Source organism: Maribellus sp. CM-23, from assembly GCF_021354595.1.
In the GTDB taxonomy this organism is placed as follows: domain Bacteria; phylum Bacteroidota; class Bacteroidia; order Bacteroidales; family Prolixibacteraceae; genus Draconibacterium.
Window position 1 is genome coordinate 173014 of the sequence record NZ_JADWYJ010000006.1, and the last position, 167756, is coordinate 340769.

Annotated in this window: 127 protein-coding genes, 1 tRNA gene and 1 riboswitch (1 of these 129 running past the window's edge); of the genes, 67 read left to right on the forward strand and 61 right to left on the reverse strand. The window is 42.4% G+C overall.

Going from position 1 to position 167756, the window contains the following annotated elements:
• Positions 1–49 carry the final stretch of an SIS domain-containing protein gene (locus INQ51_RS19450; protein WP_233379621.1) on the forward strand. 884 nt of this gene lie to the left of the window's left edge, so the window shows 49 of its 933 coding nt (coding positions 885–933); the start codon falls outside the window, past its left edge; its stop codon occupies positions 47–49.
• A gap of 265 nt (positions 50–314) precedes the next feature.
• Positions 315–1460, forward strand: coding sequence for a pyridoxal phosphate-dependent aminotransferase (locus INQ51_RS19455; RefSeq protein WP_233379622.1), 1146 nt, complete (start codon positions 315–317; stop codon positions 1458–1460).
• Here the strand turns inward: INQ51_RS19455 and INQ51_RS19460 are convergent.
• Entirely contained in the window at positions 1453–1977 is a 525-nt protein-coding gene (locus tag INQ51_RS19460) for a nitroreductase family protein (RefSeq protein WP_233379623.1), read from the reverse strand. The genes INQ51_RS19455 and INQ51_RS19460 overlap by 8 nt on opposite strands.
• Before the next feature lie 244 nt (positions 1978–2221).
• Between INQ51_RS19460 and INQ51_RS19465 the strand changes: the two genes are divergently transcribed.
• A complete protein-coding gene (locus tag INQ51_RS19465) occupies positions 2222–2716 on the forward strand; it encodes a hypothetical protein (RefSeq protein ID WP_233379624.1) in 495 nt (164 codons plus the stop codon).
• A gap of 81 nt (positions 2717–2797) precedes the next feature.
• Here the strand turns inward: INQ51_RS19465 and pyk are convergent, their stop codons facing one another.
• Positions 2798–4210: a pyruvate kinase gene (pyk, locus tag INQ51_RS19470; protein ID WP_233379625.1), complete on the reverse strand. Its 1413-nt coding sequence runs from the start codon at positions 4208–4210 to the stop codon at positions 2798–2800.
• 99 nt (positions 4211–4309) lie between these two features.
• Positions 4310–4726, reverse strand: coding sequence for a type II 3-dehydroquinate dehydratase (gene aroQ / locus INQ51_RS19475; RefSeq protein WP_233379626.1), 417 nt, complete (start codon positions 4724–4726; stop codon positions 4310–4312).
• A gap of 143 nt (positions 4727–4869) precedes the next feature.
• Between aroQ and xerD the strand changes: the two genes are divergently transcribed.
• Together xerD and pckA are read left to right on the forward strand one after the other, a co-directional pair.
• A complete protein-coding gene (gene xerD, locus INQ51_RS19480; protein WP_233379627.1) occupies positions 4870–5769 on the forward strand; it encodes a site-specific tyrosine recombinase XerD in 900 nt (299 codons plus the stop codon).
• 401 nt (positions 5770–6170) lie between these two features.
• Positions 6171–7775 carry a phosphoenolpyruvate carboxykinase (ATP) gene (pckA, locus tag INQ51_RS19485; RefSeq protein ID WP_233379628.1) on the forward strand — a complete coding sequence of 535 codons (1605 nt, stop codon included), beginning with the start codon at positions 6171–6173 and terminating at the stop codon, positions 7773–7775.
• Between the two features lie 121 nt (positions 7776–7896).
• Here pckA and INQ51_RS19490 read toward each other — a convergent pair whose 3' ends face one another.
• Together INQ51_RS19490 and INQ51_RS19495 are read right to left on the reverse strand one after the other, a co-directional pair.
• The gene (locus INQ51_RS19490; protein WP_233379630.1) at positions 7897–10026 is read right to left on the reverse strand and encodes an FUSC family membrane protein; all 2130 of its coding nucleotides are present in this window, start codon (positions 10024–10026) and stop codon (positions 7897–7899) included.
• Positions 10027–10172: 146 nt separating this feature from the next.
• The gene (locus INQ51_RS19495) at positions 10173–11045 is read right to left on the reverse strand and encodes a TIGR01777 family oxidoreductase (protein WP_233379631.1); all 873 of its coding nucleotides are present in this window, start codon (positions 11043–11045) and stop codon (positions 10173–10175) included.
• Between the two features lie 109 nt (positions 11046–11154).
• Here INQ51_RS19495 and INQ51_RS19500 point away from each other — a divergent pair, with 109 nt between their 5' ends.
• The 3 genes from INQ51_RS19500 to INQ51_RS19510 all read left to right on the forward strand — a co-directional run bounded on the left by INQ51_RS19500 (position 11155) and on the right by INQ51_RS19510 (position 15804).
• A complete protein-coding gene (locus INQ51_RS19500; protein WP_233379632.1) occupies positions 11155–12933 on the forward strand; it encodes a chloride channel protein in 1779 nt (592 codons plus the stop codon).
• A gap of 79 nt (positions 12934–13012) precedes the next feature.
• Complete coding sequence (locus INQ51_RS19505) at positions 13013–14713, forward strand: chloride channel protein (protein WP_233379633.1); 1701 nt, start codon at positions 13013–13015, stop codon at positions 14711–14713.
• Positions 14714–14808: 95 nt separating this feature from the next.
• Positions 14809–15804, forward strand: coding sequence for a N(4)-(beta-N-acetylglucosaminyl)-L-asparaginase (locus INQ51_RS19510; RefSeq protein WP_233379634.1), 996 nt, complete (start codon positions 14809–14811; stop codon positions 15802–15804).
• A 77-nt stretch (positions 15805–15881) separates the two neighbouring features.
• Here INQ51_RS19510 and INQ51_RS19515 read toward each other — a convergent pair whose 3' ends face one another.
• The gene (locus INQ51_RS19515) at positions 15882–16364 is read right to left on the reverse strand and encodes an RNA recognition motif domain-containing protein (protein WP_233379635.1); all 483 of its coding nucleotides are present in this window, start codon (positions 16362–16364) and stop codon (positions 15882–15884) included.
• 369 nt (positions 16365–16733) lie between these two features.
• Complete coding sequence (locus tag INQ51_RS19520; RefSeq protein ID WP_233379636.1) at positions 16734–17459, reverse strand: AAA family ATPase; 726 nt, start codon at positions 17457–17459, stop codon at positions 16734–16736.
• A 229-nt stretch (positions 17460–17688) separates the two neighbouring features.
• Here INQ51_RS19520 and INQ51_RS19525 point away from each other — a divergent pair, with 229 nt between their 5' ends.
• Positions 17689–18738: a Gfo/Idh/MocA family oxidoreductase gene (locus tag INQ51_RS19525; protein ID WP_233379637.1), complete on the forward strand. Its 1050-nt coding sequence runs from the start codon at positions 17689–17691 to the stop codon at positions 18736–18738.
• Between the two features lie 164 nt (positions 18739–18902).
• Here the strand turns inward: INQ51_RS19525 and INQ51_RS19530 are convergent, their stop codons facing one another.
• From INQ51_RS19530 to INQ51_RS19545, 4 genes are all read right to left on the reverse strand, one after another.
• Positions 18903–19823, reverse strand: a complete 921-nt coding sequence (locus INQ51_RS19530; RefSeq protein WP_233379640.1) for an aldo/keto reductase — start codon at positions 19821–19823, stop codon at positions 18903–18905.
• A gap of 79 nt (positions 19824–19902) precedes the next feature.
• Positions 19903–20712 carry an FRG domain-containing protein gene (locus tag INQ51_RS19535; RefSeq protein WP_233379641.1) on the reverse strand — a complete coding sequence of 270 codons (810 nt, stop codon included), beginning with the start codon at positions 20710–20712 and terminating at the stop codon, positions 19903–19905.
• 104 nt (positions 20713–20816) lie between these two features.
• Positions 20817–21047 carry a hypothetical protein gene (locus INQ51_RS19540; protein WP_233379642.1) on the reverse strand — a complete coding sequence of 77 codons (231 nt, stop codon included), beginning with the start codon at positions 21045–21047 and terminating at the stop codon, positions 20817–20819.
• 160 nt (positions 21048–21207) lie between these two features.
• Positions 21208–21915 (reverse strand): class I SAM-dependent methyltransferase, encoded by a 708-nt coding sequence (locus tag INQ51_RS19545; protein WP_233379643.1) that lies wholly within the window; start codon positions 21913–21915, stop codon positions 21208–21210.
• Positions 21916–22031: 116 nt separating this feature from the next.
• On the opposite strand from INQ51_RS19545, the gene INQ51_RS19550 reads away from it, so the two are divergent.
• Positions 22032–23279 carry a PQQ-binding-like beta-propeller repeat protein gene (locus INQ51_RS19550; protein ID WP_233379644.1) on the forward strand — a complete coding sequence of 416 codons (1248 nt, stop codon included), beginning with the start codon at positions 22032–22034 and terminating at the stop codon, positions 23277–23279.
• Here the strand turns inward: INQ51_RS19550 and INQ51_RS19555 are convergent.
• Entirely contained in the window at positions 23269–24087 is an 819-nt protein-coding gene (locus tag INQ51_RS19555; protein ID WP_233379646.1) for a PhzF family phenazine biosynthesis protein, read from the reverse strand. The two genes, INQ51_RS19550 and INQ51_RS19555, sit on opposite strands and share 11 nt — an antisense overlap.
• Before the next feature lie 276 nt (positions 24088–24363).
• On the reverse strand, positions 24364–26772 hold the full coding sequence (locus INQ51_RS19560) for a TonB-dependent receptor (protein WP_233379647.1): 2409 nt from the start codon (positions 26770–26772) through the stop codon (positions 24364–24366).
• A gap of 342 nt (positions 26773–27114) precedes the next feature.
• Here INQ51_RS19560 and INQ51_RS19565 point away from each other — a divergent pair, with 342 nt between their 5' ends.
• Positions 27115–28719, forward strand: a complete 1605-nt coding sequence (locus INQ51_RS19565) for a fumarate hydratase (protein ID WP_233379648.1) — start codon at positions 27115–27117, stop codon at positions 28717–28719.
• 86 nt (positions 28720–28805) lie between these two features.
• Here the strand turns inward: INQ51_RS19565 and INQ51_RS19570 are convergent, their stop codons facing one another.
• The 4 genes from INQ51_RS19570 to INQ51_RS19585 all read right to left on the reverse strand — a co-directional run bounded on the left by INQ51_RS19570 (position 28806) and on the right by INQ51_RS19585 (position 31810).
• The gene (locus INQ51_RS19570; RefSeq protein WP_233379653.1) at positions 28806–29150 is read right to left on the reverse strand and encodes a type II toxin-antitoxin system PemK/MazF family toxin; all 345 of its coding nucleotides are present in this window, start codon (positions 29148–29150) and stop codon (positions 28806–28808) included.
• Positions 29140–29370, reverse strand: coding sequence for a hypothetical protein (locus INQ51_RS19575; protein ID WP_233379655.1), 231 nt, complete (start codon positions 29368–29370; stop codon positions 29140–29142). The genes INQ51_RS19570 and INQ51_RS19575 overlap by 11 nt, the downstream gene beginning before the upstream one ends.
• A gap of 56 nt (positions 29371–29426) precedes the next feature.
• Positions 29427–30695, reverse strand: coding sequence for a metallophosphoesterase (locus tag INQ51_RS19580; RefSeq protein ID WP_233379656.1), 1269 nt, complete (start codon positions 30693–30695; stop codon positions 29427–29429).
• A 188-nt stretch (positions 30696–30883) separates the two neighbouring features.
• Positions 30884–31810: a glutaminase gene (locus INQ51_RS19585; protein ID WP_233379658.1), complete on the reverse strand. Its 927-nt coding sequence runs from the start codon at positions 31808–31810 to the stop codon at positions 30884–30886.
• A gap of 229 nt (positions 31811–32039) precedes the next feature.
• Between INQ51_RS19585 and INQ51_RS19590 the strand changes: the two genes are divergently transcribed.
• The 6 genes from INQ51_RS19590 (at position 32040) to INQ51_RS19615 (ending at position 38097) form a co-directional block, all read left to right on the forward strand.
• Positions 32040–32810, forward strand: coding sequence for an amidohydrolase (locus INQ51_RS19590; protein WP_233379660.1), 771 nt, complete (start codon positions 32040–32042; stop codon positions 32808–32810).
• A gap of 378 nt (positions 32811–33188) precedes the next feature.
• On the forward strand, positions 33189–33872 hold the full coding sequence (locus tag INQ51_RS19595; protein WP_233379661.1) for an energy transducer TonB: 684 nt from the start codon (positions 33189–33191) through the stop codon (positions 33870–33872).
• Between the two features lie 184 nt (positions 33873–34056).
• Positions 34057–34746 (forward strand): energy transducer TonB, encoded by a 690-nt coding sequence (locus INQ51_RS19600; protein WP_233379662.1) that lies wholly within the window; start codon positions 34057–34059, stop codon positions 34744–34746.
• Between the two features lie 137 nt (positions 34747–34883).
• Positions 34884–35279 carry a BlaI/MecI/CopY family transcriptional regulator gene (locus INQ51_RS19605; RefSeq protein ID WP_233379663.1) on the forward strand — a complete coding sequence of 132 codons (396 nt, stop codon included), beginning with the start codon at positions 34884–34886 and terminating at the stop codon, positions 35277–35279.
• Entirely contained in the window at positions 35263–36681 is a 1419-nt protein-coding gene (locus INQ51_RS19610) for a M56 family metallopeptidase (protein ID WP_233379664.1), read from the forward strand. Before INQ51_RS19605 ends, INQ51_RS19610 begins: the two co-directional genes overlap by 17 nt.
• A 165-nt stretch (positions 36682–36846) precedes the next feature.
• Positions 36847–38097 (forward strand): tetratricopeptide repeat protein, encoded by a 1251-nt coding sequence (locus INQ51_RS19615; RefSeq protein WP_233379666.1) that lies wholly within the window; start codon positions 36847–36849, stop codon positions 38095–38097.
• On the opposite strand, the gene INQ51_RS19620 is transcribed toward INQ51_RS19615, so the two are convergent.
• The 5 genes from INQ51_RS19620 to INQ51_RS19640 form a co-directional block, all read right to left on the reverse strand.
• Positions 38069–38806, reverse strand: a complete 738-nt coding sequence (locus INQ51_RS19620) for a phosphatase PAP2 family protein (protein WP_233379667.1) — start codon at positions 38804–38806, stop codon at positions 38069–38071. The two genes, INQ51_RS19615 and INQ51_RS19620, sit on opposite strands and share 29 nt — an antisense overlap.
• A 285-nt stretch (positions 38807–39091) precedes the next feature.
• Positions 39092–39922 carry a PepSY-like domain-containing protein gene (locus INQ51_RS19625; protein ID WP_233379668.1) on the reverse strand — a complete coding sequence of 277 codons (831 nt, stop codon included), beginning with the start codon at positions 39920–39922 and terminating at the stop codon, positions 39092–39094.
• Between the two features lie 94 nt (positions 39923–40016).
• On the reverse strand, positions 40017–40454 hold the full coding sequence (locus INQ51_RS19630; RefSeq protein WP_233379670.1) for a PepSY-like domain-containing protein: 438 nt from the start codon (positions 40452–40454) through the stop codon (positions 40017–40019).
• A gap of 130 nt (positions 40455–40584) precedes the next feature.
• The gene (locus tag INQ51_RS19635; protein WP_233379672.1) at positions 40585–41874 is read right to left on the reverse strand and encodes a sensor histidine kinase; all 1290 of its coding nucleotides are present in this window, start codon (positions 41872–41874) and stop codon (positions 40585–40587) included.
• Positions 41875–41945: 71 nt separating this feature from the next.
• Complete coding sequence (locus INQ51_RS19640) at positions 41946–42623, reverse strand: response regulator transcription factor (protein ID WP_233379673.1); 678 nt, start codon at positions 42621–42623, stop codon at positions 41946–41948.
• 167 nt (positions 42624–42790) lie between these two features.
• Between INQ51_RS19640 and INQ51_RS19645 the strand changes: the two genes are divergently transcribed.
• Positions 42791–44368 (forward strand): ArnT family glycosyltransferase, encoded by a 1578-nt coding sequence (locus tag INQ51_RS19645; protein ID WP_233379674.1) that lies wholly within the window; start codon positions 42791–42793, stop codon positions 44366–44368.
• Between the two features lie 5 nt (positions 44369–44373).
• Here the strand turns inward: INQ51_RS19645 and INQ51_RS19650 are convergent, their stop codons facing one another.
• Positions 44374–45318: a response regulator transcription factor gene (locus tag INQ51_RS19650; protein ID WP_233379675.1), complete on the reverse strand. Its 945-nt coding sequence runs from the start codon at positions 45316–45318 to the stop codon at positions 44374–44376.
• 180 nt (positions 45319–45498) lie between these two features.
• Between INQ51_RS19650 and INQ51_RS19655 the strand changes: the two genes are divergently transcribed.
• The 10 genes from INQ51_RS19655 to yidC all read left to right on the forward strand — a co-directional run bounded on the left by INQ51_RS19655 (position 45499) and on the right by yidC (position 61185).
• Positions 45499–46200 carry a DUF975 family protein gene (locus INQ51_RS19655; RefSeq protein WP_233379676.1) on the forward strand — a complete coding sequence of 234 codons (702 nt, stop codon included), beginning with the start codon at positions 45499–45501 and terminating at the stop codon, positions 46198–46200.
• A 102-nt stretch (positions 46201–46302) separates the two neighbouring features.
• Complete coding sequence (locus tag INQ51_RS19660; RefSeq protein WP_233379677.1) at positions 46303–49179, forward strand: hypothetical protein; 2877 nt, start codon at positions 46303–46305, stop codon at positions 49177–49179.
• An 805-nt stretch (positions 49180–49984) separates the two neighbouring features.
• Positions 49985–50407 (forward strand): helix-turn-helix transcriptional regulator, encoded by a 423-nt coding sequence (locus INQ51_RS19665; RefSeq protein ID WP_233379678.1) that lies wholly within the window; start codon positions 49985–49987, stop codon positions 50405–50407.
• 764 nt (positions 50408–51171) lie between these two features.
• The gene (locus INQ51_RS19670) at positions 51172–51948 is read left to right on the forward strand and encodes a dihydroorotate dehydrogenase electron transfer subunit (RefSeq protein WP_233379679.1); all 777 of its coding nucleotides are present in this window, start codon (positions 51172–51174) and stop codon (positions 51946–51948) included.
• Complete coding sequence (locus INQ51_RS19675; RefSeq protein WP_233379680.1) at positions 51942–52853, forward strand: dihydroorotate dehydrogenase; 912 nt, start codon at positions 51942–51944, stop codon at positions 52851–52853. Before INQ51_RS19670 ends, INQ51_RS19675 begins: the two co-directional genes overlap by 7 nt.
• 267 nt (positions 52854–53120) lie before the next feature.
• Positions 53121–54425: a dihydrolipoamide acetyltransferase family protein gene (locus tag INQ51_RS19680; RefSeq protein WP_233379682.1), complete on the forward strand. Its 1305-nt coding sequence runs from the start codon at positions 53121–53123 to the stop codon at positions 54423–54425.
• Between the two features lie 7 nt (positions 54426–54432).
• The gene (locus INQ51_RS19685) at positions 54433–56484 is read left to right on the forward strand and encodes a thiamine pyrophosphate-dependent enzyme (protein WP_233379683.1); all 2052 of its coding nucleotides are present in this window, start codon (positions 54433–54435) and stop codon (positions 56482–56484) included.
• A gap of 12 nt (positions 56485–56496) precedes the next feature.
• Positions 56497–57006 carry a flavodoxin gene (locus tag INQ51_RS19690; protein WP_233379685.1) on the forward strand — a complete coding sequence of 170 codons (510 nt, stop codon included), beginning with the start codon at positions 56497–56499 and terminating at the stop codon, positions 57004–57006.
• A 624-nt stretch (positions 57007–57630) separates the two neighbouring features.
• On the forward strand, positions 57631–59238 hold the full coding sequence (locus INQ51_RS19695; RefSeq protein ID WP_233379687.1) for a CTP synthase: 1608 nt from the start codon (positions 57631–57633) through the stop codon (positions 59236–59238).
• A gap of 3 nt (positions 59239–59241) precedes the next feature.
• Positions 59242–61185: a membrane protein insertase YidC gene (yidC, locus tag INQ51_RS19700; RefSeq protein WP_233379689.1), complete on the forward strand. Its 1944-nt coding sequence runs from the start codon at positions 59242–59244 to the stop codon at positions 61183–61185.
• Positions 61186–61304: 119 nt separating this feature from the next.
• On the opposite strand, the gene INQ51_RS19705 is transcribed toward yidC, so the two are convergent.
• Positions 61305–62189 (reverse strand): enoyl-ACP reductase, encoded by an 885-nt coding sequence (locus INQ51_RS19705; RefSeq protein ID WP_119438567.1) that lies wholly within the window; start codon positions 62187–62189, stop codon positions 61305–61307.
• Between the two features lie 518 nt (positions 62190–62707).
• Between INQ51_RS19705 and INQ51_RS19710 the strand changes: the two genes are divergently transcribed.
• The 13 genes from INQ51_RS19710 (at position 62708) to INQ51_RS19770 (ending at position 79241) form a co-directional block, all read left to right on the forward strand.
• Positions 62708–64270 carry a dipeptidyl-peptidase 3 family protein gene (locus tag INQ51_RS19710; RefSeq protein WP_233379691.1) on the forward strand — a complete coding sequence of 521 codons (1563 nt, stop codon included), beginning with the start codon at positions 62708–62710 and terminating at the stop codon, positions 64268–64270.
• Positions 64271–64427: 157 nt separating this feature from the next.
• Entirely contained in the window at positions 64428–64868 is a 441-nt protein-coding gene (locus tag INQ51_RS19715) for a DUF6769 family protein (protein ID WP_233379694.1), read from the forward strand.
• A 197-nt stretch (positions 64869–65065) separates the two neighbouring features.
• Positions 65066–66586: an efflux RND transporter periplasmic adaptor subunit gene (locus INQ51_RS19720; RefSeq protein ID WP_233379696.1), complete on the forward strand. Its 1521-nt coding sequence runs from the start codon at positions 65066–65068 to the stop codon at positions 66584–66586.
• Positions 66587–66597: 11 nt separating this feature from the next.
• Positions 66598–69699 carry an efflux RND transporter permease subunit gene (locus INQ51_RS19725; protein WP_233379698.1) on the forward strand — a complete coding sequence of 1034 codons (3102 nt, stop codon included), beginning with the start codon at positions 66598–66600 and terminating at the stop codon, positions 69697–69699.
• A complete protein-coding gene (locus INQ51_RS19730; RefSeq protein ID WP_233379700.1) occupies positions 69696–70877 on the forward strand; it encodes a TolC family protein in 1182 nt (393 codons plus the stop codon). Before INQ51_RS19725 ends, INQ51_RS19730 begins: the two co-directional genes overlap by 4 nt.
• Before the next feature lie 232 nt (positions 70878–71109).
• Complete coding sequence (locus INQ51_RS19735; RefSeq protein WP_233379702.1) at positions 71110–71568, forward strand: hypothetical protein; 459 nt, start codon at positions 71110–71112, stop codon at positions 71566–71568.
• A 108-nt stretch (positions 71569–71676) separates the two neighbouring features.
• Positions 71677–73881: a TonB-dependent receptor gene (locus INQ51_RS19740; protein ID WP_233379704.1), complete on the forward strand. Its 2205-nt coding sequence runs from the start codon at positions 71677–71679 to the stop codon at positions 73879–73881.
• 85 nt (positions 73882–73966) lie between these two features.
• Positions 73967–74338: a heavy-metal-associated domain-containing protein gene (locus INQ51_RS19745; RefSeq protein ID WP_233379705.1), complete on the forward strand. Its 372-nt coding sequence runs from the start codon at positions 73967–73969 to the stop codon at positions 74336–74338.
• Between the two features lie 144 nt (positions 74339–74482).
• Complete coding sequence (locus INQ51_RS19750) at positions 74483–75829, forward strand: alpha-L-fucosidase (protein ID WP_233379707.1); 1347 nt, start codon at positions 74483–74485, stop codon at positions 75827–75829.
• Between the two features lie 43 nt (positions 75830–75872).
• Positions 75873–76757 (forward strand): LamG domain-containing protein, encoded by an 885-nt coding sequence (locus INQ51_RS19755; protein WP_233379708.1) that lies wholly within the window; start codon positions 75873–75875, stop codon positions 76755–76757.
• Positions 76758–77158: 401 nt separating this feature from the next.
• Positions 77159–77560 (forward strand): GFA family protein, encoded by a 402-nt coding sequence (locus INQ51_RS19760; RefSeq protein WP_233379710.1) that lies wholly within the window; start codon positions 77159–77161, stop codon positions 77558–77560.
• Between the two features lie 53 nt (positions 77561–77613).
• Positions 77614–78321, forward strand: a complete 708-nt coding sequence (locus tag INQ51_RS19765; RefSeq protein ID WP_233379712.1) for a DNA alkylation repair protein — start codon at positions 77614–77616, stop codon at positions 78319–78321.
• Positions 78322–78326: 5 nt separating this feature from the next.
• Positions 78327–79241, forward strand: coding sequence for a class I SAM-dependent methyltransferase (locus tag INQ51_RS19770; RefSeq protein ID WP_233379714.1), 915 nt, complete (start codon positions 78327–78329; stop codon positions 79239–79241).
• Positions 79242–79273: 32 nt separating this feature from the next.
• On the opposite strand, the gene INQ51_RS19775 is transcribed toward INQ51_RS19770, so the two are convergent.
• From INQ51_RS19775 to INQ51_RS19785, 3 genes are all read right to left on the reverse strand, one after another.
• On the reverse strand, positions 79274–80143 hold the full coding sequence (locus INQ51_RS19775) for an RNA polymerase sigma factor RpoD/SigA (protein ID WP_233379716.1): 870 nt from the start codon (positions 80141–80143) through the stop codon (positions 79274–79276).
• A gap of 339 nt (positions 80144–80482) precedes the next feature.
• Positions 80483–80674, reverse strand: a complete 192-nt coding sequence (locus INQ51_RS19780) for a cold-shock protein (protein WP_233379718.1) — start codon at positions 80672–80674, stop codon at positions 80483–80485.
• 1 nt (position 80675) lies between these two features.
• Positions 80676–80927, reverse strand: coding sequence for an RNA recognition motif domain-containing protein (locus INQ51_RS19785; protein WP_233379720.1), 252 nt, complete (start codon positions 80925–80927; stop codon positions 80676–80678).
• A gap of 483 nt (positions 80928–81410) precedes the next feature.
• Here INQ51_RS19785 and INQ51_RS19790 point away from each other — a divergent pair, with 483 nt between their 5' ends.
• From INQ51_RS19790 to INQ51_RS19835, 10 genes are all read left to right on the forward strand, one after another.
• Positions 81411–82751, forward strand: a complete 1341-nt coding sequence (locus tag INQ51_RS19790; protein WP_233379721.1) for an MFS transporter — start codon at positions 81411–81413, stop codon at positions 82749–82751.
• 164 nt (positions 82752–82915) lie between these two features.
• The gene (locus tag INQ51_RS19795) at positions 82916–83566 is read left to right on the forward strand and encodes a YdeI/OmpD-associated family protein (protein ID WP_233379723.1); all 651 of its coding nucleotides are present in this window, start codon (positions 82916–82918) and stop codon (positions 83564–83566) included.
• A 146-nt stretch (positions 83567–83712) separates the two neighbouring features.
• Entirely contained in the window at positions 83713–84642 is a 930-nt protein-coding gene (locus INQ51_RS19800; protein WP_233379725.1) for a hypothetical protein, read from the forward strand.
• Positions 84639–85526 (forward strand): TraB/GumN family protein, encoded by an 888-nt coding sequence (locus INQ51_RS19805; protein WP_233379726.1) that lies wholly within the window; start codon positions 84639–84641, stop codon positions 85524–85526. The genes INQ51_RS19800 and INQ51_RS19805 overlap by 4 nt, the downstream gene beginning before the upstream one ends.
• Before the next feature lie 198 nt (positions 85527–85724).
• On the forward strand, positions 85725–86732 hold the full coding sequence (locus INQ51_RS19810; RefSeq protein ID WP_233379728.1) for a tetratricopeptide repeat protein: 1008 nt from the start codon (positions 85725–85727) through the stop codon (positions 86730–86732).
• A gap of 120 nt (positions 86733–86852) precedes the next feature.
• Positions 86853–87443, forward strand: a complete 591-nt coding sequence (locus INQ51_RS19815; RefSeq protein ID WP_233379729.1) for an HD domain-containing protein — start codon at positions 86853–86855, stop codon at positions 87441–87443.
• A gap of 48 nt (positions 87444–87491) precedes the next feature.
• Positions 87492–88976, forward strand: a complete 1485-nt coding sequence (locus INQ51_RS19820; protein WP_233379730.1) for a hypothetical protein — start codon at positions 87492–87494, stop codon at positions 88974–88976.
• Between the two features lie 110 nt (positions 88977–89086).
• On the forward strand, positions 89087–90043 hold the full coding sequence (locus INQ51_RS19825) for a nitrilase family protein (protein ID WP_233379731.1): 957 nt from the start codon (positions 89087–89089) through the stop codon (positions 90041–90043).
• 13 nt (positions 90044–90056) lie between these two features.
• Positions 90057–90719: an outer membrane beta-barrel protein gene (locus INQ51_RS19830; RefSeq protein WP_233379732.1), complete on the forward strand. Its 663-nt coding sequence runs from the start codon at positions 90057–90059 to the stop codon at positions 90717–90719.
• A 78-nt stretch (positions 90720–90797) separates the two neighbouring features.
• Positions 90798–91187 (forward strand): GNAT family N-acetyltransferase, encoded by a 390-nt coding sequence (locus INQ51_RS19835; RefSeq protein WP_233379733.1) that lies wholly within the window; start codon positions 90798–90800, stop codon positions 91185–91187.
• Positions 91188–91235: 48 nt separating this feature from the next.
• On the opposite strand, the gene INQ51_RS19840 is transcribed toward INQ51_RS19835, so the two are convergent.
• Positions 91236–91787, reverse strand: coding sequence for a YkgJ family cysteine cluster protein (locus INQ51_RS19840; protein ID WP_233379734.1), 552 nt, complete (start codon positions 91785–91787; stop codon positions 91236–91238).
• A gap of 712 nt (positions 91788–92499) precedes the next feature.
• On the opposite strand from INQ51_RS19840, the gene INQ51_RS19845 reads away from it, so the two are divergent.
• From INQ51_RS19845 to INQ51_RS19890, 10 genes are all read left to right on the forward strand, one after another.
• Positions 92500–93129: an NUDIX hydrolase gene (locus INQ51_RS19845; protein WP_233379735.1), complete on the forward strand. Its 630-nt coding sequence runs from the start codon at positions 92500–92502 to the stop codon at positions 93127–93129.
• Positions 93130–94025: 896 nt separating this feature from the next.
• The gene (locus tag INQ51_RS19850) at positions 94026–94769 is read left to right on the forward strand and encodes a DUF6261 family protein (protein ID WP_233379736.1); all 744 of its coding nucleotides are present in this window, start codon (positions 94026–94028) and stop codon (positions 94767–94769) included.
• Between the two features lie 199 nt (positions 94770–94968).
• Positions 94969–95907: a DUF2971 domain-containing protein gene (locus INQ51_RS19855; RefSeq protein WP_233379737.1), complete on the forward strand. Its 939-nt coding sequence runs from the start codon at positions 94969–94971 to the stop codon at positions 95905–95907.
• A 136-nt stretch (positions 95908–96043) separates the two neighbouring features.
• Positions 96044–96712 carry a TonB family protein gene (locus tag INQ51_RS19860; RefSeq protein WP_233379738.1) on the forward strand — a complete coding sequence of 223 codons (669 nt, stop codon included), beginning with the start codon at positions 96044–96046 and terminating at the stop codon, positions 96710–96712.
• Positions 96713–96790: 78 nt separating this feature from the next.
• Positions 96791–97366, forward strand: a complete 576-nt coding sequence (locus INQ51_RS19865) for a DJ-1/PfpI family protein (RefSeq protein WP_233379739.1) — start codon at positions 96791–96793, stop codon at positions 97364–97366.
• A 273-nt stretch (positions 97367–97639) separates the two neighbouring features.
• Complete coding sequence (locus INQ51_RS19870) at positions 97640–98617, forward strand: hypothetical protein (protein WP_233379740.1); 978 nt, start codon at positions 97640–97642, stop codon at positions 98615–98617.
• A 23-nt stretch (positions 98618–98640) separates the two neighbouring features.
• The gene (codB, locus tag INQ51_RS19875) at positions 98641–99882 is read left to right on the forward strand and encodes a cytosine permease (RefSeq protein ID WP_233379741.1); all 1242 of its coding nucleotides are present in this window, start codon (positions 98641–98643) and stop codon (positions 99880–99882) included.
• Positions 99883–100223: 341 nt separating this feature from the next.
• Positions 100224–100345: riboswitch (FMN riboswitch) on the forward strand.
• 102 nt (positions 100346–100447) lie between these two features.
• Positions 100448–101119, forward strand: a complete 672-nt coding sequence (gene ribB, locus INQ51_RS19880; protein WP_233379742.1) for a 3,4-dihydroxy-2-butanone-4-phosphate synthase — start codon at positions 100448–100450, stop codon at positions 101117–101119.
• Positions 101120–101336: 217 nt separating this feature from the next.
• Positions 101337–102899 (forward strand): M81 family metallopeptidase, encoded by a 1563-nt coding sequence (locus INQ51_RS19885; RefSeq protein WP_233379743.1) that lies wholly within the window; start codon positions 101337–101339, stop codon positions 102897–102899.
• Positions 102900–102939: 40 nt separating this feature from the next.
• Entirely contained in the window at positions 102940–104409 is a 1470-nt protein-coding gene (locus tag INQ51_RS19890; protein WP_233379744.1) for a DUF1080 domain-containing protein, read from the forward strand.
• 31 nt (positions 104410–104440) lie between these two features.
• On the opposite strand, the gene INQ51_RS19895 is transcribed toward INQ51_RS19890, so the two are convergent.
• Positions 104441–105163 carry an AAA family ATPase gene (locus tag INQ51_RS19895; protein ID WP_233379745.1) on the reverse strand — a complete coding sequence of 241 codons (723 nt, stop codon included), beginning with the start codon at positions 105161–105163 and terminating at the stop codon, positions 104441–104443.
• A 234-nt stretch (positions 105164–105397) separates the two neighbouring features.
• Here INQ51_RS19895 and INQ51_RS19900 point away from each other — a divergent pair, with 234 nt between their 5' ends.
• Positions 105398–106789: an aminopeptidase P family protein gene (locus tag INQ51_RS19900; RefSeq protein ID WP_233379746.1), complete on the forward strand. Its 1392-nt coding sequence runs from the start codon at positions 105398–105400 to the stop codon at positions 106787–106789.
• Between the two features lie 127 nt (positions 106790–106916).
• On the opposite strand, the gene INQ51_RS19905 is transcribed toward INQ51_RS19900, so the two are convergent.
• The gene (locus INQ51_RS19905; RefSeq protein WP_317207976.1) at positions 106917–107357 is read right to left on the reverse strand and encodes a hypothetical protein; all 441 of its coding nucleotides are present in this window, start codon (positions 107355–107357) and stop codon (positions 106917–106919) included.
• A 516-nt stretch (positions 107358–107873) separates the two neighbouring features.
• Between INQ51_RS19905 and INQ51_RS19910 the strand changes: the two genes are divergently transcribed.
• Positions 107874–110030 (forward strand): DUF349 domain-containing protein, encoded by a 2157-nt coding sequence (locus INQ51_RS19910; RefSeq protein WP_233379748.1) that lies wholly within the window; start codon positions 107874–107876, stop codon positions 110028–110030.
• A 497-nt stretch (positions 110031–110527) separates the two neighbouring features.
• Positions 110528–110601 (forward strand) — tRNA-Pro (locus tag INQ51_RS19915).
• Between the two features lie 185 nt (positions 110602–110786).
• On the opposite strand, the gene INQ51_RS19920 is transcribed toward INQ51_RS19915, so the two are convergent.
• The 31 genes from INQ51_RS19920 to INQ51_RS20075 all read right to left on the reverse strand — a co-directional run bounded on the left by INQ51_RS19920 (position 110787) and on the right by INQ51_RS20075 (position 160015).
• Positions 110787–111122, reverse strand: coding sequence for an RteC domain-containing protein (locus tag INQ51_RS19920; protein WP_233379749.1), 336 nt, complete (start codon positions 111120–111122; stop codon positions 110787–110789).
• Between the two features lie 139 nt (positions 111123–111261).
• Positions 111262–111909: an HAD family hydrolase gene (locus INQ51_RS19925; protein ID WP_233379750.1), complete on the reverse strand. Its 648-nt coding sequence runs from the start codon at positions 111907–111909 to the stop codon at positions 111262–111264.
• 35 nt (positions 111910–111944) lie between these two features.
• The gene (locus INQ51_RS19930) at positions 111945–113111 is read right to left on the reverse strand and encodes an Sb-PDE family phosphodiesterase (protein WP_233379751.1); all 1167 of its coding nucleotides are present in this window, start codon (positions 113109–113111) and stop codon (positions 111945–111947) included.
• A gap of 78 nt (positions 113112–113189) precedes the next feature.
• Positions 113190–113900 (reverse strand): SDR family oxidoreductase, encoded by a 711-nt coding sequence (locus INQ51_RS19935; protein WP_233379752.1) that lies wholly within the window; start codon positions 113898–113900, stop codon positions 113190–113192.
• A gap of 21 nt (positions 113901–113921) precedes the next feature.
• Positions 113922–115265, reverse strand: a complete 1344-nt coding sequence (locus tag INQ51_RS19940; RefSeq protein WP_233379753.1) for an MFS transporter — start codon at positions 115263–115265, stop codon at positions 113922–113924.
• An 84-nt stretch (positions 115266–115349) separates the two neighbouring features.
• The gene (locus tag INQ51_RS19945) at positions 115350–116276 is read right to left on the reverse strand and encodes a glycerophosphodiester phosphodiesterase family protein (protein WP_233379754.1); all 927 of its coding nucleotides are present in this window, start codon (positions 116274–116276) and stop codon (positions 115350–115352) included.
• A 93-nt stretch (positions 116277–116369) separates the two neighbouring features.
• Complete coding sequence (locus INQ51_RS19950) at positions 116370–118286, reverse strand: PQQ-binding-like beta-propeller repeat protein (protein WP_233379755.1); 1917 nt, start codon at positions 118284–118286, stop codon at positions 116370–116372.
• 49 nt (positions 118287–118335) lie between these two features.
• Positions 118336–119655, reverse strand: a complete 1320-nt coding sequence (locus INQ51_RS19955) for a YdcF family protein (RefSeq protein ID WP_233379756.1) — start codon at positions 119653–119655, stop codon at positions 118336–118338.
• A 74-nt stretch (positions 119656–119729) separates the two neighbouring features.
• A complete protein-coding gene (locus tag INQ51_RS19960; RefSeq protein WP_233379757.1) occupies positions 119730–121097 on the reverse strand; it encodes a RagB/SusD family nutrient uptake outer membrane protein in 1368 nt (455 codons plus the stop codon).
• An 18-nt stretch (positions 121098–121115) separates the two neighbouring features.
• Positions 121116–124610, reverse strand: coding sequence for a TonB-dependent receptor (locus INQ51_RS19965; protein WP_233379758.1), 3495 nt, complete (start codon positions 124608–124610; stop codon positions 121116–121118).
• Between the two features lie 119 nt (positions 124611–124729).
• Complete coding sequence (locus tag INQ51_RS19970; RefSeq protein WP_233379759.1) at positions 124730–125890, reverse strand: FecR family protein; 1161 nt, start codon at positions 125888–125890, stop codon at positions 124730–124732.
• Positions 125891–125978: 88 nt separating this feature from the next.
• The gene (locus tag INQ51_RS19975) at positions 125979–126581 is read right to left on the reverse strand and encodes an RNA polymerase sigma factor (protein WP_233379760.1); all 603 of its coding nucleotides are present in this window, start codon (positions 126579–126581) and stop codon (positions 125979–125981) included.
• A 1015-nt stretch (positions 126582–127596) separates the two neighbouring features.
• Complete coding sequence (locus INQ51_RS19980; protein WP_233379761.1) at positions 127597–129264, reverse strand: ribulokinase; 1668 nt, start codon at positions 129262–129264, stop codon at positions 127597–127599.
• 30 nt (positions 129265–129294) lie between these two features.
• Positions 129295–129981, reverse strand: a complete 687-nt coding sequence (gene araD, locus INQ51_RS19985; RefSeq protein ID WP_233379762.1) for an L-ribulose-5-phosphate 4-epimerase — start codon at positions 129979–129981, stop codon at positions 129295–129297.
• A 97-nt stretch (positions 129982–130078) separates the two neighbouring features.
• Positions 130079–131800: a sodium:solute symporter gene (locus INQ51_RS19990; protein ID WP_233379763.1), complete on the reverse strand. Its 1722-nt coding sequence runs from the start codon at positions 131798–131800 to the stop codon at positions 130079–130081.
• A gap of 33 nt (positions 131801–131833) precedes the next feature.
• Positions 131834–133342 carry an L-arabinose isomerase gene (gene araA, locus INQ51_RS19995; RefSeq protein WP_233379764.1) on the reverse strand — a complete coding sequence of 503 codons (1509 nt, stop codon included), beginning with the start codon at positions 133340–133342 and terminating at the stop codon, positions 131834–131836.
• A 52-nt stretch (positions 133343–133394) separates the two neighbouring features.
• The gene (locus INQ51_RS20000) at positions 133395–134075 is read right to left on the reverse strand and encodes an NUDIX hydrolase (protein WP_233379765.1); all 681 of its coding nucleotides are present in this window, start codon (positions 134073–134075) and stop codon (positions 133395–133397) included.
• 37 nt (positions 134076–134112) lie between these two features.
• Complete coding sequence (locus INQ51_RS20005; RefSeq protein ID WP_233379766.1) at positions 134113–136602, reverse strand: sugar-binding domain-containing protein; 2490 nt, start codon at positions 136600–136602, stop codon at positions 134113–134115.
• 45 nt (positions 136603–136647) lie between these two features.
• Positions 136648–138840, reverse strand: coding sequence for a family 43 glycosylhydrolase (locus tag INQ51_RS20010; protein WP_233379767.1), 2193 nt, complete (start codon positions 138838–138840; stop codon positions 136648–136650).
• A 9-nt stretch (positions 138841–138849) separates the two neighbouring features.
• A complete protein-coding gene (locus INQ51_RS20015) occupies positions 138850–140787 on the reverse strand; it encodes an alpha-L-arabinofuranosidase C-terminal domain-containing protein (protein WP_233379768.1) in 1938 nt (645 codons plus the stop codon).
• Between the two features lie 35 nt (positions 140788–140822).
• The gene (locus INQ51_RS20020) at positions 140823–142811 is read right to left on the reverse strand and encodes a glycoside hydrolase family 127 protein (protein ID WP_233379769.1); all 1989 of its coding nucleotides are present in this window, start codon (positions 142809–142811) and stop codon (positions 140823–140825) included.
• Between the two features lie 17 nt (positions 142812–142828).
• A complete protein-coding gene (locus INQ51_RS20025; RefSeq protein WP_233379770.1) occupies positions 142829–143842 on the reverse strand; it encodes a glycoside hydrolase family 43 protein in 1014 nt (337 codons plus the stop codon).
• 18 nt (positions 143843–143860) lie between these two features.
• On the reverse strand, positions 143861–145708 hold the full coding sequence (locus INQ51_RS20030; protein WP_233379771.1) for an NPCBM/NEW2 domain-containing protein: 1848 nt from the start codon (positions 145706–145708) through the stop codon (positions 143861–143863).
• Positions 145709–145799: 91 nt separating this feature from the next.
• Positions 145800–148574 carry an RICIN domain-containing protein gene (locus tag INQ51_RS20035; RefSeq protein ID WP_233379772.1) on the reverse strand — a complete coding sequence of 925 codons (2775 nt, stop codon included), beginning with the start codon at positions 148572–148574 and terminating at the stop codon, positions 145800–145802.
• A gap of 356 nt (positions 148575–148930) precedes the next feature.
• Positions 148931–150406: a glycoside hydrolase family 30 protein gene (locus INQ51_RS20040; protein WP_233379773.1), complete on the reverse strand. Its 1476-nt coding sequence runs from the start codon at positions 150404–150406 to the stop codon at positions 148931–148933.
• A gap of 149 nt (positions 150407–150555) precedes the next feature.
• Positions 150556–151599: a PKD domain-containing protein gene (locus INQ51_RS20045; protein ID WP_233379774.1), complete on the reverse strand. Its 1044-nt coding sequence runs from the start codon at positions 151597–151599 to the stop codon at positions 150556–150558.
• 24 nt (positions 151600–151623) lie between these two features.
• Positions 151624–153027 carry a DUF3823 domain-containing protein gene (locus INQ51_RS22660; RefSeq protein WP_317207975.1) on the reverse strand — a complete coding sequence of 468 codons (1404 nt, stop codon included), beginning with the start codon at positions 153025–153027 and terminating at the stop codon, positions 151624–151626.
• A gap of 39 nt (positions 153028–153066) precedes the next feature.
• On the reverse strand, positions 153067–154884 hold the full coding sequence (locus INQ51_RS20060) for a RagB/SusD family nutrient uptake outer membrane protein (protein WP_233379775.1): 1818 nt from the start codon (positions 154882–154884) through the stop codon (positions 153067–153069).
• 13 nt (positions 154885–154897) lie between these two features.
• Positions 154898–158065 (reverse strand): SusC/RagA family TonB-linked outer membrane protein, encoded by a 3168-nt coding sequence (locus INQ51_RS20065; RefSeq protein WP_233379776.1) that lies wholly within the window; start codon positions 158063–158065, stop codon positions 154898–154900.
• A 357-nt stretch (positions 158066–158422) separates the two neighbouring features.
• Positions 158423–158956: a sugar-binding domain-containing protein gene (locus INQ51_RS20070; RefSeq protein ID WP_233379777.1), complete on the reverse strand. Its 534-nt coding sequence runs from the start codon at positions 158954–158956 to the stop codon at positions 158423–158425.
• 27 nt (positions 158957–158983) lie between these two features.
• Positions 158984–160015, reverse strand: a complete 1032-nt coding sequence (locus tag INQ51_RS20075) for a nucleoside hydrolase (protein WP_233379778.1) — start codon at positions 160013–160015, stop codon at positions 158984–158986.
• A gap of 302 nt (positions 160016–160317) precedes the next feature.
• Between INQ51_RS20075 and INQ51_RS20080 the strand changes: the two genes are divergently transcribed.
• The 3 genes from INQ51_RS20080 (at position 160318) to tnpA (ending at position 167606) form a co-directional block, all read left to right on the forward strand.
• Positions 160318–164361: a hybrid sensor histidine kinase/response regulator transcription factor gene (locus INQ51_RS20080; RefSeq protein WP_233379779.1), complete on the forward strand. Its 4044-nt coding sequence runs from the start codon at positions 160318–160320 to the stop codon at positions 164359–164361.
• 193 nt (positions 164362–164554) lie between these two features.
• Positions 164555–166975 carry a glycoside hydrolase family 2 TIM barrel-domain containing protein gene (locus tag INQ51_RS20085; protein ID WP_233379780.1) on the forward strand — a complete coding sequence of 807 codons (2421 nt, stop codon included), beginning with the start codon at positions 164555–164557 and terminating at the stop codon, positions 166973–166975.
• Positions 166976–167366: 391 nt separating this feature from the next.
• Positions 167367–167606: an IS200/IS605 family transposase gene (gene tnpA, locus INQ51_RS22765; RefSeq protein ID WP_410796520.1), complete on the forward strand. Its 240-nt coding sequence runs from the start codon at positions 167367–167369 to the stop codon at positions 167604–167606.
• Positions 167607–167756 lie beyond the last annotated feature (150 nt).

Genomic DNA, 167756 nt, shown 5'->3' on the forward strand with positions numbered 1-167756 from the left:
TGGGAAAAAAGTGACGATCGTAGATCCGCCCTCAGAAGATAAACAGTAGTCTGCATTTGTATATTTTTACTGTCTCCCGGCCAATTATCAATTAAATTAATAGAACTTTTTGCATCAAAACCTGTGTATTTCTATGCATGGTGGTTTATTTTTTATCCGAAAGAACTAACTTACCAATCAGGAATAATAAAGATTTGTAATCCCGTAGATTCGGCTGAAAACAGGTGGATTTTCATGATAAAAGATGACCTGTCTCAACGAATTTGCTGGATAAGCTTTAAGTTCGCTTTGCTTGAAAACCAAAAATCGTTTGAATGATTGCTCAAAAAGCCGGAGAAATTACCCCTTTTATTGTGATGGAAGTGCTCGAAAAAGCAGCTTTGATGGAACAAAAAGGTATTCATGTGATTCATATGGAAGTGGGGGAGCCTGACTTCGCTGTTCCTTCGTGTGTGTCGGCAGCTGTTCAAAAGGCATATGCCGAGGGCCGCACGCACTACACCCACAGTTTGGGCGACCCGGAGCTTCGTTCTGCCATTGCTTTAAAATTCAAAAAGGAATACAATGTAGAGGTTTCACCGGATCAGATTCTGGTTACTTCGGGATCTTCTCCCGCAATATTGTTGACATTGGGGGTTTTGTGCAATGCCGGTGACGAAGTGATTATTTCGGATCCCGGGTATTCCTGCTACAGCAATTTTATTCGATTTATTGATGCGAAGCCGGTGGCAGTTCCAGTTTTTGAGGAAGATGGTTTTCAATACCGTCCTGCAGAAATTGCCAAAAGAATTACAAACAGAACCAGGGCAATTATAATAAACAGCCCAATGAATCCTACCGGTAATCTTTTGTCGGCCGAAGTAATGCAGGAGATCGCCGCGTTTAACATTCCTGTAGTATCCGATGAGATTTACCACGGGCTGGTTTACAACGAGAATGCCCATTCGATTCTGGAATTTACCAAAAACGCGTTTGTTTTGAGTGGCTTTTCCAAGCGTTATGCTATGACTGGATTGAGGTTGGGCTATGTAATTGCTCCGCCGGAATATGTGCGATGCATGCAAAAGTTGCAGCAGAACCTTTTTATTTGTGCCGGTTCTACGGTTCAGCGGGCGGGGATTGAAGCTTTGCGTTCAGCAGGAGAAGATATTGAGTACATGAGGCAAACCTACGATAAACGCCGCCAGTACCTGATTAAACGTTTGACCCAAATGGGCTTTACCATAGAAGTGGAGCCAACCGGAGCTTTTTATGTGTTTGTAAATGTGCGGCATCTTTCCACTGATAGCTACAAACTGGCTTTTGATATTCTGGAAAAAGCACACCTGGGCGTGACTCCCGGAATTGATTTTGGGGCGAATGGCGAAGGTTTTATTCGCTTCTCGTATGCCAATTCAATTGAAAACATTGAGGAAGGAATGAACAGGCTCGAAAGGTATTTGCAGGAAAATTTCAGGTAAACTGTTGCCCGAATTCGTTGTAATGAACGATTTCATCCAGGCTTTTTCTTCGCTTATTGGGCGCACTAATGTCGGGATACCCGACTGGCAGTAAGGCTACCGGTTCAATATTTCTCGGAAGTTTAAGTATTTCGGAACAACGGCTTACATTGAAATTGCATATCCAGCAGGTTCCAAGCCCCAGAAACGTGGCCATTAAAGTCATATGATCGATGGCAATGGCAGCATCTATGTCGGCAGAGTCTTTTCCGTCCGACCCCCGTTTCCACGATTGCGAATGATCTGAGCATATCACAATGGCCAACGGGGCCTGTTGTAACCATTGGGCAGAATATGTGGAGCAAAGCTCTGCGAGCTTTTCCTGTTCAACCACAATAAAATGCCATGGCTGGTAATTTACGGCCGATGGCGCCATACGACCGGCTTCGAGAATCTGTATCAGCTTTTGCCTTTCTACAGGTTGAGCTTTGAATTTTCGTACTGAAAACCGTTTTTTGATAATATCGGGTAGTGTCATCGTGTAAATTTAATGTTTTTCATCTTTCAAAAACTGTAAGTAAAAAAAACACTTTGTTTCAATTCTTATCCCAAAAATCGAAATTTCCTGATAATTATTATCCGTCTCTCATTTGCCAAAATAAGTTTCTAATTTTTTGATTATTAGTCAAGAACAGAACATGTTATAAAGCAGGAGTAAATGTTGTAACGGACGCGTAATTTATACGTCATTTGCATACGAATTACAATGAAAACAGAAACTATTGTTCAATTTAAAACTTAAAGTCATGAAAAGAATTAGCTATCTAGCAGTATTTATCCTTGTGTTTTTATTGAGTGCAAATTTGGCCAATGCAACGGGTAATCGTTCTGCATTTAATGAGTACGAAATCAACCTTGTTCAGGACCTTCACATGGGAAAACAGGTGAAAGCAGTTTGGAAATTGAGTTACAGTAAAAACGAAACTCCGGTAACTGTGGTGAAAAGAAAAACAATAGACGGAACGGAATACCTTGTTCAGTCTGAATATTTTGCAGTATGCTACAGCTCAACATCAACAGGCTTTGGTGCCAAGGCAGCGAAAGGAGCTTGGTGTGCTGTTCCAAAGAAAATTAACAGAGCTGTTATCAATCAGCAGGAATTGGCTCGCCAGGAGATTTTAACTCCGGCAAAAGTAGACGATGAAACTGCGTTGGGATTGATCGCAAGTTATTTGCCCGATCTTATTAATAAAGGCTACACTCACCTTTTGAATTAATAAACAGCATTCATAAGTAAAGTTTAAGTAAACAAAAAACCGCGGCATGCCGCGGTTTTTTTATGTAGTTACGTTTGCTTTTTAACGTTGTTCACTTGGTTTCAGACAAAGTCTGTCGGCAGTTGATATCTCGATAAAGGAAGCCCCCGCGTCTTCACCAAAACGACCTCCTACATAAATAATCAGATCGTCCATTTGAACGGTGCCTTCACTTACCAATTGCTGAATAGCGGCTTTTTGTATCTTCATCTTGTTCTTCTTGGCCTCAAGGAAAGAAGCGTGGATTCCGAACGACAAAGCCAGCTCCCGAACCACCCGATGTGAATGACATTTCACAAAAACCGGGAAGAATGAACGGTGTGCTGCCAGGTAACGCCCGGTTTTACCGGTGGTGGTAGTGGTGACAATTGCATCAGGTTTTAATTCGCGGGCTGCGCGAATAGCTGATTGTGCCAGGTAAGCAGGGATGTCCGGTTTTAAAGGAACCAGTAACTCACGCTTGTCACGATCCGGTTCTACCTTTTCAGCAATATTGTTCATCACTTTTACCGCCTCAATCGGATATTTTCCGTAAGCGGTTTCTCCACTCAGCATAATAGCATCCGTTCCCATGTAAATAGCGCTGGCAACATCACTTACCTCGGCTCGGGTCGGACGTGGATGATCAATCATCGAGTGAAGCATCTGAGTGGCGATAATTACAGGCTTTTTATACAGAATTGCTTTGCGAACGAGGTTTCTTTGGATGGCGGGAAGACGTTCTTCGGGTAGTTCAATTCCCAGGTCGCCACGTGCAACCATGATACCATAAGCATATTCCAGAATTTCATCGATGTTGTCCACGCCTTCCATGTTCTCGATCTTGGCAATGATCTTGATCAGGCTGTTGTGCTCATCCAGAATTTTCTGAACTTCCTTCACATCTTCTTTGTGGCGTACAAAAGAGTGGGCAATAAAATCAACGTCTTCTTCGATGGCGAAATGGATAAATTCCACATCGCGGGTCGACAACGAAGGCAATTTAATTTCAACCCCTGGAACATTAACGCTTTTCTTCTTTTTAATTATGCCCTTGTTCTCTACCTTACAAAGCAAATAATCACTTTGTTTCTCTTTTACAGTAACGGCAATGTCTCCGTCGTCGATCAAAATTTTGTCCCCCACATTCAGGTTGTCAACAAAACCTTCGTAGTTGACGCAAACATTTTTGATGGTATTAATAGGTGAGAACGAAAAGGCAATTTCTTCTCCTTCATCAACCTCAAGATCGTTTTGAATACTGCAGGTTCTTATTTCCGGCCCTTTGGTGTCAATGATAATTGCAATTTTATCCGAAACACTCCGAATGTTGTTCACCACTTTTCTGGCAGTTTCAGTAGTAATGTGGGCAGTATTCAGCCTTGCCACATTCATCCCGGCTGCATGTAATGACTTGATAAAATCAACTTCACATCTCTGGTCCGATATTGTTGCTACAATTTTTGTCTCTCTCATATCTTCGAAATTTTAAGGCTGCAAAAGTACAATAAAAGCACTGGCAACGATTAATATTCCGTTAAACGGAAGTTAAATTTAATGCTCAGTATGCATTCTCTAAATTACAAAACTTTTTACTGCAAGTGTGTACGATTTTAATCCAAATCCCATGATGCAGCCCTTGCAAACCGGTCCGATCAGGGATTTATGCCTGAAATCTTCGCGGGTGAGCGTGTTGGAGATGTGTACTTCCACTACGGTAGTGTTAATTCCGGCAATGGCGTCGCGTATGGCAACCGAAGTATGGGTGTATGCACCCGCGTTGATAATGATGCCATCAGCGGAAAAACCAAATTCATGTAATTTGTTTACAATTTCACCTTCAACATTTGATTGATAATATGTAAACTCCACTTCCGGAAATTCAGTTTTTAACTGTTGAAAAAATGATTCAAAACTTTCAGAACCGTATATCGATTTCTCTCTAACACCTAATAGATTGAGATTCGGACCATTGATAATCAATATTTTCATTTATTTCGATTTTAATTTTTTTTATAGTAACTTTATTCTAGGCTGATCGTAATTAATGATTGCAAACGAACTTGTAGGTTCTGAATATTATGACAATCAGTAGGGAAGAAACAGACATTAAAAATAACTTAATTTGGTAGATTATGAAATGGGAGGATAGTAAAAAGGGCTACGAAAATTATCTGAAACTGGAGAAGTCTTTGTCTCAGAATTCGATAGCAGCCTACATAAACGATGTCAATAAGCTGACCGATTTCTTAGCAAATAAGTATAAAGGAGTGGCTCCCGATAAAGTTAAACTGGACCAACTCAAAGCTTTTGTTGAATGGCTTAACGAACGGGGCGTGAGCCCGCGTACCCAAGCCCGGACAATCTCCGGGATAAAATCTTTTTACAAGTACCTTCTTATTGAAGGGAAAATTACGAATGATCCAACAGCATTATTGGAATCTCCTAAAATAGGGCGGAAACTTCCGGATATTTTAACGATGGAAGAAATTGATACGCTGATCAATGCCATTGATTTAAACAAAGCCGAGGGGCAGCGAAACAAAGCAATGCTGGAAACATTGTACAGCTGCGGGTTACGTGTGTCGGAGTTGGTGAACCTGAAGATCACCAATCTTTTCTTTGAGCAGGGCTTTATCAAGGTAGAAGGAAAAGGGGAGAAAGAGCGCCTTGTTCCGGCCAGCAAAAGTGCCATCGAAGAGATCAATAAATATCTTACTACCTACCGCAAAAAACTGCGTGTTAGCAGGGACAGCGAGAATATTTTGTTCCTGAACCGGAGAGGTAGAAAATTAAGCCGGGTAATGATTTTTACGATCATTAAAAACCTGGCTGAAAAAATTGGTCTCGATAAAAAGATCAGTCCCCATACGTTCAGGCATTCTTTTGCAACACATTTAATAAACGGCGGGGCTGATTTGAGAGCCGTACAAGAGATGCTGGGGCACGAATCGATTCTAACAACTGAAATTTATACCCACCTGGACAGGGATTACCTGCGGAGTACCATTCATCAATATCATCCTAGGTCTTAATATCTTTAAAATAACGTATGGCAAGGGGCAATAGAAATGTTGCACCCTTTTTTATTTTCTGAGAAAGCCCATCGAAAATCAACAGCAAAATATGGTTTAAATATTCATAATCACCCTAATCCGTCAACTGACAGATCTTCCCTTTCTATAAATATAGAGGAAGCTAGGGAGAGGGAAAATTTCTACTTTCATTTCTGTTTGTGATTTCGGTGATCATGATTATTTTATTTGCACATATATTCACTTTTTGAAAGAAAAATCCAATGTTAACAGATTGTTTAATTGGTCTGCTAATGCAACTAATTGCCTGGAATAAGGGGAGCTGATCCGAAAAAAAAATTATTTTTGTTACCCGTTTATAATTCGAACGAAACATTTATAAAGTTAATTATTAGGTAGTTATGAAAAATTTGGATCTAACCAAGTACGGCATCCTTGATGTGAAGGAAATCGTACATAACCCATCTTACGAACAGCTCTTCGAAGAAGAGATGAAACCTGAATTGGAAGGCTTTGAAAAAGGTCAGCTTACTGAGTTGGACGCAGTAAACGTAATGACTGGTATTTTCACTGGCCGTTCACCTAAAGACAAGTTTATTGTTATGGATGACACTACAAAAGATACTATGTGGTGGACTTCGGAACAAGCTAAAAACGACAACAAACCAACAACTCCTGAAGTTTGGGCCGAATTAAAAAGTTTGGTAGCAAAAGAACTGTCGGGTAAAAAATTGTTTGTTGTTGATACTTTCTGTGGTGCGAACGAAGATTCTCGTTTGAAAGTTCGTTTCATTATGGAAGTGGCATGGCAGGCTCACTTCGTAAAAAACATGTTCATCCGTCCAACAGAAGAAGAATTGGCTAACTACGGTGAACCAGACTTCGTTGTAATGAACGGTTCTAAAACAACCAACCCGAACTGGAAAGAGCAGGGTTTGAATTCAGAAAACTTTACTGTATTCAACCTGACTGAAAAAATGCAGGTGATTGGTGGTACATGGTACGGTGGCGAAATGAAAAAAGGTATGTTCGCGATGATGAACTACTACTTGCCACTGCGCGGTATGGCTTCCATGCACTGTTCGGCCAACGTTGGTAAAGAAGGTGATGTTGCTATCTTCTTTGGTTTGTCTGGTACTGGTAAAACCACTCTTTCTACCGATGCTAACCGCCAGTTAATTGGTGACGATGAGCACGGATGGGACGAAGCTGGTATCTTTAACTTCGAAGGTGGATGTTATGCTAAAACCATCAAGTTAGACAAAGATTCAGAGCCGGAAATTTTCGCTGCTATCAAACGTAACGCATTGTTGGAAAACGTTACTGTTAATGCTGATGGTAAAATCGACTTCAACGATGGTTCTACTACAGAGAACACTCGCGTTTCTTACCCAATTTACCACATCGACAACATCGCAGTACCTTCAAAAGCAGGTCATGCTCAGAAAGTGATCTTCCTGAGTGCAGATGCATTTGGCGTATTGCCTCCGGTTTCTAAACTGACTCCGGATCAGACAAAATACCACTTCCTGTCAGGTTTTACAGCAAAATTAGCCGGAACTGAGCGTGGTATCACTGAGCCAACTCCAACTTTCTCGGCTTGTTTTGGTGCTGCTTTCCTTACACTTCACCCAACAAAATACGGTGAAGAATTAGTGAAGAAAATGGAAGAGCACGGAGCAGAAGCTTACCTGGTGAACACAGGTTGGAACGGATCAGGAAAACGTATCTCAATCAAAGATACACGCGGTATTATCAACGCTATCCTGGATGGTTCGATTGAAAAAGCTGAAACGAAAGTTATCCCAATCTTCAACCTGGAAGTACCTACTGCATTGCCAGGTGTTGATCCTAAAATTTTGGATCCACGCGACACTTATGCTGATGCTGCAGAGTGGGAAACTAAAGCTAAAGACTTAGGTGGCCGTTTTATCAAAAACTTTGTTAAATATACTGATAACGAAGAAGGTAAAGCATTGGTTGCTGCTGGTCCTCAACTTGACTAATTATTGGTTTAGTTACTATACAAAGCCTTCCGTTGTTAAACGGGAGGCTTTTTGTTTTTCAATACTTTGCGTTGCTGATTAAAAGAAGTAGTAAATGCTATTTTTTGAAAAGCTTAAGCTGTTAATTGGCAGCTCTGTCATCCTGTGTTTCCTGAAGCTCCTGCATTATTTTGGCGGTAGAATCGGCAATGTTGTAAAAAAGCCGGAGTTGCTGTTTTTTTAATCCCGAGTCGGTAGTGACAATTTGTTGCTTCAGTTCCAGTAGTGTGGGGGAGAGATTACTTGTATTGCTGTGAGTTTTGCTTTGCAGGTAGCAGCCTGCTTCGTTAAGCACCGCATTTACCCGTTCCATTATTTCCTGCATGTTTTCTATACCGGGAAGATGGGTTTCGCGGTGAGCTCCCAAAGCCGAAATATGTGACAATAACGCATGATTCAGGTAAGTGAGCGTAAAAGCATGTTTCATCAATTTGCGTTTGCTTTTGGGTTCCTGACGCATGCTGTTCCAGGCCAGTGCCAGTTCGTTATCCGCTAAATGAGCCTCTCTGCGGGCAATCCGGTATGCAAGGTCATCTTTGCTGGTTTCTTTGTATTCGCGCAAAATTTCCTGCAAATAAGCCCTGTTCTTTTGCATCGCTTTCGAAATTAGTTCAGGCATGCGGCGGTATTGCCATCCGGGCCACAGAAAACGTATTACGATAAACGACAAGGATGCGCCAAGCAAGGTGGCGATTAAGCGGGGCTCCAGAATATGTAACCCGGCATCTTTCGAAATAAGGTTGAAAGCGCTGATAACAAAAGTAGTTACAAAGATCACCGCCACCGAATAGTTGGTTTTCAGCCAGTAAAAGAAGGCCATCGCCGAGCCCAGCATTAAAAGAACCTGCGCTGCGGTAGTGGTGAAAATATGAAGCAGTAAGGCTCCCAGCACCACACCGGTTACGGTACCCAGTAAACGTTGGAAGAGTCGGCGCCGTGTATCGCTGTAAGTTATCTGGCTGACGAATAAACTGGTAAGCATTACCCAGGCTCCTTTGTCAAGATGAAGGGATTTTGCCAAGATAAAACCAATCATAAAGCTCAAACTAAGCCGCAGTGCATAACGCATTCGCGGATGTTTGAACGACAAAAGAGATTGAAAACGTTCCATCGGGCTTCGCTTGTCCCGTTTTAAACGTGGAATGGCGGTTCCTTCCTCCGTGTTATCAAGGTACTTTAACGATAATTGTGAACGGTACAGGTTGTGGTGCAGTAATACAAGCGGCTGAGCAGTGTTTGCGTCAATGTGTTTAAGCTTTTCTTCAATGGCATTTGAAATCCACTCGAGTGCCATTGGGTGATGGTACGAAGATCCTGTGAGAACATTGTCAGCCACCTGCCGGGTTGCAAAGGCTAGCTGACGAAGCATTTCACCAAAGCCTTCCATAACTTCCAGGTTGTCGGTGTCGTTGCTCAGTTTATCGTGTCGCTCGTGACTGGAGGCAGCCCGCTCGTGGAGGCTTTGTAAAAGCATAAAGCGCTGAAGGTAAGGACGCAAAGGTTCAGGATCGCTTAATTCTTTTCCGTAGTTATTAAGTACTTCTTTTATTTTTTCGAGCGAATTAACCACACTGATGTTTAGCAATGCCAGGTCTTTGTTGATGCTTGCCTGTTCCTGTTCCTCGCTGGGAAAAAGCATCGACTTTTTTTCGAGGTAATTGGAAAGGGTAGTAAAGCCCTTGGCCAGTTGTTCGTCCAATAAGCGCCAGGGGTTTAAATACATCAGAATAAGCGTTAGGATGCCATGAAACAGGGCACCTGCGGGCAACAGCACCGCCTGCCAGTACCAGGCCGGGCTTATTTCTATACCCAGCATGGCATAAATTCCCACCAAAACGGAGCCAAAAGTAATGGCGCGGTAGCGTTCTCCCAGTCCGCCCAAAAGAATAAATACAATGGTGGAGAGAACGAACCCGGTTCCGAGCAGCCAGGGGTAATTATTTAGCAGGCCAACAGCAAAACTGGAGATGAAAAAGCTAAAAACGGTTATAGATAAGGCTTTTACTCGTCCTTTGGGATGATCGTCGGTTTCGGAAAGTGCTCCGGCCAATGCTCCCAAAGCAAGTGTTACACCAAAGAATGGCTTACCTGCAATAATGAATGGAATGGCTAAAACTCCCATCGAAATGGTGGAACGCAAGGCAAACAGACGGTCAGGACGACGCCAGAAAACGTTTTTGAGCTTTTTCAGGTTGCTTTGCAGGTATTCCATTTCAATTCTACTATTTGGCTGTTATTAAATGAATTCTGCTGCAAAGCTAGTGAATGAAGTTGACATCTATTTTATTCGCTGTCCTTTCCTTATTTAAAATAAATATAAAGAAACGATTAGGTAATGTTGAAGAAATATAAGGCGATCTATCCAAGGATTTCACGCAAAGCAGCATCGATATCGGGGTAGTGAAACTTAAAACCGGCTTTTTGTATTTTTTGGGATGAAACTTCGGGTGATTGCGTTAACAGAACGGCGGCTTTTCCCAACACCAGTTTTATTGCTATTTCAGGAATGAAAAGAAAGGTAGGCCGCCTGAGTTGGCGTGCCAGCTTCCGGGTAAAAGTTCGGTTGTTGATTCCTTCCGGAGCAACCAGGTTGAAAGTGTTGCTTTCTGAATATTCTTCCATAGCCCATGCAAAAGCGCGGGCCACGTCTTCCTCATGAATAAAAGGAAAAGTTTGCTGGCCGTTTCCGATGCTTGCCCCCAGTCCAAGTTTGAATGGTACCAATAATTTGGTGATTGTTGAGGCTTGCTTTCCAATCACCAGGCCAATTCTGAATATCACTTTTTGAACCTGTGCCGGTAATTCAGCGAGTGGCTTTTCCCAATCTTGCACAACGGTTCCGAGGAAACCATCGTCAAAGACAGTACTGTTTTCGTCGTGAAGGAGTCCGGTTTTGTATATTCCGATAGCAGAAGCCGAAATGAATTTCTTCGGACGAAATTCGGCAGGCAGCTCGTTGATTGCCTCAACCAGGTTTTGAGTGCTTAGTACACGGCTTTCATAAATTGTTTTCCTGTTTTTAGGGGTCCAGCGTTGCAATACCGGAGCTCCTGCCAGGTTAATTACCGCATAACACGAGCGAATTTCGTTTATCAATTCATCCTTTTGGGACAGTGTTGGGCGGGGGATACCTTTCACCAGAAAACCGGCAGCTTTCAGTTGGGCCGTCAGGAGACTTCCCAGGTAACCGCTTTGCCCCGTAATAACAACTGTTTTCGTTTGTTCGTTCATCTTGCAGAATTCTGTAATTTACGTTTGTTAAGCTAACAAGTTTTGGCTGTTTTTAGTTCTTAAAAATTGTTAAGCGAAGCACCTATTTGTTACTTTTGCTTTTCTGAAAATGAAAGGTAACTTACATATTTGGGTACGTTTGCACCGATGGCGTCTGAAGCATTTGAGTGAGAGGGGGTTTCTCACCATTCTGAGTATCGTTGTCGGGATACTTTCCGGGATTGCTGCGGTTATTATCAAAAACACGGTTTGGCTTACTCAGCGGGTCGTGCATTCGGTGGTAACAACCGACGTAGAGAACTACATTTATTTTGCCTTGCCCATCATTGGTATTTTTCTTTCGGTATTGATCATTAAATACGTAGTCCGCTCCGAAGTGAGGCATGGGATTCCTAATGTACTACACAGCATTTCGAAGCAAGGAGGAAAAATTCGATTACACAATCTTTATTCGTCTGTACTTACCAGTTCGTTAACCGTGGGATTTGGTGGCTCTGTCGGGTTGGAAGGACCGACCGTAGCTACCGGAACGGCCTGGGGATCGTGGTTAGCCACTACTTTTCGGCTGAGCTACAAAAATACGATACTTATGTTGGCCTGTGCCTGCGCAGGGGCCATGGCTGCTATTTTTAAAGCGCCCATCGCAGCTATTGTTTTTGCGGTAGAGGTTATTATGATCGACCTTACCGTATTTTCGCTGGTGCCCTTGCTGCTGGCATCAGCAACGGGTGTTGTTACCTCTTATTTTTTCCTCGGGCAGGATGTATTGTATCCTTTTGACGTAAAACAGGCTTTTAACATGAACGATCTTCCGTATTACATTTTACTGGGGATCGTGGCCGGTTTTGTTTCAGTTTATTTCACCAAAATGTACCTGTTTGTTGGCGGTTTGTTCGAAAAACTAAAAAATAAGCGTACTCGTTTGCTGATTGGAGGAACCGGTTTGGGACTGCTAATTTTCCTGTTTCCAAGTTTGTATGGGGAAGGTTACGAGGCCATAAACGATTGCCTGGCGGGAAACCTGGAATATTTGTTCGACAATAGCCTGTTTTACGGATTTAAAGATGAACTTTGGGTGGCTATAATCCTGATCGCTGCTGTGATTTTATTGAAGATTGTGGCAACCTCGCTTACTTTTGGAGCAGGTGGTGTTGGTGGAATTTTTGCACCAACCCTGTTTATGGGTGTAAATACCGGAATGCTGTTCTCTCTGCTGGTTAAACAAACGGGGCTTCATCAGATCAATACCAATAATTTTGCTTTGATTGGCATGGCGGGGCTTATTGCCGGGGTTTTGCATGCCCCGTTAACAGGCATTTTCCTGATTGCGGATATTTCGGGTGGTTATCAACTGTTTGTTCCGCTGATGATTACGGGTACTTTTTCGTACCTGATTGTAAGAGCTTTCACTCCTAATTCGGTTTATCATATTCAGTTGGCTCAACGCAAGGAGCTGCTGACACACGACAAGGATGCCAATGTATTGCAAATGATGGACGTACGGGAAATGATTGAAACCGACTTTGAAATACTAAAACCTAACGCTACTTTGCGCGATCTTACAGAAGCCATTACAAGAGCTCACCGTGATTTGTTTCCGGTGGTTGAAAAGGATGGGAAATTGATCGGCATGGTGAAAATGGACGATGTGCGTGATATGATTTTCAAGCATGAATTGTATGACGTGATCCAGATAAAAGATTTGATGTACATGCCTCAGTATTCGATCGATCCAAACGACAACATGGAAATGGTTGCCAACAAGTTTGAAGTATCAGGTCGCTATAATCTGGCTGTAATAGAAGAAGGAAAATATATAGGTTTTATATCGCGTGCGAGGGTGTTTACCCGCTACCGAAAACAAATAATTAATGTTTCACATGTTTAGGAAATACAATCCCAAGAGGTTACTTAACCGATTGGTTGCATGGAGGATAGCTAAAGTCAGTGAGAAGAACTTTCTTTATATGCTGAGTTTGGTTGTGGGGTTACTGAGTGGTTTGGCTGCTCTTATTTTAAAAAGGAGTATTCACTTTGTGGCAGAAGGACTTACTTCTTATATCGATTTGGAGGGATTCCGGTACCTGTACCTGTTTTTCCCGATGTTTGGTATTTTTCTGACCGTTTTGTTTATCCGGTATTTTATCAAGGACGATATCGGGCATGGTGTTTCAAAAATTTTGTATGCCATATCCAAGAAGAGCAGTAAGCTAAAACCACATAAAATGTATTCGTCGATGGTGGCCAGTTCGCTCACCATTGGTTTTGGAGGGTCGGTAGGATCGGAGGCACCCATTGTGCTTACAGGTGCTTCGATTGGTTCCAACCTGGCTCGCATATTTAAACTTCGCTACAAGTACATCACGCTGATGGTGGGATGTGGAGCAGCCGGTGCTATTGCTGGTATCTTTAACGCCCCAATGGCAGGTATCGTTTTTACGCTCGAAGTTTTGATGCTCGATCTGAACATGGCCTTTTTGATTCCGCTGTTGATATCAGCCGTAACGGCCACTGTGTTAGCCTACTTTTTTATGGGCGAAGGAGTGCTGTTGAAATTCGTACAGGTTGCTCCCTTCGAAATCAACACTATCTGGATTTTTCTTCTGGTAGGTGTTTTTACTGGCTTTTTAGGCCTTTACTTTACCCGTGGTACCATGTACTTCGAAAGTCGGTTTAAGGGCATTAATAGCTGGTTTATACGCATGTTGGCCGGTGGTTTCATCGTCGGAGTGCTGGTATTTCTTTTTCCTCCGTTGTGGGGGGAAGGGTACGACAGTATTATTACCGTTTTTAACAATCACGGGCATGAATTGCTCGATTCATCTCTTTTTGCTCCCTGGAAAGATAATCCGTATATCGTGTTACTGGTAGTTGCCGGTATTTTGATATTTAAAGTGCTGGCCATGTCAGCTACAACCGGGGGAGGAGGTAATGGCGGAATCTTTGCCCCTACTTTGTTTTCAGGAGCCCTGGCTGGTTATTTTGTCATTAAACTGCTGAATACCTTATTCGGACTTAATGTGGTGGAAAACAACTTTGCCCTGGCGGGAATGGCCGGAATGATGGCAGCAGTAATGCATGCACCACTTACCGGAATTTTCCTTACGGCTGAAATAACAGGTGGTTACGGAATGTTTATTCCGCTATTGATCACCTCCACCGTAGCCTATGTAACCATTATGGCATTTGAGCCGCATTCAATCTATACCAAACGCCTGGCAGATACCGGCGAACTGATTACCCACAACAAAGACAAAGCGGTGTTGAGGTCGATGGAAGTGAAAAAACTGATTGAAAACGATTTTGTTATTCTTTCGCCTGATGGAACATTAAGAGACCTCGTAAAAGCTATTTCAAAATCGAACCGAAACTTATTTCCGGTGGTTGATAAGGAAGGTTATTTAAAAGGCATGGTCAAATTATCAAAGATCAAATCATTGATTTTTGAACCGGAATTATATGATAAGGTAAAGGTGAAGGATTTAATGTTCATGCCCGAGTTTTATATTTCGTCGCAGGACAGCATGGAGACTGTGGCCGAGAAGTTTGAGACTTCGAACCGCTACAACCTGGCTGTTATTGACGAAGGTAAATACCTTGGGTTTATCTCTCGTGCCTTGGTATTTTCCAACTACCGGAAAACATTGGAGTACTTTTCACACGATTGATTCTGGGAGTTGCAAGCCATGTATGCTTTAGCAATTCAACAAAGGAGTGTGTGGATTTTACGTATTTTTGAATGAACATTTAGAAACAGATAGTTATGACTTCAAGAAGATCTTTTTTGGTGAAAGGCTCTTTGGCATTAGCCGGAATTGGCCTTGCAAAGCAGGGACTGGCATCAGTTGGTGCTGAAAACGGAGGAAACATTCCGATTGTAATTTCTACATGGAATCATGGTTTGCCGGCCAACGAGGCTGCCTGGGAGGTACTTTCAAAAGGTGGTCATTCGCTTGATGCGGTAGAAGCAGGTGTGCGTGTTCCCGAAGCCGATCCCAACGTGATTACCGTAGGGAAAGGGGGCATTCCGGATGCCGAGGGAAAAGTAACGCTCGATGCCTGTATTATGGATGAAAAGGGCCGCGCCGGGTGTGTTACCTACCTTCAGCATATTGTGCATCCGATTTCTGTGGCCCGTTTGGTAATGGAAAAAACGCCGCATGTGATGCTTAGCGGTAAAGGAGCTTTGAAATTTGCGTTGGAGAATGGCTTTAAAAAGGAAAAACTGCTCACACCAAAGCGCAAGGAAGAGTGGAAAAAGTGGAAGAAGGAGCAAAACAAGTTCAGCAATAAGATAAATATTGAGAATGTAAGCGAAGACAATCACGATACCATCGGAATGCTGGCAATTGACAAAGATGGCAGAATATCGGGGGCATGTACCACCAGCGGAATGGGGTATAAAATGCCTGGCCGTGTAGGCGATTCTCCCATCATTGGCGCCGGTTTATTTGTGGATGGCGAAGTAGGTGGTGCTGTAGCTACCGGTTCCGGAGAGTTGGTAATGAAAACGGTGGGAACTTTTCTGGTGGTAGAGTTAATGCGAAACGGCATGTCTCCGTCTGAAGCGTGCGAAGAAGCAGTTAAACGCATTGCCCGAAAGATTCCGGATTATGAGAATCACCAGATTGGTTATATTGCACTGAACAAAAAGGGCGAATACGGTTCTTTTTGCATTCAACCGGGGTTTAATTTTGCGATTAAGAGTGAGGTGAAAACCGGAATGGAAGATGCCGAAGCCTGGTTAAAGAAGCTGTAAGAATCTTATACTTGATAAAAATAAAAAGGTGTTTGGATTTCCAAACACCTTTCTTATACTATCAGAGCATTAGTTGTCTACCATTGCTCGTCGTAGCTTTGGCCGTAGCCTCCGCTGCGACGATCTCCGCCGCCTCTGCGGTCTCCACCGCCACCTCTGCGATCACCGAATTTACGGTCACCACCGCCACGTCGGTCGTCGCTTCTAAAGCCACCACCGCCACCACGGCGATCACCACCACCGCCACCACGGTTAAAGCCACCACCACGGTTGAAACCGCCGCCACCGCCACGGTTAAAATCCCTTCTGGGGCGTTCCTGTTGAGGATTGGCCTCTTTAACAACAATGTTTTTCCCGTCTAATTCCGTTTCGTTCAGAGCCGCAATAGCTGCATTTGCTTCTTCGTCGTTTGGCATTTCAACAAAACCAAAACCTTTCGAGTTCCCGGTCTCTCTGTCAATAATAACTTTGGCAGAGGATACTTCTCCGTGAGCAGAGAAGAGATTCATTAGGTCTTCATCTGTAGTAGATGAGTTTAACCTTGCAACAAATAAATTCATAAAAAAAATAGAAAAATAAAGTAATGTATAAATTGTAAAACACTGGTGCTGTTAACACCTTTTAAAATCAATGAATTAAGAAGAACGTTAGAAATTAAGACAGAAAATCACAAGGTTTCAATTTGGTGAAGAACGTATTAAATTCTATATGCAAATAAAAGTACTATTTATCAGATTTACACTATACCTACAACTCTTTTTTTAGAAAAATTTTTGAAAGTTAAAAGGCCTTTCCGAAAAAAGGCCTCTGTAAGGTGAGATTTAAGTATTAATTCTCCCGGTTTACGGGAGTTGTTATTATCATAGTGCTTCAAATATATTGTTTTATAAGGTTTTCTCAAACTAAAGCGGAAATTTAAACAAGAACGTCTAATAGTCATTAAAACGGGCAATGATCTGTTTATTCCTTAAAATATTGACAATGGAGTCCACAATCAGGTCATCTTCCAACGAAGCATAATTGAAAATTACATCAAAATCGTTGTTTTCAGCTTTTCTCCCAATCACTTTTTCGATAAAGGAGTCACGCTTATCGTCCATCTCAGTAATAAATTTCTCGGCTTCGGCACGTGTCAGATCCTTGATCTGCATAACTCTGTTGATTCGCCAATCGGTTGGTGCTTCGAGCCTTATATTAAGCTTGTTAGGTACGTTTTTGAGAATTACGCCGGCCGACCGGCCAACAATGATGGTTCTTCCCTGGCATGCCAACCTGCAAATGATACCTTTAAGTGTCAGGATCAGGTTCTCATCCGAAATATCGTAAATGGTTTCTTCCGAAAATGCTTTGTCAACGGTTTTCAGGAATTTGACAGCGTCGCCTTTTTCATTGTCGTATCCGCCTTCAACCACTTCAGCAATCATCTCTTCCACCACTTGCGAGAACATTTCTTTGTCGACCCATCTCCAATCTGCATCGGTTTTTGTATCGGACATGTAACTGTAGCCGGTTAAAATTTTCGACAATTTTATGGCAATTCGCTTGGCTGAACATCCCGCCTGGCGGGAAATAGTGATAAAAGGGCCGGGAAAATCTCCGGTTTCAAAATTCATATGCCGGTAATTCTGTAAATAGTTATTGAAGAAGTTCTCCATTTTTTGATTTAGTTAAGCAACTGGTTCATCAAAACTAATTTACAATCAAATATTCTGTAAACACATAAAACATGTTATAGAATAGCTGAATTTGGAGATGTTTTTTAACAACTTCTGGCTGAGTCGTGTAAAATAGCTACTTTTAAAACGTTGGTTAATACCTTGCTGTAATTAGGCTGAATGGTATTGGCGAATGTGTTTGTTTGTTGAAAATCAAATGAATGAGATCATGAAAACAACGATAAAAACTGCTTTAACATCGTTCGGAATGTCGGGCCAGGTATTTCACGGGCCTTTGTTGAAGGTGAATTCAGGGTTTGAGGTCGTAAGTATTTTAGAGCGATCAAAAAACTTATCGGCAAAGCTTTTCCCCGAAGCGACCATTGTGCGCAGCTATTCAGAAATCCTCGATAATCCCGAGATAGAGCTGGTGGTGGTAAATACGCCTGACAGTTTTCACTTTAATATGGCAAGAGAAGCCCTGGAAGCCGGGAAGCATGTGGTGGTGGAAAAGCCCATGACCTTAAAAAGTGAAGAGGCCGAAGCGTTGATCGACCTGGCGAAAAAGAAGAACCGGATGCTAACGGTTTTTCAGAACAGGAGATGGGATGCCGATTTCAGAACTGTTCAACAGGTTATAAAGGAAGCAAAATTTGGCCGGCTGATTGAGTTTGAGTCTCATTTTGATCGTTACCGAACCTCCATTGCGCCCAACACCTGGAAGGAAGAAGGAGATGAATATGCCGGAGTGCTTTACAACCTGGGCTCGCACATGGTCGACCAGGCTGTGGTTTTGTTTGGGATGCCGAAAGAAGTCACGGCTCATTTGCGCATTGTCAGAAAAGGGGGAGTGGTATACGATTATTACGATATCAGGCTTGAATATGCCGGATTTGCGGCTCTTTTGAAGTGCTCTTACCTGGTGAAAGATCCGGGGCCTCGGTATACAATTCATGGCGAGTTGGGGACTTTTTACAAGTCAGGGATCGATCCGCAGGAGGAACTCTTGAAAGCTGGTAATCTGCCAACTGGTGAGGACTGGGGGGCAGAACCGCCAGAAGAGTGGGGAACATTGTTTTATGAAGAAGTCGGGGATGAAGTGGAAGAGTTGGTGGAAACGATTCCCGGAAATTATGGCCTTTTTTACGAGAATGTGTACGAGGTTATTCGTAACAATGCCAACTTGTTGGTGAAACCGGAACAGGCCGCCGGTGTTATTCGAATTTTGGAAGCTTGTCTGCAAAGCAACCGTGAGAAGCGAACCGTTGAAATTTGCTAAACAGGTAAAGGGGCAAGAAAACTAGTAATGAGTAGAGAGTATTGAGTATCGAGAATCCAGAATCAAGTATCGAATCAGGAGAATTAAATATTTAAGCATTCACGCATTACAGCATTCTGTCCTTCAATCCATCAGTCCTTCAATCTAACATCGAGTATCCGGTACTAATTATGGAGCTTCGCCAGTGCTTTTTGTGTGCGGCCAATGTAATTATCGATTTGGTCTTTTTCTTCAAACCCGATGATCATCATATCTACGCTGCCAAGCCCGAGCACAAAGTTGAGTGCATTGTCAATTTTTTCGCTGTCATTTCGCAGTTTTCCGTCGCCAACCAGCTTCATGCCAATAACACCTTTTCCCGATTTGTGAAGCTGATGGATCACTTCTACCACTTCCTGCGGGTCTGGTTTGTCCATAGCGATTCCGTATGGGTTGATACGTACATGAATGACATCTACCCACGAACTTTCAAGCGCCGCTTTCATTGCCGGCAGCGAATGAACCGAAACTCCGTGTCCACGGATAATGCCTTTGGCTTTTAAGTTTTCCAGGATATCCATTTGCGCTTTCATACTGTCAGTCCAGTTGTCATCCACCATGCAGTGCAACTGTACCAGATCGATGTAATCGGTGTTAAGTTCTTTCCGGAAACGATCCACCACCACATCGGCCGGAGGACGTTCGTTTTCAGGAATTCCACCACCGCGTTCCCAAATTTTTGTGGTAATGGTCAGCTCTTTCCGATCCATCTTTTTCATGGCTTTTGCCAGCATTTGGTGGGTTCCGTAAGTGTCGGCCAAATCGAAGTAGCGTATGCCTTTTTCATACGCATGATGCAGTAATTCCAGGCTTTGAGCTTCATCCTGCCGTGTTAGAAAGCTGGACCGGTTGGTCGCATGAACACCCGTTCCCATTCCGAGTAGGGATGTTTGGATACCGGAGTTTCCCAACGTGACTTTTTGTAAGGGATCAAGACTGCTAAAGCGGGTGTCTGCGGCGTACAACGGGTTGGAAAAGAGCAGGTGGGCAGTTCCCAAACCAAGAGCACCGATAAACTTTCTGCGATTCATGTTTAAGTCTGACATATTGTTTTGTTTAGATTTAAATGGTATTTCCAAAGAAAAACTCACCCCGGAATTTTTCACTCTCACTAACGATAACAAATTAGTGGATTTTAGGTTGATAATGGCGTTTTAGCCAGCGTGCCAGTCCGTCCAAGCCCGGAAAAAGAACTCTTTCAGTTATGTTGGCCTGGTCGAGTTTGTCACGTATTTCCCATTTTAATGCTGCCGGAATAATAATGCGCCGGTACACTTCGGGATGTTTCACCAACCAGTCGTCCAAAATGGCGGTTGGACTGGTCATGATCGAAAACAAGGCAAACTGGTTTACAATGCGATCGTCCAACGATGGCGGTTCAAAAAACAACACATGACCGGCACCGATTATTTCATCCAGCTTTTGTACCGAAGGTATTTCCGATTCAAGCAGTTCAACCGTAAAAACATTGCATTTTTCGTAGTCGAGCAAAACTTTAAGGGGGCGGGGGATTTGTTCGTTCACTTTAACAAAGTCCACCTGCCAGATCACTCCGTCAATGTCGAACTTTTCGGTATTGGCTGTGGCAAAGTGCATGGCAACAAAAGGCGAATAAGTCCAGTCTAAAAGTCTGGTCGACAAGCCGTGGTGCTGCGCCAGTACCAAAGCACGAAGTTGTGTGCTGGTTTGGTGGCTTTCTTCGGTGCGGGCGTACTTTCTGAAATTGCGAAGAATGTGGTATTCCAGTTCGGGACGAAGTCCGCAATTTCGGAGAAAACTGTTTTCCAGCTGGTACTGGCAATCCGACAGTCCCCGGAACGCATAATCGCTCCTGAAGCGGCCCATCCCGGGCTTCCATGAATCGTGGTAAACTTCGTTGACCAACTGATCCCAACTCGAAATTCTGATATCGTTGGAGGTGATTTTGCAATTCATCGGTTAAAGATTTTAACTCTTCCGAAGGTAATAAAAAAGGGGATGAAACATCCCCTTTGGTCACTCAATGTGAGTAATGAAATATTCGTCTGTTCTTCGAATGGTTATTCTTTTTCAAGTATTTTATCCGTAGGGCAACCACCGTTTACAGTGTCTTTGGCCGGTTTATCAGCTTCTGCTTCCTTGTAATCAATTGCTTTTTCGGGTGCTGCAGGTTGAGCTTTGTGAACAATTATCTTCTCCACGGGGGTGCTTCTTTTTACAAAATCAAACTTATTGCTGATTTTTAATCCGAGGATATAAAAGATGGAAGAGATAAGGATGATTGTTTTCATTGTCGATTTTCTGTTTTCGAATTTCTCATGCAAATTATGTAAATCACTTAAAAGTCAGAAATGATTTCGGTGAATAAAGCCCGTTTTTCTGCAAACGACACGTTTTTTTCTACGAAATGAAAATTTCAAGGATTAAAATGCATTATCAATCAGGAGGAAATCACTTATATATCTCAAGTTTGGCCAAATAATCGTAATGTTCACCTTTAAACATCTGCTCACATTTAAAACCGGTTTCCATGGCTGTTTTTTGCAATAAGTTGAAATCGATGAAGAGCCAGTCGAATGCTGATTTGATATTCCGGAACGATACTTCGTACTCCATTTCTCCGTAATATCCATCGTTTGACAGGTCGATCCACATCGAGCCGTCTTCTTCTTCAAAAAGATATTTTATGTCGGAGGAATCAATCAGAATTTGCCCGCCTTCGCTCAACAAAGGTTTTAAATGAAAAAGCAGCTTTTTTAGCCCGTTTACCGTACCGCCGATTCCGGCACCGTTCATCAGCAGCAGGATGGTGTCGAATTGGGCACCTTCAAATTCATAAATATCGGAGGAGATCGTTTTTGGGATACCCCGGGTTTTCATTACTTCCACAGCCAGTTCCGATTGTTCAAGTGCAGTTACATTCTGCCCCCTGTTTTGCAGTACCAGGGCATGACAACCGGCTGCAGCTCCCACATCCAGAATGCTGCCCCTGCACAATTGCAAAGCCTTTTTTTCCAATTCGGGCATCTCGCTTTCATTCCTGAAAAAATAGGAAACCGGGATGTTTTCATCTTCGGTGTAGTTTGAATTTACCACGAGGTCAGGGGCTTTCCCCTTTTCGAAATACTCTTTTATTGCTGCGCCAAACGGATCGTTCATCAGTACAAAATTTTAATGTGGAATTTTATCGGGTGCAGACTGTAATTTCTGACCACCGCGAAGATACAAATCCTTTGATAAATATAAATTTGGCACTTCTTACAAAAACCAAAACAATGAAGTATTTCTTTCTCCCTGCCCTTATGTTCCTGTTTATGATGGCTTCGTGCCAACAGCAACCCGAAATTTCCGATTGGCGTGGTCCCAACCGTGACGGCATTTACACAGAAAAAGGGCTGATGCAAAAATGGCCGGATAAAGGCCCGGACTTGCTTTGGTCGGTCAAGGGACTAGGTTACGGGCATAGTTCTGTCGCAGTTATTGGCGACCGTGTTTTTGTTACGGGAGTGAAAGATACGATTGCTTCCATGGGGGCTTTGTTTGTTTTTGATGCACAGGGAAACCGGCTGTATGAAAAAGAATACGGGAAGGACTTCAGCCTGAATTTTCACGGGACCAGATCTACTCCGGTGGTGGTTGACGACTTGATTTACATTGAAAGCGGAATGGGAGCTGTTTACTGCCTGAACACTGAGAATGGGGAAGAAGTATGGTCGAAAGATTTTATTCTGGATTTTGGAGCAGATTCGGTTATTCAGTTTGGAAATTCAGAGTCGGTTTTGATCAACGGTGATCATCTGATTTGTGTCCCCGGAGCGCGGGAAAACAACGTTGTTGCCTTGAACCGCTTTACCGGGGAAACGATTTGGAGTTGTGCTGGAGAAGGAGAGATTGCCACTTACAATTCGCCCATTTTAATTGAGCACAACGGCCTAAAACTAGTAGTTGCGATGACTTCAGAATCGGTTATGGGAATTGATGCGCAAACCGGTGAAAAGTACTGGCGCGTGGAGCAGGTGCAGCAAAACCGGATTCATGCCAACACACCCTTGTATGCCGATGGAAAGATTTTGGTGGTTACTGCCGGTCGCACAAAGAATTCGGGCATGGTGCAATTTCAGTTGTCAGAAGATGGGAAAAGTGTTTCTGAAGTGTGGCGAAATAATAAATTCATTAATTTGATGGGAGGCTTAATTCAGATGGATACCTGTTTGTATGGCTCGTCGTATCTGAAGAAAGACTGGCAGGTGATCAATTGGAACACCGGAGAAACAATGAATCAGAACAAGGAATTTGGTGGCGGATCAGTTATTTATGCCGATAAGCGCTTTTATTGCTATGCCGAGCGCGAAGGAGAAGTGGCCCTGGCAAGAGCTGATCCTGAAGGATTTGAAATAATTAGCCGTTTTAGCGTGCCTGAGGGAACAGCTGAGCATTGGGCACATTTGGTGATTCACAACGGCGTTTTGTATGTGCGCCACGGCGATTCTCTAATGGCTTACAACATAAAGGCTAAAGCGTAATTTCACCCTGTAAAAAGGTAACCGCTTTTCCACCGATCTCCACCCGTTCGCTTAAATGCCGGCAATATAAAATACCGCCTCGTTGGGAAACCTGTTTGGCGACCAGTTCTGTTTTCCCGAGTTGTTGAGCCCAATACGGAATCAGCATGGTGTGTGCCGAACCGGTAACCGGGTCTTCGTTAATGCCGACAGCAGGTGCAAAAAAACGCGAGACAAAATCGTATTTTTTGGAAGCTGCAGTACAGATTACGCCACGGGTTTGGGCGTGTACCAACCAGTCGAAATCGGGTTTCAATTTTACAATGTCCTTTTCGCCTTCAAAAATCAGCATCAGATCATTGCGCCCTTTAATACACGATTTAGGATTGACGTTAAAAGCTCCCTTCATGGCCGCCGGCATGGGTATTTCTTCGATGGGAGAGCTTGGAAAATCAAGTAAAATCAGGCTGTCGTTGTTGCTGACACGCAATGTGCCGCTTCGCGATTCAAATGCGATTTCCTTTTTGGAATACCCCAGATGATTGAAAAGCACATGAGCCGAAGCCAGTGTTGCATGTCCGCAAAGATCAACCTCGGCAAGCGGTGTAAACCAGCGAATTTCAAATCCGTCACCATTTTCACAAAAGAAAGCCGTTTCAGAAAGATTATTTTCCTGCGCAATTTTTTGCAGCATTTCGTCGGGTAACCACTTTTCCAGCGGAACAACGGCCGCCGGGTTTCCCAAGAACACCTGGCTGGCAAAGGCATCTACTTGAAAAACAGGGAGTCTAATCTTCTGAAAAAGATGTTTAGATGTATCTGATTTCATCACTGCTACAGTTAGTTCGTCGTGAAATATTATGCAACTTATTAATTATTATTGAATTACGGAAATGTAGAGTGGAGATGGACTCTGTTTTTATCTTAATTTTTCAGAAACGAGGACCAAACGCGGCGTTCTTCTTTTTGAAAATCAACATTTTCAATGATTAACACTCTAGTTTATTAAGGACGAGCCTGAAAAGATTAGTGCGAATGAAGTTGAACGCATCAATTACTTCAATCCTTTCAGGCTTTATTAAGTTGATCGTATCCGACTAAAATACTAGAATTTAACGGTCAGTTTTAAGTTGAACTTTCTGCCGGTAAGGTAGTTGGGTACCGCAAATTGGTCACCGTAAATGCTTGAAACCCAGAAATAGGAAATCGTATTGTTGATGTCGAGCACGTTAAATACTTCGAGGCTCAGCCACATGTCGGTAATGTGTTTGAAAAACGGAGCTTCGCTTGGGTTGGCTGCACTGATAAACACTTTCGAGAATCCCAGGTCGATACGTCGGTACGGAGGCATTCTGAAAACATCCTGATAACGTTCGCCGTTGGGTGGTCCGGCTGGAAGACGTGCCCCGTAAAAGCCCGACAACTGCATGCGATAGCTGGGATTACCCGGAAGATAGTCCTGGAAAAAAAGGCTGAAATTCATCCACTGGTCGGTAGGACGGGGGATCATGCCGTGGCCGTCGCCTTTTACGTCTTCCCTGGTTTGCAGAAAGGACAGACTGGCCCACGATTGCAAGCCGCTCACAAATTCGCCGTTTACTTTCATATCGAGCCCGGTGGCATAGCCGGTAGCTTCCTGTTCGCCCAAATAACGAATCCGCACATTGTCGACCTGGTAGGGAACAAGGTGACTCATGTATTTGTAGTAGGCCTCGGTGGTAAAGCGGAACGGGCGGTCCCAGGCAGAAAAAATCAGGTCGCTTCCGCCAACAAGCTGAAACGACTTTTGAGCCTTCGAATCGTAATTAATGCTGCCGTCGCTGTTTTTCAGCTCTTTAAAGAAAGGCGATTGGTGGTACATTCCGGCCGATAAGCGAAACGACATTTTCTTTTCCCACTCGGGGTAATAACTCAGTGTCATCCTCGGACTGATCAGCAATTCATCGTTAAAATCCCAGTAGTTAAAACGTACTCCTCCTGTCAGGTAAAGATCGCCACTTTTTACAGGGACACTCCAGGTATCCTGCACATAACCCGTAAAGCGATTGGAACTCAGCTTGTTTTTGGCATTCAGCGTATAATAAAGAAGCACTTCAGAATCAGAATAAGGAATGGAATAACCGGCAGAATCGCGGTAGATCCATTCGTTCAGCTTGTCTTCAATTTTTTCGTGCTGGTATTTAATTCCCCAGTTAACGAGGTGCTTTTCCGAATTAAAAGCTCCTTTGTGCGAGAAACTGTAAACGGTGGCATTCAAATAATTGCGGGCATGGTTCAGAAAAGTTCCGACTCCCAGGTTTAATACACTGTCGCCAAAATCGCCCGAAGCCATGTTGCGCTCCAATTGGTTGAGGTAATATTGCCCCTGAATGTCGTAGGTTTCTTCTTCTTTGGCATGATACGCTGAAGCAATAAATTTCAGGTTCAGGTTCACCGACGGATGGTAGTTAAAAGTTACCGCGCCCAGATAGGTTTTAAAGACATCTTCTTCCTGTCCGCTAAAATAGATCTTGGTATTCAATGGGTTTTGCCAGGTTCCAAAGGTGGTTTCGCGTGTTTGAGGAATAAAATTATACTGGTTTTGAGCAATGTTTCCTAAAAATGAAACATCCAGCTTTTCCGAAACCTGATAGCAAATGTAAGTTTGAAAATCCAGAAAATTTGGATTGTATTCGCCTTGTTCATCAAGGCTCCCCAGCAGGTATCTGTTGGTTTTATAACGGATCCCGGAAATGTGCGATAGTTTTCCGTTCAAAGCCACATCTTCGAAATGAGCAGAAGCCCCCAGCATACTTGCGGTTGCCGATCCTTTAAAATCGCTTGGTTTTTTGTATTTGATATCGAGCACCGACGACATTTTATCGCCGTATTTTGCATTAAAACCGCCGGCCGAAAAATCGATGGTGGAAACCATGTCGCTGTTGATAAAACTCAGTCCTTCCTGTTGTCCCGACCGCACGAGAAACGGACGGTAAACCTCCACATCGTTTACGTACACCAGGTTTTCATCAAAATTTCCGCCACGCACGGTGTATTGCGAACTTAGCTCGTTGTTGGATGAAACACCCGGCAAGGTTTTTAGCATGGTTTCCAAAGCCCCTGAAGCATTGGGGATGATATTGATCACCCTAGGGTCGATACTGGTTAAATTGCCGCCGTTACGTCGCTGCTCTTTCACCACAATCTCGGCCAGTTCCAGGTTTTGTTCGGGCATTACAATCTCCTTAATGACCGTTTCTTCGGGTTTTGCATATACCGAATCCTGAAACGTTTGATAGCCCAGCGATGAAAATACAATGGTTAAATGTTTTTGTGCCGGAATACGCAACAGAAATTCTCCGCGTGCAGTAGTGGTCGTACCCAACGTAGGATACTCTTTAATAACAATATTGACCATATCGAGCGGAACTCCCTTAGTGTCTTTCAGGGTTCCTTTTAGCGTTGCATTGTTGCTTTGGCCCAAGGCAGTAAAAGCCACAAGAAGAAGGCAGAGAATAGAATATAGTTGCTTCATAAGTGCAAATCTACAAATCAGGTTCTATTATCAACTTCTTATTGTTAAATTAATTGTGAATGAAGGTCTAAAAATTTAATTGTCTCGTGTATTTTGTTGTGCCCGGCCAGTCGTCAGTTCTATAGGGAACTGCTGGCAGATCTTTTTTATTGGGCAAATTCTGGCCGTCAGGATTAACAGCCACACCGGCAATGACTCGTATCTCAGACTGCTGATTTTCATTCAATGGTAAATTGCGAGCCTTGATTTATTTTAAATTTATGGTCAGTAAAAGTTTAAAAGAAAGACAAACCAACGAATAGTTTTATCTTTGAAGAAATTTCATTTTAAACCGATTTTACCATGGCAGATTTTAAATATCAAAAACCATTTCCGATTTTAAAAGACGATACCGAATACCGCTTAATTACCAAAGATTATGTTTCTACGGTTGAAGTGGACGGACGTAAGATTTTAAAGGTGGAGCCGAAAGCATTGGAAGTATTGGCAAAAGAAGCTTTTTCTGATGTTTCTTTTTACCTGCGTGCTGCTCATCTTGAAAAACTGGCCAAAATTCTGGAAGATCCGGAAGCAACCGATAACGACCGCTTTGTGGCACACACCATGTTGATGAACCAGGCAGTGTCGGCAGAAGGTGAACTTCCAACTTGTCAGGACACCGGAACGGCTATTGTACTTGGGAAAAAAGGCGAGGATGTATACACAGGAGCAAACGATGCTGAATATTTATCAAAAGGAATTTTTGAAACTTATGACGAGCGGAACCTTCGCTATTCTCAGGTAGTTCCTTTTACGATGTTCGACGAGAAAAATACAGGTACCAACCTTCCGGCACAGATCGATATTTATGCCGAGCAGGGTAATAAATACGAATTTCTTTTTCTGACAAAAGGTGGTGGTTCGGGAAATAAAACATACTTGTATCAGCAAACCAAATCGTTGCTGACCGAAGAAAACCTGACCAAATTCGTAAAAGATAAAATTATGGATCTGGGTACTTCTGCCTGTCCTCCTTACCACCTGGCACTGGTAATTGGCGGAACTTCGGCTGAAGCTACGCTGTCTGCCGTAAAAAAAGCTTCGGCGGGTTATTTCGATCATTTACCAACCGAAGGAAACGAAGGCGGACAAGCTTTCCGTGATCTGGAGTGGGAAGAAAAAGTGACAAAGATTTGCCAGGAAAGTGGCGTAGGTGCTCAGTTTGGCGGAAAGTACTTTGTACACGACGTTAAGGTGATTCGTTTACCGCGCCACGCAGCATCTTGCCCGGTTGGTTTGGGAGTTAGCTGTAGTGCCGACCGCAACATAAAAGCCAAAATTACAGAAGACGGAATTTTTCTGGAACAACTGGAGAAAAACCCGGCACGCTTCCTTCCTTCAAAGGCTCCGGCTATGCAGCCCGCAGTAGATATTGATCTTGATCGTCCGATGGAAGAAGTGCTGAAGGAGCTTACAAAATACCCGATCAAAACCCGCCTGAATCTGAACGGTACTTTGATTGTTGCGCGCGATATTGCGCATGCACAAATCAAAAAAATGCTGGATGAAGGTCAAGCAATGCCTGAATATTTCAAAAATCACCCGGTGTATTATGCAGGACCTGCCAAAACACCCAAAGGCATGGCTTCCGGAAGTTTTGGGCCAACCACTGCAGGACGTATGGACCCGTATGTGGATGAATTTCAGGATCACGGTGGTTCGATGATTATGCTGGCCAAAGGCAACCGCTCGCAAGCTGTTACTGACGCGTGTAAGAAGCACGGAGGTTTCTACCTGGGATCAATTGGCGGACCGGCTGCAATTCTGGCTAAAAACAGCATCAAATCGGTTGAAGTAGTGGATTTCCCTGAATTGGGGATGGAAGCTGTTCGCAAAATCAAAGTGGAGAATTTCCCTGCTTTTATTATTGTGGATGATAAAGGAAACGACTTCTTTAAAGCACTGTAATAGATTTTTTATATGATATCAGGAACCGTTCTTCGTTTGGAGAGCGGTTTTTTGTTTCTCAGCAGGTGTTAAGAAAAAATGTCAGACTATAAATCCAATACAATTGAAATATTTTCTTTTATCTGATCAACAAGATCATTGGGCAGTTTTCCAATTCGTTTAATCAATCGTTTATTGTCGATAGCCCTGATCTGATCAATCATGATATCACAGTCTTCGTGCAAGTCGGCCTGACCTTTTTTTAGATGGACCCGAAGTATTTGTGATTCTTTATGAATATTTGTTGTGATGGGGCAGACGATCGTCGAAAGATGTGGAATTTTATTTAGCAAGTCGGTTTGAATAATTAAAACCGGTCTTGTTTTTCCGGTTTCTGTTCCAATCTGAGGATTTAAATCGGCAATCCATATTTCAAATTGCTTAATCGACATTGTCAATTTCCTCAAAATCTTTTAAAGCAGTCATGGAATCATCTTTTACCAGTTTCGACTCCATTTTTAATCTATCCTCAATCAAACGGCGTTTCTGAATTTTATTATAAAATTCCAATGCTTCGTTGATGTATCGGTTTCTTGGTTTCTTAATTTTTCGGAGAATTTCCTCCGTATCCCCAAAAATTGTGTCGTCTATTTTCAATGATACTGTTTTCATTGATGTAAAATTGTATATACCAAAAGTACTTCTTTTTTTGATGTGATACAAGGCATTTAAATCAACTCGATTACCGTAATTTCGGGTGGCATTCCAATTCTTCCCGGAAAACCAATGTAGCCAAAACCCCGGTTCACATACAGGTATTGCTTGTTTTCTTTATAAAGGCCTCCCCAACGCGGGTATTTGTACTGAACGGGGCTCCATTTTATTCCGGCACGCTCGATGCCAAACTGCATTCCGTGTGTGTGTCCCGAAAAAGTAAGATCAATATTGGTTTTATCTAAAACCTCGGCATCCCAGTGCGAAGGATCATGGCTCATTAATAGTTTGAATTGATTCGCATCCGTTTCAGCCGTCGCTTTCTTTAAATCTCCGTGTTGCGGGAAGGGTGGTTTTCCCCAATTCTCAACTCCAATCAATGCAATCTCTTCGCCGTTGATTCGAATGTTTTCAGATTCGTTTAGCAGTAAGCGAAAGCCCATTTTTTTATGAAACCCTTTGATTGCTTCCAGGTTTTTGGCCTTTTCAGCGGGTGATTCCCATTCGGAGTAATCGCCGTAATCGTGATTTCCCAAAATCGAATATTTCCCCAGGCTAGCTTTCATTTGAGAAAGTACAGGCGCCCAATCGTTGGTTTCTTCAGCAAAATTATTGACCAGATCGCCGGTAAAAAGAATCAGGTCAGGTTCCTGTTCGTTGATAAGTTCTACTGCTTTGGCAACCTGGTCAAACTTTCGGTTAAAACTGCCCAAATGCATATCGGATATATGAACGATTCTCAATCCTTTAAACGAAACCGGTAGGTTTTCGAAGCGGATTTTCTCGCGCATCACCCTGAAATTGAATTTTCCTTTTGTAACTCCGTACAGAATGGACGCAAAAGGAATGGCTGCTAAAGCCAGCCCCATTTGGTACAAAAATTCTGATCTCCCCATTTTTCTCCCCGTATAAACTTTTGTTTCCTTTTTGTTGACACTCTTTTTTAACCAGTCAATTATTTTGCGGATACCCAGTTGAATGTCTTTGATCAGTACAAAGACAATAAACACAAACTTCGGAAAATAAAAGAGCGCAAAGCCTGCCATCAGGTAGCCGGCGTAAAGGTATGCTTCCGATTGTTTTACGTGCTTGATACCCAGCATAAACACAACAAAACTTGCGAAAATTAACATTGAAATTCCCCAGAAGGTTGTGGTTAACAATAACTTAATTCGATTCATCCGTATCCGGGCGATCAGTGGTTTTATGCCGCGCCATGTATAAAAGTCGACGAGCAACATAAAAATTAACAGGGGAATCAATAAAAATATACTGGCTCTCATTTACAGGTAATTCTTTTCGGTTAGCGATTCAAACGGTTCAACTTTTAAAACTACATACTATTACATTGCTAAAAACAGGTTTATTCTGAAAATGTTGTTACGGGTAAACACTATTCCTGCATTTTGGTGAATGACAAATAACAAACAGGAAACATTGGTCTGTTTGTTTGTGCGCAAGCCTCGTTGGTTTAAAATATCGATAGTTCGGTGCGGGTGGTGAACAACTCCAGGAATTTCATGCCGCGGTACGAATTTCCTTTGAGGTTGAGTTTTGGACTCCACACCGCAATGCAGTAATTTTCGGGATGGATGGCCACAATACCTCCACCAACACCGCTTTTCCCGGGGAGTCCTACCTTAAACGAGAATTCACCCGATTCATCGTAAAAGCCGCAGGTTTGCATCAGGGCATTTAATCGTTTGGTTTGACTCATGCTAAGCAAAGAGGCACTGTTGCGGGACACATGATGCGTATCTACCAGGTACATGAAGGTTTGCGTCAGCTCGCGGCAGCTCATTTCGAGCGAGCACATGTTAAAGTAGAAATCCAGCACTTTGTCGGGTTCGTTCCGGATGTTCCCATACGATTTGATAAAGTTGCAAAGCGCAATATTTCGGTAGCCCACCGACTTTTCAGAGCGGGCAATTCCGGCAGAATACTCCAGGTCGGGGTTTCCGCTCAGTTTGCGTACGAAGGCGAGAAAATCAACCGGAGCATCCTTGAGTTCGCTGATCAGCATGTCGCAAATGACCAGTGCACCTCCGTTGATCAGCGGGTTGCGCGGAATGCCGTTATCGGTTTCCAGTTGAATGAGCGAATTGAACGGCGTACCCGATGGCTCAACACCCACCCGTTCCCAGATTTTATCGCCCAAAATGCTGTAAGCAAGGCTCAGCGACAAAACCTTTGAAATACTTTGGATGGAAAAACGGGTTTCCCAGTCGCCGGTTCCAAAACCTTTGCCGTAAAGAGTGGTAAGATAAACGCCGAATTTCTCCGGATCTACCCCCGATAATTCCGGTATGTACTGTGCCACTTCACCGGTGTTTTCTTCGTTTTTAACCGCTTCAAATATCTCGCTGATGATGGTGCCGTAATCTATTCTTGTGGTCATTATGTTTTTGTTCTTGCACGATGCCGCGCAGTTTTGTTTCCTGATTAACGGAGGTGAAGATAAAAAGCACAGTGCTTGTGAATTATGAGTTTTGTCGGGATTTGTACGAAAATAAGAAGGAATACCCGAATAATTGTTAATTTACACGTTGAACTTGTTCAGCCTGTTGAGTAGCGTATCCGGAATTTAATTATCATAAATAAAGAGCGCAAAGGATAAAATAAATACCATGGAAAACCTAAAAATAACCATCGTTCAACCCGACATTACTTGGGAAGATACAGCAGCCAATCTGGAAAAATATTCGCGTTTGCTAAAGGGGGATGTTCAAACAGACCTGATTGTGCTGCCCGAAATGTTTACGACCGGTTTTTCCATGAATCCGCAAAAGTTACAAGAGCCGATGGACGGCCCCACGATCAACTGGATGAAGAAACTGGCGGCGGAAAAGGATGCGTCGGTGCTGGGGAGTGTGATAATTGAAGAGCAAGGCCTGACTTACAACCGGGCGGTGTGGGTTTTCCCTGATGGGAACTTAATGAGTTACGACAAACGGCATTTATATACAATGGGGAAGGAGCACCTTCATTATGCATCCGGTCGCTCGAAAACCATTGTGGAATACAAGGGATGGAAGTTTTGCCCCCTGATTTGCTACGACCTTCGTTTTCCGGTGTGGGCGCGTAATGCCGAAGACTACGATGTGTTGATTTACATGGCTAACTGGCCGTCTCCGCGGCATCATGTGTGGAAGAACCTGCTGGTGGCGCGTGCCATCGAAAATCAGTGCTACTGTATCGGGGTAAACCGCTCGGGCTCTGACGGCGCCGGATTAAGTTACCTGGGAAACTCAGCCTGCATTTCGCCCAAAGGCTTTGCTGATTTCCTACCCGAAGAAGAAAGTGTGCAGACTTTTGAAATTTCGTACGATGATCTCCATAAATTCAGGAAAAGCTTTCCGTTACTTGATGACCGGGATCACTTTAAAGTTGAACTGTGAGCGTAATTTGTAGCTGTTTTTACAATTGCTTGTGATTGGTAAGGGCTTGTCAACAGCTATTCTCAATCGATTATCTGTAGTTTTATAAACTTCTTTGTCCTTCTTTATGTCAAGCCATCCTGAGCTCTCTTTCATATCGTCTTGTACTTCGAAGCACGGCACAGTTATTGTTAAAAAGTGTTTAAATTAAATTGAAAGAACCTGCAGAAAACAAAGTCAGGAAATCATCGGTTCAATTCAAGTTATTTTTTTCGTGAGTCAGTCATTCTTCCTTACAGATTTATGTTAATATACTATCTGTGAGTGGTTGAGTGATTTGAAAAGAGGGTATAACAAACTGAGCGGTAAAAGTATTGTTAAACCAAATTTTTAAGAATCATGGAACGAAAAAAATCATTGAAAGCAGATTTGGAAGGAAAACGAAACACCTTCTTTCTCATTGGGTTGGTAGTAGCATTGGGGCTGGTTTTTGCAGCATTCGAATGGACTTCCAAACCCCGGAAAGCCGAACTACCAAGTGGAACTCCTGTTTATTTCGTGGAAGATGAAATTCCTCCGGTTTTGAGGGAGCCCAAAGAACAAGCTCCGGAACCGGAGAAGCCTAAGGTCATTGAACTCATCAACATTATCCCCGACGGAATTGCCATCGCAGAAGATCCAATCTTCGATTTAGGAGAACCGGGTGATCCTGTAATTGTTGATTTGTCTGCGTTTCCTTCGGTTCCGGCAGATAAGCCCGAAGAACAGATTTTTGTGAACACAGTTGAAGTACCTGCCGAATTTCCCGGTGGCGAGCGTGCCTTGTACAAATACATCAGCGATCACGTGAAATACCCCATTATTGCCCAGGAAAACGGGGTACAGGGAAAAGTTTATGTAAACTTTGTGGTGGATGAAAACGGCGATGCGATTAACGTAACAGTGGGGCGTGCCGGAGATGCTTCGCTGGATGCGGAAGCCATACGCGTAATTGAAAGCTTGCCTCGTTTCCGGCCTGCCAAACAAGGTGGAAGGACTGTTAAGGTGTACTACACTGCTGTAATTTACTTCCAGTTACAATAGTCTATCTTATTACTAATGTATTACTTAACTTTTTTGAATTTAAATTGTAAAACATATAACTAATAAATTAGTTTGAGAACTAAATAATTAGTTATATGTTTGTCTCAATGAAATCAGTTACAAGATTTAGTTTATAGTGGTTTCAAAACTGAACGGAGTATTGTTAAACCGTAATTATTAAATCATGGAACAGAAAAAAACGTTTAAAGCTGATTTGGAGGGAAAACGAAACACCCTCTTTTTGATTGGGCTGGTGGTGGCCCTCGGAGTTACCTTGGTGGCTTTTGAGTGGACCACTAAACCCGCTAAAGCGGAATCGCTCGGAGTTTTGGAAGCGCAGGCAGTGGAAGAAGAATTTATCCCGATTACCCGTGAGCCACAAACACAACCTCCGCCACCACCACCGCCGCCACGAGTGGTTGAAGTGCTGAACATTGTTGACGATGAAGTACAAATTGAGGACGACCTCGAAATTGAAGACACCGAAGCCGATGAAAACACCGTAATAAACGTGGCTCCGGTTATCGAAACAAAAGAAGAGGAAGAAGTGGCGGAAGAAATCTTTTTCAACATTATCGAAGAACCGGCCGAGTTTCCGGGAGGAGACAGGGCTTTGTACAAATACATCAGCGATCATGTTAAATATCCTGTGATTGCGCAGGAAAACGGCATCCAGGGGAAAGTATACGTAAAGTTTGTGGTAGATAAAGATGGTAGCGCCGTTAATGCCGAGATTGCCCGTCCGGTAGATACTTCGCTCGATGCCGAAGCCCTTCGCGTAATTAATAGCTTGCCCCGGTTTAAACCCGGAAAACAGCGGGGGAAGCCTGTAAAGGTTTATTACACAGCAGTAATTAATTTTCAGCTTCAGTAAAAAATGAAAGAAAAGTGATATTTCAGCAATAAATTAACTAAAGAGATAGTTTAAAAACTATCTCTTTAGTTTTAGGTATAATATTTGTTATCAAGGGTAGGGGATTAACAAGCGTATAACAAATCAAATAAATATTCATGAAAGAATTAACTAAAGCAGAAGAGCAGGTAATGCAGTTTCTCTGGAAGCTTGAAAAAGCTTTTGTAAAAGACATTGTCGAGAGAATGGATGAACCGAAACCCGCCTATAACACCGTGTCAACCATTATCCGGATACTGGAACGAAAAGGTTTTGTAGGGCACAATGCTTACGGGAAAACCCACGAATATTACCCTTTGATAAGCAGGAAGGAATACACGCAGTCGTTTATGAAGAACTTCATGCGCAATTATTTCAGCGGTTCTTTTCAGGAAATGGTTTCGTTTTTTGCCCGCGAAGACAACATGAGTATTTCGGAGCTGGACGAGTTGATGGAAGATGTGAAGCGTGATCTTGAAAACGAAAATCCGGAAGAAAATGAACAGCGCGGTTAACTTTTTGGTGGAATCGGGCATCAGTTTGTCGATGCTCTCGCTCATTTACATCCTGTTTTTGAGAAAAGAGACATTCTTCCGGTTAAACAGGTTGTTCCTGTTGGTTTCAGTTGCATTTTCAGTATTGTTGCCTTTCCTGCATTTTCGGGTGTATGAGGCACAACCCATCATGCTGGCTGAGGTTACGGTTACTCCTTACCGAAACCTGATGGAGGCAGTAACCATTTACGGTCAGGACTTATCCGGAAGCGTTGTAAAAACCATCAGTTCCAACTGGCTTATAATGTTTGTTTACTTGCTGGGGCTGCTCTTTTTTACCCTTCGTTTTGCTCTGAAGTTAAACCAGGTTTTCAAATTGATCCGTAAAAATCCGGTTCAGACAAGCGGAAAGATAAAGTTTGTTTTGATGGAAGCGGAAATGAGTCCTTTTTCTTTTTTGAATTATGTGTTTGTGAATCCACACCGGAGAGAAGACAAGGACTACAAAGAAGTGCTGGCCCATGAAATGGAACATATCCGCCAGGGACACACATTTGATGTGCTGATCCTGGAAGTACTGACCATTCTGCAGTGGTTCAACCCGTTTATGTGGATGCTGAAAAGAGTGATCCGTGAAAACCACGAGTTTTTAGCCGATCGTGCCGTACTGAATTCAGGCGTAAATGCGGCCCGTTACAAGCAGTTGCTGCTTAACCAGGCACTGGGCCTGCAACCCGAAGTTGCCAATCATTTCAACTCATCATTAATAAAAAAACGCATTAAAATGATTTCAAAGATTAAATCATCGAAGTTGGCCAACATTAAATATGTGGCAGGTGCTTTTAGCATCATCGCGCTGGTAACCATTTTTGCCTGCGAGAACAAAGAAACAATAGACATGGAAGTACCTGCTGATAAGTCGGCTTCCCTGCAACTGTCGATTGAAGACGGGAAAATAAAACTTACCGGCGAAGATGTGGACATTCAGAAAGTTGAAAAAATTCTGTCGGCCGGAAACATCCGGGTATCCAAAGACAGCCTGGGAAGCACCTACATGTGGAGTGAAAAATCGCAAAAATCCGCTTACATCGGAAGTGAAGACGCGGATGATGTATTCTTGATTGTAGAAGATATGCCCGAGTTTCCGGGAGGTGATCTTGCTTTGCGTAAATACATTTCTAACGCAGTTAAATATCCGGTATTGGCGCAGGAAAACGGTATACAGGGAAAAGTATATGTAACTTTTGTGGTGGGAAAAGACGGCTACATAAAAGATGCAAGGATTGCCCGGGGTGTTGATCCGGTGCTTGACAAAGAGGCTTTACGCGTGGTAAATACCTTGCCTCAATGGAAACCGGGTAAACAAAAGGGAAAATTTGTAGACGTAAGTTACACAGTACCAATCAATTTTGCATTGCAGTAAAATGTTGAATATTGGCCGTATTTTATCGGAAGATTGTCGAATATATTGAAATCGGTCAGAAATGCGGAGAAGATATTCCACAAATTATTTAAACCCTGTTACTGAAGGTGCCGGATACGCTGGATATTGACTTTCAGATAGAAAACAGAACATAGACATTCAAACATGACACACAAGTTTAAATACATACTGATCAGTCTTCTGTTGTTTCCCGTTTTTGCACAGGCACAGCATTCCGTCGACCAGCTGATTATAAATAAGAACTATCCCAAGGCGTTGGCTGAAATCAATAAACAGCTGGAGAAAGCCCCCTCGGCAGAGTTGTACCTGAAAAAAGGCGTTGTGTATCAAAACCTGCAGGATTACCAGCAGGCTGTGGCAGCATTTTCAGAAGGACTGATGTACGAGCCGGAAAATGTAACATTGATGGGCGAAGCCGCCGAAAGTTTTGCCATTTTAGGAAACAACCAGGACGCCGTTTCATTTTATCAAAAAGCGGTTGACCTGGCGCCCGACGACCTGGTATTGGCTGGGAAACTGGGCCGTGTGTTTATTAACCTGAAAGATCACCACAAAGCTTACGATGTATTTTCTACCATTTATGCACGCGATTCGTCCAATGTGTTTTGGAATAAACAGTTGGCCTATTGTGCGTTTAAGGTTTTTAAACGCAAGCAGGCCGTTTATTTGTATGAAAACGTGCTGGAAGCCAACCCGCGCGATTATACTTCGTACCTGAATTTGATCAATTGTTACCACCCGCAAAAAGAAGGGAACCAGATTATGGCGACCATTGAAAAAGGCATGATTCAGTTTCCGGGTGATCCTGAATTGTTGCTGGAGAAAGCCATGTTTCTCTACCGGACCAAACGTTACGGCCCGGCCATGATTCATTTTGAAAAATACATGAAAGTGGAAAAACAACCGGAATACGATACCGAAATGAATTACGGCATTGCCACTTATTTTGCGGGTTTTGAAGACAAAGCGCTGGGTATTTTCAATAAACTGAACCAGCTAAATCCGAACGATGCATTGGTCATCTATTACCAAAGCCTTTGCTATAAAAAAATGAAGGATTTTGAACAGGCCGGAAAACTGATGCAATGGGCAATTGATGCTTCCACACCTGATTATGTGGCTGAAATGTACCATCATTTGGGGCAAATATTCGGACAGCAACGAATGTTCAAAGAGTCGGTTGAAGCCCTGAACAAAGCATTGGAACTAAACCCGGAGAAAGTGGAGGTTCTGTTTGAAATTGCCACTACTTACGAGGAATTTAACTCCAATAAAACACTGGCACTAAACTACTATAATATATACATCAAAGAAGCCGGAGAGGGCGGCAAGAACATCTCTTACGCCCTCGACCGGATTGAAAAACTCAAGGAAGATCTCTTTTTTGAAGAGTAATTTCCTGTAAAGAAATTCCGGCAGGCATTTCGTGTGCCGGAATTCTTTTCTTTCGTGCCTTTCGGTACAAGCGAGTGAGTGATTTGCGCATCCAAGGCATTTTATAGTATTTATACAGTTTGAAACTGAGGATAATACTTCCGCTCCCGACAATCGAGCCCGCTACAACATCCATCAGAAAATGCTGCGACAGGTAGATCCTGGAATACCCAGTTAGGCAAGCAATCATAAAAAAGGAAAATTTAGTGGCATTGTTTTTTGTGAGTGTTGCCAGCATCAGAAAAACTGTAAACGCAGTGGTGGTGTGTCCCGAAGGAAAGCTGCGTATCGAATGCAGTTTAACTCCCTGAACAAAATGCAGCCGGTATGTTTCATACAATTCAAAATACCTGGATGGGCGGTACATATCGGGTAACAAAGCTTGTTTAAAAACGAAAACAAGCAGGTTACTTAGTAATATGGCCGTAATAAACACGATAAAGAATTTAAACTTTCGCTGCATCAGAAACAGGAAAACAACCAGGTAGAAGAGTCCGTTCCCCAGGTAAGTGACGAGCCTGAAAAAGTGGTCGAAAACCGGAGTGTGTAATTGGTTGAGAAAAAGATGGATTTCAGCCTTGGAGAAAAAGGAGATAAAAACAAGGCTTATTACGATGAACAATGCTTGTGGAACCAGAAAAAAACGGTTCCGGAATACAAATTTCTTCACTTTTGCTTTTGTTGGTTTGTATTGTTCAAAGCTACAATGAAAGTGGGGGTGACATGTTTGCTGTTTATTACCTGTTTGATAACAAAAGGTTTACCGGAAGACGGCTTTTCCCTAAAAAACCGGTTGTACGTTAAAAAATCGGGATGATTGTGTAATCTTTTTGTGTTTGCGGGATAGAGATCAGCTTGCGAAAGTATTTACAAAAAAAGAGCTACCCTTTTTTTAGCAGGATAGCTCCGTAGTAAGTATTAATAGATTGTAAAAGTACTAACCGTCAAATTTTCACTATTCTGTGATGATTGTACCGTCCCCAGAAATTTTCAGATAAACTTCAGTGTCGTTTTGCTCCAGCTCAAAAAGGTAGAACTCAGCATCGGCAGTCTCAACAAACTCAATGTCGTCAATTTCGTAAGCAGCATATTCCGAATTGGCAAGTGCAGTCATTACTGCTTCCGGAACATTTGCCTGTTTTACATCGGTGGTGGTTTTTATCCAGGTGCCATTCTCCGAGTATTCAACTTCGCGGTATGTATCACCATCTTTTATCAGAATTTCGAATACTCCGTCTTCCAGTTCCGATTCTACGACAACCGCATTGGGGTAATTATCAGCAAGGTGCGAAAGGATGGCTTCCGACAGTGGGAGCGGAATATAATCGTCGTCCAAAGAGCTGTCGCTTACTTTTACTAACTCACCTTCACCGGTAAAATACAAATCCAGTTCTTTGTCGCCACTTTCCACTTCAATGATAAAGAAGGCTTCTCCTTCTGAACGTTCCACTTTATCAACGTCGTCAATTTCCCACGAAGCGTATTCCCCCGCTTCAAAAGAGTTGCGGACAGCTTCCGGTAACTGCTGATATGCCAGATCGGTTTCTGTAAAAATCCAGTTCCCATCCTGGCTGAACCAGGCTTCCATTTCACTGTTTTCCATCGTAAATTCGGCTACATAGTAGGTGCTTTTCAAATCCCAGTCAACTTTGTTAACGTTGGGATACTTGGCTTCAAAAGCGCTTTCTACTGCGGCATTTACTGAAATTGAGTTGTCGTCGTCGCTACAAGAAGCAGCCAGCAGACCTGCCGAAAGAATTGATGCGAAATAAATTGTTTTCTTCATTTCTAGTTGTTTTATGAATTAATATTAATTGATAATGTGGCTTTCTAGCGCTTATAACTATACTGTCTTTTTGTGAGTCGATAGATCTGTGAGATTAATCATCGAGCCCGATAAAATTGTAATCGTTGTCAAAGTTCAGTTCCATCTCGTTGCTCAGTTTTACCTCGGTTTTCCATCTTTCCCGGTCTATTTCCAGAATGTTTTGCTGCGAGTGGTTTAGTGATACAAAATCCAGTATTGCTTGGGGAACGGCACTTGGCGGGATGGCTGAAAATTTGAAATCAATTTCTTTCCATTGCCCGCTCCTCGAGAATTCAAGTTTGTTTCCGTCGGCAAAGATTACTTTGTAACTAAGCTCCAGAAAATCTAATTCTTTGGCGGTGTACGATATTTTCAGATCGGAAAAATGATCTTTTATAAACTTCCGCGAAGTTTCGGGGAGTTGCTCAAAAGCAATCATTTTATAATTGCCGGCTTTTATCCCGCTGTTCAGAACAAAAAGGCAGAACAGTATTAAAAAAGAATGTTTCATGGTTTCTGTTTTTTGATAATGTTTACGGAGACAAAAGTGAGGGGCAATTCTGAAATAAATTTGAAATAAGCGCACACAGACACTTAAAAATTAAATTTTTTAGGAAATTCCGGGAGTGAATCAGGTACTGTTAAATCAGTATCGAGGCCGGAAAGACAAGCCGGAACCGGTGTTTTCCATTACTAAAAGTGTACTCCCGCCTGATATTATATAATTTACAAATAGAATCGACAAGTGCCAGCCCCAATCCTGTAGAACCTGCTTTTTTGCTTCCCTGGTAAAAACGTTTAAAAATCTCTTCTTCGGGCAAAGCCTTCGTTTGTCCGCTATTCTCAACAATCAATTCCGATTTTTGTATGAAAATGCTTACCTGTCCGTGCTCCAGGTTATGTGCAAACGCATTTTTAAGAAGGTTGCTAATCAGTATATTGGAAAGAGTTTCATTCATTCGGGGTTGTAAAATGCTGTTTTCTTCAATCTTAACATCCATGTTTTGATGGGCAAAAACTTCATTAAAATCATCCAGAAGTTTTTTCGCCAGGTCGTTTAAGCTGATGGCTTTTGTTTCCTGAAACTGGGAATTGTCAATTTTGGTAAGCAGAAGCAGCGTCCGGTTTAGCTTAACCAGGTGATCCAAATCCTCTAATGTTTTTAAGATCTCTTTCAGCTGTTTTTCCGAAAGCTCAGGATCGTTCATCAATAATTCCAGCCGGTTTTTACAAACAGCCAGTGGGGTCTGTATTTCGTGCGAAGCATGGCCGATAAACAGCTTTTGCTGTTCATACATTTCTGCATTTCTCCGGGCAGTTTTCAGCATTGCATCGTTTAAGCGTTTGAATTCTTCTACCTTGGTCGAATTGGAAAGAACAGGGATTTTCTGGCCGATAGTATAACTTTTTAGCCAGTTTAAAAGTGCGTACAAGGGCTTGAAGCTTTGGCGCAAAATCCAGAAATTAATAAGGGCAATGCTTACCAGCAGCAGCAAATACAGGAAAATTATCCAGTAAAGAATGGTTTCCTGCAAATCATCTTTTTCGATGGTTGGAATGGCAACGGTTAGTTCAAAAAACTGATCGTTCGAGTTCCTAAATATTGTTTTTAAGATGCGCGCCGGCTCTGTTTCTTTTTTCGATTCAATGTACACCATTTCGTCGCTGTAACGAAAACCTTCGTGTTGCGCGGCATATTCGTTGGTTACCGGCCGAATGAAATAGCTGTTGTTTGTTCCGTTGTTTTCCGAGGGGAGTTGCCGTCCGGCAAGTGCCAGGGTAATAATTTGTTCCGAATAATCCTCCAGCGAATCATCCGTTTCATCGTTTATTTCATCCATCAGAATAAAATAAAAAACACTTGCCCACACAGTGAGCAAAAGCAGCAGCACTGTGGAGATACGTATGGTTATTCGATGGACAAGTTTCATTTACTTTTATATTAATGGTTAGAACCGATGCGCATTTTAAATGCCTGGTACGTGCTTAACTTTTACTTCACTTATTCGGCAACCAGTCTGTAACCCAGGCCGTAAACCGATTTTATTTCAATGGAAGCACCTGCTTCTTTCAGCTTTTTCCGAAGGTTTTTGATTTGCGCATAAATAAAATCAAAATTATCAACCTGGTCAATGTGGTCTCCCCAAACCGATTCAGCCAGGTTGGTTTTGTTTACCAAGTATCCGGGCCTGATCATAAAGAAATGCAAGATATCGTATTCTTTTCGCAACAACTCAACGGGCGTTTCATTTACATGCACTTCAAATTTATCGGGGTAAAGCTTTACGTTTCCAAGTACAATGCTCAGTTGTCCGCCAACCTGGTTTCTGCGAATAACGCTTTTGATACGGGCATTCAGTTCCGAGAGGTCAAAGGGCTTGGTGAGGTAATCGTCGGCGCCAAGTTCCAGCCCGGCCACTTTGTCGTCCACCGAATCTTTGGCAGAAATAATTATAACATTGTCTTTCTTGTTCAGGGCTTTCAAATTCTTCAACAGCGACAAGCCGCTACCATCCGGCAGCATAATATCGAGCAGAATACAACTGTATTCGTAATCTTCCATTTTTCTCATTGCTTCCACGTATGTTTCAGCCGTTTCCACAATGTAGCGTTCCTGCGTTAGGTAGCGCTCCAGAATTTCTTTTAAAGAAGGTTCGTCTTCAATAATTAATATTTTCACGCCTTTTTTATGCAAAGTAAGAAATATAAAACTGAAATAATTCTGAAATATTTAAGGAGATACTGCAATCGTTCATTCATAAAAAATTAACAGGAAGGTTTTCGCGTATCACTTTTGTTTCAATAACTTGCATGTGAATTCAATTCATTTAAAGTGTTTGATGAACGATGAAAACGCTCGAAAAACTGGTTGAACACACCTGGTTTCCATTGTATCTGTTTGTATTTGCTTTGGCATTGTTTTCTTTTAGCAGTTGGGATACAAGTATTTTTATTCTCGATGAAGCCAAAAATGCAGGTTGCGCCCGCGAAATGCTGGAAAATCGTGATTGGCTGGTTCCAACCTTTAATTCGGTTTTGCGTACCGACAAGCCGCCTTTGCATTATTTTTTTATGATGCTGTCCTACAGTGTTTTTGGCGTGAATCCTTTTGCCGCCCGCCTGTTTTCTGCGGTATTCGGGGCCTTGACAATTCTTGTTAGTTTTCAGTACATCCGCCGTTTTTCTGATTTGCCAACTGCTTTTTGGACTGCTTTTGTTCTTCTTTCATCCATTCATTTGTCCATTCAGTTTCATTTGGCGGTTCCCGATCCGTACCTGGTCTTCTTTTTTACCTGGAGTTTGTTGGCATTTTTCTCGGCTTTCAAAACCGGGCGAAACCGGGAGCTTGTTTTTATGAATGTGGCAATGGCTTGCGGAATGCTTTCCAAAGGTCTGGTGGCTATTTTGTTACCCGGACTGATCTTTTTATTGTTCCTGATCTTCTCAAAGAATTTTACGTGGAAAGTAATCCGGACTTTGAAACCCCTTTGGGGATTGGCAATTGTTCTGGTCATAACTTTTCCGTGGTTTTTTCTGAATGGCCTGCAAACAGATTGGGAGTGGACACGCAGATTTTTTCTAAAACATAACCTGCACCGTTTTTCGGATACCATGGAAGGACACGGTGGAATTTTCCTGGTGCCCCTTCTTTATGTTTTTGTTGGACTACTTCCGTTTGCAGTTTTTCTGCCACAGGCAATTGTGTATGCTTTCAAAAAACGCAAAAACGATTTTGTCCTTTTTACTCTGATTGCAGCAACAAGTATTGTTGCATTTTTCTCGGTTTCACAAACTAAACTCCCGAATTATACCGTTCCGGCCTATCCGTTTTTGGCTTTTTTAATAGCTCTTTTTATCACACAAAAGGTGCGGGAATTCAGGTCGCTGCGCGCATCTTATTTTGTTCTTTTAATTATCGGAATTTTGTTGCCGATCGGTGGCTTTGTTTCAGTAGAATTTGATTCTTCGCTCCTTCTAGTAAAAGAAAGTTTTGCCTGGCTGTTGGTGTTTCCGATGCTACTTGTTTTCGCCTTGTTTTTCAGAAAACAGGTTCAGAAAATGCTTTTGATTGTGGGTTTTTCAGGAATTGTAACAGCCCTGATTTTTGTTGGTGTGCTGGCTCCAAGACTTAGTCTTCAAAACCCGGTGTTGCAAAGTTTGGATTTGCTTAAAGATAGGGAAGTAGCCTATTTTGAAAAGTTCAATCCGGCTTATCCTTTCTACCTCAAAAAGGAAATCCGTCCGGTTGAGAAGGAAGAAATTGAGGCTTTTTTTCAGGAGTATCCAGATGGAATTTTGATCTCCACACAAAAAAGAATACAGCAAGCCAGCCTTGGCCCGGAGTACGAAATTATATATGAAGGCAAAGATTTGTTTGAATCGCCAACTACGGTTTTGATCGCTTTGAAAAAAGTAGCGGATTGATTTTACTAACTACCGGTTTTCTCGCGAACGAGGTTGGCCAGTTGTACGCGGCTCTTGACGCCGGTTTTCGTAAAAATCCGGTGATTGTGGTCTTTTACCGTTTGAAGTGTGATAAATAGTTTTTCCGCGATCATTTTGTTGCTATGGCCTTCGCAGATTTCGAGGATGATTTCAGCTTCGCGTTTTGAAATTTCGTAAGCCTGGCAAAAGGCTTCAAAATCAATGTTCAACACAGTGGAAGGTAATTTTTGCCCCAGTTTTACGGTTAAAGGAATAAACACCCCGGTGGCAAAAAGCAAGACAATGGCAATTCCGCCCGAAATAAAATCAAAAATGTGGTAGAAATTCATGGCTGCGGAATAAACAACTACAGACAAAAAATAAAGCAGTGCCTGTTTTTTCCCAAATCCTGTTTCTTTGGTAAGCTTTTTTTGGGGGGCAGCAATAAAAAAGGGAACCAGAAATAACAAGTGTATCAGTAAATTCAGCCCAAGAATAATGCGGATAACAAAAAGGGTAGCGTTGGCCGGCATTTCAATGACGTCCTTATAAATCAGAAAATCAATCAGAAAAACCAACAGCACCAAAATAGGGAAAAAGAGATAGGCAAATAGTGGTTGAGTGTCGCGTCCGTTTAGCAGGAAGGAAAACTTCAGCAACATAAACCAACTTACGACCATAAAAGGAATGCCGATCATCGGAAAGAAAAACGCCAGCTTGGAGCTGAGCTCGGTACTTAGTTGCAGATCGTTGAGCAAAAGGTGCAGAACGGCGTTTCCCCAAATACTGTAAATCAGAAATGAGAAAAGGAAAATCTGGTGATAAAGCAACATGGCCATTGCCGGCTTTTTATCGGTTTGGTATAACTGGAAAGCGGTAAGGATTCCCAAGGCCGCCATTCCGCCGGAAATGATAAATACGATGATGTAAACAAGGTTGCCGATCCACATGATTCTGAAACTAAAGTAGTGTCGTACAATTTTACGAACTCCCAGTATTTACTGCTAACTACGAAAGTAGTGAATTTAAGAAATCCAACTAAAGTAGGAAGGAAAATTTTGAAGGATGCAGTAGCTTTGAGTCAACGAAAACAAAAAACAAAGTTTAGAAACAAATTAAAATTACAAGAAATGGAACGCGACAATTATTACAATCAGATTCCCTCCATCGGAGGAAGTTTCAGTTACGGATGGCGTACGATGTTTGGAAAATCGTTTCTGATACTTTTCGTGGCTGTGATCATTATGGGATTGCTAAACGGCCCGTCAGCGGGGGTGAAATTTGATGATCATCATTCGCTGTTCACCGGGCTCATTTTATTGCCGGTGGCCTTGTTTGGACTGGCTTATGCTTTCTTATTTTTGCCGGTTATTAAATATGGCAGAGATTTAATGTTTCTCCAGGCAATGCGCGGCGAAGACGCTGATTTGAAAACACTGTTTGAAGGATTCCGGAAAAATTACCTGAACATTATACTGGCCAACCTGATTGTGGTGGCGTTGGTAGCGATCGGGTTTATTATGCTTGTTATCCCCGGCATTATTGTTTTGTGCCGGTTAATATTTGTGCCTTACCTGGTGATGGATAAAAACCTGGAAGCCATGAAAGCGGTGGAGAAAAGCTGGCAGATGACCCGCGGGCACGGATGGGAAATATTTGCCATGCTGATCCTTTCTTTCTTTATCACAATCGGGGGCTTAATTCTGTTCTTTGTGGGGATCATTTTTGCCCGGATGTGGAGACACTCAGCTTTCGCTACATTCTATCAGTCGGTGCTAAATCAGTCGGATGATGACAACCCAATACCCATACTTGGTGTAAACGAACAATAAATTTGAAACAAAAAACAAAAGCAGGCAGAAGGCCCGGATTTTTCCGGGCTTTTGTTTTTTTTTGAATTGCTTTGAGTATTTTGGATGCCAATTACCGTACGCATGAAAAAATTACTCTTTTTTCTCTTTTTGCTAGGAGCAGTTGTAGCGAAGGCGCAATATTTTCAAACAGGACAAGATCCTTCTTCGATAAAATGGCGCCAGATCAATACCGAAAATTTTCAACTTATTTTTCCTGACTATTATGAAAGCCAGGCACAGCTATTGGCTCAAAAACTGGAGAAAGTGTATGATTATGCGAGCTATTCGTTGAAATACGAGCCTCAAAAAATATCGGTGATCCTGCATACGCAAACCGTAAATTCGAATGGTCTGGTAGCCTATGCGCCCAAACGTTCAGAATTTTATACCACGCCACACCAGGCAATTTATGCGCTCGACTGGTTGGAACAGTTGGCGGTTCACGAATTCAGGCATGTGGTTCAGATCGATAAAGTAAATTCAGAACTGCCAAAAATCGTCAAGTTGCTTTTAGGGGAACAGGGAACGGCGCTGGTTTTTGGGACTTATCTGCCGTGGTGGTTTATTGAAGGAGATGCGGTGGTAACAGAAACGGCCCTTAGTTCATACGGTCGCGGGCGCTTGCCTTCGTTTCTGATGGAACATCGCGCCCTGGTGGTTGAAAAAGGAGTGGACTCGTATGACAAAGCATATTTGGGATCGTACAAAGATTACGTTCCGAACCACTACAAGTTAGGTTACTATTTGGTGGGCAATGCACGTGAACGTTACGGAGCTGACCTTTGGGAAAAAGTGATGGAGCGTGTTGGCAGGAAACCTTTTTCGCTCACACCGTTTAATGCCGCTCTAAAAACGGAAACCGGAATGAACAAGGTTAAACTTTATGAATCGGTGTTCGACAGTTTGGCGCATGTTTGGAAAAGGGAAGATGCAGCTTATGTGGAGCCGGGAAGTTTGGCCATTTCAAAATCGTCAAAAACACACACAAATTATGAGTACAACCATTGGCTTAACGACCATGAGATGGTCTCTTACAAAACCAGTTTTGACGATATACCGGCCTTTGTAAAAATAAATCAGGAAGGTGAGGAAGAAGTGATTCATCGTCCCGGGGTTATATTTGACGAATCTGTCAGTTACGCAGGAGAATGGATTGTTTGGTCGGAGCAAATACCCGATCTTCGCTGGTCGCACAGCGGGCGTTCGCTTATTCAGCTGCTGAATGTGAAAACAAAGTTCAAGATAAGTCTCGATACCGAATTTAAAGCCTTTGCTCCGGTACTTTCTTCCACGCATGATAAAGTTTTGATAGTTGAAGCAGACTTCTCAAGTAATTATTACCTCACTGTTTACGATGTGGCTTCGGGCAAAATGGAAAGTCGCTATCAGACACCGGAGAATAACTATTTTTTATCGCCCCAATGGTTAAATCAGAAAGAAGCAGTGGCTGTTTTGCTTACCAATCACGGCAAACGTTTGGCAAAGTTTGACCTGAAGTCACAGAAATTCAACATTCTGTTCGACCAGGATATGGGAGATATAAAACAATTGCAAATCAGTAAAAACAAGCTGTATTTTATAAGTGCTTATTCAGGAAAAGACGCACTTTATGCTTATGATTTCAACACAAACAAAATTGAGCAAGTTTACGAACCTCGTTTTGGGGCTGCTTATCCGGCTGTTAATGCTGCCGGTGAGATAATTCTGAGCGATTATACTGCGAATGGATATCGTTTGATTCAACCAAATAAATTGAGATCAACAGAATTCAATCAGGTCAGGAAAGAGACCTATCCTTTGGCTGGTTCGCTGGCCGGTCAGGAAAAAGGTATTCCTGGTCTTCATGCCAGTGATACCTCCCTTTATACCTCAGAAAAATACAGTAAGGCGGCCAATCTGTTTAATTTTCATAGCTGGGCGCCGGTTTTTGTAGATCCGTATGCATACGAATTTGAGCCGGGTGTTAGCCTTATGTCTCAAAATAAACTGGGGACTGCAGAAACGATACTGGGATATAAATGGAATAGTGCCGAGAGTTACGGGCGCTTGTATGCACACTATATTTACAAAGGCTGGTATCCGGTAATCGATTTTGAAATCAACAGAGGAAACCGGTCTTCCCAATACAACCAGGTTACGGAATATGTGCAGAATGGGCAAGTAGTATCCAGAGATACGACCGTCAGGAGTTTTGACTGGAGGGATATCAACCTGAGTACAACCATTCAGTTTCCGGTAAACCTTACCCGCGGTATCTTTTATCGTTTATTGCAACCCGAAATTGGTTATGATTACACACACTATAAGGCGGATGCCTCGGCTCCTGATGGTTTTCCCGGCGGCTCATTTCAGTCGCTAACCTACCGCATGTATTACCATCAAATCAGGAAACGTAGTTACCAGGACATATTACCTGACTTTGGAATAATACTGGATGGAAGTTATGTTCATTCTCCTTTTGGCGACCACGATTTGGGAAGCCTTCTAAGCGGCGAAGGTATTATGTATTTGCCGGGATTTAAAGCTAATCACGGATTGAGACTTTATGGAGGAGCGCAGAAACGCTTAAACGGTGATCATTACAGTTACTCCGATGATATTCGTTTTCCCCGGGGATGGAAACGGACTTCCACCAAAGAAATGTTGGTGGGAAGTGTTGATTATAAACTTCCTTTGCTAAATCCCGATTGGAGCCTTGGCGGGCTCGCATATGTAAAACGAGTGAGTGCTTCGCTTTTTTTCGACTATGCGCACATGATTCGTAATTATTACACCAACGGTCAGGTAACCGGTACCTTTTCTCAGAATATTTCATCCTTGGGAGTAGAGATATTGAATGATGTCAATTTTATGCGTTTTTATGCTCCTGTTCAAATAGGAGGTCGTGTTTCATATTTACCCGAAGTGAAGAGTGCGAATGTTGCTCTTCTATTATCAGTCGATTTTTCTTCGTTGTAGATATTTAACCGTAAAAACCAGGAAATATCCTCATTTTTATTATTTGCTTAATACTTTTTAGTAAGTCGTTTTCATAATAACTCGCTTATTATTAGAATTATAAATACTTGTGAGGGCCATTTTAAGAGGCTGAGATTTGAATATTTTCCTGATTATCACTCTACGTACACAAATAATAACCACAGATAAGGTATAGCCCCGGAGAAAAGTAGTGTAGAAGAACTATTCATCCGGGAAAGTGAAAGAGACAGCACTATTACTTTTGTAACGAAATACTAAACATGCAATAATTACATATGTATCTGTATTTGCATGTATGATTTTACATCGCATTACAAGTGTAATATGTGATTTTTTGATGATAAAATTATTGTATTAAATAGAAATAGGGAACAAGAGTAATTAGTTACAAAAGGAAACGATTGAATTTTTACAGTTTTAATATAATTATGATCTGGAAATAGATGTTTCCATAGTAGTATTTATAGGTTTTATTTCTCACTTTATCAGTAATTTATGATATTTATATGAAGTTAAATGTACGAATATTGATTACATATCTATATTTCTGTGTTTAGCTGATTGTTTACATGAACTAAGTTACTATTATTCAGTTTGTTGATAATTTTAACTCAAGTTAATTATAGACGGGTAGTTTAAATATTACAGTTATTTTTACGAAAAAATGGAACTGATTTTATTGGCAAAGTAAAAATTAATGTTACATTTGTAGTGTATAAAGCGATGGATTAACTGGACGCACAACTTAATTGGATTGCCCAAGTGTTAATCTAATTATGAAAAAATGAAAGACAGAATCAAAGAGTATATGGATTATAAAAACATTAATGCAGGGGAACTTGCGTCAATGTTAGAAGTGCAACGTTCAAATATCTCTCATATACTTAATGGCAGAAACAAACCAGGAGCTGCTTTCATTGAGAAAATGCTCTTAGTTTTCCAGGATCTTAACGCACGTTGGTTACTAACCGGTTTAGGGGAGATGATTGACGGCGTGAGAAACTCTGATAAAAGCGATGCGGTAGCGTTTAAAGAGCCAATTAGAGAAGAGCCCCTGCCTAAACAAATATCTCCTGAAGAGCAGCCTGTAAAGGTTGAACCTAAAACAGAAATCAATACAGATCAGATTTTTTCGTCGGATGCAGTAGAGAAAATTATCTTGCTTTATAAAGATGGTACCTTTTCCACCTTTCAAAGTAAAAAGTGACGAATAGTACAGTTTTCTTTTTTGTTGAATTATTCGATCAAAGTATTGAAAATGTAAAATCAAATATATACATTTGTAATTAATAGTTGTTGTAAAGATATTTTGTAAGTCAATTTAGCTACCTGCGTTTAATTCATAACAAAGGTAAAGGAACAGAAAGGCTGGTTTCTAAAATCGGTCTTTCTGTTTTTGTATATCCTAATATTCATATATAGAATAAAATATGCCCATTCTCATTAAAAGAAAACGAATTGAATAATTGTAGTTGAAGCTTTTTCAGGTTGATGTATTCAGTATACATATGTATTGTGAGTAAATTAACCTCCGAAACATATGTTTATTGTGCAGAAACGATATGTTTTATCATTTATTGTAGTGTTTACAAAAATAAATCAATAAATGTTTGCATATGTGAAATATAGTATTTACATTTGTTTCGTAATCAAATTACAACAAAGACAAAAGACAAGATGATTAACAGATTATAATTTTTACAAACCCAATTTTAAGTTGATAAATCCAGAAGTCGCTTGGGCCACTAGCAATAGTGGCCTTTCTGGTTTTATAGGAATGTTGTTGTATTTTGTTTAAAAATAAAAAATAATTTGCAGATGTAAATAATTTGGTTACATTTGTACTATATCAAATAAGACCCTTTATTTTTTATCTAATTATAAGTTTCTCATATAAGGCCGTTTCATACGGTCTTTTTTATTGCATTCAAGCAGAAATAATCTATTATCTTTGTGCGCAAATTTAAACGCATGGCAAAAAAATTTGTAGCTGATTTTGTGGTAGTCGATAATAAACCTCTGAATGCTACCAATTTTCTGATTAAAGTAAAGAGCAATTCTGTATTACCAAATATTCTTCCCGGGCAGTTTGTAAATGTGGAGATTAACGATTCAAAAGAGATATTTCTCCGTAGACCTTTTTCCGTTTTCGAGGTAGATTACAACGATAATACTATCTCGATGATTGTAAAAATTCTTGGAAGAGGATCAAAAAAACTGACCGAGATAGAGCCGGGTAGAAATGTAAGCCTGGTGTATCCGCTAGGAAAAAGTTTTACTTATCCGTCTTCAACTGACAAGGTTTTATTGATTGGCGGTGGAAGTGGAGTTGCTCCGATGTTGTTTTTGGCAAAAGAATCAGGTTTAGATAAAACACAGGTTGATATTTTGCTGGGTGCTCGGACCAAAGAAGACCACATTGATGTTGAATCTTACTCGAAATACGCCAACCTTCATTATGCTACAGAGGATGGTTCATTGGGTGAAAAAGGTTTTGTGACGCAACATTCGGTTTTTATAAATGATCTTACCAAATACGACAAAATATACGCATGCGGACCAGACGGAATGATGCGTGCCATTGCAAAAGTTGCCAAAGCTGCCGGTGTTTTTTGTGAAGTTTCGCTTGAAAACCTGATGGCTTGCGGCTTTGGTGTGTGCCTGTGCTGTATTGAGCCCACCAATAAAGGAAATTTGTGTGTTTGTACTGATGGACCGGTATTTAATATTAATGAGTTGAAATGGTAGATTTAAAAGTAAAAGTCCACGATCTGGAATTTAAAAATCCAATTACCCTGGCGTCTGGTACTTGTGGTTTCGCACGCGAAATGGCCGATTTCTTTGACCCTGCAATAGTAGGCGGGTTCTTTTTAAAAGGCAGTACGCTTAAAAACAGGGATGGCAACGAGTATCCCCGCATGGCTGAGACTCCTTCCGGAATGTTAAATGCTGTTGGTCTGCAAAACAAGGGCATCGACTATTTTATCGAAAACATTTACCCTGAAATAAAAGATTACGATACACAGTTGATTATTAATGTTAACGGTTCTACGGTAGAAGATTACATTGCTTTGACCGAGAAAGTAAATGAACTGGACAAGATTCGTGGCATTGAATTAAACATCTCGTGTCCCAATGTAAAAGAAGGTGGGATGGCTTTTGGGGTAAGTTGCCCGGGAGCAGAGATGGTTACGCGGGAAGTCCGGAAGGTTTATGATAAAACCCTGATCGTGAAACTGTCGCCAAATGTTACGGATATCAGTGAAATAGCCCGGGCTGTAGAAGGTCAGGGCGCCGATGCAGTTTCTCTGGTAAATACTTTTCTGGGAATGGCAATTGATGCCGAAACCAGAAAGCCAAAACTATCAACCATCACCGGCGGTTTATCCGGGCCGGCCATTAAACCGATCGCACTTCGGATGGTATGGCAGGTGGCCAATGCAGTAAAGATACCGGTAGTTGGAATGGGGGGAATTATGAATGCTGCCGATGCCATTGAATTTATGCTGGCCGGTGCATCTGTTGTTCAGATAGGTACCGCAGTTTTTAAAGACCCAACACTTCCCGTTCAGATCATCAAAGAGTTGGAAGATTATATGCTACATCATAAGATGCAGTCAGTGAATGATTTAATTGATTGCTTACAAATGTAATGAAGTGAATTACATTTGTTTTTTAGCGCTTTGAAATAGTCATTTTGATTTGTTTCCAATAGGGATAATTGTATTCACGGTTATCTTCTTCAATAAAATCTATAACAGATAAATACTTTTTAGTGTTTTTTATCGGCTTGTTTTAGGGTAGACCTTCTATTAGTTATATTTTTGCGTCGAATTAAAATTGCAATGTGAACATTTCAATTTTAAATTCGTTATAGTAACTGCAAATAGCAAAATAAAATAATTAAAGAATCTAATAGTATGGCAAGCTTTAACATCGTAATGCCCAAGTTAGGTGAAAGTATCCAGGAAGGAACAATCACCAAATGGTTTGTAAAAGAGGGAGATACAATCGAAGAAGACGACATGTTATTTGAAGTGGCCACCGACAAAGTGGACTCTGAAATTCCCTCTCCGGTTGACGGAGTTGTTACCAAGATCTTATATCCCGAAGACAGCCTTGTTGCTGTGGGGGAAGTTCTCGCTGTTATTAGTTTAGACGGTGAAGTGGAAGAATCGTCGGAAGAAGCCGCTCCCGTTGAAGCAAAAGCTGAAAAAGCTGAAGCTCAGGATGAAGCAAAAGAAAGCTCGGTAGATGACAGCCGTAAATTGTCCAATCGTTTTTATTCTCCTCTGGTGAAGACAATCGCAAAACAGGAGAATGTTTCACTGGAAGAACTGGAATCCATTGAAGGATCAGGTGCTAGCGGACGTGTTCAGAAAAAAGATATTCTGGCTTACCTGGAGAACAAAGGGACGGAACCAGCACCAAAAACGGCTCCTTCAGTACAGTCTTCAGCTCCAAAAGCTGCTCCTGCCGTTGAAAGAAAGGCTCCAATGCCGGTTTCTGTCGGAGCAGGCGATCAGGTAATTGAGATGGATCGTGTCCGGAAGTTGATTGCTGACCACATGGTGATGTCGAAACAGGTTTCGCCTCACGTAACTTCAATTGTTGAAGCTGATGTGACCGAATTGGTGCTCTGGAGAAAGAAAAACAAGGATGCCTTCGAACAAAAATACGGTGAAAAGATCACTTTCATGCCTGTATTTACAGAAGCAGTCGCAATGGCTTTGGCCGAATTTCCGATGGTAAACTCTTCGGTTGACGGCGACAGAATCATCCTTAAAAAAGATATAAATGTTGGTATAGCAGTAGCAAAACCAGATGGAAACCTGATTGTTCCGGTAATTAAAAATGCTGAACAACGCAACCTGATTGGTATTACCAAAGAGTTAAACCGTTTGGCAAACGCTGCACGCACCAATAAACTCGATCCTGCTGAAATTCAGGGAGGAACCTTCACCATAACCAACTTTGGTTCCTTTGGAAATATCATCGGAACACCCATTATCAACCAACCACAGGTAGCCATTCTGGCCACAGGTATTATTGAGAAAAAACCAGCTGTTCTGGAAACTCCAACCGGCGATGTAATTGCAATCCGCCACAAAATGTTTCTGTCGTTATCGTACGACCATCGCATAGTTGATGGCGCTTTGGGCGGAGCATTTCTGCGCCGAATAGCTGATATTTTAGAAAATTTTGATACAAACCGCGCAATTTAATTTTATTATGAAGGATTTAAAAGTACCAAAGCTTTATACGATCAAAACAACTCCAAAAGAAACGCTGGAGAAATGGTACCGTTTACTTACTGTTGGGCGCGCAATTGACGAAAAAGCCCCCAATTACCTGAAACAGGCGATTGGTTGGTCATATCATGCGCCTTATGCAGGGCACGATGGTATTCAGTTGGCCATCGGGCAGCATTTCGAGAAAAATAAAGACCATATTTTCCCGTATTACCGCGATATGCTGACCGCACTCTCGTGTGGAATGACAGCCGAAGAAATAATTTTGAATGGTATTTCAAAGGCTACTGACCCGTCAAGTGGCGGACGCCATATGTCGAACCACCTGGCAAAGCCTGAATGGAACATTCACAGTGTTTCGTCGGCTACCGGAAACCACACGCTTCATGCAGTAGGGGTTGCCCGTGCTATTAAATACTACGACGAAAAGGTGGTTTCAATCAGTAGCCAGGGAGAATCATCGGTTAGCGAAGGTTATGTTTACGAAGCAATAACCGGGGCTGATAAAGAGGAATTGCCGGTTGTATTTGTTTTCCAGGATAACGGATATGGAATTTCTGTTCCGAAGAAAGACCAGACAGCTCAGCGGAAAGTTGCCAATAACTTTTCAGGGTTCAAAAATACCCGGATTATTCATTGTAACGGGAAAGATGTGTTCGATTCAATGAATGCAATGGCGGAAGCCAAGCGTTTTGCCATTGAAGAAAGCAAACCCGTTATTTTGCAGGCCAATTGCGTGCGAATGGGGTCACACTCAAATTCTGATGATCATCTTCTCTATCGTTCTGACGCTGAAAGAAACTATGTGACCGAATACGACCCGCTGGGAAAATTCAGAAGGTTATTGTTGCGTTACAATCGTTTTACTGAAGAAGAATTACAAGCCATTGAGGCCGATACCAAAGCCGTAATCAAGGCTGCACACAAAGCGGCAATGGCAGCTCCGGATCCGGCACCTGAATCAATACATGATTTTGTGTTTGCGGAGCCGATGGTTTCTGAAAAATACCCGGAAGGATTACACAGCCAAGAAGGTGAAAAGAAGAAGCTCATTACTGCGCTGAATGAAACCTTAAAAGCTGAGTTCAGAGAAAATCCGGATACCTTTATCTGGGGGCAGGATATGGCCAACAAGGACAAAGGTGGTATTTTCAACGTATCAAAAGGGATGCAGCAGGAATTTGGCGAAAAACGTGTATTTAACGGACCAATTGCCGAAGATTTTATCCTGGGAACTGCCAACGGAATGTCGCGTTACGACGAAAAAATCCGCGTGGTTGTTGAAGGAGCCGAGTTTGCTGACTATTTCTGGCCTGCCATGGAGCAATACGTTGATACCAGCCACGATTACTGGCGATCGAACGGAAAATTTTCGCCGAATATCACCATTCGCTTAGCTTCCGGTGGTTATATCGGAGGAGGAATGTATCACTCACAAAACATCGAAGGTTCGTTGGCTGCCATTCCGGGAGTGCGTATTGTGTATCCTTCGTTTGCTGATGATGCAGCAGGTCTTTTGCGTACATCTTTGCGTTCAAAAGGGCTAACCATGTTTATGGAGCCAAAGGCATTGTATCAGGATCCTAAAGCAGCCACGGCTGTACCGGATGATTTTGAAGTGCCGTTTGGAAAAGCCCGCGTGAGAAGAGAAGGTACAGACCTTACCATTATTACCTACGGAAACACCACACATTTAAGTCTCGATGCAGCCAACAAGCTGGCCGTAGAAGGTTTGGCAAATGTGGAGGTGATTGATTTACGTTCGTTGGTTCCTCTGGATGAAGAAGCCATTCTTAATTCAGTTAAAAAGACAAATAAAGTGCTGGTTGTTCACGAAGACAAAGTATTTGGTGGATTTGGTGGCGAATTAAGCGCTATTTTGAATGAAAAAGCATTTGAGTACCTCGATGCTCCGGTTAAACGAGTGGGATCTACCTATACTCCTGTAGGTTTCAACCGTATACTGGAACGTGCCGTGTTGCCAAATGTGCAGAGAATTTACGATGCTGCAAAAGAATTAATTGAATACTAAAATCTTTGAATCATGAGCAAAACAGCGATTATATATAGCTTTCACACGCAAAAGTCTAAAAAAGTTGCCGAGAAGATTACGGAAGCTTTTGGAAAAGACAAACTGGAAGCGGTGAACGCAGAAGAGTTGACTAAAGAAATCATTGAAAAATACGATCACTTTATTTTAAGTGCACCCACCTGGTTCGACGGGGAGTTGCCCAATTACTGGGATGAATTTGTTCCGGATCTGGAAGAAATGGATCTTTCAAAGAAATCCTTTGCCATTTTTGGATTGGGAGATCAGAAGGGATATCCTGAAAATTTCTGCGATGCAATCGGTCTTTTGGCCGATATTCTGGAAGGATGCGGAGCAAAAATAGTAGGACAGACTTCGGTGGAAGGTTACACCTACGAAGCATCCAGGGCACAACGTGGCGATAAATTTATTGGTCTTCCGCTTGATCAGGAAAACCAGGCACGTTTAACCAAAGACAGAGTCGGCAAGTGGGTGGAAAAACTAAAAGAGGAATTCTTTAATTAAAAGAATTTTCTATTTGCAATCGCGAAGGCTGTCTGTACGTCAATTGACGGACGGATGGCCTTTTTTTAGTTAAAAGAAAATGTGACCAAGGCTGAATGCGTGACAAATTCTTTATCAGCAGATTAGTTGACTCCCGTCTTCCTTTGCTTATTGCTGGGCAAATGATTTTTCCTCATAAGTGATTCCTGTAAATTCTAGTTACAAATGTAATTTATTGAACCGACAACATGTCAGTATGGCATTTTGATTTATTCTGCGATTAAGTGTTTGTTATTGTAAGTTATTGATAGATAGCGTTCGATTGTCTTTGGGATAGGTAGTTGGTTGATTTACATATGTGAATACATTTGTGAAATTAGCTTCCACAAAGTTCCGGTCTTTATCAAATACAGATATTATTTGGAGCCTAAACACACGATTGAAGTAAATTCCAAATTTTCGAGCACCTGCTCGTTGCGATCTAAATATGCGAAGGAAATCAGTTTAATTATTGTTAAATAGAATGGCTTGTTAAAAAAGGTTTGTTATTAACTATTTGCGATATAAGCTAAAATCGCTTTACTAAAGTTTTCGGTTAGCTTTAATTGATTAATTTTGTGGCTTCAAATAATTAAAGTTTTTACCGTGCCTGAAACAAGATACATATTCGTTACCGGTGGAGTTACTTCATCGCTTGGAAAAGGAATATTAGCTGCTTCGCTGGCTAAGTTACTTCAGTCGAGGGGATACAATGTTACGATCCAAAAACTCGACCCTTATATTAATGTAGATCCGGGAACACTGAATCCGTATGAACACGGAGAATGTTTCGTAACCGAAGACGGTGCCGAAACCGACCTGGACCTTGGCCATTACGAGCGCTTTTTGAACGAAGCAACTTCCCAGGCCAACAATGTTACCACCGGGAGAATCTATCAGTCTGTTATTGAGAAAGAAAGACGGGGTGATTATCTTGGAAAAACAGTACAGATCATTCCACATATTACGGACGAGATCAAACGCCGGATAAAAATTCTGGGGTCGAAAGGGAATTACGATATTGTTATTACAGAAATTGGTGGCACGGTAGGCGATATCGAATCTCTTCCTTACATTGAGGCTGTTCGTCAGTTAAAATGGGAATTGGGCAACAAAGCAATCGTGATACATTTGACACTGGTTCCGTTTTTGGCCGCAACCGGCGAGTTAAAAACAAAACCTACACAGCATTCGGTAAAAATGCTGCTGGAAACAGGAGTTCAACCTGATATTCTGGTGCTTAGAACCGAGCATGACATTGACCTTGCAGTGCGCAAAAAAGTGGCACTTTTCTGTAATGTAGGTTTGGAGTCAGTAATTCAGTCGGTTAATGTACCAACGATTTACGAGGTTCCGCTGAAAATGCTGGAGGAAAAACTGGATATAACAGTTTTAAAGAAACTGGATTTGGCCATTAAAGAAGACATTGATCTGTCAGCATGGAATAATTTCCTATTAAAACATAAGAACCCAACGCGCGAAGTTGAAATTGGGCTGGTTGGAAAATATGTTGAACTTCACGACGCATACAAATCAATTGCAGAGGCGATTACACACGCAGGAGCTGAAAATCACTGCAAGGTTAAGTTAAACTGGATTCATTCAGAAGAAATTAATAGTGAGAATGTTGCAGAACGTCTGTCACATTTAAACGGGATAATCATTGCCCCAGGATTTGGTCACCGCGGAATGAAAGGCAAGATTGTAGCTTGCCAGTATGCCCGCGAAAACAATGTTCCGTTTTTTGGAATTTGTCTCGGAATGCAGGTGGCAGTGATTGAGTTTGCCCGGAATGTTCTGAAGCTGGAAGGTGCGGATTCATCAGAAATGAACCCGAAAACCCAGTATCCGGTTATCGACCTGATGGAAGAACAAAAAGGCATCACCCATTACGGTGGAACCATGCGTTTGGGAGCCTATGAATGTCGGATTGTAGATAAAGATTCTCATGTTTGCTCGGCTTACAATAAACTTACTGTTTACGAACGTCACCGTCACCGTTACGAGTTTAACGATACTTACCGTCAGCAATTTATTGACGGAGGCATGGTACCGGTGGGCGTAAACCCGGAGACTGATTTGGTTGAAATTATGGAAATACCGGGGCACAAGTGGTTTGTAGGTGTACAGTTTCATCCTGAATACCGCAGTACGGTGCTTAATCCTCACCCTCTGTTTGTTGATTTCATTAAAAATGCAATAGTTGAAAAATAGAAGATGGATAAAAAATCGATAATTGGAATCGTTCTTATTTTTTTGATTTTGGTGGTGTTTTCGTACATCAACCAACCTTCCGAAGAAGAAATTGAAGCGGCAAAGATCCGACGCGATTCCATTGAACAAGTTGAAGCGCAGCGGGCGCTCGAACAACAAAAGTTTCTGGCCGAACAGTCTGCCAGTCAGCAAGTGGCGATGGGAGGCGACTCCATCATTCAGAAACAAAAAATAGACGAGTTCGGAATTTTTGGGACCCAGGCCATTGGGGAAGAAGAATTTTCGACACTTGAAAACGACCGGATGAAGATCACTTTCTCTAACAAGGGAGGGCGTATTTACTCGGTTGAGTTAAAAGATTACAGTCGGTACGATTCTACAGCACTGGTTTTGTTCGACGGGCCCGAAACCAAGTTTGGCCTTAACTTTTTTGCGCAGAACAGAAGTGTTGAAACCGATCAGCTATTTTTCCAGCAGGTGGGTGGAATACGGAATGTGGTAGTGAGCGGCCCCGATGTAAAAAAGGGTAACGAAGGAAAAATGAAGTACAACCGGGAGCATCCGGGCGGAAAAGAATCGGTTACGTTTAGATTAGAGCCCGAGCCTGGCAAGTTCATCGAATATGTTTACACGCTGGAACACAACTCGTTTATGGTTGGTTTCGACGTAAAAATGGAGGGGATGAACAACTACATCGCCAGCAATCAGTCGTACCTGAATTTTATCTGGGCTTACGATGTTCCGCGTCAGGAGCATTATTCCCGTTTTGGTGAAGACCGTTATACCTACATGACCTACAAATTTTTTGAGGACGATGTAGATAACCTGAATAAAAACAAATCGGACGCGGAAACACTGGCTACCCGTGTTAAATGGGTGGGTTTCAAACAGCTTTTCTTTAGCTCAACTATTATTGCCGGAGAATCGTTCCCGAACGCATCGGTTCAGCAGGAAAAATACAATTACGAAGATAACAAGGATTACCTGGCCAATTTCAAGGCCGATATTGCCATTCCGTACGATGCGTCTCCAAAAGAGGACATCGGAATGCAGTTCTATTTTGGTCCAAACCACTACCAAACGCTGAAACAGTACGATCTGGATATGGAAAGCCAGATTGATCTGGGATATGCCATTGTACGTCCGGTAAACAAATACCTGATCATTCCGGTATTTAACTTCCTGAGACAGTACATCGATAACTTCGGATTGATTATCCTGATCCTGACCATATTGATTAAAGTGGTGCTTTTCCCGTTCACTTACAAATCATACATGTCGCAGGCTAAAATGAAGGTTTTAAAGCCTGAAGTGGATGAAATTAATGCCAAGTTTGGAAGCGGTTCTGAAAAGGCCATGGAAAAGCAACAGGCAACAATGGCACTCTACCGAAAAGCCGGGGTAAACCCGATGGGGGGATGTTTGCCAATGGTGCTCCAAATGCCGATTTTGTTCGCGATGTTCTTTTTCTTCCCAACTTCAATCGAATTAAGAGGAGAAAGCTTTTTGTGGGCCAAAGACCTGTCGACCTACGACTCTATCATTAGCTGGAATTTTAATATTCCGTTGATCGGAGATTTCATGGGGAATCACATCAGCTTGTTTACCGTTTTGATGACGATAACTACCATCATTTCAACCAGGTTGAGCCAGTCGGCAGCAAGTACGCCGGGCATGCCGGGTATGAAAACGATGATGTACTTGATGCCGGTGATGTTCTTCTTCCTGCTTAACAGCTACCCGTCAGGATTGAGTTATTACTATTTCCTGGCGAACGTAATTACGATCGGACAAACTTACGCCATCCGTCAGTTTGTTGACGAAAACAAAATCAGGGCACAGCTGACTGCCAATAAAAAGAAACCGGCTAAAAAGGCGTCCGGATTTCAGAAGCGTTTGGAAGAAATGGCCAAACAGCAACAGCAAATGCAGAAACGCAAAAAATAATTCAGAGATAAGATAATTCAGGAACAGCGGCATTTATGTCGCTGTTTTTGTTGGTACCCGGGCACAAAAAAAACCGTTCTGAAGAAGAACGGTTTTCTATATGTCGTGATTTAAACTGCTTAATCGTAGCGGTGTTCGTCAGCTGACGGATAATCGTCATTGGCTGATCCGCAGGCACAATCCTGATGAAGTCCTTTTTCATACTGCTCCAGTGCTCTTAAACTCATACCCATGTTCGAGAAACCGCCGTCGTGGAACAGGTTCTGCATGGTAACCATTTTGGTTAAGTCGGAGAACAAGGTAATACAGTAATTGGCACATTCTGCGGCAGATGCATTACCCAGCGGCGACATTCTTTCTGCAAAATCGAGCAGACGGTCAAAACCTTTCACTCCGTTTCCGGCTGTGGTGATGGTGGGCGACTGCGAAATGGTATTGACCCTTACGCGGCGCTCACGTCCGTAGATGTAACCAAAGCTACGCGCAAACGATTCCAACAGCGCTTTGGCATCGGCCATGTCGTTGTAACCGTAAAAAGTACGCTGCGCTGCCACATACGACAGTGCTACTACCGAACCCCATTCGTTGATGGCATCCAGTTTCCGGGCGGTTTGCATTACTTTGTGGAAAGATATGGCGGAAACATCCAGCGTTTTATCCAGGTAGTTATAATCCAGATCACTGTAATGTCTTTCTTTTCTTACGTTGGGAGACATTCCGATGGAGTGCAGAACAAAGTCAATTTTTCCTCCCAGGTATTCCATCGATTCCTTAAAAAGGTTGGTTAAATCATCTGTATTTGTAGCATCTGCTCCAATTACGATGGTATTTAACTTCTCGGCCAGTCCATTGGTTTCACCCATCCGGATGGCCACCGGCGTGTTGGTAAGCGTAATTTTGGCACCTTCTTCGTGTGCTCTTTCAGCTACTTTCCAGGCAATGGAATCGGGGTTAAGAGCCCCAAAAATAATTCCTCTTTTTCCTTTTAATAAGTTATTACCCATGATGGTTTTAATTATAAATAATGAGTTGCAAATTTAATTGAGTTTAAATAAAACGAATAAAGATTGTACTTTTTACGTGTGAAACTCGCCTATAATTAACTGTTTGCGCCGAATATTGTTCAGAACTGTTCAAAAATTAAGTTTTATACGAATGGGGGAAAAACCGCAGATGCTCGTTTGTTTTTTAACATTCGCCTCATTTTGAAGATGTGAATTTTCTGTTTCAGCTTAGTAGTGAAGACTTTGCAAAGTGAATAAAGAATACTCTTTCTGTTGGAGATTTGTTCCCAATAGTTTAGGCCTGCAGCAACAGAATATGCTGTTAATCATCCGTATTTCATGAACATTAGCGCCCGTTAAATGCTGTAATTCGTTCGATCTTTTATAGCTTTGAACTGGAATTTTTCATCATTTATCATAAACCTAGAAATATGAGAAACACTTTTCTAATACTGTTGTTGTCAGTGGCAACATTCAGTTGTTCAAACTCCTCTAAAAAGGAAACAAAACAAGATAAAATGGAAGTGAACCAGGAAATTAAGAACAAGGCGGATGAGTTTGCCTCTTTTAAGTTAACCACCGACTTGTCTGTTCTTTCAGAAAAAGAAAAACAAATGCTACCGCTGTTGTTTGATGCCGCCAAAATGATGGATGACATTTTTTGGCAGGAAGCCTACGGCAATAAAGAAGAATTGCTGGGCAAAGACTGGGATGAGTACACCCGGAAATTTATCAGCATCAATTACGGTCCGTGGGAAAGATTGCACAACAACGAGCCGTTTTTACCGGGCGTTGGAGCCAAGCCTGCAGGGGCCAATTTCTATCCGGCCGATATGACAAAGGCAGAATTTGATGCCTGGGAAGATGAAACCAAAACAAGTCTGTATACCCTGATCAAAAGGGGCGAAGACGGGAAACTAAATTCTGTTCCGTATCACGTCGCTTTTAAAGAGCCGGTGGATAAGGCTTCGGCTTTGTTGAAGCAGGCGGCTGAACTGGCTGAAGACCCAGGCTTGAAAAATTACCTGGAAAAAAGAGCGGAAGCTTTGCTTACCGATGAGTATTACGAAAGCGATGTAGCCTGGATGGAGATGAAAAACAATACCATCGATTTTGTGATCGGGCCGATTGAAAACTACGAAGACCAGTTGTATGGCTACAAAGCAGCGCATGAATCGTACATTCTTATTAAAGACAAAAACTGGAGCGTTAAGCTTGAAAAATATGCGGCTTTGTTACCGGGCCTTCAAAAAGCTTTGCCATGCGAGCCCAAATACAAAAACGAAACACCCGGTGTGGATTCGGATATGAATGTTTACGATGCTGTTTTTTATGCCGGCGACTGCAACTCGGGAAGTAAAACCATTGCTATTAACCTGCCCAACGACGAGCGGGTGCGCGAATCAAAAGGAAGCCGCAAACTTCAGTTAAAAAATTCGATGCAGGCAAAGTTTGATAAGATATTGGTTCCGATTGCCGAACTTTTGATTGCCGAAGATCAGCGTTCGCACGTTAAATTCGATGCTTTCTTTGAAAATACCATGTTTCACGAAGTAGCTCACGGGCTGGGGCTGGGAAATACCGTTGACCAAAGCACTACCGTGCGCGAGGCCTTGAAAGAAACCTATACTTCGATTGAAGAAAACAAGGCCGATATTCTGGGCTTGTGGTGCGTTTACCAGCTCAACGAAATGGGAGAACTGGGCGACAAAGACATGATGGACAATTTTGTGACTTTTATGGCAGGCATTTTCCGTTCGGTAAGATTTGGAGCCGCCAGCGCCCATGGAAAAGCCAACATGATGCGTTTTTATTACTTCCAGGAAACAGGCGCTTTTACCCGCGACGAAACGACAGGAACCTACCGTGTTGATTTTGAAAAAATGAAACAGGCCATGCTCGGACTTTCTGAAACGGTGCTAAAAATCCAGGGCGATGGAGACTATGAAACGGCTAAAAAGATGATCGACGAAAAAGGGAACATCCGCGAAGCCTTGCAAAAAGACCTGGATAGAATTGGTGAAGCCGGAATTCCGCGCGACATCGTTTTTGAACAGGGACCGGAAGCACTCGGGTTGTAAATCAACAGTAAAATCATAAACGAAATACCTGTCAGTAAAAGTTCCTGGCAGGTATTTTTTTGTAGTTGCACGTGTAACTGCTTTTTGTTGGAACCAATTACTAAGTTGAAAGACATCTAGTTCCGGAAATTTTTTATCTTGCACTAAAATTCGCACGATGAAACGGATTCTGGCAGCTTTCTTGATTCTTCTGGCAAACCTGGTTTTGCTGGTGCATGCCGTTATTCCGCATCATCATCACAGCGAAAACCTTTGTTTCGACATTACCGTTACAGAGCAGAGCAACACCGAAACCTGCTGCAGCGGAATCTGCACCAAAGAAAATCATCCGGATGATCCGGATAAAGAGTCTGACTGTTGCACGCTTTCTCACATTATTGCGCTTTTTAACGGAGATATCAAACAAAACATCCGTGCTCACGTCAGTTCGCATGATCTGCTGAGCGATGTATCGTTTGTAGCACCCGAAGGCAATGAAAATTCAGGGGTTTTGAATCCCCGTTTCTTTATCGAGATTGTTTTCAACGATCAACTTCCCATTTATCATTCGTTGGCCAGCAAGGCCTTTGGATTAAGAGGTCCTCCTTGTATCGGCTAAATTCCGGCAAACTGGAATGACATTTTTATTCTGATTTCTGACCGGAGTCTTTCGCTTTCTTTTTGATGTACGATACCAAATGGTTTTGAACCTCATTCAGCCAGTTAGTGGTTTGTATTTCAGAATGAATGCGCACTTATTTTTCAAAAGATCCAATACTGGATCACAGTTTCAATACTTAGTATAATAATAAACAAATGAAACGAATATTATTTTTTATTACTGCCTTATCCGTATTAACATGGGGCTGCAAACAAAACGCGAAAGTAGAGAGTGAGGCTGATCACGATCACGACCATGAACACGAGGAAGTAAAATTTCAATACACCGGTTATTCCGAAAGCCTGGAGTGTTTTGCTGAAGCCGACCCTTTTGTTTTGGGGGAAGAGAGCAATGTGTTATCGCATTTTTCGTGGCTGAGCAATTTTAAACCTGTCGATAATACCCGGGTTACGCTTAAACTGCAAGTGAATTCAAGCGAAGTGAGCGAGACATTGGAAGAAACGGATCGGCCGGGGATTTACAGTTTCAATCTTAAACCGGAAATTGCCGGAAGCGGAAAGCTGGTTTATGAAATTCAATCGGGCGAAGAAACGTTTCGGTTGGAAGTCCCCAATATTACGGTGTATCAGGACGATGAAGCTGCCCACGAAGCGGCAGAAGAAGCAGAAATTTCAGGTATTAATGCATCCGTTTTTACCAAAGAACAATCCTGGAAAATTGATTTCAGAACAGAACTGCCTGCCAACGAACCTTTCGGGCAGGTGATAAAAACCGTGGCACAAGTTCAGTCAGCTCCTTCGGATGAAATCACACTTACTGCCAAATCAAACGGAATGGTGCAGTTTGTAAGCCATAATCTGGTGGCTGGAAAAAAGGTTGCGGTCGGCGAAAATTTATTCAGCATTAGCGGAAATCAGCTGGCAGTGAATAATTCGGCGGTGATGTATGCCGAGGCTAAAAACAACTACGAAACTTCGAAACTGGATTACGAGCGCAAACAGGAGTTGGCAAAGGAAAAGATCGTTTCGGAGAAGGAGTTGCTTGAGGCACGGAATAAATACGAAAATGCACGGATTATTTACCAGAACCTGGAGGATAACTTTAATGATCGTGGCGAATGGGTAAAAAGTCCTGCCAATGGTTACATACGTCAGGTGCTGGTGAAGAATGGCGAGTACGCAGAACCTGGGCAGGCACTGGCCACCATAACCCGAAACCGGGGGTATATGTTGTACGCTGAAATTCAGCCCAAATACCGCGAATGTATGAAGCATTATTCGGATGCGGTAATCCGGACCATGGGAAGCAATAGATCTTACGCATTGAAGGATTTGAACGGAGAATTGATGGCTACCGGAAACAGCACCGGTGAGGGAAACTTCATGGTTCCGGTGCATTTAAGAACGGATGCTTCCGTGGAGTTGATCCCGGGTGATTTTGTTGAGTTGTACCTTAAAACGGCCTCAGAAGAAAATAAAGTGGCAGTTCCGAATTCGGCTTTACTCGAAGAACAGGGATATTTCTTTGTGTATGTTCAGCTTACGCCTGAATTATTTGAAAAACGGGAAGTGAAAACCGGGACTACCGACGGACTTTCCACCGAGATAAAAGCAGGACTTTCTCCGCACGAGAGAGTTGTTACACAGGGAGCGATGTTTATTAAACTGTCGCAGGCAACCGGGGCGCTTGACCCACATGCCGGACACGTACATTAAAACCGGAAATCATGTTGAATAATATAATCCGATTTTCACTTAACAATAAATACTTCATCCTCTTTTGCTCGTTGGCACTGGTGGTGGTGGGAACCCGCACGGCCTCCCGAATGGATGTGGATGTGTTCCCTGACCTGACCGCGCCTACGGTGGTGGTAATGACCGATGCACATGGAATGGCGTCGGAAGAAGTAGAGAGATTGGTAACTTTTCCAATTGAAACCGCAGTAAACGGTGCCACCGATGTGCGCCGGGTGCGGTCAAGCTCAGCTTATGGTTTTTCCTTTGTATGGGTTGAATTTGATTGGGGAACCGATGTTTTTAAAGCCCGGCAGATCGTGAGCGAGAAACTGATCAGCGTGTCGTCGCAGATGCCGTTGGGAGTGGGACAACCCATGCTGGCACCGCAATCGAGTGTGATGGGCGAGATATTCTTTATCGGGATGCAGGCCGACAGCACCAGTATGATGGACCTTCGCACCATTGCCGAGTGGAATGTAAAACCACTGGTACTGGCTACCGGCGGAGTTTCGCAGGTTACGATCATTGGTGGCGATTACAAACAGTATCAGGTATTGGCCGATCCGCATAAGATGGGTTATTTCGGAGTCTCAATGAGCGAGTTGGCAGAAACCTGTCAGTCGTTGAGCCGGAATTCAACCGGAAGCGTGGTGCGCCAGTATGGCAACGAATACGTGGTTAGGGGCATCGGAAGGTCGTCGGACCTGGAAACGCTGGCTAATTCGTACATCAAATCCAACAACGAAAAACCGGTTCGTGTGCGCGATGTGGCAACTGTTCAGATCGGGAGTGCTGTAAAAATGGGATATGCCTCTGAAAATGCGAAACCGGCAGTGGTTATCTCGATCTCGAAGCAACCCAATATCAATACCATCGATGTTACGAACCGGATTCAGGCCAACCTGGAAGTACTTCAAAAAACATTGCCTCCCGACGTAAAATTGGATACCGGCATTTTTCGGCAGGCCGATTTTATTGAAACCTCGGTAAACAACGTTCAAAAGGCCTTGATCGAAGGCAGCATCCTCGTGGTGATCATCCTGTTCCTTTTCCTGGGAAGTTTCAGAACTACGCTCATTTCATTGCTGGCGATTCCGCTGTCGCTGCTGGGTGCCATTGTTGTGCTGAAACTGATGGGAATGAACATCAATACCATGAGCTTGGGCGGAATGGCCATTGCGATCGGGTCGTTGGTTGACGATGCCATTATAGATGTGGAAAACGTGTACAAACGCCTGCGGCAAAACCAGCAATTACCCGAGTTAAAAAGACGGTCGGCTTTTGATGTGGTTTTTGAAGCTTCGAAGGAAATCCGTGCTTCCATTCTGAATGCAACGCTGATAATTATGGTGGCCTTTTTGCCACTCTTTTTCTTAACAGGAATGGAGGGACGCATGTTGAAACCACTGGGAATTTCATTTATTGTGTCGCTATTTGTGTCATTGATCGTTGCTATGACATTGACACCCTTACTCGCGAAGATTTTACTTACCAACGAAAAGTACCTGAAGAAAAACGAAAAGGAAAAATGGCTGGTGAGAAAGCTTTCTGTTGCCTACGAAAAAGCGCTGAGTTGGTCGCTTCATCACAAGCGGGTGATTGTTTTTTCAACTTTGGCCATACTGGTTTTAGCTGTTGTTACCTTATCCGGATTCGGACGCAGTTTTTTGCCCGCGTTTAACGAAGGATCGCTGACCATCTCAGTCATCACCAAACCGGGAACGTCGCTGGAGGAAAGCAACAAGATTGGCAACCTGGTGGAAACGGAGTTGCTTTTGGTGCCCGAAATTCTGCACACTGCACGAAGAACGGGCAGGGGAGAGCTGGACGAACATTCGCAGACTACCAACAGTGCCGAGATTGATGTGAAATTTACGCTTGACAAACGCAATGCGGAGGAGTTTATGGAAGATGTCAGGGATAAACTGGCGCATGTTCCGGGGATTGCCTTTACCGTGGGGCAGCCACTTGGGCACCGCATCGACCACATGCTTTCAGGAACGCGTGCAAACATTGCGATCAAGCTATTCGGGACTGACTTGAATCGAATGTTCGCCATCGGAAACCAAGTAAAAGCCACCATTGCAGATGTAGAAGGGCTAGTGGATGTAAATGTCGATCAACAGGTGGAAATTCCCCAGATTCAGATTCGCCCCAACCGCGATTTACTCGCCGAATATGGAATTTCGCTGGAGGAATTCAATCGATTTGTGGATGTGGCTTTTGGGGGCGAGAAGCAAGCCGATATTTACGAAGGGCAGCGCAGTTTTGACCTGATTTTGCGATTGAACAAAGATTTTACCGAAAGCATTGAAGGCATAAAATCGGCTTTGATTGACACGGAGAACGGAAAAAAAGTGCCCCTCGAACAAGTGGCCGATGTGGTTTCGGTGGCCGGGCCAAGTTCCATCTCGCGCGAAAATGTTCAGCGAAAAGTGGTGATCTCGGCCAACGTAGCCGGGCGGGACTTACGCGGAGTGGTAACCGACATTAAAAACAACATCGAACAGGAGATAGAGTTGCCCGAAGGGTACCGGATCGAATACGGCGGACAGTTTGAAAGCGAAGCAGCTGCATCGCGCACTTTATTGCTGACTTCAATCTTGGCGGTGTTGCTGATATTTTTCCTGCTTTACCAGGAATTTAAAGACTTTAAACTGGCTGGAATTATATTGATGAACCTGCCGCTGGCACTGATTGGCGGCGTATTCTCCATCTATTTCACCTCGGGAATTCTAAGTATTCCTGCCATTATCGGTTTTATTACCCTGTTTGGAATTGCCACCCGAAACGGCATTCTCCTTATTTCAAACTACCAAAAGCTTGACAACGGTACCAACTCCCTGAAAGAGACGATCATCAAAGGTTCTTCAGATCGGTTGAACGCTATTTTAATGACAGCACTCACCGCGGCTTTGGCGTTAATTCCGCTGGCTCTGAACGGAAATGTGTCTGGAAATGAAATTCAAAGTCCGATGGCAAAAGTGATCCTTGGTGGATTGCTAACGTCCACCATGCTGAATATTTTCCTGGTACCCATAGTGTACTTTGAATTGAGAAAACGTGGAATCATCAAAAACGAAAAAGAATGAAACGACTAATAATCTATGTGTTGGCAACTATCGTAATGGCTGTTGATGCGGGAGCGCAAACCAGCATTGACCAGGTATTGCGCGAAGTGGAGCAGAACAACACCACGCTGGTGGCTTTAAAACGAAGAGTGGATGCGGAGACAGCCGGGAATAAAACCGATCTCTTTTTACCCAATCCCGAAGTGGAGTTTAATTACCTGTTCGGAAGTCCTTCGTCAATCGGGAATCGAACGGACATCAGCATAACACAAGGTTTTGACTTTCCGACGGTTTACAGCCGCCGAAGCGATATTTCGAATTTAAGAAACGAGCAGGTGTTACTGGAATACAAACGTCAGCAAAAAGAATTGTTCTTGCACACCCGCCAGGTTTGCAATCAATTGATTTATCTGAATTCGATGCTCAAAGAATATGCTGAGCGGATTGAAAATGCCCGTCGAATGGTGGATCTTTTTCAGGCGAAATTTGAAACAGGTGAAGCCAATGTGCTGGATTACAACAAAGCGCGTCTGGCCTTGCTCGATCTGAACAAAAAAGCAGAAGCGCTGCAAGTAATCCGCGAGGAGCAGCTGGCAGAATTAACGCGTCTGAACGGTGGAAAAGAGATTGATCTTCAGCTCGCTGAATTTCCGGCGATCATTATTCCTGATGATTTTGAAAGCTGGTATGCACAGGCCGAACAAAACAACCCGGTGCTGGCCTGGCTGAAACTCGAAACCGAAGTAAGCCGACAAAACGAAAAGCTGAACTCAGCCCTCTCATTGCCGAAGTTTCAGGCCGGTTATATGAGCGAAAAAGTGGTGGGCGAACGTTTTCAGGGGATTTCTGTTGGAGTGTCGGTACCGCTGTGGGAGAGCAAGAATAAAGTAAAAGAAGCGCGCGCGCTTACCGAAGTTTCCCGGGCGGTTGAGCAGGACAACCAACTCCGGTTTTATAACTCGCTGAAAGCCCTGCACGCAAAAGGTCTGCAATTGCAAAGTAGCCTCAGCGACTATCAGCAGGAATTGGAATTGTGCAACAATACCACGCTGGCTGCCAAAGCGCTGGAAGCAGGAGAAATTTCGATGATCGATTACATTATGGAGCTGACGGTGTATTACGAAAGCTTTAATAACATGATTGAAATTCAAAAAGATCTGCACCAAACCCAGGCAGAATTGATGCAATACGAAGAGTAGTTGAAGCAATTAACTCCTCGTGGCTTGCCATGGGATTATCAGCAAAAGAATAGAAATCCTTAACAAAACGAGACTCCTCGTCAGCGCTGCTGCGGGGAGTTTTCATTTAAGATCTGGGCCGGAACCGAATACAAAAGGGCGTTTAACAAGCTGTTAACAACCCTAATTAACCTTTTGTGTTATATTTGCAACGGTGAAAGTTTTCCGAAACATATTGGTTGTACTGTTGGCGATGATCTTTCTGATATCTTCGTCGGGCTATGTTTTATATAGCAGTACCTGCTTGTGTTCGGGCGAGAAGTACACCAGTGTTTTTGTTCGGCCCGATACCTGCGAGACCGAGTTTCACAGCCATCACAACCACGATGCTGATGGAAATGAACAGGTTTGTACCGTAGGAGAATGCCACGAATGTAACACCTGTCACGGGCACCACAGCGAATGTGGATGTGAGTCGCCCGAGATTTACTTCTTTAAATTAAAGGACAATGCGATTAACGAGGGAGTGAAATTTCTTGCTTCCACGCCGCAGCCCCTTCAAATAGGTACGGTGGAAGTGCCGGAAACTTTGCTTCCGGATACAGAAGCGTTTGAGAACGAATCTGAAGTTCACATTCCGCCACCCAGGCTTGAGTCTTCACTCGAGTTTCTGATCAGCATTCAGCAGCTAAAAATCCCTTCGCTGACTTAAGATTTTTTTTGATGCCCGGCATTTTAGCGGGCAATAAGTGTATTAACCAATGTTAAACAGTTGGAATACGGACGTTTGTATCCTATTCCGGTTGTAATATCTTAAGCAATGAAGCAATATTTATTATTTATTTTAATGATACTACCCGCCCTTTCTTTTGCCGACGAAATAAAAGGAATTGTATTCGCAAAGGAGGGAAACGGAAAACAACCACTTCCCGGGGTAAATATTTACTGGGAAGGAAGCACACAGGGAACCACTTCGGTAGCTGACGGAAGTTTCAGCATCGGTCAGAAAAACGACCAGCACATGTTGGTATTTAGTTTTGTTGGCTACGAAAAGCAGGTGGTTCATGTTCATGAAATGGGAGCACTGGAAGTGGTGCTTGAGCCCAACCTGGAGATTGAAGAAGTAAAAGTGGTGAAAAAGAACCGCGGAACCTATTTATCTACGATCAACCCGATACAGGTAGAAAACATCAGCAGTGCGGAACTGCACAAGGCGGCTTGTTGCAACCTGGCCGAGAGTTTTGAAACCAACCCTTCGGTAGACCTGAGCTACAGCGATGCTGTTACCGGCGCCAAACAGATCAGGCTGCTGGGGCTCGACGGAACTTATTCGCTGATGCAGATTGAAAACATGCCCAACCTGCGTGGACTGGCTACGGCTTCGGGATTGACCTACATTCCCGGACCGTGGATGGAATCGATCCAGGTGTCGAAAGGCGCTGCTTCGGTGGTTAACGGCTACGATGCCATTGCCGGGCAGATCAACGCCGAGCTCAAAAAGCCCGATTCGGATGAAAAGCTGTTTCTGAACCTGTACGGAAACATCGATGGCCGGCTCGAATACAACGGAAACGGGAATATTCGTCTGAAAGGCGATACATTGACAACGGGAATTTTTGTGCACGGGCACGATCTTTCGAAACGCAACGACCATAATCACGACGGTTTTCTGGACGAGCCGATGTCGAAGATGTTCCAGGTAGCAAACCGGTGGAAGTACAATAATCAGAATGGATTCATGGCCCAGGCCTATGTTAATTTCCTGACCGAAGAACGTTTGGGTGGGCAGAAGGATGTTGACTGGAACATGCAGCCTTCGGTGAATAACCCTTTCGGGGTGAACATCAAAAACGACCGGATAGATGCTTTTTTCAAATCGGGTTATACTTTTAACCATGGTAAATCGGCCATCGCCTGGCTGTCGAACTTTTCGCGTCACGAAACCGAATCGTACTATGGGTTAACGCCTTACAATGCCGATGAAACCCGTTTTTATGCCAACGCTGTTCTAACCCATGACCTGGACGCATATGCCCGTCATATTCTGAATGCAGGAGCCAGTTTTGTGTACGACGATTTCAACGAAGCTATTTATGATCAGAACATTGAGCGGACCGAGAAAGTGCCTGGTTTGTTTGCTGAATATACTTTCAAACCCAATCCAAACCTTACGCTGATGGCAGGTTTGCGTACCGATTTTCATAACCTGTTCGGAACTTTTGTGACGCCGCGTATGCACTTCCGTTACCATTTTGCCGATCATTTTACCATTCGTACCAGTGCCGGGAAAGGTTACCGTACGGCCAATGTACTTTCGGAAAATGTTTATTTGCTCTCTTCATCGCGTCCCTTGCAATGGACCGACGATGTGATGCAGGAGGAAGCCTGGAACTACGGTTTTGCCTTTATTCAGAATTACACTTTGCTCGGACGTGAGTTGACACTGAATGCCGAATTTTTCCGCACCAGTTTTGATTCGCAGTTGATTGTTGACCGCGAAACATCTGCCGATTATGTGATGCTGACTCCTTTACAGGGAACTTCGTTTGCCAACAGCCTGCAGTTCGATGTGCGCTGGCAACCCATCGAAAGGCTCGATTTGTTGCTGGCTTACCGAATAAACAACATCAAACAGACCATTGGCGGAGAGTTGGTGGACAAACCGCTTACCAACGATTACAAGGGTTTGATCAACCTGAATTACACCACCAACCTGAAAAAGTGGATGTTTGACTACACGGTTCAGTTTAACGGCGGCGGGCGTATTCCGGAATATCCCGGTGAAGTAAGTGCAGGCGGCCTTGCTTTTGATCCGTATATTGTGATGAATACACAGATTACCAAGTATTTCAGAAGCTGGAGTGTTTACTTTGGGTCAGAAAACCTGGGTGATTTTAAACAGGCACACCCGATACAGGGGGCTGACGATCCGTTTGGGCCCAATTTTGACGCCACCAAAGTTTGGGGACCGGTAATGGGGCGAAAAGTGTACCTCGGATTACGATTTAATTTGAATTATGAATAATCAGCTACGGGACGTGAACTGTGAGCCAGGAGCGATCAGGCCAACAGACTCAATACTCGTAGTTGGAAACTAAAAAACTAAAAAAATGAAAAAACTATTGATCCTTACCATCGTGTTGCTGGCAGGCTTTGCCACCCAACCGCTTTACGCGCAAAAAAAGGGAAACAAAGTTGTTTGCTTTAAAAGCAACATGGACTGTTCTGATTGCGAAAAAACGCTTACTGAGTACCTGAAATTTGAGAAAGGGGTGAAAGATCTGAAGGTTGATCACGTTTCGAATACCATTATGGTAGAGTACAAAGAAGGTAAAAGCAGTGACGAAAGCATGGCCAAAGCTGTGGAGAAAAAGGGCTACAAAGCCGAAAAGATTAGCCAGGAGGAATATCAAAAAATAGTGGCCCACGCAAAGGAAGCCGGCCATGATCATAACCACGAACAACATCAGGAACCGGAATAGCAGGGAAGAGATGTTGGTAATAAGAAGGATTTCATCAGTTTAAAGATGAAATCCTTTTTTTTGTTTTTAATCAGGAGTTTGAACTCCCGAATTGGTTTTATGTTTATTTTTATTCCGATGCCAATCATGACTAAACCGACTACAATGAAACTATCACCGGCAATAAATAAGCTTTGTTTTTCAATCACCTGGGCACTGTTGGGCATTTTATTGGTAACAGCCGTAAACGCACAGGAAGAGCCTCCGTTTAATATGAATAAAGCTGAAAGGGAACAATGGTTTACAGACCTGGGATTCGGCATGTTTATTCATTGGAGCATGGATGTGCAATTGGGGATGGTCATCAGTCACAGTATGGTGGGGGCCTCGGAAGAATATCTTGACAGGTACATCAACGAACTTCCAAAGACCTTTAATCCCGTAAATTTTGATGCAAAACAATGGGTAAATATTGCCAAACTTGCCGGAATGAAATACCTGGTTTTTACCACCAAACACCACAACGGTTATTGTATGTTCAATACCAAAACAACCGATTTTGGAATCATGAACAGCCCTTACGCAAAGGACATCACAAAGATGTTAGTTGATGCTTGTCGTGAAGCAGGTATTGCAGTAGGTCTGTACTTTTCGCCTGACGATTTTTATTTTCTTCATCAACAGGGAACTCTGATATCGAGGGTGCGAAAGGAAGCACTGGCCAGCAGTAATCCGGAGCTAAATGCGTATGTAAAAGAGCAAATGAGGGAGTTGATGACTCAATATGGAAAAATTGATATTGTGTTTTTGGACGGTATGGAACAGTTTGCAAAAACAGAACTGGCAAAAGTATGTTGGGAGATTAACTCCGATGTTGTTGTCACCCGGGGAGCTATCAATACCCCTGAACAGGAAACGCCTGAAAGCCCCATTCCTTCTCCTTGGGAAGCATGTTACACGCTCGGAGATCAATGGCAATACCGGCCCACAAATGAAAATTACAAAACAGCCAAAGATGCGATTCTTAAACTAATTGAGATAAGGTCAAAAGGAGGTAATTTACTATTGAACTTTGGCCCCGATGCGTTGGGGAATTTTCCACCGGAACAACTGGGTATTTTGAATGAAATTTCGTTGTGGATGTTTATTAACCAGGAAGCCTTGGAGCAAACCATACCTCACCGAATTATTAAGGAAGATAATATTTGGTTTCTAACATCGAAAGACAGGAAAACAGCTTATCTTTTTATAAACGAGGAGGAGTGGAAACATGGTGAACGAAAAGTATTTTCCATTCATGCGTTGAAAGCAACGGATAAAAGCCAGATAGCAGTGTTGGGGCACAACGGAGTGGTTTTGGAATACAACAAAAACGCGAATCCGGCACCTGAGATCAAACAGACTAGCAATGGTATGGAGATCTCGGTTACACGATCTCAAAGAATCTACAACGACCGTAAATGGAATAATCCTGTGGTAGTAAAGATTACCGAAGTTGATGTAAGTGAATAAATACCAGTGCAGACGTATTAACGAAAATTAAAATGTAAATAATATGACCAATAAACCAATCGTAAGCCTTGTTATCCTTTCGGTAATTTTGTTTTTCGTACAAAGCCTGATTGCCCGGGAAGACTATAAAAAACCAAACAAGACGTTAATCAAACAAATAACATCTACTGACGGATTTGTTGCCTTGTGGAAATTCAATGAAAAGCCCGGAGAAAACCGAAAAGCAGTGGGGAAGGGGAATTTTTCTTTGACCGAAGGAAACGGGCTGGTTGAACGGATCGCCGAAGGTCCTGTTTCCGGGTATTCGATTCAACTTAGCGGCGATAATTTCATGAGTCTTTCAAACGACAAAACTGCCGAGTTAAATATTTATGGGGAAAGTCAGGGGGTAACGGTAGTGGCATGGGTAAAATGGACCGGCGAGCAAACCGGTTTTGTAGGCGGCATGTGGAACGAATACGAGGATGGCGGAAAACGACAATACGGATTGTTTGTGTCGTTGCCTTATTACAACGGGGCCAACCAAGTCTGTGGTCATATCTCGCAAACGGGTAAACCGACGCCTCCTTTTCCGTATTCCATCGATTATTCGGCCAGCCAACAAACCGTTCCGACGAACGAATGGTGTATGGTTGCACTTACCTATGATGGCGAATACATCAAATCGTTTCTGAACGGAAGATTTGAAGTACGCGAACCTGAACTGATCGATCATACCAAAGGATTTGAAGGTTATCCCGACGGTCTGATTCAAAACAAAAACCCTTACTACTTTCCGGATGGAATGGGGAACAACGGCTCTGATTTTACCGTAGGTGCGGTATTGCTAAAAAAAGGTATGGGAAATTTTTTCAAAGGACAAATTGGGGGGCTGGCAGTGTTCGATCGTGCTTTGGATGAAGATGAAATTGCAGCCTTCGCCCAATAAAACAAGACGTATTCAGAGTAATATCAAGATTCAGCGTATTCTTTAAAATTCTATATAACAATGATGGATTCTGAATCTATTGGGCGTTGTCACTGTCAGGAATGTTTGTGATACTTCTTTTGCTGATGACATGTCACTGTGGCAATACCTTTTGAACGACGTGCCATAGCATTTCTGAAACGTAGCCGTTTAATTAAGCAGAAATTTCAAACAATTTAACAAAACAATCAGCCAATAAGCGCGTTTGTATTTTGGTTAATCTTTTCCTCCGGGAATAAAACGAAAGCACTTTGCATTTAATTAATTGATAATGGGCCCGAAGACAACTGCCTGCAGGTAGGCAAAGAAGAAAAATATTTACATCTTCGGGTTTCAAACTTCAAGCTAAAAAATAAAATAGGATGATACATACAGGATCTTGTCTTTGTGGTGAGGTAGTTTTTGAAGTAGACGGCGATTTTGAGGATTTCTTTCTTTGCCATTGCAAGTGGTGTAGAAAAGATACGGGTTCGGCGCACGCCGCGAATTTGTTTTCGTCAACCGCTACCATCAAATGGATTTCGGGCGAGAATAGCGTCAAATCTTTTCAGTACAAATCAACACAACATGTCAAAGCATTTTGTACCAACTGCGGCTCGGCACTGCCCAACACACAAATGGACGGAGCCTTGCTGGTAGTGCCCGCGGGGAGTCTCAATACCGATGTTCCGATACAACCCAAGGGACATATTTTTCTGGCCTACAAAGCCAACTGGGACAAAAACCTGGAGAAAATTCAAGGGTTTGAAAAGCTTCCCGGTTAACAAAAGCATTACTTTTGCAAAGAAGTAACAGACCTTCAACTAAAACATCAACTATGCATGAAATAATTAACCGCGTTCGGGAGCGTTTGCTGCAAAGCACCGACGAAAACACTCAAAAGAACAGTCAGCGCTTTTTCAAGGAAACCATTCGTTTTTACGGCGTTAAAACTGCCGTGGTGCAAAAGATCAGCAAGGAATGCTTTGCCGATATAAAACACCTGCCCAAAGCCGAAATACTTGCCTTTAACGAAACGCTGTGGCAATCGGGAATGATTGAAGAGTCGTTTATTGCCTGTAACTGGACATATGCGCTTCGAAAGCAGTTTCAGCCCGATGATTTTAAGCTGTTCCGGCATTGGGTGGATTCGTACATCAGCAACTGGGCTTCGTGCGATACCTTTTGCAACCATTCGCTGGGCGAGTTCGTGGAAATGTATCCTGATTATGTGCAGGAGCTGAAAGCCTTTACTCAATCCGAAAACCGGTGGATGCGCCGTGCAGCAGCGGTTACCTTTATCATTCCTGCCCGGAAAGGACGGTTTCATTCCGATATTTTCGAAATCGCCGATTTGCTGTTAGTTGATACCGACGACCTGGTTCAGAAAGGTTACGGATGGATGTTAAAAGCAGCCAGCCAGTACGATCAGCAAAGGGTTTTTGAGTATGTGATGCAAAAAAAGGCAGTAATGCCACGAACGGCTTTGCGTTATGCAATCGAGAAAATGCCCAAGGAATTAAGGCAAGAAGCGATGAAGAAATAGCTTTATTGGATAAAGTCATTAATGGTGAGATTACCTTTATGAATAATTTCCTGGAAAACATTGATAAACAAATAGAATCGAATAAGGGAAAGAATATATTTCTCGACCAGCCGGGTCTGCTTCATTTTATTCGTGAAACGGTTGAAGCTATTTCAAAACTCGATCAGCTAAGCCCGGAACAACAGCGTGTTTTGATTGACTATGCAGCTGACAAAGCGCATGAAGAGTTTTGCCGGGTAAATCAGTATTACTCGTTTGGTGCGGAATCGAAAAAGGCTTTACGCGACGTTTATGCCGATTTACTGGCCTCCATTCAGCAAAAGGACCAATCGGTCGACGCCATCTCCGAAAATCATTATAAAAAGCTAAAAAGCTGGTTGCAGGAATACAATGCCTTTGGCGGTAAGTTGTACGAAAATGCCGGGCCTTATATTGAGCCCGTTGCCTGTTCGGAGTACAGCGCTGCTTTGCAGCTTGGAATTTTAGCGATTGACCCCAGATCGTTAATGCAGCCGGTTTTGGATGTGGGATGCGGAAAAGAGGGAAACCTGGTAAAATTTCTGGAGAAACAGGGCATAGAAGTTTTTGGAATCGACCGGTTTTCATTTGAGGCTACGAATTTGTTCACCGGCGACTGGCTGGAGTTTGATTTCGGACGCTCGAAGTGGGGGACAATCATCAGTAACCTGGGATTTTCGAATCATTTTAACCACCATCATTTACGGGAAGACGGTAATTACATCGCTTATGCAAAAGCCTATATGGATATTTTGCATGGCTTAAAACCCGGCGGAAGTTTTTACTATGCTCCCGATTTACCGTTTATTGAAAAGTACCTGGATACAACCCGGTTTACCCTGAAAAAACAGGAGGTGAATCAATACGATTTTAAATCAACCGTAATCAAAAGGTTGGGATAAGATAGTTGATGAAAATGGCAGAAAGTGCAGTGTTAAATGTCGTCGTAAATACAGGTTGTTCCCGATAACAGTTTTTTCATTTTCGATAGGGCAACACCTCTGATTTGTCTGACCCTTTCGGTAGATGTTTGCAGCATTTCAGATATTTCAGTAAGACTGTGTGGTTTGTGATTGTTTAAGCCATAATGCAGAATGATGATTTTAGCTTCTCGTTTGTCCAGTTTTCGTAGTGTACGAACCAAATCGATCCTGGTTGACTCGGCCAGCAGCTCGGTGTCGGGAGAAGGCGTATTGTCGGTTTGTATGAGGTCGTAAAGAGTAAAGTCACTGTCTCCATCGTGCGACAAAGGTTTGTCGAATGAAATGTGGTGAAATTTGATGGCATTGTTTTTAGCCACCAGTTCTTCCTTCACCTCCAGGTAATCGGCTAATTCACGGTTGGTGGGTTCTCGTTCAAACCGCTGTTCCAGAAATGAGGTGGCTTTTTTTATTTTGGAAATGGAAGCCATTCGGTTTAGCGGCAATCTTACAATTCGGGTTTGCTCCGACAGGGCCTGCATAATCGACTGGCGTATCCACCACACAGCATAGGAAATAAATTTAAAACCCCGGGTTTCGTCAAATTTTCCGGCGGCTCTTACCAATCCAACATTTCCCTCGTTGATAAGGTCGACAAAGGATAAGCCCTGGTTCTGGTATTGTTTGGCTACTGAAATTACAAAACGAAGGTTGGCTTCCACCAGTTTTTGCAAGGCTGCCTCGTCGCCTTCCCTGATTCTCCGGGCCAGTTCCACTTCTTCTTCCGGAGAAACAAACGAATGCCTGGCCACTTCTTTAAAATAGATGTTAACAGAGTTCTCGTTTCTATGGGTGATCTGTTGGTTTATTTTTAACTGCCGCATACTTCTTCTGTTTCTGTTGTTATTGTTTTTCTGATCATTTTATACAATGCTGGCTTCAAAAGTTACGATGCAAAAAGTAGTACACCTGGCCGGGTAAAATGCCTCCCAACTGCGGCGAAATTGCGTTTTTTCTGCGGAACCTGTTTGTCATCTCCAGTATGCAAACAAGGCAGAGCAATACGCTCCTTTGATACTAAAACTCTGATCCGGTAATTTGGTTAAGAACCTGCAAGTTACTCAATTTGTTGGGAATACGTACATTTAAAGTGTTTCGAGAGGCATATAATGCCAATACCTGCTTAATTTTTTAAATTAATGCAGGTATTGGCTTATTTCAGGCTATTTTACGTTAATAGCCTCTATTCCTTTATTTCCGGTTTTGGTTTCGAAATTTACCTGCTGACCTTCGGTAAGTCCTCGCATGGGATTCGCTAAACCAGTGCGGTGTACAAATACATCTTTTCCTTCTTCCAATTCGATAAAACCAAAGCCTTTCACTTCGTTATACCATTTTACTTTGCCTGTGCTCATCTTAGAATTCTTTTCTTGGGCGTGCTTCGTTAACCACAAGCTCGCGGTTTTCAAGGGTGGCTCCATTTAATTCGCTGATTGCTTTATTGGCATCCGAAGCATTGTCGATGGTTACAAATCCAAAACCTTTACTCTGTCCGGTGTATCTGTCTGTTATAATTTTTGAATCGCTAACAGTAGCGTACTCCTCAAAAATTTCTTTGAGGTCATTTTCATTTACCTTGAAATCAAGGTTTCCAACATAAATATTCATATAAAAAAACTATTACTGGCATCCATCAGATCGTTTGATTCTGATATTGCCTGATTATTACTTTGTAGCAGGTAGAAATAAGAAATTGAATAGCAGAACTATGTTTTTTTCGTTATAGCCTATGAGCTACTGATCATTTTAATCAATTAGAAAAAAACACATTTATTATTGGGGAATAATAATTCTATTACGATTCTAATCAAGAAGCCTCAAAAGTACGTCTTTTTATTGGGAGTACAAAACCTGCCCGAGAACTGCTGAAACTGGCTGCCAGTAATGGTTGGTACTCGCAAAGCAATTTATTTACAGTATTTTCCGAAGTCAGAAAGAGAGAATAAACGTCATAAAAACCCGGAATCTACATTCAAAAAGGCAGGTAAGATAAAAAGGGTCGTAAGGCGAAAACCGTTCATCCTTTAGTATCAAATTAGCCGGAACAGCAAAGCGTGTTGCTTTCAGACAAAACAGCCTTACCTTTGCGCCATGCAAAAACAGGTTTCGATAAAACAACGCTACAACAATTTTTTGTTGAAACCCGCGAAAGTTCCTTTCTTTTACGGGTGGGTGGTTCTGGTAGTGGCAACCGTGGGTATCCTCGTAAGCGCCCCGGGGCAAACGATGGGGGTTTCCACTTTTACCGATTATTTGCTTGAAAGTATCGGAATCAGCCGCGATCAGCTAAGTACTGCTTATATGTTTGGGACCATTGGCAGTTCGCTTATTTTAACCTACGCCGGAAAAATCTACGACCGCTACGGTGCCCGCTGGGTGGGAATGGGAACCTCCCTCTTATTGGGTGCAGTGCTTGTTTTGCTGAGCCAGTCCGACCGGATAATCCGGCTGCTGGCGCCGACTGCTTCATCCGCTTATGTGGGCGTGGCCATTGCAGTACTCATTTTGTTCTTTTTTATGCTTCGTTTTGCGGGGCAGGGGGTATTGACCATGGTTTCGCGCAATATGCTTATGAAATGGTTCATCGCGCGCCGGGGGCTGGTGAACGGTATTTCCTCCCTGTTTGTGGCGCTGGGGTTTTCGGTGGCACCGCTTACTTTCGATATGCTGATCCAGGGAACTTCGTGGCGAATGGCCTGGCTGTGGATGGCTTTGGCGATCGGCGTTTTCTTTACTGCCTTTGTCTTTGTCTTTTTTCGTGACAACCCCGAAGATCTGGGAATGATCCCCGATGGAGAAAAACACGGCAACCGCGAACACAACGTAACGATAAAGCCCTTTAAACAGTTTACCCTGAAAGAAGCCCGCAAAAATCTCACCTTGTGGCTCTTCGCCTTACCGCTCGCTATTTATGCCCTTTACATTACCGGTTTTACTTTTCACCTGGTTTCGCTTTTTGAAGCGGCCGGAATGGGACGCGACCGCGCACTGGCGGTTTTTATTCCGGCATCGTTTATTTCGGTAACCTTTGCCCTGCTGGGCGGTTGGATAAGTGACCGTATTAAACTGGTTTACCTACTTTACCTGATGTTGTTTGCCGAACTGCTGACCTTGGTTTGCATGGCGCACATGGCCCCCGGTTTTTACTACGTCGGCTTTATTATTGGCAATGGCATTGTCAGCGGAATTTACAACGTGCTGATGGTGGTTACCTGGCCCCGTTACTATGGCCGCGAGCACCTCGGGAAGATCACCGGCTTTGTAATGTCGCTGATTGTTTTCGGAAGTGCGCTGGGGCCCATCCTGTTCAGCCTTTCTTATACCCGCCTCGGAAGCTACAGTTATGGAATTTACAGTATGGTTTTGTTTATTCTGGCGCTAAGTGCGATGAGCTACAAGGCCTGTAATCCTCAGGATAAACTTGAAAATTAGCCGGCTCTTTTTGAAGTTCTTTGCCTTTGGGTTTCGTATATCAGAAGTTCGTGGTTTGCAGCTCGCTACTACCTTCTGCTAAACATTGTGCAAATTGTTTTTGTTGAAACAGTGAGACATCGTCAGCTTGCTGCGAGGAGTTTCATTAAACAATATTCACACGTATGAAGATCGACTTAAACCCACAGGTAGATAAATACCTGGTTGACGGATGTATGCGCTGCCAATACGGAGGGACTCCCCAATGCAAAGTAAACAGCTGGCGGGAAGAGCTGGAGACTTTGCGGCAAATCGTTTTGGAGTGCGGGCTAACCGAAGAGATAAAATGGGGAGTACCGTGTTACACCCTGGAAGGAAAAAATGTGCTGATTGTAAGCGCTTTTAAAGAGTATGCCTCCCTTAGTTTTTTCAAAGGCGTATTGCTAAAAGACCCGCAAAAGATACTGAGTCAGCATGGTGAAAGTTCCCAGTCTGTCCGTTTGGTAAAATTTACGAGTACTGCGGATATCGTCCGGCAACAGGATATTCTGAAAGAGTACGTTCTGGAAGCCATGGAGCTGGAAAAATCGGGCGCAAAAGTGGAATTTAAGAAAAAGCCCGAGCCGATGCCTGCTGAGCTTCTTCAACAGTTCAGCAAGTATCCCGGGCTCGAAAAGGCCTTTTATGCCCTCACTCCCGGGCGGCAGCGGGGATACGTTCTTTACTTTTCGCAACCCAAGAAGGCCGAAACCCGCCTGAGCCGTATAGAAGCCTGTAAAGACAATATTTTTAAAGGGATCGGGATACACGACAAATACAGCAGCAAATCACAATAAGCTGTCCCGTGAGCCCATCCTGAAGAACTGAAGTCTGCATCGCCCGCTCAAAATGGGATCCGTAAATACGTAATTATTAACGCCTGGCAATACTTATAAACTGTAGGTGTAATAATTAATGAGTTTAAAACCGCTAAACCTGTATCATGGCAGGTAGACGAAAATTTTACAGGGTGAAGGCACTTAAAATCCATAGCATTGTTCTGATAATCTTAAGCCTTATCGTAACGCTGCAGGTAATGGCTCATCCAACCGGAAACATGATTCAGGTAGGCGAAAAGGTTCTTTGGTCGTACATCCATCCGGTAGACGATCCCAGCCATCACGCATGCATAATGATCGCAGGGAAAGATTCGGAACCAGAGTTGTTTCTTAAATCAGAGCACCCTGCCAGCGACTATATGCTGTCTCACAAGGGAAAGGAAATTTACATCATCGAAAGACGTTATTTGCAGGCCCGGCAAGAGTTTGAAACAAGAATTTTAAAAACAAAGGTCGGTGGAGAACCAACAGAAATATGGAGTTGGTTCAAAGACGAATGGCGCTTGGGAGAAGGAGGCTTTTTTATGATTTCTGACACTCAAATCGTTTTTGGCAGTTATCCCGAAGTGTACAGCTTAACAAAGGGAGAAAACCCCACAAAGTATTTTGCGTTTAACGATGCTGTAAAAAGGATAAGAGCCACTGAAAACAATCAAATTCTTTTGCTCGGAAACGAGGCTTGCTATTTGGTTCAGCACGACGGGACAATCGTAAAACAATGGGATGATTTGATTGACGAGGCCGTAACGGATGCCCCGCTCAACCGGAACCAGGTGTTTGATGCTGACTTTCACAAGGGAAAACTATTGCTGGCTTACTGGGGGCAAAGGTCGTTTGTAATGATCGATGAATCGGGCAAACGGAAAATCATTTGGCAACAGTCCAAACCGTTTACTCCGCACTGGGTAACGTTTTGGGGCGATGAACTGCTGCTGTTTTCTTCTGAGTTGGTTTTTGACGGAAGCACACCCCGGCCGCATTTGGTGTTATTCAAAGAACCTGACAACAAACAAATAATATGGAGTTTACGATGATCACGATAAGAAATTTACTGTTTATTGTTTCTCTGCTTTGGGTGCAGGCTCTTGAAGCTCAAACCGAAAAAGAAACAAAGGCCGGTTCGTTCAATACGGTGTTGTTTAAAGTTACCTCTCCCGGCAACAAGCATGTTTCTTATCTGTTTGGAACCCACCACGCTTTAGGGAAGCCTTTTTTTGATTCCCTGACGGTTGCCAATGAGGCGCTTCTTTCGTCCCGCTTGCTGATCAAAGAAAACCTGAACATTCCCGGCCGTTTGGCAGAAGACATCATTAACCGGAGAACAATATATACGAAATGGGAACGATACCTCGAAAAGGAGGAGTACAGCTATGCACAGGCTCTTTTTAGTAGGAGCAAGCTCGACTTTGACAAGATGACTCCGGCCGAATTGTATGCCTTTTTAAGCAGACGTTACAAGGAAAAGGTGTGTATCGGGAAAGATTCGACCGCTAATTATGGCACGCTCGATGATTACATTGAATTGCTCGCCCGGGAAAATCAATTGGAGGTGCTCGGACTGGAAACCACCGAAGACCAGGTTTCGCTGATCAACAAAGACGTTGAAGGCATGCCCCGTAAAGTGCATAAAAAGAGGTTGAACAGAATGATTGCCCGAATGAAGGCCGGAAGCCGCGATCTTTGCCCCGAAGTTGAATGGTACCGGAAAATGGATATTGATTTCAGGATGGATCAGCCCTGCCGGAACACTTTGGTCTTAACCGATCGCAATAATGAATGGATGCAGCAAATACAGCAGCACGTAAAAACCGAAAGTTGCTTTATCGCAGTTGGGTTGAGCCATTTAATGTTTCAATGCGGTTTGATCAGCCAGCTACAGGATTTGGGGTATACGGTAACGCCGGTCGACGTAAAATAAAGCGCAGACCGGTAACAAAGTATCCGCCCTAAATTCATCTCCCGGGCTACTTCAATCATCGTTTTTTACTAAATTAGTAGGCGTTTGTAGGTACTTATAAGCACTTACTAAACGATCAGGTCCCATTTAACAAAACAACCAGAAAAATAGAATGCAGAATATGCCCGAAGTAAAGCACATATTTAAAAACCAAATACTATGAAAAGAACTAAACTGCTAATCACTATTTCATTGATATTCACGTGCGGTTATATTTTTGGACAAAATCAAGAAATAGAAAATCTTGTTAAAGAAGGAATTGAATTTCATGACAAAGGAGAATATAAAAAAGCAATAGAAATTTATCAAAAAGCCTTAAAAATTGATCCGAATTCAAGTTTTGTAAATTATGAAATTGCGTTCTCTTATTTCTCTGACAAGGACTACAAAAATGCTGAATTATATAGTAAAAAAGTCATTGACTTAAACGACGACAATCTTTTAGGGGCGTACATTACCTACGGAAATGCGCTTGATATGCAGGGGCAAACCAAAAAGGCAATAAAATATTACGAGAAAGCGATGGAAGATTTTGACTATTACCTGTTGTATTATAATTATGCCATCACATGTTTTAATTCGGGTGAAACAGATAAAGCTTATGACTCAGTTTTAAAGGCAATTAATAATAATTCGTCACATGCCAGTAGCCACTTAATTTTGAGTAAAATAATGGAAAAGAAAGGTTCAAGAATTAAAGCCATGCTTCCGTTGTATTTTTTCTTGCTGCTGGAACCAAATTCAAGTAGGTCGGCAATCGAATATCAAACTCTGAGAAATTATATTGATCATGGAGTTTCACAAACTTCAGAAAAAAACATAGACGTCGTAGTTCCAATGAACAATGATCCTGATTTTGGTGCGGCTGAAATGATGATTAGTTTATCAAAAGCATCAAATAGTTTGGAAGAAAACAAAGGAAAATCAGAGTTTGAATTATTTGCTAAAAATAATGACGGGCTTTTCAAAATTTTGGGAGAATTAAAAAAAGATAACTCAGGATTCTGGTGGGACTTTTATGTTCCCTTCTTTTATGAGATGGCAAATAATGATTTAACAAAACCATATAGCTATTATATATCCTTATCGAAGGGTGAGGAGATAAATAAATGGATTGAGGACAATAAAGCTGAGTTTGAAAAATTTGAAAATTGGTTTAATAACTGATAATAGGTGACGTGGTAAGATTATTATTACAATCAGGTTATTTTGCGCAATGGCTTTCTATAGAGTCAGGTTCACAATTTGCCCAATCTTTTACACCAGCACAAAAAAAGGAGAAGAAATATGATAAAGGAGGATTTACAAAAGCAGATAGAGTTCATTAAGGAAATTGATAAAATAAAATACATCCGGAGAAGGACCAAATTGTTTAACAGCGACCGAAATGAAAATGACGCTGAACATAGCTGGCATTTGGCCCTGATGGCAATGGTTTTAAGCAAATATGCCGACGATGAAATTGATTTGTGTAAAGTGATAAAAATGGTGCTGATACACGATATTGTTGAGATTGATGCCGGAGACACATTTATTTACGATGAAAATAAAAACCACGAGAATACAGCGGAAGAACTAAAATCGGCCAAACGGATTTTTGGGATTTTACCCGAAAAACAAGCTGCGGAATTCATCGAACTATGGACCGAATTTGAAGACGGAATTTCGAACGAAGCAAAGTTTGCCAGATCAATGGACAGGCTTGAACCTTTGTTGCAGAATACGTCCAATAACGGAGGAACGTGGAAAGAATTCGGGGTAAAATATGAAACGGTTTATGAGAAGAAAAAAGCGATCCGAAATGGCTCCAAAGAATTATGGGAGTTCGCAGAAAACCTTCTGAATGATAGCGTAAAAAAGGGGATATTAACGAAATAAATACTGTTTGCAACACGCAGCAGATCAAAACCTGAGAAGAGAAGTTATATGCATAGCCACGTTGAAAATAAACAGGATACTAAAAGCCAGGCGGCTGCAAGTGCCGGCACACAAAAGCAAAATACCGGGGGATCAGGACTTCAGGTTGTGGACCATCGACCCGAAGCAATTGCCCAGCGCCGGCTCAGGGAGATAAGCAACAACACTCCGCAGGCGACGCAGTTAAAGGCTTACCGGCAAGCTGCCAATAACAGTCCGGAAATAAAACAGGCGACTCAAACCGCCGGTGTTATTCAACGGGTGCTTATCAACATAGAAGGATATGAGGGGCCGCAGTTGGACACGGAAGAAGAAGGCATGACTGCTATCAAAAATTACCTCCGGCAATTGATCGATGATCATAATGAAGGGGGCATATTGAGACTCATTGAACAGATTGTACAAGAGGATGAAGCTAAACTCCCTGAGATTACAGCTTACAGAAGAGAATACCAAACGCAGTTAATGGCACCTGTGCCCCAGGCTGTCGATGCAACACATTTATCGGAAGCTTTAGACAGCCCCGTTGGCCAGCGAACAGACCATGCAATTCCGCAGGCGATCCACCGCTTTTGGTCGGGAGGCCCGCTGTCGGAATCGGCCCTGGCAACCTTATTGGAAGCATCCGGAAAAACAGAGGGTACTCCCTGGACCCATACTCTTTGGTATTCACGAAACTTTGAAGAAGGCATTAGAAAACCTTGGGCGCTTTTCGGTCAGGGAGGAACTGACTACAGGGCCGATCAAGCAAAAATTACGAAAAGAGATGCACAAAGAAGACAGCTGGCGGAGCGCGGATATAACATTCGAGCTATCGAAGAACTGGTGGCTGAGGGGCCTTCTACATCCGGAGTAACGGCGGAAGAATTAAACCAAGCTTCAGGAATGGCTGCAAACTCGGTAAATGCCGGTCGTGGCTACGACGATCTAAAATATTTCTCCGACATTGCCCGTTTGATGTACCTGCATGCCGAAGGAGGCCATCACATGGACGTGGATATCGGGTTGGGAGACATGGACATGCACCAGCAGTATTACCACAACGATGCTGGCGGTCAGGTTCCGCTACTGGGGACTTTGGCCCGTGACATGACAATTGAGGGAGGAGGACAGGAAGTGGCTCCCCACCTTGCCAGCTCAAAAAAATACCGGGATAATCCCTATTCGGGCGGTGTGGATGAAGCGCAATACAGAGAAGCCGTAACAGCATTGGCCTCGCGGTCGAAAGCCGGGGCCGGGATGTACAATGCCCTGATTGCATCGCAGCCCGGAACCGTAAATTTACAGGCGGCAATTGATCGGATCATGCGGAGTATGCGAAAAGAAAACCCGGCAGACCGAACTTTGTCTACCGGCATGGGAGCCAATCCTGAACTGCTGGCCGGAGTCCGGGGTGGCGAAGGGTACAACGAACGGCTGGATGTTGGCGCAGCAGCGTCGGTACCGCCGTATCTGCTCCGGCTCGAACATCTGACAGAAGAAAGTCAACGGTGATAGTACCAGATGCCTCAAATTCCAAAATAAAAATGTATTTATAAACAATAAATGCCGCTTGTACAGGCGTTTGTTTAATCCAATACCCAATTAAAAGAAACAATTACTCCATGCAACCAATAAAAATATCAACTGCCCAGTTTGAAAACAAGAGCGGCGATAAAAACTACAATCTATCGGTAATCGAAAACCTGGCGCAAAAGGCAGCGCAGGAAGGATCGGATGTTATCGCCTTTCACGAATGCTCAATTACCGGCTATACTTTTGCCCGGAAGCTTTCGCGCAACCAGATGCTCGACTTGGCCGAGTTGATACCCGAAGGCCCCAGCATTGAAAGATTAACCCAAATTGCCCGGCAGAATAACATCGTGGTCTTGGCCGGACTGTTTGAAAAAGACAAGCAGGAGAATCTGTACAAGGCCTATGTATGTGTAGATTCAAACGGCCTGGTAGCCAAATACCGCAAGTTACATCCGTTTATTAATCCGCATTTAACCGCCGGCGACAGCTATTGCGTGTTTGAAATCAAGGGCTGGAAATGCGGCATACTGATTTGTTACGACAACAACGTCATCGAAAATGTGCGCGCCACCCGGCTTTTGGGGGCCGATGTCATTTTTATGCCTCACGTAACCATGTGTACGCCATCAACCCGGCCGGGCGCCGGTTTTGTAGATCCCAAATTGTGGGAAAACCGTGAGCTCGATCCGACTTCCCTGCGGCTGGAATTCGACGGAATGAAGGGGAGAGGCTGGCTGATGAAGTGGCTCCCGGCACGGGCCTACGACAATGGTATTTATGCTGTATTCTCGAACCCGATTGGTATGGACGACGACCAGCTAAAGAATGGTTGCTCAATGATTGTCGATCCCTTTGGCGATGTAATAGCCGAATGCCGCTCGTTCAACAATGAGTTGGTGACTGCCACTCTTTCGCCCGAAAAACTTCGCCAGGCCGGCGGATACCGTTACATACAGGCGCGAAGGCCGGAGCTGTACAAACACATTATCGGGCAAAACCATGTGCCCGAACAAAAAGTAGTGTGGCTAAACCCTGAAAACACATAAAAACAAAACCATCATGAAGAAATTATTGATTTTACTCCTAAGTGTATTGCTATTCTCGATTGTCGGAAAGTCTCAGGAATTAAACTCTTCCAACAAAATGAGCATTGAAGTTGGTTTCGGATACAGCACACTTTCCTGGGAAGTTGAATCGCTGGCCGGAAATCTGCAAAACGACAGGAATCAATTTTGGGTGTTACCTTCCTTTAAATTAAAATACTTCATCCCGTTGACAGCGGTCGATAAGCCTTCTGTCTTTCAAATAGCTCCTTTTGCGGGATACAATATGTCGGGCGGAAAGTCCAAAACAGAACTTAATGGTTACAAAGATTTTTTTCGGTTTCAGTCGTTGGAGATAGGGGCCCTGCCCACCATTTCACTGAAAGATAAACTGCAATTTTACGGAGGAGTTAAAGGACAATATATTTTTAGTGCTAAAAGCAAAGCCTTTGGATCGGCAGTAAGTCAGGGGAACGATGGGAGAGAATGGTCGACGAATGATGTGGATAAATTCATCAAAGACTTTTCTTTTAGTGTTGGTGCCGGGATGAATTATTCCATAAACAGACTTTTTCTGGGAATAGAAACGTGGTTAGGTGTAACTGATTTATCGGAATTCCAAAGCATGAGTATTTATGAAAACAATTACAGGCTGATCTTCGGGTACAGAATTAAATAAAGCCTTTTAAAATACTTCTGTGCACATTGGCATTCTAACACTAAAACCAGCCATACACAATCATTCAGAACAATCAAAATGCTGATAAGAAAATACAACAAGATTACGGACGAAGCGAAGCTGATGCAAATGATCTGCGACGAAGAAGGCTGGGATTATGCCGATGAAAGCATGGCCGAAAAATACAAGGCGGCCCTGGAGTCTTCCGTTACCTATGTGGCCTGCGAAGGCGGTACTTTATGCGGATATTCCCGCTCTTTAAACGATTGCGGATTTTACATATATGTCTGCGATTTGCTGGTAAAACCGGCTTTCAGAGGAAAAGAGATCGGGAAAAAACTAATGGAATGCTTGTACGCTGATTACCCCGGGCAAACGGTTTATGTAATGTCGGATGTGGATGCTTATTATCAAAAGGTGGAGTATCCACGCATTGGTTCCATTTTCGAAGTTCCCCGCATGGAATAAGGTACATCCCCGGTATTTATACACAAATCAAACACCAGCAGGCCTGCGTTAGGCCCGCTTGCCCGGGCGGCGGTAGAGGTAGTAGGTGCTTACCAGCTCCAGCGCCCGTTTTATGGCTTTGTTGATTTGAAGTTGTTCGTTGGCCAGTACAAAATCGATGGCTACCAGTTGCATGTAATACGCCGAAAACACCGGGGCTTTTTCAAGAACTTTGGGTGTTAACCGGCCAAAAGCCGGTGTTTCTTTCAGTGTTTTACAGGTTGCCATGCGGTAGTGCCCCTGCTTGTCGGGGACCGACGAAAAGCCAAACAAACGGCAGATCAAGCCACGGTATGCGTAGTTGCTGCACGAACCGGGAGTTTCGCCCAGCGCCGAAAACAAAACGCACATATCGTTGTCGGGAATTTGCTCCAGCCGCTCGTAAAAACTTTCGGCCAGCCCGTTTTTGACCAGGTGGTAAGCCAGCGGAAAAAACTCAAGCGGACTCGCGTGTATGTCTTTTTTTACACAACACAGGTTACACCCGGCGGCGCACGCAAGGCCGCTTGTTTTGCCAAATCTTTCCGCATGCTCGGCAGCACGGTTCAAGACTTTCTGCACACGTTGAATTTTATGGTACATCGTATTCAATGCACAAAATAAGTTGGTTCGAACTAAGTTATTGGAATGGCCTTCAGATGCGATTCATCCGGAAGGTTCGCAAATCTAAAAAAATCCCGCATTCGCGATTCTGCTGCTGATGGAATTATTTTCATCTTCAGTAAAGTAGGGGGCTGTATGTGGTGAAAAGTACAGCGATGCAGAAGTAAAATACCAAATGTCCCGAAGGGACTCAATGTGAATAACCGTGTGTAAAACGCACGGTAAAAGCGAGTTTTTACTTCAGCCCTGAAAGGGTTGAATAAGTAAGCACTTCGTTCAACCCCTTCGGGGCTGGGAGCAGAGCTGTCCGGCTACCACCGGTTGTACCGGTGGTTATTCACGTTTCGTCCCTTCATGACTTTGCAAAAACGCATCCGTTCAGCGCTGCGCCTTGGATGGGCATTCTCCCGAAAAATCGACAAAAAAACATCGAATTCGCTGATTAAAAGAAGCGCAAAGGTCGCAGAGTAGTCACTGTCGGCTTTTGTGTAAACCTTGGCGTGCTTTGCGTGAACTTTTCTTTTTGAACAGCATTCCTTCGTCAGCTGATGGAAAGCTTAAAATCCTCTATAGGGGATTTAGGGGAATTTCAACCCATCCCAGCCAAAAAACATCCCGATACGGGTGCTTGTATCAATTCATTCAATAAATTAGATTTTTATTTTGAAAGATGGAAAAACAAACACCGCAGCATTGGCTGACCATTGCCAAGAAGATAAACTCGATCGCCCAAACGGGCCTGGCTTTTACCAAAGATAAGTTCGACCGCGAACGCTACACCGAACTGCTGGATTTAAGCATCGAGATTTTGAACAACATTACGGATATCGATACCGGGAAGCTCAACTTTGTGTTTAACCGCGACATCGGGTACCAAACCCCCAAAGTGGGCATACGCGCGGTGGTGTTCGAAAATGAAAAGATACTGCTGGTAAAAGAAAAGATGGACGGCAAATGGAGCCTGCCCGGCGGTTATGCCGACACCGGGATGCTGCCCAGCGAAATTGCGGTAAACGAAGTAAAGGAAGAGTCGGGCTACGATGTAAAACCGCTTCGGATACTGGGCCTGATCGATTACAACAAACACCAGGAAAGGCCGTTTCCGTTTGATGTGTACCAGTTGTTTATGGAGTGCGAGATAATTGGGGGCCAGCCGCAAACCGGCATCGAAACCAGCGATGTGGGCTTTTTCGATATCACCGATTTGCCCGAGCTGTCGGAACGCCGCGTTACCAAACAACAGATCCTGAAAATGCACGAATTGTATCAAAACAAGGACATGGCGCCTATTTTTGATTAAGGTGCAAGGCAGTCCCGAAGGGACTCAATGTGAATATCCGTGTGTGAAACGCACGGTAAAAGCAGAGTCCGTACTTCAGCCCTGAAAGGGTTGAATAAATTACACCATTAACGATACTTTCAAGTCTATTGCGCTGTACTTTTTACAGCCACTTCGTTCAACCCCTTCGGGGCTGGGAGCGGAGCTGTCCGGCTACCACCGGTTGTACCGGTGGTTATTCACGTTTCGTCCCTTCATGACTTTGCAAAAACGCATCCGTTCAGCGCTGCGCCTTGGATGGGCATTCTCCCGAAAATCATCAAAAACACCTAACTGATTGATTATGAGAAGCCGCCGCAATTGGGAGTAATAAAATCCTGACCTTTTGCAGACGTATTTCTGACAAGAGTAGCTTCATCCTGACCCTTTGCAGACGTTTCTCTGTTCAGAGTAGTATCATTCTGACCCTTTGCAAACGTGCCGCAGCTGAGAATTGTAATATTCTGACCCTTTGCAAACGTTTCCCAGTTGAGAGTAGCATCATCCTGACCTTTTGCAGATATGTTTCAGCTGAGAGTTGTATCATCCTGACCCTTTGCAGATGTATTTCTGACAAGAGTAGTATCATCCTGACCTTTTGCAGACGTTTCTCAGCTGAGAGTAGTATCATCCCGGGCTTTTGCAAACTTCCCGCAGCCGGGAGTCCTTAAACCCGCCTGCTATACAGTTGGTTGTCAGCACCGAAAGAATAGCAATAATTGCTGTATAACATAAATATTAAAATTGACATTCTTCCCGGAATGGTTTAATTTTAATAAGCAAAACAAAAAAAGACCGTCAATGAACACACATTCATCTCCTGATTTTTCAAAAAGACATTCCCATATTTTTCAATATTAATCCTTAAAACTTGTCTTATGAACCTTGTTAATCCGATTACATTAACCTATTTGCGCAACAGCGAATATTTTGAGTTGATCACCGATCTGAAAAGCGGAATGGCGGGCATTCTTCCTTCCACGCCGGTGAGCGACGACCTGAATACGCGGTTTAATGCCGTTTACGACGAACTGGATACCGCTACCCGCATCGACCGCGGGACTGTGTTAACCGAAAAAGTACAGGCGGCCGACGAAAGCCGCGGAACCACCTGGAAAGCCATGGACCTGATGGTGGAAGCCCACCTGAACAGCCCCGTGCCCGAAGAGGTGGAAAGCGCCAAGATCATCCGCCGGGTTTTTGATGTGTACGGCGATTTCAGAAAACGCTCGTACGACAGCGAATCGAGCGAGGCGCGCAACCTGATCCAGGACCTCGAGAAAAGCAAAAACAGCGAACATGTTACCCGCATCAGGCTCGATGCCTGGCTGCCGCTGTACAAAACCCAGCAAGACGAATTTAAAGCCCTGCAAAACGAGCGCGACACCGAAGCCGGTTACAAAGCCAGCGGCGATGTAAGGGCCGTGCGCCTGAAAATGGACCCGCTTTACCGCGAGGTGGTCAACCTGGTGAATTCGTACATCAGCATTGGGCTGGCCACCCCCGAAATGGAAAATTTTGTGGTGGTAATGAACCAGAAAATAAAACGATACAACGATAGCCTGGCCATCCGCCAGGGGAAAAACACGGGAGGCGATGACAGTGACACTCCGGACGAGTGATCCATTGTTATCGAACAAAATGGCATCCGACGGGGTGCCATTTTTTTGTTAAATTAGTGGGCGATGGAATGGGGCTGTGGGTGTAGGTTTGTGAGCTGTGGTGGTAAAGAATCGAAAAGATGGATTATTAGAGCAGGTAAGAAATACAAGGTAGAATGTAGCAACATCTACAAAAAACTATGCTCAAACAAATTGTATTATGAATGTAGATATTAGTTTTTTCAAAAGAATTTATTCAGAAGACATACTTTATCATTATACAAAGGCTTCTACTGCAATCAATTTTATTCTATTTAACGGACAATTACGATTCAATGCAAGTAGAAATTCAAATGATCCCATTGAAAGTAGAAAAGCTAGAAGAGGAACGGTTTATTTTGGCGAAATGGCAGATGGAGTAATAGGAAGAAAAACAACATTAGATTCTAATTACTTACTTGAGTACATTTCTCACTTGGAAAATCAATTTCATCAAATATGCTTTTGTAAAAATCATATGGGAGAGCCTTTTGCTAGTGAAAATTATTATAGCGGTTTTAATGGACACGAAGAAATATTTGGTTTTACAAAGCTTAGGATGTGGGAACAATATGCAGACAATTATTCTGGAGTATGCTTAGCTTTTTCTAAAGAAAAACTTATATCTCAGAATGAGGAAAAAATAGAATTACTAATAGGCGATGTTGAATATCTAACTTTTCAAGAGTTATCTGTTGCCAAAATTGGAGACATTCAAGGAAATCACTTACGGAAAGTGGGAAGAGATAATTATAAGGAGTTGATTGACAAAAAAGTAAAACAATCGTTTTTCCTAAAGCACAAAGACTATAGCAGCGAAAATGAATACAGAATAGGAACACTTTATGATAAAAATAAATGTTGTTTAGAAAGCACTCGTGGGGAACTTGTATTTGATAGAACAATTATGCTTGATATATCGAATTGCATCGAAGCTATTTTTATTTCTAGTTATGCAAATGATAAACAAAAAAGTGAATTACTTACCTATGCTAATAATCTTAATGTACCAATTATTGAAATGAGATGGCAATATAATTCATTTGAACCCAGAGATTATAGAGGTTGGATGGAATTTATAGGAGAAATAAAATTAGAACAACTAAATAAAGAGGATTGAACCCCTGCTGGCGCAGGTTTGCAACCAGTGCCGGTACCACATAAAAAAAGCACGAATCATAAAGCAGCAAAGCGGGGCATAGTTATCCGCACCATATATTAAGAAATGTTGAACCAAAAATAAATCACTACCGAAAATGAAGAAAATTAAGCTCATCGCATTTTTTTTAATCGCCATCTGTGTAACTGTAAATGCTCAAGATACAACCACTGTATATCTGAACAAGAATTGGAAAAAGGTAAAACCAGCCAAAGCTTTGTACATGCAAAACGAGATTAAACTTAATTCGAACAGCATAAAAACAGAGCTTTATAACCTTGACGGGAAACTTCTTTCAAGTGGTTATTTTGTTGATGACTACATGGATAGTATTTGGTGTATTTATAACACCGGAAATGACCAATATGATACCCTGAATTATTCAGGAATTAAGGAGATGTATTTCGATAACAATCCTAAATCTCAATTTGAGGATGTCTTTTTTATTGTGAAAGAGATGCCGGTATTTGGAGATACATCAACAAAAGAGGAAATGCAGGGGAAAATCCGGCAATACATTGACACCCATATGCATTACCCAATACGAGCGAAACAAAGCAAAACACAGGGGAAGGTTTACATCAGTTTTATAATTGGGCCCGACGGTAAAATTTACAAGCCAACAGTAGCCTTAAAGGTAGATAAAGACCTCGATTTCGAGGCGCTAAGATTAGCGCGGGACTTTCCTGATTGGAAACCGGGGAAGCATCGTGACATGAATGTTGCAGTCTCACATACTATGCCTGTTACATTCGAATTGAAATGAACCCCGCCGACGCAGGTTTGCAACCAGTGCCGCACCAAAGCACGAATTACAAACAATAAATTACAATAGAAGCACCATATGAAAAAAGTACTGTTGTTACTGGCCGATGGCTTTGAGATTTTTGAAGCAAGCGTTTTTATCGATGTAATAGGGTGGAACCTCGAAGAAGGAGACCAAAGCACCCAACTGTTTACCTGTGCGCTGCAAAAAGAAATCAAAAGCTCGTTTAACCAACGGTTTATTGTCGATTATGAGGTTGGGGAGATCGATGTGCGCGATTTTGATGCCCTGGCCATACCCGGCGGTTTCGAGGTATACGGCTTTTACAAAGATGCCTACCACGAAAAATTCCTGGAGCTGATCCGGAGTTTCAGGGCGCACAATAAAATCATTGCCACCATTTGTGTGGGGGCTTTGCCTCTGGGAAAAAGCGGTGTCCTTCAGGGGAAAACAGCTACGGTTTACAACAGTTCCGTTCGGCGCGAAGCATTGCGCAGCTTTGGGGTGCAGGTGTTGGATCAGCCCATTGTACTCGACGATAATATGATTACTTCGTGGAACCCGTCGACAGCGATCGATGTGGCCTTGCTGTTGCTGGAGCTACTCACAAGCAGCGAAAATGCCGGCAAAGTCCGCAGCTTAATGGGGTTTTAGGGCATTGTTGGCGCAGATTTACGACGTGTGTCGGTCCCATATTAAATCACGGATGACAAATCCACGTCAGCGAAAAGGCCGATACCACAAAACTGTCATTCCCTGAACGATTTTGAAGATTTATTTTTGACTTTCGGATTAAAAAAGGCATTTTTGTCGCCCGGAATTTGGGGATTTCCTGAATTTCTGGGACACGCCCGGAGACCATCCCGGTCTCTTGTTTTCCCAATTATTTTTTAAAAACGTACGAGAGAAATGCTGAATAGAATTTCAATGAGAAACGACTGTTCAATTTACAAAATTGAAGAGGAGGGGAAAACGAGTGTCAACCGCTTGGTGATTTCCAGCGCAGAAACGCGTGCCATTTGCAACGATACCACGGTAATGGGGGTGAATTATACCCGGAAGCTGCGCACGGCGTGTTCGGCGGTAATGAAGAGTTTGCAGGAAGAACAGGTGATTCGCCTGGAAGAAAGAAAAACCATTGTCTTTAATATTTTGCGGGGCGGCCTTAATTTTGGTTTGCGCGAGGCCATTGCCGATGCCTTCGACTGGAATTTACACGGGTCGTCGTTTATCAGTGCACAGCGGGCCCGCATCAACCCCGATTCGGAAGAGTGGCACATTATTGAAAGCGACTACCAGAAAGTGTACATGCCACATTCGGCGCAAATTGTAATCGGCGATGTGGTGGCCACCGGCACCAGCCTCGAGTTTGGCCTCGAAGCCCTGGTAAAACAAGCCGAGATGAACAACACCAACATTGAATCGATCCTGTTCTTTACCTTTGGCGGAAAACGCACCGAAGAGATCCTGGAGAACGTGGATGCACTTTGCCGTGCGAAGTTTGACGGCTACCAGTCTACCACTTTATGCTATATTGAAGGACGTTTTACAGTGCCCACTGTTTCAACGCCTTTAACCATAAAGCTTACCGGAACCGACCTGGTAAAGCGCGACGCCCTGATGGCACCCGAGTTTATTGAAAGCCAGTACGAAAATCCGGCGTTCCCGATGGAGCGTTGTGTGATATACGATGCCGGTTCGCGGGCATTCTGGCTACCCGATTACCTCGAAGACGCGATCGAATACTGGGAACAGGTGCATACCATGGCCCGCCGCGGCAGAACCTTCGATCAGCAGGTAGGAGAGCGCGTTCCGCTACTCGACCGCAGCCGCTTTGGTACCATTGACCTGGAGGAACTGGCTGCCGCCCAGCTGGCAAAACTTCGAAGCATTGCAAATTCTTAAAAATCAACTATAAAAAACTAACTATGGAAAAACCATCGCACTACGATCACGATTTTTCGTTATCGGCAGTTGACCCGAAAAGTAAAAAAGGATTTTGGGCCATGCTTTTGGTGATGCTGGGCTTTACTTTTTTCTCGGCCAGTATGTGGGCCGGCGGAAAACTGGGGGCCGGCTTAACCGCTTCGAAGTTTTTAACCGCGGTACTCGCCGGTAACCTGATCCTGGGAGTCTACACCGGATTGCTGGCCCTGATTGCCTCGCGCACAGGTTTATCAACCCACTTACTGGCGCGCTATTCGTTTGGCGAAAGAGGCTCAGTGCTTCCTTCGTTCTTGCTTGGAATAACACAGGTAGGCTGGTTTGGCGTGGGAGTGGCCATGTTTGCCATTCCGGTGCAAAAAGTTACGGGCTTAAATATTTACCTGCTGGTTGCTGCTTCGGGCCTGATTATGACAGCTACGGCCTGGTTTGGAATCAAGGCGCTTACGGTACTCAGCTTTATTGCCGTTCCTTCGATTACCGTTCTGGGTTTGATGTCGGTAGGAAAAGCTTTCAACGACTTCGGAGGAACAGCTGTTTGGTTCGATATCGTACCCGAAAACCCGATGACACTTTATGCCGCCATCGGCATTTGTGTGGCTTCGTTTATCAGTGGCGGAACCTTAACACCCGACTTTACCCGCTTCTCGAAAAACAGCAAGATCGCTGTATCTACCACGCTTATTGCTTTTTTCCTGGGTAACTCGCTGATGTTCTTCTTTGGTGCAGTGGGATCGGCCTTTTACCAGCAATCGGATATCAGTGACGTTCTGATGAACCAGGGGATGATTGTGTGGGCGATGATTATTCTGGGTTTAAACATCTGGACCACCAACGACAACGCACTGTATGCATCGGGCTTGGGCTTTTCGAACATTACCCGTTTGCCGAAAAAGATCATGGTAATTGTGAACGGAATTATCGGAACGCTGCTGGCGCTATACCTGTACAACAATTTTGTGGGTTTCCTGAATGTATTAAACTCGATGTTGCCTTCAATTGGCGGTGTGCTGATCGCGGATTACTTCCTCGTTCATAAAGCGAAATACATTGACTTTGCCAAAAAGAAGATCAGTAAATTCCGGTGGTCGGCAGTGGCTGCCTGGGGCGCCGGTGTTATAGCGGCTACTTATCTGCCGGGCGTTGCACCGGTCAACAGTGTGGCTACTTCCATCGTTGTTTATGTGATCATCGAAAAAGCCATTTTAAAAACCGAAACGCTTTAGGCTGAGCGCAGTATTCGTTTTTGGAAGCAAAATATTTCAACTGGTTTTAGATTGAAATGATTGAATGGATTGATAAGACTGAACTGGGTTACCTCAATCTGATTTTCAATTTAATATCAATCTTTTACGGCTTGTCCGTTTAGACTTAGTTATTTATCTACTAACCAGTGTCAAGCATCCAGAATCCAGTATCGGGGTTCAAACAAAAGGCCGTCTCAACTTCAAAATTGGGACGGCCTTTTTGTTTGTGGTCATCAACATACAATGCAAAAGGTTGGGGCGATCAAAAAACAATTTGCTTTTAGCTTGATTGAGAAGTACGAAACAGCTAATTTTGGCGCGATATTCTTCGGGGCAGGGTGCAAGTCCCTACCGGCGGTGATAGTCCGCGACTCCTTGCAAGAGGACTGATTTGGTGAAATTCCAAAACCGACAGTTACAGTCTGGATGAGAGAAGAATCCATAACCAATCGGCAGCCTGTGCAATTCGCATTGCACGATGGGGCTGTGGAATTGGCTTTGCTCCGGGGATTTTTGATGGTTACAACATAAAAGAGGAGTAAAGATGATCACACTGGAAACATTTGGAGCAAGCAGCCGGGAGCGGGTGGAACGGGCCATTCAAAAACTGCAGGAAGGAAAAGGTATTTTATTGGTGGATGATGAGAATCGTGAAAATGAAGGCGATCTGATCTTTCCGGCCAAAACAATGACCGCGAAAGATATGGCGTTGATGATTCGCGAATGCAGCGGAATTGTTTGCTTGTGCCTGACCGATGAGAAATGTCAGACGCTGGGCTTGCGGCCAATGGTCGAAACGAATACGAGCAAAAATCAAACGGCTTTTACGATTTCCATTGAGGCCAAAAGAGGTGTTTCCACGGGCGTTTCGGCGCAAGACCGGGTAACTACCATTCAAACAGCTATTGCGGATAATGCCAGGGCAGAGGATTTGTCGCACCCCGGGCATGTATTTCCGTTGCGAGCCCAAAACAACGGCGTTTTTGATCGTCGCGGACATACCGAAGGTAGTGTGGATTTGGTGCGTTTGGCTGGTTTGGGAGATGCCGCCATTTTGTGCGAACTAACCAATATAGATGGTACCATGGCACGTTTGCCCGAGGTAATGGACTTTGCACAAAAGCAGGATACAACGGTTGCTACAATTGAGGACATTTTTCAGTATCGCAAACAGCTTATCAATGCCAGTCTGAAGGAAGAACCTGCTTTCTCTTAATTGCCGGGCAGGAAAAGAATCTGATGGTCTAATCAATCCATTACTCAATTGAAATAAGAAAGAATTCTATCAAGGCGAACCTGATACTGTCTCTGTAAACACTACACGGCTTTGTCCCGCTGGTGATTCCTATATTCATCCCGGTTTTATCCGCGATGCATGACACTTTTCATTAAATTTGCTGTAAAATGCTTAACGGAATAAAATTTACAGCAAAATGAGAAGAATGCTTCACCTACTTATGCTGGCAGGCCTGGTGCTTTCACTGGGGTGCAACAGCAAGAAAGCAAAAGAATTGCCACGCGTAGCCATTGCTGGCCTGGCGATCGAATCCAGTACCTTTTCCCCTGCACAGTCGGGGATCGATGCTTTTAAGGCAAGAAGGGGAGAAGAGATCTTCTCGTACTACCCGTTTATGGCCGACAGTGCCCCCGACCGTCAACGGGCACAGTGGTTCCCAACTTTACGCGGCCATGCACTGCCTGGCGGTATAGTCACACGCGAAGCCTACGAAACATTGTTGGGCGAAATGCTCGATCGCTTGCGTGAGAACCTTCCGTACGACGGTCTTTTCTTTGATATTCATGGAGCCATGAGTGTGGTAGGTCTCGACGATCCGGAAGGCGATATGATTGAACGTATTCGCGAAGTGGTGGGCCCGAAAACCATTATTTCCACTTCGATGGATTTACACGGAAACGTGACCGAACGGCTGGCACGCGAAAGCGACCTGATCACCTGTTACCGGATGGCGCCTCACGAAGATGCGCTGGAATCGAAACAACGCGCCCTGGAAAACCTGCTCGACCGTTTGGAGAGCGGCAAAGGCAAACCCAAATACAAAGCCTGGATTCCGGTTCCGATTTTGCTCCCGGGAGAAAAGACCAGCACGCGCATTGAGCCCGGAAAAAGTTTGTATGCCAAAGTTGAGCCGCTAACTAAACAAGAGGGAGTAACTGATGCTGCCATCTGGATTGGTTATGCCTGGGCCGACGAGCCCCGCAACCGTGGCGTGGTAATGGCTTATGGCGACGATAAAGAGGCAGTGGGTAAAGCAGCCGAAGAACTGGCAAAAAGCTTTTGGGATGTGCGCGAACAATTTGAGTTCGTGGCTCCTGTGGCCGATTTGGAAGAGTGTTTGAATACCGCTATTGCATTCGAAGGACAGCCTTTTATCATCAGCGATATGGGTGATAATCCCACTGCCGGAGGTGCTGGCGATGTAACCTGGACACTGACCGAGATATTAAAACGAAAAGAGTTTCAAAAAGAAGACGGCCCTTCACTGATCTATGCATCCATTCCTGGCCCTGCTTTGGTAGAAAAAGCGCTGGAAGTAGGAGTTGGAGGGCAGGTTAGCGAATTGGTTGGTGCGCAGGTCGACAATCGTTATGCACCACCTGTGAAACTTATCGGTACCGTAACTGCCATCAAACAAGGCGACCAGAATGCGAAAACAGAAGTGGTGGTTCAAACGGGCAGTGTGAAAGTGATCGTTACGCAAAAACGCAAGCCGTATCACTACGAAAAGGATTTTACAGACCTCGATCTTAACCCGCGAAAAACCGATATCGTAGTGGTTAAAATTGGCTACCTGGTTCCCGAATTGTACAACATGCGGGCAGATTGGCTGATGGCACTCACTCCCGGTGGTGTGGATCAGGATCTGGAGAGGCTCGGCTACAAGGGTATTATTCGTCCGATGTTTCCATTGGACAAAGACATGGATACACCCGATCTGAGTGCACGTTTCATTCCGCAATCGGATAGTTCGAATTAACAGTTTAATTTCACAAAAAGTATAATCTAAACCAACAACAATGAGATCAGTTAGTAACTGTTTTTTGATGCTGCTTGTGCTGTTTGCAGCAGCTTGCCAGCCATCTGTCCCCGTGGGCGAATGGCAGCCTATGTTTGACGGGAAAACGTTTGATGGCTGGAAAAAAGCTGCCGAGCATCCCGAAAGTTTTACGGTTGAAGACAATGCCATTAAATGCTCGGGAGAACGGAGCCATCTCTTTTACAAAGGGAACTTCACCAACTTTGAATGGGAAGCCGAAGTGAAAACGCTTGAGAAAGCCAATTCCGGCGTGTATATTTCCACGAAATACCAGGCAGAAGGTTATCCCGAAAGTGGCTATGAAATTCAGATTAATAATTCGCATCGCGGCCCGTCGAAAACGCATCCTGAACGCAGGAAAACAGGCAGTATCAACGGAATCAGGAATATTTACTACCCTTTTGTTCAGGACAACGAATGGTTCAAAATAAGAATAAAAGTGGTGGAGAACGTGATCGAGGTTTTTCTGAACGATGTAAAAGTGAATGAATATACACAACCCGAAAATCCCTGGCGCTGGGAAGGTGCAGAAAAGTATCTGCTTGGCGAAGGAACCATTGCTTTGCAGTCGCACGACCCGGAAAGTACCACTTATTACCGGAACCTCCGTATTCGTGCTTTGCCCGAAGGAGAGCCAAAAGAAGTGGAAGATGTGCAGTTGGATGCCATCGTTACCAAGCTAATGCGGGCCGGATTTCCGTTGGTTGATTACCATGTGCATTTGAAAGGCGGCTTAACCATTGAAGAAGTGGTGGCGAACTCGCAACGTTTGGGAATAAACTACGGAGTAGCGCCCAATTGCGGGTTGCATTTCCCGGTTACCGACGATGCTTCGTTGTATCAGTACATTGAAGAAGTAAAAGGCAGCCCTACGTTTAAGGGAATGCAGGCCGAGGGCAGGGAATGGGTGACCTTGTTTTCGCCGGAAGCCATTTCAAAATTTGATTATGTATTTACGGATGCCATGACATTTACCGACCGCAAAGGACGCCGGAACCGGATATGGATTCCGGAAGAGGTTTGGGTGGATGACAAGCAGCAGTTTATGGATGATTTGGTGGCTAAAATTGAAGCGATTTTCTCGCAGGAACCAGTCGATATTTATGTGAACCCAACGGTTTTGCCAGCACAATTAATGCCCGAGTATGACCAGTTGTGGACAAAAGAACGCATGGAGAAAGTGATAAAGGTTTTGACGGACAACGGAATTGCGCTGGAGATCAATGCCCGGTACAAAACTCCGCATGCCGAAATGATCAAAATGGCAAAAGAGGCCGGCGTGAAATTCTCGTTCGGAACCAATAATGTAACCAGCGATCTGGGGCATTTGCAATATTGCCTTGAAATGATTGAGGAATGTGGACTTACACCCGGCGATATGTTTGAGGTGAAACCGGATGCACAGAAACCGATCAATGTAAAAGGTCTTCCTGCCCAAATTACGGGTTAAAATGATCTATAATAAGTAGTGTGCTGGTCGATTAAAAGAAGTCAATTTTCTGCTTGTAATCGGCCAGTATTTGTTTCTTGTCGATGGCAAACAGAATTAGCTCCACCACCTGCCGGTCGGAGAAAGAGGCACGGTTAATCATCAGGTCGAAATGCACCTCGTGCGATTGTTCGGCCCTGATTGCTTTTCGAAACGTCACCCGTTCTTTTTCTACCCGTTCAATAAAAGCGCTTGCTTCGGCTCTCGACAAATTGTTGTTGCACATAATGTTTTTTAGCCGGTATTCAAAGGGTGCCTCCAACCTGATATGAAGCGCATTTTTGATATCGGCGGCAATAATGTGGCCGGCTCTTCCAACAATAATATTAAAGCCGTTTATGGCTAGCGATCGGACTACTTCCTTTACAGTATTTGCAATCTTCGCCTCGCTTTTGTAGTGTTTTTCGCCAAATGCGGTCAGAATTTGCTCAAAGGTGTAACTGTCCTCCTTGTTGAGTGCTTTTAATACCTTTTCAGGCGCCAGATTCAGTTCGCGGGCACTTTGATAGAAGATCTCTTTGCTAAGTACTTTCCAGTCGGCAAGCATTCGCTGTTTGTTCAATTCCAGTGCCAGAAGATTGGCCAGTTTTAGTCCGTTACAACCCACCTCCCTAGAAATGGTGATAACAGGCCCGGCAGCTCCGACGTGCCCCTTCTGAAAGGATTTTTCCTCTTGTAAGCGGCTGTTTAAATAGCTCATTAACGAGTTGCCCATGACGTTTAGATTTTTAGTTGATCAATTTAATTTACGACGATTCATTTAAATATGTTATGTTTTTAAAGCATGCATTTAACAAAAAAATGACCGATTAAGACTTGAAGCTAACCTGACAGGTGTCAGCCAAATTTCAGATGATTTAGTCTATTTTTAAGACTTATTAAATTTTGCATTTACGCATTTGGTGAGATTAATTGTATTTTCGAAAACTCATAACAATATTCAAATACTATGTTTGACAAAAGTACATACATTAACAGGAGAAAGGCTCTGAAAACAAAAGGATTAACCGGAATTGCACTGATTTTGGGCAATGTGGAAGCTCCGATGAATTACAGGGATAATACCTATCATTTCAGACAAGACAGCAATTTTCTATATTTCTTTGGCCTTGATTTTCCCGGGCTGGCAGGCGTTGTGGATTTCGACAGTGGCGAAGATTTTATTTTTGGAAACGATGTGGACATTGAAGACATTATTTGGATGGGGCCACAGGTCACATTGCAGGAAAACGCTGCAAAAGCGGGAATTACCAATACAGCGCCTTTTGTCAAAGTTTTTGACCTGGTAAAAGCAGCAAAAAATGCCGGACGAAAAGTACACTTTCTTCCTCCTTACCGGGCCGAGAACAAATTGTTACTCGAAAACCTGCTGGAAACTTCGGCGCAATCGATCAATACCCATGCTTCGCTCGATTTGATTAAAGCGATTATTTTGCTTCGTGAAGTAAAAGAAGCACAGGAAGTTGAAGAAATTAAGAAAGCTTGTGCCACGGGGTATCAAATGCATGTTGCAGCCATGAAAATGGCGCTCCCCGGAAACTGGGAACAAAAAATTGCGGGAACAATTGAAGGAATTGCTTTGGCCGGAGGTGGAATGACTTCGTTTCCCATTATCCTGTCAATGAACGGCGAAACGTTGCACAACCACGACCACTCTCAAATTTTGCAGGAAGGTCGTTTGATGCTTTGCGATGCCGGTGCCGAATCGCTGTTGCACTATGCTTCCGATTTTACCCGTACTACGCCTGTAGGAGGCAAGTTTACGCAAAAACAACGCGAAATCTACGAAATTGTATTGGCCGCCAACAACACTGCTACCGCGCTTTCAAAGCCGGGAGTTACTTATTTGTCGGTTCACCTGGCGGCCTGCGAAGTGCTTGCTGCAGGTTTGAAAGACCTGGGGCTGATGAAAGGCGATGTAAAAGAGGCGGTTAAAAACGGTGCACATGCCATGTTCCTGCCTCATGGCTTGGGGCATATGATGGGATTGGATGTTCACGACATGGAAGACCTGGGACAAATTCATGTTGGATATGACGATGAAATTCGTCCGGTAGATCAGTTCGGAACAGCCTATTTACGCATGGGCAAACGCCTGAAACCGGGATACGTGATCACCAACGAACCGGGATGTTATTTCATACCCGCACTTATTGACAAGTGGCAGGCAGAAGGTATCAACAAAGATTTCATCAACTTCGATAAAGTGAATGAATACCGCGATTTTGGTGGTATTCGCCTGGAAGACGACATCCTGATTACAGAAAACGGTGCCGAAATTATCGGAGAACGGGTACCAATTACGCCTGAAGAAGTAGAGGCCGTTGTGGCAAAGGGTTAGTACTGACATAATGTAATGTGGTCAGAAAAAATGAGCAAGCCTTTGTATTTTCTGATATAACATTTAAACATATTCAAACGCAGCTGGGAGAAATTTACAGATAATCCCGGTTGCGTTTTTGTTTTGACTATCCTTGCTGAGGCTTAAGAATATGATCGTAGAAATAACGCATTTCGAGCATTATCTCGTCACGCACCTTCATACATTTGTCTCTGATCTCTTCGTGCGATTTGGAGTTCTTGTATGGGCTGCGAAACCCCAGGTGCATTTTTCTCCGGTACCTGATAGGCGGAATCTTTAGCTCTTCCAGCGTTCCTTCGCCAACGGTGATCAAATAGTCAAATTCACGATTAATGAATTCATCCACACATTTCGGAACACTGGGTTGCAGGTCAATCCCAATATCTTTCATCACTTCAATGGCAATCGGGCTCACATGATCGACAGGATCTAGGCCGGCTGAATAAATTTCCAGGTCTTTGTCCAGACTTTTCAGAATGGCTTCTGCCATTTGGCTGCGGCAGGAATTTCGGTTGCTTAAGAAAAAAACACTTATCCCATGGGCAATATTTTAACGGTTAATTGATTTTTGTGAGCAAACAATATACTGAAAATCACAAAAATAAATAATGCATTATATCTTGAAATAGAATGTGTTATAGATGTTTTTTAGCATGAATGTCTATCGGTTTGGAATAAGCGTACAGATATTTGTGGTATGCTTCATAGCCGGATATGGTGCGGAAGGCAGAGTTTGAATAACAGTTGTAGTTGGCGCTCTTGTTTCAACCCAGGCTTTGATCAGAACAGATTCTTTTAAAACGACTTGACGAATTCCGGATTGCCTTAAACTCAGGAATACAAGCTTAAAAAGATAGATTTATCGTAAAAAAGCACTAAAAATGAACGAATTATCGGGTGGCTTCCATGATTAAAGTGACAGTTAAATTACTGATAGTCAAAAATAAGCAGAATGACGAATTTTTATTTCCATTCAAAAATTGAGTATTAATTCGCTTTTATCTATTTTCGTAGAGGAATGTAGTAAGTACGCTGTCGTTGCGACGGCAAAAAAATCGTTTAAATGGAACCTAAAGATCTAAAAAACTCTGAAGAGTTAAGAAGTCCGGAAAATGAGGACCTTAAGAAAGTGCAGGCAGATGTTGTATCAGACGAAGCGGAAAAAGCGGATGCTGAAGAAACTGTAAAAGAACAGGAATCTGCCGAAGTTGAAGAACCTGCTGTAAATGCTGAAGCCGGGAGTGTGGAAGAGAAAACTGATCAATCAGAAGAAATAATACCAGAGGCGACTGTAGAGGAAGAAAGTGTTTCGGTGAAAGATGAAGTGAAGGAAGACGTTCCTGAATCTACGCCGGAGGAAACAAAAGTATCATCTGCAGAGTCGGAAGAAGAGCCTAAAGAGGAGACAGCTGAAAATCTGCCGGTTGCAGAAGAAAAAGCTGAAGAAGCTCCTTCTGTTGAGAAGCCCGAAAAGCAGGAACAAAAAAAGGAGAGAATAGATTATTCCACTTATACGCAAATAGAATTGGTTAATGCGCTGCGCGATGTTTTGGAAGAGAAAGAGACGCGCGACATCAGATCGGATGTGGAAGCAATAAAAGCCAGTTTTTACAAAATTCTGAAAGATAATGAAGAAGCTGCCCTGGCTAAATTTATTGAAGAGGGTGGGGCAGAAGAAGAATTTCAGGCAGAGGAAGATCCCTACGAAAAAGATATCAAGGAGCTTCTGAAAGATTATCGCCAGATCAGAATTGAGCAGAACAAACTGCTGGAACAAGAGAAAGAAGAAAATCTTAAGAGAAAATACGAGGTAATCGAAAAGATTAAAGGATTGATTAATAACGAGGAATCAATTAACAAAACCTTTAACGAATTCAGGGATCTTCAGCAAGAATGGCGCGACATAGGTTTGGTTCCGCAATCGGAAATGAAAAACCTTTGGGATACTTACCATTTTCATGTAGAGAACTTTTACGATTACATAAAAATCAACCGCGAATTACGCGACCTGGATTTAAAGAAAAACCTGGAGGCCAAAATCAGGTTATGTGAAAGGGCAGAAGAGCTTTTGTTGGATCCGTCGATCATTAAAGCGTTTAATACCCTGCAAAAATACCACGAGCAATGGCGTGAAATTGGTCCGGTTCCAAGAGAACAAAAAGACGATATTTGGGAGCGTTTTAAAGCCGCGACCTCGAAAATTAATAAAAAGCACCAGGAATTTTTTGAAGACCGCAAAGGTGAGCAGAAGAATAACCTGGACGCTAAAACCGCTCTTTGCGAAAAAGTGGAGGAAATTCTTGAAAAAGAAGTAGCTACACACAAAGAATGGGACGATCTTTCAAAAGAACTCATTAATTTACAGAAGGTTTGGCGAACAATTGGTTTTGCACCCAGAAAGGACAACAACCGGATTTACGAACGTTTCCGCACGGCTTGCGACAAGTTTTTTGATGCCAAACGTGATTTCTATTCCAAAAACAAGGAAGAACAACAGAATAATCTTCAATTGAAAATTGATCTGTGCGTGCAGGCAGAAGCCCTGAAAGACAGCATGGATTGGAAAAAAACAACGCAGGATTTTATCAATATTCAAAAGAAATGGAAAGAAATCGGCCCGGTTCCAAGGAAACAATCCGACATAATCTGGAAGCGTTTCAGAACTGCATGCGATTATTTCTTTGACAAAAAATCGGAACATTTCTCGGACGTTGACAGCGAACAAATTGACAACCTGAAAGACAAGGAACAGATAATAGAAGAATTAAAGGCTTTTAAGTCTTCTGATGATGTAGAACAAAATCTGAAGCAATTAAAGCAGTTCCAGCGTCGTTGGTCTGAGATTGGTCATGTTCCATTCAAAAAGAAAGACGAATTACAATCCACCTTCAGAGAACTGATCAATCAATTATACGATGATCTGAATATTGACGAGGAAAAACGAAATATGTTGAAGTTTAGGACGAAAATGAGTAATTACTCAGAATCGTCGAAAGGACAAAACAAAATGCGTTTGGAGCGCGAGAAATATATGACCAAACTGCGACAACTAGAAAACGATTTAGTTTTGCTGGATAACAACATTGGTTTCTTTGCCAAATCGAAAAATGCAGAAGCATTGATCAAAGACGTGAAGAAGAAAATTGAAGTTACCAAACAGAAAATAGAATTTCTGAAAGATAAAATCAGAGTTATTGACGAGTTAGATCACGATGAATAATAGGAAGCCGGTTCGCCGGCTTTTTTGTTTTAAGTGCCGAGAGTTCTGTATTTTGAATTAACGGATGTGAATGACATATGAATATTAAAGTCTCTGAGAATCGCATATAATTTTTGAATAACATAATTGCCCAGAGAAGCAAAATCTGAAAGCGTCGTGCCTGGAGCGTTTTATTTGCCTGAGCGGTTGGCGGAGGCAAGCGAAGAATGAGCGCAGATATAATATTGAATTATAGGAAAAATTTTTGTGAAGGAACACTGAATAAACTTTTACATAAAAGCTGAACCGTTATCAGACTTGAAGCAGTGATATCTGATTTTATGCAAACCATATATGATATAAATATGATTGTCTTATAATTTATATTATGATAAATAGTATAAATGTAAAAATATTGCAATTGTTTTTTAAACTTGAGTCTATTCCCTCTTTGTGTTAAAGGAAAAAAGATTATTTTTGCAATCGATTATTCGAAACGTACAATTCAATAATCATTTCGGGATGTAGCGCAGTCCGGTAGCGTACGTCGTTCGGGACGACGGGGTCGCAGGTTCAAATCCTGTCATCCCGACTTAGACAAAAGTCAAAAAACACCAAAGGCCTGTAAATCAGTTGATTTGCGGGCTTTTTTATTTTTATGAAGTTAAATAACACCATTTAAAACCATCATAAATGTGAACAAAACGGTGAACCAAAATATTTTTTAGATTTGGTTCACCAGAAACGCATAAACGATTATTAACCAATATGTTATGATCATAGTTTTTGGTGCAAGCCTTTTAACACCTCCCCCAGGTAATGTATTTGTATCTCTTGGCTGGCATCTCTTCGTTTGACTTCAATATCAAATAACTGAATATAGAATATTAATTTACTGTTTATTCTTGGCTTAAGATATTTAAAGAAATATATCTCATCATCAGTGCTTCTAATTCCCTCATTAAAAAATGTTTTCCGCATCTTTATCATTGCCGAATTACACAGCCCAATCGCTAACTCAATGAGCATAAAAATATCATGAGCCTGACTTTTCAAGAAGGTTAACTCATCCTCTAGTTTCAGTATTATGTCTTCATAGGCTTTATTCTCCATCGTAAGGATCTTTTAATACAAATCAGTCTATCCAGAATGTTACCCAAATAACGGATTCGCATTGGGGTTGAAAAAAAGTCCCTCTTAATTTCCCATATAATCTTTTATACCAATTGCAATCTGCAATAAATTAGTTTATCTATTTGTCAAGAACTTCACCCAATAAGTCGGCCAATGAACTATCACCTGCAAAATGAATGCATTTTATACTTAGCTCTTTTGCCGGTTTGATATTTTGTATTGAGTCATCAATAAACAAGGTTTCCTGAGGATCTAATCCCGCATCTTCCAACGCATACTGAAATATTTCCATGGAAGGTTTTCTATATCCTACTTCATAAGAATAGTATGTTTTTTCAAATAGTCCCCTAAGTCCATTTTCAAACCGAAATTCCTTTTTAAAAATTTGATCGTAAAGAGAAACGTGAATTTGATTGGTATTACTTAATAGACATAAACGAAAATTCGTTCCTAACTTTTTCAAAATATCAATATTCTCAGGTGGTGTCTTTTTCAGCATTGCAAACCATGCAAAATCTAAATCTTCATCAGTAATACCGGAGCATATGGTTTCTCTAAAAAGTTCTCTGAAATCTGAAGCATTTATTTCACCAACTTCCAAAAGTTGAAATAGCATTGATTGATAATCTTTTCGATAATACTTCCCAAAATCATTTACCCCGAGAGCATTGAACGCATCTATTGTAGCATTAAAATCGATATGAGTAATTACTCCGCCCCAGTCAAATATTATATTTTTAATTTTATATAAATCAATGGTTTTCATAAAACTCATAAATTTTTATTACCACCCCTCCTTGGTTAATAGTTAACTTTGGGATATGGTTTCTTTTTATATTTCAACACCTTCGGTGTCCCTTCATTAACAAACTCAAATTCAGTAACTATGTCTTCTCCACTTATAGTCTGTAGGTTTTTAACCCGATATTTTGCGTTTATAGATTCAGCCTGATAAATCAAGCTATCTGAATTCATAACAATTGTTTGCAAGGATACCGAATTAGCAGGAAACTTCATTTCCTGTGGCATTTTCATTCCTGCTTGACATTGTATACATTCCAGTTCAAAATCGACATCTGAGTTATTATGGAACTGAACGTAACGCTTTTTATTCTCAACAATCATAGGTGGATTTTGAAAGGATACAGCTTTATGAAATAGTTGTTCCAAGTGATTCTTACGACCTACAATTGTATTTTCAAAATAAACAGCTGTTCTACCGGACATTACAGCCTCCTGTATAGCTTCATCTGAATTTTCTTTAGCAAAGATTAAAGTCATCGGTCTATGATATTCCTTATCATGAATCATATCAACAAGTAGATGTACATCAGAACTTCCGGTAATAACCAAATCGTATTCCTTTGCCCATGAAACAGTTTCCGGAAAAAATGTGTGGTGATTATATATTTCAATCCCATCAAGTAAGTTTTGCTCTAAAAGTATCTTATGAATTTCAAAAAATTGTTCATCACCTTTCTTCTGTCCATATCCCGGGTGATTCCACTGAATATAGGCTCCTTGTTTTCTTGCCTCTTTGAGCGCAAAAAATAATTCATCTTTAGCCAAAGAATTTAAATCTTTTGCAAATAACACATTAATATGTCCTGTCGGATTGCCACGGTTTATCTCGACACCTTTAATTAGGGTAATACCTAATCGATCGGCTAAAACCTTTGCTTCATTGAAAGGAGTATTATGGTTGTTAAGATTAATATGATCTGTTAGAAATGACCAACGATAATTGATATGATCTGTTATTGATATAACATCCAAACCATCCCTCCAAGCTTCATACACTCTTATTGTTGGCCAAACTGACCCATCCGAGAATACGGTATGCATATGAAAATCACCTTTTAAAGTAACATATCCAGGAATATTGGGAATATTAATTATTTGTCTTTGTTGTGAAAATGCAAGACTCGCAAGAATGGCAAATATCACAAACATGCTTAAACGTTTCATTATATACTTTTTTTACATTTTAGAATTATTAATACCAGTTGCTATACGGGTATAAAACTGGCCATCTTATGGCAATTATTACCAATAGTTTTTTTCAATCAAGGGACGTATCACCAATTCATCAATAGATGTATTATCGTCATACTGCATCATTGATATTATTGCATCGGCCACACTCTGTGGACTTAAATAGGCTGGCTTATCAGCATTACGGAATGGAGTATTGACACCTCCAGGATAAATTGAACAAACTCGAACATTCTTCTGTCTTACCTCCTTTCTAAACACTTTCAGCAACGCATCAAACCCAGCTTTCGAAGCGGTATATGCTCCAATACCTTCGTTTGAAAAATTGCATACCGTTGATAATATATTGATAAACAACGCTGACTCCTGATTTTGAACACGTTGATAAACTTCTTTCATAAAAATGAATGGTGCGACCATATTCACCTTTATCATCCATTCAAGATCTGATGTTTGGATATCAGCAACATTTGCTTTAGCAGTATTTGCACCTGCACAGTTCACAAGAATATCAATGGTCCCCAATTTTTCGTATACACTTGCCACAAAGCTTATAATTTTACTTTCATTGGAAATATCAAAGGCTTCAAAGTAACCTTTATCAATACCTGCTATTTCTGATATCAGCTTATTCAATTTAAATTCAGATCTACCACAAAAAGCAACATTAGCACCTCTTTCAAACAGTTTTTCTACTAAAGCTTTACCTATTCCGGAGGTTGCGCCTGTAACCAAAATATTCTTTCCTAAAAGCTTATCCATACTCTATACTCTAATTATAGATTAATCTTTAGGTTTGGCATTCCATACCATCAAGGCCAGAACAACTGAAATTATTGCGGCACCCAGCCAAAACCATTTAGCAATAGTAAAATCATAGGTAGAAAAGGTCTCAATTGTAGATTTTCCATTCTCAATTAAAAAACCACTAGCTACATCCTGCAAACCAGCCCCAATGTAACTGGCAATTCCGACTAAACCCAATGCTGCTCCCGAAGCTTTCTTTGAAGCGATATCAATTGCCATTAAACCTCCCAAAAAAGTTATGAGTATTCCAAATGCAAATCCAGAAATAACCATACTAAAAGTATCCATCCATATATTACCGTCCGGATAGAACAGGAAAAGTGTCATAGAAAATATGTTTAACAATCCTGCGATCAGAGCCGGAATATTTCGGCTGCTTTTAAAAACTTTATCCGAAATTATACCAGCCACCACAGTGCCGATTATACCACTTATGGCACTCACCGAAATAATAGAGCTGGCTTCCATATTCGTGTACCCTTTTTGTACTTCGAGATAGAATATTCCCCAACTCTCGATAGCATAACGGCTGATATACATCATTGCACTTGAAATCGCAAGAATCCAGATAAAGGGATTTTTTAGAACTTCTTTTTGGACCGCTCCAACTGATTTATCTTTTGCAGATACTTCAGCATGGTCGTTTTTATAATCGGCAATGGGAGGCAATCCCTTACTCGCCGGACTATCATGAAGAAATATAGATACAATAACTGCACCAGCCAAACCGGCAATTCCTGCGCCATAAAATCCCCATTGCCAACCAAAGATGCTAACGATAAATGCAATTCCGACATAAGTTATGGCTTTGCCAATACTATGGCTAGCACTCCATATTCCATAATAAGTACCACGCTCGCGGTTACTAAACCAGCGTGAAAGTGATACCACACTCGGCGCTGCTCCCATTGACTGAAACCAACCATTTAATCCCCACAGAATAGTAAAAACCCAAAACAAGGAAGTAAAACCTAAAGCCAGGTTAACCAGCGCAGTTAAAAACAAACCAGTTGCCATAAAGCGCTTTATGTTGCTACGGTCAGCCAAAAAACCATTTGTGAGTTTACCTATGGCATAAGTAAAAAAAAGTGCGGAACCTATCATACCAAGTTGCGATTCATCTAATAAACCGGCATCAACCATGGGCTTTTTTACCACATTCAGGCTAAGTCTGCAAACATAAAACAAGCTATAACCAATAGTGGCTGATAAGAAAACAGACCAGCGTGATTTATTGTAAATCTCCCGAACAAATTCCGTATTACGTAAAACAATCTTGCCGGAGGAGGCTGTATAAAATTGTATTATTTCTTTAATCATTATAATGAAATTTAAAGCCCGCCTAAAAGAAAAACATGACGGGCTTTATTAATCTACCCAACTAAACCTATAAAAAATCGGATTTTAATCGTGTAATCCCTTTTCTCTTAAATATTCAATTAAAAGTGCTGGTCGATCCGTTTGTATAATATTCGCACCATGTTCAATTACCCAGCCCCAGGCTTTATCTGGGTGGGCGATACCTAGATCGTCGTAATGATCACCACATAAAGAGTCCCACATGGTGTTCACCCATACACGGCTTCTTTTGTCTTTAATGTTTTTTATAACCTTAAACATTGGCGAATCATCAGAATTGTAAAGAACTTCAAATGCTAAAGGACTGGATTCGGTCAAAAAATCATCAACAAAACCATCAAGCAAGGGAGTGTTCTCAGATATAATTGGCATATAAATTATTTCATCCAATAGAGACCCATATTTTTCCCGAACCTTATCGATTTCGTCTGTACCTTTAAAAATAACTTGATTAGTAGTCCCTGTAGCATGAATAACTTCAAATGCTTTATCCATGTATCCAGAGCATTTATCTAAATTTACAAGTACTTTCCCTTTTACAAGGTGCATTGCTTCCTCCAGTGTAGGAATTTTATGCTTTGTAGCAATTCCACATCCATTTTTTAGTGTAATTGTATTCAACGAGTCCAATGTCCATTCTGAAAGCTTACCTTTTCCGGTTGTAGTACGATCAATTTTAGCGTCGTGCATCAATACCAAGACAGAATCTTTTGTCATTCGCACATCTATTTCCACAATATCAACCCCCATTGCAATGGCATTTTGAATTGCCATTAGCGAGTTTTCCGGAGCATTACGCCAATCTCCACGGTGAGCAGCTACCAGTACATAATCATTGGTTGGAGTGTTAAGATGATTAATTATTTCCTCTAAATGATTCTGATTTTTTTTAAAACCTGATGGATTATTGGAAGAAGCTGATAGACTTAAAGAAAGAACCAGCAAGATTATTGATATCAATTTAAAATTCATAATTCCACTTTTTTTACCACTAACTTTATATGAGGATTCCAATACAAATACGGAATCCCCATATAACTCATAGTAGTAATACTTCAATAAATGCTAATTTACCCTTCCTTGTTGCAATGCTCCATGTCTCTTCATAGCCCATGTAGAATTTGCAATTCCTTCAAGACCTGTATAGATTGAATAAAATCCAGGACTTGATAACGTCCCTATATAAGCAACGCCATCAGTACCAATTACCGGAGATGAAAACATCTGTCCATCCAGAGTTAATTTCCAATTTACACTTCCATCAGTTGGATTCAACGAATAGAAATTAAAATCTTCGGATCCCAATAATATGGTACCATCTACAGCAATCGCAGCACTTGCATAAATGTATCTGCCTCCATCAGTAAATTGCCACTTTAAATTGCCATTCGGAGAAAAAGCATAAAAAATTGCGTCTTTTGCGCCTGCATAAATAGTTCCATCTTCTGCAAGGACTGCATTCCCAATACACTCAAGTCCCAAATCATAACTCCATTGTTGAGTTCCATCAGGATTTACTGCATAAAACTTACTGTTCTCATTAGCATCATCACCAACATAAATAGTACCATCGCTGCCTATTACAGGTGAACATTCTACTGCTCCACCTGTTAAAAATTCCCATTTTTTTGTTCCATCAGGATTCAAGGCATATAAATTCATATCGTGCGAACCAATATAAATTGTCCCATCTGCTGCAATCGCTGGAGAAGATTTCACATCACTTCCAGTAGTAAATGACCATTTTTGCGTACCATCAGGATTTATGGCATAAACATTGTCATCTTGAGAACCAATATAAATGGTTCCATCCGACCCAATTGCAGGGGAGCCAAATACCCTGTTGCCAGTTGCAAATGCCCATTTCTCCGTGCCATCCGGGTTCAAAGCATATAAATTCCCGGAATATGATCCAACATAAATGGTTCCGTCATCTCCGATTGCCGGGCATGAACCATAAATATCATCGCCATCACTACCACAAAGGAATTCCCATTTTTTGGTCCCTTCAGGATTTAAGGCATGCAAATAACCTTTGGTGTCACCGGCATATATGGTTCCATCACTTGCAATTGCCGGAGAAGATGTTTTTATATGATCATTTGGCGTATATTTCCAAATTACTCCAATTACTTTTGCATCAACAGATACTTCATAATTTTCTCCATTATCATCAGAAAAACTCAATTTAACCGTGTATTTACCTCCTGATGAATAATTGTGAGTCGGATTTTGTTCTGTAGAAGTGATACCATCCCCAAAATCCCAACTCCAGGATGTTGCTGTTGATACAGGCAAGTATGCCGGGTTAAACGTAAATGTAATATCGTTGCCAGCAAAAATTTGATCTGTGCTAATATTAAAAGCATCAACATCTCCGGGAGTAGCCATTTTGCTAACTAGTTCGGAAGTTGTCCCATCACTGTATTGACAAAGCATTTCAAAAGTATATTCCTCTCCATTTGTTAGACCTTGCAGGGTATAGGATGTTTTATCCAGCCCAAATGTCAAGCTGCCATTATCAGGTTGCCATGATAACTTATATCCATCAAGGTCTTCACGCTTTGGTTTTTCCCATATCAGTACAGAAAAACCATTACCAGCAAGCGCTTCGAATTTTAATTCATCAACCGGTTCAGTTATTGCTTTGCTGATCCCAGACATCCCGGTTTCCCCATAATCACCCTGTATATTGAAAGTATATTTAGTGCCGTTTTTCAAACCTTTAACAACATAGCTAGTCAGATTTTTTTGTATTTTCTCTTCACCTCCATCCGGAGACCATTTTAATACAATTTGTTCTAAATTATCGTTAGAAGGTTTTTCCCAAGTGAGTGTTACTTGTTCATGTCCTGCAACCGCCTGAACGTTTTTAGCAATATCAAGTAAATAATTTGCTTCGGGCAAGAGTTCATCCTTGCAATTTACCAGGGCAAAAATTGCCATAAATACGAACGCTATTTGTATTATATTTTTTTTCATTTCATTTATCTTTTCTGGTTAATCCATTTAATTAAATCTATTTTTAGCTCTACGGATCCAAAGGATCTGAAGCATCTGCATGTAGAGCTATTACTTTTGGCAAGAATTCGACATCGTTTATCGAAATCCGGTTTTTAAGTTCCACCGGCATATAGCCAAAATGTTTAAAACATGTATTGTAATAATTATTACTTACCACATAGTCAATATGACTTTCGGTTGCTGTTACTATCGATTTTTTATCAGCGGGAATATCATACCTAAAAATGTACCTTGAACCATTTCTTAAATTTGTGGTCGTGTGGCGACCATGAGGCTCCACCACGATTGCCTTTCCCGGTACATTATGGTACTTAATCATCCACTTTTTCATTTCTACGGACTCATAATAAGGAGTCTGAAATGGATAAATATTTGCTCCAGAGATAATGATAAGTGGTGCTTTTTGATTGTGATAACGATCAGCAGCAAGTTTTACCCGAATCTTAGCACTTTCACTAATTCTGACATCATCACCCGAAGAGTTTGGCGAATCACCAAGTACTAAAATCGATGCATAGGGATAGTCATCCCAATTAATTGATGGAATATAGGCAACTACTTCTCTATTCTCTCCATCTTCAAGTGGCTCATACTTGCCCGCTTCATCGCGATTATTAAGCTCTAGTAGTTCCAGTGAAAAATGTAAGGCTGGCTCAAAGAATAATGACAAACTTGTTTTATCCTGAACCATTTTCATAATTATTTCTAGTACTTTTTGCCTGTACTCTTCACTATTAACATCATAAGCCGGACCATCGCTTACTTTATCCCGAGGCTCCTCCCCTAGTACATATTCTCTAATGATATTATTGATCCCTTCACATGCATCAATCCAAGCCAGTTCAAGCATTCTGCCGTTTGAAACAGAAGCATATTTCTGGAATACACCTGAAGGTCTTGCATGCTTTGTGATCAACATATCCAGATTTGTTGAAGTATCTACCAAATCACCTAAATATGAAGAAATGTCATTCATCTCCTCTTTTGTAATCCTTAGGTTATCAACGACCTGAACAACTGTACTATTATGATTATTTGCCAAACTTTCCACTTTACTCATGAAACTTTCTTTAATTTCTGAAAGCATTGTATCTTTCTCTAACTCTGAACTAACATTAGATAGCTCTTGCATTAGAGTTAAAAGATAAAAGTTGCGATCCTGCACATATGAACCACTTTTTAGAAAGCTATAACTTCTGTCGAAATCTATCTTTTCTTTCTTTCCTGATTCAGGTTCAAGCTCAGGCACAGCACTTTCGCCTTCATTGCATTTACAGAATATGAGGCATAATAATGAAAGAATAATGATAACATTTATCTTATTCATTGTATTGACTATTATAGTAAGTAGGCTGAATAGAAGCTAATCGGCAAAATGCCGATTAAAGCTTCCTTATTTTGTTAATTATACCCTGGGTTCTGATCAAAGATATCCTTGTTGTTCATCTTTTCTATTTCGGTTTGAGGTACCGGAAAGATGTAACGGAATTCATCAACGTCGATTCCGTTTTTAGACATTTCACTTTTAGCAGTTCCTGTACGTACAAGGTCGAACCAACGATGTCCTTCAAATGGGAATTCAAGTTGACGTTCCTTTAGAATTGCATTCCTAAACGTAGTCTGATCATGTAGATCAGTAGATGTCAGAGCACTTAACCCTGCCCTTTCATGAACCTCATTCAGGTATTTAAAAGCATCCCCACTAGCATTATATCCAATTTCATTTAATGCTTCTGCATACATTAACAATACATCTGCATAACGTAAGATAATGTAATCATTTCCAACTTTTTTTGTTGTAGCAGAAGATTCGTCATAAAACTTCTTTAGTTTGAATGCAGCACCTAATTGTGTATATTCAATAAGGTTTTTACGATCATCTGATGCATCATACGCATTTTTTAATACTTCAGTAATGGGTGAAATTGAGACATCAGAAATAGTAAACCAATCACCATGTCCTTCATCAATTACTTCTTTATTAAACCGTATAGCAAAAATTATTTCACTATTCATTTTATTGGTTACACTAAATACATCAGCGACACTATTCTGCAAAGAATATGCGCCTAATAATTGATCAAGAGTACTCTTTGCTTCTGAGTATTTCTTTTGCGTAAGATAAACTTTACCTAATAGTGCTTTTGCTGAGCCAGAAGTTGCCCTTCCAACATCTTCTCCTGAATATGAAGCAGGGAGTTGACTAATTGCTTTTAATAAATCATCTTCAATAGATTCATAGACTTTACTGACTTCGGAACGACCAATACTTAAAGCTTCTTCCGGACTAACAGGTTCTAAAATTATTGGAACTTTCCCAAAAAATCTTACCAGGTTAAAATAGGTTAATGCTCTCAGAAAACGAGCTTCCCCGTCATATTGATCTTTTGCACTAAAATCCTTACTTTCAAGGCGGCTAATAACTTCGTTGCAACGCAAAATGCCGTTATAATATATTGCCCAAGCATCAAGTAAAATTCCGTTGGCTGAAGTCTCCTGAAACTTATCCAAATTATACCTGTCTTGAGTTCCGGCAGTAGGAGCCGAAAGTTCAATATTATCTGAACGGTATTCAACCATCTCAAAATAAATGTCAACCTCTGATTGTAGTTTGGCATATGCAGCAATCAAAGCCGTATTAAAATCATTTGCATTTTTGTAGAAGTTTCCTACGTTCGCCTCATCATGAGGAGCAAGATCTAAAAATCCTTCTTCACATGCATTAAGTGAAAAAATAGCTATTATTATTATTATAAATATCTTTTTCATGATTATCCTTCTTTAAGATTAGAAATTAATGTTTAATCCCATGGTTACAGTTCTCGGTAGTGGATAAGTACCATAATCAACTCCTGGGGTCAAAGAGCTGCCATCATAAAGATTTACTTCGGGATTATAACCTGAGTAATCAGTAATTGTCAGTAGATTCTGTCCTGTGACATAAATTCTTGCTCTATCAATTTTAATCTTTGAGGTTAATGTCTTAGGCAACGTATAACCAAGAGTTACATTTTGTAATCGGATGTATGAACCATCTTCAATATGCCATGTTGAAGTTCGTCCATTATTCCCTTTACTTTTCCTGTTAGCCCGGTTTGTATTTCCATCCCCAGGGTTTTCTTCTGATATCCACCTGTTCAAGGCAATAGCTGAATTATTGAAGTTTCCTTCCATATTATAGTTATATCGCCTTAGCAGATGCAAAATTTCGTTCCCTTGTACTCCTTGAACATTGAAGTTAACGTCGATACCTTTGTATTTTAAACTTGATGAGAAACCATATGTAAAATCGGGAGCATAATTTCCGACAATAGTTCTATCATTATTTACGTCCATAACTCCGTCTTTATCAACATCAACAAACCGGAAATCGCCAACCTGAGTATTATCAAAATGAGGATATTTATCTAATTCTTCCTGATTCTTAAATACTCCATCCTGAACCAGCAAATAATAAGAACCTATTCTTTCTCCAACCTGGGTTATAAAATAAGCATGTCCGGTTCCGGCAGTTGTAATAATAGGTGCATTCTCTGGCCCCAAGGCTTTTACTTCATTCTTATTGGTAGAGAAATTTAAAGATGCTGTCCAATCAACCTTCCCAATTTTATTTCTTGTTGTTAAAGTAAATTCCCAGCCAGAATTATTTACTTTTCCAATATTCTGTCTTGCTGAACCAAAGCCAGTTGTAAATGGAACAGGAACATTTAGCAATAAATCCGAAGTGTTACTATTATACCAATCAGCTTCAATATTTATCCGGTCTCTAAACAAACCAATATCAATTCCAATATCCAACATTGCTGTTTTTTCCCAACCTAAATCGGCATTTTCAACGTTAGACGGTTTTAGTCCATTTACTCCCTGACCATCACCAGAGCCAAGTACATAGTTATCTTTACTAACGCGTGAGATATGTTCGTAGTTACCTATTTGGAAATTACCAGTCATACCATAACTTGCCCTTAATTTCAAGTTACTTATTGTACGGATACCTTTCAAAAATTCCTCTTCTGTAACTCTCCATCCCACTGAGGATGAGGGAAAATACCCCCACTTGTTATTTTCGCCAAACCTTGATGAACCATCTGCCCTTATAGCAGCAGTTAAAAGATATTTTCCTTTATAGTCGTACTGAATCCTTCCCAATACAGACAATAATGACCATTCTGAGATACCAGATGTTCCATCTGTTACTGTACCTGCACCGATGGTGTGGACTAAATCATTAGGAAAATTTGTTGCTTCTACTCTATGGTTATTGCGATAATTTTTTTGTGATGAGAATCCAGCTAAACCTCTTAGATTATGATCTCCAATTCTTTTCGCATAACTTAAAGTATGTTCCAGAACCCAATTTATATAATATGTAGTACTTGCCCAACCAATTGGATTTGAGGGCTCATCATAGTATTTCCAACCGCGTGTTGGCAATGTTGAAGGACGATAATAATCTGCATGATAATGGTTGTAGGTAATCCCAGTTGAAAGTTTATATTTGAGACCTTCTAAAAGTTCATATTCAAGATAACCATTCCCAATCAGGTTGGCATGATTAACTTTATTTTCTTCTAAATTAGCCTGAGCAACAGGATTTATAATTTCATTATGTTGATAGTCTGTACCAATTCTCCAAAATCCATTCCCATCAAAATTATATGAACCATCTTCGTTATAAACTGGCCATGTAGGAGACATTCCTAGTGCAGCTGCTACTATTCCCTCCTCAGAATAAGGGCCATAAGCATCAACTACATTTTCAGATGTAAAGGATGGATTAAACTTGACGCCTACTTTTAGTTTATTAAATTTGGCATCCAAATTTAAACGAATCCCATACTTTTTATAGTCTGAATTGATTATTATTCCTTCCTGATCGAAATAGTTTGCAGAGATAAAGTATTTGATATTTTCAGAACCTCCTGAAAAAGAGAGAGTATGTTTTGATAGCGGAGAGGTTCTAAATATTTGATCTTGCCAATCAGTATTTGTTAATCCAGGTTTACCTTCAAGATAAGATAATAATTCCGGCGGTATTTTCATCCATCCTTCTTTACGAACTTCATTAGGATCGTTAACACTTCCGTTAGGTACAGCATCTAAATATGCATTATTATGCCCATCACGTGATAACTCTGCGTACTGATATGCATCAAGCATATCAATTGTTTTTGAAGCTTCCTGCAATCCAAAAGAGGCATCATAACTAATTCGCATCTTACCGGTTTTTCCACTTTTGGTTGTTATAATAACAACACCATTTGATCCGCGAGAGCCATAAATAGCTGCTGCTGAAGCATCTTTTAACACTTCAATCGATTCAATATCGTCGACATTTACGGACTCAACAGCCTGTGCTCCTCTATCTGCGGGTATACCATCAATAACGTATAGGGGATCGTTACCTGCCGTTATCGAACCAGTCCCCCTTACTTTAATTGTCAATGCTGCTCCTGGTTCTCCTGTAGTTTGCAGAACTTGTACCCCGGCCATCTTTCCTGCCAATGCCTGATCGAAACCAGATACAGATAAATCCTGTAAATCTTCCGCTTTGACAGAAGCAATAGAAGTAGTTACGTCTCTTTTATTTTGGACACCGTACCCTATTGCTACAACTTCCTCTAGACCAACCATATCCGCTTTCATTGAAGCATTGACTTGAGTTTGGTTACCAATAGCTAGTTCTTGGCTTTTCATTCCCACAAAAGAGAAAACAAGAATTTCCGCATTATTTGGAATCTCCAGGCTATAATTGCCATCCATATCCGTTGTAACCCCAAGCGTTGTTCCTTTTACTACAACCGATGCTCCCGGAAGTGATTCTCCATTTTCATCGCTTACTTTACCTGTAATGACACGCTTTTGAGGCTCATCAACTTCTGAACCTACATCTTGAAGGTGTTTTTCTTCCGTATTTACCTTTGATTTATCAAAACCAACGAGAATCTGCCTATCCTCAATTTGATAAGTATTACCTGTATTTTCGAATAACTCATCAAGGACTTCATTGATTGCCTTACCTTCTATCTCAATACTTACTACACGGTTTAAATCGATGATTTGATCCTGATAGAAAAATATATATTCGCTTTGGTTTTCAATTGCATCGAAAATTTTCTCAATAGTTACCGATTTCAAATTAATAGTTAATCTAGCAGTCTGCGAATAAGAGTTTGCACCCACTGAAACAAAGGAGGTAATAAGAAGTAGTATAATTAACCTCATAATTAAAAATAATTTCTTTAGTTCCAGTAAGGAACTACCATCAACATTTTTTTTCATAAATTTGAATGTTAAAAGTTAATATTGGACCTAATGGTCTAGTTAAATTTTTCATAACCGGGTAATGTCTGCAACACATTTCCCGGTTTTTAATTCCTATTTTGTTTATTACATAAGCATTAGTTTTTGATTCGTATTATATCATGTTCAGTTTCAACCGTTAATGATGAAGTATAGGCGATTGAGTTTAGTACATTTTGGACATCCTCCTTTAAATCAAGTTTACCGGAAAATGTGATATTGCTCAGATCACCATCAAGAATAATATCACTATTGTAATATCTTCCTATCTTCTTAATTACTTCATTAACAGGATCATTTTCACAAATAATGTAGCCATGTATCCATGAAGTATATTGTTCTGTATCGATTTTACTTGTACTAATTGATTCTGATTCTTTGTCAAACAGTGCACTTTCTCCGGGAGATATATCAATACTTTTACTAAAACGTACTTTTTTGCTTACACTCACAGCTCCTTCTACCAAAACAGTTTGTGTGAAATTATCATCAGAATAGGCAGAAACATTAAATTCGGTTCCGGTTACCATGATATCTACATCTGGAGTATAAACAATAAATGGATGTTCCTTATCCTTTACTACATCAAAAAATGCCTCGCCTGTCAAATAAACTTCCCTTTTCTTTCCATCAAAAGAAACCGGAAAAGAAAGTTGACTTCCTGCATTCACATAAACTGTAGTACCGTCTGGCAATTGCAAACTGGTTTGTTGGCCATAAGGCATAACAACTTTTATAAATTTTTCTTGAGATTGTTGAAGATTAGCGCTGTTTAATGTATCCTTATTGACAATAATTTCTCCGGCAGATGCTATTTTAATTTCCGATTCTTTTTGCGGAATAGAACTGACGGATCCATCGGGTAAGATAATCCTAGCTTCATTATACTGTTCTGTTTTATTTTCTGCAAAATTGAATTTCGGGGCTTTTTGAATTTTTGGAATAAGAAGTGAGATACCTACAAGCATGATAAATACAGCTGCCCACCACCAAACAGCTTGGAGACTGATTTTTCTGACTTTTGCTTGTTTTGCTTTATTCCAAACCAGATCAAGTCTTTCTTGTGGGATTGGTTTTTCGACTGCCTTTAACGATTGAATAAATGCTACAGCTTCATTGATTGCTCCCTCTTTCTCTGGGAATTGCTGGATCACATTTTTCCAGAAGTGATCAGATTCTACAGTGGAATTTAACACCCACTGAATAAAATCTGAATCTGTTACAAATTGATCGAAGTTATAGTTCTTATATTTTTTCATATAATCTCGTTCTACACCTTATAAAGACATAGAGCTCGATTACATCATCACTTTTTGTAAGCTTTTCTCTGATTTTTTCCTAAACTACTCAAGAACAATATCTTTTTTTAAAGAAAAGATATAATAATATTCCTGAATTTTTTATTTCCTCACGTAAAGATTTTATAGCTTTATAAATAACATTTCTACAGGATTCAATACTCATCTTCATAATTCCTGCAATCTCATCATATTCTAACCCTTTCGTGTAACGTAGATAGATTGCCTCCTTTTGACGAGCGGTTAGTTTACTAATTCCTTGTAACAACAATTGCTGGTTAATTTGTGCTTCTTCTGATTCTATGATTTTATGCTCGGCAGAAAACAGTATCTCAAATTGATATTCATCAACTTCCCTTGTTTGAATTTTTTTTTCCCTTTCCATTAAACGAATAAGGTTATTGCGAAATGCCCTCATTAGATAAATTTGAGGATCGGCAGATTTACTAAAGTTTTTAGAATTTGTAAGTATGCGTGAAAACAGATCTTGAATACAATCTTCAATAAGTTGTGTATTTTGAGTAAATTTAAGCCCATACTGATAAAGCGAGTGGGAATAATCAAGGTACACTTTCTCGATCACTGTTATATTACCCTGCCTTACCTTATTCCAAAGTTTATATTGATCGTCATAATTATTACTGATCATCATAAGTCTTTTGTCTGATCTATATGCGAAAGTAAACATTTTAATAAATCTGGTTCTAATTTATAAAGCCAAAATATGAATAGCGCAATCCAATGTCTTATCGCAAAATAATCAATAAATTATTAAAATCTATTTACATACAAACTAATAAGTCAAGCTGCCTTAATGCCTTATTAAATTTGCGGTTAGCTATTACAAATATGACAATTCTGATTCTCAAAACTTAAAGGAAAGACCAAGAATTTGAATTAATAGAAAAACATTTCATAAATGACAAAGTAGGATTATCGTATATTAATGCTAACAAGTTTATAGCATTAAATAAACGGTGGAAGAAGTAGTAAAAGTCAATAAAACAAAATGCAGTATAGCTATAGAATAGGATTGTTATCCAGTTTTCATTTCTTTGATAATTGTAAAAATAAAGAATATCATTTCAATATTTATAGCTATACCCTTTCATGCAGTGTAAGGGAAGATTGTATACTGACTTCTTCGAAACTTATTAAACGATTTTTAATAGTTTATTAGTCAAATTCTGTATGTTGAGACAAAACTAATTTGATCAAGATAAAATAAGGGCTTTATGGAGAATAATGTTTGAATATTACATAAGATGCTGATTTTGGAATAAAAAAAAGCATGAAGTCGTCTTTTTCGGGACACACCTATTATGTTAATTTAAGCTTTCTTACATTTTTTGTATCAAAACTCATTTCTTATTTTAAGATTATAACTCAAAGCGCGGCAGTAAATTTATAAGAGATTATTTCAAGAACACGTTGTTTTTTCCTATCAATTTTATCTATTTTTATATCATAAAAGAAAAGTTCCTTAAATGTAAACTAAACGGTGAACCAGAAAAACAAGACTTCAGTAATCAGCTAATAAAGAAACACTAAGAAGATCGAATTGCAATCATGTCATCCCGACTAAATTTAAAAAATAAGAGCCTGTATATCTAATGATTTACAGGCTTTTTGTTTTCAAAAGGTTGAATATCTCAGCTTCCTTTACATCAAGTCAACTCATTCTCAATAAACGCCCCAAATTTTTTATACTTCTCATACAATGCTTTGTATTCCCCAACATTCTCCGGAATCGGATGATATTCCATTTCAAATCCGCCTCCCATTTTGTCCTGAGCCTCTTTAAGGCTGGGATAAACACCGGCAGCCACCGATGCAGCCATTGCTGTTCCAAGGGCACAAGCTTGTTCCGAGCGGGCCACTTTAATGGGCATATCTAAAACATCGGCCACAATTTGCATAACCAAAGGAGACTTTTTAGCGACTCCTCCCAATGCGATCACACCATCGATGCGAATACCTTCCGAAATAAAACGGTCGTTAATTGCTTTTGAGCCAAATGCAGTTGCTTCAACCAGAGCTCTGAAAATCCGTGGGGCATCGGAGCCTAAATTTAACCCGGCAATAGCACCTTTCAAAGCCTGGTTGGCATCCGGCGTGCGACGACCGTTCATCCAATCCAAAGCAACAATTCCACTTTCAGCAATCGGTATTTTAAAAGCTTCTTCGCTTAGTTTTGCGATTATTTTATCTGAAGTTTCAACTATAAGCTTTTGTTTTGTTGCTTCATCCAGTAACTCAGAATCAGCAAGGATATTTTTCATTGGCCACTCCAGCAAACGACGGAACCAGGCATAGATATCTCCAAAAGCTGATTGACCTGCCTCCAGGCCCATCATTCCCGGAACAATGGAACCATCCACTTGTCCGCAAATTCCTTTTACCAGTTTGTCGCCAACTTCTTCCATTGGAGCAATCAGCATGTCGCAGGTTGAAGTTCCCATCACTTTTGAAACATAGTAAGGTTCTATTTGTGCGCCAACAGCCCCCAGATGCGCATCAAAGGCTCCTACCCCAATTACCACGTTGGATGACAAGCCCAGTTTTTGCGCCCATTTTTCAGATAATGTTCCGGCGGCAACATCGCAAGTGTAAGTTTCCTTAAACAAGCGCTCTTTTAACCCGGTAAGCTTTGGATCTAGCCCTACCAAAAATTCTTCTGATGGCAAACCTCCAAAAGCTTCATGCCACATGGCTTTATGACCCGCTGCACAGCGGCTTCTTTTTAAAGTACCGGGATTTGTATTTCCCGTGAGTATGGCGGTAATCCAGTCGCAATGCTCTACCCAGGAATAGGCTGTCTTATAAACTTCTTCGTCTTCCCGAATAACATGTAACAATTTTGCCCAAAACCATTCGGAAGAATAAATACCGCCTTCATATTTTGTAAAGTCTATGTTCCATTTTTTGGAGAGTACATTTATTTCATCCGCCTCTTTTACTGCCGTATGATCTTTCCAGAGTACAAACATGGCATTGGGATTCTCTTCAAACCCCGGAGTTAATGAAAGCGGAGTTCCTGTTTCGTTCACTGCAACCGGTGTTGAGCCGGTAGTATCAACCGAAATACCGACTACATTTCGGGCAACATGTTCTGGTACCTGTTTTAACGCTTCAACAATCGTGTACTCCAATCCTTCCAGGTAATCCAGGGGATGCTGGCGAAACTGATTTTTGGGTGCATCACAATATTTGCCTTCTTTCCAACGCGGGTATTCGAAAACAACGCTGGCAATTTCTTCACCGTTTTCAGTATTTACGATTAATGAACGCACGGAGTCCGAACCGTAATCCAGTCCAATTGTATATTTTGACATTCTGATTGATTTTTGATGAATTAGTATTGATTATTTCTGTCCGTAGTAAGCGTTTTTACCGTGCTTGCGCAGGTAATGTTTATCAAGTAAGAATTGGTCGATCTCCGCATCCGGATTTAATTGCAGGGTATTGAAAGCCATCATGGCGACTTCTTCCATCACTTTTGCATTGTGAACCGCAGTCGCAGCATTACGGCCCCAGGCAAATGGTCCATGATTATTGACAATTATTCCGGGAACAGCGTCTGCATCTGTTTTTGCAAATGTTTCCACAATTACGTTTCCGGTTTCCACCTCGTACGCATTTTGTACCTCTTTTGCTGTAAGCTTACGGGTACACGGAATTGGCCCGTAAAAATAGTCGGCATGAGTTGTTCCCAGTGCCGGAATATGTTTTCCGGCCTGCGCCCAGCTGGTTGCCCATGATGAATGGGTATGGACCACTCCCCCAATGTTTTTAAAAGCTTTGTACAGAACCAAATGAGTGGGCGTATCGCTTGATGGTTTCAATTTCCCTTCAACCACATTTCCCTCAAGGTCAACTACCACCATATCGTCGGCTTTCATATCATCGTACGATACTCCGCTTGGCTTGATTATTACCAAACCTTTTTCACGGTCAATGGCACTAACATTGCCCCAGGTAAAAACCACCAAACCTAACTTTACCAAATCGAGGTTAGCTTTCAATACCTCTTCTTTTAATTGTTCAAGCATAATATTTTAGATTATGGTTCAGACAGAGTACAAGGATTAAATAATACATTTAAGCACCGATAACAACCTTGTACTCTGATCATTAACTTCCATTTTTCTACCAGAAATAAATGTAGAACACTACTGTTATTCCAATAATTATGGCAGAATGAATTAAATCCCAGTGATTCCAGCTTGCGCGGGTAATTGCTTTTTGTTCGGCTGTTGCTGATGAAAACGTCAAGCCTTCGAGTTGTATGGCTGGCGCAGGCTCGGTAAACTTGCTAACGATTATAACTACGAGCATACTGAACACCAACATACCACCACTAAAAAACAGCCAGTTAACATCGTAGAAAAGAGTGTAAAAGATGTTGTTTACTCCTGTTTCTGCTGCCCATACTTTAACATCGGCATATCCGGCACTTCCGGCCAGCGAAGTATATATTACTTTTGCTCCCAAGCGCAGAACACCCACAATAAAGCCGGCAATCATTCCCCACATACCACCTTTAGGTGTTGGTTTCGAAGACAAAACTCCCAGTAAAAATGCGGCTGCAATACCCGGTGCCAGTACCGACTGTACATCCTGAAGATATGTGTACAGCACATCTCCGATGCTGCGCATAACAGGGATCCATAATATCCCCAGGGCTACAATTACTACAGTGGCAATCCGGCCAATGTGCAGTAATCGTTTTTCTGAAGCTTCGGGCCTGAATTTCTTGTAGAAATCGATGGTAAACAACATCGCCGAAGAGTTAAACAACGAGGCCAGCGAACTCATTAAAGCGGCTAAAATTCCGCAAACAACTAACCCTTTAACACCGGCAGGCAAAAGCTTTGCAACCAGGGTTGGGAATGCTGCATCGGCATTATGGGCACCATTTTCAAGAATAGGTAAAAATGCACCTGTTTTTTGGTGCAGTGCAAATGCAATCATCCCCGGAATCATAAACAAAAATACCGGTGTTAGTTTTAAATATGCACCAAATATGGTACCTCTGCGTGCCTGCGTTTCATCTTTTCCGGAAAGTACACGCTGAACAATAAACTGGTCGGTACACCAGTACCAGAACCCGATTACAGCCGAGCCAATAAAAACACCCAGCCACGGAAAATCTGCATCGCGATTACTGCGAATAAGGTTGGTCATGGTATCGCCATACTCATTAACCTGAACTGCACTGGTAATGCGCATCATTTCATCCCATCCGCCTAGCTCCCGTAATCCCAGCACTACAATAATAACGGAGCCCAGGAGCAAAATAGGTGTCTGTAAAACAGAGGTGTACAATACTGATTTCATCCCTCCCACAACCGTATAAACGGCGGTAATCAACACCAGGCCGATTGCCGAGATCCAAAAGAAATCTATCCCCCACATGGTTTCAATGCCAAATACTTGCTGAAATACAAGCCCTCCGGCATAAACCGTTACGGCGACCTTCGTTAACACATAACTAATCAGTGAAATTACCGAAAGAATAGAGCGCGATTCTTTATTGTAACGACGTTCCAAGAACTCGGGCATGGTGCTCACCATACTACGCGAATAAAAGGGCACAAACACCCAGCCTAATACAAGGATCATCCACCCCTGAATTTCCCAGTGAGCCATGGCCATACCACTTGAAGCTCCGGCACCAGCCAACCCTATAAGGTGTTCAGAACCAATGTTCGAAGCAAAAATTGAAGCACCGATAGCTACCCAGGTAGCACCACGGCCAGCCAAAAAGTAATCGCCCGAGGTTTCTTCTTTTTGCATAAAAACCCAGGCAATAATTCCTATCAGGACAACTGCAAAACCTGCAATTACAATCCAATCCAATAAAGCCATAATGTTAAGATTTGATGGTTTCTGATTCTGTTTTTATAAGCCTTTAGCCAGGAGATAATACAGGTCGTTCCAGCGCAGTTCCTTCTTCAACTCGTCGACCTTTGTATTCTTGTCGATTAATATGTATTCAACATCTGCATGCTCGGCAAACGTTTCGATAAAATCAGGCGTCAGGGCCAGAGTGAAAGCCGAGTGGTGTGTACCTCCCGCATAAATCCAGGCGGCGGCTCCGTCGGCCAGGTTGGGATGTGTTTTCCAATAGGCCGATGCCACCGGAAGCTTAGGCATTTGGGCAAGTGGTTCGATAACATCCAGCGTATTCACAATAATTCGGAAACGGCTGCCCATGTCGATTACCGTAACATTCATTGCATCGCCTGTAGCACTTTCAAAGATCAAACGAGCCGGGGCATCTTTTCCTCCAATGCCCAAAGACTGAACTTCAAGACGCGGTTTTTTGGCGGCAATAGTCGGACAAATCTCCAGCATATGAGCTCCCAGAACAGCTTCGTTGCCCGGTTCAAGATGATACGTATAGTCTTCCATGAAAGAGCTTCCTCCTTTCATCCCGACTGACATGGTTTTTACAATGCGTAATAAGGCTGCTTGTTTCCAGTCTCCTTCGGCTCCAAAGCCATACCCGGCTGCCATTAAGCGTTGCGAAGCCAGCCCCGGGAGTTGAGATAATCCAGTAAGGTTTTCGAAATTGGTTGTAAATGCTTTAAATCCGCCATCTTCCATAAAACGTTTTAACGCAATTTCATAACGCGCCTGAACACGAACATTCCCGTGGTATTCTGCGCCAGGCTTGCAATTATCTGCCACCTCGTACAATTGCTCATATTCTTTGTATAAGGTATCGACTTCTTCTTCAGTCACTTTTTCGACATATGCCACCAGGTCGCCAAGGCTATAACCGTGAATATGCCATCCAAATTTGATCTGTGCTTCCACTTTATCTCCTTCGGTTACGGCCACTTCACGCATGTTGTCGCCAAAACGTGCCACTTTCAGCCCTTGCGAATCGGCCCAGCCAATAGTGGTGCGACACCAATTGGCCACCTGCGTTTGCACCTCTTCATTTTGCCAGTGCCCAACCACAACCTTACGATTTTTCCGCATCCGAGCGTTGATAAAACCGTACTCGCGGCCACCATGAGCACTTTGATGCAGGTTCATATAATCCATATCAATTTCGCTCCATGGTAAATCGCGGTTAAATTGCGTATGCAAATGCATGTAAGGTTTGCTTAAAGCCTTTAAACCGCCAATCCACATTTTGGCTGGAGAAAAAGTATGCATCCAGGTGATGATGCCAATGCAGTTTTTATTCGAGCTGGCCTCCACACAAATATCCAGAATTTCATCAGGAGTTTTTACAACCGGTTTAAATACAATTTTTACCGGCATTTTTTCTGAATTGTTTAATCCCTCTACAATTTTTTCTGAATCTGCATCAACTTGCTGTAGTGTTTTTGGTCCGTAAAGGTGCTGACTACCCGTAACAAACCATACTTCCATTTCATTTAATTTGTTGTTCATTTTATTAGTTTTTAAACGTATTTATTACTCTTATTGAAAAGTTGAAAAAAATTTAGACCTTTACAATGCGGTCTAAACCTCTTTTAGTGAGCTCTCTTTTACTCCGGTAATAAAAAGCTCCTTTTCTTGATTCTGATATATCTTTTTCATTTAATCTTTCCAATACATCCAGAGACAGTATTTTCTTTCTGAAATTACCCGGGTCAAATTCACGCATAAAAATCGTCTCATACAGTTTTCGTAATTGAGACATTGTAAATTTCTCGCCTAAAAGTTCGTGGCCGATTAATCGGTAACCAGCTTCGCGTTGCAACTTTTCAATCGCCTGCTTAACCATCTGGTCATGATCAAAAATAAGTTCCGGCAACTGCGAAATCGGCCACCAGTATGCACCGTGCTCTTTAACACACGCCTTATCGTGTTCTTCCATCCTGATCAGCGCATAATAAACGATGCTGATCACCCTGGCCTCAGGTTCACGGTCGTGCGTTGTAAACGTTGCCACCTGGCTCATAAAGATATTTCCGAGTCCTGTTGTTTGCTTTAGAACGCGCATGGCAGCGTCATCTGAAGATTCACCATCCAGAACAAAACCTCCCATTAGTGACCATGCGCCTTTAGACGGTTCAAATCCGCGCGGATACGACAAAAGACACAACGTTCCTTCGTCGTACCCGAAAATAACACAGTCGACAGCTACAAGATGTTTTGGATGTTGATGGTAATACTTCATAATTAAAAATGTAGCATCAATCGTAAAGACTTCTCTCTTACTGTACTTTAATTTGTATCTCTGCCGGTTTCAACCAATTAGCGGTGAATCTGACAGCCAACTCTCCCTCCGATCTTCCGGCTTTGATATAGGCAATCAAACGCCCGTGAAATACGCGCTGTTTGTTATCGGTGTAGTCACCCATATCTTCGTTGTTACTGGCTTCTAAACCCAACAATTTACCGTCCCCCAGAATTTGGCAGGTAATCTCATCATCTGAAAGCATTACCGGAATGCCATTCTCGTCAACCACCTGAATGGCAACCTGGGCAACACCGTCTTTAGCTATTTCTGTTGCACTTTCTATGATTTTAATGGCATAAGGCCTTCCGGATGACTGAATTGAATAGCTGCTAACCAGATTCCCTTCAGTATCCAATCCAACAACTTCGAGCTTGCCATCGCGGTAGGGAATATCCCAGAAAATGATTCCTGTTTCCTTATTATAGGCTTTCCTCTCCCCCTCCATTTTTCCGTCAATCAATAGCTCTGCCTGCGCAGCATTGGTATAGCAAACCACCCGGATTAACTGGTTTTGCTGATAGTTCCATATCGGCCACGCATCCATCGACGGTACTTTCTCTTCGTAATTACCACCGGAATTTTCCGCATCCAGGTGCGACCAAACATCTTTCATCTGGCTTTTGCTACCACGGCCCGGTGTCGGGTAGGTTCCCAAATAAGCCATAGGTTTATCGGCCCATAACGACTGGCGGTAATATCCACGCGGTTTAATGAAACCACCAAAATCGAGCAGACCTGAATAAAAACCGCGCGAAGGCCAGCGACCGGATTCACCAAGGTAATCGATACCAGTCCACAGGAACTGACCAAAAACAAAGTCTCTAGAAGTCACAGCTTTCCAGGCTTCCAGATCATGACGGTTTTCACTGCCAAACAACACTCGCTCCGGGTATTTGGCATGATCATGATCATAAAGGCTCTCGGTATAGTTGTAACCGGTTATGTCCAAAGCAAAAGGATATCCGGTTTGGTTGGACATGGCAACTCCTGCCAGACCCGCTGTTGTTGGACGCGACTGATCGTACTGTTTTACCACTTTTACCAAACGCTCGGCAATATCTCCCAATCTCATGGCATTGGGTGCCTCTTTTTTATATCCTCCAAAAATCGGCTGGGTAAAACCGGTTTCAGCACCGCCGTCCAATACCGGATGCGAATAGGGATCGTTCGGGTAATCCACCTCATTCCCGATACTCCAGGCGAAAACAGAAACATGATTGCGATCGCGTTTTACCATATCTCCCAAGTCCTTTTCACCCCACTCTTCAAAGAAATCAAACGTTCCCTCAAAACCGGGAGTACCAACATTCCAGCCCTCCAGCCATTTGCGTTTGGGAAACTCCCATTCATCAAAGGCTTCATCTAAAACAAGCAATCCAAGTTCGTCGCACAGTTCGTACAAATCGGGAGCTTGCGGATTATGACTGGTGCGAATGGCATTAACGCCGATTTCTTTGAGGGTTTGCAAGCGTCTCTTCCAGACTTCGCGCGGCACTGCGGATCCCAATACTCCGGCATCGTGGTGCAAACAAACACCTTTCACCTTCATCGGCTCGCCATTCAATGCGAAACCCTTATTCGGGTCAAAGGAAAAATGGCGAAAACCGGTTGTAGTGGTGGTTTCATCAATTAGTTTTCCATCATTATAAACGGTGGTTTTCAGGGTGTAAAGGTTCGGTGCATCCAACGACCAAAGTTCCGGATTGGTTACTTTTAATGCCGTTTGTATCTTCCCTGTTTGATTGGCTGAAACGGTTAATTTATCAGACGATTTTGCAACCAGGTTGTTGTCCGCATCGTACAGTTCGTTTTTTACGATCAATTCTGACGACTTGGCAGAACCGTTTTCTAGATCAACTTCAACGTTTAGCTGATAGCCTTTTTTTAGCTGCTCGGGATAAGCATAAACACCCCATTGGGCAATCTGAACAGGGTTGGCATAAACAAGCCAAACATCGCGGTAAATCCCCGATCCGGTATACCAGCGCGAATCGGCAGACTGGCTGTGATCAACCCGCACTGCGATGATGTTCTCTTCGCCGAATTTGATAAATGGCGTTGCATCGTACATAAACGAAATGTAACCGTTTGGCCGCTTGCCCAGGGAAACACCATTGACAAACACTTCGCTGCGGTTGTAGACGCCTTCAAAATACAGATAAACCTTTTTCTCTTCTTGTTCTTTAGAAACTTCGAATGACTTCCGATACCAGCCAATACCTCCCGGCAAATAACCGGTTGCACTGGCCAACGTCGGGCTCAACTGCCCTTTTACACTCCAATCGTGCGGAAGATCAACGGTTTGCCAGCGGCTATCGTCCGGCTGAATACTTTGTCCGTTTTCAAAATCATTCAGCGTAAACTTCCAATTATTATTTATTTGTTCCGACTTTCCAAATCCGGTTTGTGCATGCAAAATACCGGCACCTGCCAGACAAAGTAAAAGCGCGAATAGTAATTTCATCTTCATACTGCTAAAGTTGTTTATCCAGAACTTGTTATCAGGCAATTATTCTACAGGATCAATTCCGCTAACTGTTGGCACTACCTGCTTAATCGTACCATCTGCATTAAATTCCATTTTATCAATGCAAACCTCTCGGTGAAAGCCAGGGCCATCACTAAGGTGTTTGGCATTGATTCGGTGATATACCACGTACCATTCATCTTTACCGGGAATCTGTATAACCGAGTGGTGCCCGGTACCATACAATCCACTGGCCGCATCCTGAATAAGCACAATTGGATTTTCCGCCACCTCAATCGGCCCCATTGGCGATTTGGCTGTTCCGTACGCAACATGGTAGTTGGCTGAACCGGTATCGTCAACCGACCACATAAAATAGTAAGTACCGTTGCGGAAAATGACGTATATCCCTTCGCGGAAAGCATAATCGGCGTTTGTACCTCCCGCAGGCGTTAATACTCTGATTGTATTTGACTTCACCGAAACCATATCTTCATTCAGCTCAGCGGCTGCCAGGTATCCATTTCCCCAATAAATGAAGGCTTTGCCCGAAACAGGGTCGATAAAAGTACAGGGATCAATTTGCTGCCCCCAACCTACCGGAGATTCCGTGATCATTGGCTCTTTTTCTGCGACAAATGGCCCGGTTGGATTCTCAGCTACAGCTACCCCTATTTGTTTTCCGCTGCCGGCAACATAATTCCCGCTGAAATAGTAGTAATACTTATAATCTTCGCCCACTTTCTTTTCGACAATGGTTGGAGCCCATGCACTGCCGTCGGCCCAGGGAACATCACCGGCTTTCATATCCATAATTTTGCCTTCGTCTTTCCAATTCACCAGATCATCCGACGAGAAAACCTTGAAATAATAGCCTGACCATCCGGTAAATCCGTCTGATGTTGGGTAGATGTAATATTTGCCTGTTTTATTGGAGTACAGAACCTGCGGATCAGCATAAAAGCCATTCAAAGCCGGGTTATGATCTTCAGAAGCTGTTACCTGGTATTTTACAGGTTGCTGCCCAACAATCGTAAACGTATATTCCACCGCTCCTTGAGTGAACTGCTGAGGCCCCTGAGGCTCAAAAGTGATACCTTCCCATGCGGTAAACGCCGGATCAAATGCTGTTAGATCGGTCCCAACTTTCACCGGAAGGTGAATTGTCTTTTTCTCCCCATTGAATACCACATTGTTCTTTTTCAACTGATCTGAAGTGGCATCAATAAACAAATCATCAGCTTTAGCAAAGGCGGTCATTAAACGCTCGTATTCTTTGGCAGTTATTGGGATCACCGTTCCGTGGCGGGGATGAAAATTCATGGAGATCTCTTCATCAATGACTTCAAAGTGCTCCAGATCTTTACTCTTGGTGAACTGATACCTTCCGGAACCGTATACATCGTACATCAGGATCCATTCATTCGAATCGTTCAATTTGAAAACACCCGAGCCCTCCACGCGATCTATTTCTTTATCCACACGTTCCATCGAAGGATAGGTGTACCCTTCAGTAAGCTTGTCCGAAATTGCCAGTTTTATACCGGGTGCCCCGCTTTCCGCTTTGTGAAAAAAGTAGAATTTATGGTCTTTTTCGATAATATCGCCATCAATGCAGGCATTGTTGGTAGGGTTATACAATAACTGTTTCGGTGCTGATTCAAGCCCTGAAAAATCCTTGTTCGCATAAGCGTAATAAATGATATCAGGATGTGCACCACGGTCTTTCATCGACCAGTAGATCATATATTTTCCGGTCGTTTCATCGTATATGGTTTGCGGAGCCCAAACCCGGTCCACATCGCCAAACTCATCGGGATATGTTTCCGGAATATTGACCATCGATGTTTCCCAGTTTATAAGATCGGTGGATTTCATCAGGATCATCGCATAGTTGTTCCACCCCATTTCCGGAACAAACAGGTCGGTAGCTACCATGTAAAAAGTTTTTCCATTGACACTCCTCAGAATGTGCGGATCGCGCACACCGCCTGATTTACTGATAACTTTTGAATCCAGTACCGGTTTGTTGTTGTTCAAAGCACGATAATTGTACCCATCGAGGCTAACCGCAAAACGGATTGCTTCTTCTCCCGGTCCATTTCCGGTGAAGTAAGTAAACAAATAGGCTTCGTATTTTTCCGCTTGGCTACAGGCCGAAAAAAGATAGAGCCCCCCTGCCAATACAATTGTCAGCACCGGGAATATTTTCTTATAAGTTTTTAAAAGTCTCATTATACTGGCTTATTTGATTTTTATTCTGCATACATAAAAGGCATTGGCCTGGGCCTTTATGGTAAATCCGTCTTTTCCGGCTTCAACAAATGAGGGAACCGGAACAATCGTATTTGGTTTTTCCAATGTGTTTACCGCTTCCGGAACGTTCGAATGTAACTCAATAATCTGCACCCGTTCTCCGTTTAGCGGCGCCTGGAGTCCATTGAGTGAAATGAAAATATCTTTGGACAAAGAACCTGCATTTACCACCTTCGTTACAACTTCCGAGCTTCCTTCATCAAAAACAGCGCTCGCATACAAACCATCCTCTCCAGCGATGTTTTCTCCGTTCTGAGTAACCGGCAAGACGTAAGTTCCTGAATTTCGGGCATACATTTGCTGCACATAATAGTTTGGAGTACGAACTGCAGACAGGTTGTCGAACCAGATCATATCGGGTTTCCATTGCCAGGCATCCACGTGTGCCAGCAAAGGTGCATAAGTTGCCAGCCGTACAATGTCTGCGTTTCGTTCCAATCCGGTCATGAAGGCTGCTTCTGCAATGGCTGAAAAAGCATTGTTGTCGCGGCTTTGCGGATGCGCAGCATATTCGCCGGCAAACACCTTGGGGCCATTGCGATCGTAGGTATCATATCTTTTCGCATTTTCGAGAAACCACTCCGGACTGCGGTAATAGTGTTCGTCCACCAGATCCACCTTTAATTCATCCATTTTAGGCCACAGGTAATCAAAATGTTCTCCATCGGGAGCAGGGCCCGAGGTTCCGATGATCTGTATTTCAGGATACTTCTCACGAATGGCCTTCATAAAGGGGATCAGCCGCTCTACATAGCCTTCGCCCCATTGCTCGTTACCAATGGCAATGTATTTTAGGTTGAATGAACCGGGATGCCCCATTTCGGCTCGCACTTTTCCCCATTCCGAATTAACAGGGCCGTTGGCAAATTCAATCAAATCCAGTGCATCCTGCACAAAGGGTTCAAGATCGCCCACCGGAACGCATTCGGTACTTTCGTACTGACATGCCAAACCGCAGCTTACTACCGGAAGCGGTTCCGCTCCCAGGTCTTCGCTTAACAAGAAGAACTCATAAAAGCCCAATCCGTAAGTCTGGTAATAGTCAGGGAAAAACCGGTGTTTAAAGGTGTAGTTCCAGCGGTTTTCATTCAGCGGACGGTTTTCTACCGCACCCACACTGTTTTTCCACTGGTAGCGTGTTTCCAGCGTGTTTCCTTCAATTATACAGCCTCCCGGAAAGCGGAATACTCCCGGTTTCAAATCGTACAAAGCTTCCACTAAATCTTTGCGTAAACCGTTTTCACGATTCTTCCAGGTTTCTGCAGGGAACAACGAGATATGATCGAGATCAACAATCCCAGGCGTTTCCAGCACAAGACGGAGTTTCCCTTTGGCATCGGTTTCTCCGGCAGTCAGACTCACCGAGTATCTTTTCCATTCTTCCCCTTCAACAAGAACTTCTTCGCGACCGATTATTTCTTCTTTCGAACTAACCAGTTCTATTTTAAACTTCTTTTGACCACCATCGAGCGAACGCGCGTAAAATGAAAAATTATATGCGGCATTCTCCCTGAAACCTATTCTTCGGAAACCTTCGTTTTCAAGTCCGGTTCCCCGGCGAAGCCCTGTTTCGTTCATGCGTACATAGTGTGGATTCCTGTTGAAACAAGGATTCTCGTTTTTAATGCTGACATCGCCAAACGGAAGCCAGCCCACAAACGGCTGGTCAAACTCGAATGACCGGTTTTTAACAAGTTCTGCATACAATCCGCCATCTGCGCCAAAATTGATGTCCTCGAAAAACACACCGTACATGTCGGGTGCAATTGTTGCCCCGGGTTGCAAAAGATCGACTTCAAATTTGATTTGAGCCTTCAAATTCCCAAAGGACAGAAGTATAAATAAGATCACTACATATTTCTTCATGATATATCGGTTGATTTAGATTATTCTATTACTATTTAATTCTCTTTCGCGTCGAGCCAGACCTTCATTTTATTGGCTCCCCTGTTATTCCAAACAAAATATGGGATGGCTGTAAATGGCTTGTCATTGGTATCTCCGCTTGCTTCAATTACTTCCGCGCCGTTTAATAATTCACTGTCGAAACGGGTTGAAAAGTTGGTATTCCCCGATATGACAAGATGTTCGATTTCGGGGTTATCAATTTCCTCCACACAATAAACTACGGGACCTCGCTCAAGTGCTACCTTTCCAAGATCGTCTGCCACCTTTTCGTTGGCCTTTACTTTTCTCACCTCCATTGGAAGAATCAACTCAATCTGATCTCCTTTTTTCCATCTGCGTTTAAGTTCTGCAAAGCCTTTTTCTTTTGAGAAGCTGGCTGTCTCTCCGTTAATCTTAACCACAGGATGGCTTTCTGATTGATTTTCGTAGGCATACAAATCTCCGGGAAGTGGTCGGTTTTCTGCCCATCCCGGAATGCGAAGCTTAACCGAAAACTCAGCCTCTTTTTCGGGACTGACATCCAATTTTACATTTCCTTCCCACGGATAATCAGTGGTTTGTGTAATTTCTGTTGATACATTATCGAGCTTAACATTGGCGGAACTCTGGACATACAAGTTCACATACAAATCATTCCCCTTGTGTGCATAAATATATCCGGCTACAGCAGGCATTAAACGGGCAAGGTTGGTTGGGCAACACGAACAATCGAACCAAGGCTGGCGAGTCAAAGTTGCTCCCCGGTTAAAATGGTAGCTCATATCGCATTGCAGAGGGTTGGGATAAAAGAAAGCTGTTCCGTCGGTTGAAACTCCCGAAAGCACATTATTGTAAAGGCTTCTTTCCAAAACATCGATGTATTTTGCATCGCCATGCAACAAGAACATCCGGTGATTCCAGAACACATTTGCGATGGCCGCACAAGTTTCGTTGTACCCCGTCAGGTTCGGCAATTCGTAGTTATCACCAAAAGCTTCTCCGTTGTGTCGTGCTCCCAGGCCTCCGGTTATGTATGTTTTTTTGCTGACCACATTTACCCAAAGTTTGTCAACCGCCTGCTGATATGCAGTGTCGCTGTACAAAGCCGCTATGTCAGTCATTCCGGCATACATATACAAAGCACGAACAGCATGACCAACGGCTTCTTCCTGTTCCACCACCGGTTTGTGATCCTGATTGTAAGGCCCACCTAATTCACGGTGGGTGTTGTCACCCCGCCTGTCCAGAAAATGTTTGGCCAACTTTAAGTATTCTTCTTTTTGCGTGATCAGGTACAATTTGATCAAACCAGTTTCCACAATCTGATGACCGGGAACCTGGGTATTTCCTTCCTGTAAAAAAACAGAAACAAGGAGATCGGCATTTTTAAGGGCAATGTCGAGGAAATTTGTTTTTCCGGTTGCCATAAAGTGTGCGGCAGCCGCCTCAAACATGTGCCCGCTATTGTATAGTTCGTGACTGCATTCCAGGTGCTCCCATCTGCCTCCCGGCGGGCACCATCCTGCCGGAGCTTTTGTTGTATCGATGGTTTTATAGGTCGTCAGGTAACCGTCTTCTTCCTGTCCGATACTGATGATCTGAATCAGGGAATCGACATAGGCATCCAGTTTAGAATCAGGGAAAGTAGTCATTGAATATGCGGCTCCTTCAATCGTTTTATAAACATCGGTATCATCAAAAGGCATTTCACCTTTTACCGGCCCATCCATTTTTTTCCCGGCAATCAGAAAATTATCCAAACGGCCCGTCTCTTCACATTTTTTAAAGGCTGCCGGAATACTTGCCGTCCGGTTGGTTTCGATTTTGGGAAGCCAGAACTTATCTTTTATATGAACCTCGTTAAACGGAACTCCTGAAATGGGATAAACAACCTGAACTTCGTCCGCTTTCTTATTTTCAGGCTGACAGGCAAACAACATTAAAATACCTGTTAAGAGAACAAGTTTCCCTATATCTACCATGTATAAACTCAGTCGTTTCATAACACTTTATTCGTTCATTAATTCTGAAAACCGGGTGCTGCTTCGTTAACTCCTTCGCTTGTCATATGCACGCGTTTCAGCGTACCATCCGCGTTGTAGTACAAGTAATCGATACAAACTGATCGGTGGAAGCTTCCCCCTTCGGTTTGAATACCTCCGTTGTGGTACACGAAATACCATTTGCCTCTAAATTCGACAATCGCCTGGTGATTGGTATTGCTGTTTCCTGCAATTTCATTTAAAATACCTTTGTACTCCCAGGGGCCATTAATGCTTTTGCTCATGGCATAGGCTGTTTTCTCAGGAAATCCGGTAGCATAGGAAAGATAATACCATTCATCTTTTTTGTGTATCCAGGGAGCTTCGGTAAAAGCCGGCAAATCAACCGGAATAATCGGACCGTCCAGCTCTGTCATATTTTCTTTTAGTTTCGCATAATAACATTGTGTGTTTCCCCAAAAAAGATAGGCTTGTCCATCATCGTCGATCCAAACCGAAGGATCAATATCATCCCACGAGATACCGGTCCATTTAGTGGTCATGTCGTTGGTTACCAATGCCGAACCACGTGCATCTACAAAAGGACCGGTTGGCGAATCGGCAACTGCCACTCCAATTGCTTTCCCGTGAATGATAGCATGCTCGGAACAAGTGTACCAGTAGAATTTTCCGTTGCGTTCAATTACCTGGCTGGCCCAGGAACTATGATCTTTTGCCCATTTAAAATCACTGGTTTTCAGAGGCATCGGATGCTCTGTCCAGTTTTTCATATCTTTTGATGAAAACACCAGCCAGTTGGGCATATCATACCATTTCCCATCGCCTGTATCCTGCCCGGTGTACACATAAAAAACATCGTTATGAATAAGTGCTGCTGGATCGGCTGTGTACTTGTGCGTTATTATCGGATTACCAGTTGATTCAAAATGAAACAATTCATTGCCTTCTGTTTGGCAGACTCCTGCAGAAACTGCAAACAAGCCGGCAATCGTTGCTAATCCTTTTATCTTCAATTTGCTTATTGACTTCATATTAACTTATTTATTGGTTTAGTTTGTTGCTGAAATACGATAGAGACCTGCACCATGGTAATTGATTGTTGGGGCAAACTCAGTTCCCGAAAAAGTTCCAAGATTCTTCTTCTCCCATAAGTCGCGAATCATACAATCTCCACTGAATCCCAATTCTTTCAGATTTACCGGAATTGCGACTGCATCTTCGTCGTGAGTTGTTGGATCGGTTACCGATACCATGAATTCGACAGTGGCACCTCCCTGTTGACTTGTTCCGCCAATATCCAGTCCGGCAAAAGCTTTGAACCGAACTGTATTTCCCGGAATCGTATATTTGATAATAGACTGAGAATGTGTTCCGATACCTCTTTCGTAGCTTGTCCCTTTTACATTTAACGGGTTGCCCGATATGCTTTTATTCAATGTAACTTCGCCCCATCCGGCAAAAGCAGATTCCCAACTTCGATCAGCCAGGCTGATCGAATCGCCATTATCCAGGTAAATGGTTGGGTTAATCCAATCGGCATGGTCGCAGGCATGACCGTCACCACCGTCGTTAACGATCAGGAATAGCTGTTTACTGCCCTTTGTAATCCCGATATCGATCTTTTCACCAAAACCATCAGTGAGGCGCGATACCGTTCCGCTTCGGTACAACAAGTTATTTGTTGTAACAAAACCATCACCGGCGCTATTGAACAAGGCAACAAACTTATCCCCTGTTTTCGGATCATCAGCTGTCCAGCCAATTACATCGTTTTCATTAAACCACTGCTTGTTATTAATCGAATTGGCGTGTACTTCTAGTACTTCGCGGTTGGTTAACAGCGAATTCGTAAACGCATTGTTATCGGGCAAATTCCCGCCAAACATTAACGGCGATTTAAACATGGTCCAAAGCGTCATCAGCGTATATTGCTCGTCTTTGGTAAATTTTGTGTAGCGATTGGTAGCTCGTTCTCCCCGAATAAATTTTCCTAAAGGAAGCATATCTGCATCCGGCCACGCTCCGGGTTGAACATACGGTGCCCATTCGGCACATTTTTCAAATGAATAGTTCAATTGCGACCAGTTATCCCAAAAATCGTCGATGGTGCGCCACATATTGGCATTTGCGGTAGCATGTGCATGTTCTTCCACCGGCGTTGCTCCGGGCGACATGCTCAGCACAATCGGTCTTCCGGTTTGATCAACGGCTTTTCGAATCATCTCGATCTCATTGGTATGATAAGGGCGCGAAAGATCATCCACTTTCACAAAATCGACACCCCACGAAGCATACAAATCAAAAATGGAATTGTAGTATTCCTGGGCTCCTTCTTTGCCGGCAACAATGGTGTAGTTATCCTGCAACCAGGTACATTCATAAGCTGTGGAATAAATATCTGCTGCGGTTTTGTTGGTTCCTTTTATGGATAGTTTATTAAAAACGGCTTCTTTGGGTACTCCCCGCATGATGTGAATCCCAAACTTCAACCCCAAACCATGCACGTAATCGGCCAGTGGTTTAAACCCTGCACCGTTGGCCGATGACGGAAAACGCGTTGGAGAAGGCAGGTAACGCCCGTATTCATCAATGATGAAAGTTGAATTATCGTAAGCATTGTAATGTCCTGTAGTTTGATTATCTACATGCCAGCGAATATCGACAACAACGTACTCCCAGCCAAAATCTTTCAGGTTGGCAGCCATGTAATCGGCATTGGCTTTTACCTCCTCTTCAACCACTGAGGGACCATAACAATCCCAACTGTTCCATCCCATTGGCGGGGTTAAGGCCCACTGGTGGAATGAGTATTCGCTTGCATTCTGGGCTTTAACAGCCCCGGTCTGCATTAGGATAAATATGTATACGACTGTTTTTCGTATAAGAGTATTGTTCATTTTGTTTCGTTTGATTTTTGAAAAGTTTTAGATGATGAGTCCGCCAAAAGACGAACCCACCATCTTTTCCCTGTCAACCTTTAACCTACATTCAATGTTTTATCACTACTTTTTGGGTAACTGCTCCCTCTGCTGTGGTCATCCGAAGTAAATAAATTCCGGTGGGCAAAGCGGATACATCAATATCAGTATTATTGCCTGAATTTACATCGATATCCATCACTATTACGCCATTCATATTGAATAGTCGCAGGGACAAGTTGTCTCGTTTGTCGTATTCTGAATAATTGATGTGCAGGATGTTATTTGCCGGAACCGGCCATGCCCATAAAGCGCTATTATTTAATTCTTTGTCTGAAACTGCTGTGGTTAATTCATCATAAAGCTCTGTAACTTCTGTGCCAGACAATTGATAGTTGTAGATTCTGAAATCATCGATCACACCCTTGAACATTTTTTTGGTTGTCTGATTGATTCCGACATAGTTTAGCAAGGGCTTAATCTCTGACGGACGGATGGTTATATCGGTCGACTCGGCAAGCAGTTGTCCATCCACATAGATTTCTGCACCGTTATCTCCAAGAGTTACAACCAGGTGTGCCCAGTTATTGGCCGGTAAAGCAGAAGCATTCAGTTTTTGCTCTGTGCCGTTGAGTTTAACTGCCAGTTCCATTTTTCCACCGATTGACGGAGACAAATACATGTAATCAGCCTCGCCGGAATTAAAATTGAACAAATGCTGCCCTACTTCAAACCCGGCCCATTTAACCCAGGTAGCAATGGATATCTCCGGATGAGTGGCCACATCGGCGGGCAGCTGAAGGAAGTCATTTGTACCATTAAAGGATAAAGCATCTGTCCCGTTTTTACCCTCAACAAATGTTCCTCCGCTGGCTGCGCCGTGATTCAAATGGATCGTGTTGTCCTTTGTGTCCTCATTATCGAATGTAAGGTGCTCCACCATATCATTCTCACCTGTGGCCATCGCTGAAACCTGATTGGAATAGTTGGAGCGATTCAAGGACTGATCTACTGCCCTGATTTTATATGCATATTGAACGCCGGGTTGTGCAGAATTATCAACAAATGATGTTGCCTCTACATTCCGGCCAATTGTGTTGTACTCTCCCACTGCTGACTCAGCACGTAAAACGTCATACCCCGTCACATATCCTTCTGAATTGGCATCCCATTTCAGGTTGATTGAAACGGAATTAGCGGTGGCTGCTAAATTACCAGGTACTGAAGGAGCGTCGAAATCAATCGTAGCATCAATCGGTAAAAAGCGCCATTGCTGGCTTGCCTCACCTGTTTTCTCCCACTGTACTACATTACCTGATTCATCTACATTAAGGCACTTTGCACTGTGGCGGCTGCGGATATAAAACCATCCATCACCAGCATAATCGAGGAACCATTGTTGATTGGCCCCTTTTGTATCGTCCCAAACAATAATATTCCCGCCATTATCAAGCGACCAGTTTAAGATATCAGGTGATTTGCCGCTGTGTACGGCATTCAGCAGAACATAACTAAAATCGCCTCCAATCCGGGTATTCACGGGTGTCACTTCCCACTGCTGATAAGTAGCTCCGGTGTTAGCACCCTGTTGCAGATTGACTCCTGCCTGCGTTGACCCTCCGGCCACTTCCATCACCATGCCACTGCTTCTGTTCACCAACAAATAGCGTCCGTTAATTGCTGGCTGAACATCTTCGCCCCAGGTGATATTGATCACTCGTTCAGCATTACGCTGATCCTCGGTCATGTATCCGGTACCCGCCGGCATTTCTAAGGCAAAAACATGCTGAGGACCATATCCATCGTAATACACTACCCTGTCTTTTGATACGAAATTATAGCTTGTTGTTCTGGCCTGACGCTCTGATACGCCACCAAAAGCCTGTATTTTCCCATCGGGAGCACGGTAAACTGATGCTGCCGACCAGTTCGGACGATGTTCGGCATATCCTAAGCGTTCTCCATGACTTGTCTTACAAAATTCTCCGCGGGCATACTCGGCAGTTCCCCACCAAACACCCGTTTGCAGTCCATACTCAAGTGCTACCATGGCATCCATCACGTTGTGCATTTCGTCAGCCGTTGCATGGTCTCCACTATCCCTGACCGCCTTAAAGAATGCGGCATAAGTATCGAAACTTCCCGCCAGCTGGTGCGTATTTCCTTCGTCTAAACCTGCTGGGTTTAAATAATTGTACCACTCTAAAGCAAAGTCATTATTCAACGTATTACCACCAGAGATTCGAATGGTGTCGAAACGCGGATTATTTCTCATTTCAACAACTATATTGTAAAAGTCCTCCATAGTCCCCTGACCGGTCACAGTATAGTCAGGTTCATTAAACGGAGATGCAGTAATTACCTTATACCCACGTTCTTCATGGTATTTGGCCGTTACATCAATCATTTCGGCCCAGTGGGCTGCATTACGCAAGTACCACGGATGAACGCTGGGGTGATCGCTGTTTAGCGCTACCTTTACATCCGGTTTTAACCATTTTTCAATAATGTCTAATCGCGTATTTGTATTGGTGAGTGCAGTTCCGGTCAACTTGCCATCTGCTATTGTATCGGTTGGCATAAACGAAGACCGCACCACATCTACATTCTCGACGCCCATAAAGGCGACACCGCGAATTATGTTTACATCCCAAAGCCAAGCCAGGTCCAGGCCCCAACTCACGGGCCTTATCACACCGGTTTCCGACAAATTAAAAAGTACATTACGATCAGAAACGGGTTGCGCTATCAAGTTGTCGCTTGAACTCGCAGTTTGTGCTTTTACCGGGATATTTCCGAAACCGAGAATCAGCAGTATTATTGATAAAAGTATAGCTGTCTTCATAATTCGTTGCTTTAGTTAAATTTCTTTCGATGTCAATCTTAGTTTATGCTCTCATAAAATTACCGAAACAAACTTATTTTAAAGAGATCAGAACAGTTGCTATAAATTCAGCAGAGATGCTACACAAACTCGTCAAGCTGCATTTTACAAGCATTTACGGGGATGCTTCATGGATATCACACTAATTTTAAATTGGAAATAAGTGATTCATTTTTTTTATGATATTGTGTTTAGGCAAACGCTTTTCAATCATTGAAACACCGTTTCTAATAAAAATAAACCCCGAAAAATGGAATCCACTTTCGGGGTAATTTTGAACTAAAAGAATAACACCAGGTAGTACAGAAAAACAATAATTATTTTATTTGAAAGGTATTTAGAGAATGAGGCCGCAGGGAGACATTTAGAAATTGCTTGCCGAGTTTCACTGTTACCTCCTTGTTTTCGTCGCTAAAGTTTCCGGTAAAAACAACATACTGACCCTCCGGATTTTTCACCACCATTACCGGTAGTTTATCTTCTTTTCCGTTTTTAAAAGCCACTACTTTGCTGTCCGGTGCGAGGTAGTGCGTATAATGTTTTACCGCAAAATACTCGGGCGTATAGGTGGTGGTCTTTGCTTTCGAATCTACACGGATCAGGGCATTCTGTTTCCATCCCCAACCACTCACTCCATCATCTGCCAGAATAGCGTTCCAGAAAGTATATTCCTCACAACCGTTTCCAAGGTAGTGATTGATCAGGTTAAAGGTATGTTCGGCTGCTCCCCAGTCGAATGCCCCCCATCCGCATTCGCTCTCGGTTTGAACATATTTATAATTCGGATATTTCTCACGAAGACGAGGAAGAATCTGGCCTCCCTCCCACTGGAAACCGACACCTTTAAAAGTTTCCGGCATTCGGGGGGCAGACAAAACCTCGTCGATCACTTCGTAATGATTGGTATTGATTGTTCCGAAGTAAAGATCTACTTCAGGGTGTTGTTCTTTTAAAGCAGGAGCTAAATACTCAGCGTTAAAGCGGATAATTCCTTCCGGTGTCCAGGCGCATCCCGGGTAAGGCGTGTAGCTCCAGGGTTCGTTCTGAAACATCACCATATTGATGGGAATACCTTCTTTGTCGTACGCCGAAATAAACTTACAGAAGTAATTGGCGTAAGTTTCCAGGTAACGCGGATCCTGGATAAAATAATCGTTTACAGCCAATTTCCCCGGAAATAAACCGTCGTATGTTTTTTCGATGTCTTCGAAAAGCAAGTAATCCAGTTTGGGATCCAACTTATTATGTTCGGCATTACTCACCACCGAATAATAGTGGTTGATTTTCATCCACGAAGGTGGCGACCAGGGTGAAATCCAGAAAGAGAGATCCGGATTGTAGTGCTGCGCTGCCTTTATGAATGGAATCAAAGTTGTTTTATCCCGGTCGATATTAAAATATTTAAGCTCAAAATCGCCACTTATCTCATCGCAACTGTACCAGTCGCGGGCGTAGTCGTTGCCATTCATCGAAAAACGGCCCATCGTAAAACGCAAGTCGCCTTCCGGAGAGAACAAATCGCTTAAAATATTCTCCTGTTCCTTCCGGGGAAGCATATTCAAAGCATCCCATCCCCGCTCGTTAAAACAGGTGCCCCAGGCTTTAAAAGTTACAATGTTTTCATCTCCTTCAATTTTCAGAACAGGATCTATTCGTGCACTTTTCTCTAGTTTTGTTTTGGATTGTTCCCACACTTTTCCTTCTGTGCTTGCGGTCCAATCCACCTGCTGTGCACTTACCGTTGTAGTAAATACCTTTATAATAAATAGTAGCGAAGCAGTTCTCTTTTTCATTTTAATCATTTTTTTAATCCAGGGTTCGTTCAGATAAAGCATGAAGTTCCCTGTACCTATGGTTTTTACCTGGTAAATTGCTGTTATTAGACCAAAAAGCGCAAGCAGAAACTGCCTGCGCTTTTTTATATCAATTAAAAAAAGAAAGTTTATCGCACAAACAAATGGATATTGTCAAATGCTGTCCAACCGTTGTTTAGCCAACCAGCATTACCGGTTGCATTTGCTTTGAGTTCAATTCCCAAACGCGCGCCAACCGATTCTTCAGTAGCGGGTGCCATCAGTTCCAAACCATTACCCAGTGTGGCAAACGTTTTTGTAGCAAGTACATTTCTGGCTCCATCGCCTGAGTTGTAATACAATGTGACGACAAAATTATCACCACCCGACCAGGCATCCCACACATCCAGTGTTACTCTGAATGTTTCACCGGAAACGATCACATGATCAGTGAGGTTAAATACGGAAGCTTCTTTGTTCCATAAATACCCCCAAAAGTTTCCGTTACCATCCGGACCATCTATACCAGAATCGTTGGCTTGCTCATCGCTGTCCCAGCCAGGTATGGGGCCCCAGGTAGGTATTTTAACGGTTCCCGGAAGTTGGAAATCTGCGTTCTCAACAGCAATAATCCCTTCTGCGGCACTGATCGTTTTTGTAAACGTGCCGGGTATCGATCCCTCCAGGCCAGTGGCAGTCAGCGAAACAGTGTATTCGCCGGTTTCGGCATAAACGTGTACCGGATTTTCTTCTGTCGATGTTTCACCATCACCAAAGTCCCAGCTATACGAAACGCCATATGTAGTCGAATTGGTAAATGACACTGTCAGGTATTTTGCCACATAAGTAAACTGTGCTACCGGGCTATCAACCACTGTAACCGACTTGGTAATAACTGCCGGAGAAGAGCCACTTTCTCCTAATACCGTTAAAACCACCGGGTAAGTTCCGCCAGCTTCGTATGTGTGTACGGGACGCAATGAAGTGGAGGTTTCCCCATCTCCAAAGTCCCATGTTACAGCAATAGCATCGGCTCCTGAGGCGGCAAAAGTAACCGCCAGGGTATTGTCTGAATTTACCGAAAAAGTAAAGTCTCCGGTAGGGTCAAGCGGGTCTTCAGTACAGGCTACAAAGAATGAGAGAAGCAATGTGGCCGCTAATAACCTCCAATTGTATACTTTAAAATGTTTCATTTTCATTCATTTAAAAGATTAAATCTACTTCGCAAATAATTGAACATTATCAAAGCCTGTCCAACCATTGTTTCCCCAACCTGTGTTTCCAATCGCTTTGGCTTTAAACTCAACTCCCAGGCGGGCACCAACCGAACCTTCGGTAGCAGGAGCTATCAACTCCAGCCCATTACCAAGTGTGGCAAAAGTTTTGGTAGCAATTATATTTCTGGCTCCATTGCCTGTATCGTAATACAGTGTAGCAACAAAATTATCACCTCCAAAATAAGCATCCCACGCATCAAAGGTGAGTTTAAATTGTTCTCCGTCCAGAATTATATGATCAGTAAGTTGATATACCGAACCTTCCTGATTCCAACAATACCCCCAATAATTTCCGTTACTGTCCGGACCATCTATACCAGAGTCGGTCGTTTCCGAGTCACAAGTCCAGCCAGGTGCCAAATCCCAGGTCGTAATCTTTCCGGTTCCCGGAAGCTGAAAATCACCGTTTTCAATAGCTACCGGCACATACCCAACATTTACATCATGTGACACAACAACCGGAATTGTTCCTTCGGCTCCCAGGGCCGTTAAGGTAATGGTATAGTCCCCACCCTGGGCATAGGTATGCGTTGGATTCTCTTCAGTTGAAGTTTCACCGTCACCAAAATTCCACATAAAAGATTCCACATATTTTGAAGTGGCTGTGAATGTAACATCCCTGCCGTTTACAACTGATGTAAAATCGGCGGTTGGATTTTTGGGTCCATTCGGATCGCCTTGCAATTCCTGCACCTGGGTATAATAAAACTCGTTCGATCTGTCGGAACGAACGCCGACACGTGCAAAATAGTAGGTTTCACTATCCAGACTTTGGGGTAAAGTTGCAATCAGCGTAACCTTTTGTCCTGAGATTATGGTTGTGTTATCAGCTTTTAATGCAAAATCTTTTTGATTTTCATCTACAAGGATATTTTTGCTGAGATACAACTTTACATCTTTCAGTGCCGTGGAAGGATCTACCTGGTTGACCACGAACTCAGCAACAACAGCATTTCCTTTTACCTCGAAAGTTTCATCATTGATCGTAAAAAACGGTTTTACTTCAATATCTTTTTGGGTATCTCCCTTAACATTGATCACGATTGTGTCGGCCGCTTGAGTTTCCCAGGGAGCACCGGCCAGACGAACCAGCTTATACTCGCCATTAAACAAACGTGCCGTGTAAGTACCGTCTTGAGCAATGTGTACTGCAATTTTTTCATTTAGTGCATAACCATCCTGCCACAGTTCAAACTGAGTTCCGTTTGTTCGAACACCAACAGGTTTCCCGTTGTACGTCACGGTACCGCTAAGCATAGCAGCGGGCGCATCGTAGTTATCAATTTCGCAGCTCGTAAAAACGATACTTATGACAGCTGCAAACAGTATTATTATTTTTTTCATTTGTTGACTTTTTTAATGTTCAGAAACAATCGTTTTATTCTAATGAAACGGATTCTTAACCAGTTTTGGGTTATTGTTCAATGCTCCTTGGTCGATCGAAGAATAGTAATTGGCCATTCTGAAGAAGCGGGCTTGACGAAAACGTATGGGCTGAATCCTTTCAAAGATGTATTTCCCATTGTCCGGATGTCCTTCCCTTAAAATTTGATAAGGATACAATCCTTGTACAATGGCCTCCGGATTGCCTTGTTCTCCGTTCCATACCTCGTCTGCAATTCTCCAGCGCTTCATGTCGAAATAACGGTGATCTTCAAAAGCCAGTTCTACACGGCGTTCGTTCCGGATAATATCGTTGGTAAGCGTTGCCACGCTGTTTGCCGGGAATCCTCCGTGTTTTTGTCTTAATTCGTTGATGTAACCCACAGCATTTGCATTTCCTAACTCAAAAGCTGCTTCTGCCGCATTCAGGTATATTTCACCTAAACGGAACCAGGGCCACCAGTTTTCACCAAGTGTTGGGCGAATACCGGCATCCGGATCTTCAGATACAAGTTTCCGCAGATAGAAACCAGTATTACTTACAAACATAGCATCATTCAAAGGTCCGTCAAAACCAGTCAACTTGCTTCCATTAGCCTGTGTACTTCCCAGCCCTCCTGTTTTGAAGTCGTATCCCGAGCCGTTCCACTCCGCTACACCAGCTTGTATGTCAACATCTTTTGAACGAAACTGGCTGCCGGCATAAATAACCGTTGCACCAAAACGTTTGTCTTTATTGGCAAAAATGCTATTGATATTGCTGTATACGATGTAGTTACCGTTTGCGTCTTTGTCTTTTAATTTTCCATTGCTTCCGTCGAGGTAATTAAAACTTTCAACTAAACCCAGCGAAGGAGACACCATGGAAGAACCTTCAATATCGGTACGAAGACTCCGTACGACATTATCATAAGTGAAAAAATTCAGTTTCTCGGCATCTCTTGAATAGTCTTTAGCGAAGATGATTTCGGAAGAAGATTTATCTGTAAACAATTTGTAGAAATCGTCATCGAGACTGTACCTGGAGCTTTCAATAATCTCAGATGAAGCATCTAAGGACTTTTGATAATATTCATTCGCTCTGCCTGCGGGCATACCGACTTCACCTTTGGTTAACGTAATGGGAGACCCCATTAAATTATTATACTTCGCCAAAGAACCGGCATAAAGCATAGAACGACTCTGCAGTGCCAACGCAATGTATTTGTTTCCCCGGGTATTACTGTTTTCAGTATTTGGAAAATTGTTTTTTATTTCCTGAATTTCATCGTAGATAAAATCGTAAACTTCTTCCTCTCTAGCCCGCGGAACCTGTAACGAATCAACGTTACCGCCACCCGAGTAAATCAACTGCTGGGTAATGATCGGCACACCGCCCATGCGTTTTACCAGGTTGAAATAAACCAAAGCTCTTATCAGTCTTAATTCTGCATTATACTGCAGGATTTCTTCTTCTGAAAGCGTGGAATACTTCTCCAGGTTTTCAATTGCCAAATTAATATCGCGGATAAAACCATAATCCCAATATCTTCCGTAATCGTCACCATAGGTGAAATCATTCAGCCAATTGGCGTCGTTGTGTCCCGACCACATGGCATCATCTATCTGACAGTCAGCCTGCGTATTGAATACATCGCCGGGTATCCTGTCGTAATAGTTCGACAACAAACTCAGGATTAAGCCAGGATCACTCCACAGCTGATCGTCGTTGATGCGGTTTTTCGGTTGTCTTTCCAACCAGGCATCATTATCGCAACTCACCAGCATTGCAAGGGTTGCCGAAACAACCATTAGTAATAATATTTTAGTTTTCATCATTGTTATCTGAAGTTTAGAAAGTTAAATTGAAACCAACCATTATTGTCCGTTGCTGCGGATATACCACGGCGGCATTCGCCTGAATTTCCGGGTCTATCCCGAATTTCCGAACATTGTCGATGGAAAATAAATTCGATCCGCTGACGTAAACGCGGGCGTTAGAGATTCCGCTCTTTCCAAGCAGTGATTTAGGTAAATTATAGCCGAATTCAGCATTTTTCAGTCTCAGAAAACGAACGTCGTGTAACCAAAAATCAGAATTTCTGCCGTTGTTCATACTTGTGTTGTTCCGTATTGCCGGATATCTGCCCGGGATCCACTCGCTATCCGGATCGTAAGGATCGGCGCGGTGCCATCTGTCAGTAAGCAGGTAAGCCGGTGTGTTTCCTCCCGCATGGAAAGGATTTCTCAATTCATAATTCTGAAACCACGACTGCATTCCGGCTCCGGCAAAGTCCAGGTTTAAATCAAAGTTTTTCCACTGCAATCCAATGTTACCTCCAAAGCTTAACATCGGAGCCCATCCGTCGGGATATCCAATCGGGCCTTCGTCCAACCAGTTGATAACCCCGTCATTATTCACATCTTTATAAATAATATCGCCCGGAAGTTGTGTCCTGTTGTTTTGTCCGTCGTTGTCAATCGGGTAATTTCTGATCTCGTCAACCGACTGGAATTGGCCGATGGCCTCGTATCCCCACCAAATGCCTCCCCAACGATCTTCGCTCGAGTAGCGCCATTCGTTGTAAGAGTTTCCAAACCGGGGCTTGTACGTCTCCACATACCTGAATCTTGAGTAGGTTATATTCGCACTCAGGTTGTATCTTAAATCACCCACCTGGCTCTTATAAGTTATCATCCCCTCGGCTCCGCGGTACTCGTTTTTATTCAGGTTTTCGTTGGGTAAGCTATAGCCAACTTCGTTGGGAATAAGAACATCGTAGCGACCAGCCGGAATTCCGGAGATTACTTTTCTGAATACATCAGCGGTTAAGGTAAGCTTGTTTTTCAGGAAGGCAGCATCGATCCCGGCATCGTACATGGTGTGTTTTTCCCACGAAAGATTGGTTACCGGAAGCCCTTGTGGCTGCATACCTGTTACATATTCTCCATCCAAAACAGAACCCGGCACAACGGTATTGTTGTCAAAGCGTCCGAAACTGTACCCGGGAAGATACCCAAATACTCCAACTCCGGCCTCCTGCCCTGTTTGACCTACGGAAACCCTGAATTTAAGATCGTTTACAGTGCCTTTCAATTTCTCGAAGAATCCTTCATCCGAGATTCTCCATCCGGCCGATACTCCAGGGAAAAATCCCCAACGATGTCCGGGAGCATACAGGTAAGAAGCGTCGTAGCGGCCAAGTACCTGCAATAAATATTTGTCTTTATAAGAATAGTCGATTCGCCCCAGGTAGCCAGCTCTGGCCTGGTAAGTCCATTCGTCGCCATAGCCGGTTAAAATTGCCAAGCTATTTAGCGGAATGTAATCGTTTGTTGGAGCGGCTGCAAGCCATGTTAAATCCCTGTTCCAATCACTTCTCTCGTACCCAAATACAGCCGATAAATTATGATTTTCAGCAAATGTTTTAGCGTAATTCAGCTGAAACTGGTGATAGTGGGACATCGATTCGATTTTCGTTTGAAATCTCCATCTGGCACTTTGTCCGCCCGTTCTGTTATAGGTGTCACTCGCTTCGTCGTGAGTAAACAAGTCGTAGGTGTATTGAAATCCGTCGAATAATACATTCGTATAGTTTTGCGAATAGGTGTACTTTGCCGACAGACCAAAATCAAATTTATATTCAGCAAACAGATTGACGTTTACAGCCTTTGTATAAGTATCCTTGTATCCTGCAATATCACGCGAAAAAAGAGCCGGGTTTAAGTCAGGCCTGTTGGGGGTGTTGTTAATGTATTCCGGATTATCATGTGCATAAGGCCCCACAGTAGGACGATTGGCAAAAACCGCTAATAATGAAGAAAAATATCCGTCGCCACCTTGCAAGCCCACATCACGCGTATCTTCCAGTTTTAAAGATGTTTGTGTTCCGAGCGTAAGGCCTTTTAAAATATTGCTCGACAAGTTAACCTGGAAGTTGGTTCTTTCATAGTCGAAATCTTTCATTAATGCTTCCTGCCCCACCCTGGAGAGCGACATGTAATATTTAGAGCGTTTGGTTCCGCCATTCACGTTCGCATTCAGGTTGTACTGTGGAACATTTTTTCGCATAACCAGGTCGTAGTAGTCATAGCTTTTATAGCCTAACTGATTACCGGCTTCCCATTTTGCAAGTTCTTCTTTTGTATAGATCGTACTGGGATCAATTCCGGCATTTTGTGCAGCTTCTACCTGGCCGTGTATGTACTGACCGGCATTGGCTAGTTCGGGGAAGCGGGTCAGGTTTTGCCAACCGTAGTAACCATTGATGTTAACGGTTACTTTATCCGCTTCTTTTCCTTTTTTGGTTGTAATCAGCACAACACCATTTGCTGCACGTAAACCGTATATTGCTGCTGCTGCATCTTTCAGGATAGAAATACTTTCTATATCCTCCAAGCTCAGGGAGTTGAATACGTCGTTTCCTGAAATGCGGGATACTCCCAGCCAGTCTCTGCTGGCATCGCCACCGTATGGGATTCCGTCAACCACATACAATGGGTTTCCCATGTTACGGATTTCAAGGTCGATTCCCCTCCCCGGGCGTGCATCTTTGGCCCTGGTTGACAAACCTGCCATTTTACCACTAAGAGCACCTGCTGTTGTTGTAGAAGACGATCTTGTCAACTCTTCAGCATTAACGCTACTTACAGCGGTTGTTACTTTCCTCTTTGATTTTGTACCATAACCAATGGCAACCACCTCTTCGAGGCCTATATTTTCCTGAACCAGGGTCACATTAACGGTAACCTGATTACCAACCGTAATCTCTTGTGCTTTCATCCCAATAAATGAAAACTGCAGAATATCGCTGCCAGAAACGTTTGACAACATATATTTTCCATCGGTATCAGTAATTGTTCCGTTAGTGGTTCCCTTCACCATTACTGTTACTCCGGGAAGTGGCTCAGCCGACTCATCGGTTACCGTTCCTGAAACCGATTTTTGCTGTCCTGATGCAGTTAGTCCTATAAGGGAAAATAAAGCCAGGAAAACAGTTAGCTTTATAACCTTAAACATTCTTCGAACACATGGACTTAGTCCATGAACACATCGATTTTTTTTCATAATTTTGAATAGTTTTATAAGTGATTCCAATTATTTATTTGACGAATTAAAAGAAGTGGGAAAGTCGAGTTCTTGCTTCTTTTTTTTGCCGGTATCCGGCATGAAGATCATTCATAGGCATCATAATTTAGTTTGAATAGTTTTATTGTTTTAGCCAAATCTCATTTTGGACATTACGAAAATAGATGCAGAGAAACAATTCGTGAATCTGAAATCCGTCAAGAAAGGTCTCAAATTCGTAATCGCTGTATTTATGCTGCTTTTCATTCGTTTGTATTTTTATTTTCTATTGCAAGCCTGTTTTGGGGGCTATTCTTTTTGTTCCGACGAGCCTCTGATAACTAACCATGCATGACCGAATATTCCCGCTCCTGAGGGATGTGTTTCTTTGGTTTGTTTTGAAGAATCGATTCGAATGGCAACAACATTTCTTTCTGAGGCATTAAGATAAGGACTAATATTGGCTTGAAAAGCATTTTTCTCTTTGTGTGTATTGGAAACAACCTTCTCATTTACCCTTATTTCATATCCTTCAGATATTCCTTCAAAATAGAGGGTTATATTCTTGTTTATCCAGTTCGAAGGAATTTTGAAATGTTTCCGGTACCAGCCAATTTGTGTGTTTGGTGAATCTTTAGCCCAATTGTACGGCAAATCAATACTGTCCCAGTCCTGATCATTGAAATCCGGTTGAAAGGCAGAAAGATCGTCAGTGTTATTGAACTTCCAGTTTAAATCAAAGAGTTGCCTGCTGATAATTTTATCATCTTTTACATTGCAATTCAATAAATTGCCGATGATCAAAAGACAGGTTATTACATATATTCTTTTCCTGATTCTCATAGTGTTAGTTCCAGTGTTTTGTATTATTCAATTTTCCTTTCTGGTTGTAATAAAAGCCAGTTTGGCAAAAAAATCTTCAAACATTAAGCGTACATCCAGATTATAGTATACTCTGATACTCCTGCCCGCCTCGTTTTCGACAAACAAACCAGAGTCTGTTACCAACGGAGCCGGATGAATTTTGTATTTGCTCGATGAAGGATCGGACTCCCACGAAGACTGTAAAGCCGTGAGAAGTACTAGAGGACTATCGCCCAAAACATAGGCTTCGCCCAAGTTACGGTTAGCCCTTTTCATTAAATCTTCCAACCTGCCAACCAGGTATTCGCCGGTAGGTCCCTGTTTTTTTACTTTAACCAAAAGCTCGGAATAAGAAGTCAATGCCTGTCGGTAGGCATCGCGTGGAACCTGCCACACCTGTATTTGTGATTGGTTGAATACCACCTGACAAGCCTTTACATCAATTCCGGTATTGTACTCCCATTCTTTTGAAGCTCCGGGAGGAGGCCATGCCAGTCCTTCGTATTCGGGTCCTCCAATCCAGATCAGGATAATCCGCCCGGCAATCCGTGGTTCCATTAAATAAGCACTTGCGATGTTGCTTAAACCTGCGCCGCATACCACATACAGTGGTTTTTGTGTGTCTTCTCTCATGGCTTCCTTTACAATGGCCATGGCTCCTTCCGATTTTACCGGGCTTGCCAAATCTACCAATCGGATATCGGCTCCCGGAGATACAACATAGCTGTCTTTCAAATTCATTACTGACAGCAGTTCCGTAGCCATTTTGCAGGAATAGGCTGTAGATCCCGGATATCCGTAAAATCCATCCTCGTACTGTTTGGAACCAATGATTTCGCGTATTTCTACCGTTGGAGACAAAAGATGATGAGCCAATTGGAACAAGCCGTCCGGATCTCCGCCAAAATCGTTGTCGATTATTACACGGACTCTGTCATCTATGTATTCTTTGTATTGCGTCAGATCATTCTGTGCATGGGTACCGAAAGTCATCCACCCAAAGAATACCAGAAAGGTTATTTTGATTAACTCAACCATTATTTATTGTATTATGCTTTTTCATTACAGCCCAAACAGGTATTGCAACGACGGTATGGCTGCACGATCGGTGATAAATCTTTTTGCCGCTGTTCATTATTTTTTCAATCTGCTTTGTAATATTCAATACTTCAACATCTTGCAAGGGTAAAACTACTTTCATTTATACTGAAACAGTGTCTGTGATTCGTCATTCATAAAGCAGAAATCAGTCAATCGCTCTGTGAATGGGTTTTAGGAAAAATAGCTTAGAAGAATTTGATTAAATTTACACTTGACCAAGCCAGTAAAAAGCTTAAACTATGAATTATTTTATACGATTAAATCTGACTCTTTTGCTGTTTTTCGGAACTCTGATAAACTCGTTTGCCATAAAAATTGAGAAATTAGGTATTGAAAGAGGACTGTCGAATAATAATGTGGTAAGCATTACCCAAGACCGCGACGGATTTATTTGGGTATGTACGAAAGACGGGCTTAACAGATTCGACTCAAACACATTTCGGATTTTTAAAACATCAGATTCAGATACAAACTCGATTTGCAGCAATGTATTGAACTTTGTTTATGCCGATAAATTTGACGATGTGGTTTGGATCGCCTCCGAAAAAAACGGTATTGATGCATACAATTATAAAACACATGTTTTTACACACTACGAACACGATTATGAAAACCCGGAGAAAAATGATCTGAGTGCCAACGGTGTTACGCACATCGACAGCGATGAAGAAGGAAATATGTGGTTTGCTACTTACGACGGCGGAATTGATTTTTTAGACCGAAAAACACATAAGTTCACCAATTACAATCAATCCAATGTACCGGGACTGGCTTCCAATTACAATTGGTGTGTAATGTATGATTCGAACGAAAAAATATATGTGGGACATGTTAACGACGGATTTAGTATTATCAACCTGAAAACAAAAACTGCGGTTAATTACAGGCACGATCCCAACAATCCCTCGTCGCTTTCGGACAACACGGTAACAAGTATTTTTAAAGATTCCAAAGATCGCATATGGATTGGAACCCGTAATGGATTAACCTTGTTTAATCCGATAAGCGAGCGGATGATCAACTTCAGAAACAACCCGGAAAAAGATTATTCTCTTTCGGGTAATTTCATTCAAAAAGTAACTGAGACAAAAGACCATAAACTATATATTGGTACCGAAGGAGGAGGATTAAATATTTTGGATCTGAATAGTTTTTCCTTTGATACAAAGCCTTCAGAAACACGGTTTGAACATATTATGGCTTCCGAAACGCCTGAAGGATTGTCGGGGCTTTCCGTACAGACTGTTTTCATGGATTCTTTTGGCAATATGTGGCTTGGCGGTTTGGGTACCGGAGTCAATTTTATTTCGAGCCAGGCAAGGATCTTTAACAGCATTATCTACTTACCATACATTGGGAATACCAACAGTTTGAATGACAAATCGGTACTCAGTATGTGTGTCGATACGCAAAACCGGGTATGGATGGCAAACGGCCTGGGGGGAATTGCTATTTACCACCGTGGAGAAAAGATCAGGCAGATCGACCAAATCCATCCATCAGCCAAACGTCAGAGTTTTACAAGCTTACTCAAAGATCACAACAACGATATATGGATTGGAACAGCTGACGGCGAAATCTATATTTATGAAAACCGTTCGGAAAAATTCAGGGTATTGAACAGCTTTAAACACATGGATAATATTCCGATCTATTACTTCTACGAGGATTCGAGAGAAAATATTTGGATCGCCACCGATATAGGATTGCATGTTTATAACCAAAAGTTGGGAGAATACAGTGTGTATACGGAAGAAAATTCCGGCTTACCCGACAATGTGATCCGGGCAATATCGGAAGATGGCAACGGGAATATTTGGGTAGGAACATTAATCGGAGGCCTATGTGTTTTCGATCAAAATTTTGAACTGGTTCGGAATTATGGGCAGTCATTCGACTTTTATGCCGTCAATCAAATCTACCGCGATTCCAATAACCGGATGTGGATTGCCAGTCAAAACGATCTTTTCCTGATAAGAGACGAAACAGACGAATCGATAATGCGCATGGGAAAAATATCAGGCCTTACGCAGACAGATATTCGTGCCGTTATTGAAGGAAAATCAGAAAGTGAAATATGGATCAGCACCATCAATACGATAAGCCATATAGACCTGAATACTATGCATGTCAGCAATTTTGATGTAATCGACGGGATCGTTCAGGGAGATTATTTAAATGCTTCTGTGGCGAAAACCGAAGAGGGCAATATTTATTTTGGTTCGCAAAACGGTGTGTCGTGGTTTAACCAAATCCTGGAAAACTCAGTTGACAAAATTCCGGAGGCAGTTTTTTCAGGGTTCTCGGTAACCAATGCCAAAAATTACCTGAATGAATTTATCGACATGCCTTTTGACAATGAAATAGAACTAAAGCACAACCAAAACTCATTTCAAATAAGGTTTAATGTTTTGGATTATTCGCTGGCCCAAAAAGCAGAATTTGCCTATCAGTTGGAGGGACTTAGCGACGCCTGGTTTCTGCTTAATAAAAACGATGAAGTTACCTTCCGGAATTTAAAGCCGGGAAGCTATGCTTTTAACCTGAAAACACGACTGCAAAACCATGAATGGTCCAGTCAGATTAAATCGTTATCCATAGAAATTGCCCCACCTTTATGGTTGACCTGGTGGATGAAACTGGTTTATTTCGCTATGTTCCTGCTTCTTTTGATATACGCTCTTCGGTTTTACAAAAACAAATTAAAAATTGAGAACGATTTGATTCTGGAGAAAAAAAGCCGTCAGCAGGAATCGGAAATGAACGAAGAAAAACTTCGGTTTTTCACCAACATTACCCATGAACTGAGAAGTCCTATGACGCTAATACTTGGTCCCCTTGAAGATCTGATCTCGGATGAGACTTTTAATCCTGAACAGTCGAAGAAATTGCATATGATGCAACGGATTGCCAATCGTTTGCTGCAAACAATCAATCAGATTTTAGAGTTCAGAAAATCGGAAAACAAGAGCCGGAAACTGAGCGTAATAAAAGACGACCTGGCAAAATATATTTACGAAATTGGTGAAAAATACAAAGACCTGAACCAAAACAAAACCATTGACTACGAAATCATTGTCCCCAATCAAAAAGTCGACATGTTTTTTGACCCGGACGTGGTCTCCATTATCCTGGACAATCTTCTTTCCAATGCCAATAAATACACGCCCAAAGGCACTATTACGCTCGAACTAAAGCAATACCTGGAAGAAAACATTGAATACACTGAGATCGTAGTATCCGACACGGGTTATGGTATTCCGGAGGATGACCTGCCGCGTATTTTTGACCGGTACTATCAGGCTCAAAACGCAAGTCACCCGCTAAAAGGAACCGGAATTGGCCTGGCACTGGTTAAAAACATGGTGGAACTGCACGAGGCTGAAATAAATGTTGTTAGTGCACTGAATGAAGGAACTGTTTTTAAAGTAAGGTTTTTAACCAAAAACAGTTACCCCGAGGCGATTCATTACTACCCGGAAGAAACTCCGATCGAAGAAACAGAAGAAAACGCCAAAAGTGTTATTCTGGTGGTGGATGATGATCCGGAAATTATTGAATACATCAACGATTCATTGAGTGATACCTACACAATAATTGCCTCGGAAAACGGAAAAATTGGTTTTGAAACGGCCTGTAAAGAAGTTCCCGATATTGTGATTACAGATATTATGATGCCCATAATGGATGGCATTGAAATGTGCAGGCAAATGAAACAGGATATAAGAACCAGCCATATTCCGGTTGTTCTGTTAACGGCCAAAGGCTCGCTGCACGATCAAAAGCTGGGGTACGATGTTGGGGCTGACTCCTATCTGACCAAGCCATTCAGCAGTAATTTGCTGAAAAGCCGTCTCAAAAACATCCTGGAGGCTCGGCAAAAATTTTCGCTGTCTAACTCTTCTGAGTTCAAACAAAAGCAAGAGCTGTTAAATGAATCGATAGGCGAACTGGACAAGGAGTTCCTAAAAAAACTTACCGGCGTAATTGAGGCAAACCTCGAAGACGAAGACATGAATATTTCGTATGTAGCGGCACAGCTAAATATGAGCCATTCTACTATGTACCGGAAAATAAAGGCGCTTACCAATTTAACGGCGAATGAGTTTATCCGAAAAGTCAGGATCAATTTTGCGGAACAACTGTTAATAACCGGTCAATACAACATTTCAGAGATTATGTACAGTATCGGAATCAATAGCAGTAGTTATTTCAGACAATGTTTTAAAGATGAATTTGGAATGACTCCGAGCGAATACCTGCAAAAACTGAAAGAAACCTAGTGCCCGACGAGTTTATGACATTCTTTGCTTAAAAACAGCCCCCTCTGTCTCTGTGGGAAAAGCCATCTTGCATGAAAATTAGAAACCAATAAATTAGAATAAAACGCGTATAACAAAAAATTACCGGAACTGAAGGATAATATGATTTATGCGCGCTTCCGGCTCTTATTTGAGGTTCAAAAAACTTAAGCAAATGAAACAAATTATCATCCTACTTATCGCTTTTTCTTTTTTGGCATGTGGCACACAAAACGAACAAATCCCGGAACGCAAACAAAATTTTAACGACAACTGGAAATTCATTCTGGGAGACGATCCAAGTGCTGATGAAACAGGTTTCAACGATGAGCAATGGCGCTCACTTGATCTACCACATGACTGGAGCATTGAGGGCAGTTTTGATGCCACGAACCCGGCAGGGAACGACGGGGCCTATTTGCCGACCGGTATAGGTTGGTACCGAAAAACATTTACAGCGCCCAAAAACTGGAAAGGCAAAATAGTAGCCTGTTATTTTGAAGGTGTATACATGAATGCAGAAGTTTTTCTAAACGGCGAAAAATTGGGGATTCAGCCGTATGGCTATACTTCCTTTGATTTTGATATCACCTCCTGCCTGAACTTTGAAGGCGAAAATGTACTCGCTGTTAAAGTGGACAATTCCAAACAAAAGAACTGCCGCTGGTACAGCGGTTCGGGGATATACCGGCATGTGTGGATGATTGTGACCGAGCCCATCCACATAGCTCACTGGGGCGTTGCCATCACCACCCCGGAAATTAGCGAAACTGAGGCAACCGTGGAAGTTAAAACGACGCTAAAAAACGAAACTTCGTCCAGCCACGAAATAACAGTTTCTACAAAAATTACCGGCGAGGATGAAACAGTAGCCGCAACCGGTGAAATAGTTGTACAATTGCTTCCAAACTCAGAGAAGGAAATCATACAAAACATATCGGTTAACAATCCTGATCTCTGGACTCCGGAAACACCTCATTTGTATAATGCTCAAATTACGCTTGTCAAAAACAATAAGATAATTGACAAAACTGATAATACTTTTGGTATTCGAAGCATTGATTTTAGTGCTGAAAACGGATTCCTTCTGAACGGTCAAAAAGTACTTATAAACGGCGGCTGCGTACATCACGACAATGGTTGTCTGGGGGCGGCAGCTTACGACCGGGCAGAAGAACGCAAAGTTGAATTATTAAAAGAAGCCGGATTCAATGCGGTGAGAGCTTCACACAATTCGCCGTCAGAGGCTTTTCTCGAAGCCTGCGACAGGTTGGGACTTTTGGTGATTGACGAGGCTTTTGATGGCTGGCGCGAAAAGAAAACCACGCTTACTGCTCTTGAACACGACTACGCCTCGTTGTTCGACACCTGGTGGGAACACGATCTTTCGGCTATGGTATTGCGCGACCGCAACCACCCTTCGGTTATTATGTGGAGCATTGGAAATGAAATTATTGAACGAACCAAACCCGAAGCAGTTGAAACAGCCCGGATGTTGGCCAATAAAGTACGCGAACTGGACCCCACGCGCCCGGTGACTTCAGCAATGACCACCTGGGGAGAAGGATGGGAAATATTTGATCCACTAATGGCCGAGCACGATGTATGTGGCTACAACTACCAGTTACACATGGCCGAATCGGATCACGAACGTGTTCCTTCACGTATTATTTTTCAGTCAGAATCTTATCCGAAAGATGCTTTTTTTGGCTGGGACCAGGTAGAAAAAAACTCCTATGTAATTGGTGATTTTGTTTGGACAGCCATCGACTACCTGGGAGAATCGGGCATTGGGCGCTGGTATTACGAAGGCGATGTTCAGGGCGAACATTGGGAAAGAGACCTTTATCCATGGCACGGATCCTATTGTGGAGACATTGATCTGACAGGCTGGAGAAAACCCATTTCACATTATCGAAGCATATTGTACAACGATACCGCGATGTTATACATGGCTGTTCGTGAGCCTGAGCTGGAAGGTTCGAAAATACATACAACCATGTGGGGTGTATGGCCAACCTGGGAAAGCTGGACATGGCCCGGACATGAAGGAAAAGCTGTCGAAGTTGAGATCTACTCGAAATATGAAAAAGTAAGGCTATATCTTAACGATGAATTGATGGGTGAAAAAAATACGGGAAGGAAAGAGGAATTCAAAGCCCTGTTTACCTTGCCTTATCAACCGGGAGAACTAAAAGTGGTTGGAGTGAAGGAGCAGCAGGAAATGGAATCTACTATTTTAAATACTGCCCAGGTAGCTTCACAAATTCGTTTAACCGCTGACAGAAACACGATTAAAGCCAGTGGGCAGGATCTTTCATTCATCACCGTAGAAGTGACAGATGCGAACGGAATAGTGCAGCCTAACGCTGATAACAGACTTTATTTTGAGATTGAAGGCCCGGGAGAGATCATCGGGGTTGCTAACGGCGACATAAAAGATACAGATTCCTACGTATCATATAACCGAAAGGCTTTTCATGGTCGTGCAATGGTAGTTGTCAAAAGCGGAAAGCAAGAGGGCACTATACTGCTGAAAGTAAATGCTGATGGCTTACGCAGTGAATCCCTCGCGCTTCAAGTCACAAATGAGTGAGCCGCAAAGGTGAGCCGGAAATGGGCTCTCCGCTATATCAAGGAGAAGCATTGCCACTTTTATTTCAGCATTAGTTGAAAACCTGGAACTCCATTTAAAGGAGAACGTGCGAATTTCGAAACCATCAACCGATTAATTAAAGATCAATTTATTATAATCGTTAAAACCACCTCCTTCGGGGGTGGTAATGTTTAATAGGCTAAGCCTTAAAATTATTAACTTCGTTACATGAGTAATTTTAAGAAATTGAATCATGTAATTTACAGGTGTACCTATCATGTAGTATGGACACAGAAGTATCGATTTTCGAGTTCTTGAAGGTCTTGTGAAAGAATTGTTAGAGAATGATATCTCAATGTTGCTCGAATGGAAATAATGCGAAAAGATTGAAATGAATATACAAAAAGATCATGTTTATTTGATTGTCAGTGTTCCTTCCAAAATATCGATTTCACAATTGGTGGGCACTTTGGAAGGCAAAAGAGCCATCAAAATTTTCAAAAGTTATCCTCAATTGCGTACAAAGCCCTATTGGGGTAATCACTTTGGGCCCAAAGGCTATTGTGTTGACACTATAGGTCTTGATGAGAACAAGATCAAGAAATACGCAAAATATCAAGAAGATCAATAACGCCTTGAAGAGCAACAGCGGCTCAACTTTGACTCGTCCTAAAAAAAGTTTACAGGTTATAACTCCAAATTTATTTGTTTTCTGTAATAGTTCTTCCATCTTTTTTTGATGGTTATTCCTTTGATGAGATGTACTTGAGTTGGAGTAAGC

Coding starts and splice junctions, on each gene's coding strand:
- INQ51_RS19455 (WP_233379622.1), top strand. CDS start 315: ATGATTGCTCAAAAAGCCGGAGAAATTACCCCTTTTATTGTGATGGAA.
- INQ51_RS19460 (WP_233379623.1), bottom strand. CDS start 1,977: ATGACACTACCCGATATTATCAAAAAACGGTTTTCAGTACGAAAATTC.
- pyk (WP_233379625.1), bottom strand. CDS start 4,210: ATGAGAGAGACAAAAATTGTAGCAACAATATCGGACCAGAGATGTGAA.
- aroQ (WP_233379626.1), bottom strand. CDS start 4,726: ATGAAAATATTGATTATCAATGGTCCGAATCTCAATCTATTAGGTGTT.
- xerD (WP_233379627.1), top strand. CDS start 4,870: ATGAAATGGGAGGATAGTAAAAAGGGCTACGAAAATTATCTGAAACTG.
- pckA (WP_233379628.1), top strand. CDS start 6,171: ATGAAAAATTTGGATCTAACCAAGTACGGCATCCTTGATGTGAAGGAA.
- INQ51_RS19490 (WP_233379630.1), bottom strand. CDS start 10,026: ATGGAATACCTGCAAAGCAACCTGAAAAAGCTCAAAAACGTTTTCTGG.
- INQ51_RS19495 (WP_233379631.1), bottom strand. CDS start 11,045: ATGAACGAACAAACGAAAACAGTTGTTATTACGGGGCAAAGCGGTTAC.
- INQ51_RS19500 (WP_233379632.1), top strand. CDS start 11,155: ATGAAAGGTAACTTACATATTTGGGTACGTTTGCACCGATGGCGTCTG.
- INQ51_RS19505 (WP_233379633.1), top strand. CDS start 13,013: ATGCTGAGTTTGGTTGTGGGGTTACTGAGTGGTTTGGCTGCTCTTATT.
- INQ51_RS19510 (WP_233379634.1), top strand. CDS start 14,809: ATGACTTCAAGAAGATCTTTTTTGGTGAAAGGCTCTTTGGCATTAGCC.
- INQ51_RS19515 (WP_233379635.1), bottom strand. CDS start 16,364: ATGAATTTATTTGTTGCAAGGTTAAACTCATCTACTACAGATGAAGAC.
- INQ51_RS19520 (WP_233379636.1), bottom strand. CDS start 17,459: ATGGAGAACTTCTTCAATAACTATTTACAGAATTACCGGCATATGAAT.
- INQ51_RS19525 (WP_233379637.1), top strand. CDS start 17,689: ATGAAAACAACGATAAAAACTGCTTTAACATCGTTCGGAATGTCGGGC.
- INQ51_RS19530 (WP_233379640.1), bottom strand. CDS start 19,823: ATGTCAGACTTAAACATGAATCGCAGAAAGTTTATCGGTGCTCTTGGT.
- INQ51_RS19535 (WP_233379641.1), bottom strand. CDS start 20,712: ATGAATTGCAAAATCACCTCCAACGATATCAGAATTTCGAGTTGGGAT.
- INQ51_RS19540 (WP_233379642.1), bottom strand. CDS start 21,047: ATGAAAACAATCATCCTTATCTCTTCCATCTTTTATATCCTCGGATTA.
- INQ51_RS19545 (WP_233379643.1), bottom strand. CDS start 21,915: ATGAACGATCCGTTTGGCGCAGCAATAAAAGAGTATTTCGAAAAGGGG.
- INQ51_RS19550 (WP_233379644.1), top strand. CDS start 22,032: ATGAAGTATTTCTTTCTCCCTGCCCTTATGTTCCTGTTTATGATGGCT.
- INQ51_RS19555 (WP_233379646.1), bottom strand. CDS start 24,087: ATGAAATCAGATACATCTAAACATCTTTTTCAGAAGATTAGACTCCCT.
- INQ51_RS19560 (WP_233379647.1), bottom strand. CDS start 26,772: ATGAAGCAACTATATTCTATTCTCTGCCTTCTTCTTGTGGCTTTTACT.
- INQ51_RS19565 (WP_233379648.1), top strand. CDS start 27,115: ATGGCAGATTTTAAATATCAAAAACCATTTCCGATTTTAAAAGACGAT.
- INQ51_RS19570 (WP_233379653.1), bottom strand. CDS start 29,150: ATGTCGATTAAGCAATTTGAAATATGGATTGCCGATTTAAATCCTCAG.
- INQ51_RS19575 (WP_233379655.1), bottom strand. CDS start 29,370: ATGAAAACAGTATCATTGAAAATAGACGACACAATTTTTGGGGATACG.
- INQ51_RS19580 (WP_233379656.1), bottom strand. CDS start 30,695: ATGAGAGCCAGTATATTTTTATTGATTCCCCTGTTAATTTTTATGTTG.
- INQ51_RS19585 (WP_233379658.1), bottom strand. CDS start 31,810: ATGACCACAAGAATAGATTACGGCACCATCATCAGCGAGATATTTGAA.
- INQ51_RS19590 (WP_233379660.1), top strand. CDS start 32,040: ATGGAAAACCTAAAAATAACCATCGTTCAACCCGACATTACTTGGGAA.
- INQ51_RS19595 (WP_233379661.1), top strand. CDS start 33,189: ATGGAACGAAAAAAATCATTGAAAGCAGATTTGGAAGGAAAACGAAAC.
- INQ51_RS19600 (WP_233379662.1), top strand. CDS start 34,057: ATGGAACAGAAAAAAACGTTTAAAGCTGATTTGGAGGGAAAACGAAAC.
- INQ51_RS19605 (WP_233379663.1), top strand. CDS start 34,884: ATGAAAGAATTAACTAAAGCAGAAGAGCAGGTAATGCAGTTTCTCTGG.
- INQ51_RS19610 (WP_233379664.1), top strand. CDS start 35,263: ATGAACAGCGCGGTTAACTTTTTGGTGGAATCGGGCATCAGTTTGTCG.
- INQ51_RS19615 (WP_233379666.1), top strand. CDS start 36,847: ATGACACACAAGTTTAAATACATACTGATCAGTCTTCTGTTGTTTCCC.
- INQ51_RS19625 (WP_233379668.1), bottom strand. CDS start 39,922: ATGAAGAAAACAATTTATTTCGCATCAATTCTTTCGGCAGGTCTGCTG.
- INQ51_RS19630 (WP_233379670.1), bottom strand. CDS start 40,454: ATGAAACATTCTTTTTTAATACTGTTCTGCCTTTTTGTTCTGAACAGC.
- INQ51_RS19635 (WP_233379672.1), bottom strand. CDS start 41,874: ATGAAACTTGTCCATCGAATAACCATACGTATCTCCACAGTGCTGCTG.
- INQ51_RS19645 (WP_233379674.1), top strand. CDS start 42,791: ATGAAAACGCTCGAAAAACTGGTTGAACACACCTGGTTTCCATTGTAT.
- INQ51_RS19650 (WP_233379675.1), bottom strand. CDS start 45,318: ATGTGGATCGGCAACCTTGTTTACATCATCGTATTTATCATTTCCGGC.
- INQ51_RS19655 (WP_233379676.1), top strand. CDS start 45,499: ATGGAACGCGACAATTATTACAATCAGATTCCCTCCATCGGAGGAAGT.
- INQ51_RS19660 (WP_233379677.1), top strand. CDS start 46,303: ATGAAAAAATTACTCTTTTTTCTCTTTTTGCTAGGAGCAGTTGTAGCG.
- INQ51_RS19665 (WP_233379678.1), top strand. CDS start 49,985: ATGAAAGACAGAATCAAAGAGTATATGGATTATAAAAACATTAATGCA.
- INQ51_RS19670 (WP_233379679.1), top strand. CDS start 51,172: ATGGCAAAAAAATTTGTAGCTGATTTTGTGGTAGTCGATAATAAACCT.
- INQ51_RS19675 (WP_233379680.1), top strand. CDS start 51,942: ATGGTAGATTTAAAAGTAAAAGTCCACGATCTGGAATTTAAAAATCCA.
- INQ51_RS19680 (WP_233379682.1), top strand. CDS start 53,121: ATGGCAAGCTTTAACATCGTAATGCCCAAGTTAGGTGAAAGTATCCAG.
- INQ51_RS19685 (WP_233379683.1), top strand. CDS start 54,433: ATGAAGGATTTAAAAGTACCAAAGCTTTATACGATCAAAACAACTCCA.
- INQ51_RS19690 (WP_233379685.1), top strand. CDS start 56,497: ATGAGCAAAACAGCGATTATATATAGCTTTCACACGCAAAAGTCTAAA.
- yidC (WP_233379689.1), top strand. CDS start 59,242: ATGGATAAAAAATCGATAATTGGAATCGTTCTTATTTTTTTGATTTTG.
- INQ51_RS19705 (WP_119438567.1), bottom strand. CDS start 62,189: ATGGGTAATAACTTATTAAAAGGAAAAAGAGGAATTATTTTTGGGGCT.
- INQ51_RS19710 (WP_233379691.1), top strand. CDS start 62,708: ATGGAAGTGAACCAGGAAATTAAGAACAAGGCGGATGAGTTTGCCTCT.
- INQ51_RS19715 (WP_233379694.1), top strand. CDS start 64,428: ATGAAACGGATTCTGGCAGCTTTCTTGATTCTTCTGGCAAACCTGGTT.
- INQ51_RS19720 (WP_233379696.1), top strand. CDS start 65,066: ATGAAACGAATATTATTTTTTATTACTGCCTTATCCGTATTAACATGG.
- INQ51_RS19725 (WP_233379698.1), top strand. CDS start 66,598: ATGTTGAATAATATAATCCGATTTTCACTTAACAATAAATACTTCATC.
- INQ51_RS19730 (WP_233379700.1), top strand. CDS start 69,696: ATGAAACGACTAATAATCTATGTGTTGGCAACTATCGTAATGGCTGTT.
- INQ51_RS19735 (WP_233379702.1), top strand. CDS start 71,110: ATGATCTTTCTGATATCTTCGTCGGGCTATGTTTTATATAGCAGTACC.
- INQ51_RS19740 (WP_233379704.1), top strand. CDS start 71,677: ATGAAGCAATATTTATTATTTATTTTAATGATACTACCCGCCCTTTCT.
- INQ51_RS19745 (WP_233379705.1), top strand. CDS start 73,967: ATGAAAAAACTATTGATCCTTACCATCGTGTTGCTGGCAGGCTTTGCC.
- INQ51_RS19750 (WP_233379707.1), top strand. CDS start 74,483: ATGAAACTATCACCGGCAATAAATAAGCTTTGTTTTTCAATCACCTGG.
- INQ51_RS19755 (WP_233379708.1), top strand. CDS start 75,873: ATGACCAATAAACCAATCGTAAGCCTTGTTATCCTTTCGGTAATTTTG.
- INQ51_RS19760 (WP_233379710.1), top strand. CDS start 77,159: ATGATACATACAGGATCTTGTCTTTGTGGTGAGGTAGTTTTTGAAGTA.
- INQ51_RS19765 (WP_233379712.1), top strand. CDS start 77,614: ATGCATGAAATAATTAACCGCGTTCGGGAGCGTTTGCTGCAAAGCACC.
- INQ51_RS19775 (WP_233379716.1), bottom strand. CDS start 80,143: ATGCGGCAGTTAAAAATAAACCAACAGATCACCCATAGAAACGAGAAC.
- INQ51_RS19780 (WP_233379718.1), bottom strand. CDS start 80,674: ATGAGCACAGGCAAAGTAAAATGGTATAACGAAGTGAAAGGCTTTGGT.
- INQ51_RS19785 (WP_233379720.1), bottom strand. CDS start 80,927: ATGAATATTTATGTTGGAAACCTTGATTTCAAGGTAAATGAAAATGAC.
- INQ51_RS19790 (WP_233379721.1), top strand. CDS start 81,411: ATGCAAAAACAGGTTTCGATAAAACAACGCTACAACAATTTTTTGTTG.
- INQ51_RS19795 (WP_233379723.1), top strand. CDS start 82,916: ATGAAGATCGACTTAAACCCACAGGTAGATAAATACCTGGTTGACGGA.
- INQ51_RS19800 (WP_233379725.1), top strand. CDS start 83,713: ATGGCAGGTAGACGAAAATTTTACAGGGTGAAGGCACTTAAAATCCAT.
- INQ51_RS19805 (WP_233379726.1), top strand. CDS start 84,639: ATGATCACGATAAGAAATTTACTGTTTATTGTTTCTCTGCTTTGGGTG.
- INQ51_RS19810 (WP_233379728.1), top strand. CDS start 85,725: ATGAAAAGAACTAAACTGCTAATCACTATTTCATTGATATTCACGTGC.
- INQ51_RS19815 (WP_233379729.1), top strand. CDS start 86,853: ATGATAAAGGAGGATTTACAAAAGCAGATAGAGTTCATTAAGGAAATT.
- INQ51_RS19820 (WP_233379730.1), top strand. CDS start 87,492: ATGCATAGCCACGTTGAAAATAAACAGGATACTAAAAGCCAGGCGGCT.
- INQ51_RS19825 (WP_233379731.1), top strand. CDS start 89,087: ATGCAACCAATAAAAATATCAACTGCCCAGTTTGAAAACAAGAGCGGC.
- INQ51_RS19830 (WP_233379732.1), top strand. CDS start 90,057: ATGAAGAAATTATTGATTTTACTCCTAAGTGTATTGCTATTCTCGATT.
- INQ51_RS19835 (WP_233379733.1), top strand. CDS start 90,798: ATGCTGATAAGAAAATACAACAAGATTACGGACGAAGCGAAGCTGATG.
- INQ51_RS19845 (WP_233379735.1), top strand. CDS start 92,500: ATGGAAAAACAAACACCGCAGCATTGGCTGACCATTGCCAAGAAGATA.
- INQ51_RS19850 (WP_233379736.1), top strand. CDS start 94,026: ATGAACCTTGTTAATCCGATTACATTAACCTATTTGCGCAACAGCGAA.
- INQ51_RS19855 (WP_233379737.1), top strand. CDS start 94,969: ATGAATGTAGATATTAGTTTTTTCAAAAGAATTTATTCAGAAGACATA.
- INQ51_RS19860 (WP_233379738.1), top strand. CDS start 96,044: ATGAAGAAAATTAAGCTCATCGCATTTTTTTTAATCGCCATCTGTGTA.
- INQ51_RS19865 (WP_233379739.1), top strand. CDS start 96,791: ATGAAAAAAGTACTGTTGTTACTGGCCGATGGCTTTGAGATTTTTGAA.
- INQ51_RS19870 (WP_233379740.1), top strand. CDS start 97,640: ATGAGAAACGACTGTTCAATTTACAAAATTGAAGAGGAGGGGAAAACG.
- codB (WP_233379741.1), top strand. CDS start 98,641: ATGGAAAAACCATCGCACTACGATCACGATTTTTCGTTATCGGCAGTT.
- ribB (WP_233379742.1), top strand. CDS start 100,448: ATGATCACACTGGAAACATTTGGAGCAAGCAGCCGGGAGCGGGTGGAA.
- INQ51_RS19885 (WP_233379743.1), top strand. CDS start 101,337: ATGAGAAGAATGCTTCACCTACTTATGCTGGCAGGCCTGGTGCTTTCA.
- INQ51_RS19890 (WP_233379744.1), top strand. CDS start 102,940: ATGAGATCAGTTAGTAACTGTTTTTTGATGCTGCTTGTGCTGTTTGCA.
- INQ51_RS19895 (WP_233379745.1), bottom strand. CDS start 105,163: ATGGGCAACTCGTTAATGAGCTATTTAAACAGCCGCTTACAAGAGGAA.
- INQ51_RS19900 (WP_233379746.1), top strand. CDS start 105,398: ATGTTTGACAAAAGTACATACATTAACAGGAGAAAGGCTCTGAAAACA.
- INQ51_RS19910 (WP_233379748.1), top strand. CDS start 107,874: ATGGAACCTAAAGATCTAAAAAACTCTGAAGAGTTAAGAAGTCCGGAA.
- INQ51_RS19920 (WP_233379749.1), bottom strand. CDS start 111,122: ATGGAGAATAAAGCCTATGAAGACATAATACTGAAACTAGAGGATGAG.
- INQ51_RS19925 (WP_233379750.1), bottom strand. CDS start 111,909: ATGAAAACCATTGATTTATATAAAATTAAAAATATAATATTTGACTGG.
- INQ51_RS19930 (WP_233379751.1), bottom strand. CDS start 113,111: ATGAAACGTTTAAGCATGTTTGTGATATTTGCCATTCTTGCGAGTCTT.
- INQ51_RS19935 (WP_233379752.1), bottom strand. CDS start 113,900: ATGGATAAGCTTTTAGGAAAGAATATTTTGGTTACAGGCGCAACCTCC.
- INQ51_RS19940 (WP_233379753.1), bottom strand. CDS start 115,265: ATGATTAAAGAAATAATACAATTTTATACAGCCTCCTCCGGCAAGATT.
- INQ51_RS19945 (WP_233379754.1), bottom strand. CDS start 116,276: ATGAATTTTAAATTGATATCAATAATCTTGCTGGTTCTTTCTTTAAGT.
- INQ51_RS19950 (WP_233379755.1), bottom strand. CDS start 118,286: ATGAAAAAAAATATAATACAAATAGCGTTCGTATTTATGGCAATTTTT.
- INQ51_RS19955 (WP_233379756.1), bottom strand. CDS start 119,655: ATGAATAAGATAAATGTTATCATTATTCTTTCATTATTATGCCTCATA.
- INQ51_RS19960 (WP_233379757.1), bottom strand. CDS start 121,097: ATGAAAAAGATATTTATAATAATAATAATAGCTATTTTTTCACTTAAT.
- INQ51_RS19965 (WP_233379758.1), bottom strand. CDS start 124,610: ATGAAAAAAAATGTTGATGGTAGTTCCTTACTGGAACTAAAGAAATTA.
- INQ51_RS19970 (WP_233379759.1), bottom strand. CDS start 125,890: ATGAAAAAATATAAGAACTATAACTTCGATCAATTTGTAACAGATTCA.
- INQ51_RS19975 (WP_233379760.1), bottom strand. CDS start 126,581: ATGATGATCAGTAATAATTATGACGATCAATATAAACTTTGGAATAAG.
- INQ51_RS19980 (WP_233379761.1), bottom strand. CDS start 129,264: ATGTCAAAATATACAATTGGACTGGATTACGGTTCGGACTCCGTGCGT.
- araD (WP_233379762.1), bottom strand. CDS start 129,981: ATGCTTGAACAATTAAAAGAAGAGGTATTGAAAGCTAACCTCGATTTG.
- INQ51_RS19990 (WP_233379763.1), bottom strand. CDS start 131,800: ATGGCTTTATTGGATTGGATTGTAATTGCAGGTTTTGCAGTTGTCCTG.
- araA (WP_233379764.1), bottom strand. CDS start 133,342: ATGAACAACAAATTAAATGAAATGGAAGTATGGTTTGTTACGGGTAGT.
- INQ51_RS20000 (WP_233379765.1), bottom strand. CDS start 134,075: ATGAAGTATTACCATCAACATCCAAAACATCTTGTAGCTGTCGACTGT.
- INQ51_RS20005 (WP_233379766.1), bottom strand. CDS start 136,602: ATGAAATTACTATTCGCGCTTTTACTTTGTCTGGCAGGTGCCGGTATT.
- INQ51_RS20010 (WP_233379767.1), bottom strand. CDS start 138,840: ATGAGACTTTTAAAAACTTATAAGAAAATATTCCCGGTGCTGACAATT.
- INQ51_RS20015 (WP_233379768.1), bottom strand. CDS start 140,787: ATGAAGAAATATGTAGTGATCTTATTTATACTTCTGTCCTTTGGGAAT.
- INQ51_RS20020 (WP_233379769.1), bottom strand. CDS start 142,811: ATGAAACGACTGAGTTTATACATGGTAGATATAGGGAAACTTGTTCTC.
- INQ51_RS20025 (WP_233379770.1), bottom strand. CDS start 143,842: ATGAAGTCAATAAGCAAATTGAAGATAAAAGGATTAGCAACGATTGCC.
- INQ51_RS20030 (WP_233379771.1), bottom strand. CDS start 145,708: ATGAACAATACTCTTATACGAAAAACAGTCGTATACATATTTATCCTA.
- INQ51_RS20035 (WP_233379772.1), bottom strand. CDS start 148,574: ATGAAGACAGCTATACTTTTATCAATAATACTGCTGATTCTCGGTTTC.
- INQ51_RS20040 (WP_233379773.1), bottom strand. CDS start 150,406: ATGAAAAAGAGAACTGCTTCGCTACTATTTATTATAAAGGTATTTACT.
- INQ51_RS20045 (WP_233379774.1), bottom strand. CDS start 151,599: ATGAAACATTTTAAAGTATACAATTGGAGGTTATTAGCGGCCACATTG.
- INQ51_RS22660 (WP_317207975.1), bottom strand. CDS start 153,027: ATGAAAAAAATAATAATACTGTTTGCAGCTGTCATAAGTATCGTTTTT.
- INQ51_RS20060 (WP_233379775.1), bottom strand. CDS start 154,884: ATGATGAAAACTAAAATATTATTACTAATGGTTGTTTCGGCAACCCTT.
- INQ51_RS20065 (WP_233379776.1), bottom strand. CDS start 158,065: ATGTTTAAGGTTATAAAGCTAACTGTTTTCCTGGCTTTATTTTCCCTT.
- INQ51_RS20070 (WP_233379777.1), bottom strand. CDS start 158,956: ATGAGAATCAGGAAAAGAATATATGTAATAACCTGTCTTTTGATCATC.
- INQ51_RS20075 (WP_233379778.1), bottom strand. CDS start 160,015: ATGGTTGAGTTAATCAAAATAACCTTTCTGGTATTCTTTGGGTGGATG.
- INQ51_RS20080 (WP_233379779.1), top strand. CDS start 160,318: ATGAATTATTTTATACGATTAAATCTGACTCTTTTGCTGTTTTTCGGA.
- INQ51_RS20085 (WP_233379780.1), top strand. CDS start 164,555: ATGAAACAAATTATCATCCTACTTATCGCTTTTTCTTTTTTGGCATGT.
- tnpA (WP_410796520.1), top strand. CDS start 167,367: ATGAATATACAAAAAGATCATGTTTATTTGATTGTCAGTGTTCCTTCC.